Here is a 193,167-nt window from a genome sequence, read left to right as displayed (position 1 = left end):
GGGCGGGGCCCTAAAGGGCCTGAGGAATTCCTTACGGAATTCCCCGCAGCGTGGATTCCCCTTCGGGGAATCCGTTCGTGGTGCTGTCGAATTCCCTTCGGGAATTCTTGTTTGGGCGATTTGAATTTCGTTCCGAAATTCGAGGTGAGGGGTTGTTTGGTTGGGGTGACTCCCTTTCGGGAGTTGTGGTGTCGGGTGTTGGCTCCCCGCGTTGCGGGGAGCTGGGCCGCCTTCGGCGGCTTGGTGGTGTGGTGGGGTGTCAGGCCCGTTGGGCCTGAGGTGTTTTGGTTGGTGGCTTGCAAGCTGTGAAGGTTCGGCTGTGGGGTGGTGGCGGCTGGAGGGGCCGCCTTTCGGCGGCGTGGTTTTTGCCTTCGGCTCTGTGTCTTGCATTCACCCGGCTATTTCATGGGTTGGCTTGCGAGGCATTTGATGCCGGAATCTTGGTGCGTGAACCAGTTTATCATGGCTGCCGATCTGGGATTATCGGGGAGAATTATGGCGGATTGAGTGGCCTTTCATGGCACTCCTTGACGTGTGCGTTCACCTCGCTGATCTGATGTAACGTCAGATAGTTTATGGAATGCGAATTCCCGACACGAAAACAACCGCTAAAATCCCCCACATCCCTGAGGGGCGCCTACGGCACCCAACACCACCCCGACACACACCACCTGAGCCACCACCAGAACAAGGCTCGGGCCTCGCCCGGGACGGCGTGCGAGCGGGCCGCAGAGGAGCGACCGCGCGAGACCGGGCCTGACAGGCAAGGGCCGGCTGCCCGGAATCACCACCAGGAAGGCCACACACCCCAGCTTCGCATTCCCGTGTCGCGCCTACGGCGTGACCGAGCGGGGCACGGGTGGGGCGAGGCCGGACTCATCCGGGTCCGGTGCCAACTTCCCTCGCTTGCCGCCCTGTTGAGGCCCGCGCTCATCGGGACGCACCAGGGTGGGGAAGAGGGCCCGGGTGTGGGTGTGGGTGTGGGTGTGGGGCCGGTGGCCCGACCCCGGGAGTGACACGTTTCGCCGATGCACCACCACCCAGCCCGGGTGACACCACTCCCCACCGCAAAGGGCCGAACCCAGACAGCGCTCCCAAGAAAGGCCCTGACGGGCCCCACGGGCTCTCAGAGAGCCCAGGGGGCCGGGAAAGGGGGCCGCGCGGCCGACACGCACAGGCACAGGACGCACCCCCACCCCCGAAGCGCGACCGCCCCCGCCCTCCCCTTCCCCTTTCACTCCGGGTAAGGCGGGCGCGCAGAGGGGGATGTCAGGGCGCGAGGGTGCCTCAGCGCCCCATCTGACCAGCGGGGATGCAGAGTTGAGCGCGGGGGCGTGAAAGTCCAGCCCACGGGGTGCGCCACGGGGTAGTCCACGCCCTGGATCACGGGACAGCTCACGGGGTAGCCCACGGGCCCATTGTGGGCCGACCGGGTGAACCCTCGGGGCGCGGCGCGGAATTGGGTGGACTGCCACCGGAGGATGTAGTTAACTATTAGTAAGTCGTCCGAATGGCACCGGGGACGCGACGCACACCACCAACGAAAGGACCTCCCAAGTGGAGATCATCATTGCTCAGGGCCACGTGACCGCCGTTGCCCGTGGCCCCGAGTCGGAGAAGGCCAGCGCTGCGCGGCAGATCGCCACCTACCTGCCCCTGCCGTCGCTCCTGGACGGGGCCCGCGTCCTGCACGACCAGGACGAGAACATGACCGCGCTTCAGCTGCCGACCCACGCCGGGCCGGTGCTGGTGGTGATGCCCATCACCGAGGACTGCCAGTACGTGATCATTCACGAGGGCAAGAGCGGACGCCGGATCATCGGGACGGTCCGCCGCGAGGACCGCCGCGTGCGGCAGCCGCTCCGTCAGGTGGCCTACCGCGTGGCCGAGTTCCTCCGCTCCCGCGCCCTGGTCTGATTCCCCGCAGGTGGGGGCCGCGGGGAAAACCGGTGGCCCCCACCCATAGAGTTACCTATTATGTAAGTCGTTGGGGTTGGCCCCCCGACGTCGACGAAACACCACAAGGGAGCACCACCATGCAGGAGCTGACCCCCCGCGCCGCCGTCATCACCCCCGGCGCGGACGGCACCGGAAGCGCCCGGAACGCCGACCTCCGAGACCTCGTGCAGGCCCTCCAGCACCAGCACGCCCGCAAGGCCGACCACGTCGTGTCCGCCGGGCGGATGCGCGCCGAGGGCGGAAACCTGCTGCTGACCGGCAACGCCCACACCCTGAGCACCGAGGGCGTCACCAGCACCGACGAGGCGCTCAGGCCCACCGCCATCGCGGACGAGGGGATCGCGGAGAAGTTGGGTATTCCCCGCGCCTACCTCCGCAAGCTGCGCGCCGAGCTTCCGGGGCTGTACGACGCGAACGTGAACGGGTGGCTTGAGGCCGACCCGGCCCGCAAGCTGATGCTGCGGACGTTCACGCCGGGCGACGGGGACGGCGGTGTCGGGGTGCTGCGCGCGGTGCTCTCCGACTCGTACCGGCGGATCGACAACTTCGACGTCTTGGTGTCCGCGCTGGAGGGCATCCGGCAGACCGGGCACGAGATCGACATCACCGGGTGCGATCTGTCCGACCGGCGCATGGTGGTCCGGATCGAGTCGCGCTCGGTGCGGGTGATGGCCCCCGAACTGCTGCGCGGCTACCGGTCCCCCTTCACCGGCCAGACCGGCGACCAGTTGCCCATCGTGTCGGCGGGTTTCGTGCTGGCCAACAGCGAGGTCGGGTCCGGTGCCTACACCCTCACCCCGCGCATCACGGTCCAGGTGTGCACCAACGGGCTGACCATGACCAAGGACGCCTACCGGGCCGTGCACATCGGCGCGCGCCAGGACGAGGGACTCATCCGGATCTCGGAGGACACCGACGCCAAGCACCTGGCGTTGATCCAGGCCCAGACCCGCGACGCCGTGTCGACGTTCCTGGACCGGGAGTACGTGGAGACCAAGCTCCGCGCGATCGAGCGCGAGGCCGGGCGCGAGGTCGCCGACCCCGCGAAGACCATCGAGACGATCGCGAAGAAGCTGCGGTTCTCCGACGCGGTGCAGCAGTCGGTCTTGAACCACTTCATCAAGGGCGGACAGCCCACCGCCGGGGGCATCCTCCAGGCCATCACGGCCACCGTACAGACCCTGCCCGACGCGGACGCCGCGTACGAGCTGGAGGCCCAGGCGCTGGCCGCCATGGCGATGGCCTGACCCACCCGGCCCGGTGCTGGGGCCGCACGGCCCCAGCACCCATCCGGCCGCCGAGCCGGACCGGCGCGCACGCGCCCTCCCTCTTCCCCTGACCTCCCGTGTCCCCCAGCCACCGAGCCGGGAGACCGGCCCCGCCCTGCCCAGGAGGCACCCCAGATGACCGATCACCGCACCCCCAGCGCCCCCGCCGGTAACCCGATGAGCCAGCGTGCCGCCGACGTCCTCGCATGGGCCCTCAGTGAACCGCTCCCCGCGCCCGCCGAGCAGGTCCCCTCCCCCGCCGACATCACCGCGCAGCCCGCCCCGGCCGCGCCGGTCGAGGACGCCGCCCCGACCGGGGCCCCGGAGACGGCCACGCCCGAGGAGCGCCCCGAGGTCGCCCCCGGCCCCCACGCCGGCATCGAGCCCCCGGCCGCACCGGAGCCCGAGGCGCAGCCCGCCAGTGAGCCCGCACCGGCCCCGGAGGAGCAGGGAGCCGCCGCCGACACGGGCACGCAGCGCCCGCACGCCGCAACGGACTGGGGACGCAGCCACATCGGGCGCTGCTGGGGAGACACGGAGATCGAGGACGCGTGCCCGTGCCCGCAGGAGGCGTGCGGGCTGGTCGACCCGGTGCGCGCCGACCCGGAGTGCGACCAGCACGGCCCCGGCACGCACAAGACCATGCGCCAGGGCCACCGGTCCGACCAGTGCCCCGGCCCGCGCCCGGAGATCACGCCCATGGACGCGCTGCGCCAGCGCGCCGACCGGGCCCGGAGCGAACTGCACCGGCTGGGAGCGACCGAGCGCCGCCAGGAGCGCGAACTGCGCTTCACCCGCAACGGCATCACGTCAGCTCAGGCCGAGCTGTCGCGGGTCATCGACGCGCTGTTGACGATGGTCGAGGAACTGACCGAGCCGGTCGCGCCCATCGAGCAGGCCGGGGAGCGACCGGCCCCGCTCGCGATCGAGCCGCCCGCCCGCCCGGAGGCCAGCGCCACCGAGCCGGTCGAGCCCGCCCCGGAGGAACCGGCGGCACGGGGCGAGGAGCGGGAATCGCTGCTGCGGGTGCTGGACAACCAGGCCGCCGAGATCCACCGGCAGTTCGGCCCCTACGGCCCGCACCCCCACACGCGCACCGGGGACACGCGAACCGACTGGTCGGCCTCCTGGCTTGGCCACACCCCGGCCGCGCGGTTTCGGGGCGAGCAGCTGACCGAGACCGGCTGGCAGCGCGCGCCGCTGACCGACCCCGACGGCGAAACCACCGCGTGGACCGTGGCCCGCACGCTCGCCACACTGCCGGGCGGCACGCCAGTGCAGTGGGCGACGGACGGGACCGTGTCCGCTCCGCGTCTGCGCTGGACCCCCGTGGCCACGGCCCGCCCATTCCCCGCCGGGAGCCGGATCAACTGGGCGCAGGAATTCACCGGTGCATCCGCACTGTTCACCGGCCCGGACACCACGTGGAAGCCGGAGCCCCACATCACCACCGCCCAAAGCATCGTCCACACGCTGCGCTCACTGCCCGCCCACGTCGACGTGTCCGAGCGCGCCGGAGAGCTGAAGGTCTTCACCCGCGACGGCGTGTACCGCTTCACCCCCCAACCCTGAACCACCCACGGGGCCGCCCCCACCGGGCGGCCCCACCCCGACGGCACAAAGACCGGCCGCGCCGCCACCGAGGCGGCCCGAGGGCCCGCCGACGGCGTGCCCTCGGGCCGGACCCACCCGCCCCCCGCGAGGAGTTCCCGTGTCGACCACGCACGCCCGCACGCCGGGCCCCTGCCCCACCCCTGACAACCTCTCCGACGAAAGCGCCCGCTGGATCACGTCCTGGCTGGGCGACACCGCCCGCCACCCGCTGTTCCTCATGGAGGTGAACGACGGAGCCGGTTGGACCCGGCACCCCTTCGCCGACCCGGACGGGCACATGCCCGCCGCCCACGTCGCCGAGGCACTGGCACTCATGGCCCCGCGCACCACCGTGGTGCGCGCCGGGCAGAGCATCACCGCCACCGGCCCCACGCCTCACGAGCACGTCCACATCCGCTGGACCCCCGTGCCCGACGCCCATACCTACGTGCCCGGCGAACCGGTCGACTGGACCGCCACGTTCACCGGCGACAGCTGGGAGACGGCACTGGTCGTCCACGGCGCACAGCACGCCTGGCAGCCGTTCCCGGACCTCGCCCGCGCGCACATCGTCCAAGAGCTGCTGTCCGGCACATGCTGCCGCCCCGACGGGGCAATCGCCACGGTCGACGCCGCCGGAGTCATCAAGGTCTACGCCACCGACGGCAGGATCCTCCGCCTCACCCCCAGCCGCTGAGCCGAAAGCGCGCGGACATGGGCGCTGCGCGAGCAACCCGCAGGATTCACCGCGTCCGCACGTCCCGGAGTGCTCCAGGTCCACACCCACGGCGAGGCCACCGCTTCACCCCCCGCCCGGCCCTGAAACAGCAGGGGGGCCGCGCGCACGCCCGCCCCCTGTCCTGCCCGTGCGGAAAGAAACCCCTCCCGCCGCCGGCTTGATCCGGGCAGGTCCCACCGACACCCAGAAGGGCAACCACCATGACCGCCATGACCGTCGAGAGCATCTGGCAGAACCTGCACCAGGAGACGGCGTCGGTCCTCGCCGTGTTCGGCTGGGCCGAGGAGGAGATCGAGAAGGCCCAGCGCCGCCACGGCGAGACGGGCCGGGGGCCGATCTGGCGCGCGGGATTCTCCCTGGCGCGCCCGGCCCTGGACCGGACCCGCACGTCCGAGATGCTGTACCGCTCCCACGCCGCCGAACTGCTCGACCGGCTCGCCACGGGCGAGGACACCCGGCCCGCGACAACGGCCGAGATGATCGCCGCCCTGATGGAAACGGCCCTGGGGGCCCCGCTCACCCCTTCAGCGTTCTGCCTGACGATGCGCCTGTTCCTGCGCGCCTTCCCGCAGACCGCCGTGTCGCTGTTCACCGACACCAACACCCTGGACCCGGCCGCGTACAAGAACGTCCACGGCGCGAAAGCCGACGAGCACGAAGCGGAGCTCCGCCGCAAGCTCACCCAGAACTCGCGCATGCCCGGCGCGACCGACTGAGCCCACGACGACCGTCGGCCGGCCGAGTATCACCACCCACCCTTCGAGGAGTTGCCATGCCGATCCCCCTTGCCCGAACCGCCCGCCCCCACCCGATCCCCGAGGACGCCAGCAGCGGCGGTGAGGGGGAGTGCTGACGCTCACCCACAGCGAGGACGGTGGAACGGTGCTGGACTGCCCGCACCCGCCCGCCATGGTCGCCGCCGCCCTGCGGCAGATCGGCTGGGTCGTCCGGCCCGACTGGCAGTGGAGACTGCGCGGCACCACCGGTCACCCGGCCGACGAGCGCCGCATCCGGCTCACCCAGAAGGCGCTGCGCCGCCGCGGATTCACCGTCCAGGTCAACCGCCCGCACACCCGCACGCCGCAGCAGCCGCGCTGACCGAGGAGGCCCGATGCCCACCCACTACCCCACCGCCCTGCCCCCGTCCCGGCGCACCGCTGGAACGCCGAGAAGACCGAGCCGGACACCATCGCCGACGACTACACCACCGCCGTGGACGGCGTACCGATCGGCTGCCTCAGCCCGCGCTGACCCGCGCCGCCGACCCGCACGCCCAGTCTCGGCACCGAGCCTGACTGGACGTCACCGCAGGTCAGGGGGCCACGGAAAATCAGTGGCCCCCATCCCGTACGTTACCTATTATGAAATCTGTCAGGGGCTGACACCCCGGACACGACGAACCACCACGCGAAGGAGACCCACCGTGGCCAGCACCACCAGCAGCACCGACCCCCAGACCAAGACAGCCGAGACCACCGCACCCACCGAGGCGACCCGCCCGGCCGCGATCGGCACGCTGATCGAGGTCCACCCCGACCGCCTCGTGGTCGACCCGGCCAACGTCCGCAAGGACAACCCGCAGCCGAGCGCCGAACTGCTCCAGTCCGTCGCCGAGCTCGGCGTCCGCGAGCCGATCGGCGTGCGCCCCGGCCCCGACGGCACGTTCCTGGTGTTCAAGGGCCAGCGCCGGATGCTCGCCGCCCAGGCCGCCGCCAAGACCGCGCGGAAAAAGAAGGAGCCGGTGCGGCTGGTGCCCGCAATCCGCGACGAGATCGACGAGGAGGCCGAAGCCGTCTTGCTCTCCCTGGTCGAGAACAAGCACCGCGAGGCCATGACCGCCCGCGACGACGTCAACGCCGTCTCCCAGCTCGCCCTGCTCACCGACGACGACGCCCTGCGCCGCACCCGCGCCGCGAACGCTCTTGGACTCACCCCGGACCAGGTCACCGCCGCACAGAGCGCCCGCAAGCTCACCCCGAAGTCGCTCACCACCGCCACCGCTTCCGGCTACGACCTGTCCCAGATGGCCGACCTGGTCGAGGTCGAGAAGGTGCCGAACGCCACGAACGTGCTGGACCGGGCCAAGAAGGACGACGAGCAGGGCGGCGGGCGCGGCCACTGGGAGCACGCCATGTCGAGGCTGCGCGGCGAGCTGGAAGTGATCGAGACCGCCGCCCGCACCCGCGCGGAGCTGGACACCGCCAAGGTCAAGACCGTGACCCCGCAGCCCTACTACGGGTACGGAGAGAAGCCGAAGCACCGCGAGCTGTCCGAGCTGCGCACCCAGCTCGGCGGACCGGTCACGCCGGAGAAGCACGCCGGCTGCCCCGGCCACGCCGCCCGGATCGACAACGCCACCGGCGAGCCGGTGTTCCTGTGCCTGGACCCGGTCGCCCACGGCCACAAGGTCCCCAAGACGGCGTCCAAGCCGCGCAGCGAGCAGGAGAAGGCCCGCCACGCGAGCGTCGTCGCGCACAACCGCGCGTGGAAGGACGCCCGCCCGGTGCGGCACAAGTTTCTCGCCGAGCTGGTCGCCCGCCCGAAGGTGTCTGAGGCGTTGCAGCTGTTCTGCCTCTCGCACCTGCTCCACCAGGACCAGGGCAGCAGCCGTTACGCGGACAAGGGCGAACTCGCCTACGTGGCCGGGTTCCTCGGGGTGCCGGAGCCGAAGACCGGGCGGTGGAACAAGCCCTTCCAGGGCAGCGTCACGAAGGCGATGAAGGGCCGCCGCAGCGCGAACCTGCTGCTCGCGCACGTCGCCGCCGTCGTCGAGTTCGACATGGGCGACCGTGCCTGGGAAGGCCGGAACGCTCAGGTCACCGAGTGGCTGCGGCTGCTCGCGGCCGAGGGCTACACCCTCTCCGAGGTCGAGGCCGAGATCACCGGCCCACTCCCCAAGCCCGCCTCCAAGGCCGCGCCGAAGGCCCCGGCCGCCACCCGAACCAAGCTCGCCAAGGCCGCCTGACCTCCTCCCCCGAGCCCGCGCAGGGGCCGCCGCCGAACCGGCGGCGGCCCCGCCGCTCCCCCACCCGTTCCCCAGCGCCCGCACCGGGCGCTGCGCCGACGTGCCCGCACGCCCAGTGCGCGGACGCACGCCACCGAAGGAGACACCCCGTGGCCCCGTCCCGCGACGACCTGCCGCTGTGGCTGGTCACCATCCCCTTCCGCCGCCCCCGCGACCAGCGCAAGGGCACCCAGACGTTCCGCGTCCACGCCGCCAGCGCCCGCGACGCCCGCACCGAGGCATGGCGGATCGCCCAGCGGCCCACCGCGCTCGCGCACCGGCGCGGCGCCGCCCTGATCCCCCACGGTCCGCTGCTGCTGCGCGCCGAGCGCATCGCCGACTGACCCCACCACACCCCGGAGACCCCGCCATGACCAACCCGACCCCGAACCCCGGCAACCAGCCCGCCATCCCGAAGATCCCGAACCCGCGCCGCTCCCCCGAGCCGCGCACCAACATCCCGCCGCAGCGCGACAAGTAGCCCAGCCGCCCCCGCACCGGGCCGCCCGCCGGGCGGCCCGGGCTGCTGAACGGAGCACCGCCGATGCGCCACGCCCACCGCAACGGCGTGCGGCACGTCGACGAGTGGAGCCCCGTCAAGGACTGGACGAAGCACGACGTCCGCACCCTGCACACCGCCACGGGCATGGCGCACCACTGGACCTACGACTCCAGGCCCGGCGCGAACGACTGGCGCGGCACCAGCCGCTGCTCGTGCTCGCTGTGCTTCCTGTCCTCACGCCGGGACCTGCTGCTCGGCGCGGCGCGCCGCCCGCGGTACGCCGCCCTGATCGCCCGCGTCGAACAGGTTCGCGGCGACACCTTCCCCCCGACTGGTCGATGCGGCAGCTCATCGACTGGTCCACCCAGCCCGGAGCTCCCGAGCCCGGCATCGTCCTCGCGGACGAGACACCCGAGTTCGCGCACCTGGAACTCCAAATCGCACGCGCACTCGCGCAGCCGCCCCGCACGCTCCCCCACCTGGCCGCCCGCCTGCCCGTCCACGGCGACGGCTGCACGGCCCGCTGCTGCTGACCTCTCTCCCCTCTTGCCTCACACCGGAGGACCCTGATGCCCTGCCACACCGACGTCTCGTTCCGGCTCCAGATCTCGCGGGCCGAGAAGCGCCCGCTGGCCCTGGCCGAAGCCGCCCTCGCTCTGGCCCTCCCCGACGACGACACCGCCACGGCCACCGACTCCGCACCCGCCGTCATCGCCGCTGAGGTCCTGGACAACGCCGCGCGCGGACACCTCGCCACCCGCTCCGCTCTCGCGGCCGCCGCCCTCACCGGCCTCGAAGGTGCCCCCGCCTGGGCGCAGGCCCAGATCCACCCCGAAGGGCTCCCGCACATGGCACTGCTGCGGGCGCTGGTGGTGTTCACCGCACAGCACGTGACCACCAGACCGGCAGCGGTACGGCTGCTCACCCACGTCCTGGCCCCGCCGACCCGGGCAGGCCGATGAACCCCGACGAGTCCGTCGGGCTTCGGGCGCAGCTGCACCAGCTCGCCCGCACCCTCCCCGTCCCGTCGGCGACCTGACCGCTTCCCGCTGAGACCTGACTTCTCCTGCTGCGCACGGCCCGTCTCGGCCGGGCCCAGCGCCGACCTGCCCCAAGGAGACATCCGAGATGACCGTGAAACTCAAGACCCGCAAGCCCACCGGCCTGGTGCCCTGGCCCTTCCTGCTGATCGAGGGCGAGGAGGGCGCGGGCAAGACCTACGCCGCCGCCGCGTTCTCCGCCTCGAAGCGGGTCGGGCAGACCTACTGGGTCGACCTGGCCGAAGGGTCGGCGGACGAGTACGCCGCGATCGAGGGGACCCGCTTCGAGGTCGTGGACCACGACGGGACGTTCCGCGACATCCGCGAGCAGATCGAGGCCGTCCACGCCGAGGCCCGCCGCGCCGCCGCCGCGAAGGAGCCGCCGGTGGTGCTGGTGGTGGACACCGCCACCGCACTGTGGCGGCTGCTCACCACCTGGACCCACGAACGCGCCCGCCGCAGCAAGTACAACGCCCGCACCCTCGCCGCCGACCCGGACGCGCCGATCGACGTCGCCATGAACCTGTGGAACGACGCCAACGAACGCTGGCAGCAGATCCTCTACCTGCTCCAGACATTCCCCGGCATCGTCATCGTCACCGCACGAGGCCGCGAGGTCACCGCGATCGACGAGGACGGCAAGCCCGTCAAGCGCGCCGGCAAGGTCCTGACCGAGTGGCGGGTCCAGGCCCAAAGGGATCTCGGGTTCGACTGCTCGCTGTGGGTGCGGCTGCGCCGCGAGCAGCCGCCCCAGGTCATCAAGACCCGCTCGCTGCGGCTGCGCATCGAGCCCGGCAAGCCGCTCACGCTGCCCGCGCTGGACATCGAGGACCTGATCTTCGAACGGCTCGGCTGCTCGGTGGAGACCCAGCCCCGCCAGGTCACCGCCCTCGCGGCGGACCGCACCCGGCCGTGGCTCGACCGCGTCGCCCAGGCCGCCGCCGTGGACGAGCTCAGCGCTACCTGGCGCGAGGCCAACCCCGACACCTCGGGCCTGACCCGCGAGGAGGCCGCCGTCGTCAAGGCCGCGATCCTGCGCCGCAAGGAGGAGCTGGAGAACCCGCCCGCCGATCTCGGTGAGCTCCCGGCCAGCGACGCGGACAAGCTGCGCGCCGCCGCCCAGCTCGCCCAGCCTCCGAGCGACGCCGAGGCTTCCTGACCCCCGGCATCTCGCAGGGGCGCGGCCCGCACACCGGGTCGCGCCCCTCGTCTTCCATGGAAGGAACAGCGCCCCATGTCCACCGCCCCCGTCCCACCCGTCTCCGTGTGGGAGGCCGCGCACCAGGTCGACGCCGACCGCCCCCGCTCCCGTCAGCGGCAGCTCGGCGCGTCCGACACCGTCTGCCAACGCCGCGCCGCCTACACCCTCGCCGGCACCGAACCGACCGACGACACCGACAAGCGCACCGCGATCCTGGGCACCTACATCCACGAAGGACTGCTCTCCGCCGCCCGCACCCGCTACCGGTGGCAGGTCGAGCGCACCGTCGCCGACCCCCTGATCCGCGGTCACATCGACGCCGTCCAGTTCGACGAGACCACCGCACGCCGCCTGCCCGAGCGCCACCGGCCCCGGGTCCACGCCACGGCCCGCGACGCGCAGGGCGTGGTGGTGGAGGACCTGAAGACGAAGTCCACGTATCTGTGGGACCGGGTACTCAGGTACGGGGCGACCGCCGCCGAGCTGCGCCAGATCTACACCTACGCCCGCCTGCTGCGCACCAGGGGGTTCGAGGACGTCCGCGGGCAACGCCACCTGGCCCGGCTCGGTCCGATCCCGGTGGGCACGCTGCGGTTCCGGTTCGTCAACCGCGACAACGGCGCCGAGCACACCCAGGAGTTCCACTACGACGAACGCGCCGCCGAGCAGGCCCGCTGGTGGGTCGAACAAGTCCACGCCATCGAGGACCCCGACACCGCGCAACGGGACTTCGACGGCCCCGGCCTTGACCCGACCTGCGATCACTGTCCGTTCCGTACCCGCTGCTGGCCTCCCACCACTCCGCCCGGTGCTGCGCCTCAGACGATCCTGGTGCGCGACGACGCCGACCGCGCCGCCGCGCTCGCCGACTACGAGCGCGGCCAGCAACTGGAGAGCCGGGGCAGCCGCATCAGGAAGCTCGCACGGGCCAAACTCGACGCCAGCCCGCCCGGCATCTACGGCGACCACCAACTCACCTGGACCGGCGGGAAGACCAAGCGCGAACCCGACGTCGACGCCATGGTCCGCCTCTTCCACGACGCCGGCCTACCCGTCCCCACCACACCGGACGTGGCCGCGATGACCGCACAGCTCAAGACCGCCGGCATCGCGGTGCCCGAACGCACCGCCCGCACCCGCACCCGCACCGCACGGACCATCCAGGTCCACCCCGCACACACCAGCTGACGCACGTCGCAACGCGACTCCGAGCACCGCTCCGGACCAGGTCGCGCCCTGTCCGCTGCAGGGTCATACCCAACTGGCCGAGCGGGCCACCGTACGCACAGCACCACCGACATCGGGCTTCCCTCGGTGAACGCAGCCGAGGCGGGCCCGGTCACAGCGGCCCACATGCCTCGCTCAAAGTTCGCCCATAAACGAGATGGCATCCGGAGGGAAATCTCCCTCTTGCACCAGAATGCTCAAATTCCCCTCAGGTCACAGGCGCCGCATAGGACCGCACACGTACTGTCGCGAACACAACAACGAAACAGGGCATACAAAGGAGTCCCGTGAACCTCCGCAGCACCGCGGTCGCCAGTGCCGCCATGGCCCTGGCAGTCGCTGCCGCCACCTCGGCCGCCGCCGAGCCCCAGTCCGGCCATCGCGACGTCACCGGCGCCAGCACCCACAGCTCGACCACCGCGACCGTTCCCGCCGCAATGGGGAACCTCTCCCCGCACGTGCCGATCGTCGTCGGCTGCAACTACAACGCCAACGCACCCGCGCGACTCACCTCCGGCGGGCCCCTCTACGCCACGTCCAACATCACCTCGTGCACCACCGACCCCGCCCCGACCGAATGCCACCTCAACGCCACGATCGAGGTGTACACCCGCGACATCTTCGGCAACTGGGTATGGGCGACGGCCGGCCAGAGCGCGGACAGCGGCTGGGGCCCCTGCAACCCGCGAAAGATCCTCAAGCCCTCGTACACCTGTCAGGGCATGGTGGAGAAGAAGCAGTACCGCAACTACACCACGCTCGCGATCCTCTACACCGTCGACGGCAAGAACGGCTCCAGCTCCAGCGCCGCGACCAGCGGCGCCAGCACGGAGTGGTGCAACTAACCCTCCACCACGGCGTACGTGAAACCGTGACCCGTGCGGCCGGGTGGCTGCTCCGCATCGGCCCAGAACGGGTCACCCGCGCAGCCCTCCCGGCCGCTCTCGTCATTCTCGAACGCCTCGAGTTCTTCCGGGCCTGAAGTGACGAGGAACCAGTTCCCTTCCGGGTCCGCCAAGGTGACCTCCCCCAGCCCGAAACCCCGGTGGACCTTGCCGACAATCTGAGCCCCGAGCACCATGAGGCGCTGCACCTCTCCGACAAGCCCGCCCGATCGCGGACAGAAGGCGAGTCCGGTGACCTGGGGCACTGCACCGTGATCCTCCAGCAGCAAGACCCCTGGATTGTCCCGGTCCTCATCGAGTCGCAGCAACGCGCCGTCCCCCGCCCCGACCGCACGGCATCCCGTCGCCTCAGACCAGAACTTCGCCTGCGCGACGACATCACGGACACGAATTGTCGCGTACCTGAAAAACAAGGCCATGAGGGCACACTACCCGCGCACCCCAGTGCGCCGACAGGCAAGACCACTCAGGCTCGATCGATGCACCACCGGGCACCTGCCCACCCCCGCATGCCCAAGCCCGACCGCAACCCTGATGAGCACGGCCAACACCACCGCACTGGAGGGCCCTCAGGCCCCAGCGCTCGACCTTCTCGCAGCCGAATACAACGACCGCGCCTGCTCCCCGTGGGCCTGCCGGGGCGAGGACGAGGACTGATCGCAGGTAGACCCGTGCTGGCGAGGATTCGAATGTCGCTGGACCCACAGCCGTTAGTTACCTATTTTGAAGTCGCCACACATTCGAGAGGAGGACCCCATGCGCGTCACCACACCGACGCCCCACGCACCCGCACCCGCGTGGCTCGTCATCCACGCCCGCGTCACCGACCGCCGAGCCATCACCGCCGACTTCGCAGTCGCGCTGCCCGACACTGCGGGCGACGGAGCAGTCCCCGTGCTCGCCGTCCTCGCCCTGCACCTGGCCGAGCTACGCCGCACCGGCGGCGACCCCGACCCGGCTACCCTGCGCACCGCGCTCGCCCGCGCCTTCCCCGGCATGCGCGGCTACCCCTACCTGCCGGTCCACGACCCACGCGTGGCCGTCTGCCTCGACCTCTCCCTGCACCCGGCCGCCGCCGGCGGCTGGGCCGGCGTCCAACTCGCCGTCACCGAGCAAGACATCGAAGCCGGTCGGCACCCGTGGAGCCGGATCACCCGCCGCCACGGCATCCGCGCCGTCCTGCGCCACACCGAAGCCGAACTCGACGCCGCCGAGCAGCACCAGCGCGCCCTCGCCCGCACCGACCGGTCCGCCGGACAGCGGGCCGACCGCGTCGCGCAGCTGCGCGGCGCGGTCGCGGCCGCGCTGCAGCAGGCCGACAGGGACGTCCCCCCGGGCACCCCGCCACCGCCCGCGCTCGGCACCCGGGCGCACCTGGCCCCCCGGACCGAGTCCCAGCCGCAGGTGCTCACCGGGGCGGTCACCCGTCCCGTGATGCTGCGCGAGGGCGAGGACGGTCCCGTCGCGCGGCTGCTCCTGGCTCCGGACACCCCGCCGGTCATCGGCGAGGTCACCGCGTCGGTGCTGGCGTGCACGCTGCGCGGCGACGCCGCCCACCAGGCCGCCGCATCCCTCACACCCGGCTCCCACGTCCTGGTCGTCGGCACCGTCACCCACCGCCCCTACACCGGTGAGGACCGCATCCCCCGCGTCGCGGTCACCCTCGACGTCCAGCACATCGGCCAAGCCCTGACCTGACGCCGCCGTACCACCGGCCCCGGAGCCCCTCCGGGGCCCACCGGCCGAAAACCACGCCCGGGCGCCGCCCGGGATGAAGGAGGATCAATCCCATGTCCGCCGACACCGCCACCACGCTGCTCGACCTGGCCGCCCAGGCCCAGCAGCAGTCCGACCCGGGCAGGCTCCGCGCCCTGCTCGCCAAGGGCCACCCCCTGTACTGCATGGTGCAGGAAGACGTCCGCACCCACACCCGCGCCCAAGCCGCCGACTGGAGCGACCAGGAACTCGCCGAGCACGCCGCCGCGGAAGGCATCGCCACCGCGCCCGGCGCGAGCCGCGAGGAGATCCTCGTCGACCTGGTCTTCGCGCGCTTCGACTCCACGCCCGCGGCCCTCGCCTACCAGGCCCTGGCCGAGCGCGCCCACGCCCACCACACCGGCCTCATCGACTGACGCCACCCGACAGGCTGGTTACCACCCCTCTGTCGGGTAACCAGTGCAGGTCAGGAACCCAGGGGCCCCAAGGTAACCAGCGCCGCACCGACCGAACCGTGACCACAGGAGCCCGAACTGGTTACCCAATTGGTGACCTCGCCGCGCTCCGATGCTCCTGTCCCAGAGCGCACCACGAGCCAGAGAAGAGAAGCCCTTGCACGCGATCGTGATCACCACCCTCGGCGAGGCCCGTGACGTCGAGCTCCCCGACGACGGCGGACACCAGGCCGAGATCCACCGCATCCTCGGCAGCTCACCCGACCAGGCTGTCTACCACCGCGAAACGCTGCTGTGGATCCACGGGAACGGCGCCGGCGAAGGCCTGCCCTCCAACCTGCCCGCCTGGACCCTCGCCTGCGCCTGACGCGGCCTCACCCTCCCCTACCAGCTGTTCGGCGACATCGTCCTCACCGGCCGCACCCCGGACGGCGACGCGGTGTCGCTCACCGCGTACCTGGCCGGGCAGGCCCGCGCCGTCACCGCCACCACCCTCGAGACGATCCGGCGCTGGCAACAGCAGCCTCCCGCCTCCAACGAGGCCGGACTCAACGAACTGCTCGCCTACGCCGCACACGACGTCGCCCGGTGACGGCCCACGAATCGGCCACTGAGCCAAAAGGCTTAGGCTTCGATGTACGCCAAGACGAGGACGAGCCGCAAAGCGGTCACGTAGTAGATGATCCGGACGCCTTCGATCTCGTCGCGGTAGTCCCGCAGCGCCGGGTGCCGGCTGGGCGCGCCGATCTCGGGGTCGACCGAGACGGCCACGACGGCGCGGTCCAGGCGGTGCAGCTCGGCAGCGGTCAGCTTGGCGACCTGGTCCTCGACGAGCTCGGTGTACTCGACACGCGCGCGTCGGGCACCGTGGCTACGCGACATGCGCCCGACCAGACTCCTCATCCAGCTCCGCGAGGCGCCGCTCCCGCAGCTCCTCCCACGTGCCGCCCTTGCTCGCCGGAAGACCGGAGGTCGCCACGTCCTCGAGGAAGGCGGCGAACTCGTCCGCACGCCGGCGCTCCTCAGCCGCCCACGCCCGCATCACCAGCGGGTCGACACCCTCAGGCTGCTCAGCAGCGAACTCGGTCACGGCGGCCCTCCTCGGCACAGCGGCACGCGCACAGCGTGTGGTCCGAGCGTAGCGCCTCCGCATCGGGCCTTGTCAGCGCTTCCGCGCTTCAGTCGTCCGGGCGAAATCACCCTTCGGCCCGATGGGAACGGCGTGCCAGCCCGAGGATCCACGGGCATGCCTCCCTTCCAGGGCGCGCGACAGCGGTGGGAAGGTGATGCGGCGGCCGGTGTAGGACGCGGCAAGGCGGCTGAGTGGAACGCGGTCGTGGGTCTGGCCCCAGCCGGACGGATCGCGGAAGTGGATGACCGGATCGGGGGCGTCCTCGGAGCCGTGGGCGACGATCAGGTGGCCGCCCTTGCGGCCGTCGATGGGGAACTGCTCCGTGATGGAGATGATCAGCGGTGCGTCGTTCAGGCGGGCCGTCAGCTCGCCGGCGGGCACGGGCTCGGCGTGGCCGGGTACGCCGAAGTCGGCGGCCATCGCGGCGAGCTGGGCGTGTACCCACCCGCGTTCGGTCAGCGCGTCTCGCTCCACCCCGATCAGGAGCAGTTCCGTCACCGTTGGGGCGGGGCGGCCGTAGGCGGTCAGGATCATCCTCAGGCACGCCATGCCGCATGCCCGGTCCGACCATTCGGCGCAGTCCCCGAGGATGCTGCCGCCGTACTGCTCCCACTCGGTGGGGGTGATGCGCTGGCGGAACAGGGGGATGTCGAAGAGCTGCGGCATGACGGGGCCTTCCAGGATGGTTCAGGGGGTGGGGTCGGGTCTCGCCGTGCCGCCAGGACGGCGGCGGGGTTCGGGCTCGTGATGCAGGTACGTGGCGGCTCCGGTGCGGCGCGCGGTGTCGGCGGCCTTGAGGCACTCGTACTCGCCCGGGGTGAGGACGTCCCGCCACGCGTCCATGGTGAGCACCCGCCACTCGCTGTGCTCTGCGGGGTCGAGGACGAGTTCGTTCAGCTGGTCGCCGGTCAGGTGGCCACCGTCGAAGACGAAGCCGATGTGGCACAGGGGCCAGCCGTTGCCGGGCAGCGCGAACGTCACCCCGAGCAGGCGCGGCCCGCCGCGGAACTGGATTCCGGTCTCCTCCGCGCACTCCCTCACGGCGGCGTCCCAGGGCGTCTCGCGGGGTTCGACGTTCCCGCCGGGCCAGTCCCAGCTGTTCGGGTCGATCGCGTTCCGCAGCCCGAGCGGGCGGCCTTGGGTGTCGGTGAAGTACAGGCAGCCGTAGAAGGTGGCGTTCGCGATCGTGTGAACGTACTGCTCCGGCGGCAGCCAGCCACCAGGTGTGGCCTGTTGGGTCATGGTCAGGACTCCGGGTAGGCGGTAGGGCGTTCGCCGCGGCGGACCTGCGCGGCGGTGAGCAGGCGAAGTTGCTCCGCAGAACGATCAGGCGGGGCTGGCGTCGGGGCTGGGCTCCTGGTTCACGGGGTGGCGGCCTCCCAGATGAAGCGCAGAGCGGTGGTAACGCGGGTCACCGCCTGGGGCTCATGTCCGGGAAGCATCGCAGGGAGAGCTGGCGTCGCGCGGCGGCTTCGGTGATGCAGAGGGGGCGCGTTGGGGGCTGCTGGTAGAGCCCGAGTTCGTGGACGGGCCGGAAGCGCTGGCTGGTCCCGATGTTGAAGCGCTCGCGCAGGATTGCCGTGCGGTCGCCGACGCTGCCCACGCAATGTCCGTGCACTGCTTCCGGCTTCACCCGCGGGTCAGTTGCCAGCAGGGCTGGCCATGGCGCGGAGGAGGGGTCCGTAGTCGGGGTGGGCGAGGGCGTGGGCAAACTGGGCGCGCAGGTAGTCGGCAGGGGTTCCGGTGTCGTACCAGGTGCCATCGATGACCTTTCCGTACGTCGGGTGGTGGGCGGCGTAGGTGTTGATGGCGGCGGTGAGGTAGACCTCGCCTTGCTGGTGTTCGTGCCAGCGGTCGGTGATGCGGCGCAGTTCGTCGACGATGCCGGCGGTGATGACGTAGCCGCCGATCGCGGCGTAGTGGGAGGGCGCGTCCTCGGGCTTGGGCTTCTCCATGAGTCCGGTGATGCGTAGGAGTCCGTCGCCGTGGTCGTGGTCGACGACGGGGACGCCGTAGCGGTGGGATTCTGCCGGGTCCATGGGCATCAGGGCGAGGACGGGGGCGCCGGTTGCTTGGTGGGCGTCGATGAGCTGTTGGGCGCGGGGGACGGTGGAGACGAAGACATCGTCGGGCCACAGGACGAGGACGGGTTCGTCGCCGAAGGAGCGGGCGGCGACCAGGACTGGGGTGCCGTTGCCGTAGGGGCCGTATTGGTGCAGGTAGGTGATGTGGCCGCGGCGGGCGAGGTCGGTGATTTCCTCGACGGCGCGGGCCTGGTCTTCCTTGCCGTCGGCGCGCAGCTGTGCGGCGAGGACGGGGTCGGGTTGGAAGTGCTGCTGGATCAGGGTCTTGTTGCCGGAGACGACGATGGTGATGTCGGTGATGCCGCTGTCGACGAGTTCTCGGACGGTGTGCTCGATGACTGGGGCGGCGCCGACCGGCAGCATCTCCTTGGGTGTGGCCTTGGTGAGCGGGAGGAGGCGGGAGCCGAGGCCGGCGGCGGGGATGACCGCCCGGCGGATCGTCTGGGGCACGGAAGGGCCTCTTTCGTGTCGGGCAGTCGTGGGCTGTGTGTTCAGACCCAGGTGTAGTTGTGGTCGGTGACTGCGGGCAGTCCCGCGTCGCTGATGTGCGCCGCCGGTGAGGTGAGGGCGGCGAGGGCTGGGCCGATGGGCGGGAAGATCGGTAGTTCGGCGGTCTTGCGGTAGTCGATCCAGTCGACGTAGCCGGTTTCCGTGCTGCCGTCGGGAAGTTCGTCGTGCTCTTCGGTGGCGAGGTGGGCGCGGACGTCGTCGGTGATGTGGAGGCGGTAGATCAGGTGGAGCTTGCGTGGGGGCGGGGTGGGGCCGGGGCGGGTGACGCGCTGGTCGGTGACCCACAGGAGCTCTGGTGGCGTGTGCTGCCCGGGGTGGAGTCCGAGTTCTTCGTCCAGCTCGCGGGCGAGTGCGTCCAGGAGGTCTTCGCCGTCTTCGACGTTTCCGCCGGGCGGGGTGTAGTGGACGGAGCCCGGGCGTTCGCGCCGTAGGAAGGCGACGTGGTCGCCGCAGAACACCAGCGCGCCGACGCGGATCTTGATCCTGCTGAACGGGATGCTTCCCTGCTCGGTCATGCCCGCCAGTATTGCTGTCCGGGTGGCGGCACCGGCGGATGTTCGGGGCGCGTTCACCCGGGGCAGCGTGAGCCGGGTGTGCGGGAGTTGACGGTTCCCGCTGGTCAGACTGCGCTCATTCGGCCCGGCATGCCGAGGTCGGTGAATGCGCTGGCGCGGGGGGTGTGTTCGAGGGTGATGCCGGTGAGCAGGTAGCGGCGCAGCTGACAGCCGTTGGAGCGCAGCTGGGGGGCAAGGTGGCAGGGGTCGAGTTCCTCGACCAGCAGGGATGGGGTGGGCGTGGTGGGGTTCTTGCGGCCCGCACGGGCGGCGGGGATCGTGGCCGGACCCTGGGGTACGGGGGTGATGCGCCAGATCGGTCCGCGGATAGTGGACAGGCTGGCTTGGCCGAAGCCGCGTTCCTCGCGCGGGGTCATGGGTTCGCCGTTGGTGCCGGCCAGGCCGCGGAACAGGTGCTGGGCGCGTCCCTGGTTGACGATCTGTCCGGTGTCGACGGTGAAGTCGCGGGAGAAGAAGGTGCTGGCCGGGTAGTCGGCGCGTTCCAGGGCCAGCGCGTAGGTGGCGATGAGTGGGATGACGGTGTGGTTGAGGTGGTGGGCTGCGGCTTGGTCGAGGTTGGTGAGGTTGTCGGCCTGGGTCTGGAGGCGGCCGAGGATGGCGTCGACGTCGGTGCCGGTCGCGGCGGGGAACGGGTCGCGGCGGGCGAGTCCGTGGTCGTGCTTGTGGGCGAGGATCGCGTTGAGGAACCAGCGGGTGGCGTCGGTGTAGCCGCTGGCGCGGCGGCGGTCGGTGGCCGGGTAGAGGTGGAGGGCGGTGAAGGTGCCGTCGGGGTGGAAGTCGGGGTCGGCGGCGTAGTAGCGGCCATCGGTGTTGCTGAACTGGTGGAGGTGGACCTCGCGCAGGTGGTGTGGCTCGGGGGTGGTTCCGTGCAGGGCGTCGTGGATGCGGTCGGCCAGGGGGCGGTCGCTGGTGGCCCGAATGTGCAGGTAGGGCGTCCCGGGGTGGGAGTAGATGGGCTGGGTGCGCTGGTCGAGGCCGGTGATGCGGGTCTCGGGCAGGTCCTGGTCGGTGGGCTGGGCGGCGATGAACAGGTGCGGGCCGCAGGCGAGCACGTGGCGGCCGTCGATGCGGGTGTCGGCCAGCGGGTGGATGCCGAGCAGGGGTGGGAAGCGCATCTCGACGGCCGCGGTGGCGGGACCGTGGCCGAGCCGGTCCAGAACCGGTCGGTAGACGGCGAGGGCGTGGGCGAGGTCGGTGGCGTAGGTGTCGCGGGAGGTTCCCGGGGCCTTGCCCTGGTAGCCGGCCGCGTAGGGGGTGAGCGAGAAGCGGATGCCGTCGAAGAGGTCGCCGAAGATGGCGGCGATGCGGGTGTGCATCTGGGTCAGGCGGGGTGCCCTGGAGGAGAAGCCGATGGTGGAGAGGCGCAGCTTCACGTCCAGGACGTCGCGGGCGAGTTCGCAGTAGGTGTCCAGGTAGGGGTAGGAGGCGATGTCGTTGTCGAGGTAGGGGAACAGCACGCCCGGGCGGTGGATCCGACCCGATGCCAGGCGCAGGCCGCGGCGGGATGCTTCGTCGGCGAGCGCGGTCGCGACGTCGATCAGTCCCTGCCGCGACAGGCGCCAGGTCTCGCGGCCCGCTCCCTGGGAGCACATCGCGCAGCCGCCGGCGACGCAGCCGACCTCCGGGGCGAAGTACTGCAGGCGGGTGAAGGCCTCGTCGGGGAGCTGGCGCAGCTGCTCACGCAGGGGTGGCGTTTCGGTGTGGATCGCGGCGGTGGTCATGAGGCGGGCTCCTTCGTCGGTTCGGGGCAGGGGGTGAGGTGCTGGTCGAGGGCGCGCAGGATGCGCGTGCCGTAGGCGGAGAGGTGGTGCGGGCCGGCGAAGGGGCCGCCGGTGTGGTGGGCGAGGCCTTCGGCGGTGCCCAGTTCGGCGTCGGGCAGGCAGACGGTGCCGGGGGTGGGGAGGTTGGCGAGCAGGACCTCGTTGCGCTCGGCGCGCGCCTCGGCGGGGTGGGCGGCCGCGTGGAGGCGCTCCAGGCGGCCTGCGGTGATCCGGTAAAGGCCCGGGCCCGGGAGGTCGACGGTGACCGGGTGCGGGTGGCGGTTGCGGAGCTTGAGGTAGAACGGGCCCGGCCCGCCCCGGGCGCTCACGGTGATCGTGGCGGCGTTGAAGGTGTCCGGGTCGGGCAGCCAGTCGACCGTGCCGTCGAGCAGGGTGGTCAGGTGGGCGATCAGGAACGGGGGCAGGCCGCGCAGCTGCTGGTTGACGGCGGAGACTTCGGTGGTGCCTTGGTTGCGGCAGTTGATCTCGTTCAGGTGCACCCGGCCGGCCCCGGTGAGGATCGCGTCCAGTCCGAACAGTCCGCACATGCGGTGCGTGGTCCAGGCCCATTCGGCGATCCGCACCGCGGCGTCGACGAGCCGCGCGGCGGCCTTGTGCGGCCAGGGCATCGACCAGGTGTTGCCGGCGCTCTTGCCCGGGCCGATCCCAGCCTGGGGAACCCCGACCGCCTTGTGGGAGGGCCGGTCGACGTAGACGTCCACGGACCCGTGACGGTTGGGGACGCTCAGCACGGTGGTGTTGGAGGACCAGCCGTCGACGAACCTGGACACCCGGTACGGGCCGCTCATGGCGGCCGCCGCCCGGGCCAGGTCGTCGGTGGTGGTGACGAAGAAGGTGCCGCGCCCACCGGAGTCGGCTCCGGCCTGCACCACCAGCCGCCCACTGCACAGGCGGCGTTGAAGGTGCTTCAGGTCCGGGAGGCGGTGACAGCGGATCGCGGGGATGTGCAACGAGGCGGGAACCTGGGCGTCGGTCAGGAGCTGCCCGAAGAACGCCTTGTCCTCGATCCGGGCGCGCAGGCCGCCGTCGATCGCGGCGAGGGTGCCGCCGGGACCGGCCCAGGCGCGCAGCTGATCGGTGGCGTACCAGGCCGCGATGACCGGGGTGGCGAGCGCGGCGAGGACGCGCTGCGCCGAGCGGTCCATGTCCGCGCTCCAGCTGCGGCGCTGCTCGGGCCCGCGCACGCCGGTGCGGGTCTCGGCGACCAGGGCGGCGACGGGCTGCGCGGGCTCCCACGGGGTGTAGCAGCCGACGCTCAGCGCCGGGCGTGCGGCCTCGATCGCGTCGGGGCCGGTGTAGCAGGTGCGCATCGCGGTGGTGAAGCGCTCGGCGAGCACGAGCGGGCGGCCGGCGAGGGCCTGGGTGAGGCGAGCGGCCGCTGCCTCGCGCAGCGGGCCGGCGACGGTGGCCGTCATCGCGGTCATGCCGCGCTCCGCTGTGCCGGGACCCGGTTGCCGAGGAGCCGGCCGGCGATCTGGGCAGCCATCTCCTGCGGGGTGTGCTGGGAGGTGTCGAAGACGAGCAGATGGTGGTGGCGTCGTCCGATCACGCGCAGCAGGGTGGTGTTGAAGACCTCGGCGAAGTGGGCGTCGGTGCAGCTGCGTACGTCGGCGGAGTCGAGGTCGTCCTCGCGGCCGCTCATCCGGCCCGCCCGGACCTCCAGCGGGGCGTGGACGTACACGGCGAGGTCGAACGGGGCGAACAGGCGCAGCCACCGCACGCCGAGGAGGGCGGTCAGGTAAGGGCCGCCGGCGATGCCGAAGGCGAGGGTGCGGTCGGCGTATCCCTCCTGTAGCAGCACCGCGCCGGCCGGGCGAGGCGGGTCGATGCCGACCAGGAGGCTGTCCAGGGCGTAGCCGGCCGTGAGGAACGCTGCGGTGATGAAGCCGCTGTCGGCCTGCCGCACCAGTGGAAGGCGCTTGAGCAGTGGCTCGACGGGGTGGTGGTGGGCCAGCATGCCGCGGTGCCGGACGGCGGTGACGCCGCGGTCATCCAGCTCGGCGATGAGGGCTTGAACGAGGGTGGTCTTGCCGGAGAGGTCGAGTCCGTCCACGAGGATCCGCATGCCGGTGTCCCGTCTGCGAGCGCGAAATGGGATGGCTGGGCGGCGGCCGATGCGGGCACACCGGACGCCGCCCGGGCACCCGGCCGAGCTGGCGGGGTGTGATCCCAGGACACCAACGAGCGCCTTCGGGCAGAACGGGACAGCTGTGTGCCCGGTGTGTGCTCGCTCGGTTGCGCTCTGTCCGGTACGGGTGTCATCCGGCAAGGTAGGAGGAGTACCACGATGTACACCGGGGGTGCGCGTGAACGTGGAACTGGCAGCCCATCCGCTGACGCTGGTCCGGGCCCGCGAGAACTGGTCGCTCGCCGACCTCGCGCGGCTACTCCAGCGGGAGGCAGCCCGGGAAGATCTGCGCTCGGGTATCGACCGCAACCGGATCTGGAAATGGGAGAACCGGCGCGCGGAACCCTGCGCGGAGCATCAGCTGCTGCTCGCCCGGCTGCTGGGCGTCCCCGAAACCGACGTGCTGCTGCTCGCGTGGCCCTGGTGGCTGCCCGCCCACAGCAACGTGTACTCCTTCGACCCCGACGGCAGCCGCGCCGCGCTCAGAGAGGCCACCACCACCCGCATGGATCGCCGAAGCTTCCTCGTCCTCGCCGGCTCCGCCCTGTCCGCAGGCGCTGCCCAGTGGGCCACGACCGAACCCGGCCGGCTTCACAGCGCACTCGACGGACAGCAGGTGGACCCCGAGCTGCTGAGCTGGCTGGAGACGACTGCCACCGAACTCCAGCACAAGGCCAACGCCAACGGGCCCGTGGTCCAAGACCTACTCGAAGCCCTCCTGCGGACCATGATCGGCCTGATCTCCGAGGCACGCTACGACCAGGAGACCGGACGCCGCCTGCACTTGACGACCGCCCAGGTCGCCCAGTCCCTGGGCTGGCTCCGTTTCGACGCTGCCCGCCACGGCGCCGCTCAACGCCTGTGGCAGGGAGCTCTCCACGCCGCCCACCAGGCAGGTGACCGCGACCTCGGAGCAGGCATCCTGTCCGACCTCGCCTACGCCTGCACTTGGCTGGGCTACCCCAAGGACGCCGTCGACATCCTCGGCCACGCGCGCTCCCGCACTACCGCGCCAGCTGCCCGCTCCCTGCTCGACCTGCGCCGCGCCCGCGCGCTCGCCGTCCTGCACGACCGCTCCGGCGTGGACCGTGCCCTTCTCTCCGCCAACGCGGAACTGGAGCGCACGGCGCCCGGCAGCGCCCCGGGCTGGGTGTCCTGGATGTCCCAGGCCGACCTGTCCGCGGACGCCGGCCGCTGCTGGCTCGACCTGGGCGACCAGCGACGCGCAACCGACGCCATCGAATCGGGCCTGACCCAGCTCGACCCAACCCGCGGCCGCACCCGCACTGTCTTCCTCACCTACCAGTCCGAATGCGACCTTCGGAACAAGGACGTGGGCGCGGCCGCCGACCACGCCCGCCAAGCTCTGGACATGGCCATCAACACCAAGGCCACGCGCTGCCTCGACCTCGCCACCACCCTGATCAACCGCTTCGACAAGCGTCCCGAAGCACCAGCGGTCGAACTGCGCGACTACGCCCGGCACCGGTTGGCTGCCTGACTGCCTGTTTCTGAACTGGTCCGGACGGTGCCGGATGCTGGCAGCTGACTTCGGAGCCACTGTGTTCGATAGCGTGCAGGCATGGAAGATCCAGAGGCGTTGTTGGCCGCCCTTCTGGCCTGGGCGGCGAAGGATCCGCGAGTCAGCGCCGTGGTTCAGACCGGCTTGCGGGCCAGAGGCGTTCGAGTGGACGAGTTCTCGGACCTGGACATCGAGCTGATCGGGCCTGGATGGCGGTCCTTGGCGGAAGACGATTCATGGTTTCGGGCGCTGGGTGATGTGTTGGTCATCCTGCCGTTCGAATCCGACGGGTCCGTTGACGCGGATCCATCGTGGCCCACTCGACTGGTGGTCTACCGAGGCGGTCGGAAGATCGATTTTACGCTGGCGAGCGAAGAGCACATCTCCCGCATGCTCATGAGCACTCTGGACCCCTTGTACGGCCGCGGGTTCGTCGTGCACTACGACCAGACGGGGCTCCTGGAACAGCTGCCGGCATCGGAGAGCCCGCTTCCTCCAGTTCCAGAACCCTCTGAGGCTGTCTTTCAGCGGACAGTGACGGAATTCTGGTTCGAGGCCACGCAGGTGCCGGTGTACGTGGCTCGGGATGATCTTTGGGTTGCTCAGTTCCGCCAGACCACCATGCGCGAGATGCTCTTGTCCGTGCTCGAGTGGTTCGCGCAGACGGGCCCCGGCCATCCGCGGGACACGTGGCATATCGGGCGCCACATGAAGGAGTGGCTTCCCCAAGCCCAGTGGGATCAGGTCACCAGGATCTTCTGTGCCCTGGACGCCGAAGCCATGACGGCTGCGCATGAAGTGATGTTGAGTCTCTTCGAGACCACGTCACGGGAAGTCGCACAGCGGTTGGGCTTCGCGTACGACGGGCAGATCGCGGATCGCATTCGCGGCGTCATTCAGGGCGTGCAACAGGCGGCGGACGGATCGGTCGCTGAGGTGGGAGAGTGACATGGGTCGGCTCGTTGCCTCCGGGTGCGGTCGCCATGACCGCACCGGCTCAGTCACGTTGAGCTTCCCGCGACGGCGGCTGGCTGGCCCTGCGGAGGGAACGGCGGGTGATGCGCGTGGCCATCAGCGTGATGGCGGCCCAGGTGATCGCTTCGGAGTGCTGGACGAGCCATTCGTAGTCACGGGCGTGCATGACCGGTGGGCGCGAGAGGCATCTGGTCGCGGATCGGGGGCGGCGGCCGAGCTCCTGGGCCAGCTCCTTCGTCCGGGGACCTGGTCATCGTGAAGGCTCGTTGTCGGTCGGACTGCAGCAGCTCGTCCAGAACCTCGTCGTGGTCAAAGCGTTCGGGGCGCTGGGTGCAGCGATGAGGTCGGACGATGACGGCCGACCAGCACTCGCGGGGCCGCCCAGTTGGTCACTTCGCAGTCTCTCGCTCCAGCTGATCCTCGAAGACGCCGATGATGCTGGCCAGTGTCGTCGGGCTGATGAGCTTCGCCTCGGGGCCGCGCAGCCACTGGCCGGCTGCCGGGTGGCTGTATCCGGGCAGCGGGCACACCAGGTAGCGGCCGGTGCGCAGCACCTGGCAGTCGCTGCTCAGCCACTGCCAGGTGAAGTCGTCGGTTTTCGGCATCGTCAGGAAGTACATCCAGGGGGATGCCTGCAGGACCGGCCCACACAGGGTGCTGTGACCCCAGGTTGCGAAGATGCGCGCTCCGAGGGCTTCGGGCACGCGGACCGCATCGAAGGAGCGGCCGCACTCGACGGTGGTGAGACCGCCGCGGGAATGCTCCCAGCTCCAGTGATTCCAGGCGCTCGCGGTCGTCATGGCGGGCATGCACTCCTCCCGGGGCAGCGTGCAGCGGGGTGGGACACCGCTGAGAAGCATGCGGAGATGCCGGCGCGCCAACCGCGCCAGCTTGTATATCCAAGCTCCCTCCAAGATAGGAGGAGGCGGCATGGATATACAAGCTGCGGATGGTGCCGACGACCCGTCAGGACCAGGACAGCAGAACGATCTAGGGAATATCGATCACGTACTGGAAGGTGTGCCGGTCACCGGGCATCCGGGAATCGAGCACCTCAAGGATCTCGCCGGAGGCGCCGTGGCCGATGCGGAGGACGCGGGCGAGCGGCACTCCGTCCGGGATCGCGAGCAGGTCGCGCTCGTCCGGCCAGGGCATGCGAATTTCCAGCTCCTCGACGAACTGCACGAGTCGCTGACGGATCGGCCCCTTGGGGTCCTCGATCAGCGCGCTCGCGCCGCCGCGGATGCGACGGTGCTCCTCGATGGGGGTGCCCGAGAACCGGGCGGCCAGGTAGAAGGCGTTGACGAGTTGCATGGGTTCGTCGTCGACGAGGAACCGCAGGCGACGGACGATGGCCGGGGTGCCCTCCGGCACGTCGAAGCGCGCCGCGATGTCGGCCGGCATCGGGACGTGCTCGACGCTGCGGAGCTCCTGACGAGCGACGTGACCCTGGGCGGCAACCTCGGCGTTGTAGTTCGCCGCGCCGCTGTAGCGGCGCCTTCGCCAGTTCGCGCCGGTGGTGAGCATCTGCACGGCCGGGCGCGGTCGCACGGTGGTCGGCTTTCCCTGGGCGGTGGTGAGCAGACCGTCGGCCTTGAGGAGGGCGATGGCCTTGCGGACGGTCACACGGGTTGTCCCGAACCGCGCAGCGAGCTCGTGCTCGGACGGGATCGGCTCGCCCGGTGCGAGCTCGCCGGAGAGCACGGCGTCGCGAAGGGCGTCGGCGATCCTTCGGAACAGGGGCACCTGAGTCATGGGCACGCGCGACCTCCGCTTGCGTATGCAAACTCCAGCCTACGGGAGCACACGGGCGTCAGTCTCTGTAGGACCAGCCGGAGATGAGGTCGATCGTGATGGCGACGACGGCGCCCGCGGGGCGCGTCTCGGCGTACTGGGGATATCTTGCGGCCAGGAGGTCCAAAGCATGCTCGCACCCGGGACCCGACTCCCAGATCTCGGCATGCCCGTCGGCCCGTACCCACCACAGCTGAGTCCAGTCGTCGTCGTAGAAGTCCGCCAGGACACTGACCCGCGGGCTGTCGCGGATGTTCTTCAGGCGGCGCAGCGCGGTGGTGCTCTTCGGTTTGTGGTCGATGGCGAAGTAGAGGTGGTCGCCCTCGACCGCGAAGGTGATCGGGACCAGGTGGGGTTGTCCGGCGGCGGAAACGGTTGCAAGGCGGAGGGCGCGCGCGGTGACGAGCCGCTGACGGGCCTGCTCAGGCGTCAGGTTCATGCGGGCGACGCTAGTTGCTGCCGCGGCGCTGGCCCAGCATGACGGGCGACCGGGGCCGAGTTGCCCAGCCGCCCAGAGATACCTATTATACAATCAGCTACTCTCTGGAGAGGCACTGCTATGCCTAATGCCAGCGCCCTGATCGGCTTCGACGACATCATGGCCACCTACAAGGTCTCGCCTGAGCGGCTTCGCCAGGTGATGGCCAACCACGCCGTGACCGGCTTTCCGGTGCTGGTGCAGGACGGTTCCGGCGGTGGGCTGTGGGACCGTGAGGCGGTCGAGGTGTGGATGGGCGAGCTGGTCCAGGCGCCGCAGGTGGCCGGGCTGCTGGATCTCAAGCGCGCGATCACCGTGCATACCTACGCGAAGAAGCCCGGCTACTTCATCGACCCCGATCAGGTCGAGCTGACGCCTGGAGGTCTGGAGCGCAAGCGGTGGCGGCGTGACCGCGTCCTTGCCTGGGACGCCGCCCGCACCGGCCGTGGGAACCCCGTGCCCATCGGTCCGCGTCCCCTGCCGCCGGAGCCGGAGGCGGAGGCCGGCGTCGACACGAGCCAGGAGACCGTCACCACAGCAGAGGCCGCCCTGCTGCTCGGATACGCGAACGTCTCCAGCTTCACTTCCGCCTACTCCCAGGGGCTCGTCAGGGGACTCGGCGAGCCGACCGGGCCTGAGGCGCAGTCCGGTCGCGGTGGTCGCAGCCGGCGGTGGGACACGCAGTTGGTGCTGCAGGAGGCCGAGCGGCGCCGCGGTGACGTGGCCGGCCGCCGGGCTCGGGTGGAGACTTGCCTGGCTGCGCTGCGGACCGCCGATGGAAGTCCGGTGTCCGCGGTGGCGCTGCAGCAGAGCGACACCGCCGGCGGGACGCTTGATGAGTGGAAGAACGCGTTGACGCAGGCGCGCCGGCAGTTCAAGACCGGCTGACCGCATGACAAGCGGCCGGTTCCGCGGGCCGATCGGTCCGCGGCGGGAGGTTGGCTTCCTCCCCCGGCCGCACTCTCCGGCCGACTGGGCACCACGCCCTACCGGAGGTAGAACGATCCTAGCGCGGCAGCCCGCCAGACACGCGGTCGACGCGCGTGCCGGGCTCGGCTCGGCAGACCTGGTGGATCGGCCGTACTCGCTCACTCGGCGGCGCAGCGGTGGCACAGGCTCTCTCCGCCGGTCAGGGGGCGACCGCAGAGTCCGTCGTCGCCCGGGCACTCGCGATGCACACCACGGTCGGCCGGGCGGTGCAGTGCGGGAGCCGCCTCGGCCTCACGCGGGGTCGGGGTCTGCAGCAGGTCGTCGATGCGCCACGCGAGGGCGCCCCGTGGGTGGGTGAGGTCGTCGGTGTCCGCGGTGAGCGCGGTGAGGATGCGGGTGCGGGTCCAGCCGCGGTGGAGCAGTTCGTCGACCTTGATTCCCAGGCGCCTCACGGAGGCCCCGGTGAGGGTGAGCCCGGGCAAGGTGTCCGCTGCCGTCCACAGGAGGTCCTGTCCCGGTGTCCCGGGCGCCGGGATGTTCCGCTGTGGTTCCTCCAGGGTGGCGAACTCCCTCCCGGCCCTCCCGCCGTTCCCGGCCTCCCGCCGGCCTGAGGTCCGTGTGGGGGGCAGGTGGGGGGAGGTCGGGTTGGTGGTCTTGTCGCTGGTGTTCTTTGTCTTGGTGTTCTTAGGGGGTCGATCAGCCGCTAGCGGATGAACCGCTGGCGGATAATCGACCACCGGTTGCGACCTGCGGTTTTCCCTCTTCTGGCTGGTCGGGGCCGGTGACGGGTTTTCCGCCACCGGTTCCGAGCTGGGCGGGGGCGCGTCCGGGGTGTCGGTGATCAGGTACTCGAAGGCACCGAGGGTGCCGTCGGGGCGGCGTTCCTGACGGCGGAACAGGTAGCCGTACGTCTCCAGCTCGCGCAGGCCGGTCTTGATCGCGGCCAGCCCGTCAGTGGACTGCTCGGCCAGGCGCTTGGGGGTGATGCCGTAGCCGTCTCGGTGGGTGGAGATGAGCCCGAAGATGCCCTTGGCCTTGAACGACAGCCGCGGGTCGCGGAAAAGGTCGTTGGAGATCTGGGTGAAGCGGTCCGCCGCCATGGCTCCGCGGCGGATCCGCGAGTACGTGGTGCGGGTGGTCACAGCGCGGTCCACCCCCGCGATGAGGTGTCCTCGCCTGCCAGCGGGGTCCAGACCGGCGCGGAGGGCCCGTGGGCTGCGAGGTCCTCCAGGACGGCGGCGCCGAGCGGGACCTTGCGCGCGAGCCGGGCCGCGATCGGGTTGCCGGCGGCCATGGCGCGGAGGTCTTGGATCCGGTGGTCGAGGACCTGGCGCGTCGCGCCGGTCAGGACGAACAGCACCCGTGGGAACACCGGGTAGTGGCGCATCCAGACAGGGAGCGGGGCCGCGGCCCGGCTGCCAGAACGGCGGGCGCCGACGGGTAGGGGGGTGTAGTCGTGGAAGCGGGAGTAGGTCATGAGCTTGGCGGCGAGGCGCTCGCTGCTCATGGTGGCGCGGTCCAGCTCCACGAAAGCGCGCATCTGGGTGCGGCCGCCGGAATCGGTAGCGGTGTAGCGCATCAGGGCGTCGGCGACGAGGGCGTCGCCTCGGGTGTCGGAGAGGCGGTGGCCGACTTCCGGGGTCCAGTCCAGGGGGCCGTAGTCGTCGCCGTGGCGGCGGGCGTCGGCGAGGAAGGCCAGGTGGGTGCGCAGGACGGCGAGGGTGTGCGGGGCGCGGACCTTGATGGAGACCGGGGTGTCGGCGAAGGCGGGGTGCTCTTGGTCGCGCAGTTCGGGGAAGGAGCCGGCGACGTCGCGGCCGCCGGCGGTGGCGTACCACAGGCGTGTCGAGCCGGGCCTGGGCAGGACGACACAGTCGGCGAGTCCCTGGGCGCGCAGCTCCTGCAACTGGAGGCGGGTGGCGTTGATGTGCCGGCCGGTGCCGATCAGGTCGTGCAGCTGCCCGGTGGTGGCCATGCGGTGCTGGGTGAGGCAGGCGAGCAGCAGGTAGATGGGGTTCTGGCTGGTCACTTGAACTCCGTCGGGGTATCGCTGGTCGGGTTCTTGACGAGGCGGACACGCTTCGCCCGCTCGGGCGCTGGGATGCGGTCGGCCGGGGTGGTCAGGAAGGCCAGGACGACGGCGTCCTGCTTGTCGGCGAGCTTGTGGAGGTAGGAGGCGGTGCGGGCTCCGACGGCCTGGACACTGGAGGTGGTGAGTTCGCCGAGGTGCTTCTTGCTCTTGAGCGAGCGGAACACCTCGTCCGGCTGGGGGCCGGCCACGGTCAGCGGGCCGCGCTGCTTGCCGCCCGTGGTGAAGGACAGGGCGTGGTGGTAGCGGGGCAGTTCGGCGACCTCGCGGACCGCGAGCGCGCCGTGCCACTGCTCGGTGACCGCGCCCACGGAGTCGGTGGAGCCGGCGGTGGTCGACAGCGCGGAGGCGTTCTGCAGCAGGGAGGCGCGCATCGCCGGGCTGACGCGCTCCAGCAACTGCGCCAGCACGTGCAGGCGGATCCCGAACTTGCGCAGCTGCTCGGTGATGTCGGCGATCGTGGAGCCGGCGTGGGCCTGGTCCAGGGAGATCAGCTCGTCCATCCAGATGTGGAAGGGCTTGCGCTTCTTCTCGGGCAGGTCGCCTCGGGACAGGCCGGCGCGGAACACGTCTCGCATCAGGAGGTTGACCAGGAGGCGTTGGGTGGGGCCGGTGCCGCCCAGGCACAGCCAGACGATCTTGCGCTTGTCCATGGCGGTGCGGGCGTTCCACTTGCCGGTGGGGGCGCCGAGCAGGGCGCGGGCGACCGGGTCGGCGGCGAGGCGGTCCAGGGGGTTGAGGACGGGGGCGAAGGCGTCGTCGCCGTAGGCGGTGAAGGTGGTGCTCCACCAGACCCGAGTCTTCTCGGGGAGTTTGTCGAGGACGGCTTCGCGGAACGTCGGGTCGGTCAGGAGGGTGCGGACCTGGAACACGGTGGCCTGCGCGGCCGGCTTGCCTGCGGCGACGGCCTGCCGGTTGACCTCCACCAGGGCCTCCAATGCCTTGAACAGGACGGTGGTGGCGCGGGGAGCGGTCTGGTCGTCCCAGCCCAGCACGATCGCGAAGGAGTCGACCGCCGCGCGCACGACCTCGTCCGGGCGCTGGCCGGCGTCCATGCCGAGCGGGTTCCACGAGGGCAGGCGGGCGCCCGCGTCGCGGCCGGTCAGGTCGATTCGCCAGACCCGGTCGCGCAGCGACTCATGCGCGAGGAACGGGGCGGCGAGGTTCCAGGAGTCGGCGTGGGGGTCGACGAAGAACACGCCCTGGCCGGCGGCCGCGACCGCGATGGCCTGCACGACGGCGCGGGTGGTCTTGCCGTAGAAGGACTTGCCGACCGACACCGAGAACAAGGTCTCTTCCAGTGGGGAGGCGACCAGCCGGGTCACCCCGTCCGGGGCGCGGTACCAGCCCTGCGGCATCAGCGGCTCGCCGAGTTCGTAGGTGGGCAGGGTGGCGGCGGTCAGGGGCTGGCGGCAGTGCACGGTCGGGGGCTTGAGCAGGCCGGAGAGCTCGGAGATGTTCAGCCAGGAGTCCGCGCGCGGCACGACCAGGCCGGTGGTCCAGCGCCGGTCGAAGCTGCTGCGGCGCAGGATGTGGTTGGCGCTCCACTGCCACGGGCCCAGGCGGGTGCCATCCACGCGCAGGCGGGAGCGGCCGGCGAACACGTCCATCGCGGCGGTCAGGGATTTGAGGGAGCGCTCCGCTCGGCCCTCCTGGTCGGAGGCGCAGCGCACCAGGAGCTGGAGGCGGACCAGGCCGACGTCGTCGCCGAGCCTGCCCCAGACCTGTGCGGCGTCGACCGGGCGGGGCCTCACCGTCATCGCCATGCGCCGGCCCCCGGTGCTGCGGTGGCCTGCGAAGTCCATGAGGTGGGCGAGCTGGACCGCGAAGGAGTCCTCGATCGCGTCGGTGTCGGCGATCGCCCGCCTGGTCGCCTTGCGTGCCTCGTTCTGGGCGCGGGCCCGCGCGGCAGCGGCGAGCTGCCAGCGCTTCAACCGCAGCCGCCAGGTGGGGACCGGCTGGAGGTCGACGATCACCTCGGCCAGATCGCCGAGATCCGCGCGCACGTGCGCGACGGCGTCCATGATCGGCTGGAGCGGGTCCGGCTGCAGCGGCACCTCGCGCAACGGCGCGCCCGGGTCGCCGCGCAGCACGAACTCCGCGCGCAGGGTGTGCTCGCGTGCGCGATCCCGGCTGGGGCGGCAGCGCTCGACGGTCACCTTGTCGTAGGGCGTCATGGACAATATGTCCTGCGCGCTGCTGTGGCCTTCCAGGCTGTAGTCGAGCGGCGTCTCCCCCGTGCCGTCGGCGCGCAGACGGATGCGCACCGACTTCGCACGCGCGGGAGCCCACCACGGCCCGGAGCGTGCCGCGCGCAGCAGGACGGCCGCGCCGCGCCAGATCTCTTCCTGACACGGGTCGAAGGAGCGGGCCGGGGTGAGGGTGTAACGCACGCGCTCCGCGAGGACCTTCCGGGTCAGCCACTCGCGCAGGTACCAGCCGCCGGCGGTGAGCGGCAGCACGACGGCGGTGAGCAACACGATGTGTCCGGCCGCCCAGGCGGGGGCGTGCCACAGCAGGACCGCGAAGCGGACGAGCAGCCGGACCAGCTCAGTGGTCAGCCCGGTCACCGCGCACGCTCCGGGCTGAGCAGGGCGGTGCCGGAGAAGGGCAAGGGGTTGAGGTTGTGATGCACAGTCGCCTTCCGTGGGGATCGATGGGATCCGACACGGGAAGCAGACCCGGGCGAGGTAACCGCTACGGTCACCAGATCCACCCGCAAACGGTCACGAGCCGATAACAACCCGGGGGTCACCAGCCGAGTGACAGGTCACCAGTCCCCCCGTGACCTGTGACAGCGAAGCAGGGACCGTTGTCACCGAAGTTGGGACTTCGTCGGTCTGCGTCATCGATTCCGGGAAGAAGTTCGACGCGCGACAGCGAAGTTGGGACAACAGCAGCCGCTGCGCGGGCGGCGAGTCCTGCAGGTTGAGCGCTGAGAGCGCGGTTCGGTTGAGACAGGTGCGCTGGCCGGGGCAGCATTGGCGCGTGGAAGACGATCTCCCGACCGTGACGGTGAGTCTGTGGCGTGCGGACGCCATCGTGTTGTTCGACTGGCTGATGAGCACGGACCTCGACTCGGTGCCGATCACGCATCCTGCCCAGAAGCAGGCTCTGGCCGACCTGCTGTCGCGCCTGGAGTTCGCTGTGGACGTCGATGACACCGGGTCGACTGCCGAGGAGATCGCCGCAGCTCAGGAGGAGGTCGCCCGGGATATGGGCTGGTAGTTCAGCCGCTCTCAGGCCGTTGGCTTCATCCAGGGCTGCAAAACCATGGAGCCCCTGGAGGCGGTGCCGAGTAGGGTGCGTGCGTGCTTCAGTTCGACTGGTTCGAAGAGGATGAGGAAGACGACCTCAGCGACGCCCAGCGCGCATTTCTGGCCGTCCTGCGTTCACGCACTGGCGAGTGGCCCTGCCGGCCGCAGGACACCCAGCTGGTTGAGCCCGAGGACCACTGTCCCCGCTGGCGCGCCGTCCTGGACGTCACCTCGGAGCTGGAGCCCCTCATCCTGTTCACGATCGGGGTCTGCTTCGACGGAACGGCCATCTGGGCCGGCGAGGTCGACAGCGGGGGTTACGAACCCCGCCCGGACGACCAACCGCGTGTGGAAGTGATCGAGGCCGCCGGATCACCCGAGGACCTGGCCCATGCGGCGGCCGACTGGTTCGAGCGAGTCCAGGCCCGTCCCGTCGAGCGGCGCGAGTGGCTGCGCGACCCACGCAACTCGCACTACTACGTCTTCTCGGATACCGGCGTTGGTCTCTGCCGTCGCGGCGGCGTGCATCAGAGTCCGCCCGACCGGGTCGTCCATGCTCGTGGCGTGGTCTCACCTGGGTGACTGGTCATGTGTCTGAGCGGATCCGGATCAGTTCGGCTGGTATTCGCGAACGCCCTGGTAGTGGTTTCTGCTGAGGATCTCGCGCGCATGGTAGGACAGCTGCCGGGGTGGGTGACGTGCTCGTTCGCGGAACTCTGCTCGCCAGCGTATGGCTCGTCGGCGGCATGTGATCGAGCACCATTTACGGACCTTGCTCACGCTGAGGGGGAGGTTCACGGTTGACGTGCCGCAGCCCGGGCATTCCTTACTGTCGCGACACTGGTTCAGGTACTCGTCCAAGCACGCCTGCGAGCACCAGTGGTTTGGCCACGCAGGCCTGTAGCGGCCGCCGCAGACTCTGCAGGCTCGTGTCCCCTCGGCGAGGGCTGCCGCGATGGCCCGTTCCCGCTTGGTCTCCTGTTCGGCGTCATTGATCTCAAGCTGGCAGTGGGACCGACCTGCTTGGTCGGACGCCGCGCAGGAGCCCTCCATGACAGACCACAAGATCCCCCGCACCCGCTGGGGTACCCGGCCCCAGCCGTGGGGCGCTGACCCCAACGCCCCCTGGGGACGCGACGACAAGGGCCAGCCTCTGCTCCCTGAGGAACCCTGGAGTGCCCCGGACGCCGGCGCACCCTGGGGCAGGGGCCAGGACGGCAAGCCGTTCCTGCCCAACGACCCGTACGCGCACTGGACCGACATCCCCGAACTGTTCGACCGCCGAGTCGCCGAGATCCAGGCCCGTGTCGACAATGCCAACCGGGGCCCCTGGTACATCGAGAACAACAGCCATGTCACCGGGCAGCCGCACCCCATGGTCTGCGCTGTTGATCACCGCCACGGCAAGATCGTGGGTCGGATCGAGACTCACCGACCCGCCGACTTTGAACTCATCCGTCACGCCGAGCCCGACCTTGAGTGGTGCCTCGACATGATCGCCAAGCTCCGCGCTCACCTTGCCGCCGCAGATGCCACGATCGCAGCACTTGGCGGCACTGACAGCGACAAGTAGGCCCTGCCGACCCCACAAGCAGTACTGGGCCAGCCCTGCCGACGAGCGGACCCGCCACGCGGTGCGCCCATCAAGAGCGTCATCCATCTTCGCTGTCACGAACTGCCTCTGGTCCAAGATCGTTGGCAACTGGTCCAGGGGGGTTGATGACGCTGTCTGAATCTCCCCAGGTGGTGCTGGTGCGTCGGGCAAACCTGCTGGAGTTGGTTCCCCACCCTTTGGGTGGTGTCGTCCGGCGTGTCGGGATGGCTGGGGTGGGCTGCGGCAAGCCTGCGTGAGCAACGGTTGGGCCTCGTCGGAGGGGCTGGGTGCTCACGGTGGAGGAAGACCTCGACGCGCACGCGCTGCGTCGACAGGGCTGGACGATCTCGGCGATCGCCCGGCATCTGGGCCGTGACCGCAAGACCATTCGCGCCTACCTGAGTGGCGAGCGGGCCCCGCACCAGCGTCGTCAGCCGCCGGACGCGTTCGTGCCGTTCCTGGAATATTGCCGCCAACAGCTTTGCGACGACCCGCACTTGTGGGCGTCCACGCTGTTCGACGAGGTAGCCGAGCTCGGCTACCCGGGCGCGTACTCCTCGTTCACTGAGGCGCTTCGCCGCTACCGGGTCCGCCCGCATTGCGATCCGTGCCAGGCGTCGAAGGGCCGGGACCGGGCGGTGATCGCGCACCCGCCCGGCGAGGAGATCCAGCTCGACTGGGTCGAGCTGCCTGACCCGCCCGCCGAGTGGGGTGTCGGCGGACACGCTCATCTGCTGGTCGGGGCACTGGCGCATTCGGGCCGGTGGCGGGCGGTGCTGTCGGAGTCGGAGGACTTCGCGCACCTGGTCCAGGCCCTCGACGCGGTGCTGCGCAAGCTGGGCGGGACCGCGAGGAAGTGGCGCTTCGACCGGATGGCCACGGTCTGCTATCCCACCAGCGGCCAAGTGACGGCCGTGTTCGCCGGGGTCGCGAAGTTCTACGGGGTTCAGGTGGCGATCTGCCCGCCGCGGCGCGGGAACCGCAAGGGCGTCGTGGAGAAGGCCAACCTCTCGGCGGCGCAACGCTGGTGGCGCACGGTCCCGGACCAGATCAGCGTCGAGCAGGCCCAGTCCGGCATCGACAAGCTCGCCACGCGGTTGGACGAGCGCCGCCGAAGCGTCGACGACGTCAGGGTGACGGTCGGCGAGCTCGCCGCCGGCGAGCCGCTGCTGGAGCTGCCGACGCTGCCGTTCCCGGCCCAGCTGGAGGTCGTCCGCACGGTCAGCCCGCAGGCCCTGGTGTCGTTCGAGGGCAACCTCTACTCCGTCCCGCCCGGGATGAGCGGGATGCACGTCACCGTCCGGCGCCGGCTCGGCGAAGACGTGCTGCAGATCGTCACCGCGGGCAAGGTCGTCGTTGCCCGGCACCATCTCGCTCCGCGCGGGGCCGGGCGGATGGTCCGCAGCCCAGGACACGTGATCGCGCTGGAGCGGACGGTCCTCGCGCAGGTCAGCGACCGGGCTCCGTGCAAGACCAAGACCCGCCGCCCACTGTCGCCCGCGGCGCTCGCGGAGGCCGAGCGGCTCCGTGGGCGGGGCGGCTCAGCGGCCAGCGCGGCCGAGCGGGTCGTGATCAACCTCGACACCTATGCCGCCGTGGCCGACCGGCTGCGGACCGCACCGACGCCCGAGGAGGAACCCGGCGAGTGAGCACGTCACCAGTCCATATGAGTGACGCGTCGCTATGCGCAGTTGCGGGCCCACCTGTCCTATCTGAAGCTCAACGACGCGTTCGAGGCCCTGCCGCGGGTGCTGGACCAGGCCCGGGGCGAGAACCTGTCGCTGACGGCGGCGCTGGAGCGGCTGCTGGAGATCGAGGTTGAGGCGACCGAGGCCCGCCGCCTGGCGGCCCGCGAGCGGTTCGCCTGCCTGCCGGAGCCCTGGACCTTGTCGGATTTCGACTTCTCCGCCCAGCCTGGCGTCGACGAGAAGCTGATCCGGGACCTGGCCACCCTCCGCTTCCTCGACGACGCTTCGAACGCGTTGTTCGTCGGCCCGCCCGGGGTCGGCAAGACGATGCTATCGGTCGCGCTCGGCCGGGCGGCGGTCGACGCCGGCCACCGGGTCTACTTCACCACCGCCGCCGAACTCGCGGCCAGGTGCCACAAGGCCGCGCTCGAAGGCAGATGGAAGACCTGCATGAACTTCTTCGCAGGTCCCAGGCTTTTGATCATCGATGAACTGGGCTACCTCCCGTTGCCCGAGGACGGCGCGTCCGCGCTGTTCCAGGTGATCAACCAGAGGTATCTGAAGTCGTCCACGATCTTGAGCACCAACGTCGGGATTGCCGACTGGGCCTCGGCGTTCGGGGACGCGACCGTCGCCGCGGCGATGCTGGACCGGCTACTGCACCGAGCCACCGTGGTCGGCATCGACGGCCCTTCCTACCGGCTCCGCCACCACCAGAACCACGCCGAGACGCTTCGCCAGGGAGTGAACGCCCGTGTCTCTTGAACCTACCGGAACCGCAGCCGAGTTGGACCGCACCTGCCCAGAGTGTCACGCCGACTTCACGGTCGACTCCGTGACCAGCCGCCGCAAATACTGCTCACCGACCTGCCGGGAGAGGGGCCGATCGCATCTGCCCACCCAGCGGACCTGCCCGCAGTGCCGACAGGACTTCACCACCACCCTCAGCCCGAAGCGCATCTACTGCTCGCCCGAGTGCCGCACCGCCTCCCGCGAGGCGAACACCGAGATCCGGGACTGCCGCGTCTGCGAGCAGCCGTTCCACGCCAACAAGACGGTCCGGAAGATCTACTGCTCGGCCGTCTGCCGACGCGAGGCCGAACACCGCCGCGACCGGGCTCTGGACGAGGAACGGGCCCGCCGCCTCGGGCAGGAGCCACCGCCCGCGCTGCCAGCCCGGATCGAGCTTCCCCCACCGCCATCGGTCCGTTCGCCCCAACGTCAGCCCGCCCAAGTCCGCGACCCGCTGGAGCCGACCGCGACCCGGAACTGCCCCCACTGCCAGCAACCCATCACGATCGTCGCGCTGTTGGCCACCCCCGAAGCCGCCCGGCCCACCATGCCCCACCACCGCACCGACGTCGTCCCGCTGCGGCGGACCCCATGACCGACCTGCCCATGCTCCACCGGGTCGAGGACCTGGTCGTCCGCAGCCACAGCGACCACATCACCGACCTCGCCGCCGCCGCGCTGATCGAGCAGCACGGCAGGTTCCTGCTGGTCCAGGGCGAACCCACAGACCTGGACGCTCCGCGAGGCTGGCAGCTGCCCACTGGCCCGATCTGGCCCGGGGAGACCGTCGTCGACGGCCTGCACCGCATCCTGACCCAGGGTTTCGGCTACTCGGACGCCGAGATCACCGCGTTCCTCGGCGTCACCGACGCCGACTCGGGCACCCGCACGTTCGTCTTCGCGGTCAACACCAGCCAGCCGGACGCCATCTGCCACGACGGCCGGATCCCGCACCGCTGGATCGACAACATCACCATCAGCGACGTGATCCCCGAGATCAACCCCGTCCTCCGCACCTACTACGCGGCCGAGCCCGGCTGACCCTCACCGATCACCAGGGCCCGGCAACCTTCGGTCGCCGGGCCCTGATCCAAGGTCGCATCACCACGGAACACCCCGCAACCCCTGGCCCAACCCGAAGATCAGCCCATAGACCATTGCCGCGAGCACCACCGCGGACACCCCAACCATGACCAACCCGGTCACGTTGTGTTGTGACGGTCGGCGCATCTCAGAACCCCCAGCCCATCGTGCCGGCGACGAAGAGCAGTATGAGCATCGCGATGATGAAGAGCCGCCGCCGTCTGGGCAGTATCCGCGCAGGCACAGACCCTGTCCTGAGTACGTTCACTCAGATTCGCGATCCGACTCCCCGCAGTTGGCCCTCACCGACTCTCCGGGCCCGGCGACCTGACGGTCGCCGGGCCCCAACACGTCGCTGGACGCTCCCCGCCTTCACCACTTCGTTGAGCGATGAACGAGCTGGGGCGAGCAGCATCCCTGGTCGTTTTCGGCCGTCCTCATCAAGGTCCGCTGTCACAGGACACCCGCGTACGAGTCGGTGTTCTTGGATGCCGCGACGGCCCCCGCCCCCGCGCTGACTCCGGACGAACAGGACGAGCTGCTGCGCCGGCTGGGGCCCTGCGGGCCTGCGGTGCGCTGCTGCGGCCCTGGGAGATCGGCGACCGCAGACCACCGAAGAGCGTGCGCAAACTGCCGTCCCGGATAGAGGCTGACCGGCTCCGCCTGCTCACCGACCGCCCTCGATCGCAGCGCAGTGCTCGGCTCGAGGGCCTGCCACCATCAGGGAGTCCGCAGCAGAGTTCGCGGAACAGCTGGCGTCGATGGGCCAGGTCGCGGAGCTCACAGAGTTGTGGCAACTGGGCCACGTATGGGGCTGGCCGGTGTACGAGAACGTCACCTTGCCCGAGCTGAGCGAACCAACGCTCGCAGTGGCCGCGCATCTGCAGGCACTGCTGGAGCAGCTGACTCCGGAGCAACTGCTGGAGGTGGAAATCTCGCTGTCGGTCGCACGCGACATGTTGAGCATGGCGCTGGTGGCTGTGTAGGTGGAGATGAAGAGCATTTGTCGGCGAGTGCTGGCAGCGGTTGGTCATCGACCGCAGGTCGAATGTCGACGAGAACCGAGAGCACTCACGCGTGTCGGTGGTGCCAGGCAAGTGCCTTCAGTGCTCCAGGAGGATGGCCTTCGGGTGACCTTGATCCACTGGAGGCGGCTGTCTCGGGCGGCGACCGCTCGGTGTTGACAGGGGATGGGAACGGCTTGATGGTCGGCGCATGACGATCTCGGGTGGCGACGGTGAGCGCGACAGGGAATGGCAGGGGCTTCTTGATAGTTGGCGTCCGCCGCATGCCCCTGGGGACGTGGTGAGTCCTGCATTGTGGGACTTGTTGGAGCTGGCTGCCGCGGAGCCTCAGCTGCGCAGGCTGTTTCCGTGGACGAGCATGAACGAACTGCATGTGTCAACGACGGGCGATTTCCGCGATTACGGAGCAGAGCCATTCCCGGCGGTGGCTGCATCGACGACCTGCGGTTTTATCGTGATGGCGCATCCGTGGGGAGAGGACCACGTGGTGTTGGAGAGCCAGGACCCCGCGGTCGCGTTGGAGTGCATGGTCCGCCTGACGAGAGAGGCACTCTCAAGCGACCCGTCCGGAGACGCAGGGACGTCAGCTTGATGTCTGCTCCTGCCGGGCTCGGGTGGTGGCGAGGCGGTAGGAGTCGGTGCCGGTCTCGATGATGTTGCCGCCGAAGGTGAGGCGGTCGACGATGGCCGCGCAGAGCCGGGGGTCGGTGAAGGTCTTGGTCCAGCCGCCGAACGACTCGTTCGAGGCGATCGCCACGCTGTTCTTTTCCTCCCTTTCCGTCAAAACCTGGAAGAGGAGTTCGGCGCCGCGGCGGTCGAGTTCCATGTAGCCGAGTTCGTCGATGCAGAGGAGATCGACGCGGCCGTAGCGGGCGATGGTCTTGGTGAGGACCTTCTCGTCGGCGGCCTCGACCAGTTCGTTGACGAGTTTGGTCGCGAGCACGTACTTGACCCGGTAGCCGGCCATCGCGGCTTCGGTGCCGAGCGCGATCAACAGGTGGGACTTGCCGGTGCCGGAGTCTCCGATGAGGCAGAGCGGCAGGCCCTTCTTGATCCATTCGCACTTGGCGAGGGTGTGGATCATAGCGGGGTCGATGTTGGGGTTGGCGTCGAAGTCGAACTTCCGCAGCGACTTGTCGCGGGGGAAGCCGGCGGCCTTGATGCGGCGTTCGGAGCGTCGGCGGGCGCGGTCGTCGCACTCGGCCAGGAGAAGTTCGGCGAGAAAGCCGAGGTAGGACATCTGCTCGCGGCCGGCGGTGTCGGCGAGTTCGGGGAACTGGGCCCGGATGGTGGGCAAGCGGAGCATGCGGCAGGCCTGGTCGACCGCGGTGGTGGCGGCCTGCTCGGTCAGTCCGCGCTGGCGGGGGATGGTCACGGCGGTCTCCTTCACGGGGTGGTGCGGGGGCGTCGGAGGCGGAGAAGCTCGTCGTAGGCGGCCACCGAAGGAAGCGGTCGCCGGTCGGGCGGGAGCTGGGTCAGGCGGCGCGCGGTCAACGAGGTGACCGCCGGGCGGTCGCCGTCGACCGAATCGGGTTCCGCGTGCGCGACGGTGTCGGCTTCAGCGGCTTTGCGGGCCTCCAGGGCAACCGCGTCGGCAGTGAGGGCGCCGGTCCGCAGGGCGGTGGCGAGGCCGGCAACGAGGTGCTCGTGGGGAAGGTGGCGGCTCAGTAGCAGGACCTCGATCAGCGCGCGGGTGCCGTCGCGCTCGCCGTGGGCCTTCACGGCCGCGGCCCACCAGGCGTCGTGGAGCGGCGTGAACTTCCCCGCGGCGCGGGCCTGATCGAGGGCGGTGGCGCCGGGGAGGGCGCCCGGCTTGCGGATGAGGGCTTCGAGGTAGTGGTCCAGTTCCAGGCGGGTGCCGGACTTCGCGATCAGCCGCTCGTGGCGGGCGACTTCCTCGCGGCCGTCGTAGACGACCAGCTCGGAGGCGTGCAGGATCGCGCGGACGGTGCGGCCGATGAGGCGGACCGGGACCGAGTAGCGGTTGGTGCGGACGCAGATCTGGCTGTAGCGGTCGACCCGCGGGGTGAACAGTCGGCCGGTCTCGAACGGGTCGTCCGGCAGCGGCGCGAGCAGCGGTTGCTCGGCGGCGAAGTACTCACCGATGGTCCGCGGCCGGGAGCGGATCCGGCGGGCCTCGTCGGCCTGGTCCCAGTGGTCGATCATCTCGTTGAGCTCGGCGATGGTGGCGACGTCGGGGACGGGGACGAGGTGGTTGCGGCGGAAGTACCCGATCTGGCCCTCGACGCCGCCCTTCTCGTGGGCGCCGCGGATGCCGGGCTGGCAGTAGAGGGCGTTCAGGCCGTAGTGCGAGCGGAACGCGACCCAGCGGTCGGCCTCCACGCGCTGCCGGGAGAACCCGAGGACCTGGGCGACCGCGGCCCTAAGGTTGTCGTAGCGGACCTTGCCGGTCGGCACTCCTCTAATATGCGGGTCTCGGTGTCAAGAGTGGGACCGGTCGATAGGTGTCACTGCGAGGGGCGATAAGCCCGACCCCGATTGGCCTTCGCTCGTTACCCTGCCGCTCGTGCCTAACGTTGCCAGCCCTGCCGACATGATGTCCGAACGCCTCTTGTGCTGCATCTGCGGCCAGAGCACCGCCGACTCCGACGACTACGTGCTCCTGGGGATCAGCGCCCCCGGCATCCCCACCGAGCAGTGGCTCGGCGCCCACGCGGAACACCTCAACGGCGTCCTTGCCCGCGGCTTCTCGGTCGAGGTGCACAAGATGTGACCGGGGGCGTGTGGCGGCCCCGGGCTGCTCGCGCGAATCGTCGCGTGGCCGATCAAATGTGAAGATCGCAATGCGCCGGCGGCGTGGTGACTGAGCTGGGAGGCCTGTCACTGTCAGCGGCTCCGTGGATACTGGCGTCGTGACGACGTTCCCCTCCGCCGCAGCCGACTCACCCGAGTCTTCCCCGTCCTGGGTCGAGTCGATGGGCGGTCCACTGATCGTGGTGCCGGTTTCCGCGTTGGCCAAGTGGCATGGTTGCACCGGGTCAGGGATGGTCGTCGGCAGTGGTGACCTCCTGGACGACTACGACCGCGCCTGCGAGGTGGATGATCTGGCTGGTGTGATCGCCGTCGGCGAGGACGGCGCCGAGGGACTCGTCTTGGGGGACGAACCTGCCAGCAGCTTCTATCTGGCGGAACATCAGGCCTTCGTTCGCTGGCTGGGTGCCGACAGCGAGGCAGACCTGATCGCCGCCGCCCAGGCTGTGCTTGCCGACTCCACCACCGAGTGGGATGAGTGCGGCGTATGGAACACGGACGGCCCCGCGGTTCTCATGGACTCCGTGACTGCCGGCGCCGAGCTCGGCATCGAGTACCCGAACGGCGGAGGCACGCCAGCTCAGGCCCCCGTCGTCCTGCCGCCCGGCAGCTGGCTGGTCCGCGCCGTCCATGCGTCACCTTTCGAGGACACCTCTGTGGGCGTGGTCCAACTCGTGCCCCAGGCAGCAAGCCAAGCGAGATGAGCCCTCGGCAATGGGGCGTCAGGACGCTTCTTCGTCCAGTCGGCTGATCAGGCCGTCGAAGATCTGCTCGCGGGCGACCTGCCCCTTCGCGGCCGCGTCGTCGCGTTGACGTTCGAGCGTGGGGCGGAACTCGATGGTGGTGACGAAGAACGTGCAGGACTCGCAGATCGACTCGAAGTGGCAGTCCATCTCGACAGGCCGCGCGCAGTAGCCGTTGCCGAGCATCCGGCGGTGCATCTCCCGGCGGAGCTTGGCCATCTCCGAGCCCTCCGCCTCGGCTGGCAGCCGACGAGGGGCGTCGTAGAGCGCCTCGACCTTCTCCGAAACCGCAAAGTACTCGTCCGCCACCGTCCGGTCGGCGATCCGAGCGTAGACGCGCGTCATGGACAGCGACCGGTGACCGAGCAAGGCGGCGATCGCCTCCAGGGACATCCCCCGGTTGATCGCCTGGGTGGCCAGTGTGTGCCGAAGCTGGTGCGGGGTGACCCGGCCCAGGCCGGCCCGTTCGGCGGCTTGGCGGACGGCTTGCTCGATTCGGGAGGCGCTGACCGGGCGGCCGTGATCGGTGAACAGCAGGTTCGACCGCAGGCCCTCCGGCCGGTGCAGCAGCCAGTCGTCCAGCAGCGTCTTCAGCTGCGGGTGCAGGGGGACGTAGCGGTCGGTGTGCATCTTGCCGACCGGGACGCGCAGCCAGTAGGCGGAGCCGATCTGGACGACCGCGTCGATGGTCAGGCCGAGCATCTCACTGCGGCGCATGCCGGTGCGGGCGAGTATCTCGATGGCCAGCCGGGCGAACGGGTCGGAATCCTGGCGGGCGGCGGCCAGGAGTTTCGCGGCCGCCGCATCGTCGAGGAAGCGCGGGAGCGGGTGGTCCGCGATGGGCAGGTCGCTGTCGAAGACCAGTTGGCGGGGCGGCCGGTCGTCGATGTCCCACTCGTCCAGACGGCGCAGGAACCCGCGAAGTTTACTCAGCCGATCGCGGACGGTGTGTCGGTGCAGTGGTCCGCCGCGGGCGGCCGGCCGTTCCAGCAGCCACTGCCGGTAGCGCTCGACATGCCGCCGTCTCAGATCGGCGACGCAGGTCACGGATGTGTCCTCGCCCGCGACGAGCAGGGCGAACTCGCGCAGGGTCAGTTCGGCGTTCTTCACGGTGCCCGGCCGGAGGGTGCCGTCGACGTGCTGCAGGTAGTGCTGCATGGTCTGTGCCATCGCGGGCGGGACGCGGGCCCACTCCTGGGCGCGGATGTCGGCCCGGTCCGGGCAGCGTCGACGTGGAAGCTGGTCGGACAGGCTGCAGTGAAACAGCGTTGCTTCGAGCGTGAACAGGGCCGTTGACAAGGCCCGCACCCCGCGAGTAGGGATGCGGTGGGCCGCTTCGAGCAGCAGGCGCCGCCCCTCGTCCCAGTCGGCCTGCTGCAGCTCGTGCGGCCTTCGGCCGAAGAGCGCCACGAAGTGGGCGAGCAGATTGAACTGGGTCATGGCCACCGTGTTGCGAAACCTCAGCGAGCGCGCGGTCTCCATGAAGCGCAGGTGCAGTTCCGGGTCCGTGCGAGCGAGCACGATGCCCAGCCGCGGACGCCGGGCCACCAAGTAGTCGGCGCCCGGCTGCATGCGTCCTGTCACTGAGAGCCAGCTGATGAAGCGGTGCGTCTCGTGGTTGAAGGCGAGCTGGCGTTCCAGCGGCAGACGAGGGAAGTCGGACAGATCCGGGACTTCGGCGAGCAGGACGCGGGCGCCCCAGCGGACCTTGTGGTCGGTGTTCATTCCCTGGGCGGCTCGGTGGGCGAGGTAGGACTCGACCAGGTCCGGTCGCACGATCGGCAGAGCCGCGGCTCTGGGCCGGCGCATCAGATTCCCGACCTGTCTGCGTCGATCGCGGCGCTGGCCTGCAGATACTGCTCGGCGAGCCAAGTATTCGCCAGGTGGATGTAGATCCTCGTCGACTCGATAGAGCGGTGTCCGGCCTGGGCCTGCACTGCTTCCAGTGCCATGCCCGCCTCTCGGAGCCGGGTCAGGCACGTGTGGCGCAGCTGGTGGCAGGTCAGCCTCGGAAGTCCCGCCCGTCTCTGGACGCCCTCGAGGATCTCGTCCAGGCCGGCCGCCGACAGCGGTCGACCGCGGGTCGGGCCGCGGAGCACCACGAACAGCCGGTCATGGTCAACCGGCGGACGCTCACGGTCCAGGTAGTCGCCGACCGTGGTGAAGAACTGTCCGGAGATCGGTATCAGCCGCTGATGACCGCCCTTGCCTTCGCTGACGAAGACGCGACGTTCACCCGGCGAGAGGTCGCCGAACCGCAAACCGAGCACCTCGCAGCGGCGCAGGCCGCCCAGCAGCATGGCCAGGACCATCGCCCGGTCTCGCGAGGTGTTGAGTGCATCCAGCACCGCCTCGACCTCACCCGGGCCAAGAACGCGCGGAAGGGTGCGCGGAGTGCGTAGCAGAGGGGCACCGCGATTTCCGCCCCGTCGGCGGCTGGCCAGCCCCGTCGGCACCGGGTTGCGGTCGATGGCGAGGTCGTCGCGGGTGGCGAGGTAGCCGAACAGGCCGGAGATGCTGGCCAGTCGGCGCTTGATGGTTCTGGCCGAGAGTCCGGCCTCTCCGTCTTCGAGCCGGACGACCCTCGGCCCGCGTCGTGGCGCCTTCTGCGCGGTGATGAACGCGAAGACGTCGGCGGTGACGACGTCGACCGGTTCCTTCGGCACCGTGGAGAAGAAGACCTTCAGGTCGTAGGCGGTGGCCAGCAGGGTGTTCGGTCGGCAGCGTGCCGCGACGAACTCCAGGTAGTCGTCGACGAGGGCATGGCCGAGCGAGGCCGTGGGGTTGCCCGCAGCATCGACGCGTCGAATCAACTCCGGCTGCCAGGCCATATGTGCTCCTCGACGGGAGCGACCATCCTGGCCCGGAACACGAGATCGGGGAAGAGGCGTCACCCACATAACCTCCCAGCGCGTTGAGAGCGTGGACGTGGCCCTCGAAGAAGGCCTCCTGGCCGGAAGAGGCGAAGATCCGGTGGACCGCCTTCCCGGAGTAGGACAGGCGGAACGCGAACAGGTAGCAGACCACCAACTCGCCGCCGAGCCGCACGGTCACGTCGCCGAAGTCGACCTCGGCCTCCGCCCCGGGCAGGTGGGTCTGCGGGACGAAGGCCTCCACCGCCCGGCCCGCCTGGACGCGGATCTCCGGGCGTCGTTTCGCCACGTATTCGCGGACCATCGGGTAGGAGACGTCGAGGGCGCCGTGTTCGTCCAGGAGCCGCTCGAAGATGCGCTTCACGGTGTGCTGCTGCTTGCGCGGTGCCTCCAGGTCGGCCCGCAGCATGTCGTCGATCAGCGGCTTGAAGGCGTCCAGCCGGGTCGGGCGCGGTGGAAGCGGCTTGCGCGGCTCGGGCCAGGCCGACGTCAGGGCCTTCTGGACCGTCAGGAACCCGACCCCGTACTTGCGCTGCAGGGCCCGGCTGGACATGCCGGTCCTGGCATCGCGGCGGATTGCCGCATACAGCTCGACCTTCGACTTCGGCACCACCGGCCCCCTCGTCGCGCGCAGCACAACCAGAGTCCCGAAGCAAGCACCAACCCGCTCTCAAATCTCGGCGACATCACTCTCACGAGCGACCAGGTGCTCTCGCCGCTGAGCAACACGCGCTCTCACTACTCACCTACAAAGCCACGCTGGAGTTCGTAGAAGAGGCTGTCCAGGGCCGCGAGTTCCGCGTCCGGTCGATGACAAACGCAGACCTGGAGCGGCGACTGAAGGAGGAGCGGCTCGAGGCCCAGGTCGACGAGCTGCTGCTCGCTCCCCTCACGGACTGGACGGATCTCCTGCGGCGCGGTGGCACTGGCGCTCGTGTGGGATGTCGTCGACCTGGTCGCGCAGATCGCGCAGTTGTCCATCCGGGACACGCCGCCTATGGGCCCGGATCGAACCCGAGGACTACGAGGGCCGGCCGTTGTGGAGTCAGGCCCGGCCGCAGGAACGATGGCGCTGGTCGGTCGGCTGGACCGGAAGCGTGGGCGATCGCCTGTGGTTCGATGGCGGGCGGACCGCGACTGTTGCCGCCGCCCGGAGGTCGAGCTGGCCAAGGGCGCGGTCGCCCACGGCTGGCCGGACCAGACGTGGACCCTGGCCCGGATCAAGACGCTGATCGGGCGGCGGTTCCACAAGTCGCTCACGGTGTCGGGGGTGTCGCTGATGCTGCGCGTCACGGCTGGAGCCATCAGGTCCCCGCGAAAGTGGCGCGTGAGCGGGACGAGCAGGCGGTGGCCGGCTGGGCGAAGGAGACCTGGCCGTCCGTGGAAGCACCGCGGCGGCGCTCGGCGCCTACCTCGTCTTCGAGGACGAGGCCGGCTTCTCGATGACGCCGCCCACCGCCCGCACCTGGTCGCCCCGCGGCATGACTCCCGTCGTCCGCGTCCGCGGACGCTCCCAGCGCCGGATCTCCATCGCGGCACTGGCCTGCTACAAAACCGGCGAACGCCCCCGGCTCATCTGGCGGCCTACGGTCCACCCGGACCACAAGTCCGGCGGCCGCCGAAGCTTCGCCTGGACCGACTACCGCGACCTGCTGGTCGACGCCCACCAGCAGCTCGGCAAGCCGATCGTCCTCGTTTGGGACAATCTCAACGTCCATCGCGACCGTCGCCTTCGCGCGTTCATCGACGCCCACGACTGGATCACCGTCCACTATCTGCCCGCATACACGCCGCAGCTCAACCCCGTCGAGGGAATCTGGTCACTGCTCCGGCGCCGCTGCCAGACCAACACCGACTTCACCGATCCCGCCCACCTGATGCGAGCCCTCCGAAGGGGCCTCCGCCAGGTCCAGTACCGGCCCGACATCATCGACGGATGCCTCGCCGGCACCGGCCTCACCCTGACGACATCACCCCTCGAAGGTCAGTAACACCGTGAGCGGGTTGGCCGTGGAAGGCGGCAGGCTGCTCCAGGTACACCGGCAGCTCAATGCTCTCGTCGTCGCTGCGCATCACCGTGCGCGGCAAGTTACGCAGGGCGTACGCACGGGCCGGCTGGTGTGCGCGCGCAGCCGCTCGGCCCGCGAACAAACTCGGCTGGCTGTCCACCACAGGCGCAGCAGGGCCGCTGGCCACACACGCGACGACCGCAGCGACGGCCCACAGCGGGCGCATCGGCGCGATGCCGAAGCCGTCGCCGCGCAGATGCGCACAGCGCTGCGGCAGCGGCAGCGGCAGCGGCAGGTGCACCGTCAAGCTGACCACGATCCCGGCAAGCCCGTACAGCGTCGCCGCCGTTACAGAGATCGGGGCTGCGGCAGGCGGCGGCGAGGCTCATCCAGATGCGGCAGCAACCTCGTGAACTTCTCCGCGAGCACCGCCTCAATCCTCTCCGCCACAAACGAATCCTACGGCCCAACACGCCAGCCATGAGCGGAAGTCATTAATCAGCGACCCCCTGGGGCGGGGCTCAGCTGGTATTCAATAGAGCATTTCTCAGCACGAGAGCAAAGCCCGCCAAAAAGATTAGCAAGACAATCGGAAGGACGTATGTCAGGACCCCATTTTCGGGAATCCCGTCGGCGCCATAATTCCTACGCCGATAGAAGTAGGAGATATTTGCAAGGAGAACGACAGCGAGACCGAGTCCTGGAATCAGGCAGTCTTTGAGTGCTATCTGATTTCCATATATGACGCCCGCTCCGACGCTGAGCAATCTGTCACCAACTTTCAAATGACCTTCGGACCATAGATTCCCGTACTGTCGCCGATCTCCGCGATACTACTGCATACGGGAGTGGAGCCGTTCGAAGGGGTGCGTCTGCTGCCCGTTCTCCGACTCCGCCCAGCTGGCAGCCGACCAACACCCCCGAGGGGCTACGTGGCCCGTCAATGAATCCCCTGGGCGGGCGTGGCGGTCCGCCGGTCAGACGGGCGGACCGCCACGAAGGATCGGGGTTGATCCGAGTGGTTTCAGCGGAGCAGGGATGGGATGTAGAAACTCTTCGCGCTATACGAATTATATCCGTACAAACCTGCTCCAGTTCCGACGCTGGCACCCCAGTTGCCGCCGTCCCCAGGCCATGCGCCCTGGACACAGCCCATGACGCCGTCGCCGTAGCAGCCTCCGACCGCACCGGCATTCTGATCGGAAGGCAGCCTCGTGTTAAATCCGATGGAGGCACCGCCGCCCACGCCGAAAAGGCTCTTAGCGAATTCCCTCTCCGTCAGGCCGCTTTGGGCGGCGGCCTCGGGATTCTTCCATGGAAGGGTCAATCCACCCGAAAACGTGAGGTACCAATCTTGGATCGAGACCGAGGCACAGAGGACCGCAATGCACCCGCCGGCCTGGACGACGACGTAGTTGCCCCACGTCGCTCCGCTGGAGCCTTCGCATCCGACCGCCAGCCCGTTTGCATACGCCGAACCAGAACACTGGAAGGCGCTGGAAGCCGGGTCGTCCCCTGAGAGTTCCCTCTGGAGGATTTCTGCGCACTTGCCGGTACAGGCCGACATGTCGGGGGTGCTTCCGACGGGTCGGGTGTCCCACTTGCGGTGGCATCCGCCCTTGTCACAGCCATTGAAGTCCCAGTGGCCGAAGGTGTCGGTGTTGGGATCCCAGTGGTTGCCGTGGGAGGCTGCGGCGTTGACCTGCTTGGTCCAGTTGCGCTCGTTGGTGACGACGCTTTGGATCTGCGAGTCGACAGTGGCGGCGGTGCCTCCGGTGGCTCCGGTGTCGGGGTCTTCGAACATCAGCCCGTTGGGGTCGCTGCCGTTGACGGGGTCGTCGGCGGAGTAGGTGTAACCGCCGAGCTGGTTGGAGTCAGTGGCTTCGAGGACTGGGTCTGCTTGCAGGAAGCGGCCGGTGGTGGCGTCGTACAGGCGCGCGCCGAGGATGTCGTAGCCGGTTGATGGGTCGGTGGGCTGGCCGAGGTAGCCGCGGCTGTCGATCCAGGTGCCGGGGATGACGCCGCGTGGGGTGCCGTAGGGGGTGACCATGCGGCGGGTTTCGGCGTTGGCGCCGAGGGCGGAGTCGAGGGTGAGGTCGCCGGTTCCGAGGTTGTTGTCGGCCTCGTAGGTGAGGGTGCCGGTGCTGCTTCGGATGACGGTGGGGCCACCGCCAGTTGCGTAGTAACGCAGGCCGGTGACGGGGTTGCTGCCGGTGAGGGTGAGCTGTTCCCCGGGGAGGTAGAGCAGGGTGGTTGTGGTGCCGGAGACGGTGTTCTTCTGCTCGAGGAGATTGCCGCCTGCGTCGTAGGTGTAGGCGGCGGTGTTGCCGGTGGTGCTGTCGGTGACGGTGTGGGTGCGGTTGTCGGGTGTGTAGGTGAAGGTCTGGTTGCTGGTGACGGTGCCGCCGCCGTTGGTGACGGTGTCGTTCTTGGTGGCGCCGTTGGTGAAGTAGGTGTAGGCGGAAAGGGAGAGGGTGGCACCGCTGTTGTCGGTGGTGGTGGTGCTCTGGGCGGTGTCAGGCTGGGCGGTGGTGTTGGGGGTGGTGGTCTGGGTGCTGGTGACGGCGCCCGTGGTGTCGTGGGTGGTCAGCGTCTGGCGGTTGCCGTTGCTGTCGTAGGTGTAGGTCTGCCAGTAGGGGGCGGGGCCGCCGTTGGTGGTGGCGCTCGGTGCGGCGCTGTTGCAGTTGCCGATATTGGGGACGGAGGGGGATGCGGCGCTGGTGGTGCCCTTGGTGTCGGTCCAGGCGGTGGCGAGCTGTCCCTGGCCGTTGTAGGCGTAGCACTGCAGGTCGGTGGCGGCGCCTGAGTCCTGGATGTCCTGCTGGGCGGTGATCTTGCCGGCCGGGTTCCAGAGGGTGGTGATGTCGTCGACGTGCCCGGTGCCGTTCTCCTTGTCCAGGGTGGTCTCAGTGGTTCGGCCGGTGGCAGTGTCGTAGAAGTTGGTCTGGACGACCTGGTTGGGCGTGTCGCCGAGGGTGTAGCGGGTGACCTGGCCGAGTGGGTTGGAGATGATCTGGCTCAGGTAGTCGGCGTTGCCGCCGGCGTTGGCGAGGGTCCCGGCCTCGGTGTACGAGTTGTAGACCGTCTCGGCGGGCAGGCCGCCGTCGGCGCCGTAGGTGGTGTGGTCGAGCAGGCCGGTGACTGGTGTGTAGGCATAGCTGATGCTGTAAGTGCCGGCGAGGGTGCCTTCGCTGCTCGGGATGGTGGTGGTGACGCCGGTGGAGGCGCCTCGGTTGGTGTAGCCGGCGATGGTCTGGGTGAACTGGTTGCTGCCGCTGTAGGAGGTCTGGCTGGCGAGCTGGCCCTTGCCGCCGGTCGCGGTGTCGTACGTCCAGGAGTCGAGTTCGGTTGCGCCCTGGGAGAGGGTCTTCTTCCGGCCGAGGGCGTCGTAGGTGTAGGTGAGGGTGGTGTTGTTGGCGTCTGTCGAGGTGAGCAGGTCACCGGCGGTGTTGTAGGTGGAGCTGCTGCTTCCGGCGTCCGGGTCGCTGGTGGAGACGGGGTGGCCCCAGGCGTCGGTGATCTGGGAGTGGTTGTGCTGGCCCGCGTCGGTGACAGTGTTCTGGGTGGCTGCGCCGCCGCTCGCGGTGGTGGTGCGGGTGTAGGTGTAGTTGGTGATGGTGGCGTCAGCGGGGTTGCCGGTGGCGGTGTTAGAGTGGTAGCGCCACAGGGCGGTGGTGCGGCCTTCGGCGTCGACCAGGGTGGTGGCGGCGGTTCCGCCTGTGGGTGGGGAGGTGTCGGTGCGGTCGGCGCCCGGGTATGCGGTGGTGGTGGTCCACTGCGGCTGGCCGTAGGAATAGAAGGCGGAGGTGAGGGGGCGGCCGGTGCCGTCGTAGCCGGTCACGGTCTGGCCGGGAATGTTGGCGTCCGCGGCTTGGTAGACCGTGGATGTGGGCGCGTTGGTGATGTAGTACGGCTGGCTGGTGGCCTTCACTTTCCAGCCGTGCGAGTCGTAGAAGGTGTCGCTGACCAGTGTTCCGTTGGAGTTGGCGCCGTCCTGGGACAGGTTCTGGTCCTGCCGGAGGTCGCCGAAGCCGTTGTAGATCTGGTAGTCGGCGGCGTAGGTGGCGTCTTCGCGCAGGGTCTTCTGCTCGGTCCACGAGACTGCGGTCTGCCCGCCGCTGGAGTAGACGTAGACAGTGGATGCGGTGGCGGTGGTGGCGCGGCCGGGTGCCCAGACCGAGGTGAGGCGGCCCAGGGCGTCGTAGGCCTTGCTGGTGGAGTTGCCGTTGGGGTCGACGACCTTGGTGGGCAGTTGGCGGATCTGGTCGAGGGTGGTGGTGGTCTGCCAGTTCCCGGCCGTGACGTTGGTGGCGACGGTGGTGGTCGGGAGAACTTCGGTGGCCGGGCTGTAGCTGGTGGTGGTGGTGTCGCCTCGGACGTTGGTGGAGGAGAGGAGCCGGCCGTAGGCGTCGTGGCCGGTGGCACCGGACGGCGCGGTGGTCTGGGCCGTGAAGCTCTCGGTGCTGCCGGACCAGGGGCCCATAATGTCGGATTCGGTGACGTTGCCGACGCCGCCTGCAGGGATGACGCCCGCAGTGGTGTTGCCGTCATAGAAGGCGCGGGTGTCGGTGAGCGTGGTGGCGGCGGTCTTGGCCGGGCAGCTGCCGGTGCCGACCCCGGTGCCGGTGGTGAGGGCGACAGTGGTGGTCTCGGCGGGCAGGGCGACCATGCCGGCGTTCACGCCACTGGAGGGCGGGGTGGCGTAGCTGTACGTCGTGCAGGTCTCCTGCGAGCCGGTAGTACCCAGCTGTGAGGTGTCGCCCTGGTCGTCCTTCTGGGTAAGCAGCCCGGTGGTGGCCGAGTACTGGGAGAAGATCTTCGTGGTGCGCCAGGTGGTGCCGTCGGCGAGCAGGCTGCGGCCGATGGTCTGGAAAGTCTGGACGAAGTAGGCGGTCTCCGAAGGAGTACCGGCGGGGCTGCCTTCGGCGTGGGTGGCGGTCAGCTGCGAGGACGGCAGGCTGATGGAGTCGCGGATGACCTTGCCGCCGGCCTTGTCGTAAGTCTGAGTCTCGTAGGCGAAGCCGTCGTACTGGTTGCTGTCAGTGATCTGGTCACCGAGGGAGTCGGTGACGGCGGGCCAGGTGCGCGGAGTCATGCTGGTAGCGGAGGTGGAGTCACCGGCCATGCCGCGCAGGTAGTAGGTGGTCTCCGCGGTGATGGGGTCAGGGGCGTGCCCCGTCTGCTTGGTCACCGAGGCGTAGCCGCGGAACTGGTCCCAGGTGCGCTGGGCGTTGGCGGTCTGGGCGGAGTCGTTGCGGTGCCAGATCGGGGTGCCGTTGTAGGTGTAGTCGGTGTAGCGGGTGGGGGCGCCGCCGACCTCGTCGATCTCCCGAACCTCGGTGACCAAGTACTTCTCGAACCAGTCGGCCGTCAGTGTGGAGCTGGGTGGGGTCCAGTACTCCTGGTAGCACCGGCGGGTGTCGTTGGAGGGTGACGGCAGGTCCGGGCTGGTGCTGGACTGGCTGCAGTCCGGGTTGGTGTAGGTCACGTTGATCGCTTCACCGGTCTCGGTGTCGATCGCGGTGATGCGGAAGCGGTTGAACGCGGGCCAGGATGCTGCGCCGGGCACGCGGCTGGACATGGCGGCGTAGACGAAGCTCACGGCCGGCGTGGCGATGGCGGTTCCGTCGTTGCCGGTGTGTACCACCGAATCCATGCGGAGCGCCGGCGAGGTACCGTCGCCCGGGTCGGGCATCGACTGGGTCAGGGCGTAAGTGTCGACCGGCTTGTAGCTGGTGGCCGTGGTGGTGCCGGTGTTGACCTGGGTCTGGATCTGGGTGAGCCGCTCCTCGGTGAAGAACGACATCGAGTAGTTGGAGCAGCTGCCGCTGGAGGCACAGACCTGGTCCTGCGGGACGTCGGGCCAGTAGGGGGCTGTCGTGGAGGTCAGGGAGGCGCAGTCGGCGGTGGTGACGGTGTGGGTGCCGACGACGCTACCCGGGATGCAGCGTGTGGCCGTGGTGAAGACGACCTTCGCGGCGGGAGCGGGGGTGGCGCCTTCGCTGGCGATGTCGGCGGCGCGCCAGCCGTAGGAGATGGTGTTCAGGTACGCGCTGCGGTCGAAAGCGGTCAGCGTGTGGGCGCTGGAGCGGGCGTAGTAGTTCGTCTCCTGGGTGTAGCTGTACTGCGTGGTGTTGCCGTGGGGGTCGATGACGAAGTCGAGGAACCAGCGGTAGCCCATGGTGGCGGTGTAGGAGCTGGTTCCGGTGGTGGAGGAGTAGCAGGGGTCGGTGCTCTTGGGGCAGTACACCGGTTCGGTGGAAACCGAGTTGGTGGCCTTGTCCGAGCCGGTTCCGCCTTCGGCGGTGGGCAGCTTGCCCGCGCCGTAGTACATGCGGGTGCCGTCCTGGAGGGCGATCTCCCAGCCTTCTCCGTTGTAGGAGCCGTTGCTCAGGCCGGTCAGGTGGGTGATGGTGGCGCCGTTGTCGGACGACAGGTGCCACTTGCCGCTGGTGTCGTCGTAGACGAGCTGGCCGGAGGCCGTGCCCGCGGCGGTGACTTCGTGGCCGCCGTTGGCCCAGCAGGTGTCGCCGGATCCGGTGATGCCGTCCTGGGAGCAGGGCTGGTAGGAGCGCTCGATGAACTGTGCGGTGCCGGCCCAGCCGTCACCGATCCATGAGGGCTGGGAGTTGGTGGAGGCGTTCTCGCCGTCCACGCTGGCCGAGGAGTAGGTGAGCGCGACGCTGGGGGCGGCGCCGCCGAGGGCCGCCGGGACCGTGATGGGGTAGCTGTAGTCGAAGTCGCCGGCGCCGCTGCCTGCCGTCCACTGATCAGAGGGCTTGAGGGAGGTCGCGGCGAAGTTTCCGGTCGAACCGGACTGTCCGGAGACTGCCGCCATCACCGTCATCGGACTCGCCACGGTCTGCGCGGTCTGCGCGGAGAATGCGGTCGCTTGGACGGCCGTCGCCGCGCTGCCTGTAGCGGAAGCGTGGTGGGCGGTGGCCTTGGCCTGCTGGCCGGCGGGGGGCACTTGGGTGGCCGGGAGCGTCAGGTCGGCGACGATGCGGCCACTGTGGGGGTCGCGGACCGCGTTGACGGGGGTCTGCTGCTGGCACGCGGCCAGTTGCGGAGCGGTCAGTGCGCAGGCGGGGAGCTCCACCAGTCGCAGGCGCGAGGCCAGGTCGGCGCCGCCCTCGCCGGCCAGGAGGTTCGGGTCGAGCTGGACGGCGACCTTGCCGCTGGCCGCAGAGGTGTCGTTGCGGGAGATCCCGAACAGCACTCCGGACTTGATGCCGCCCTTGCGCGCCGCGGCGGGGTCTGCGAAACGCACCTGCACCCCGTGCGGCGCAGCAGCACCGTTAGCGGCTGAGGCGACCCAGAGAGGCGAGGTGCCCACGCGTGCAGCGGGGCCGGACACGACCTGGCTCTTCGCCAGCTGTGCGACAGGGCCCTGGGTGAGCGCCGAGGTGCTCTGGCCCGCGTTGGGCAGGTCGACCTTCGGCGGCTGGAAGGAGTGCCGGGACAGCGGAGCCAGGTGGCCCTTGACGTTGGAGGCGTACGTGCCGGGTACACCCTTGGTATGCGGGAGTGGTGTCTGCGGCGGCGACCAGATCTGGCCCTTGAAGTGGTGTGCCGCGAACGCCATGTCCGGCAGCACGGCCGAGCCCATGGTGAACACGGTCAGTAGGGCGAAGAGCCTTGTGAGGGTGGAGCGTGTGCGCTGCGCCCGCTGACTCCGGCGTGTGGTGGCCATGGGGTTCCCGTGATCGATGGTGTGCGGCGCGGCCGCGGAGACGATCACGAAATGTAGTTGCCAGTGGGGGGCGAACTGGAATGACGATTATTAACTTCTTACTTTTCTTGCCCTAGTCAAACCATGATCCAGTACCCAAAAGCGAACACACCGGACAGGGTGCGGGATCGATCTCGCCAAAGTCCAACGCCAGGGAACCAAGAGGCCCACCGAAGGCGGAGGGAATCACTCCGGACCGTCACCTCTCGGCCCCGTCCGGCCTTGCAAGGTAAGGGCCCCCTTCATTCGTGGACGCACTCTTTGATCAAGAAAACAATCTTCCCTGCGATGGCCCGACACTACTGGCACCGCATCACCCCATGAAGCAATATCCCATTTTGCCAACTTTGCACCTCGCCTCTTCAAGTGGAGTGATCCTCATTCACTTCCTACCTGGCGCATCGTCACACGCTCCAGGCCAATCGCCCCAAATCCCCCGAACCAGCGGTTCCTGACCGCTTGTCGGGGCCTTCCTGCTGGTCAGGGCCGCGAGGCCGCGGGTTACGGTGTGCAACGGGCGGGCCGATCGGCTGCCCCTTCTTCTTTTGCACATGATCACGGGAGGCCCCCGATGGGGATCCGGCATGCACGATCGGCCGCGCCCGGGCGGCCACTGTTCAGACACATCGGGGGGATGGTCACCGCCGCTCTGATCGCGGCTCCGCTGTCTGCCCTCGCGCCTGCGATCGCGCACGCCGACACCGCCCCGCCCGCGACATCGCCCGATGCGGCGGCGCTGACGCAGGCCCAGGCGACCGGCAAGAGTGTGCCGGTGGATGCGGACACCACCGCCACTTCCACCACCGTGGCCAATCCGGACGGCACCTTCACCTACACCGCCACCCCGGTGCCGACCCGCGTGCAGCAGAACGGCTCCTGGGTCCCGGTCGACGCCAGCCTCCAGGCCGTCACAGGCGGGTACGCGCCGAAGGCGGCAGAGTCGTCCGTGCTCTTCTCGAGCGGCGGGACGGGGCCGCTGGCCACCATTTCGAACGCGGCCGGTCAGAGCGTGTCGGTCGCCTGGCCCAGCGCCCTCCCGGCTCCGACCGTGTCGGGCGCGACCGCGACCTACGCGAACGTGTACCCGGGCGTCGACCTGCAGATGACCGCCACGACCGACGGCGGCTACACCGAACACCTCGTCGTCAAGGACGCCACCGCCGCGGCCAATCCGGCGCTGACCGACATCCACCTCGACACCAGCACCAGCGCCGGGCTGACGCTCAGCCGCAACCAGGCCGGTGGCCTGCAGGCCACCGACTCAAGCGGCAACGCGGTGTTCTCCTCCCCCACCGCCACGATGTGGGACACCCCCGCCAACGCCGCGGGGGCAGCAACCACCCAGGGCGGCGCCGCGAAGCTGTCGGCCCAGTCACTCTCCTCGACCCCTGCCAGCGGATCCGCCTCCTCGCAGGACGGCGCCGACCAGGTCACCCCGATCGCGGTCAACGTCAGCGGCAGCGGCGTGGACCTGGTGCCCCCCGCCGGTTCCCTGACCGCGGCCGGCAACACCTACCCGCTGGTCATCGACCCCTCGCTCACCCCGAAAGAGCAAGGCTGGACGTGGACCTCGTCGGTCAACTCGGGCACGAGCTACTGGCAGGGCAGCAACAACACCAATGACACCAACGCACACGTCGGCTACGACGACTGGTGCTCCAACGGAGCCAGTGGCTGCACCGCCTTCGGCGTCACCCGCTCCCTGTTCAACCTCGATACCACGCCGCTGATGGGCAAGCACGTCACCAGCGCCACCGTGAGCATCACCGAGCAGGGCCCGACCTCCTCCTGGAGCGGCACCCGCCAGATCGACCTGCACGGCGCCAACAACTTCGACAACACCACCACCTGGAACACCCAGAGCATCTGGTCCACCGTCGCCGCCACCGGCAACTTCGCCAGCATCAACTCCACCGCCACCGGCAACGCGAATTTCGACGTGACCGGGCTGATCCAAAGCGCCGTCGCCAACGGCTACACCCGCCAGAACATCGCGCTGCAGGCACACGACGAAACCGACGACACGGCCTACCGGTACCTGCTCGGCGGCACCCTGCAGACGCAGGTCACGTTCTGGTCCACGCCGGTGGCGCCGGCCGACCCGCCGACCGTCACCAACAGCGGCTCGACCGCCAACTGCAGCGGCACCAGCGCCTCGCCGAACTGGGTCAACGCCAACGACTCCCGCACCGTCACCCTCAACGCCTCCATCCCCAGCCCCGACAGCTACACCAACGGCACCACCGAGGACGGCGCCTTCTGGTACCAGCAGGAGTACCCCAGCGTCGGCAACTGGACCAGCCTCACCAGCGGCCAGGTCGTCATGTCGGCCAACCCGCAGCCCGTCTCGGAAACCATGCCCACCCTGAAGGACGGCGACGAATACCGCTGGCACGTCATCGCCGAGAACCCCGGCGGCTACTACAGCTCCCCCGTTCCGGCGAACTCCGACAACAACTGCTGGATCCGTGTCGACATGACCCCGCCCACCGCCGGCATCACCGGGACGCCCCAGCCCCCGACGACGGTGGGAGGCTCGGGTAACTTCACGGTCACTGGCGCCGACTCCGGCACCAACCCCTCCGGTGTCGCGAAGATCGTCTACAACATCGGCGGCACCTCGCTGACCAGCGGCGGTGGCGGCGAGCAGAGCGTCAACGCGTCGTCGTTCCAGATCCCCCTGACCGGCGGGCACTGGGGCACCAACACCGTCTGGTACGCCGCGGTCGACGCCGCCGGCAACCAGTCCGTTCCCCAGCACTACGACTACTACGTCATCGACACTGCCTACACTCCGGGCACCGCGGGCGACCTCGACGGCGACCACATCCCCGACCTCGCAGCAGTCGACGCAAGCGGCAACATCCGCGTCTACAGCGACCCGCTCAGCAAGACTCCCGACACCGCCGGCGCCGTCGCCCTGCACAACAGCCAGGCCCCGAACGGAACCACCTTCGCCGGCTCGATCCTCGCCCACAACGGGTCCTTCACCTCCGGAACCTGCGACGACCTCGTCATCATCCAGGGCGGCAGCCTGAACCTCGCGCAGAACGTCAACTGCACCGGCACCGGCATGAACCTCACCACCGCTCAGGCCCGCCCCACCAGCGTCACCGGCGACCAGACCAACTACAACCAGAGCGACTGGTCCAACGTCCGCCAGGCCGTCGTCCTGCCGCCTACTGCCCCCGGCGGCAAGCCGGCGCTGGTCACCCTCGAGGACGCCAACGGCGTGCCCACGCTGTGGCTGATGACCGCCGTCAGCCAGCGCTTCGTCACCGCGACGCTGCTCGCGACCGGCTCCGCCTTGAACAACCTCACCCTGATCAGCCCCGGCATCGTCAACGGCTCTCCCGCGCTGTGGACCCGTAACACCGTCACCGGCGCACTGACCCAGTACCTGAACATCGAGGCCGACACCCCGGCCAGCATGCCGGGCACCGCCATCGCCCCCAGCGGCTACACCCTCGCCGCCTACCCGACCATCACCTCGTCCGGCCCGATCGGCTCAGCAGGAGGCGGTGCCGGCACCGGCCCCGCCCTGTGGGCCACCACCGCCAACGACACCCTCGAGCTGATCACGACCAGCGTCGACACCAACGGGAACGTCACCCTCCAGGCTCCAGTCCAGATGAGCAGCCCGAACTGGAACGGCGGCATCCGCGCCCCTGGCAGCTTCGCGGACGTCGCCGACTGGAACAAGGACGGCAAGCCCGACCTGCTGGCCACCGACGGCCTGGGCAACCTGTGGTCCTACCCCGACACCGGCACCCCCAACGTCGCGCTCACCGGCAACCTGCTCGGCTCCGGCTTCACCGGCTACACCTTCGCCGGCGTAGCCGACATGAACGGCGACGGCTACCCCGACCTGGTCGCCGAGGACCCCAGCGGCGGCCTGTGGCTCTACCCGGGCGACGCCGCCCACGACCTCAACACCCCCCGCATCAAGATCGGCTACGCCTGGCAGAGCTACTCCTTCGCCGGCGTGCGCGACTGGAACGCGGACGGCCACCCTGACATCGTCGCCAAGGACAGCAGCGGCGTGCTGTGGATGTACCCCGCCAACGCAGACGGCACCCTCGGCAGCCGCGTCCAGATCGGCTCCTACTTCGGGACCTACACCCTCGACGGCCTGGTCGACTGGAACAAGGACGGCCACATGGACCTGCTCGCCACCGACTCCAACGGGACCGTGTGGCTCTACACCGGCGACGCCGCCCACGACACCTCAGGCGGACGCACCCAGATCGCCACCGGATGGAACTCCACCACCGCCGGCCTCGCCGACTGGACCGGAGACACCAACCCCGACCTGATCGCCCTCGACCCCACCGGCAACCTGTGGGTCTACCCCGGCACCGGCACCCTCACAGCACCCGGCGCCCGCACCCCACTGCCCGTCCAGTGGTAACGGCCCACACCTAACACCGTCCCTCGCAGGCGTGGCACCCCACCCGTGCCACGCCTGCGAGGACATCCACCGTCACCACACCAACGCCGCAACCACGCACCTCACCCGCCCAACAGCCCTGGGGAACCACCGATGAAGCGCCGCCACCTGCTCCCGCTCGCCACCGCCGTCACCACCAGCGCACTGGCGGCCGCGTCGGTCCTGCCGCTCGCCGCCACCGCGTCGGCCGACACCAACCCGCCGCTCATGCAGGACATGGGATACCTCAAGACCGACCACGGCTACGTCCTGCGCGGCCTCGCCACTGGCGACATCTCGGAAGTCGTCTTCGAACTGGCCGCCGAACAGGCAGGGGTAGTGACCCGGTACCAGGTCACCGCGTCGCAGCAGGCAACCGACGGAAGCTGGCAGACCGCAGGCCCCATCAATGTGCCCCCGAACGTCTACGGCTTGTCCGCCTGGGCCGTCGCCCCCGACGGCACCAAGAGTCTGCTGATGGTCTCCGGGGTCTCTCTCCCGTTCCTGCCGCACCCCGAGTTCCACGACACCACCGCCGCCCCCAGCCAGCTCAGCCTCGCCACGCCCGACTTCAGCACCAGCGGCCACCTGACGACCTACGACCCCAACAGGGGCGACCTCGGCACGGCCTGGACCGGCGGCGGCACCATCGACATCACCAACGGCTCCTACACCGGCGACACCACCTCCTACCCGATCGCCGCCGACGGCTCCTTCCACGCCACACGGGCCACTGGCTACATCGGCGACGGCCCGGGCTCCCAGACCTTCACCATGCAGGCCTCCTACACCTCCGACGGGATCACCGCGACCGAACCCGGCCCCACCACCACTGTCCCCGAGGCGGCGCCCCTGCCCACCCGCATCATCCTGGACCGACCCGAGGCCACCGGCCTCACGGCGGGAACGACCGTCGACGTCACCGGCACCATCCAGTATCAGGACGCCACCGGCTGGCACCCCCTGCCCGACAGCTCCCTCTTCGCCGGAACCAACGGCAACTACTACGACCCGAACACCACCACCGACGCCGACGGACGCTTCACCGACCACCTCACCGTCCCCACCGCCGCCACCACCTGGAACCTCCTCGCGGAACACAGCTACGTGGACACCTCCTCCGCCACGTTCTCCGTCAGCAGCATCCAGCAGGCCGTCACTCTCCACCTCGGCGCGGCCTCCGTCGACGAGCACAGCAACCTGACCATCCACCCCAGCATCCACAGCACCAACGGCGTCGTACCCACCGGGCACGCGCAGCTGCAGCAGTCCACCGACGGAAAAACCGGCTGGACCACCATCGCCCAGATCCCCGCCACATGGACCATCTGGACCGGCCACGTCACCAACCCCCACGGCTACTGGCGCCTCTACTCCCCCGCCAGCACCGGCTACCACCCGGCCCTCAGCAACACCGTCCACACCTCCCGCTACCTTGCCGCCCTCACCGGCGGCACCCCGCCCACCACCACCGCCCACCACGGCCAGACCCTCACCTTCACCGGCGGCCTGTGGGAAGAGAACCCGAACGGCTGGCACCGAGTGAGCGGCGAGCAGGTCCGGCTCATGTTCCGCGCGGCAGGCTCCACCACCTGGCACACCGCCGCCGTCGAAATCACCGGCCTCGGCGGCTACTACACGCTCACGGGCACCGCCAACGTCAGCGGCACCTGGCAGGTCACCTACCCCACCCTCGACCCCAACCACACCCAGGCCGCCGGACCCGCCACCTACGTCCACGTCAACTGACTTAGTACTCCAGTGAGAGTGGGTCCGTACGGTCTTCGGCTCTGTCCCGCAATCGGTGATGACGCTTCGGGTTGCTTACTGGAGCAAGATCCGTTGGCGCAGGAGCGGGAACCCGGCGCGGCCGTGCATCTGCCTCATGATCCGCTTGGTTCGGGTATTGACGCCTTCGGTGCGGCCGTTGTGGTAGGGGAGGGCGAGGCCGGCATTGACGGCGACCCGGTCGAGTTCGAGGCCGTTCGCGAAGGAGTGCAGGTGGGGCAGGTCGACGGCGCGGACCTGGGTGATCCAGTCGGTGAGCTTGGCGTCGTTGGCTTCGGCTGGGAACAGGAGCCCGGCGAACTCGCCGACGAAGCAGGCGAGTTCGGTCATCTCGGCGCAGGTGGCGGTGAGTTCCCGCAGGAGTTCGGCGTCTTTGTCGCGCAGGTTGTCGGGGCGGGTCAGCAGGAGCCGGGACAGGCACCGAGCGGTCGTGACGGGCCTGTCGCCCTCGGCGCGGCCTTGGGTGATGTAGCGGACCAGGAGGTTCGCGCTGCCGGTGTAGCCCAGTTCCTTGATCTCGCGCAGGAGGTAGGTGACGGGCACAGCGGGGTCCTCGGCCCTGTGTCGGCGAAGGTGGTCGCGGAAGGGATCGACCAGGGTGGGCCGGTACTGCGGTGCGCGGCGCTCGGCCGTGGGCTCCTTCCTGCGGGCGTAGCGCTTGACGGTGTTCAGGGCGAGGTCCAGGCGGCGGGCGCATTCGAGCAGGCCGACGCCCTTGCCGAGCAGATCGTGGACCTGGTGCCAGCGTTCCCGGGTGGTCTGCTCGCGTAGGCCGCCTGGTCGGGCCGGGTTCACTGCGGTGGCCCAGCAGGTGGTGTGGGAGCGCACCTCGGCCAGGGTCTTGTCGCACAGGTTGGACCAGAGATGCGCACGACCCTTCCGGGCCGATCCTTCAGCCGCTCCCTGACCGCCGTGGTGGGGACACTCTCCGGCGGCGCGATGTGGTCCCCGGAAGCGTCGTCGCCCGTGGTGCCGCTGTCCGGTTCGTCCCCGGGGGTGGAGCGTGACGGCCGCGGCCGGCCACCGGCCTGCCGCGGCGTGGATCGCCGCCTGGCGCAGCGAGCTGGCGGGCGCGTCCGGCAGAGCGCAGGCCAGGGTGTGAAGGTCCTGGGCCAGCGGTTCGGCGTCACAAACCGCGAGGACCCGGCGCAGCAGGTCCTGGGCCTGGTAGGCGTGGTCGGGGTCCTTGCACGGACGGGGCGGGAGCCGCAACAAGGCTGCCGCGAGGTTCCCGCCTGGGGCCAGGGATTCGGGGTGGGGCCGTGCTCGGGCACGGCCCCACCCCGCGCCGGCTCAGCGGCGGCCGGCGCCACGCCAGGTGACAAAGAGGCCAACGCCGATGGTGGTCACAGCACCTGCGTCGGGGCCCACCGCAATAAGGACGGCCGCGGCGAGAGCTACCAAGGCGATCAGCGCCACAAGGTCACCGATCCGCTCCCACGAGCCGGCCGGGCGGCTGCGCTCGTCAGGGGCTTCCATGTTCATGGGGTCGTCAGTCATGAAGGGAAGTGAAGCCCACCCGGACGCCCTGGAGCCCGCCCTTCGACTGGTCCCGCCGAACGTCGGTGACGCCCGAACGCGGCCGAACCCTGATACGACGTTCGCGCAGCTCCGACGCGATGTTCGGGACCATTCGGGGATTTTCGGCACCGTTCGGCGTCCGACCTTCTAGGCTGGGCTCTTATGCAGGACGTGTTGCGGGCGGGGGCATGACCGGGCCGGGAGGGCCGGGCAATTCGGTGTCGCCCGCCCGTGATGGTGGCTTCGCGGCTGAGCTGGCGCGATATGCGCAGGATCTGCGCGCGCTGCGCATCGAACGCGGTTCCCCCTCCTACCTCGTGATCGGCCGCCGGATCCCCGGCCGTCGCCAGCCTCAACCGTCCACACTCAGCGAGGTGTTCACCGGGAAGCGCCTCCCGAGTTGGGACACCCATGCCGCACTGGTGCGGGCGCTGCTGTCGTTCGACGCCCACGGTCAGCCGATACAGCCCGCCCGCGAACAAGCGGACAACTGGACGCAGCGGTGGCGGATACTCAAAGGGCTGCAGCAGCAGGGCACGCAACCTCCTCGTCCGCCCGCGTCTGGCGCGGCCGCCCACGCTGCGGCGGTGCCCCAACTTCCCTCCCCCGGCGGGCCGCGCCCGTCCGGTGACGCCCGGCCGGCAGCAGGAAGGCCGCGCATCCACAGGGCGGAACCGGCGGCCGGAGCAGCCCGGCAATCACCGGAGCCCGCCCCCGCGTGGGCGGAGCTGTACCAGCTATCGGCTAACCCGGCGTTCACCGAATCGGACAAGGCGCGCATCGTGATGCTCGACGCCGCACACCGCCTGTCCGACGAGGTCTGGCGACTGGCGCAGCTGGTGGGACTGGACCAAGTCCAAAGTGGCGACTACCTTCACCAGCTCCGACAGATCGCCTACAGCCTGGCCGCGTTGGCCGACCATGTCGCCTACGCCGAGTCCGTGCGCGGCACCGCGACCGGCGTCATCGAGGACGGGCTCAAGACCGCTGGAAGGCTGGCGAGACTGCAGGAGGCCAATGTGCCGGAACGGATCTCCAAAGTCTGGGGGCGCCTGACCAGCCGTACCACTCCGCTCCACCTCGGAAGGGTTCTGAGTCGGCTGGACCGCTGGATCACCCAGAAGGACACGCTTTTGGACAAGGAGCCTCTCGCTCAAGTCCTGGACGCAGCAGCGCCCTGGACCGGCCGCGACGCCGCCGAGGCGGACCGCCAGTTCCTGGCGAGGCAGCAACCCCCACCGGCCTGATCGCCTTCCGGTGAGCTCACTGCGTGGTGCGGGCGCGCCGCGATGGTGGATGAATCGGCGCCGTGGTGCCGGGTGAGGTGCACTGGGACAGAGTGCGACCGCGGGGGCGGGTTGCAGTTCGCGGTCGCGCGGGGTCCGTTGTGTCGGTCGCGGAGGCGGTATCAGATGCGCGCGGGCTGTTGGGCTCTGCTCGCCTGACAGACCCACGCGTCGGCCCCGAGGTCTTCGATGGTGAACCAGGCGACCGTCATCCCGGCGTCGACCGCGGATTGGCCGAGTGCCTCGCTGAAGTGCGACTTCCCGGTCCCGGAGTCGGCAGGACGCACGTCGCCCCGGCTCCGGGAAACTTCGCCGTCCGCCTGGGCGCGATCGTCCGCTTCGCGAAGACCAGCCGGATCCTGGCCGAGCTGGCCGGGGGCACGCCGACCGCACCTGGGACAAGCGCCTGCCTGAGCTGATCCGCCCCGCCGTCCTGATCCTCGACGACTTCGCCATGGGCCAACTGACCGCGTCCCAGGCCGATGACCTCTACGAGGCCGTGGTTTCCGACGGGGTGTAGTCGGTGGGTGACGGCGGCCGGGCTCGGCCCGAGCGGGGCGTCGCCCGGGCCGGCGGCCGTCCTACGGGCGGGTGCCTCCCAGGTGGATACATGCTGCTCCCGTGCAGGGCGTCGCTGTCGAGTGCGTCTCGGTGGGTCAAGGATCTGGGGTGCGTGAAGGGGTGCGCAGGCAGGGCTGATGCGTTCTCACACTGCGAGATAGAGAAGTGCGGTGACTTGGACGGGCCGAGCGTAAGGTCAGCCCAGCCCGGGCAGGCTGGGTAGTTCGGAGATGCAGAGCAGGCGGGCGAGCAGCACGAACAGCACCAGCATCGAGACACCGCCGACCGCCAGGGCCAGCACCGAGCCGACGACCGGAACGTAGGCGGCACCGGAGCAAATCCGCGCAACGGCCCAGCCGGCGGCGCTGGCGGCGCCGGCTGCAGTAGTGAGCTTGCCGTAGGTGCGCATGAGCCGCTTGCCGTCCAGGCGGCCGTCCAAGCGGCGGCGCAGCTTGACCCCGGTGACGAGCAGGCCGCCGGCGTAGGACGCGGCGTAGGCGGCCGCCATGCCGGTGACGACCCAGCGCGCGGGCAGGAAGAGGTGACAGGCGGTGGCCAGGACGATGTCGAGGCCGGAGATCCAGACCGCCATCCAGAAGGGGGTGCGAGTGTCCTCGAATGCGTAGAAGCCGCGCAGTAGCAGGTACTGGGCGGAGAAGGGGATCAGGCCGAGCGCGAAGGCCTGCAGCATCTGACCGAGCGGCTGGGCTGAGGCCGCCCCGCTGCTGCTGTAGGAGAACATCACCGTGGCGATCTGCGGTCCGAAGGCCAGGAAGAAGAAGGCGGCTGGGACGATCGCCACACCAGTGACGCGCAGGCCCCGCGACAGGTCTTCGCGGACGTCGCCCAGGCGGCGCTCGGCAACCGCGCGACTCATCCGCGGCAGCATCGCGGTCACCAGGGAGACCGTGATGATGCCCTGCGGGAGCATCCAGATGTTCTGCGCGAAGAAGTAGGCGCTGTTCCCTGCGCCGGCCTTCGGCAAGACCGCGTCCACCGCGTTCGCATAGCGCGTCACCACGGTCAGCGCGACTTGGTTGACCAGTACGAACAGCAGGGTCCAGCGTGCTGCGGCCATGCTCTTGCCCAGGCCCGTGCCGCGCCAGTCGAAGCGCGGGCGCCACCTGAACCCTGTCCCAGCCAGATACGGGATCAGGCACACCGCTTGCAGGGCGATCCCGATCGTGGTGCCGATTCCGAGCAGCCGCACCTCGGCCGGTGTCACCGACGCGGCATCACCGGGAGCAGGCACCAGCCACCGGTACAGGCCGAACATGGCGATCAGCACGATGTTGTTCAGGACCGGTGTCCACATCATCGCCCCGAACTTCCCGCGGGCGTTGAGGACCTGGCCCAGCATGAAGAACAGCCCGTAGAAGAAGATCTGCGGGAGCAGGAACCGGGCGAAGGTCACCGTAAGCCCGAACAGTTGGTGACTGTCTGGCGTGTCGGGCATATAGAGGCCGACGATCCACGGGGCGAGCACTACGCCGACGACAGTTCCCACCGCTAGCACGCTCAGCACCATGGTGACCAGCCGCTGCTCGTGGGCCTGCCCGCCATCGGCATGCTCGGCTCGGGCCCGGACGAGCTGCGGCACGAGCACCGAGTTCAGCGCACCGCCGATCAGGAGCGTGTAGAGGCTCGTCGGCAGCGTGTTCGCGGTGTTGTACGCGCCCCCAGCAGCCAGCGTGCCCAGCGCGGCGGCCTGCAGCATCAAGCGGAACATGCCCGTGCCGCGCGACACCACGGTGCCCGCCGCCATCAACGCGGACGACCGCATCAGCCCTCCGGACGCGGCCCCCGAACGACGCCGCGCGTGGCGCCGCCGCTCAGTTCCATCCGTCTCCACCCCGGCTGTGCCCGCTTGATCGACCATGGCCTCAAATCTAGGGCCGCGAAGATCACCTTCGGAAGCTGGTGTCGCCAGCGATTCCGGGCTCAAGTGCCCTTGTGCGAGCAGTTGCCGATCCCGGTCGAGTGGAGATGCAGGGCTGACGCGATCTCAGGTGGCGATAGTCCAGGTCTGCCGCGGGTGGCCCCCGTTGGCAACAGTGGACGCGACTGCCAATGATCAAGGTTCTCAAAGCCATAGCTCATGAACAGGGGTCGCGTCCGCGTGCCATCCTCCCTGATCGGCGCCCTCGCCCGACACTGCGAGGACTCCGACCTGCCTCACCGGTCCGCCGGGTCCCCCGAACTCTTCACACTGGCCGAGGTCCTGGGCGATCTCCCGGATCCACGCCGGGTGCGCGGTCGCCGCTACCGCCTGGGCTCCTTGCTCGCCCTGTGCCTGGTCGCCGTCCTGGGCGGGGCCCGGTCGCTGGCCCAGATCTCCCGCTTCGCCGCCGACAGTGGCCCTGCCCTGCGCGAAGTCCTGGGCATGCATATGGCCACGCCCAACGCCTCCATGCTCGGGCGGCTGCTGTCCCGCTTGGACGGCGACGCGGTCGACGACGCCGTCGGTGCCTGGTTGGCCCGCCACCCCACAGACCCGGTTGACGAGAGCGGCGACACCCTGGTCGGGCTGGCCGTCGACGGCAAGGCCGTGCGCGGCTCACGCACCGCTGACAGGGCCGTCCACCTGCTCGCCGCGGCCCTGCACGGCTCCCAGACGGTCATCGCCCAACGCCAGGTCGAGGCCAAGAGCAACGAGATCCCGGCATTCGCCCCACTGCTGAACCGCCTGGACCTGCGAGGCGTCGTGGTCACCGCGGACGCGATGCACACTCAGCGCGGCCACGCCAAGAAAATCGTCGCCGCCGGCGGCCACTACCTGCTCGTCGTCAAGGGCATCCAGAAGAGGCTGCGCAACCAGGCCCGCGCCAAGGATCAGGTCCAGGACCAGCTTGCCGAGGCCCAGCATCTACTGGACACCCTCACCGAACAAGCGCGAGCGGAGCGCCGGCGCCAGGAAGCAGAAGCCTCAGCGCAGGCAGCCCGCACCAGCCACGCACAGGACGGCCCGTCACCTGCCCCGGGCACAGGCTCCCCCGCAGCGTCCGGACAAGCAGCGAAGGCGTTCGAAGCCGCGAAGACCCGCCTGGGAAAGCCCTACGTGTGGGGCGCCACCGGCCCGGACTCCTTCGACTGCTCCGGGCTCACGATGTGGGCCTACACCCAGGCCGGCATCACGATCCCGCGCACTAGCAATAGTCAAGACTTGTGGATCGACGGGAGCTCAGCGGTAGCGCGGGATCCCGCCGAGATCGGGAAGCTCGTCCTCGAAGTCGCAGGCGGCGACGGCGTCGTAGCCACGGCCCCAGACCGCGGTGAGCACGCGTGACACTGGCTCGACGAGGGAGAGTCCGTCCTCGTCGGCTTCGGCCTCGATCGTGAGCGGCCAGCCGATGAAGTCGTCGGCGAGGCCGGCGTCCGGATTCAGGCGGGCGTCGAAGACCATCCGGCCAGCTCGGACGGCGTAGTGGTCGTCGGCTTGGGCTCCGAGGGTGACCGCGACGAGCTCGGCCAGGAACTGCCGACCGGTGCCGCGGACAAAGATCTGGCAGCTGCCGTAGTCCTTCGCGGGGGTCACGCGGCTTCCTCCTGGCGCTCGACCAACGCGCCGTTCTCGAACCTGGCGCCGGCGCGGACCAAGGGTACGAGGTGGGCTCCGGTGATCGCGCGCCATCGCGCCTGGGCGGACTCGACCAGCTTGAACACCATCGCCAAGGCAGCGGCCGGGCTGCCGGCCCCGCGGGTGACCTTGGTGCGGAGCTTGACCGTGGAGAACGTCGACTCGATCGGATTCGTGGTGCGAAGGTGGATCCAGTGTTCGGCCGGGAAGTCGTAGAACGCCAGCAGCTCGTCCCGGTCCTCGGTGATCTTCGCGACGGCCTTCGGGAACTTGGCTCTGTAGGTCTTCGCGAACGCCTCGATCGCCTTCTCCGCGTGGCCACGGCCCTCCGCGTTGTAGATCTCCTGCAGCGCCTTCGTCGCGCCGGGCTGGGCGGACTTGGGCAGGCAGTTGGTGACGTTGCGGGATTTGTGAACCCAGCACCTCTGCGGCCGTGCGGCCGGGAACACCTCGGCGAGGGCCCGCCATAGACCCATGGCGCCGTCGCCGACCACCAGCTCGGGGTCGCGCATCCCGCGGCGGCGGCAGTCGCGCAGCAGGTCGGCCCACGACTCGGTGGACTCCCGCAGGCCCTCTGCCAGGGCGATCAGCTCCTTGGTGCCGTCCAATCGCACGCCGAGCAGGACCAGGACACACGAATGGGCCTGTCCGAGGCGGACCTTGGGGTGCACGCCGTCGGCCCACACGTAGACGAAGTCGCGGTCGGACAGGTCGCGGGCCTGGAAGGCGGCGTGGTCATCGGTCCATTGCTTGGTCAGCCGGGCCACTGTCGCGGGCGACAGGCCGGCGGTGCCGCCGAGGAACTGCTCCAGGGCGGGAACGAAGTCCGCGGACGAGAGGCCGTGCAGGTAGAGCAGCGGCAGCACCTCGGAGATCTTCGGCGACTTGCGGCACCACGGCGCGAGAATCTTCGAGGAGAACCGCTTGCGCTCGCCGGTGGCGTCGTCGACGCGTCGGTCGTTGACCCGCGGGACGGTGACCTCGACCGGTCCGGCCGCGGTGACCACGGTGCGGGGCCGGTGGTGGCCGTTGCGGACCACGAGGCGGTGCCCGCGCTCGTCGGTCTCGGCAGCCAACTCGGCTATGTACTGGTTGACTTCTGCCTCCAGGGCGGCGGCGAGCATGCGTTGGGCGCCCTCGCGGACGATCTCGTCGATCAGGGAGCCGGACTGGGTGGAGCCGTCGTCGGTGAATACGCTGAGCACAGGCGTGCCTTCCCGACCCGCGCTGCAACGCGGGCCTACTCGCAGACCATCAAAGGATCAATCGGGAAGGTACGCCTGCTGCGTTCCTCCCGGTGTCGATCCACAGGTCTTGAGCATTGCTCGCGGAGAACGACGCCCTGCGCCAACTGTCCGCCCGTCGGTCCGCTGCCCTCATCCCCATAGCGCGATGAGGTGGCGCTCTCCAAGACTGTGGACAACCGCGGACAGACGGAGGAGGCCGGAATCAAGGTGAAAGTGCCATGATCAGCCCATGACCGAGTACTCCTGGCCCGACTGGGGGAACGACAAGGACTACGGAGCACGCGTAGTAGCCGCCTGGCCCGACACGGTCCTCCACCTTCCCATCGGCACCCAGATCACCGGCGAAGTCGTCGGCCGCCGGCCCTTCGGCATCTTCCTCACCATCGACAACCACCCTGACGCCGTCGGACTCGCCGAGATCACCGCCATGCCGCGGTGCATGGAGTTGCCCCAGGTCGGCGCTCGCGTCACCGGACACGTGCTGTGGCACGCCGACCACAACCACCAAGTGAAGATCAAGCTCACCGAGTGGGACGACCACGCCGACCTCCTCCCGCCGTTCGCCGACAAGATCGGCGAGACCGTCACCGGCCAGGTCACCAAGCTCGCACCGATCGGCGCCTTCGTCCGCATCGCCGACTGCGTCGAAGGACTTGTCCGCCCGGACGACCTTCCCGTCGAGCCTGTAGTGGAGGGACAGGAGTTGCAGATCACCGTCCTCGCAGTTGATCTCGACCAACGTCGCATCTACCTGTCCGCGACCTGACGATGTTGAGGGGAACCTTTGGAGAAGCCGATTTTCGACCACGGCCCCGGGAGCATCGAGAGCGTCGAGACTCACATGGCCCGGATCCCGAGCAAGCAGGAACTGGAGCAGATCCGCGAGGTCGCGCAGTCCCATGCGTATCGCTCTGAAGAACCCCGCGGGGACCGTCTGCGCTGGGCCAAGCTGTCCCTGGCGGCGAACAAGCGCTTCCACGGCGACGATCCGCAGGCGCAGGCTCGCATGCGCCAGCAAGAGTTGATGCTTCGTACCTGGATCATCGAACACCTCGGCCCGGACGCCGACTCTGACTGGAACCCCCAAGCCCTGGCCGAAGACACCCTCGCGGCACTCACCCTCGAACCTGGCGAGGCAGAAGCGGCCTCTGCGGACTGGCGAGAGCTCCCGATCGAGCAAATCCGTCTCCTGCGCCACCACAAGAACCTCACCGGCCATGTCGACCGATTGATCCCGCGCCTGGAGCCCGGGCAGATCAAAGATCAACTCGCCAAGTGGGCGTCGGTGCGCGCGCACCTGCCCTGAATCGGAGGAGCAGCCCTGTCCCCATGTGATGGAATGAACGATGTGACCACCCCTTGGATCCTCTACCGCCCCGAGTTTCTGCGTCTCGCGGGCCTTGCCGCGCAGGCCGACTCGGCGGTGAGCATGATGTCGACCTGGGATGCGGGCGAGTGGGGGCTTGCCGTGGAGGACCTCGCGGACCTCCTCTCTGAGCACCACACGCCACTTCTGCGCGCAGACCGTGCGGCCGTACTTGGCCTGGCCGAAGTGTTTGACGTGTCCGGCCGGACTATGTCGGCACTGCGCTGGTGTCCTGACCTGGAGTCGGAAGATGAATGGTGGCGCGAGGTCGAGGGTCTGCCTCGTGCTTCGGCCATCGCAGATGAACTCATCCGGGAGATCGCGCCAGGACACGCCCTCTACGGGGTCCCGCTGGCTCCCTGGCTTGAGTGTGGAGCCTGCGATGACGTGCTCGTCCGACTCGACGACGAGAACGCCCGGACTGGAAGCACGCCCTACAAGGTTGCTGTCGTCCACGTGGGCTGGTCTCGGCGGGCTGAGGAGCCGCCCTGGCCTGCCACCATCGTCTTCGACCGCGCGCTCGATGCCCTGGACCGGCTCGAAGCCTGTTTCCGTACCGCAGGCACGGACAAAGCTGACGCCTGAGGCACCGGAGGCCGAAGGGTCTCCGGCCTTGCTGCCGCCGGGACGGCCCTGCCAGCGGTAGCCGCCGCCACGACGCCGTCAGCAGGCCAGGCGATGCCCACACGTCGGACGGGGCCCAGCTAAGCGACCACGCCGGGAGGCGCTGTCGCTAAGATCCGCTCATGACGTCACGATGGGCAGATGCCGCGTAGACCGCCGCGCAAGGTTCGGGTCGTAGCTCCTGGCCCTCTGAGAGGGCGTTAAGTCCGTTTCTGGATGATCTGGTGTCGCCCGTTCGTGTGTACGGAGCTGACGTGCATGTCGTGTGCATGTTGGGCTTGAAGGTATGGAACGGATGCCGTACTCAACGGACTTGTCCGACGGGCAGTGGGCCTTGATCGAGCCGCTGGTGACCGCCTGGAAGCTGGAGCGGGTGTCACGCTCGGCGACCGGGGATCCGGGCTCGTGCGATCTGCGTGAGGTCGTGAACGCGCTGCTCTACCAGAACCGGACGGGTTGTCAGTGGCGGCTCCTGCCACATGACTTACCTGCCTGGTCGGCGGTGTTCTACTACTTCACTCTCTGGCGCCAGGACGGACTTGACCAGCGGATCCAGGAGATCCTGCGCTGCCAGGCGCGGGAGCGGGCCCGGCGATGAGAGGACCCGTCCCTGGTGATCATCGACACCCAGTCCGTCCGCGCGGCGGCGGGGGTGCCGAAGGTGACGACGGGGCTGGGCGCAAACAAGAAGACGCCCGGCAGGAAGCGGGGACTGGCCGTCGACGTGCTGGGCCTGGTCATCGGCGTCGTGGTCCTCGCTGCGAGCGCGCACGACAACGAGGCCGGCATCGCCTTGCTGGACCAGGCAGTCGAACGGTGCGGGATGCGCCTGGAGAAGGCTCTGGTGGACCAGGGCTTCAAGGATACCGTCATCATCCACGGGGCGGTGAACGACATCGCCGTCGAGGTGGTCCGCCGCAACCCCGACGACGCGGGCAGGGGCTTCGTCCCACAGCCGAAGCGATGGGTGGTCGAGCAGGTCAATGGCACCCTGATGCTGCACCGGCGCCTCGCCCGCGACTACGACCACCGGCCCGACAACGCAGCCTCCCGCGTCTACTGGGCCTCGACCGCGGTCATGCTCCGCCGCCTCACCACACCCAGCCCCGCCTGGCGCGACGACGTCGAGCTGGCCGCATGAACGTCACCGACCTCCTTCGCCTGATGCAGACCGAACACGACGAAACCTCTGCACGAGCCCATAGCCTGCGCGAACAGATCGAGCGCCTGACCGCCGAGCTCGTCGACGCCGAGGCCCGCCTGGCCGAGCTCGCCGCGGCCCGCAAGGTCATCGACAACCTCACACAGGCCGACCAGGAGCCGGCTTCCTCGGACATGGACACCGTCTACCAGCGCATCGTGACCGCCTTCAACGAGCATCCCGGGCGAGTATTCCGGGTCCGCGACCTACACGAACTCCTCGGCCTGCCACCGACGAGCCCTCAATCAACGTCACCCGCTCCCGCCTGGGACGACTCGTCCGCCAGGGAGTCCTCGCCCAACCCGGACGCGGCCGCTACCAGAAACGGACTTAACGTCCTCTCAGGTCGCGCAGGTGGGCGCCGGCGTGGTTGACCACCCCGTTCCCGTCGGCGCTGACGACGAGCTTGGGGCGAGACCGGGTAGTCTGCACGCAGAAAGTGCCTTCCCGCTGGAACGACTGGGACCTTAGACAAGCCTCATCGTTGCAGTTCAGAAGGCACTTTCGCTTTTTCGATCATGATCCGGACGCGACCCCAGATGAAACGCGCAGGCTAACACAAAGGCAGGTGCACGGTCTGGTGGCACTGCCTACGATCGCCGGGTGGATCGACGCGTCCCCTCTGGACCGAGCCCCGTGGACAGCCACGCCCTGCGTTGCTTCCAGCGAGGCGACGGCGAGCACGCTCGGAGCATCCGGCTCCATCCCGTGCATCCTGACCAGAACCTTGCCCTGCACGTCAGTCGGATCGAGGCGGCTGGCTGGCGCCTTGCGGAACAGTGCTTCGGGTTCGATGGGTCCTACCGGTTCTGCCAGATGCGCTTCGTTCGCCCGGCTGAGTGATCAAGGAGCGGGTTGGAACGGCGACTCGGTCAGCGCCTCCCCCCGGCCCGCGCCCAGGACCCAGTACTGGTCCCTCATCCGGTGCTGTTGTGCGCGCTCACGCGTCACCTCGTGACCGGAGCGCTGGCCGGCTGCCTGGAGACGTGAACTCGAATCAGGGGGCAGTTGAGCGAGGACAAGGTCTTGCCGGAGGTCGCTGGGCGGATTCCGGCCGCTGCGGCTTCAGTTGGGTGGGCGTGGGCATCCTTGCCCGACGCTTCCACGACCAGGTTCGCCAGTCCTAACATCAGTGGCTGTGACGGCATTTCAGATCGGCTGGTCCCGCGCGCTGCGGCGGGAACGGCTGCGGGCGCTCGCCTGGCGGGTCGGCGTCTACACGGCCCTGGGGCTGTGGGGCTGCTTCTCCTGGTATCCGCTGCATCGTGCGCTTTTCGGCTTGGAAGGGTGGGGCGCGGTCGCCTTTTGGGCGGCCCTGGGCGTCTGGGACGCCGTCGTGATCACCAACCGCGCCTTCGCCCTGGTCCTGGTCGACGACGAGGGGATGGACCTGCGCTCCTTCTTCACACGCCGCCGGATCCTGTGGACGCAGGTGAGCGACATCGCCATCGAGCTGCGGCCGAGCACCAAACAGCGCGTGCTCCGCGTATACCGCAAGGATGGCCACCCGATCACGGTCCCGGGCGCGGTAACACCCGGGACCACGGCCGATCCCGGCCCCTTCCTGCCCAACGCCCTCGCACAGGGCACAGCCCCGCCCCGCTACGCGGGCATCGTCGAGGCCGACCTCGATTCCAAGGCGACGGCCCTCCGCGAGCAGTGGCAACGCGCCCTCGGACAGGCCGGATCCCCCACTCCCCTGCCGTAGCGCCGGGTCGCCAACCGCAGCGCTCAGACTCGCCATCTGAAGCGCTCAGTCACAGACGGCCACCGGACGTGGCCGGGGCAAGCAGCCCTTTGGCTCGTCGAGGTAGCCCCGGCCTTCCTGGCAGAGAATGAGGATCTACGCGACGATCTGGGGCTTCTGTGCTCGCTCACGCGCAACTACGTCGCCGGGCAACTGGAAGGCTGCCGACACGGTTGGAAGACCAGCAGGGCGGAGCTGACCGAGGCGGGCGTGCTGCCCCAGGTCGCCGAGCGCGTCCTGGCCGCGACCGCGGACGAGGGCCAGCGCCAGGCGATCGTGGTCGACGACCTGGTGTCGACCGATCCATGGACCCCGCGCATGCTGGAGATCCGCGGCCCCGCCGAGGCGATCCCGACCGGCGGCGCACACCTTGGGTCGGGATTCGGCGAGGCGTTCATCCGGATCCATCCGGACAAGGTCAACAGCTTCGGCATCGAATAGCCCCGTCCCGCTGTCAGGCCGTCGTCCCCAGCCAGGAGCGGTAGCGCCGCAGGGCGCGGCGCTCCACCAGGTTGTCGCAGACCAGGGCGTGCGCCGGGCGCGTGCCGGAGGCCGGTTCGGGTGGACGCTGCTGACCAATCGAGTGTGCCCGTGGTGGACGAGCGGCCAGGTCCCCTCCCCGGCTTCGCGGAGGCGCGGTTCCCCAGCGGCCCTCGCCCGCAAGCCGGTCGAAGACCGACCGGCAACACCGCCGCGCCACCGGCCGCACGGGTCCGGGCCACAGCGGCAGCGGTCAGGTCGACGCCGAGCGCGGGCAGGCCGAGGGACAGCAGCTCGGCGACAAGCCTGCCAGGACCGCAGCCGACGTCCAGCGCTGGACGCCCGGCCCGCACGCAGCGTGCCAGGAGGCTGTAGTCCGCCCTGTCCAGCGGGGCGCACCAGCGTTCGACATCCAACAGATGGCGCTGTCCGTCGCGGTGGCGCAACCACAAGGGGCCGCGCCCGGTCGGCATCACCTCGGAGAAAGGGTCCTGCGCCCATGCCCGCGCCGGGGCGGCACCGGAGAGAGCGGGTGGTGGGCCAGCCTGAGCCGGGAGAAGGGGAGAGCCGGCCCGTCACCGGGCGGCCCCTGCTCGGGCGGTGACCTCGCGCCAGGCTGACCCAGGTCACGCCACGCGCGGCGGTGACGCCCCAGCGTGATTGGCGTGCTGACGGACGTCGTACCCGTCGTGGTGTGCGGTGGGGGCCTACGCGCGCACCGTGTGCGCGACGACGTGGTCGATCATGGCGCTGAGGGTGACTTCCAGAGGGTGGACGTCGCGGTGGATCTGCGTGAGCAGCAGTCCGCCCTGGAGTGCCGCGAGGATGGTGAGGGCGAGGTCCTCGGGGTCGGCGGTGAGCTCGCCGCGTTCGTGCATGGCGCGCAGGCCGCCGCGGATACCGGACTCCCAGCGCAGGAACGCGCCGGAGACCGCCACGCGGGCCTTCGCGTCGGTCTCGGCGAGTTCGCCGCCGAGTGAGCCGATCGGGCAGCCGCCGCGGCATTCCAGGGTGCGCTGGTGCTGCACGAGGAAATCGCACCAGGTCCGCAGGCCCTCGATGCTGTCCAGCCGGGCCAGCATGGGTTCCTGGCCGCCGACGACCGTCTCGTTCTGGTAGGCGATCACGGCCAGGACGAGGGCCTGCTTGTCGGCGAAGTAGTGGTAGAGCTGCGAGCTGCTGGCCTGGGCGGCGGCCTTGACGTCCTCCATCGTGGTACCGGCCACGCCGTTGTCGAACATCAGCTGCGCGGCGGCGGAGACGATGCGCTGCCGTGTCTGCTCGCCCTTGCGGGTCAGCTTCGCGGGGCTCGGTTCGGTGCGCGTGGTCATGGATCCAGCCTACCCCCAGTTTTGGATTGGACATTCCATTTTTAGTGGCGAATAGTGGATTGGGCAAGCCATTCCGGGGTCTTGGAGGGCCCCGGAGACGCACGTCCTGTGGAGGTTCGTCATGGAACTCACCGGCAAGGTCGCCCTGGTGACCGGATCGACCAGCGGCATCGGCCGCGCCACCGCACAGGCCCTGGCCGCCCGCGGCGCCCACGTCCTGGTCTCGGGCCGCGACGAGGAACGCGGTGTGAAAGCGGTGGCCGCGATCCGCGCCGACGGCGGCCAGGCGGACTTCCTGCCCGCCGACCTGCACGACGCCGACTCGGCCCGCGACCTGGCCCGCCGCGCCCTCCAGACCGGCGGCCGGGTCGACATCCCGGTCAACAACGCCGTCGCCCCCTACACGCGGCGCTGAACACCCCTCGCCGGGGCACCTGTTCGCGAGACGGCGCGCGCCAGGAACGGTGACGTCCCAACCCGGCGCGCCCGAAACCCCACGTACGGGCCGCGCAGGCCTTGGGTAAGCCGGACACCACTGGACGTCGCGTTGCACACCATGCCGGACATCGTGCCCAGCACAGCGGCACATCTTTCAGGTGGCCATCCGCGGCTACCGGCGGGAGCCAACGATGACCGAGGCGATGAGGACCGCGACGCCCTCAACGACTCGCCGCCGCGACTGACCCGGTGGGGCAATCCGCCGCGGACCGCAGATGGCCGGCCTGGGGGGACGCTCGGACGTTGGTCCGAATCGGCGCGCCCGTCCCACCACATGGTGCGGCGCACCGTCCGGGCCCGCCCGGGCGCGTAGCGTCGACGAGGACGCCTGGGCCGAATCCGGCCGGGTGACTGGTTCCGACGCCCTGGAGCGCACATGACCTCGCGGCTTGGCCTGTTGGCCCGCATCGACGCCCGCCCCGAGAACGCCGACAAGGTCGAGCGGATGCTCACCGACGCAGTGGACCTGGCCCGCCAGGAGGAGGGGACGGTGACCTGGTTCGCGTTCCGGCTCGGCCCGGTCTCGTTCGGCATCTTCGACACCTTCGCCGACGAACAGGGCCGCACCGACCACCTGAACGGCCGTATCGCCGCGGCGCTGGGCGACTCGGTCGCCCTGCTCGCCACCGCGCCGACCATCGAGCAAATCGACATCCTGGCCGCCACCCCGCTGTAGCCGGGCAGCCACAGCCACACCAGCAGGCCGTGGACGACGGCGTGAGGTCCGCCCCACGCTCGGAGAGCGCGACACCCTGGGGGTCGCCGGTGGGGGCGTGTCAGCCGACGGGGCCGAGGAGGCGTTTGCGGGGTTCGGCTTCGCCTTCCACGTGTGTCCGGGGGGTGCCGAGGTTCTGGCGGACCGAGTCCAGGATGGTCAGCCCCTGCCCCACCAACCCCGCGGCGATCTCGCCGAGGCCGTCCGCGCCGTTGAGGACGTTGACGTTGGCACCGGCCAGGCCGCCCGCCGCCTCCTTGACGATCTGCGGCAGCTGGTCGATCAGCATCCGGTCCAGCGCGACGCGGTCGTGCGAGGCGGCCGCCTCCGCCTGGATCTTCATCTTCGCGGCCTCGGCCAGCGCCAGCACCCGGATCCGCTCGGCCTCCGCCTCGGCGGGCTTGACGATCTCCGCGACCAGCTGCTGCTGACGCAGCTCGGCCGCGCGCTGGGCCAGTTCGGTCTGGGCTGTCAGCACCTCCTGCTGGGCGTGTGCGGCGGCCAGCGGCCCGGCCTGCGCCGCCTGCGCCTGGGCGCGGTCGACCTCGGCGTTGTACTGGGCCTTCACGACCGCCGTCTGCCGGGCGTACTCGGCCTGGTTCCGGGCGGCCGCCTGCTCCGCCTCGGCCGCGGCCTGGGTGGCCTGGGCCTGCGCGATCTTCGCCTGCCGCTGGATCGCGGCCTGGTGCGGAGCGGCCATCGCCGCGATGTAGCCGGCGTCGCCGTCGTCGATGGACTGGATCTGCAACGAGTCCACGGTCAGGCCGATCTTGGCCATCTCGGCCTTGGAGGTCTCCAGCACCTCCGTGGCCAGCTTCTGCCGCTCGGTGACGATCTCCTCGACCGTCATCGAACCGATGATCGACCGCAGGTGGCCGGCGAAGATCCTCCCCGTCAGCACCGACATCTCGTCCTGGTCCGACAGGAAGCGCTGACCCGCGTTGACGATGCTCTCCGTGTCGTTGCCCACCTTGAACGCGATCACCGCGCGCACCGTCAACGCGATGCCCTGGTGCGTGACGCAGTTCTCGTCGACCTCCGCCTCGCACATCGCCAGCGTCAGAAAGCGCGTCTTGCGGAAGACCGGTGACACGAACGCGCCGTGACCGGTGACGACGCGGAACGGCGCGGCGCCCAGGCCACGCCGACCGCCCGAGATCAGCATCGCCTGGTCCGGAGCGGGAACCCGATAGCCGAACATGGTCATCTCCTTGGTCGAGATCACCCCACTGGTACTGCCTTCGCTGCGGGTTCAAGCCGCGCGCACAGTGCCCGCCCGTTCTGCGGGCTGGTCTCCGGAACAGGACCCCCTGCGCCCTGGACTACGCGCCGCGCACCGATCGGGTTCACTCACACCGACGCGGCGCCCTCACAGGCGGTGCGGTATGCCCGCGGGAACGTGGTCACGGCTCTCCGACCTGGACCGTCGCCGAGGTCACGCGGCCGGCGGGGAGTGGTCGCCGGCCGGCGCATAGATCTGGATGGTCCCGCCCTGTTCACGTACGGGCACGCGCGGCAGTGCGGGCAGGGGTGTACCGGACTGGTGCGGGCGGGTCAGGTTGATGCCGACGAGGCTGAAGGTCGCGCCGTGACAGGGGCAGGCGAGCTCGTCCCTGGCGGCGTCGAGGTTGAGCCGGCAGCCCTGGTGGGTGCAGTTGCCCGACACGGCACGCAAACGCCCGCCGGTACGGCGGACGAAGCCGGTCACCGAGCCGAGGTCGAACGCGACAACAGCCCCCTCGGGAACCTCGGAGGCCTGGGCGACCGCCTGCCAGGTACCGATGACCGGGACCAGCTCGCCGGACGCGGCCGGGGGCTGGACCTGCGCGCTCCGGCCGTGGCCTTGGAGGATCTGGTCGGCGGCGGCGCCGGCCAGCGCACCGGTGGCGGTGAGCGCGCCCGCGGCCAGGAACCGGCGGCGCGCTGGGATACGCCAGGCCGGCCGCGGTTCAGGCGTGGCCTCCCGGGTCTGCTCGTGTTCGCGCAGTTGGTTGCGCAGCCGGTCGACGAACGCGGGGCTCGGCTCGTGGGCGTCGGGCCCGGCGGCTGCGAGGTCGATGGCGGTGCGCACCATGGTCAGCTCTTCCTCGGTGGCCGCGAACGGCTTGGGACGGCGCCGACCGAGCAGCCGGTCCACATAGCGGTCTACTGCCTGCCGTCTCATGACGCCTCCCCTTCCGTGTCTGCCTGCTTGTCTGCCGTGTGCTCCACCCGAGCCGCCGCGCGCAGGGCCCGGTGCTGCAGGACTTTCGCGTTCGCGACCGAGACTCCCAGTTCGGTGGCGGCCTGCCGGATGGTGTACCCGCGCAGGAACCTCAGGGTGAGGATCTGCCGGTACCGCTCCGGGAGCGCATCCAGGATGCGCCGAGCGTGCGCCTCGGCCTGGCCCTCGTCGTCGCTCGCATCGGGCGGGAGTTCGGCGAGGTCGGCCATGTCGGGGTCGATCTCGGTGACCTGGTGGCCAAGGGTGCGCCGCCAGTGCTCGGCGAGCACGGTCCGGGCGGTCGCGGTGAGGTAGGCGCGGACCTGGCCGATGTCGGCTCCGGGGCGCAAGGGCCCGAGGGCGGCGGTGAACACCTGGGAGGTCAGGTCTTCGGCGTCGGGGCGGTTGCCGACCTTGGAGAACATCAACCGGTAGATCCGTCCCACGTTGTCCGTGTAGATCGCGTCCCAGTCGGGATACACCGCCCAGGGCAGCAGCGCCGGACGCGGCGATGGCACTGCGGCGTCAGCCCGCCAGATCATGGCCCCGCCGGCCCGCCGAAGCGCCTGGAACCTCCCCCGACCGGCCACGGCTCATCGTAGAGCGCGGCCCGCACACGATCTGTCTCGGCATCGATCAACCCTCCGTCGAATCTCTTCGCCCACAGATACGGGCGGGGGTTACACCCGGTGCTGGCCGGCCCGGTGTAACCCCCGGCCGTATCCCTTTGCGACGGCAGCTGACCAATGGTCCGAACTGCTGCCCGGAGATCACGTTCGAGTCCGTGCCCTTCCAGGGCCGATCAGAGAGCCGAACGCATGAAGACGTCCTTCCCCTGGCGCCGGGCCGGCGCCGCGGCCGCTGCTGCCGCGGTGCTCGCGGTGAGCGGGCTGACCCTGGCCGCCTGCTCCAGCCCCGCGCACCCCGCCGCGTCGGGCACCGCCATCGCCATCGCCATCACGCCGGGCTCGGGCCAGCCGAGCCTGGCCGGCATGCCCGGCTCCACGGCGACTGATCCGGTCACCCAGCCATCCGCACCCATGGCCTCGATGAGCATGCCGTCCAGCGCAGGCGCGCAGGCACCGGCCGGGACACCCGTGAGCGCCGACCGCGTGGCCATCAAGAACTTCGCGTTCGCGCCCGCCGCCATCACCGTCAAGGCCGGCACCACGGTCACCTGGACCAACCAGGACAGTGACGCGCACACCGTCACCAGCCAGAACAACGCCGGACCGCTGAACTCCCAGGCGCTGAACACGGGGCAGAGCTTCTCCTACACCTTCACCACCCCGGGCACCTACCACTACCTGTGCACCATCCACCCGTTCATGACGGCCACGGTGACGGTGACCCGATGACCAATCCCATGACCAGGCGCCAGTTCGCGCGCCACACCGGCTGGTTCGGCGCCGCAGTGGTCCTCAGCGTCGCCGGCGGCGAGGTCGTCAGCCACATCGCCGACACGCGCGACAGCATCACCGCGGCGGCGACCGCGGACACGAACACGCTGCGGTTCGTGCAGGTCTCCGACAGCCACATCGGCTTCACCGGACCCGCCAACACCGACGTCACCGCCTCCTTCACCCAGGCCGTCGACCAGGTCAACAGCCTCGGCTTCCGGCCGGACTTCGTCCTGCACACCGGCGACCTGACCCACCTGTCCGCCCCTGGGCAGTTCGACCAGGTCAAGCAGATGATGAGCGGCCTGCGCACCGACCGGGTGTTCACCGTCCCCGGCGAGCACGACTCCGTCGACGACCACGGCCGCGCCTACCGGCGCGCCTTCGCCCAGGCCACCGGGGGCGACGGCTGGTACAGCTTCGACACCCACGGCGTGCACTTCATCGCCCTCGTCAACACCCTCAGCCTGGAGAAGCTCGGCCACCTGGGCACCGAGCAGATCGACTTCGTCCGCCGCGACGTCGCCGGACTGTCCTCCGACACCCCGATCGTCGTGTTCAGCCACATCCCGCTGTTCGCCATGTACCCGCAGTGGGGCTGGTCGACCGACGACGCCCTGCAGGTCCTCAACCTGCTGAAGCGCTTCTCCTCCGTCACCGCGCTGAACGGGCACGTCCACCAGCTTTTCAGCCGCGTCGAGGGCAACGTCACCTTCCACTCCGCCACCACCACCGCCTACCCGCTGCCGGGGCCCGGCCGGGCCCCGGCCCCCACCCCGCAGGTCCTCCCGGCCCGGCAACTGCACACCGCCCTCGGCATCCGCACCGTCACCTACCGGCAGGGCACCACGGCGCTGGCGATCACCGACCAGGAGCTCGCATGACGGCCCACCAGCCGCTCCGGGCCCGGCTCTCCCCGGCGCCAGGCTCGGCGCGACTGCCTGCCGCGAGGGCGCTCACGGCAGCTGCGGGCGCGACGCTCGCCGCCGGCGGCTTCGTCCACGCCCAGCTCTACCTCGACGGCTACCGCTACCTGCACGTGGTCGGCATGCTGTTCCTGGTCCAGGCCGCGGCCTCGTTCGGCCTCGCAGTGCTGCTGCTGGCGGGTACGTTCCTGCGGCCGCCGGCGCTCGTCCACGTGGCCGCCGCGGGCACGGCGCTGGGCGCGCTCGCCGGCTTCGCCGCCTCCCGCACGGTGGGCGTCTTCGGGTTCACCGAACACGGCCTGCAACCCGCACCCCAGGCACTTGTCAGCATCGTCGCCGAGGCCGCGACCGTGCTGGCGCTCCTGGCGGCGGCGTACGTCACCGTGCGGCGTGCAAGGGCGGGCACGTCCGGTCCGCCGAGCTTGCCCTGAGGACGGCATGCCCCCAGGTCAGAGTCGGGGCTGGCCCAGTCGACGGGCTGCGGGGGCACGCCGGCGGCGCCGACGTCGGGCTGGATGTCCTCGTGGGGCTGGGGTGTGTCAGCTCACCCCTGCTCCGCGCACCCATGTCATTGAGGGTGGCCCATCAAGGATGCGCCCGAGTGGCCGCCAGGGGAGGCCCGCCTGCACCCGACTCGCTAGGGTGACTCTGTGAGTTCGACGCATCACGGAACGTCGTAACAGGTGGAGCTTGATCCGCGAGCGAACCGCCTCGCGATGCGCACCCCGGTTGAACGTTGAACGGACCGCCCACTGACGGTTTTCGGCCTCCCACGACGCTCGCCACCTCCGGCGCGTCCAAAAAGAGAGCAGGCGCGATGAAGATCGCACTGACCGGCGCAACCGGCTTCGTCGGATCGCACATCCTGACCGAACTCGTCGAGCACGGCCACGAGGTGACCGCGCTGGTGCGCGGCGACGGCAGCGCGAAGGCCGCCGAGGCCCTCGGCGCCACGCCCGTCCAGCTCGACCTGACGGACACGGCGGCAGCCGTGCGTGCCTTCGCCGCCGCGGACGCGGCCGTGCACAGCGCGAGCCCGGGGGACGCCACCAGCGCGGAGCTGGACTCCGCCGTCGTCGACGCGGTCCTGGAGGCCTACGCCGGCACCGGTAAGGCCTACGCCCAGATCGGCGGGACCTGGGTTTACGGCTCCAACCCGGCGATCACGGAGGACTCGCCGTTCCACTCGCCCCCGCTGGTGGCGTGGCGCGAGCCGATCGAGGCCCGGGCGCTGGAGGCGAGGGACGTCCGCTCGACGGTCGTCGTGGCCAGCGTCGCCTACGGTGACGGCGGGGGCGGGCTTCCCGGCGCGCTGCTCGGCTCGCCCCGCGACGAGTCCGGGAACCTGATCACGGTCGGCGACGGCCGGCAGCACTGGTCGACCGTGCACGTCGCGGACCTCGCCGCATTCTTCCGGGCCGTCATCGAGAACGAGTCGGCCAGCGGCTACTACATCGTCGGTGACGGGATGAACCCGACGGTCACCGAGCTGACGCAGGCCGCGGCCGTCGCCGTGGGGGCACCGGGCGCCGTGCCGGGCTCGGAGCAGGAGGCCCGCGCCCGCTTCGGTGACTGGTTCGCCGAGGTCCTGCTCCTGGACCAGGCCACGGCGGCCGACAAGGCACGCACCGACCTCGGCTGGCGCCCCACGCGGCCGTCCCTGGTGGAGGAGTTCCGCCAGGGAAGCTACCGCCACTGAGCTGGCCGTGGACCCAACCACGGTGAACCGGGCCGTCCATCGAGGTCCCTCGCTGCGGGGCATCGGTGCCGACCTACCCGGTCGATGACCTCACCCGCCCCTCCCCCGACGTCGAACGGCGCCGTCCTTCCGACGCAGCAGGGCGACGCCCGTGCCCAGCCCGATCACCAAGATCAGCTCCACGCAGCCCAGCAGAGGCAAGGAGGCGAACCACATCCCGGCCGACAGGACGACCAGGCCGACGCTGGACGCGAGGACCAGAAAGGCCGCCCACCGGTTCTCCTGTCGCCGCCTACGGTCAGCACCGGCTGCACCAGAACTGATCTGCTCCCGCACATCGAAGGCCATCGCGCGGCTCCCTTCCGGGCGTGATCCCTGTCTGCGTGGCATACGCCGCGCGACAGCCGCCGGTTCAGCGGGAGGCCGGAGCGGGGTCGTGACCCCGGCGCGCCGCCAGCGCGCTCCGCTAGCCGTTCGCGCGGAAGATGGGCCAGCCGACCTCGGTGACCAGTTCGTCCTCCGTGGTGGCGTCGAGGGGGCTGCGCAGGTAGAACTCGCGCAGCGGGCCGTCGACGCCGATCTCGTGGCGGGCGGCGTGGGTGCCAAGGTCGCCGTAGGTGAGGTCGATGGTCTGCAGGGTCCCGCGATGGACCGCGACCGCGAGTTCCGCGCCGGGCACGACCACGGCGTCGATCCGGCCGACCGGGCGGACCTCGCCGTCGACCGGGACGAACACCAGCGCCTCACCGCGCTCGTCCTCCAGCAGCCCGGTCGCGAAGAGGCCGCCCATCGGGCCGGTGGTGCGCAGTCTCCCAGCGGTGGTGAAGCCCCGCAGTTCGCCCAGCGCCCCCTGCCACCAGCCCGCGAGGTCCTGGCGGTCGACGACGTCGCGGATCCCGATCGCCGCCTGCTCACGGACCGTGCGGTACTCGATGTGCGACCCGTGCGCGGGCCGCGCCAGCAGGTCGCGCAGGGATTCGACGGCGCTCTGCGCCTGCGCGAGCCGGTCCTCCAGTCGGGCGAGGTGGGCGGCGATCAGTTCGTTGCGGTTGCTCACGTCCTCGGCGGACAGTACGGCCTTCACGTCCGCCACCGGCATGTCAAGATCCCGCAGGCGCACGATCACCTGCGCGGTGGGCACCTGGTCCACGGAGTAGTACCGGTACCCGGTTCCCTGGTCCACATCGGCCGGCGCGAGCAGCCCGACGTCGTGGTAGTGCCGCAGCGTCTTGATACTGAGGTGGGTCGCCCGGGAGAACTCGCCGATCGTCATGCCCGTGTGCATGGCACCAGTGTCAACCCTCCCCCTACCGGAGGGTCCAGCCGGCGATTGCGGGTTGACCCTCCGGTGCGGGTAGCGCCCAGGGTCGTCAGTAGGCGCCGCACCGCGCCGAGGCCCTACGAGGAGACTCCCCATGAACACCAACGCCCACCCCGCAGTTCTCCCCGATGTCGTCGCCGCCTATATCGAGGCGGTCAACGCCTTCGACGTGGACGCCGTCATGGCGACCTTCGCCGACGCCGCCGTAGTCAACGACGCGAGCCGCGAGTTCGCCGACCCCGCCTCGATCCGAGCTTGGCTGGTCCGCGAGATCGTCGGCGACAAGGTCACGATGGACGTCACGGAGCTTTCGCGTCGCGGCAACCTGACGATCGTGCGGGCGCGCTACGACGGCACCTACGACAAGACCGGCCTGCCCGAAGAGCTGGTGCTCACCAACTACCTCACGGACGCCGACGGCAGGATCACCTCGCTGGTCATCGTGCACAACCAGCCGTCTCCCTACTGAGGGACCGTCACCGCCCTGGAAGGAACGTCCCCATGAGTACGCTGGTCACCGCCGAGCTGTTCGCCCGACCAGGCCGCGGCGACAACGTCGCCCAACTGCTGCTGGATATCCTGGGCGAGAGTCTCGAACACCACGGCTGCGAGGATATCCGCATCCTGCGCGACCAGAACGACCCCGACCACGTCACGGGCCTGACCCGGTGGACCGAGGCCCACCACTACACGGACTACCTCGCCTGGCGCACCGAACGCGGCTTCACCGCCACCTTCGAGGCCATGCTCACCCGCCCCCTGGTGATCCACTACTACGACGAGCTCTACCACGGACAAGGCGTCGCCGCGCGCAACGAGCGGGTCTGAGAGCTGGACCGGGCTCGCAAGACCAGCCGGACCGGCCCGAGTCCCCCGGCCGGTCGCGCGACCTCGGGCAGGGCCCGCTCGAATCCCGGCAGGACCCCGACACACCCGGGCGCCCGTTCCGCCCTCGGAGATCCGGGTCCGACGTGGCCGATGGCGTGGTCAGGTCCCGAGGTGGTTGATCTGCGCGGTGGACAGGACGTGCGGTCCGGCGCCGTCCAGGCGGGTGGTGGCGATCATCGCACGCCCCAGCTGCTCGGTGCTGGTCACGTAGCGGGGCGCCACCCGACGTAGCAGCGGGTAGAGCGGGGACGTGATCTTGTAGAAGAGCCGGTACCAGGTGGTGCCGGACGTCTCGCCGTGGAGGGGCTGGATCATTCCGGGGCGGAACATGTAGGCGCGCATGTCCATGGCCAGCAGGGCGTTCTCCGTCCTGCCCTTCACCCGGGCCCAGTAGGTGCGGCCCTGTTCCGAGCTGTCGGTTCCCTCGCCCGACACGTAGACGAACGTCAGACGCGGATTGCCGGCGGCCACCACGCGGGCGGCCTCCACCGCGTAGGTGTAGGTGATCAGCTCGTACTCCGCGTGACTTCGCCCCGCCACGGACACGCCGAGGGTGTAGAAGCAGGCGTTGGCCCCTGCCAGGTCCTTCTCCAGCGGGGACAGGTCGGCGAAGTCCGAGTGGAGCACTTCTCGGACCTTGGGGTCGTCATGGCCGAGCGGTCGGCGGACGACGGCGAGGATCTGCGTCACCTCGGGGTCTTCCAGGCAGGCGCGGAGCACTCCCTGGCCGACCATGCCCGAGGCGCCAAACAGGATGACCTTCACCTCGACACTCCCTTCCGTGTGATGGTTGTGCCTGGTCAGTGCGGCGGCCGATCGGCCGCTCAGTCGGCGGCGACCTGCGGGTTCGAGATCCGGCGGGCGGACTCGACGACCGCCGCCCGGTGCTGGGCCAGGCGTTCCGGCGTCCGGAGCCGGCCGCCTTCGTCGGCCCAGAACCAGGCCTGGGCCGCGGCCAGGACCATGGTCAGCAGATCGTCGGGAAGCATGTCCCCGGCGAGGTCGCCGCGCTGCTGCGCCTCGGCCACGCCGGCGGTCTTACCAGCGAAGGCCTCGGCTTCGAGCCCGTCCGCGTCGGGGCGTTCCAAGAGTTTCCACAGGCGCAGGCGCATGAGGTCCGGCCGGGTGATGAGGTGGTCGAAGATTGCACCCGCATAGCCGGGCAGGTCCTCGACGTCGAACGGCACGGCCGTGATGCCGGCCTCGACTGCCCGCCGCAGCACCTCGTCGAACAGCTGCTCCTTGTTGCCGAAGTAGATGTAGATCATCCGCTTGTTCGCCCCGGCGTTCTCGGCGATGCGGTCCACGCGGGCGCCGGCGATGCCGTGAGCGGCGAACTCGGCGAAGGCGGCGTCGAGCAGGCGGGCCCTGGTGGCGTTGGCATCGCGTGGCGGCATGGACCAACCATACAACTAACTATCCAGTTGGTTGACTCGCAGAAGGGGCGGATCTACCTTGGTATCTATCCGGTTAGTTTGGAGGATCGTGATGGAACAGCGCACTCTGGGCAATGAGGGTCTGACCGTCGGGGTGCAGGGGCTCGGCTGTATGGGCATGAGCGCCTTCTACGGCACGACCGACGAGGCGGAGTCCCTCGCCACGATCGACCTGGCGCTGGAGCTGGGCGTCACCCTGCTGGACACCGCCGAGAGCTATGGCCCGTTCGCCAACGAGCGGCTCCTCGGCAAGGCGCTGGCCGGGCGCCGGGACGCCGCCGTGCTGGCTACCAAGACCGGGGTGGAGATCACCGACGACGGGCAGGTGGTCGGGCTCAACGGCCGGCCCGCCTACGTGCGCCGGGCGCTGGAGCGGTCGCTGCGGCATCTGGGCACCGACCACGTCGACCTCTACTACCTGCACCGCATCGACCCGGGCGTGCCAATCGAGGAGACCGTCGGCGCCCTGGCCGAGCTGGTCGCCGAGGGCAGGGTGCGCCACATCGGCGTGTGCGAGGCGTCCGCAGCCACGATCCGGCGCGCGCACGCGGTCCACCCGCTGACGGCCGTGCAGACCGAGTATTCGCTGTTCGAGCGCGGCATCGAGCACAACGGCGTCCGTGACGCGCTGCGAGAGCTGGGGATCGGCCTGGTCGCCTACTCCCCGCTGGGACGCGGTTTCCTCTCCGGGGCCATCACCAGCCCCGACGACTTCGCCGCCGACGACTGGCGGCGCACCGACCCTCGCTTCCAGGGCGCGAACTTCGACCGCAACCTCGACGTCGTCAAGGCGGTCAACAGCCTCGCCCAGGCCAAGGGCGTCACCCCCTCCCAGCTGGCCCTGGCCTGGGTCCAGCACCAAGGCGCGGTCGCCATCCCCGGCACCAAGCGCCGCCGCTACCTGGAGGAGAACATCGCGGCCACTGGGATCGTCCTCACCGACCAGGACCTCGCCGCGATCGAGGCCGTCGCCCCACACGGCGTGGTCACCGGGGAGCGGTACGCCCCCGAGTACATGGGCACCCTCGACGGCTGACCCCACACCACCCGGCCCTCTGCTGGATCACAAAAAGGGACACTGCAATGCCGCAAGCGGCCGACCGCCTCACCCTCGGCGCCACCACGATCACCTACCTCGTCGACGGCTCGGGCAAGCACAACCCGGACACCATGCTGCCGGGACTGGACTGGGCGGCCCACCCCGGCTCCCTGACAGACGGCCACCTCGTCCTCACCTTCGGCGCCTTCCTCGTGCAAACCGGGGACCGGAACATCCTGGTCGACCTCGGCATCGGCGACCTGGACATGGACATCCCGGGCCTGGCCCACGTGAAGGGAGGCCGCCTCCTCGACAGCCTCGCCGAGCGGGGACTGTCCCCCAAGGACATCGACACAGTGGTGTACACCCATCTGCACCTCGACCACATCGGCTGGACCAGCGACGTCCCACCGACCCTGCACGGGCACGGCGCGAACACACCCAGCGGCCTCACCTTCGCCCGCGCGCGGCACCTGATGGCCGAGCCGGAGTGGCGGTACTGGACCTCCGGCGAAGGAGCCCATGAGATGGGCGGGCCCGACCCCGTGGCCACGCTGGGGCCACTGGGCGGCGCCGTCGACTTCGTCCAGGGCGGTGACACCATCGCGCCGGGCGTCACCGTCGAGGACACTGCCGGACACACCCCCGGACACCTGGGCGTCGTCGTCCGCGACCCTTCCGGCGCCATCCCCGAGTCGGTGCTGATCGCTGGGGACATCTTCCACGCACCGGTGGAGATGGCCGAGCCGACCTGCGTCTTCTCCACCGACGTGGACCCGGATCAGGCCCGGAAGGTGCGCAACCGCACCCTCCAGCGCCCCGACACCGTCATCGCCGCCGGCCACTTCACCGACGGCGTCTTCGGCCGCGTCACCGAGGCCGGCACCGGCTACACCTGGACCGCGGTCACCCACGCACCAGCGACCGGATGACCAATCCGCGCGTCTGCCCGGCAGCTCTGACGGAGCCTCATACCGTACGGATTGCCTGGCCCAGACCACTGACATCCGACCTAGTGCACCCGATTTCGAACGGAGACGCCATGTCCCCCCACACCCGCGTCACGCCGCAGGAGGCCGCCGACCGGCTGGCCATCCGAGAGCTCGTCGACGCCTACGCCCACTGCGCCGACCGCCGCGACGCCAAGGGCCAGATGGCCCTGTTCGCCGAGGACACCCGCTTCCTCGTGTACATGGACGCCACCGCCGCCGAACCGACCCAGGAACTGAACGGCCGGGACTCCCTGGCCCCGGTGTTCGACAACCTGAACACCTACCAGGCCACCACCCACTTCAACGGCCAGAGCACCGTCACCCTGGACGGCGACCGCGCCACCGGCGAAAGCTACTGCATCGCCCACCACATCTCCCGCGACGAGCCCCCGCAGCGCACCATCATGATCGCCTCCATCCGCTACCTCGACCAGTTCGTCAAGCAGGCCGACGGCAACTGGTACTTCGCCGAACGCCGCCTCATGGTCGACTGGACCGAGACCCGCCCCTGCTCCCCCTGAGCCTCATCACCCAGGACGCCATCCCCACCCAGCCGTCCACGACCGGGCCGGAGACCTGAGCCCGGAGCCGGTCCCGGCGACCTGGCCAACAACGCCGCCCGGCCATCCGGCCCCAGCCGGCGCTCTCAACGGCGGCGGCTGCGCAGGGGCGCCCCCGTCGCGCGGAGGCGACCCGCGGCGGAACACCGCAACCCCTGGGGAATAGGCAGGCAGCCTGCTATGTTTGTCAGGTAGCCTGCGCATATTTTTCGACAGGCGCACCCTCGTACGCATCCAGGGGAAGGAGCCTGTCGTGTCCGTCGCCGATGACACCGCCACCACCACCGAGGTGACCCCCGCAGGCGGCCCACCCGCGCCGACGCAAAACCCCTTCAGTCGGCGCTTCGTCACACCGCTGTACCTCGGAGCGGCGCTCAACCCGGTCAACAGCTCGATCATCGCGACCGCACTGGTGTCCCTGGCCGCGGCCCTGCACATCGCGGTGGGAGACACCGCGATCCTGATATCCAGTCTCTACCTCACCTGCGCCCTGGCACAGCCCGCCGCAGGGCGGCTCGCCGAGGAGTTCGGGCCGCGGCGGGTCTTCGTCGCCGGCATCGTGCTCGTGCTCGCGGGCGGCGTGGTCGGGTCACTCGCCCACACGCTGCCGATGCTGATCGTGGCCCGGGTACTGGTCGGAGCGGGCACGTCGGCAGGCTATCCGTCAGCGATGCTTCTGATCCGCCGCCGGGCGGAGCATGCCGGGCTGGGTGCGCCACCCCGTGCGGTCCTGGGTGGGCTGGCCGTCACCGGTGCCGCCACCGTCGCCGTCGGCCCTGCCCTCGGCGGGCTGCTGGTGGGCTGGTTCGGCTGGCAGACGGCCTTCTGGATCAACGTCCCCGTCGCGATCGTCGCGCTCGTGATGGCCTTCGCCTGGGTCGTACCCGACCCGCAGCCGGTGCGGCTCGGCTCGCCCCGCGCACTGTCCGCCCGCATCGACCTGCCCGGCATGCTGTGCTTCGGCGGCTCGCTCACCGCGCTCGTGGTCTTCCTCAACTCACTCCCACATCCCGCCTGGCCGACCCTGGCCCTTGCGGTACTGCTCGCCGTCGCGCTGACGGCCTGGGAACTGCGCGCCGCCCAGCCCTTCCTCGATGTGCGGCTGCTCGTCGCCAACGCCGCCCTGACCCGCACCTACCTGCGCAACGGGCTGACCCTGCTGGGGACGTACGTGATCTTGTACGGGCTCACCCAGTGGCTGGAGGCGGCCCGCGGCCTGTCCGCCTACCAGGCCGGACTGGCGCTGCTGCCGATGGGTGCCTTGACCGCCGTGACCGCGCGCGCAGTGGCCAGGCTCACCCGGGTCCGCCGACCGCTCATCGCCTGCGCGGTGCTCCTGCTCGTCGGCGCGCTGGCCATGCTCGCGGTCGGCACCGCCACCCCGATGGCCCTGGTCGTCGCGGTGAGCACACTGTTCGGGATCACCTCCGGCATCGCGTCGGTCGCCAACCAGACCGTGCTGTACCAGGAGAGTCCCGCCGCCACGGTGGGAACCGCCGCCGGACTGCTGCGCACCTTCGGCTACCTCGGATCGATCGCCTCCGCAGCGATCACCGGTACCGCCTTCCACAGCCACGTGGACGACACCGGTCTGCACCACATCAGCTGGGCCCTCGTCCTGATCGCCGCCCTCGTCCTCGCCATCACCGTCGGCGACCGCCGACTGGCCCGCACCGACGCAACCCAAGCCGCCTGACCCCAACCCACCACCGACAACCGAACGAAAGTCCGACATGACCTCCGTCCCGCACACCACCGCGATCGACCCCACCCGCACCGCACTGCTGCTCATGGACTTCCAGCCCGCCGTCCTCGCCGCCGTCCCCGGCTCGGCCGACGTGCTCGCCCGCGCCACCGAGGCACTCGACTGGGCCCGCACTCACGACGTCCGGGTCGTCTTCGTCCGCGTCGCGCTCACCCCCGCGGACGCCGCCGCGGTGCCCGACCGCAACAAGACCTTCGCCCAGGCCGCCCAGGCAGGCTGGCTCGAAGACGGCACCCCCGCCACGGCACTGCACGACTCCCTCAAGGTCCACGAAAGCGACCTGACCATCCGCAAGGTCCGGATCAGCGCCTTCGCCGGCGACACCGACCTGCGGGCTCAACTGCGCGAGCGCTCCATCGACACCCTGATCCTTTCGGGCCTGACCACGTCCGGAGTGGTCCTGACCACCCTGCGGCAGGCCGCCGACGAGGACTACCGCCTACTCGTGCTGACGGACGCCACCGGCGACGTGGACTCCGAGGTGCACCGCGTCCTCACCGAGAAGGTCTTCCCGCACCAGGCCGAGATGATCACCACCGCCGACCTGGCCCGACTGATCAGCGCCTGATCACCACCACCACGCGCAGGCCGGCCGTCAGGACCCTGCATCGGCCAGCTGGTTCATGATCTCCGCCGCCTCGCGCAGGGTGCGCCGCTGCTCCTCCCGCAAGGAGGAGGAGACGGCAGCCGACAGCCAGGCCTCGCGGGCGGCAGGAATCCGCTCGGTCAGTGCCCTCCCGGACGCGGTGGCATTGAACAGCACCTTGCGGCCGTCGCCGGGATCCTTGGCGGCGGCCACCATCCCGCCTTCTCGCAGAGCGGTCAGCGTCTCAGCCATCGACTGCCGCCGCACGTGCTCGGCGTGGGCAAGTTCGCTGGCCGTCAGCGGGCCCTCGTTGACCACTCGGTGAAGTGTGGTCAGGTGCGACCAGTTCCACGGCAGATCCTCGATGGGCGCCTCCGTGCGCAGCCGGGCCCGCAGCCGCGTCATGGCACGCATCAACTCGACGGCCACGGTCTCGGCTGGGACGGATTCGCTGCTCACCAGGCCAGCATAGACAGCCGATACGTGATCCTTGATCCCGACGGGGCAGGCACGCGGCCCGCACCGTGCGCCCCACCGTGCGGGGCCCGCCCGAGCGACACCGTGGGCCGCCCTCGCGGCGTGGCGGCGTCAGACAGAATCGGCGTCTGTCGGCTCGGGCGCCTCGGCATTCTCACCGTCGCCGTGTGGCTTCTGGGCCGCAGCCCGCCCTTCGAAGGCAGTCAGCGCGATGAGCGCGACGCCGACCACGGCGAGTGCCGACAGCGCCGACAGGTGGCGGACCACGGGGAGCAGGATCAGCAGCGCCGCGCCGGCGGCCAGTTGCACCCGCGGCGCCCGTCGGACGGTCAACCTGGCGAAGGCCGCGAGCCCCACCAGGTATCCGGCGGTCCCCGCGTACAGGACGGTCAGCGCGGGCCAGTCCAGCGGGGTACCGCGGTTCGATGCGCTGCCGGTCACGTCTGTGAGCACTTCCCGGGCGCCGAGCGCCAGGTAGAGGACGCCTGCGACGAGCAGGAAGTGGACCATGGTGTACGCGTCACGGGCCATTCGGGCTCGGCGTGCTGGGGATGCATGCTCCAGCGCGTCCTCGGCAGCGGCGGCGAGATGCTCGAAGTAGAGCCGCCACAGGCAGACGACGGCCGCGAGGACGAATGCTGCGGCGAGGAGCACCGTGGCGCGGGTCACCGAGTCCCCGGCTCCTGTTCCGGCGGAGATCAGGGATTCACCCAACACGATGATCAAGACCATGCGGTGGCGTTCGGCGAAGTGGCCGGGGCTTCGGACGTTCCACCCGCCCACGCGTGAGGCGATCCAGCCCCCGCCGAAGTCGATGGTGAACGCGAGGGCCCACAACGCGGTCTGCCAGGCGCCCGCGAGCACGGCCCCGGCGATCAGGGGGGCCAGTGAGAAGGTCTGCGGGACCGCGTCGGCCAGCAACTGGGCGCGTAGTCGGCTGTCCTTGGTGGCGGCGGTCAGATGCAGGCCGAAGTAGACCAGTCGCACCAGGATGAAGGCCGCGGCCAGGATCAGCGGCGCGTTCACCGTTCCGGTGTGGTGGCTCCACGCGTCCGGCATCACCAGGCCGGCGATGAACAGCGCGGCCATCACCACCAGCATCCCGGCCCGGACCAGGCCTTGGTCGGTGCGCACCCGGTTGCCCAGCCAGACGTAGGCCGTCCAGGACCACCACAGCAGCAACAGCAGGATCAGTCCTCGGACCAGGGTGGTGGCCGTGAGCGAACGGGCCATGAACGAGCCCACGCGCGTGATCGCGAAGACGAAGACCAGGTCGAAGAAGATCTCGAAGGAGGTCACCCAATGGGACTCGGCCGTCATCGTCGGGCTGCGCCAGGCGCCGGTCTCGACCGGCCCGGATCCCGGCTCGCCGGGGCCGTCCCCGCAGCTCACCGGACGCCCCGAGGACGACGCCCGGCCAGGGGGCGGACCATCCGGCGCGGCGGGTCTTGCGTGCCCATGCCGGGTCACCTCGCCGTAGGCAGGGGGGCGCCGACGCCGCGCAGCAGCGTGTCGACCACGACGTCGGCGGCCTGGGCGGGACTGAGATCGGGGAGGTTCTCGGCGGCGTGCCACATCAGCGGCGGAAGAAGCGCCGCCACCCAGCCCGGCGGTAGGTCGGCGCGCAGCAGCCCCTCGTGCGTGGCGCGTTCCAGGAAGGCGTCGACCTGGTCGATCAGGTGCCGGCGGCGCTCTCGGATCGTCTCCTCGGCGTACAGGCGGCTCGTCTCCACCGGCCATGTCCGGTTCGCGGCGATGATCCCCTCGACATAGCGGTGCAGGGCGACTGCGACCGGGGCCTGGTCGAGCCTGGCGGCCTCGACGGCCTGCTCGACCGCGTCGTACCGGGCCTGGTAGACGGCGGCCAGGAGCTCTTCGCGCGACGCGAAGCGCCTGTAGACGGTGCGCCGGTCCACGCCCGCCCGCGCCGCGATGGCAGCGATGCTCGCCGACGCGTCCTCAGCGAGCATCCGCGCCCCGGTACTCAGGAGAACTTCGAGGTTGCGCGCTGCGTCGGCTCTCATGTCCACGAGCATACACATCAGCGAGGCAAATGCAGCAAGTTCAGTCCCAGCTATGCGTCACAAGATGGCATAAGTGCTACATTGATGAGGCAGTTAGCAAGCCCTCCACCCCGGAGCCGAGAGGACGATCATGATCACCTACGACAGGCTGTTCATCGGCGGCACATGGACCGAGCCGAGCGCCCCGGAGCTGCGCGACATCCTTTCTCCGCACGACGAGTCGCTCGTCGGGCGCGCCGCCCAGGCGCGGCCGGACGACGTGGACCGGGCGGTGGCCGTCGCCCGAGCGGCGTTCGACGAGGGCACCTGGCCGAACACTCCGCCGTCCGAGCGGATCGCGGTACTGCGCCGCCTGAACGCCTTGCGCGAGGCCCGCGCCGAGCAGATCGCGGCCGTGATCACCGCGGAGAACGGCTCCGCCGGCTGGTTCACCCGGGCCGGGCAGCCGAGCCTGACCCGACAGGCCCATGCCTACCTGAAGGCGGCCGAGGAGCTGGCCTGGGAGGAGACCCTGACGCCGACCGATCCCGCGGCCACCGTGCGCAGCGTGGTGCGCCGCGAGCCGATCGGCGTCGTGGCCGCGGTCATCCCGTGGAACTCGCCCTTCTCCGCCTCCCTCGCGAAGATCATCCCGGCGCTGCTGGCCGGCAACACGGTCATCCTGAAGGTCTCCCCGGAGAACTCCCTGAGCATGGGTCTGCTCGCCGACCTGCTGGCCGAGTGCGGACTGCCCGCGGGCACGATCAGCGTGCTGCCCGCCGACCGCGAGACCAGCGAGCACCTGGTGTCCCACCCCGACGTCGACAAGATCGCGTTCACCGGGTCGACCGGCGCCGGGCGCCGGATCGCCTCCATCGCGGGCCAACAGCTCAAGCGCGTCAGCCTGGAGCTCGGCGGCAAGTCCGCCGCCATCGTCCTGCCCGACGCCGACCTGGCGAAGTTCACAGCCGGCCTGGCCTTCTCCTGCCTGCTCAACAACGGCGAGGCGTGCATCGCGCAGACCCGCATCCTCGCCCCGCGCAGCCGCTACGAGGAGGTCGTCGACGCCGTCAAGCAGGTCGTCGAGACTCTGAAGGTGGGCGACCCGCAGGACCCGGACACCTTCATCGGCCCGATGATCCGCCGCGACCAGCAACAGCGCGTGCGCGACTACATCGCGACCGGCATCGAGGAGGGCGCCCGCCTGGTCACCGGAGGCCCGCAGGTACCGGCCGGCCTGGAGCGGGGTTACTACGTCTCCCCGACCGTCTTCGCCGACGTCGACAACGCGATGCGGATCGCCCAGGAGGAGATCTTCGGCCCGGTGCTGGTCGTCATCGCCTACGAGGACGAGGACGACGCCGTGCGCATCGCCAACGACTCCGAGTACGGCCTGTCCGGCGGGGTGTGGTCCGCCGACGAACGGCACGCCCTGGCCGTCGCCCGCCGCATCCGCACCGGCACCGTCACGATCAACGTTGCCCCGGTCGGCTTCGACGGCCCGTTCGGCGGGTTCAAGGCCAGCGGAATCGGGCGCGAGTACGGCTTCGCCGGCCTGAACACCTACCTCGAGTACAAGACCGTCACCCTCTGATCTGCGCTCTACCCGCTCATGGCGTCGAGTCGGGCGACCGCGTCGGCGGGCAGCGACAGGTCGGCGGCGGCGATGTTCTCGCGCAGATGGGCCGGGGAGGAGGTGCCCGGGATCAGGACGGTGGTGACCGAGCGCTGGAGCAGCCAGGCCAGGGCGACCTGCTGCGGAGAGGCGTCGAGTTCGGTGGCGGTGTCGGCGAGGGTCTGGAACTGAAGCGGCTGGAAGCCGCCGAGGGGGAAGAACGGAGCGAAGGCGATGTTCTCGGCGGCGCAGCGGTCCACGAGTGCGTCGTCCTTGCGGTTGGCGAGGTTGTAGAGGTTCTGCCCGGTGACCACCGGGGCGATCGCCTGTGCCTCGGTGAGCTGGGTGTCCGTGGTTCCGCTGAGCCCGAGATGGCGGATCAGGCCCTGGCGGCGCAGGTCGGCCAGGGTGCCGAACTGCTCGGCGACGGAGTCGTCGGACGGGCCCTCGAAGGAGGGGATGCGCAGGTTGACGACGTGCAGGGCGTCGAGGCCGAGGTGCCGGAGGTTGTCGTGGACCTGGGCGGTGAGGTCCTCGGGTGACTGTGCGGGGAGCCAGGCGCCGGTCTCGTCGCGCCTGGCCCCGACCTTGGTGACGATGCACAGGTCGGAGGGGTAGGGGTGCAGGGCTTCCCTGATGAGCTCGTTGACGACGTAGGGTCCGTAGTAGTCGCTGGTGTCGATGTGGGTGATGCCCCGTTCGACGGCCTCGCGCAGGACCGTCAGGGCTTGGTCGCGGTCCTTGGGCGGCCCGAAGACTCCGGGGCCGGCCAACTGCATCGCGCCGTAGCCCATCCGGCTCAGAGTGAGGCCCTCGGCGAGGGTCAGGGTGCCGCCGGGAGCAGCGCTGGTCATGGTGTGCCCTTTCGTTGTCCGTGCCGTCGCCGGGCCCGGAGCCACGGGCGCCGACATCGGTCCGATGGATGTTCGTCGTCGGGAGTGGCGTGCGGAGCTCAGTGCAGTCCTACCTGGCGAGCCTGGGTGGCTCCGGCCCGCGGTCCGTCGGCGAAGGCGGGGCCGTGGCCCGGCAGGAGCAGTGCCGGTGGCAGCTCGGCGAGCCGGTCGAGGGAGGAGAGGGCTGCGGCGCCGTCGTGGGTGAAGCCGCGGGAGACCAGGGACGGGCCGGTGTGCCCGATCATGTCTTCGCGGGTGACCAGGGCGTCGCCGGTGAACAGCACCCCGAGCGCCGGGAATTGGCAGGCGACGGTGCCCTGGGTATGGCCGGGCAGCGCGATCGCCTGTGGCCGGCCGGGGATCTGGTCGAAGCGGTGGTCGCCTCGGAAGGTGTGCGCGCCGCGCACCGGTCTGCCGCTGAAGCCGCCCATGCGGGCCAGGTGGAGCGGGCCGCTGATCGCTGCGGGACGGCGCAGCAGGTACGGGAGCACGGAGCGTTCGGGCTTCGCGTGGCGCATGGCACTGCGCGGCCCGTCGGTGAGGATCGCCGCATCGGCCTCGTGGATCCAGATGTCCGCGCCGGCCTGCTGGGCGGCGGTGGCCAGTCCGGTGTGGTCCGGGTGGCCGTGGGTGAGCAGGACGGCCGACCGCACCCTGGTCACCCCGACACACATCAAACGCCGACTCCGCCTCCGCGCCTGAACCCCGGCGCGAACGTGCCCGCGCGCAACCGCACGCGCAAGGACGACGAATCGGCGGGCGCCATGGTGCGGCTCAGAATGCCGATCCGGAACCTCGTCGTGTGCTCCGCGACCCGCCCCTGCCTCGCCCGCCTGGTCACGCTGAAGGACGCGACCGAAACCGACCGGCTGCACTACCTGCACCGCCAGTACGTCGAGCCCGTCGTCGCGCGCTTCTCGCCCCCCCTTTCGCACATCGGCTGGATGAGGACGACCTGCCTGGGAGCCCGTACGGGCTCCCGTGTGTGGACCTCGGTGGACGGAGCTGAAAGCACCCAGCACCCTGTCGACCCGGGCTCAGTGGTCGTCCCAGTGGCCGGAGTGTTCGGCGTGGCGGTGGCCGTCGTGGACGTAGTCCGTGTGATCTCCGTGGGGCACGGCGACGTGGCCGCAGTCCGCGCCATGCTGGTGGGAATGATCGGCGTGGAGTGTGTGCCCGCTCGGTTCGCACTCGTCCAGGTGACCGTCGTGCAGTCGGTGCAGGTGCCCGTCGTGGACGTAGTCGGTGTGGTCGCCGTGGGGGACCGCGACGTGGCCGCAGCCTGCACCGTGCTCGTGGAGGTGACCGGGGTGCTGGGTGTGGACCGGGGTGGCCATGGTGTCACCCATCTTTCGTGCTCGTGGGTGGTGTTTGCGGCCAGTCTGCCTGCACGTGTTCGTTGGCGCTCGGTGACGCGCTCGGACCGTAGGGGCGCCCACTCAAATCGGGTCTCGGATGCCGAGGGTGAGGTGGTGGGTGTGGTGGACGGCCTGGTCGAGGAGTTGGGCGACGTGGTCGTCGTGGAGCTTGTAGATCACTTTGCGTCCGTCACGCCCTGCGGAGACCAGGCCGAGGGTGCGCAGCAGGCGTAGTTGGTGGGAGACGGCGGAGCGCTCCATGCCGACCTGGTCGGCGATGTCGGTGACGGAGTGGGGTGCGGTGCGGAGCGCGGAGAGGATGAGCAGCCGGAACGGTGTGGCAAGGGCTTGGAGGGCGGCGGCGACGAGGGCTGCCGTGGCCGGGTCGAGCCGTGACGAGGCCGGGCGCGGGAGCAGCAGGCACCCGGCCTCGCAGGGCTCGGGCCGGGTACCTGGTCGGCCGGATGCCGGCTCAGCGGCGTGCACGGCCTGGCTTGAGCGTCGGTCGGGCGGGTCGGAAGACGTGCAGTTCGAGTGTGGGCGGTGGCGGCGCGATCCCCGGGCCTCCCGCTGCGACCCAGATCAGAAGTTCGTCGGTGCATCCTTCAGTGCCGCTCCAGCCGATCCAGACCGGTCGGCCGCCCCGCAGGCGCCCTGCGGTGGAGGGCTGGACCACTACGACGTCGGCGTGGGTGCACGGCCCGAGGCAGTCGGAGGTGCGGACCTCGGCCCCGGCGCGAAGGCGAGCAAGCTGTTGGCTCGCCGCCGCGACTTTGTCCTTGCTCGGGCTGCCGCAGCAACAGCCCCGGCAGACGGTCAGGAGGCAGGGACGCCCCGGGCTGTGCACGGTCGACCGTCCAGTCACCGCTTCAGGCATCTCGCGGTTCACCTCGGCAGTGCCGCCGGCAAGCGGCTGGCCTGTACGCGGCCTTCCCAGTCGGCGGTGACGAGCAGGTCCGGGCCGGCCCAGGCCAGGGCGGTGACGGGCTGGTCGAGGTCGCGGGCGTGGGCGGGGGCAAGCCGGGCGCCCGCTCGGCCGCCGGTGGCGCGCCACAGGGCGAGGGTGCCTTCGACTCCGGCGCTGGCGAGGACGCCGGCGCCGCCGGGGCGCCAGGCGAGAGCGGTGATGGTCTCGTGGGCGCGCAGCGTGCGGGGGCGGGTGCCTTCGGGTCCCTTGCCGGAGAAGTCCCAGACGGTGATGTCGGGGGCGCCGTCGGAGGCCAGCCAGTAGCCGGTGTCGTCGAAGGCCAGGCGGGCGATCTTGTCCGGGTAGCCATGCATCGTCAGGTCGCCGCCGTCCCTGGTGCGCCAGATGTGGATGGACGCGTCCTGGTTGCCGCTGCAGATCCACCGCCCCGTTGGCGCGATGGCGAGGGCAAGGTGGGAGCCGAGGTAGGGGTACTCGGTCACGGGCCTGGCGCTGTGGCGTTCGTAGCAGCGGACACCGTTGTAGGCGGTGGTGGCCAGGCGGCGGTTCTCGCGCAGCCAGGCGACGTCGGTGACGGTGCTGGGGGCGGGGTCGGTGGCCCACAGCTGTGCGCCGTCGGGAGTGAGGACGAGGGCGCGGCGGCCGGAGGCGACGGCGAGCTTGTCGGTGCCGCCCCAGCGGACGGCGGCGGACCAGGCGCCGGTCTTGGAGATCAGGGTGGTGTTGGTCGTGCGGCTCCACACCGCGTGGCCGAACGGGCCGCCCAGAGCCAGGTGCTGGCCGTCCGGAGAGAGCCTCGCGGCGAGGATGCCGCCGGGGAGGGTGACCGTGGCGACGATGTCGCCGGTGGTGGTGTCCAGGACCCAGCAGGTGCCGTCGGCTCCGGCGACGGCGACCAGGCCGGCGACGGCGTGGACGGCGACGGGGGCGTCGTCGACCGCTGTCTCCCAGGCGGTGGCGACGTCCAGTGCTGCGACGGTGCTCATGCGTTCACCGCCGCCGGGATGGCAGTGAGACAGGCGGCGAAGCCCGCGTTGAGCTCCTCGCGGTCGAGGTTGCGGCCGATGAACACGAGCCGGTTGCGGCGCGGCTCGCCGGCCTCCCACTGGCGGCCCATCTCTCCGTCGAGGAGCATGTGGACGCCCTGGAAGACGTACTGCCGCTCGGCGCCTTCGAGGGCGAGGATGCCCTTGGAGCGGAAAATGTCCGCGCCCTTCTCACGCAGCAGGGTGCCGAGCCAGGTGTTGAGCTGGTCCTCGTCCAGCTCGCCCTCCAGGTCGATACCGACGGACGTCACGGTGGTGTCGTGCTGGTGCTCGGTGTCCGTGAGGAACTGCGGGTCGGCCTCCAGGACCCGGTCCAGGTCGAAGGCGTGCACATCGAGGATCTCTGGCAGTTCCACAGCCGCGTTCTGCGCCGGGAGGATGTCGGCGAGCGCGTTGACGGACCGGATCCGGGCGATCACCTCCGCCAGTTGCTGGTGGTCGACCAGGTCGGTCTTGTTGAGGACGATGCGGTCGGCGAAGGCGATCTGCTCGACGGCCTCGTTCTCCACGCCCTCGGGCTTGACCTCGTCGAGGTGGGTGCGGATGTGGGCGGCGTCGACGAGCGTGACGATGGCGTCGAGCCGCAGCTGGGAGGCGATCTCGTCGTCCATGAAGAAGGTCTGCGCGACGGGGGCGGGGTCGGCAAGTCCGGTGGTTTCGATGACGATGCGGTCGAAGCGTTCGCGGCGGCGCATGAGCGCGCCGAGGATGCGGATGAGGTCTCCGCGGACGGTGCAGCAGATGCAGCCGTTGTTCATCTCGAAGATCTCTTCTTCGGCGTCGAGGACGAGGGCGTCGTCGATGCCGACCTCGCCGAACTCGTTCTCGATGACGGCGATCTTCAGGCCGTGCTGCTCGGTGAGGATGCGGTTCAGCAGGGTGGTCTTGCCGGATCCCAGGAATCCGGTCAGCACGGTGACCGGGACGCGCGTGTCGATCGCGGTATCGGTCTCGGTCTCGGTCAGGTCGGTCGCGCCGTCGGTCATCTGGATGCTCCTCAACGCTCGGTAGTGACTGGGGTGCTGGCGAGAGTGGTGGCCAGCAGTCGTGGGGTGATGTCGGCGACGGGGTGGTGCAGGGTCCAGCGGCGGGTGGTGCCGTCGGCGGCGAGGACCGCGACGACGGTCTCGACTGGTGGGCATCCCGGCTCGGCGCAGTCGAGTTGGCGCACGACGACGGTGTCATCGCCGCCGAGGGCGAGCTCTCGGCGGACTTGGCCCTTGATGGCGGTCAGCCGGGCGGTGTGCTCGGGCGGCTGACGGCGCAGCAGCCCGGAGATGGGCATGCCGGAGGAGGGCATGGCGAAGTCTCCCTTCGCGGTTCATGGGTGAAGGAGGGGTGGTGCGCGGTGAGAGCCGCCAGGATCAGGCGGTGGGCGCGCTCTGGGTGCAGTCGGCGCAGATGCCGGTGAGTTCGACAGTGTGCGCGACCTGGGTGAACCCGCTGGAGGTGGCTATGCGGTCGGCCCAGGTCTCCACGAGACCGGAGTCGACGGGGACACTTCTTCCGCAGGTGCGGCAGCGCAGGTAGTGGCGGTGGTCCGGGCCGGGTTGGTGCCGGAAGAGTCGTTCGCCTTCCGGGTCGCGCATGGTGTCGGCGAGGCCGGCCTCGACCAGGGCGGTGAGGGTGCGGTAGATGGTGGTCAGGCCGACCCGGGTGCCGGCGGAGATCAGTCGGGCGTGGAGGACCTGGGCGCTGACGAAGTCCTCGCGGTCGATCAGGGCTTGCAGCACGGTGGCCTGCTGTCTGGTGGGCCGCCCGAGCAGGGCGACTTCTCCCTGCGGGCTGGTGGTGTCGGTGCTGGTCACAAGGTCCTCGCGGATGCTGGACTACATGGAACGCAGGGATGGGGTCGTCAGGCGGTCACCGTCTCGGGGCGGCGGATGGCGGGGCGTCTGAGGTAGGTCGTGGCATAGACGAGGGTCGCGGCGGCCATGATCGAGAAGCTGGGCGGGCACTGCGGAATCCAAGCGGCTGCCGCGAGCCCGGCCCACATCTCCCCCACGGCCAGCCCGGCCGCGAGCGCGAGGCCGCGGAAGGGGCGGTCGGTGAGGCGCACCGCTGCGCCGGCCGGGGCCGCGAGGAGGCCGAGGAGCAGCAGGGAGCCCACGGCCTGTGTGGCTTCGCCGGCCGTGACGCCGACCAGCACGAGGAAGCCGAGCCCGAGTGCCTTGACCGGGACACCGCGCGCGACCGCGACCGACTCGTCCAGGGTGGCGAACAGCAGCGGCCGACCGATCAGCAGAACCACGGAGGTGACGGCAGCGGCGGCCAGGACAGCGACCAGCGTCTGGCCGCCGTCGAGGCCGAAGATCGAGCCGAACAGGACGCGCACGCCCGCGCCGCCGTCGTTCATGCCGCTGGCGGAGGTGGTGTAGAGGGTGAGGAAGAAGGAGCCCAGGCCGAGGATCCACGCGAACCCGCTGCCGATGACGACGTCGTCGGCCTTGCCGCGGCGGCCGATCCCGCCCAGTGGCAGCGCGACCAGGACACACGCCAGGAAGAGGCCCAGGCGCAGGTCGTAACCGGCGGCCAGGGCGGCCATCGCGCCGGTGAAGGCGACGTGGCTGAGCGCGTCGCCGGTGAAGACCTGGGCCCTCAGCACCAGGAAGTAGCCGACCAGCCCGGCCGCAAGCGCGATGAACGTCCCGGCGAGCAGGGCGTGGTGGAAGAACGGCTGGGACCAGGCCGAGGCCGCCGCGGACGCGAGATACGAGTTCATGCGGCACCTACGGGGATGGTCGACGGCGCACTTCGGTTGGCCAGAGCGGCCGTCAACGAGCGGGCGGCGTGGGCGACGAGGAAGAGGGCGAACGCGAGGCTGGTGACGAAGAAGCCCAGCGGGTCGGGCCAGAACCAAGCGGCGATCAGGCCGCCCCAGGTGGCCGCGAAGCCGATCACCACCGTCAGCAGCAGGCTGAACCCGGGTCGCGCGGTCAGGACCTGCGCGGTCGCGGCCGGGAGGACCATCAGAGCGAAGACCAGCAGCGCGCCGGTGATCTGCGCGGCCTCGGCCGTGGCCGCGCCGAGCAGGACCAGGAACGCGACCGACAGTGCCCGTACCGGGACGCCGCGGGCGGCGGCGACCTGCGGGTCGACGGAGGCGAACAGCAGCGGCCTTCCGATCACCGCCAGCACGGCCAGGACCACGAGCCCGGCGACGGCGAGCGCGGCCACCTGTCCGGTGGTGATGCCGAGGAAGCTGCCGAACAGCAGCGTCTGCGGTCCCTCCAGCAGGCCCTTGTACAGGGCCATGAAGAGGTAGCCGCAGGCCAGAAGGAACGCCTGCACGACGCCTATGGCTGCGGACTCCTCCGAGCCGCCCGGCTCACGGCCGCGCCGCAAGGCGGCGAGCGCGAGCGCGGCGGCGACACAGAAGCCGAAGTAGCCCAGGCTCAGCGCGAATCCGGCCAGCGTCGCGAACGCGGCACCGGGGAGCGCGACGACGGACAGCGTGTGGGCGGCGAAGGTCTGCCGGCGCAGCACCACGAACCAGCCCACCGCCCCCGCCACGATCGCGACGACCGCGCCCGCGCGGAAGGCGTTGACCATGAACGGGTAGGACCACATCTGCTGGAAATCCGAGACGAGGTTCCAGGAGAAGGACGCCGATCCCATCTCAGGCCCCTCCCCCGTCACGCTCTCGCCCGGAGTGACGGTCGCGATGGACGGCCGGCGCCTCGGGCTGGCCGACCACGACCAGGCGGCCGTCCTTGGTGGACAGCACCTCGACCGGGGTGCGGTAGAGGCGGGTCAGCGCCTCGGAGTTGATGACCTCGCTCGGCGGCCCGCAGACCGCGCCGCCCTCCGCGATGTACACGACTCGGTCCAGGTGGTGCAGGATCGGGTTGACGTCGTGGGCGACCATCACCACCGCGACGCCTTCCTCGTGGCAGATCCTGCCGATCAGCGCCGCGACGGCGCTCTGGTTGGGCAGGTCCAGGCTGTCCAACGGCTCGTCCAGCAGCAGGATTTCGGGGCGGCGCACGAGCGCCTGGGCGATCAGCAGCCGCTGCTGCTCACCGCCCGAGCACTGCCCGATCGGACGGTGGGCGTAGGCGCTCGCGCCGACCAGCTCGATCACCTCGGCGACGCGATCGCGCTCGGCACGCTTGTTCCTGCCCCAGAGCAGGGGGACGCCCCAGCGGTCACCGTCCAGACCCATGCGGACGATGTCGACGCCGCGGATGCGCAGGTCGGCGTCGAAGCTGCGGCGCTGCGGCAGGTAGCCGACCCGGTGGGCCGCCTCACCCGGACGCTTCCCGAGGACCCTTATCTGGCCCGCGGCTGCGGGCACGGTGCCCAGGAGCACCTTGACCAGTGTGGACTTGCCGACGCCGTTGGGGCCGAGGACGGCGACGAACTCGCCGGTCTGCACTTCCAGATCGACGCCGGACCACAGGGTCCGGCCGCCGACCTTGGCCGCGGCACCGCACAGGCACAGCACCGGGGTGCCGGTTGGCGCGCTGCCGTTCAGGGCCTCTGTCGGCTCTGCCTCACCGGCCGGGGCATGTGCCTGTGCGGTGGGGTTCATGGGGTCCTCACTTCCCGGTGGCCTGGTGCAGTGCCTGCTCGATGCCCTGGAGCTCGGCGGTCTGCCACTGCTCGAAGGTCGCGTTCGCGGGGGCGAGGGTCTCGGTGACCGTGGTGACCGGGATGCCCTCGGACTTGGCCAGCTTCACCTGGGCGACGACGTCGGGGGTGGAGTTCTGGCTGTTGTAGACGTAGACCTTGATCTGCTTGGTCTTGATCTGCTGGTCGATCGTCGCCTTGTCGGCGGCTGTGGGGTCGGTGCCCTCGCTCATCGCGTCGAGGAAGCTCTCCGGCGTGAGCATCTTCAGGCCCAGGCCCTCGGCGAGCGGGGTGACGATGGACTCCGAGGCGCCGATCGGGGTGCCGGCGTACTTGGCCTTGATGTCGGAGATCAGCTGGTTGTACTGGGCCAGGGTCTGCGTCTCGAAGGTCTGCTTCTGCTGGTCGAAGTAGGCCGCGTCGGCCGGGTCGATCTTCTTGTAGTCCGCGCTGATCGCCTCGATCATCTGGTGCACGTTGTCTGGCGAGTACCAGCGGTGCGGGTTCCCGCCGGGCTGGATGCCGACCAGGTCGCCGACCTTGAGCTCGGTCCGGCGGCTGCCCGGGTTGGTGGCCAGCAGCTTGTCCGCCCAGGCGTCGTAGCCGATCCCGTTCAGGATCACGAACTGCGCCGTCGTCACCGTGCGCGCGTCCGCAGCGGTCGGCTCGTAGGAGTGCGGGTCGGTGTCCGGGTTGGTGATGATGCTGGTCACGTGCACGTGCGACCCACCGAGCTGGGTGGCTATGGAACCCCAGAAGTTCTCCGCCGCCACCACCTGGATCACCTTGCCCCCCGCCGCCGCACCGGACGCGGTGCCCGACCCGGAGCCGGCGGATGTCGAGGAGGTCGAGCAGGCACTCACTGTCGCGACCAGGGCAACCGCGGCTGCGCCGAGGACCGATCTGGCCGGGCGGCGACGAAGCGGACGGCGGGACAGGACGGATGCGCTCATGGCAGGAACCCCCAAGGAATACGGCTGGGTTGACGACACTCACGCTAGATGGAAACGGTTTTCATCACTAGTAGATCCAAGTCTGAGATGAAAACCATTGCCAAATCTTGACCTGCGACAGCGCCCGATCGAGCCGGGAGGGGGTTGACGGGACGCTCCGCAGGCGGACAGTCTCTATCCGTAACGGTTTTCATGTTCGTTATGGATCTCGCGTCCAGTCTCCCTCCCTGATCGGAGTCCCGCATGTCGCTCGACGTCTCCCCCGAACTCCTCGCTCAGGCCGAGCGCGGCCCCGTCGACGAAGCCGACTTCGTCGCCACCGTCCGCGACTCCCTCCCCTACGCCTACAAGACCGTCGAAGCCCTCGCCGCCCGGCTCCCGCACACCGACGCCCCGTTCGTCGACGACAACACCCCGCCCACCGACGCCGAACGCGGGCAGCTGCTGCGCGCCCTGGCCAGCAACGCCATCCGGGGCAGCCTGGAGCGGCACTTCGACGTCACCCTCGCCTTCGTGAACTGCCACAACGTCGCCGCGTTCCGCCACGGCGCCGAACACGACGCCGCCTACCTGGAGTTCACCTCCCTGCGCACCCAGCTCCTCAACCAGAAGCCCGAACTGCGCAACTGCTGACATCGGCCGATCTTCGCCGTGGGCCTGACGCGCCGGTCGAGCGCGCCGGGCCCACGATGGAATCGGAGGCGGCGGCGCACCATGACGTCGCCCCGCTCACCCCGGGAGTTCTGCGATGTCGGTCAGCGTCACCCTCGACCGGACCGGCACTGCGACGTGGGGGCTGGCCTTCAGCCGCGACGGGCAGGCGTTCGCCGTCGGCACGGTCGAGCACGACGGCGACACCTACAACGCCTACGCCTCCCCGGACGAGCGCACCCGCGGCTGCGAACTCGTCGGCAGCGCCCTCGACCTCGAAGGCGCAGTCACCTCCGCCGTCCACTTCTTCATCACCGGCCTCCACCACCTCACCGCCCGCCACTACGCTGGAACACCCGGCAGCGAAGCGGACGAGGACCTGACCGGCCTTGACTGGACCACCTGAGACACCGCGCCGAGAACGTCCCGGAGGACTACACCGCCTCCTGGAGCACCTTCGCGTCGCTGAACCTGGTCCGCTCCGACCCGGCCCTCACTGCCGAGGTGATGTTCCGCATGGTCACCGACGGCGACATCAGGAAGGTCCACTACTACAGCGGCCCCGACGGCGAGGCCGTCCCGCGCGTGAAGCAGCTCCTCGGCCAGGACTGGTACCTCGAAGAGCTGACCGCCCGCAACCGCGGCGAGGCCACCGCCCTGTGGCACGCGCTGATGCCAACTCCCAACAGCGCAACCGAGTGTGACCGTGTCACTGCTCGAGGATGGCCTTTCGACCTGCGCCGCCGGGAGTCACCGGCTGATCGGCTCAGTGGTCCAAGTCCGTGAGAAGCAGAGCCAGCCGGCGCCGCCGAACAAAGACCGCACCGACCCGCCGTGTCCTGAGCAGGGGCTACCTCCCGAATCCGTTGAACCCGAAGCTCATGTAGCCGACGTCATTCGCGCTCATCATGAATTCCATGCGACCCCCACTCTGCTGCACGACGGCCGCCGTAGAGGTGTCCCCGGAGGCGGTGTCAGCCTGCACCGGGACAGCAAGGGCAACAGACCCGGCAGCCACAAGAAGGAGGAAGCCGGCTCGCAAAGCAGTGATGTTCTTCATGCCCGGGAAACGATCGCGCCGAGAACCCGTCACCCAGACGTGCGTCCTCAGGTTTGGTACCTGTGCGGAGCCCGGGCTGTCCGTTCGGTCGTGAGGACCTGTGGACGGCAGGGCTCAGTCCTCCACGGCTGAGCCCCGCGCGGGTACGTCAGACCCCACGCGCCACCACAAGAGGTCCGCTGACGCCAGAGCCTTCCTGCACACAGCAAACGCAACCGAACGGTGACTCGATCCGTCGGAACGCCTCCCGCCGTCAGTGACAAAGCCGCCAGTTCCCCGGCGGCTGATGTTGTCCAGGAGCCGCTCACAGCCGAACAGTTAGGCCGGGTCGAGGTCCTTGTCGGAGCTCGCCCGGCGGGCCGGCCCCAGTAAGCTCCGCGACATGACACCCGATCAAATGTTCAATGACATCGCCGCCGACCTGGCCCCCCACGGAGTCACGAACGGAGCGATGTTCGGCAAGCGGGCGCTCATGGCCCACGGCAAGGCCTTCGCCTGCCTCAAGGGTGACCTGCTCGCCTTTCGGCTCGGCGACGGTGCCACAGCCCACACGGAGGCCCTCGCCCTGCCTGGCGCCGAACTGTTCGACCCCTCCGGCAAGGACCGCCCCTTCAGGGACTGGGTCGCCATCCCGAACACGCACGCCGAGGCGTGGTCCCACTACGCCGGGACGGCGCTCGCCGCTCTCGTGGGCAAGGGATCACCGGGCCGGTAGCGTTCCGTCGAGCGCGCTGAGCCGAAGTTGCTTCTGCGCACATCCGAGGACCCAGGGCGACCACACCCAGGGGTCCGGCGGGTAGTGCTGACCCCGCGATCCCGGACAGGGAGCAACAACATGGCTCAGGCAACTGTGCAGTGGCCCGTTCCCGCACTGGGCCCAAGGCAACACCGCTGCGTTCCACTGAGACCGGTCAGCGCCACCACTGGAGCCGCTCGGTCTGCTCCCTGCGATTGTCACCGTGTTCACTGCTCTGGAGAGGGTGTGGTGAGTGGAGTGAGGCTGCCGGTTGCGGCGTTGGTGTAGCGGCGGGCCAGGTGCGCCAAGGTGTCTTTGAGTTCGGTCGGCCCGATGACTTCGAAGTCGGCGTCGAACTTGCCGACGGTGGCGGCCAGGCCGGGCCATGACCACGAGCCCAGCACGAGTCGGCAGCGGTCCGGACCGAGTTCCTCGACGACTCCGTCGCGGATGTAGCGGGAAACGGCGGTGGCGGGGAGGTGGAGGATCACTTCACCGCGGCAGGGCCAGTCCCCAGAGCCGTCGGATCCGTTGAACCTGCTGGTGACGAAGGTGGCTACGTCACCTCCGGGGAGTTCTCGGGGGGTGAAGCGGGGTCCGGTGGGGGTGCGCGGGTTGATCCGGTCGGCGCGGAAGGTGCGCCAGTCCTCGCGGTCGAGGTCCCAGGCGACGAGGTACCAGCGCTCGCCCCAGGTGACGAGGTGGTGGGGCTGAACCCGGCGTGGCGGGGTTGCGGCGGGGGCATCGTCGCCGGTTCCCCGTGGGGGAGCAGGGGTGTAGTCGAAGCGCAGTTCTTCGCGGGCGTGGACGGCGGCGCTGAGCGTCATCAGCACGCTGCTGTCGACCTGGGGGTTCGGCCGGGTCGCGGGCCGCTCGACGGCGGTGACCTGGAGGGTGTCGATGCGGTGGCGCAGCCGTGCGGGCATGACCTGGCGGACAGTGGTCAGGGCACGTGCTGCGGCTTCCTCGATGCCGGCGCCGGTGATGGTGGCGGTCCGGAGCGCGACGGCGAGGGCGACGGCCTGGTCGTCGTCGAAAAGGAGCGGGGGCAGTTCCGTGCCGGCGTCGAGCCGGTACCCGCCATCGGGCCCTTTGCTGGCCACGATGGGATAGCCGAGTTCGCGCAGGCGGTCGACGTCACGGCGCACGGTGCGAGGGCTGATGTCCAGGCGCTGGGCCAGTAGCGCCCCGGGCCAGTCCCGGCGCGCCTGGAGCAGCGAGAGCAGTGACAGCAGGCGTACGGAGGTCTTCTGCATGGTCCCCATAGTGGCGCGAGAAGCGGCCACAACCTGTCCGCTTCACCTGTGAGTGTGGTCAACGGCGCGGGACGCAGGAACGCCCGCAGCAGGAATCGAGCGACAAGGAGTCGATCATGTCCGTTGAGGCCGTGACCCACCTGAACTTCCGAGGCGACGCCCGCGCGGCACTCGCGTTCTACCAGTCCGTGTTCGAAGGAGACCTGGCCGTTGTCACCTACAAGGACGCCGGAGCCGTCCAGGACCCGTGCGAGGCAGATCAGGTGATGTGGGGTCAGGTCGTCGCGGGGGACGGATTTCGGGTGATGGCCTACGACGTGCCCTCGCGCCTTCCGTGGAACCGAGGTGAGAACGCGTTCTTCGTCTCGCTCCGCGGCGCGAAGGCCGACGAGGTCACCGCGTACTGGGAGAGGCTCTGCGACGGCGCGACCGTCCTGCAGCCGCTGGAGCCGGCGCAGTGGGCGCTCCTCTACGGAATGCTGACGGATCGCTTCGGCGTCACTTGGGTCGTGGACGTCGTCGGCGAGTACCACGCGTCCTGACCCACTGGGTCCGGGGCGGGCACCCGCCCCGGACCTCGCCCGGTACACGTGATTCGACGACGAGGAGGAGGCACCAGTGCGGATGAGCGAGCCGGAGCGCAACGCGGTCCAGGACGACCCGTTGCCCGGATTCCACGGTGTCCGGCCGGGCGTGCGACCCTCTGCCCCACTCCCGGGCCCAGGAGTTCGCCGCAGCAGGTCCTCGATGACCGTTCTGGACACCCGGGCACTCAACCGCGCGACGCTCGCCCGGCAACTGCTGCTCGACCGCGCGGACCTGCCGGCCCTCAACGCCGTCACGCACCTGTGCGGCCTGCAGGCACAGGAACCGCAGGAGCCGTTCGTCGGACTCTGGTCGCGGCTGCGCGCCTTCGACCCGACGGTCCTGTCGGACCTGCTGACCGGCAGGCACGTCGTGCGGACGCACCTCATGCGCCGCACCGTCCACCTCGTCACCGCCGCCGACGCCCTGGCCTGGCGGGCCCGTCACGACACCATGCTGCGTCAACGGGTCCTGGGAACCTACCGCCGCGAACTGCACGGGGTGGACCTCGACGAACTCGCCACTGCGGGACGGGCGCTGATGGCCGACGGCGAGCCCCGCTCGATGCCCGAGCTTGCGCGGGCACTCGCCCCGCGCTGGCCCGGACCCGGACCACGGGCCCTGGGGGAGATGCTGGTCGCCGCCCTCGTCCCGATGGCGCAACTCCCGCCGCGCGGGCTCTGGCGCCAGCGGGCGGGAGTGCGCAACGCCCTGCTCTCCTCCTGGCTGGACCGCGAGATCGACCCGCCGACGGCCCCGGGCTGCGCCGACCCGGTGGGCCAGCTGCTGGTTCGCCGCTACCTGGCCGCGTTCGGCCCCGCCGCCTCCGCCGACCTGCGCGCCTGGTGCGGCCTGGCCGGACTGCCCACCGCGGTCACCGCACTGCGCCAGGAACTCGTCGCCTTCCGCGACGAGCGGGGCAGAGAACTGCTCGACCTGCCCGACGCCCCGCGCCCCGACCCCGACACACCCGCTCCCGTGCGCTTCCTTCCCGCGTTCGACAACGCGATCCTCGGCTACCACGACCGCAACCGGATCATCGACGACGCCCACCGCGGCCTGTCCGTCGCCGCCGAACGCATGGTGCTGGTCGACGGCCGGGTCGCCGCAACCTGGAACGTCACAGCGGACACCGTGATCGTCACCCCGCTGCGCCGCCTGTCCCGGGCCGAGCACGCCGACGTCGCCGAACAAGGCTGTGAGCTGGCGGGATTCCTCTCCGACGGCGAAAGCCACCGCGCCCAGATCGCTGCCGCTCCCTGATGAGGGACGCGCCGCGTGCCGCAGCGCGTCGAGCTCGGGTCCGGCACGCACTGGACCTGGACATTGACGTTCGCCCGTCGGCCCTGCATTGAAGCTTCGCGGCGGCCCGGAGGGCCCGTCCCGTCAGCCCACACACAAAGCGCCGTGCCAGGGCGATACGGTGACCTCGTGCGACGGGGAGGCCCAGTAGGGGGAAGGGGTTGCCTTGATCGACGGACCCGATGAGAGCAGTCAACGAGACCCCGAGCCGCGACCGGACCTGGCGCGACGCTCGGCGCCGTTTCTGAGTTCTTGGCCGTCTGACGGGTCGGGCCGGGTCGGTCTTGCCCCCCGCAACGCACTCTCCGCTCCCCGGTGGCTCATGTTCCAGTCACATTCGGGAAGAACTACCCCTGAAAGGACGTACCTTGGCAGCTCCATGGGAGGCTCTCATATCCACTGCCGGCGGAGCCGCCGCGACGGTCCTCGGCATTCTCGTCGGCACCCTGGTCGGCCGACGTAGCGAAGAGCGGAAGTGGATACGCGACCGGAAGGTCGCGGCATACGAGCGGTTTCTTCAAAGCTTCACGGCGGTGGAGATGGGTATGCGTGACGCCTACTGGGAGGAGCGGGAGCCAGAGGGGGTCGACTGGGAGGAGTGGAACGCCGCGCTCGTGTCCGTCAGTCTGGTGGCCGACTCCGGCACCGGCGCAAGGGCCCTCGAACTATCCTTGATCATCGGGGAGTTCAGTGCGTTCCCGTTCGGAGAGCCGAAGGACATGGAGTTGCTGCGCCAGATCCTTCAGAGGCTCGACGCCGCACAGCGGCAGTTCGTTCACGCTGCCAGGCGATCACTGCACCCCGCGGAGAAGCAACCCGTCCCCTGGCGCCTGGGAGGGCCGCCACCGTGGTCCGAACTTGAGCTGATGCATCAGCGGGACAACGAGCTCGGCCGCATCATCCCCGGATGACATCGAGGGCCGAACTGGCTGAAGCCTCGCCGTCTCTCCTTCGGGGCCCGGCGCTTCGTGCGCGGGGCGCGGTGCCGTGGGATGTCCGGCTGCTCCTGGGCGGGCAGCCGGCGGAAGGCGGCGATGGTCACGGCGTCTCGTCCAGTGGGGAGGTCGGGGCGCCTGCGGAGCGCGATGCGTTGCTGGCGGGTCTTGCCGCCGCGCACGCCGTAGTCATTGTCGGCGGGCAGGGTGGGGGCGTCGGCGAGGCATTCGGCGCGGACCGGGCAACCGAGGCACCGGCCGGTGTTGGCGTTCTGCTGGCCGCTGGCGGTCTTGGCGTGGTGACGCTGCAGCACGGCACGATCAGGCGGGAGCCCTGGCGGCTGCTCACCAGCCTGACCGATCCCGAGCTCTATCCGGCGAGCCGGCTCGTGGCCCGGTATCACGAGCGTTGGCAGGCGGAGACCGCCTACGCGAGCTTGAAGGCCGCCCTGCTGGACGGTCGGGTCCTGCGTTCCGGGCACCCTGCGGACCTGGAGCAGGAGGCCTGGGGCTTGCCGGCCGTCTACCAGGCGTTGATCCGCACCGCCGCGGATGCCGCGTCCGACCGGCCGGGCCTGGACATGGATCGGCTCAGCTTCACCGTCGCCCTCCATGCGGCGCGCCACCAGGTCACCACCGCCACAGACGTGCTGCCTGACGGACCAGCCCGTCTGGTCGGCGCGATCGGCCACGCGCTGCTGGACAACCTCCTACCCGCACGCCGACGTGAACGGCTCAAGGCCCGCAGCCTCAAGAGCGCCAGCAAGTACGTCAAGAACACCGGAAAACACCCGGAATCAGTGCAGAAGTACACCCTCCGCGCCGAGATATCCGCCGCTGCGCCGCAGGAACAGCTCGCGCCCGGCCGACAACTGCCAGGCCGTGAACCAGTGACGTCCCGCGTCCCGCGTCTTCTGGACCAGGGCGTGCCCGGACACCACCCGGTAGCAGTGCTCAGGTGCTCCCGGCACGCAGTCCTCGGTGCGGAGTGACAGCCCGGGCATCCTGGAGGGGTCCGTCGGCGTCGGGAAGGCATGCGAGACCTGCCAGTGGAGGCCGTCGTCCCACGCCACCAAGATCTGGCCGGTGTCCCCCGTCCCGGGACCGCCGAACTCCAGTACCACGACGCTGCCCTGCCCGGTACCCACCACCGCGTCGCTGAAAGGCCGCCAGTACCCGCACCCGGCCACCGTGACCAGCCCCGGCAGCGAACCAAGCACCCCGACCAACCGCCTCCGCAGCTTCCGCCCGGTGACCCACCCCTGCGCCATGCTCCCCAACTGTCAGTGACCGTAATCACGACCAGGGCACAGGGCGGCTTCAATCGACAGACCATCGAGTCGAACGCCGTCGCTGCACCGCGCCCAACGCAATGCCCGGGCTGAGGGACCTTGACGCTGGCCGTGTGCACCGACCTGACCCTGGTCGCCCTGGTCGGGGACCGGCTCCGAGCCTTCGAAGACCGCTGCAACGCCACGGCGCAGCCATTCCAGTGGAAGTTCATCAAGCCGGTGAACCTATCTGGACACGGCGCCAGTGACCCGGCATCCGGCCCCGGCACCGTCCACCCGGGTGATGCGGGGCGTTGGTGCCCGTGTTCGAGAAGTTGCTCGCAAAGCTCTTAGCAGCAAGGTAGGTTGGCGGCGCCCCGGCCAGGGACGGGGGATCGATGGGACCTCCCGGGGAGCGCCATGCCGCCGTACACGCACTTCCGCATGCTGGCCTACGAGGTGCCGACGCTCGCCTGGAACCCGGACTGGGACTGTCTCATCTCGGCGTGGGACCCGGGGGCGCGGTCCCCGAAGGTCCCCGGCATACCCGTACCCGAACCTGCCCCCGGGCCGCCCAAGGAGACGCCCGGTGGGTACCTCTCCGACTCGGAAGCGGGCCTCCCCGAAGATGGTCAGAAGGGTCCGTCAAAGCGGATCAAGCCCAGGGAGTCCTTGATCTGCCTGGCCTACTTCGCCGCGGGCAACAGCGAGGCTGCCAGCAGCGGCACTCCCCCGCCCCGCGCAGGGACTTCCCCGAGACCGCGCCCTGGCACGGACCGGAACCGGAGACCGACCGAACGGCGAGCGCCCCGGTGCCCGCGAACCGGACATCAACGGGCATCAGGGCGTGGCGTTGTCAGGCGCGGATCATAGCCTTGAGGTCGTGCAGCGTCAGCTGGTGCGTGCCGCGGTCGGCTGCCTTGCTCTGGGCTTGGCCGGGGGTGAGCCGGTGGGGGCTCATTGGTTCAGGGGCGAGTCGGTGTCCAGGCTGTGCCGTTGTAGAGGTATCCGGGGTCGCCCTTGAGGCCGACGGTGTGGAAGGGCCGGCCGTGGTCGTCGATGCGGAGGCTGCCTTGGCGGTCGCCGCTGCTCCACAGCAGTTCCAGGTACCAGGTGACGTCCTGGCCGAAGGTGCTCGCGTCCACGTCCAGGACCTCGGGGTCACCGGTGGAGACCTGGTAGGGGAAGTTGGTGAGCGTCGGCTTGTCGCTGGATCCGACCGTCCCCGGGACGGGCTTGGTGCGCGGCGCCACCTGATCGAGGTCCACGGCGAAGGCCGCCGGTTCGAGGGGGCCGCCGCAACCGGAGAAGGGTTCGTAGGCGAGGCCACGGGGAGCGGGTTTGCTGGTGACGACGTGGACGTAGAGGGCGTGGAGGACGACCTGCTGGCCCGGCAGGCTCTGCGCAGTGAGTTGCAACCGCAGATGCCCGGCCGGGATCGCATCCAGTTCGGCGGCCCAGGCGTTCGTCTGGTCCAGCGGCGGCGGTTGGGGGACCTTGTCGGGCTGCCGCATCGTCAGGTACCACTGGCCGCACTGCGTGCCCCAGTTGTCGGTGAGGACGGTGACCTGGACGGGCGCTGTCGTGGTGGCGGCGCCTGGATCCTGGGACGCTGACGCTGACGCGGAAGCCGTGCCGGTGCCGGTGCCGGTGGGCGTGGCGGTAGTCGAGGTGGATGGGGTGGCGGAACCCGGCAGCACAGTGGTTCCCGTCGTCGTGGGACCCGCGTTGATCACGGAAGCGCCGGTCCTGTGCGTGTCGGTGGCACCGCGCAGCGTGAGCGGGAGTACCGCAACGGCGGCGATCACGCTGGCCGCGCCGAGGAGCAGTACGGGCCGTCTGGCCCGGACCGCCACCCTGGGCGGCGTATCGGACTCCGTGGGCCTGGGAGCAGGGGTGATCGGCTCTGGGGCGGCCGGCTCCAACTCGACACCCTGCTGCGGCTCCGGGCAGTCCGTCCCGCGGCGTGAGGAGTCCGCCAGCAGCCAAAGGCGATGCAGCGCCACCAATTCCTGTGGCGTCGCGCCGCACAGGCGCGCCAGGCGCTCGACGGGGGCGTACTCGGTAGGGACGGCCGCACCGTTGCAGTAGCGGTGCAGGGTCGAGGTGCTCAGGTGCAGCCGCGTGGCGAGCTGGCCGTAGCTGCGTCCCGAACGTTCCTTCAGTTCCCCCAGCGCCGTGGCGAATTCTTCGACATGCGTGGCCATTCCAACTTCCCCCCTCGTTCCGCCCGCCGTTCCAGGCGTGGCCATCATCACAGCTCAGAGCGCCGAAATCGTTCCAGCGTCCCGGACTGTGGCGAACCTGTGGCATCTGGCACGGCACCCGCCCCACCGTGGTTGCACGTCACAGCAGCGATCACCGAACGGCGCTGCCTGGCGACGGGGGCGCTGCCGCGCTACGCGATCACCCAGGTCAGCACCCTCCAGGTCGGACCGTCAGCAAGCCACTGACCCTGACACCTGCTCCTGCTTGGACACACCCGTCCAGGCACCACGAACGGAGACCACCGCGTGCCCCTCACCTCACACCGATCTGGCCTCAGCCCCGCCCGGCGATCGCCGGCGAGCCGCACCCTGCGCGCCGCACTGCTGCTCACCGCCACTGCCCTCGTCCCGCTGGCGCCGAGCACCCCGGCCGCTGCGGACGTGCCCCGGCCGGTGCCGCAGCCAGGGCCGACGGCGGCCTTCGAAACCCTCGGTTCGAGTTCGCAGCCCGACTGGATGTCCCGCGTCCCGGACCACACCTGGCTCGCGGCCATGTCGATCCCCGGGACCCACGAGAGCCTGGCCATCCACGGCGGAGATCCCGTCCAGGCCCAGGAGGACTTCGGCGACAACGCGCAGACCCTCACCGCTCAGTACCAGGGCGGAATCCGCGCGGTCGACATCCGTGTGCGGGTCAACGGTGGCAAGTTCGACATCTTCCACGGGTCGTACCCCCAGAACGCGAACTTCGACGACGTCCTGACCAAGACCCAGGCGTTCCTTGCCGCCCACCCGGGCGAGACGGTCCTGATGCGCCTGCACTCCGAGTGCACCGGCGCGGCCTTCGATTGCATCGACGACCCCGGAACCACCGACGCAAGCCGCCAGGCCATCTTTCGGCAGTACGTCAGCCGGTACCCGGGCCTGTTCTACGGTCCGTCGGTGACCAGCACGACGACCGTGCCGCAGCTCGGCCAGGTCCGCGGGAAGATCGTCCTGCTCGGGTTCGAGAGCCCGTACGGTGGCAACTACACCGGCTTCGGCGTCAACGGGTACAACGACAACAAGGAGGACGCCTACACGACCGTCGAACCCGGCCTGAAGTGGTCGCTGGTCAAGGCCAATCTGGACAAGGCTGCCGCCGACCCCACCGGCAGCGTGTTCATGACCTACAGCAGTGCGAACGGCTGGGGCACAGCCGATGCCCGCGGCCCCGTCGACGTCGCCGGCGGCTACGTGCTCTGGCCCACCACGGTCGAAGGCGTCAACCAGTACCTGACGGACTACCTCGACCAAGGCGGCGACGCCGGGGCCCACATCGGGATCGTCATGATGGACTTCCCCGGCTGGAAGGCGATCGCGGACATCATCGCCCGCAACCCGACCTACCGGCCGGCAGGCCCGGCGATCTGGCGGGTCGACTCCAACAGGACGTACGTCAACAGCCTGTACGGGCGGTGCCTGAGCCGCGGATCCGCGCTCGACAGCGCCGGGACCGGCGGCCTGGTCATCGATCGCGCCTGCCAGAACCCGGTGCCCAGCAGCGAGCAGTGGACGGCCACCAACCCGTCGGCCTCCTTCGACGGCAAGGGCTACTTCTGGATCAAGTCCGGCGACGGCAAGTGCCTCACCGTCCCCTACAACAACGGCGTGACGCCACCGGCCGGCACCCAGCTGCTGTGGTGGCCGTGCGAGACGCGCTGGTTCTCCGGCAACCAGATGTGGAACGTCCTGCCCACCCAGCTCAAGGACGGTTCGGCGTACGCGTTCGCCGACCAGTGGACCGGCTTGTGCGTGACCATGGACCCGGCCACCTCCACGCAGTCCACCGGCAGGGTGACCCAGGACGCCTGCCCACAGTGAGGTCCGGCGCTCACCTGAGACCGTCCCCGGGGCTTCCCGCAGGGTGATCCAGGACAAGGGGGGCGGATTTCGTGAACCACCCCTCCACCTCCCCCGGATCGGCCAGGTCTCCTGGGCCGCCCCGGTCAGTTGCCTCGACGGCAGGGGCCGTGGGATCGCCCACTGTGTCCTGGCTCGCCGGGGGACTCGCTGGCAGCAGAGCGTAGGAGAACCAGGTCGACTCGAGCGCTGCGAGCGGTCGCCAACGGCGGGCGAGGAGCGCGGTGATCTCGCTCTCGTCGATCCCGCGGGGTCCGATACCGCGTCGTCGGCGCGGCGCGGCGCGCACCAGGAGGACGGCCCCTGGTGCGGCAAGGGTGCTGACCGTGGTGGCCCAACCCGTCCTGCGTCCCACCGGGACCCCGTGCAGGCAGCCGTTGTCGAGCAGGAGTGAGGTGGCACCGGCGAGCCGGCCGTCGGGGTCGACCGCACCGGGTTCGGTCACGTCCGCGACACGCCAGACGACGTGGCCCTGCGCATGGCTGCGGCGGGCAGTGGCGATGGCCTCGGGTGCGTAGTCGACGGCCGTGACCGACCAGCCGTGCGCGGCGAGGTAGTGGGCCTGGCGGCCGGTGCCGCAGCCGAGGTCGATCGCCTGGGCGGGTGGCAGCGCTGTCGGGCCCTCGACGATGTCGACGAGAGGGGCCGGCGCTCCTGGTTGGTCCCAGGGAACGATGCCCAGCCGGTAGAGCGCGCGGTAGGTGCGGCGCATGGGGGACTCCTCGGCTGTGGTCAGCGGTTGGCCGGCAGTCGGCGCGGGTGGAACCACACGAGCGCGCCGATGAAGAGCGCGGGCGCGAACGCGGCGGTGCTGACCTGGCTCAGGCTCAGGTCTCCGCCGGCCAGGTAGGCGAGCGTGGCGATCCAGTCGATGGCCTGGATGACGATCATCGTGTCGATCCAGCCGACCGCCAGGCGCGGTGCCCGCGCCGCGGTGAACATGCCGTAGGCGTAGCCGAGGAAGCGGCCGGCCATCATCGCGAACAGCCAGTTCGCCCACGAGGGTGCTGCGGGGCGCAGGCCCAGCGCCTCGGCGCCTGCCACGGGTGCCAGCAGGAACAGTGCTCCCAGGACCAGCTGGAAGACTCCGACGGTGACAAGGGTGATGCGTAGTGCTCGCACGGGTGGTGCTCCGTTCAGCAGGTGGACGATGCCGTGACGGTAGGCGAGCACCAGGGTCGATTGTCAAAGAGTGAACTAGTATCCGTCATTGAACTATTGGGTCCGAGCAGGGAGATGTCATGGATGAGGAGTGCGCCGACGGCGGCTGCCCGGTGGCCCGGGCCGTGGAGATCCTCGACGGCAGGTGGACGATGCTTGTGATTCGTGACCTGCTCGGCGGCACCAAGCGCTTCACGGAGCTGCGGACCTCGCTCGTCGGCATCAGCCCCAAGACCCTCACCGACCGGTTGCGCTCCCTGGAGGAGCACGGGCTGGTCCTGCGCGTCATCCACGCGGAGGTCCCCCCACGCGTGGAGTACACGCTGACCGACACAGGCCTCAGCCTCGAGCCCGCGATTCGCGCGCTGGGCGCCTGGGGCGCAACGATGACTCCAGCACCCGCAGGAACACCCGAAGCCGGCGTCAGCCGGCCGCTCGGACTGCCCTCGCACGCTGGTCGCCGTGGCCGATCCGCCATGGAACCGTCAGCAGAACCAGCCACCTGATCGAACGCCACCCGATCCACACGGCCGACTGCGCCGGACCGACTGGTGCTGCCTCCACCCCGCTCGGCCGAGCTTGCCGCTTATGGTCCAGCGACCATTCGGGCCATTCTGACCATAAGCGACAATCTCATCGGCAGCCCCGTCTGTGTCCGCGTCGGGGCTCTTGGTCGGTGTTACTGGTTGCAGGGGGCGTTGGTGGGAGGCTCGGGAGAGGTGTTGGTGATGACGAGGGTGTTCTGGCCGCCCGTGTTGTCCCGGGCGTTGGAGAGGTTGTGGCCTGGGACGGTGTAGGTGTATCCGCCGATGGTGAACTTCCAGTAGCCGATGGTCTCCATGACCAGGGGGGCTTCCTCGATCCAGCCGAACTGTCCGGGCGGAACCTCGATGTCCACCGTCCGCGAGGTCTCGTCGTCGTCGACCCAGCTGTGATCGACCGAGAAAGAGGCGCCGAGGCCGAGGAACTCGAAGGGGTCGATGGACACCTCACCGCCGACCGACCAATCCGAGCCGATCACGTGCTTCCACTCGGCGCCCAGCGTGGCGGTGCTGGAGGGGCTGTTGTTGTAGAGGACGTCGCCGAACACGCAGGCGGGTGCGTTGTAGGGGACCGGGGTGCTGGTGTCCTGGAAGACGCAGTTGGACGTCTTGTGGCCGGCGCAGGCGGCGGCGGCGTGTTCGAGCGCGAGGTTCAGGATGCCGGTGGCGGTGGCGCCGTCTCCACCCAGGTGCCAGACCTGCTTGTGGTTCGGGTTGCCGTCGCCGCAGGGGAATGTGTGGATGACCCAGGGAGCGCTGAGCTCGGAGTCCAGGGTCGCTGTGAGGCAGAGCGTCGCGCCGGCCTTGTGGATGCGGTAGCCCGTGGGCTTCCCGGTGTTGTCGGTGGTCGCAGGTTCGAGGTACCACGTCGTCACCGCGGACGCGCCGCAGGGGTATACGCCCACCTCCGAATCCACGTTGGCGATACACCCGAGGGTGAGGTGGTTGAGGATGGTGAAGGTGCCGTTGGTCGCGCCCGGAACGGGTTGGAGGGCCCACTTCTGGCTTGTTGATTGCGGGTCGGGAGTCTCACGGTTGACGGGCTCGAACGTGGTGCCGGGGATGGTGTCGAGGTTTTGATTCAGGTCGGGGAGATGGATCCTGAGGCAGTCCGGTACCCCGGCGCCCGCGCAGTGGTCGGTTGAGATCGGGGCCGGTGCGCTCCAGTCGAGCCAGGTGCCCGCCGTCGAGCGGGGGGTGCCGGCGGCGAGCTGGTCGATCGCGTACATCGTGGCGGAGGCTTCATCGACGGCGATGACCGTGAAGGCGCCTGCGGCGGTGCGGGTGACGGTCAGGGCCGTGGCCGACACCCCGGGGCGCCGGGGCCAGCCCCCGTCCCAGATGCCGGTGGCGTCGTGGCCCGGGATGAGGGTTTGGACCTGGGAGCGGTGGACCACGGTGTGGTTGGCGTCGAGGCCGAAGACCGACAGGCGCCCGTCGCTGGCCGCGGCGACCACGGGCGGCGAAGTGAGGGCCAGGCCCAGGTCGAAGGAGTGGGCGGTGTCCCAGGTACCGGCGGGGCTGGCCGCGGTGCCGGGCTGGGACTGGGCGACGGTCCACGGGTGGTGGTCACTGCGGTTGGCGAAGGCCTGCAACAGGGTGCCGTTGCCGCGCGCGGCCGTCTGCCCGGTGTTGGTCCGGTAGGTGTTGGCCACCAGTTTGGGGTTGCTGATGAAGCCGTCGCCCAGATCGCTCCAGGGTGCCCAGTTGCCGACGGGCAGCTGGGTCTGCTGGGTGCCGGGCTGCTTCTGACCGGTCGTTTCCAGGTGACCGTCACCGGTGCGGGCCGCCAGCGCGATGCGACCGGAAGCGGTGACGACGGCTGCGGGGTCACCGGCCCACGGCCCGCCGCCCAGCTTCTCCCACGCGCTCCAGCCCCCGTCGTTGGGTGCCTTCTGGGCGCAATGCCACAGGGCGTCGTCCGCGCCGCGCACGAACAGCTCCAGACGGCCGTCCGAGTTCCTTTGGACCTGGCCGCTGGCACGAGTGGTGGCGGCGGTGTTGTTGTCGGCCACCACGACCGGCGTTCCGGCCGCCGTGGTGCCGGGCGGAGTCCCCATGTCGCTCCAGGCGCCCCAGCCCGACGCCCCCTGCGGCTGGAACCAGACGTGACCGGAGGCACGGGTGGCGAAGACCTCCAGCCCGCCGTCCAGCCTGTGCCCGACGGCCGCGTTGCCCGTGGTCTTTCCGCCGGTGTCGATCCACGCGCCCCATTGGGCGGTGGCGTGGTTGCGCTCGCGCCGCAGCAGGCTGTCTGCGGGAGTGCGGGCGAACACCATCGTGGTGCCGTCCTCGGCCATGGTCACGACCGGCGCCCCGGCCGTGGCCGGGGTCTGCACCGCTTTCCGGGGCTCCCGCGCCTGTGCCGCGGGCGTGACCGCGGCCGGCAGCAGTCCGGCCGTGGCAAGTGCGGCGACGAGCACCAGGTGCAGAGCCCGCCTGCGCGGGCGGGCCGAACGTCGGCGGGAGCGGATTGGGACACTTGGGAATCTGTGCATGAGCAGACCTCCGGGGACAAGGGGACGAGACGCCTGTGCAGGACACGCAAGCGGGCCGGCGGCCGGTACAACCGGAGCGGGGAACGCGCCCTCGGGAGTGTGGCTAGCGGCCGGACACAATGGCGGCGGGCGCGGATATGCACCGGCCACCGGTGATGCTCCGGTGGCCGAGGACCCTCGCGCCTTGGCGGGTCGGCTGCCCGGTGGCGGCCGCGCGGCCCCAATCACCGCTCCAAGGGGCGATCCGGTCTCGAACGCAACGAGGAGGGCACCCCTGGCCAGGCGTGGCCTGCGCCGTTCGGCCCCGTGGACGCGCCGGTGTCACAGCATTTGGAAAATCTACTGACACCTCATCAAGGGCCATATTTACACAAACTATCCGTTTGCGACTCAAAGTCAACGAACGACCCGGACTTCTCGCCGCTCCCCCACAGGTGGACCGGCAGACTTTCAACAGGCCACCGAAATCCAGCATCGGGCGTACCGGGAGCCGTCTCCACCTCAACGACCGGGACATCCGACCTGGCCGGCGGCGCGGACCGGGCCTTCAACCACTGCGCCGTCCTGATCAAGGCGACCTACGGCGGACGATCCCCGGCGTCAACGCGACCACCTTCGCCGACGCCGGACACACCAAGCACCCGGCCGGCGTGACAATCCAGGCCGACGACAAGGCCACCAGATGGCAGGTTGTCGCAACCTCAGCCCCGGGCGACCGCTTCGAGCGGCCCGAGGCCGAACCCGTCCCCGGTGCCAAGCCCGCTGCTCCCGGACAGGCCGACGCCCAGCCGGGAACCCCCGCACGCCTCGAGGCCGCACTCGCCGCCGCTCTCCTCGCGGCGACCCCGGCGAGATCGCAGCCGCCGACCCGTACTCGCTCCGCACCGAACCGCCGACGCCGCCTCCCGACTGCTCAGATGGTCCCGCGGAGCTTCGCCAGCGCCTCGTTGAGCAGGATCTCGCCCTCCTCCTGGCTGCGACGCTGACGGACGTAGCCCATGTGCGTCATGTAGGGGGCATGGCCCTCTGCCATCGGCACGGAGTTGGGATCGGAACCGGCGGGCAGCCCGCACCGCGGGCAGTCCCATGTCTGCGGGACCACGGCCTCGATCGCGAAGCTGAGCTGTGTGTGGTGCCCGCCGCCGCACCAGAACGAGACCGTGGTGCGCGGGGCGAGGTCACCGCGCTCCGGCTCCCCCATCGGTCCGGACCCGATCCGCGCGCCCCTGATGCCAGAACGTCCCTGTGCCACGCTGCTCTCCCTTTGGCCGTGATGAGTCCACGCCTCGGATGTGCATGGGGACGCTCAGCGTAAGGCACCTCACCAGGGCATCAGCGCCCCGGCCTCGTCCCGAGCGGTCAACTCGGGCCGCCTGGGTCGGTCGGCTCCGACCGGCCTGGAGCGGGCTGTCCCCATCCTGTCTCTCTTCGCGGGCCGGGTGCCGCGTGGCCGGACAGTGTCCGGCCCGGCACCACGCCGAACCGTCAGGCCTGCCAGCCCCGAAACCTGACATGTACTCAAATAGAGACAGGAAGTCACATTCAGGAAGGGGCGACGCGATGTCGCGGACGGTCTACGAGGGTTCTCCCACCAGGGAGAAGATCACAGTGCTGAGCCTGGAAGAGGTCAACAAGGTCACCGCCGAAAAGGTCCTGGTGATCGTCGTCCGTGAGGGCATGGCGAGGATCAACACTCCGGGCGGCTACGAGCAGTACGACAAGGGCGAGCTCTACCCCCTGAACGCCCTGGGAACGTCCTACCTGCCGGCTCCTTCGGGGGGCAAGCAGATCCCGTTCCGGGCCAGGGAGGAGATGGACCCCCAGGGCGGTGACGTCGACTCAGAGTGCAGTGTCACCCTCAGCGTCGAGTTCTACGTCGACGTGACCGATGCCCAGAACGTGAGGAAGGCCAGCCCGGAGACGGTGACCTTCGCGCCCGGCGAGCGCGTCAAGGGCGTACTCATCGCCAACCCGCAGCGCGCGTTCACCGTGGTGGCGAGGTTGAGCGCGGCGACGGGAGGGTCTGGTGGTATCCGGTGCGGAATCAACGAGCGCCGTGAATGCACCCGGCCGCGGCATCCGGACATCGAGAAGGAGGTCACGGCCATCCTCGACGCGTACAAGGAGCCCGCTCCTGCCCGTGCCCCTCGTCCCGAAGGCCTCTTCGGGCCGGTCGACATCGAGGACGGACTCATGCCGGCCTCCTACGGCCCGATCTACACGGCCGAGTACGCCTACCGGGTGGCGGCCATGCAGGAACCCGGTGGCGGCCGGTACAACCTCCTCTGAAGCGATACCCCGCCGCCCGGCGGAGGTGCAACAGACAGGGCGCTGAGGCCCCGCCGAGACCACCTGAATGCGACGCCGCAGTGACCGCTCCACACCATCCGGCTGGCGCGGGCGCATCGTCCTGGACATGCTGCCCGCAGACGGCGACCTCGAGATCGTCCCGCAGCAGCGCCGGCCGGAGGTGCCTCTGCCGCGGATCGCCCCACCGGAGGTGCTGTTCGACTGTCCGCTCCGGGACGAACACCGAGATGTCCTCGATTCCCTGGCCGCGCTCGGCGGCCCCGCTGACCAGCGCTGCTGAACTCCGGCCGGGCTCAGGAGGCCGACGGACGGCAGCGTATGCTGCACGCCCGGCCACCGGCACTCCCGCCGGCCGGCACGCACAAACGTTGGTGGAGCACATGATCGACACCGGGGTCCTGTTCATCGCAGGCACGGGGACCGCCGCCTGGGCCGCCGCCGGCTGGCAGGGCGTGCGCCAGTGGCAGGCCGAGCGTGGGCACCGCGTCGCGGGAATCGTGATCGGGGTGAGCGCCGCCGCGCGCGGCGGCGCTTCCAGCACCGTCACCTTCGTCGACGACGAGGGCGTTCCGCGCCGAGTGGAGACGAACTTCCGTGCCAGCATCGGGCAGGAGGTCCGACTCGGGTTCCCCGCCGGCCGGCCGCAGCACGCCCGCAGGATCGGCGGAATCGCACCGTGGGGGTTCACCATCATGGGCACCGTGGTCGGCGGCGTGTTCGTCGCGACGGCCACGTGCGTGCTGACCGGAACCGTGCCGCCGTTCCTGACCGGGCGCTGAGCCCTCCGGCAGCCCGGAGCAGCCAGCGCCTGTGCCGCGGCGGTGGGTCCGAGCAGGTCGCACCCCCAGCGGGACCGACCCGCGGCCATCCCCGTCAGCAGTCGCCTCCGGGCGACAGGTCTACGCGAACGTGCCGGGGGTGGCGCCTTCCAGAAGCACTACGGACGCCCCGCACCCCAGGAACCAGTCCCGAAGTCCTTGCGGTTGACCGTGATCGAGCCCTCGAAGCCGAACCGCAGGTCGAACCCTCTCGGCCGCCCGGCCATCTCCCTACGCGCATACCCTCCCCGTGCCAAAGGGAGCACTGGCGCACCCCACCTGGGACGAACCCTCGTGCAGTCCGACCGCGTGTCAGGACGGCCGGGACAGCAGGGGGAAGCCGCCCAGGATCTGCCCCAGCCGCATGACCTGCCGGGGAACGAACTCGGCGACCGTGAGGCCGACGACGTCCGCGACATCCGCGATGTCGGCGACGATCCGCCGCACCTGGACACCGGTCAGGCCGCCCGGCTCGGCGATCAGGCCGAGCCGGACCTCCTCGCCATCGACGGTGTCGACGTCGAAGTGGACGGCGACGCGCGAACAGCCCGTCGCCGCAAGCCAATCGAGCAGCGGCCGCGAGGACCCGCGGAGCGCGTCGGGCGCGAACGCCTGGATGCCCCAGGCCTTCGCGTCCGCGAGATTGTCGTCGAACCAGGAGTGCACACCCACCAGGGCGACGCGCTCCGGAGCAACCGTCGCCGGGAGGAGATCGAGAACGTCGCGGTCCCCGTGGCCGGTGAGCGTGGCGAGCGCCATCGCGTGGAAGCCCGGGTAGGTCCCGCCGGGTGTGAAGAGGTCGGGGTGTGAGTCGATCCAGAGGACAGCCAGGTCCTCGCCGTAGCGGTGGGCCAGCTCCGCGAACGGCGCCACGCTGACGGAGCACTCGCCGCCCAGCGTCGTGATCCGGGACGGCGCGTGCCGGCGGATCAGCTCCAGCGCCCGCGCGAGTTGCTCGATGACGACCGCTTTGGCCGCGACACCGTCCTGCTGCGTCAGGCCCACGTCCGACATCAGGACCGGCACAGCAGCGGTGGGGCCGTCATGCTGAGGCAGTGTCGCCTCCAAGACGGCTGCGCCCACCGCGTAGCCGCGCCGAGCCACGTCCGGCGGGACCTCGGGCACGTAGGCCGCGACAGCAGCGCCGTCGGCGCCCTGCCACTGGGGCCAGACGAGGCGCAGATGCCCCTCGCGGGCTCCGTCACCGTCGGCCGTCGCCCTGTCCGTCGTGGCTGCCATGAAGCGCCCCTTCCCCCGTCCGTCAGGCCACCCCTCACGAAGCTGCCCGTCCCAAGCCTATCGGGGCGGGCAGCTCCGTAAGGGTGCCCGTTCCGTCCACCATGCGACGCAGCAGCGACTTCGCTCCGCCGGCCGACTCCCCCGAGGAGATGACAGTCCGCCTGGCGAGCCCGGGATTCTGCGGCCCGAAAGCCCAAGCGGCTGTAGAGGCGCCCGGCCGCATGAACACAACCGGGACCGGCTCCCGGCGGCAGATGTGATGCCCGATCAGCGCCGATCGCCCAGGAGACCGACCTCACGGGTACCCTTCGGTCCAGCCGTGACGACAGAGACCGGGCCGTTGACGCGCTGCTCGTCGATGCCCGTCGCGCCCAGGCCGTTCCACGGGTCGGGCCGGGCCTGCCAACATTGGCGAAGAGCGGCTTCATGGAAGTTCATGGAGGGGCCCGCAGGTAGAGGGCGTCCTGGCCGCCCACCGCGCCCACCTGGATGCCTTCGGCGGCCTGGTCCGCGCGGTCCTCGCCTCCAGCCCACCACGCACCGGTCCGCCGAGCCGGGGAACGAACCCGTCGCGCCAAGGACGGCACCACCGTGGGCCCGGCACCCTCACGGCAGGGCGGTGCACCTCAGGTGGCGGCGGCGCGTGGCCGACTGGATCGCCGCCCCACCCGGCCCGCACCAGCGCTCATCTGACGACGCGTCCGGGCACCGCGTCCGCCGTGACGCTCCCGGTCAGCCCAGGACCCTCGCCATGATCTTCACGAAGAGGCAGTCCAGGCCGTAGACCAGCAGCACATCCCGACCACGAACACGATCACCACACGCACCCACGTCTGTAGCTGCCCACCGGTCGGCCGACCTTCCGCAGCTCGGCAACGACCCGACGGTGGAACAGGGCCAGCCGGGCGGGCAGAGCACGCACCCGCCCCGCTCCGCCCCCCTTCTTCTCCCGCCCCGCGAGGTACAAGTCGCCGCGCAGTCCGCATCCGGTGCCCCGGCCGCTCATCCGGGCCGGCCGGGCATCCCGCGTCATGGTGTGGGCTTGGGTTCCGGACCGTCACTGATGACGATGTTGACCTTGGTCCCCTGGGGTCGGAAGTCCGGGCCCGGCAGGGGTGTCTGATCCAGCACGAAGCCCTCGGGCACGACGGCGTCGAAGTCGTGCGTGACCGTTCCGACCGCACAGCCACTGCCACGGATCGCTGCGATCGCCGCGCCCTCGGAAGCGGGTGCCTCACCGAACTCCAGAGGGAAGCCGAGCAGGTGGGGCACGAAACAGGCCTGGTACCAGCCCGGGCCGGTCATGACCCGGTACTGGCGCACCAGCCACTGGGCGTACTCGTCGCAGACGCTGTTCTTCTTGCGCAGCGCCGCCGTGTAGCACGGCAGCAGGGAGTCGAACCGGTCGTAGCGGTAGAACGCGGCTTCCTTCTGCGCGAGCGCAGCACCGCTGACGTTGACCGGGCGTAGCGAGATGTTGTAGTCGAGGTAGCCGACCAGTTGGTGGGGTGCCTTGTAGGCGTCGCTGGCGGCGTGGGCCAGGTCCGCCGAAAGGGTGTGGTCGGCGTGGTCGAAGCCAAGGGTGAAGTCCTGGGCGACGTAGTCCTGGGTCCGGATCACGCAGGGGTGGGCCTGCTCGACGAGCCCGGTGACCGTGGCCAGCAGCCCGGCCTTGGAGTAGACGGCGGAGCCGTCGAGGGCGTGGATGGTCCGGATCTGGCCGACGCGCAGCTTGAGCAGGCTCTCCTTGTTGTGGAACCGCGATCCGCTGCCGTCGGGGTTCCCGTCGGGCAGACGCAGGAACACCTCGGAGATCCTCGGATCGGGTACCAGGGTGAACTCCACCACCCGATGCCCGTTCAAGGTGGTGTGGGACTGCCGCCACACGTTCTTGGCGCCGTCCATCAGCGCGTAGGCGGCCCTGCTGCCGGCCTCGCGTGCCATCCAGTACTTCGTCTGCTGGTCGATCCCGCCGCCCACGCGCTCGGCCGCATCACCGGCGGTGACGAAGACCGTGCGGACCTGACGCCGGGAATGGATGTCACCGAGCAGGTCCGGGCTGAGGAACAGCAAGTCGTCGTCCTCGTGCGCGACGATGTTCATCGACCCGCACCTGGCAGAGGCGGCACCGTGGTCATGTCCTGCCGCGTGCCCGCGAGCAGCCGCCGGCACGGAGCCGGCCACGACAAGCGCGAAGGACGCCGCCAGCACGCCGAGCATGCGCCGTGCCTGATCACGCGATCGGGGACGCCTGCGCCGGACAGGGAGGCAACCCCTGGCCCTGGCACGGCCACCGGGCCCGGGCGGCCGCTGGAGCGCGAGTCGCAGTGGGCGGTCCACTGGTGGAGGTACCGACGCACCATCAGTTGCCATCAATTCGCTCCTCGACACAGTCGTGCGACGTTCATCGCCGAGCTACCGGGCCCACTCGGAGCGACAGCGGCGAAGGTACTCTCGGCGGGAATGCCGATATGAACACAACATCAGGTTTTGAGCCGTTCCAGCGAAAAGACAGACCTGAATGGCAGCACCTGCCCGGCGATCAGCTCACGACTCACCCGCCGCAGCACGGGCTTCGGTGGGGAGGCGTGGCGAACGGAGACGTGAGCTCCGGTTGACAGCCCCCGCCCCCACAGTGACGGCGTCATACCCGCCGAGGCTCGGAGCCTTCAGCAGCGCATCGCTGAGGGGACTGCTCGCGGAGCCGGTGCCGTGGAAGTCGAACCCGCTCGCGGCATCGACCAAGTCGGCCTGCCCGTCTGTGAACAGCGCGCCGTCGGCCACCAGGCGCGCCGAGGGGTGGTCGCCGGGCAGAGTGACCGCGGTCCTGGGCAGGAACGGGCGCGTCGCCTCACCGGTGCCGCAGTACAGCCACAAACGACCCACACTGTCGCTGGCAAGCAGGTCGTCGTGCCCGTCTCCGGCCAGGTCACCGGCCGCGACCAGCGTGGTGTAGGCATTCCAGCCGCCGCCCACCTTGATCCGGGGACCGTAGGGGGTGGTGGCACGGCCGGTGCCGGGGTACAGCGTGAGGACTGGGTAACGGGCACGCCTTGCCAGCCGGTGGAGCGACGCGGACGCTCCTAGAGTCGGGCTTGGGCCTGGTTGGCGGTGTCGTGGACCGAGGCGGCGATGGTCGCGAACTCCTTCTTGAGGATCGCGCCGTGGTTGGCGGCGACCTTGACGCTGGTGATGTTCGGGTTCCGGGCGGTCACCGTGTCGAGGCTGGTGCGGATCCGCTCCTGCTCGTCGCCCTTGCTGCCGAACGACGTGCCCGAGGCGACCACGAAGCGGGTCGGGACGGTGATGTTGTCCAGGACCGGGCCGAGCTCGCGTTCCCGGGAGATGCGGCCGAGTTCGATGTTGCTCTCCGCCTGCTCGGCCGCGCTCATCCGCGGGGTCAGACCGGTCGGGCGCAGCAGTGGGGTGAACCAGCCCATACGGCGGAAGAGCGTGCGGATCCGCTCCTCCATCGCGTCGTCCAGCCAGTCGTAGGGGTAGGCACCGTCGACGAGCACCGCGCCGATCGCGCGCTCGGGGTTCCGGCTGGCCCAGTGCGCGGCGACGAACGCCCCGTAGGACCAGCCGACCACCAGGGCGCAGTCGACGCCGCGCGCGGCGAGGACCGCGTCGACGTCGCGGACGGCGGCCTCGAACGAGTAGTCCTTCGAGCGTCCCGAGGTGCGGCCGCGGGCCCGTTCGTCAAAGGTGATGTGCCGCCACTGCTCGGTGCCGAGCTCTGTGATGACGCGTCGCCAGTAGCCCTGGGTGGCGAACTGGCCGTTGCAGTAGACCACCGGGATGCCGGCGCCGCCGGTGTCGGTCACGGCCAGGGCGGTGTCGTCGACCGGGACCATGCCGCTCCACGCCGCTGCGGCTGAAGAAGTGCTGGTGTTGTTCGTCATGGTGTTCCCCTTGGTGTCTCGTGGCAGATCTGTGGTGCGGGACCGGGTGGCCGGCCGGGTCGTGGGCGTTGCGCCGTGGACCTGGCCGGCGGTGATGGTGGTGGTGAGGGCGGCCGTGTTCGCCAAGGTCACAGGCTTCGGGCGGTGATGTCGCCCATACCGGTGGTGGCGCGGATGTCCAGTGCGGCGGTGCCGTCGTTCTTGAGCGCGTTGCTGACGCGGCCGTGACCGGTGCGCGCGTCCAGGGAGGCCGAGGCGCCGGCGGCGGCGCCGACGGTGATGTCGCCCATCTCGGTGCGCAGCACCACCGCGCCCCGGCTCGCCTCACCGATCTTGATGGCGCCGCGGGCGGTGCTGATCTGCCCGGGGCCGCCCAGGCGGCCGACCTCGACGTCGCCGTCGACGGCGGTCAGGCGCAGGCTCGCGGCCTGGTCGAGCCTGATCTGCCGGTAGGCGCCCTCGAAGACGACGTCGCCGAGGCGGCCGACGCCGCGGAACTCGGTGCTGGCGGTGTGCGCGTCGAGGTGGGAGCCGGACGGCACCTGGACGGTGACCTCGACCGACCCGGTCGGGCCGAAGTACTGGTTCTTCGGCTCGGCGGCGCGGATCGTCAGGACCCCGTCGGCGAACTCGACCGCGACCTGCTCGGCGGCCCTCACATCCCGGCCCTTGCCGGGGTTGCTCGGCCGGACCTCGACCGTGGCGTCGGCGCGATCGGCGGCGATGACCTGGATGCGACCGGCGGGGATCTCCACGACGGCGGAGACCGGGGCGGCGGTGGCGAACTTCTGCATCGTTCTCTCCTTGCCTGCGCTGTGTTTCTGACATTGAGAACGCTACGTTGCGTTTGCGTATGCGGCAACAGCTTCACTGCACGCAATCGTTCTTTTTGCAGGTAAACGGCGAGATTTCGTTGCATCGAGCGAGAATCTAACGCAACGAAAGGCACGTCAGACGTTGCATTGATGTGAAGTGAACGCTATCGCGGCGCCCGTCCCGGGACTACGGGACTCGTCCCTCCAGCAGCCAGGCGGTCGTACTGTGTCCAGGATCATGCTCAGAGGACGCCAACCCGCTCGCCGAGTGGTCACCCGGTCCGCCTGGCCGCGAAGAGTCCGGGATCCACACAGTTCCGCGGCCATGACCACCGCGTCGAGGTCACGCCCGATCCCGCCTGCGGACTCGCGCTCCCGCTGATCGCCTACACCGACCCACCCCACCCCCGGTCGGTTCATTCGTCCACGTCGTCGCTGTCGGCCCCGCCAGCGCCGCACCCCGGGACTCAGCCTCTGCGGTGCCTGTCTCGTGGCCGACGGCCTGATCGTCGCCGGTTCCCACGAGCGTTCAGGTGGGCCGCCGGGGCCTCTGACAGATCCGCTGAGGGCGCGGCGCCGATGGCGCTGCCTCGACCGCCGGCTGCGGGGTCGCGATGGCTGGGCGCACGTGCGCCGGTCAACGCAAACCCCCAGGAGCCGCCCCCGGTCTACCAGACCTGCGACGGCCGCGACCGGGCCGCCTACGGCGGCCCGACCAGCCTCGGTACGACGAACGGCCTGACCGCCCTCGCCACCTGACCAACCCGCCCACGCTGCACCCTCACGGCCCGGCCCCGGCACACTCGCCGGCCGGGCCGTTGCGCCTGAATGCGCTCCGTGTCGCCCCATGACAGTTCCATGGCACGACCCAGGGCACCGTTGACGCACCATGCCACCACGCGCTGTGATGCTCTATCAGAACCGCTTGGACCAGGGGAGACACACAGCCCATCGATTGTCATGCCCAGGACATCTCGCACATGAGGCGAGTTCCCCCGGTCCACGCACCGCACATCCCCGAGCACCGTTCGCAAGTCCCGTCGTCCCAGGAGGACCCCCGTGAAGCTCACCCTCCGCTCCGCCATCGGTCTGCTCGCAGCGCCGCTGCCGATCCTCGCCCTCGCCGTGGCCGGACCCGCGCAGGCCGCCAACTCCCCCGCCGCCCTGCAGGGCGACGTCCTCCCCGCGATCGCCCACTCCCAGCGCGTCGGAACGGTCGACGCCCACCAGTCGATAGCCGTGACCCTCAGCCTCGCCGTACGCGACCAGACGGGCCTGACCACCTTCCTGCGGCAGGTCACCAACCCCCACTCCCCGCAGTACCGGCACTACCTGACGGTGCACCAGTTCGCTGACCGCTTCGGCGCCACCGCGCAGACCCTCGCACGGGTCACCGCCTACCTGCGCAGCCAGGGACTCACCGTCCGCCAGGTCAGCGCCAACCGCCTGACCGTGCAGGCCCACGGCACCGCCGCCCAGGTCGAGAAGGCCTTCGGCACCACGCTCGCCGACTACCGCGACGCCTCCGCCCGGCAGGACTTCTACGCCAACACCACCGCACCGGTGCTGCCCACCGCCATCGCTGCCGTCGTCACCGACGTGGCGGGCCTGAACAACTACGCCCACTACCACACGAACCTGGCCCGCAACACGGCCACGCCCGCGTCCGCCTCCCCCAAGGCAACCCACCCGGGCCTGAGTCCGACCCACGCCCGCTCCGCCTACAACGTCGCCTCAGCGATCAGCTCCGGCTACAACGGCCACGGCGTCACCGTCGGCCTGCTGGAGTTCTCCGCCTACACGCAGTCGGACGTGACCACCTACGACAACGGCTACGCGCTGACCCCGCCCGCCCCCGTCGTGCGCGCCGCAGGCGGCGGCACCACCGACACCTCCGGCCAGGACGAGGTCGAGCTGGACATCGAGGTCGTCCAGGCCCTCGCCCCACAGGCCGCGGTCAAGGTCTACGAGGCACCCAACAGCGACGCCGGCGAGCTCGCCGTCTACGCCGCGCTCGTCAGTGACGACGTCCCGGTCATCTCGACCAGCTGGGGCCAGGACGAGGCGGCCGAGACCCCCTCGAACCTCACCGCCGTCGACACCGACCTGCAAGAGGCCGCCGCCCAGGGGCAGTCCGTCTACGCGGCCTCCGGCGACAGCGGCTCCGACGACGCCGGCAACGGCGGCACGTCCGTCGACTTCCCCGCCAGCGACACGTGGGTCTCCGGCACCGGCGGCACCACGCTCTCCCTGAACTCCTCCGGTGCCTGGAGCAAGGAGACCGCCTGGAACGGCAGCGGAGGCGGCGTCTCCTCGAAGTTCGCCACCCCGAGCTTCCAGAGCAAGGTCGACACCAGCGGCTCCCGCTACGTGCCCGACGTCGCCGCCGACGCCAACCCCAGCAGCGGCTGGTCCGTCTACGCGGTGGGTTCCTGGACGGAGTACGGCGGCACCAGCGCGGCCGCACCCAACTGGGCCGCATTCACCGCGATCTACGACAGTGAGGCCGCCGCCAAGGGCAAGCCGTCCTTCGGCTTCGCCAACTCCACCATCTACGCCCTCGCCCTGTCCGCGAACTACAGCAAGGCGTTCCACGACGTCACCAGCGGCAGCAACGGCGCCTACAAGGCCGGCACCGGCTACGACCGCGTGACCGGCTGGGGCACCTACAACGGCGCCAACTTCCTCACCGCCGCACTGGGCTGAGCTGGGGAACCCGGCCGGCTCCGGCGTCCTGCCGGGCCGAGCACGCCGGCCCGACAGGACGCCCGGGCGCCGGGACCCCCGCCCCTGGTGCCCTCCGTCAGATCGACCAACTGATCGGGTGGACGACCTTGGGGTGGAACGTCACACCGACGGCCTCCATCTCCCCGCGCGCGATGACCTGCATCTCCTGCAGGTCGTCCAACTGCGCCGAGTGCTCGACGGAGTCCCAGACGCTGATCTGCGTCATCGAACCGTCCGGCGAGACACCCGCGAAGAAGTGGATGAGGCCCGGCAACTGCTCGACGGCCGGGACGAGGTACTCCGAGGTCCTCGTGTTCGCGGCGTCGACCTCGGCGAAGCGGTTCGGGTCGAAGCGTGCGGGCGAGATGCGGACGTGCGCGCTGACGGGCAACGACTCGGTCATGGTGATCCCCCACCTCGAAGCACGGTATTCGATCTCTCTTTCATAGCGCACTGAGCGCGTCTCGTGCGAGGGCCGAACGGCCGGGGCGTCCCGCATGACCGGCATCACGAATTGTCGGATCATTGCCGTACGTTGGTGCCGACCACGTGCGTCGCCCCGTCTGAGGAGATCCATGGCCGACACCGTCAACTCGCTCGCCTCCCGTGTCCATGAACTGACGGTGGCGAACCTGACCAGTCCGGCGTCCTCGGCCGTCCAGGTCGACACGGGCTTCCACGACGTCATCGCGCGCGCCGCCACGCTCGGCCCGGACGCGGCCTGGCTGGTCGGCGCCGGGCACAGCGGGCTCGCCGCCCTGGCCTTCCTGCACCGTCAGCTCGACCGGGCGCTCTTCCACCTCGACGCCGCCGTCACGGCCGGCTTCAACGACTGCGTCGCCCTCCACGCCGCCGCCCTCCGGCCGCTGCACGAGGACCCCCGGTTCCGCGCGATCTACCAGCGCATGCACATCACCACGGCCGACCTGGACGAACTCCTCTGGATACACCGGGAGATGCACATGATGTCCCAGGACGCCAGGAGGGCCTCCGTCGAGAACATCGGCCGTCGCGACCTCGGGATCTCCCGGCTCCCCCAGGCCCTCATTCCGACCCGCGTGCCGAACACCCCCGGGGTCCTGATCGCCCGGATCGACCTCGCCGCCACCCAGACCGTGCTCCAACGGGCCATCGTGAAAGCGGAGATCAGCCGCGCCGGCGGCAACGCCTCCATCAGCGCCGTCTCCTACAACTGGAACGAACACGGCGCCCGTCGGGACGCCTGGCGCGCCGACGACCTGGAGTCCCAGCGCCGCCAGTCCGCCGCCGCCCGCGCCTTCGTCGAGCGACCTGGCCTCAGCACGCTGATCGCTCCCTGCCCGCCGCTCGGGTCACTCGTCAGTCCGTCCTGAGGTGGTCGAGCAGAGCGATCCGTCGCCGCAGCGATCAGCTCCGGCTACAACGGCCCCGGCGTCACCGTAAGCCTGCTGGAGTTCTCCGCCCGGGCGGCCGACTCGCGCACTTCCAGTTCCTCGAACAGCGAGTCCATCCGCTACCCCTCCTCCACCACCACGGCAGAGACGACGGACCGCGAGCACGGCCCAGGTCAGCGTTCTCGGTGTTCGGCCATCAGTCAGTGATCTTCGCCTGCGAGAACGGACTGCTCAGACCCGGCGAGAAGCTGGTCGATTCCAAGAGCCGGCAGCCTGCGGATGCGTACCTGCGACGGCCGTCCGGACGCCCGGCACCGCCCCGGAGAGTGACGCCGCCCGCCCGGCGGCGTGGCCACGCCGGGCCGGGGATATCCGACCGGGCATGACCAGCACCCTCACGCGCGCCGTCGCCACCACCGCCCTGCTCGGCGCCGTCCTCGCCGCGGCCCCCACGGCCGCGGCGGCCACCCACCCCGCTCCGCGCGCCGCCGCCCCGCACATCCGCGGCCTCGTCCACGGGCTCCTGAGCGACATCACCGGCGGCATCCTCACCCCTGTCCGTGGTTTCTCCGACCACCTCGGGACCTGGTTCGACTCCGCCGCCGGTGGCCTGCTCGGCGGTAGCGGCCTGGACATCAGTGACCTCCTGACCGGCACGTTCTCCCGAGAGGGCACCGCCGTCTAGCGCACGGCCCCGCCTGCGTGTCCCTCAAGTCCGAGCCGCGAAACCGCCGCGGCTCGGCTCGGAGGCGGCGGTGCGCCGAGGGCCCCGCGTCCGTACGGCGACCGGGGTGCCCAGGCCAGGGCGATCGAGCCGGAGCCGGTGTCAACCATGTCCGGGCGACACCGGCCCCGGTCGGGGAGCGCGTCAGATCAGCGCAGGTCCGTGAGGAGCGCGGAAGGTTCGGTCTCCTGCTGCGCCGGGGTCAGCGGCGGGTTCGGTGGTCGATGCCGAAGGTCTCGAGCACCTTGTCCATCTGGGCATCGACAGAAGTCCAGCCGGTGGTGTCCAACGGCTGGAGGGTCTCCTGGTCGGCGTCCCACAGGTCCCGCAGCGACTGGGCGGCGGCGTGGGCGCCCTTCGCGTCGCCGGCCTTGGCGTCGGTGAGCGAGGTGGTTGCCAGCGCCCGCAGCGCGTCGACCTTGGCGGGCGGGAACTTGGCGACGGCCTGGCCGGGAGGCAGCTGGGCCGTCGCGGTTGTGTCGGTCTCCGGCGCCGGGCCGACGTGGGGCTGGGCGTGGCCGTGGTCGGAAGCCATGGCCGGGAGTGGCCACCAACTGGCGGGGATGTCGCGCATGACCAGAGCGCAGTCCAGGGTCGCGCACCCCGACGGGAAGCGGTCCGGGTCGTCGAAGAAGGACGACGCAGCGGAGCGAACTCGGCCGGCTTCCACCTGCCATGCATTGGTCCGCAGTTCCATGCCGTCCAGGTGACGGCCGGAGCTGGTGGCCGAGAAGCCTTTGGCCCCGCTTCGGAAGAAGCGGGAAGCCTCGGCAAGATCGGCGAAGAGCTCGCTGCCTCGCAGCTCGTCGGACAGCTCGACGGTGACATCCACTCGGGTGTCACCATCCCGAGTCGCCAGTGCGACACGCATCTGACCGGGTGTCTCGTGCACCTCGAAGTCGGCTCGGCCGTGTTCGCCGGGGAAGAGGCGACCTCCCGCCCAGACGTTGAGCCGCGAGGCGGTGTCGCGCCGTGGGATGTAGACGCCGGTCTCGACGCCGTCCGGTCCGTCCCACTCGACGGCGATCCGATGTGCCGCGTTCTCGCTGCGCAGTCCGAACGCCCTGGGCGCCCAAGCGGGCCGGACCTGCCCCAGGCGCAGCAGGCAGATGCCCGCGACCGCGTAGTGGTGCACCAGTTGCGGGCGCAGTGGCCTGGGGAGCAGGCGTGCCGCGGCCTCCGGGGCGACTCGGTAGTTCACCAGTAGCCGTCGTTCGACGACGCTGGACAGTCGCGGCTGCCTCATGATGAGCCCTCGCTCTGCGCCCCGGGGCGCCATTTGGTGTGGCGAAGGACGATCTGCTCGGGGCAGACGGCGCTGAGGAACCGACCGATGCAGGTGGCCAGGCGGTCCTCGGCCAGCGCGTAGAGGATCCGGTTGCCTTCCCGTCGCTCGGTGACCAGTCCGGCTCCCTTGAGCACGCCGAGATGTCGAGAGATGGAAGGTGCGCTGATCGCGAACCTGGCCGCGATCTCGCCGGCTGCGAGCTCGCCACCTCTCAGGTCTTCGAGGATCTGGCGCCTCGTCGGATCGGCGAGAGCGCGGAAGGCTCCCGCCTCGTCCTGAGCTTCTGTCATGCCTAGTATTTAGCATCTTAGCTAAGCAGCTAACAAGGGGGCCGTAGCCTCCGGCGGCAGTTGTCACTGATCGCGTCGGCTCCGCCCGCCAACAGAACCCCCGGCCACCGACGTAACCCCCCCCAAAGGACTTCCGGAGCGGACCACTGAACTCACGCATTTGTCAGCCCCGAGAGAGCAACACCGAAGCCTGGGGTCAGCTGCCTGCCCTGGGTTTCCAGCCGCGGATCTCGAGGTGTGTCGACGGCGCGCTCGGTTCAGTCTCTCGGCAGCGTCCTGGGGTATCCGAAGCGGGCGAGCAGGTTCGGGCTTGCGAAGCGGGTGAGCGCCTGGACCTGGTCCCCGCGCAGGGAGAGGACGATGAGGCCGCTGGCCCGCCAGATCGGCGCGTGGGGATCCGGGAGGTAGAGCACCAGCGCGGGCTGAGCGTTGGCCCTGGCCGGCAGGAGCCTGACCTCCTGGCCCCGGTGGGTCTGGACGAGGAAACGGGCGATCTGCCCGGGGCCCCGGTGCTCGGCGGGCTCCGGCGGCATCGTCAGCCTGGCGTCGTCGGTCAACAGGGCCACCAGTTCCTCCAGGTCGAAGCGCTGGAACGCGCTCACGAACCGGTCGACGACGGCGGTCTCGGCCGGTGATTTGGGCATGGGCACCTCGTGCGGGCGCCGGTCGGGCGGGAGTGCGGCGCGGGCCCGGATCAGTGCGCTGTTGACGGCGGCCGGCGTGGCGCCGAGGATGCCCGCGGTCTCGGCCGCGGGGAAGCCGAGCACGTCCCGGAGCACGAGAACGGCCCGCTGCTGGGGCGGCAGCCGTTGCAGGCCCGCCACGAACGACAGCGCGATCGACTCGCGGACGTCGTACCGGGCCTCGGGGTCGGCTGCCAGGTCGTCCAGACTGTCGGGGAAGGGCTCGAGCCACCACGGACCGTCGGACCGCCCCTGCCCGGCCCCGCCCGCACCGTGATCGGGCAGATAGGCCGGCTGCGGGCGGCGGGACTCGCCACGCAGGAAGTTCAGGCAGCGGTTGGTTGCGATCTTGTACAGCCACGCCCGCAAGGAGCGGCCGTCGAACCGGTCGATCGAACGCCATGCGGCCAACAGAGCCTCCTGAAGCACGTCCTCGGCGTCCTGCACGGACCCGAGGATCCGGTAGCAGTGCGCCTGCAACTCGCGACGGTAGGGATCGACAAGTGCACGGAAGGCATCACCGTCGCCCGCCTGGGCGAGGGCGAGGGTCGCCTCGGTCATGGGGTCTCGTCCTTTCACATGGCTGCCTGGACAACCGCTCCCGACAGTGCAACACCGGCGGCGGCCCGGATTCATCGCCGACGCGGAGATGAAACGAGGAGTCGGCCGGTGCTTCACCCGGTGAGGACCGACCAGTGACGACCGGAGGCACCCATGACCTCGATCGACCCCAGGAACGACGTCCACCGCCGGGCGCCCGCGGCACCCGGCGCTGTCCACCGGTGGCGGGCGTTCTCCCTGCTCGCCGTGGCCTACTTCATGACGGCGGTCGACCTGCTGATCGTCAATGTCGCACTTCCGACCATCGGCGTCAGGCTGCACTTCGCGGAGTCGGACCTGCAGTGGGTGGTGACCGCGTACGCGATCACCTTCGGCGGCTTCCTGCTGCTCGGCGGCCGGACCGCCGACCTGCTCGGCCGCCGGCGGATCTTCATGGCCGGGCTGGCGGTGTTCACCGCGTCCTCGCTCGCCTGTGCGCTGGCCACCAGCAGCGCGCTGCTGATCGTGATGCGCGGGATCCAGGGCCTGGGCGCCGCCGCGGTGCTGCCCGCGGCCCTGTCGATCGTGATGCACATGTTCCCCGAGGGCCCCGAACGCAACAAGGCGCTCGGCCTGTGGGGCGCGGTCGGGGCCAGCGGAGCGACCTTCGGTGTGCTGGCCGGCGGCGCGCTCACCCGCTACGTGGGCTGGCCGTACATCTTCTACCTGAACGTCGCCATCGGCGCGGTCGCGCTGCTGCTGGCCGGGCGTGTGGTCCCCGAGAGCCGGCAGTCGGCCGCGCGCCGGCGCTACGACCCGCTCGGCGCCGTCACCGTGACCGGTGCCCTGGTCCTCGCGGTCTACGCGATCTCTCAGGCGCCAACCGTCGGGTGGGCGGCCACCCGGACCTGGGCCCTGCTCGCGGCCGCGACGGCCCTGCTGGTCGCGTTCGTGGTCGTCGAGACCAGGGCGGAGGCGCCCCTGCTGCCGCTGCGGCTGTTCCGGCTGCGGACCCTTGCAGGCTCCAACGCCGTCGGGTTCCTGCTCGGAGCCGGTTTCTACGGCTACATCTTCGTCGGCACCCTGTACATGCAGCAGGTGCTTCGGTACTCCGCGATGACGACAGGTCTGGCCTGGCTGACCGTCGGCCTGACCGGGGTGGTGCTCGCCGGCCCCGCGCAGGTCTTGGTCACCCGTGCGTCGGCGAAACTCGTCATGGCGGTCGGGTTGACCCTCACCGGGACCGGGATCCTGTGGGCGACGCAGGCACCGGTGGGTGGAGCGTTCTGGGCCGATCTCGCCGGCCCGTTCTTCCTGACCGGGACCGTCACCTGGGTGTTCATCCCCGTGTCCATCGGCGCCCTGGCAGGCGTCACCGAGCGCGACGGAGGAGTTGCCTCCGGGCTCGTCGACTCCTCCCAGCAGCTGGGCGGCGCGATCGGGATCGCCGTCGCCTCCACCGTCGCGGCCTCGCGCTCCGCCGGCCTGCTGGGCCACGGCCATGCGGCCGCGGACGCGCTCACGGGCGGATTCCAGCTGGCGCTGTGGGTCTGCGGGCTCGTCTGCCTCAGTGCCGTGCCGATCGCGTTGCTTCTCGTCCGACGCGCCGACATCGCCCAGGTCACAGCCACCACGCAGGACAAGACCCCGACACCCGCCTCAGCGGCTTGACCACGCCCGCCTCTCGCTCGGCGTCGCCGGACAGAACGCCGCCAGCACCCGACGCCACGCCGGCGGCGACACGGACCGAGCCACCTTCCTCGACCAGGCCTCCGCGCAGTGGGCACAACTGGACCCCGCCAGGTACCCGTTCGTCCACGCGGCAGTGACGCAACTGCGCGAGCACGACGACCGCGAACAGTTCGTCGTCGGCGTGGACATCGTCCTGACCGGCATCGCAGCCCTGCAATAGACACCGCGAACCTTCCAAGTCACCAGGTCGGCACGAGACCGCCGTCGATGCGGAAGTCGCTGCCGGCATGTTGGCCGCCCGGTCGCTCGCCAGGACCACCACCAGGTCGGCGATCTCCGAGGGACGGGAGAAGCGGCCCGTCACCGTGGCGGAGGCGGCCTGGGCCGTCACCTCCTGCGGGCGCAGCCCGGCGGCGGAGGAGACGGTGTCGGCGACGCCACCTCCTCCCAGCCACAGATCGGTCTCAACCGGTCCGGGGCTGAAGCTGTTCACCCGGATTCCGCGCGGCCCGAACCCGGGCGCCGCAGCTCCGCGCCCTGATCGCCGCGCGAGCCGCGTCGCCCGAGAGGATCGCGATCAGACGACCGGCTTCCCACCCCTCAGCCTCGGTGGAGCCCGCCGTGCAGAGGGCGTGGGCGGCCGACCAGAGATGCTCGGCGACGTACACGAAGTCCAGCAGCACGTGGACCGTGACCCCGCGTCGACCGTGCTCCGCGGTGATCGGGCCAAGCCGGTGGCAGGCGCCGAGGTATCGCCCGTCAGCCACGCGGCCGCTCAACTACTCGGCTGCGCCGCCACAGGCGGACCGTCCCGTTGCGGGCGCCGCTGGCGAGCGTGGCGCAGTCGGGGGTGATGCCCGCGCCGCTCGCGGGTGGGGTTGAATGACCGGGCGACAGAGCGCGTAGATCCTCACGAGGCCGGGTTCGATGCCGGCCGTCTCGGGATCCGTCTGGGTCGAACTGCCGCAGGTGGCCGACACCTCCGCAGCTCCGGTCGGGCTCCTTGGCCGCGGCTACGCCGGCGCGGGATCGTCTGTCAGACCTACCTGGGATGTTCCCAGCATGGAGATGACAGTGCAGCTGACGATCGACTGCTCCGATCCGCAGAGAATGGTGACGTTCTGGGCCGAGGCCCTGGGCTACGTGCCTGAGCCTCCGCCGGGCGGGCACGCCACGTGGCGTGCTTACTGGGGGGCAGTGGGGGTGCCCGAGGCAGAGTTGCCGGCCGGTGCCGGGGATGTTCCGGAGTCGATCGTCGATCCCGCGGGACGTGGGCCGAGGGGCCTCCGCCTGCAGTTGCGCGAAGATCCGTTTCCAGTTGCCGTCGCGCCGCCAACGCCGGAACTAGTCGTAGGCCCGGTCCCACGGCCCGTACCGCTCCGGCAGGTCACGCCAGGGCGCCCCGGTCCGGGTCCGCCATCGTATGCCGTGGGTCAGCCGCCGACGAGTCCAGATACGGGGACGGCCCGGCCCTCTGCCCGCCGGCAGCAACGGCTCCAGTCGCTCCCACAGGCCGTTCGTCAGGTCACCACGCCCCACGGACCGTGATCATCTACGCCCTTGATCCACTTTTGCAGCAGACCCTGCTCCTTCGGGTGAAGCGAGTTCTAGGATTACGCGGTGAACGTCAACAACATGCCGGCCGCCGAGGCGGAGGCCTCCCCGCAACTCGTGCGTCGGCTGCTGGCTGACCAGCACCCCGACCTCGCCGGGCTCGACATCGAGGTGCTGGCCAACGGCTGGGACAACATGGTCTGTCGGCTCGGCGACGACTACCTGGTGCGTCTCCCCCGGCGCGCTGTGTCCGCCGCACTCGTGCTGAACGAACAGCGCTGGCTGCCGGGACTGGCCGGACACCTGCCGCTTCCCGTTCCCGCACCGGTTCGCATCGGGCTGCCGGGCTGCGGGTACCCATGGGCCTGGAGCGTGGTGCCGTTCTTGCCAGGGGAGATGGCGGCTCGCACACAGCCAGCTGATCTCGGGCTGGCGGCGCTCGCTCTGGGTGAGTTCCTGGCCGCTCTTCACCTGCCGGCACCAGCGGATGCCCCCGTCAACCCTTCGCGCGGGATCCCGCTCGCCGGCCGGGCAACCGGAGTGATGTCCCAACTGCCGCACCTCGATGACCCGTCCGAACGGGTCGCAGCGGCGCGTGTATGGGAGAACGCCACCACCGCGCCTGAATGGGACGGCCCCCCGGTGTGGCTGCACGGTGACCTGCACCCAGCGAACATCCTTGTCGATCGCGGCCGGATCGGGTCCGTGATCGACTTCGGCGACATCACTGCGGGGGATCCTGCCACCGACCTGGCAGTGGCCTGGATGTTGCTGCCCGCGCCGCAGCGCGCGGAGTTCCGCCGGGTGTACGGCCGCGCCGACGACGCCACCTGGGCGCGGTCGCAGGGGTGGGCGCTGGCCTTGGCCTTGGTCTTCCTCACTCACTCCGCCGACAACCCGCTGATGGCCGGGATCGGCCGCCGCGCCTTGGACGCGGTACTGGAAGAGAGTCGGCGGTGTCCCGGACGGCCCCAAGGGGCTGTGCATCCCAAGTGATCTGGTCCGTCGCGAGCAGATTGGGCTGCACCACCTTCACCCCCAAGATGATCGCGATCAGCGCGAAGCCGAGCCCGACCACCCCGAAGACGATCCCGAACGCTCCCACCCCGTCAAAGATGCTCATGCCTGTCTGCCCCCGTGTGCCGTGTGACCTGCACCGCCCGGTCCAGTGAAACGTTCCGCCGGACGGTCTGCGCAGATCATGCACCCCAGCACGAGCCGGATCCAGCCCCGTTCCGGTCCGGCCGGGCAACAGACGTGCAACACGCATCGCCGCTCAGAGCGCGGCTCGCGCCGTAACACCCGGTTGCGCCTGTCCGTCGACCCGTTCCTGTGCAGGGGATCGTTGTTCATCGCCAGGCCGGCCGCTACTGACTTTGAACGCGTGGTGTCGGGCTGGCGATTGTCGGTGAGCAGGTTGCCTCGGGCGAGGTAGTCGCCTATGAGCGCCTGGCGAACTGGCGGATCGCGAGGTCCGCCGCGGCAAGGAGTTCGTCACGAGGGACGCCGAGGTTGGACTGGACGGACAGGCCGTGCCAGACGGCCTGGACGAGTCCAGTGAGTGCGCTCACCGAGGCGTCGGGGGGTAGCTGCCCCTCTTCTTCCGCCCGCTGAACGCGGGCCAGGAGTGTGCGCTCGTTGTCCTGGTGGAGATCGGCAATGTACGTGCGGACGTCGATGGTCTCCGCACTGTCAGCCAACACGGCGCTGGTGACGAGGCATCCGGGATGATGATCGGCAGGCTGGGTGAACTCGTAGACCGAGTGAGTCAGGATGTGGTCTACGACCAGGCGGATGTCGCGTTCGCCGGCGGCCTGTCGGTAGATCTCGCGGTAGCGCTCCGCGTAGGTCTTCACCGCCTCTTCGAACAAGCCTGCCTTGCTGCCGAAGGCGGCGTAGAGGCTGGATGTGGAGATCCCGAGCGCGTGGGTGAGGGCCCGCGTCGAAGTGCCCGAGTAGCCGCTTTCCCAGAAGAGGCGAGCTGCGGAGAGGACGGCTTGCTCGCGGTCGAAGGCGCGGGGTCGGCCAGGGTGCAGCGTGGACATGGCTTGCATTGTAGAGCACCCGCTCCATAATAGAATTATGGAGCGAACGATTCAGAAAACAGTGGCCATGTCTCCAGGGAGCTGGGTCACGATCGACGTCTACGGCGATGCGGATGCGCCGGGCCTCGTGATGGTGCCCGGAGTCATGAGCGACGCACACACCTGGCGCCACGTCGCCCGTGAGATCCACGCCTGGCCGTCGGTCACTGTCGTCAACCGGCGCGGACGAGTACCGTCGGGTCCACTGACCCGCGCCTACACGCTCCAGACGGAGATCGCCGACTTGGTTGCGGTGCTGAACGAGGTCCAGGGCGCGGAAGCACTCTTCGGCTGGAGCTACGGCGGCCTGATCGCCCTGATGGCAGCAGGGGAACATCCGGTCCGGCAGGTCATCGCGTACGAACCTGTGATTCGCCCTTTCGCACGCGAGGCGCTGCCCGCGCTGGCGGTTGCCGCTGATGACCAGGACTGGGATCGCAGCGTCGAGATCGTCAACATGGACATCTCAGGGTTCCGCAACGAGCATGTCGAAGCCCTGCGCGCGGATCGACAGGGCTGGTCGGTGCTGCGGCGCTTGAGCGAGCCGCTTCATGCGGAGCTGGCTGCACTCAACGCGTCGCCAGCTCCGGAGAAGCTGGCGCTGCGAGCGGAGCGCACCGATCTCGTCATCGGCGAGGCCAACATCGGCTCGAGCCCTTACGGGACGGCATTCGAAAGCATTCGGCGGCGCCTGAATCAGCCCTGCACCTGGGTTCTTCCGGGACAAGGTCATCTCGCTCACATCCACGCGCCCGGAGAACTCGGCGAACTCATCGACAGCCTGGCCGGGTGCTGACGGCGGGATCTGACAGCTGGCGAGCGACCGACTGCGACGAGTCGGCAGTGCGTCAGGAGTGAACAACCCCGTCGACACCTCGACGCCGGTCCTCGCGCACTGGGTCTTCTCCGGCATCGGCCTCAGCCCCGAACTCGCCCGCCTTGCCCAGGCCCTCAGCCCACCCGGTGGCACGGGCGCGCAGGCGGCCCGTGGCTGACGAACTCCTCACCGTGCCCGAGGTCATGGCCCGGCCTGGGGCGATGCCTATCCGGCGATTTTCCGGATGTGGCAGCGCAGTTGGGCGGAAGTGGCGCCCTTCTACCGGTTCGGCGTGCACACCCGCACCCTGATCAGCACGACGAACGCGATCGAGTCCCTGAATTCGCGCTACCGCCGGGCCACGTCGGCCTGCGGGCACTTCCCGAACGAGACCGCCGCCCTCAAGCGGGTGTACCTGGCCACCTTGGCCCTGGACCCGTCCGGGACCGCCCGCAAGCGGTGGACGATGAAGTGGAAGCGCGTGCTCAACGAGCTCGACATGGCCTTTGATGGCCGGCTTACCGCCCAGTCAGATGCGGCCAACTGGACCAACGAAAGCGATACTGGAACAAGATAGGCCAATCAGCCTATACGCCACCAGAATCCTGATAGGCCCCCCAGGTCTCGCCCCCGTCAGCCGCGCGGCCGCTCAACTACTCAGCCGCGCCGCCACAGGCGGACCGTCCCGTCGCGGGCGCCGCTGGCGAGGGTTCGACCGTCCGGGCTGAACGCCACCGAGTCGACGAGCGCGGTGTGACCGTGAAGGACGGCGATGCCCGCGTGGGACGCGACGTCCCACAGACGGATCTCCTTGTAGCCGCTGCTGGCGAGGGTGGCGCCGTCGGGGGTGAAGGCCACCGATTCGACGAAGTCGCCGGTGCCGGTGAGGACGGCGGTGTTGGCGTGGGAGGCGGCGTCCCACAGGCGGACCGTGCAGTCCTCCCCGCCGCTGGCCAGCGTTCTGCCGTCGGGGCTGAACACCACGGAGTTCACGTAGTCGGTGTGGCCGGTGAGGACGGCCGTCGTGGTGCGGGACGCCACGTCCCACAACCGGATCGTGCTGTCCCAGCTGCCGCTGGCGAGCACGCGTCCGTCCCGGCTGAACGCCACCGAACCGACGTCACCGGTGTGGCCGGTGAGGACGGCCGTCGTGGTGCGGGAGGCCACGTCCCACAACCGGATCGTGTTGTCCCCCGTTCCCCCACCGCTGGCGAGGGTCGTTCCGTCCGGGCTGAACGCCACAGACTCCACCGAACTGGCGTGGCCGGTGAGGACGGCCGTGTTCGTCCGCGAGGCCACGTCCCACCACCGGACGGTTCGGTCCCAACCGCCGGTGACGAGCGTCCGTCCGTCCGGGCTGAAGGCCACGGAGGTGACCCAGTTGAGCTGGCCGGAGCTGACGGGCGTGAGGACGGCCGTGGTGCTGCGCGATGTGACGCTCCACAGTCGGATCGTGCCGTCGTCACCGCCGCTGGCGAGCGTCTGGCCGTCCGGACTGAACGCGACCGCGTACACCAACGCCATGTGACCTGTGAGGGTGGTCTCCTGATAGCGCGCCCAACCTGAGACGGGCGGCGGTACGGACGCGCTGTCGGTCGGGCGCAGCGGAGACCCGCCGGCCGACGCGGACGCGCGGCGTGGCGTCACTGCGGGCGGCGGCTCCGCACCGGAGCGGCCCCTCATGAGGCTTTCTGTGCCGACGACCAGGCCTGCTGCGGCAAGTCCGGCGAGCCCGGTGAGTCCGATGCGGACCACGGCACGGCGGGCAGGCGCCTTTGGTGCGGCATCATCGTTGTGCACGGGCGTCAACACCTCACAGAGGGGCTATCGGGCAAGGGCGGGCCGTGCCGGAGCTCAGCCGCAATTGCTGTCCGTGGCGCAGTCCGCCCAGCGCGGGTGGCCGGCGGGGTCCAGCCCGTACTCGATGTGCTGCACCGGCTGGAGCGGTGCGGCCTCCATGGTGAGCGGCCGGCCTCCGTCACCGATCGTCTCGGTGTACTGGCCCTTCGCGGTGGCGTAGCCGACGGCGAACCGCCAGGCGCAGACCTTTCCCGCCTCACCGGTCACTTTGACGTCGAGCGCCCCGGGCGTCATCCCGGGGCCGAGGTCGATCTGGTGGTCCCTGAAGTAGGGGACGGTCGAATTGCCCTGGTCGTCCACCGCATCGACCGGGTCGTCGGGAGTCAGCACCGAGAACGCGACGGTCGGGACCGCGTCGTCGCCCTCGTTGACAAAGTTGATCAACGTCTTGGCGGTGGTGTCGTGGCATCCGATCTGCACCGGCCGCATGCTCTGGATGCTCACCGGCGAGCTGCGGTCGCTGAGGAACACCATGCGAAAGGTCACTCGCGGCCCGGTCTGCCAGTTGACGGAGGCGAACCGCCCGCCCAGGGGGCGCAGGTACTCCCACACTGCTTGTCCGTCGCCGCCGTTGATGCGTTCCAGGCCCGCGACCTCACTCGGGGTCAGGACGCGGTCCAGGACCACCGCCCAGTTCATGTAGGACGGGATCGGGTCGACCGGGTCTCCGGGGTAGGAGACCTGGGTGGCGAACGGCGGACCGGCGCCGTCCGCGGAGGCCGTCCCGCCGCGCCCCGCCCCCACGGAGGAGCCCGCCCCGTGCCCGTTGCTGCCCCAAAGAACGACCTGGAGACTCACCGTGCTCACGACGAACACCCCGACGAAGACCAGCACCAGCCCCTTCCAGCCGATCGCCCGCCGGGGGCCGCTGTTCGGGCCGTGGTAGTTGTTGATCTCGGTGGCCTGGACGTCCCGGCCGGCCATGATGTTCGTGGCGTTCGGCCCAACCTTCGCCCGTTGGAACGGCCGCTCGCGCCGTCGCGGCGACGGCTCAGTCCCGCTCATGCCCGCGCCGCTCGTCCTGACGGATCCGCACGTCCCGGCCAGCCATGATGTTCGTACCACCCCGGGCGACTCTGGCCCGCTGCACGACCTGCCGGCCGGCACCGGCTTCGGCACCCTCCTGCGTGCCGCCGCGCGACGCCTCCTCGCGGCCGGCCCACCAAGCCAGAGCGCCACCGACCCCGGTGCCGAGGAACACGGCGACGGTGAGCGCGACGAACCACCGATCGCTCTCCGCGTGGGGTGTCCACGGGAAGTGCACGCCCATCAGCAGCGTGGCGCAGCCTACGAACACCAGCAGTGACACCAGCACCGCTGTCCCCCAGCGAGCCGTCCGGTTCACAGATCCCCCGATCGCGTGCGAAGAAACTGCCAGCAGCATAGGCCGTGTCGGGCTCACGTCAATGCCAATTGGCACCGGACGTACGAACTGCCGCGGACAAGCTCCTTGACGAATCATCAGGTATTGGCCAGCGGCCGGCGGCTCCCTCTGCCGACACGCCGTTCACGGTCCAAGCCTGGAAGACCAGGTGCGCGGTGTCGACCAGGGTCCGCAGCGGACATGGCCCGCCTCGCCGTAAGCAGCGGTGCGACGCTAGGTTCAAGCGGTCCAACAACGCGGACAGTACAGGTCAGGCGGGCGAGCGAGTGGGCAAGGGGCCGGCGGCGCGAATGTGGAGGCGGACGCTCGGGCTGGTCATGTAGGCCAGGGGTGTCTGGGCGAGGTGGGTGACAACGGTGGCGCGGGGGTCCGCCCCGGCGGTGACGGCCTGGTCGCAGAGGCGGTCGATGGCGTCCTGGGCGACAGGTCCCAGCCGGGGGCGACGCACTCGGCCGGCTGCGGCGACTGCTGGCCGTCTGGTCCGCGCCGAGGGCGACCGGATGGGGCAGCTCTGGCTCGGCGCCTGGAGCCTGGCCGCCGACAACGAGGCCCTGTGCACGGCGGTCGACCAGCGCATGGCCGACGGCCACCGTCTGGTGACCGCCATCCTCACAGCCGGCGTCGACGAAGGCTCCTTCCGCGACCACAACCCCGAGGCGCTCGCCTGGACCCTGCTGTCCATGCTCGACGGCCTCATCGTCCACAGCTCGCTGCGGATCAACGCCCCCAGCATCGACGTCAGTGTTACCGTTCGCGACCTGATGGAAGACCAACTCGGCCTGCCGCGCCGCGCACTGGCGCCGTAGGCCACCACGCCCCCCGACCCCGACACGCGGGCCCGAACGGACCGCCGTGCGGGGGGGCAAGGCCGGATCAGCCGTGGCGGTGGAGCGGGTGCGGGCGACAGGCGATGAGCTCAGGGGGTGCGCGCGTCGCACAGTTGCTCATCGATCCCCACCTGGTCCCTCCGTCAATCGAGTGGATCGGGTAGGGAGCGAGGACCGTGTGGCCAGGGGCCTCGCGGTGATGTGCCCGTCCGCTGTGGTGTTGGGAAGGCAGGGTAAATCGCGTGCCGGATTCTCGTGGAGGTCCCAGACTGCGAGCATGGAAGGACATGCCCTGCCGCCCGCGGTCGTCACCTCCTCGGTGCAGTCGAATGAGGAGTTGGGTTACCCCGCGGGCGCCCGACTGCTGATCGTCAACTGCGACGACATGGGGATGTACCCGGCGATCAACGCCGCCGTCGTCGAGTCGATCGAGCAGGGGATCGCTACTTCCTGCAGCTTGATGGCCTTGTGCCCGGCCGCGCCGGACGCCATGCGGCGTCTGCGCCGGCGACCTGGGATCGCGTTCGGGATCCACCTCACGCTGGTCTGCGAGATGCCGCGACTTCCATGGGGCCCGATGACCGCCAAGGAGAAGGTGCCCTCCCTGCTGGATCCCGAGGGCCGCCTGTTCGCGCCGACGCCCGCCGGGCGCGCCGCCCTGCTCCGCCGGGCCAGGCTGGACGAGATCGACTTGGAGTTCCGGGCGCAGATCGATGCCGTCTCCGACGCCGGGATCACGCCCACCCACCTCGACTTCCACTGCCTGGCTGACGGAGGTCGCGACGACATCTTCGACCTCACGCTGGAACTGGCCCGCGAGTACGGCCTCGCGGTTCGAGCCTGGCTGGAGCCGGGACGACGTGCGGTTCGGCAACGGAAACTGGTCGCCATCGACAACGACTTCCTCGACAGCTTCTCCCTGGCAATCGAGGGGAAGACGGCCAGGTATGTGCAGTTGCTGCGGGACCTGCCCCCGGGGTTGAGCGAGTGGGCTGTCCATCCCGGCCTGGGCGATCCGTACTCCGAGGCCGTCGACGACGGCTGGCTCGTTCGCCGCACTGACTACGAGTTCCTGACCTCACCCCAGGCCCACGAGGCCCTTCTCCAGGAGGGCATCGAGGTGATCGACTACAGGCAGATCCAGCAAGCCTGGCGGCAGGCCGCCGGGCCCCGCTGAGGCGTGCGCTCAAGGTCGGCGACCTGGGTCGGGGCCGGCGAGCGCAGGCCGCCGGCCCGTGACCCACTCGTCGACCTGGGGCAGCGTGAAAGCACCGGTCATCCACGCACTCGGATGCCTGGGGGCTGACGGCCGGGCGGCCGAGCCGCGGCCCCGCCGAAGCGGCACTGGACCACACGGAACGCTGCGGCGATTCACAGCGCTTTGTCGCACACCTGTGACGCTGGACGGCAAGACCCATCGATCTTGGTACGTAGGGTTGATCCGTGGCACCGAAGCGCTCTGAGACATCCCCCTCCGTTCCCCCGCACACCCCCCGACGCCCGGGTCGGCAGCTCCTCCTGGGCCTCCGCCTGGTCGGCGCGAGCACCGTGGCCGGCGCGGTCCTCGCAGCCATCGCCCTACCCGCCTTCGGCGGGCTCGGGCTGGGCGCCAAGGCCGCGGCCGACGACTTCAACAACCTCCCCGGCGACCTGGTCGTGCCGACGCTCTCGCAGGCGTCGAAGATCTACGACGCCGACGGCGACGTGATAGCCACCGTCTACTCCCGCGACCGCACAGTCGTGCCGATCTCCAAGATCGCCCCAATGATGCAGAACGCGCTGGTGGACATCGAGGACCACCGCTTCTACCAGCACGGCGCGATCGACCTGCAGGGCACGCTGCGCGCACTGCTCAAGGACGGCGCCAACGGCGGCGTCTCCCAGGGCGGCTCGACGCTGACCCAGCAGTACGTGAAGAACGTCTTCGTCGAGGAGGCCGGCGACAGCTCGACCGGCGTCGCCGACGCGACCCGGCAGACCCTCGGCCGCAAGATCCAGGAACTGAAGTACGCGATCGAGCTGGAGCAGAAGCTCAGCAAGCAGCAGATCCTCGACAACTACCTCAACATCACGTACTTCGGCGGCGGCGCCTACGGAGTCGAGGCCGCCGCGCAGCTGTACTTCAGTGAACACGCCAACCGACTGACCCTGCCGCAGGCCGCTCTGCTGGCGGGCCTGGTCCAGTCGCCCTCCGCCTACGACCCGGTGCACAACCCCACCGCCGCGCTCACCCGCCGCAACCAGGTCCTGGACGCCATGGCCACCTACGGCACCATCACCAAGGTCCAGGCCGCGCAGGCCAAGGCCACGCCGCTGGCCCTGAAGGTCACCGTGCCCAAGACCGGGTGCATCACCGCCAAGGGGGGGCGACGAGTTCTTCTGCAACTACGTCGAGCACGTGCTGCTGGACGACCCCGCATTCGGCGCCACGGCCGAGGCCCGCCAGGCGCTCTTCGACCAAGGCGGCCTGCAGATCCACACCACCCTCAGCCCGAAGGACCAAGGCGCCGAGGAACAGGCCCTGCACCATCACATCTACGGCAGCGACAGCGCCGTCGCGGTCTCCAGCATGGTGCAGCCCGGCACCGGCCAGATCCTCGCCATGGCCCAAAGCCGCCCCTTCGGTACCGGCACCCACCAGACAGAGATCAACTACAACGTGAACGGCTTGCAGGGGGGCGGCGAGGGCTTCCAGACCGGCTCGGTCTTCAAGGCGGTCACCGCGGCCACCGCCCTGTCCGAGGGCTACCCACTCAGCTACCAGATCGACTCCCCGGCCGTTGCCGACTACCCGGCGATGACGGACTGCAACGGCGTGGTCCACCCCGCCGTCTCCGGCGACAAGAACGACACCACCAAGCCGTACGGCAAGATCGACATGGTCAAGGCCATGGCCGCCTCCGTCAACACCTACTTCGTGCCACTGGAGGCGCAGGCCGGTCTGTGCAACGTGGTCCACATGGCGCAGAGCCTCGGCCTCGGCAGCCAGGGCATGGTCAACTCCAAGGGCACCGCCCTCATACCGCTCTCCCAGGAACAGTCACTGACCCTCGGCGTCAACGACCTCACCCCGCTGCAGATCGCCGACGCGTACGCGACCTTCGCCGCCAACGGCACCTACTGCAACCCCACCGCGATCACCTCCGTGGTGAACGCCGGCGGCAAGAACCTGCCAGTGCCGTCCGCCGACTGCCACCAGGTGCTCTCGCCGTCCGTGGCCCAACAGGTCAACACGCTGCTGCACTCGGTCGTCTCCGATCAGGGCACCGGCGCGACGATCGCCATCCCCTACTCCGACGCGGGCAAGACGGGCACCACCAACAGCGAGGCCCAGGCCTGGTTCGCCGGCTACACCTCCGAACTCTCCGACGCCACCGTCGTCACCAACCCCAACTACCCCACCCGGTCCCTCAACGGCGTCGACATCGGCGGCCAAAGTTACGACCCCGCCTACGGCTTCGAGACGGCCGGCCCGATGTGGCACGACGCCATGGTCGGCGCCATGAACGGCCTCCCCGACAATCCGCTCACCTTCGCCCCTGGCAAGTAGCCCTGCCCCCACGGCAGGCAACCAACCCGAGCCGCTCCCTGTCGGTTCCACCCCCGGGGTGGAACCGACAGCTGTGACGCCGAAGACTGGGACGCTCGAGTGCCCCTCCCCCAGCAGCGGCTCGGTCATACAACTGACGTGCCGCCGGACGCTCACCCAGAGCAGCAATAGTCAGGACTTGAGATGGGACTTCCGACGCGGCGAAGCGAGCCGCTGCGAGCCGGGCGTTATCGCGCACCCTTGGGCCGGGGTGGCGGAGGAACGGCTCGATCAGCGGCCGGGCCCGCGGGTCGTCGGTGGCGCCGTCCGCTGGATGGCCCCGGTCCTCGGCGTCTACAGGAATGCTGCCTTCGGACTGCCCCCGCGTCAGCGATGCGGACGCCGTCGTGGTGGCGATGCGGACGCCGTCGTGGTGATCGGAGCACCCCCGCGTCAGCGGCGGGACGGTCCACTCACGCGCCCTGTCTCCGTGCAGTCACGACGGATCCCCGCGTCGGCCGGATGGACCACCGCCGCGGCTCGCCATCGCACCCCGAGCCGGGCCGCCTCCCCATAGGCGAGGCGGATGCAGGCCCAGGGAGGTCCTGGGGCTAGAAATGCGCGAACTCCGCTGCAAGGAGTGCCCCGCAGATGGTCGCCATCATGAACATGGTGCACGCACCACATAACTGAGAGTGCATCAGTCCACGCCAGTCAACGGCGCAACCAGCCATCCTGCAAACGCGTCTGATCTGTTGTCAGCATATGGGCCAAGCGTGCTACTGGGGGAAATCATGATGAGCTGGAGCCACTCCAGAACTGTCAGAACGGCGGCTGCGGGGGCAGCAGTAGCGATCGGCGTCTCCGTGGGCCTGTTCGGGGCCTCCGACGCGGCAACGGCGGCGACGACCGCGTCGCACGCGAAGACGCTGTCGGCATCCGCCGAGGCGCCCGCCGCCGCCCCGCGTTACGTGGTGAGCGACTGCGGCCACACGCAGGTCAAGCCGGGGACGATCTACCTGGCCTGCGCGGACAACGGCCTCGGGCTGAAGGACCTGCACTGGACGAGCTGGACGCCGCAGCTGGCCAGTGCCTACGGCACCGCGTGGTGGAAGGACTGCATCCCCAACTGCGCGGACGGCCACATCCTCTCCGGTCCCGTCGTGGTCGAGCTGTTCGGCAGCGCCACGGTCAAGGGACACTCGGGCGAACGTCGTTACACCGAGGTCACCATCACCTACCTGGGGCGGCGCCGCCCTGTGCTGTACGTGAAGAACTGCGGCGGCAAGCTCGTGGCCACCTATCCCGTGAACTCGACCCAGCCGGTTGTCTGAGCCCAGGTCGAGCGCAACGTCGAGGCGCCCTGGGACGATGCGGCAGCACCGCTCCGGGGACGCCTCAGCGCTCCTACCGGGTGATGAAGACGGCCCGTCCGACGATTCTCCTGAATTCAGGGTCGCGAGCGCCGATTTTGGGCGGACAGGTCTGTGATCCAGGTGCGGGTGGGATGGCCAGCAGGGCTGACGGACGGCGGTGTGGTGGTACTGCCCAGCCTCACGGACGTCAGCCCCACGCCGGTGGCTCCCCGGGCGATACCCGGGGGCCGAGGGCTTGTCGGGGCTCTCCGATAGGTTCCGGGCGTCGAACCGGACCACCTTGCAAAGGCGAACCCAGTGAGCTTCCACATGCACCTTCGGGCTGCCCCACCACAGGAGATCCACCCGGACAGTGCGTGGGTCGAGGCCTTCATGCTGGCGGCCTGGGCCGACCACCAAAAGGAGTACAGCGCCGGGATCGCTGACTCGATCGAGAAGGATTTCGCGGGCGTCAGCCACCTCTACACCGGCACCCCTGACGGGCCCACCGACCCCGGGAACCCGAGCGGACTGCCGATCTTCGGCGGTGAACTCGTACCCCGCGAGGACGGTCCCCGTTCCTGATCCTGCGGCCGCAGCGCGTCGGAGAGGCGGCGGCCTTCTTGGACGCCGCCTCCTTCGACACACTCTGGGAGGCCTCAGGTGCCGTGATCTCTGCAAGCTGGGGCACTCCAGCACTCGCCCGAGAGATCTACCTGAGCCACCACGAAGGTCTCGTCCCCTTCTACCGAGCAGCGGCTGAAGCCGGCCAGGCCGTCATCAAGGCCTTCTGGTACTGACTTCCGACTCCGACTGGGCGGGTCCCCGGAGGTTCGAGACGTGCTCGGCCTCCCGGGACCCGGCAGGCCACGTGGCGCAAGCTCGCTCGGACCTGGCGGCTAGGCAGGTAGATCGCCGGATATCTGGTCCCCTGCGGCTCTCCTCGCGGTGTGCGGTGGCGCATTCGAGGACGCAGCAGGCGCGGTACGGCCGGTGCACCCCTGATCGGGGTTGCCTCTCGGTCCGGAGGGTAGCGGGTGGGACATGTCATGCGGCAGCATCAGCCTCATTGTCGGGGCGGTGCCAGGAACGGGCGGGGTTCGTCACCCAAGCGGAATGCGTCTTGGAGCTGCGTCCTGCCTTCGCGGCCCGCCGTTGGTGAGCCAGAGGAGAACCATGGACCACTCCATCGCACGTTCTCGCTCCGCCCGCACAGCAGCTGTCGCCACCGTCGGCGCAGCTGCGCTCGTCGCACTCTCCGCCGTCGGGCCCGCGTCCGGGCTTGCCGTGGCGGGCGCGAAGGCCTCGCTGCCCGCGCCGGTCCCGGCCTCGCACGGCCACGTGCTCAAGACGGGGATGGCGGCTCCGGTCCCCACCAGCGTCTGCCTGAGCCAGATTCAGATCCGCTGCTACACGCCACTGCAGTACCGCACGGCCTACAACCTCGCCCCGGTCTACGACGCCGGGATCACCGGCAAGGGCCGCACGATCGTCATCGTCGACTCCTTCGGCTCACCGACCATCCAGAACGACCTCCAGGTCTTCGACAAGCAGTTCGGGCTGCCCGACACCACCGTCGACGTCCGGCAGTGGGGCACCGTCCCGCCCTTCGACCCGACCAACGCCGACCAGAACGGCTGGGCCGGGGAGACGACGCTGGACGTCGAGTACGCCCACGCCATCGCCCCGGGCGCCCACATCGTGCTGATCGAGACCGGCGTCTCGGAGACCGAGGGCACCACCGGCTTCCCGGAGATGATGAGCGCCGAGGACAACGCCATCCGCCACGGACTCGGCGACGTGATCTCGCAGAGCTTCGGCGCCACCGAGAACACCTTCCCCGACTACCAGGTCAACGGCACCCGCTCGCTGATGGCGTTGCGCTACGCCTTCAAGGACGCCGCCATGCGTGGGGTGACCGTCCTGGGGGCCTCGGGCGACAACGGCGCGACCGACGCGACCCTCGACGGGACGGGCACCTACCCCTACCCTGTCGACTCCTGGCCGTCGGCCGACCCGCTGGTCACCTCCGTCGGCGGAACGCAGCTGACCCTGGACGACAGCGGAGCGCGCACCGCTCCCGACATGGTCTGGAACGACGGCTACGGCGCGGGCGGCGGCGGGATATCCGGTGTCTTCGCACGGCCCTGGTACCAGAACGGCGTCGCCCAGGTCACCGGTGACCACCGCGGCACCCCGGACATCAGCATGACCGCGGCGGTCAACGGTGCCGCCTGGACCTACCAGTCGTTCGACCCCACCAGCGTCGGCTGGGGCCTGGTCGGCGGCACCAGCGAGGCCACACCGATCTTCTCCGGCATCGTCGCGCTCGCCGACCAGAAGGCGGGCCACCGCCTGGGCCTGATCAACCCCGCGCTCTACGCGATGGCCGAACACCCCGACCGGAACGGCATCGTGGACGTCACCGTCGGCAACAACTCCTTCGCCGGCGTGACCGGCTACGACGCGACCCCGGGCTACGACCTGGCCAGTGGCGTGGGCACCATCGACGCGGCACGCTTCGTGGCCGCGCTCGCACGCCGCTGACACCCGACGCACCGTGGTGCTCCCCGACCGTTGCCGGGGAGCACCACCGGCCAGGCCACTGCGGACGCCGTGACCTCAGTGGTGCCCGGTACTCAGTCCCTCCCGGTAGCTACTCAGAGGCTTCGCAAGTATGTTCTCGATGCCACAAGTTCCCTGCCCTGCCTAGGCTTTGAAGCCTCGATGGACAGACTGGGGGGTTGCCTTGAAGCGTCAACAGGAGCAGTCGACCGCTGCGGTGCCGAACACGCCGCTCGAGTTCGACACCGCGATCGCCGCCGCCTACCAAGCACTGCTGAGCGCATCGAACGCCGGCGACGCGACCCGCGGCACCAAGGCCGCGCAGCCCGCGCCCGCCCCGGTGCGGAGCCCAGCCGACGAGCCCGCAGCCAAGCGGCCCAAGGGGGAAGGCGGAGCGGCCGTGACACCGCCCAAGCTCACCCGGGAGCCCTCGAACCTCGTCCCGCGGCGACACGTGCTGCCCAGGATGGCCCGGGTGACCCTGCGGCCGCTCCTGGAGCTCGACCCGCAGGGCAGGATCCAGCGTCTGGTGATCAGCCCGGGACACCGGACTCCCTCCCCGTTCGGGTCCCGGATGGGCGACCACACGGTGGCCTGGCAGGCGGTCGTCGACGCCCTGCGTGCCGCGCTGTTCGGCGCCGATCTCGACACCGCCGTACAGGTGCTGACGAACCACCAGGCACAGGCGTCCGCCTGGATGTCACAGTCGGGTTCGACCGGGAAGAAGCGGCTGGCGCTGCTGCCGGACGCCGCCCGGCGCACTGAGCTCCTGGAGGACTCCGCCTTCGAGGTGGCGGAGCAACTCAAGGCGGCGACGACCGCGCTGACGTGGGGAAGCCCGCCGGCTGCGGCGGCCGCGCTCGAACGGGCGATCGCCTTTCACCTCACCTACGTGAACTACCTCCCCTTCAGCACCGTGCCGGTCTACTCTGCCGGGGGGTCCAAGGGTTCGGGTGAGGGCAGCTACCGCCGCCTCCTGCTGGAGACGGAGGCGCCCGGTGCGGGCATCGACCGCGGGGCCGAGGTGGACGACTTCGCAGCGGACGAGGAGCCCGACGAGACCTTGGAGGAGGCCTCGGCCGCCACCCAGCCGCTGGACGTGGCGCCCGAGGGTGCGGAGGCGGAGTCCGAGGCTCCCCCGCAGGAGACCGAGCCGGCGCCCACCGCGCCGGTGGACCGGCCCGCCCTGCTGCGCAACGCCCTGTGGAAGCTGTTCTCCTTCGAGGCCGCGCTGCGCGCGTCCCGGGTCTCGGCGGCGCTCCAGCCGCCTCAGCCCGCGGGTGAGAACGTGGTCTCCGGCGAGCACAAGGACCTGGAGCGGCTCGTGGTCGCGGTCCTTGACCAACTCGACCTCAGCCCCAAGGTGCGCAAAGTCCTGGCCACCCAGGGGCGCACCTTCGTTCCGGGAACGGCCTACGACCCGGCCCTGGTGACGAAGCTCCAGGCCGAAGGTGAGCGGATGCGGACCTCCCTGTTCGGTGACCCGGAGAAGACGCACCTGTCCCAGCTCGCCTCCTCGGCGCGCGACGCGGCCGCGGCGATGAAGTCGGCGGAGATCTCCGGCGGGCTCGCCCCCGGCAAGGCCGAGCAGTACCGCAAGGCCCTCGCGGTCTACCGCACTCCGGCCCAGGTGGCCACCGCGAAGATCGTCAACGCCGCCGAGCACGCGCTCCCCAACGCCGCCCTGGTCCTGGCCTACCTGCTGCACGACCACCAGATGACCGTGGTGGCCGCCTATCCGCAGTCGGTGTCGGTGTCCGGGTTCCTGACGCCGCTCAAGCCCCTGGACAGCGGCACCACCGATCCGGCCACGGCCCCCGCCGCCGCCGCACTCGAGCAACTGCACGCCGAGATCACGGCCCGGGCCACCCGGCTGCGCGCCGACGGCCAGGCCCTGGAGAAGCTGCTGACTGCCACCAAGCAGGCCTACGCGGAGCTCTTCGCCGCCTCGCCGGTCCCCCGCCCCGTGTTGAACGGCTGGGCGGCCCACCGCGCCACGGAGGCGCTGGTGGTCGCGTACAACGCGACGCCGGGCGCGGGCGAGCCCGTCCTCGAGGTCAACGGGCGTGCCCCCGCCCCGCGCGGCGTGGCCGGGATGGGGTCGCACACCACGGCCTGGCTGGTCGAGGTGGCCGCCACGGACGCCATGGCCGCCGTCCCGAACGGCGCACTTCAGGGCTTCCGGGACGCGGTGGTCAAGGACCTGCGGTCCGACGTGATGCGCCTGGACTGCGTGCTCCCGGTGGACCAGCTGCGCGGCGGCCAGATCCGGCTGGTGTTCGACACCGCCGCCAGGGTGCTGGATGCCACCTCGATCAGGGAGGCTGCCGCCCAGTACCTGCGGTTCCGCAACCTGCTTCCGTACGCCACGGTCGACGCGGGCGATCGCGGCGGCCACGGCGAGGACCTGACCCGCCCCAGCAACGTCCTTTTCGACCTCGCCTCCCTGCGACACGCCGCGGAACTGCACGATGCCACCCTGACCGGGGACGACGACCGCAACGCGGTCGCCCGCGACCTCGCGACCCTCGCCACCTCGCTGAGCAACAAGCCGAGCGCCTCCTGGGGCAAGCACCAGGAGATCCGCGAGGCGGTGGCCGCCTGCTCGCTGCGTCTGGCCGCCCAGTCCACCCTGCTGATGGCCGGCCGGCCGGAGAAGACGGTGGAGACGATCCTCGGTGTTCGCTGGCGCGAGCACGAGGACACCTTCAGGAGGGCCCAGGTGTCCCGCATGGTCGCCAACGCCCGCAAGGCCAAGGGCCTCGTCTAACACCCCCGCCACGCGCCGTCGGTGCTCCTCCACCGAACGCGCGGATCCCGACGGGCTCGTGGACCGGCGGGCTCGCTGGCCTGCGGGCCAGCGGGCCAGCGGGCCAGCGGGCCAGCGGGCCGGTCAGGATCGTCGGCGGGCGGGCGGTCTCCATGCTCCGACGGCTGCTCGACCGTGACTTGCGGCCGGTCGAGCAGCCCGATGCGGCAAGCGGTACGCCCGGAGGGGCGTGATGAAGCCGACGGGGGCACGCTGCGGCGGCCTCAGCCGCAGCGGTCGGGGCACATGTCACGAGTTCGGGGCAGCGACCCGTCCCGTCCCCGCGGCCCGACCGTCTGCTCGCACCGCGCTGGATGTGAGCGGGCGACGGGCGACCGGTGGAGCGGAGGGCGCCGCGTCCGGCGAGGGCGAGCCACAGGCGGCTTGCCCTCGGCTCGCCCGGCGCCTCAGCTCCCCGCCTGGACGAGGAGCCGGTCGACCAGACGACGTGAGTGCTCGAGTCCCTCGATCGACGCGTCCAGGCGCGTGCGCTGGCGGGCCAGGCGGGTGACCATCTCCGGGCACTCCGGTACCAGCTGCCCCGCATCGTTCCCCACGCAGGGCAGCATGACGCCGATGTTCTCGGTGTTCAGACCCGCGGCAAGCAGCGCGCGGATGGTGCCGACGCGCGCCACGTCCGACTCCTGATAGCGCCGCCTGCCCGCAGGCGTCCGCTCGGGGGCCAGCAGCCCGCGCTCCTCGTAGTACCGCAGCAGCCGCTCCGGCACACCGGAACGGGCGGCAAGTTCGCCGATCTGCATCCGCGCTACCTCTTCCTGCTCTTCCGACCTGCGGCGATGCCACAGGGCTTGCTCCTCACACCGATGAGAGCACCTACGGTCATCGCGATCAACACCACGCGAGTCGGAGGAGATTCCCATGCCAGGACTAGTCATCGTGGGCGCCGGACCGGGCCTGGGCGCCGCGGTCGCCGCGCGGTTCGCACGCGAGGGCCTGCCCGTCGCGGCGATCGCCCGCAGCCGGGCGCTCGACGAGGTCGCCGCCGGGTTCCGCGCGCAGAGCTCGGCGCCGGTTCTCGCACTGCGCGCCGACAGCAGCGACCGTGGCGCGCTGCACGCAGCCCTCGACATCGCCGTGGACGCGCACGGTGTGCCCGACGTCCTCGTCTACAACGCCGCGATCATCCGGCCGGACCGGCCCGGCGAACTGAGCACGCAGCAGCACCTGGACGCGTGGTCGGTGAACGTGCTCGGTGCGATGGACGCGGCGACCCACCTGGCCCCGCGGATGGCCCAGGCCGGTGGCGGCACGGTGATCATCACGGGCGGCATGCCGCAGCCTCTCAGCCGCAGCACGAGCCTGTCCCTCGGCAAGGCCGGTGTCCGCGCGCTCACCCAGATCCTCGACCAGGAGTACGGCGATCTCGGCGTGCACGTGGCCACCGTGACCGTGGACTGCGCCATCGTGCCGGGCACCGACGCCGACCCCGAGCTGATCGCCGAGCACTACTGGGCGCTGCACCGTCAGCCGCGTGCGCAGTGGCAGCACGAGATCGTGCATTCGGCCTCAGACCCGGCCTGAACACGTCCCCGGAAGGCAGCCGGCCGTGCCGGACTCCATCCGGACCCTCGACCGAAGTTCCACTCCTTTGCCAGACCCATCAGCATCACCACCTCGAAACGGAGAACCCCTGTGTCCACCCCCGTGAAGCTCGCCATCGTCTACTACTCCTCCACCGGCACCATCGCCGAGATCGCCAAGGAACTGCACGACGCCGGCGTCAAGGCCGGCGCCGAGGTCCGCCTGCTGAAGGCCGCCGAGCTCGCTCCTGCCGCCGCCATCGAGTCCAACCCGGCCTGGGCCGCGCACCACGCCGCCACCCGCGACCTCCCCGAGGCGAGCGCCGAGGACATCGGCTGGGCCGACGCCGTGCTCTTCGGCTCCCCGACCCGCTTCGGCAACGTCTCCGCGCAGCTCAAGCAGTTCATCGACAGCCTTGGAGGCCTGTGGGCGCAGGGCAAGCTGGCCGACAAGGTCTACAGCGGCTTCGTCTCGAGCGCGACCGCCCACGGCGGCCAGGAGTCCACCCTTCTCGCCCTCTACAACTCGATCCACCACTTCGGCGGCATCACCGTCACCCCCGGCTTCACCGACCCGGCCAAGTTCGTCGACGGCAACCCCTACGGCACCTCCCACGTCGACGCCCAGGGCAGCAACCCCGTCGACGACACCACCCGCACCGCCGCGCGCATCCAGGCCGAGCGCGTCGTCAAGATCACCGCGCAGCTCAAGGCCGCCTGACCGATCGTCACAGCAGCACTCACAACAGCAGCAGAAGGAGAACCGTGAAGGAGTTCCTGGTCGAGCTGACCACCACCGTGCCCGAGGGCACCGACCCGGCCGAGGTCGAGCGCGTCCGTGCGGCCGAAGCCGTCCGGGCCGCGGAACTGGCCCGCGCCGGCCACCTGGTCAGGCTGTGGCGCCCCGTGGGCGAACTGCGCAGCATCGGCCTCTGGCGGGCCACCGACGAGGCCGAGCTGTACGAGAAGGCGCTCGGCACACTCCCCTTGTGGCCGTGGATGACCTCGACGGTCACCTCCCTCCAGTCCCACCCCAACGACCCGGCCGGAGTCACCGACGCGGCCTGAGCCCCACGCGGCCCCCACAAACACGGATCGTCGCCGACCCCAGTGGTCGGCGACGATCCGTGAGACGTGTCGCCAGTGGTCCTTTGCGGTGCCAGTCAGTCCTCGGTTCAGCACCGGCCGAAAAGGTGGCGAAGGCCGGCTGGCCACAACGGCACCGGATCCCAACTGACACAGCCCACGGCCGCAACTCCCCGACCGGATGTCACATCCCACGCCCCCGCACTGTCTCCACTGCAAAGGCACGAGAGAGAAGGGATTCGTGAGGATGAAGACCGTCATCGTGTGTGTCTCGGTGTCCCACGGCAACACTCGGCGCATCGCCGACGCCATGGCCCACCAACTGGATGCCAAGGTCGTCTCCCCCGAGCACGCCGAGCCGGCCGAGCTGGCCGACGCCGACCTGCTCGGATTCGGCTCTGGCGTCTTCTACGGCAGACTCCACCCCCACCTGACCGAGTTCGCCAACACACTGCCCATCCGGCAAGGCAGCGCGTTCGTTTTCGCCACCAGCGGTCTCCCCGAGATCCCACCAGCACCCTTCAGCCGCCCCCTGGTCCAACTCCTCCAAAGCAAGGGCCTCGACGTGGACGGCACGTTCTCGTGCCGCGCATTCGACACCTGGGCACCCTTCAAACTGATCGGCGGCCTCAACAAACACCGACCAGGCCCCGCCGACCTGACTGCGGCCCAGACCTTCGCCGCACGCATGCGCGACGGGCGGGAGCAAACGCGGATCGCCTCCTGGCCCGCCCGACCCCAGTAGTTGGTCGGCGGATCGACGGCGGTGGCGGCGATCCGCTCGCGGTGGGGCTCGAACCGTGGTGTGGTGGCGTGCCTGTTCGCGCCCGAGGCGGTTGTCGTGAGCCGTCCGCTGAGCCAGCCGTGGAGGATACCGGCCGCGCTGGTGTCGTGCGCGTCGTAGGACCACCCGCGCGGGTTGTGGGCGACGACGGTCCAGGCGTCGGGTTCGCCCTCGGCGAGCCGGCAGAGCCGGTCTCCCTTGCCTGTCACAAGACTTGACGTGATCCGGGCATTACCGTAGACCTTCCTCCGAGAGAGCGCTCTCTCGGGCACTGACGCGGCACCGGCGGCCCCAACGGGTCACCCCTCAGCCGACTGCCGAACGCACTCGCACGGACCGCCCGGATCACGCACCTCGGGCGAACTCGGCCCACCGACAGCGCTGTTGTCGAGGGCCGGCACGTCCAGGCACTCCAAGGCATCAGATCGGCCGACTGAAGGGAACGCAATGAGGCCTCTCCCACCCACCTGGCCACTCGCGCCCGCCCGTGGCAGACCCCGCCGTACCGTCCACCGCCCGCGCGCCCTGTACGCGCTGCTCGCGGTCCTGGCCCTGCTGGCGGTCTCGCTGGTGGCCGGCTCGACTTCCCCGGCGTTCGCCGCGGGCAGCGCTCCGTTCGGCGGGACCGCCGCCGCCGTGCCGGGCACCGTGCAGGCCGCCGACTACGACACCGGCGGGCCGGGCGTGGCGTACAGCGTCTCCTCGACCAACGGCAGCGCCAACAGCTACCGCACCGACGGCATCGACCTCGAGACCACGGCGGATACCCAGGACACCACCGGCGGCGGCGCCTACGACATCGGCTGGACCACCGCCGGCCAGTGGTTCGACTACACCGTCAACGCCGCCTCCGCCGGCACCTACACCATCAGCTTCCGCGTCGCCTCGCCCTACGGCATCGCCGACGCACTCCACCTCACCAACTCCTCCGGCACGAACCTGACCGGGACGGTCGCCGTACCCAACACCGGCGGCTACGAGACCTGGGCCACCGTCACCGCCAACCTCACCCTCCCCGCCGGAACCCAGACACTGACAGTCCACCAGGACTCCAACGGCTGGAACCTCCACGCCATGGCCTTCACGCTGGCGTCGGGGGGCGGAGGTTCGGGATCGGGCAACGGCGGGCCCTTCGGCGGGACCGCCGCCGCCGTGCCGGGCACCGTGCCCGCGGCCAACTACGACACCGGCGGGCCGGGCGTGGCGTACAGCGTCTCCTCGACCAACGGCAGCGCCAACAGCTACCGCACCGACGGCATCGACCTCGAAGCCACCGCCGACACCCAGGACACCACCGGCGGCGGCGCCTACGACATCGGCTGGACCACCGCCGGCCAGTGGTTCGACTACACCGTCAACGCCGCCTCCGCCGGCACCTACACCATCAGCTTCCGCGTCGCCTCGCCCTACGGCATCGCCGACGCACTCCACCTCACCAACTCCTCCGGCACGAACCTGACCGGAGCGGTCGCCGTACCCAACACCGGCGGCTATGAGACCTGGGCCACCGTCACCGCCAACCTCACCCTCCCCGCCGGAACCCAGACACTGACAGTCCACCAGGACTCCAACGGCTGGAACTTCCACACGATGGGCTTCAGCCAGGGGTCGAACTCCGGTGGCGGGGGCACCGGTTCGCAGTACTGCGGAATCCAGGACCTCGCGATGGACCAGCCCACCACGGCCTCGTCGACCTACTCGGCCACCGCCAACCAGGCCGTCGCCGCCACCGACGGCGACACGGGAACCCGGTGGGAGAGCGCATACAGCGACCCCCAGTGGCTGGAGGTCGACCTGGGGTCCACGACGCAGATCTGCAGCATCGGCGTCCTGTGGGAGGCCGCCTACGCCTCCGCGTTCCAGCTCCAGGTCTCGAACGACAACACGAACTGGACCACCGTCTACTCCACCACCACCGGGACCGGCGGCCAGGAGACCTTCCCGGTCTCCACCAGCGCCCGCTACGTCCGCATGAACGGCACGGCCCGCGCCACGCAGTGGGGCTACTCGATCCTCGAGTTCGACGTCTACGGCCTCACCACCACCGCCCCGCTCGCCGGAGGCACCGGCAACGGCGGGAACGGCAGTTGTCCGTGGGTCGGCTCCACCGCGCCGGTCGCCCAGCGCGTCCAGCAGGTGCTGACCACCATGGACCAGTCGGAGGAGGCCAGTCTGCTCTCCGGCGACGGCGCCTCCACCTACATCGGCCAGGTCCCCGCGATCCCGAACCTGTGCATCCCGGCGATCAACATGGAGGACGGTCCGTCCGGTGTCGGTGACGGCAACGGCGGGGTGACCGCCTTCCCCGACGGCGAGAACGCCGCCGCCACCTGGGACCCCGCACTGATCCAGCAGGAAGGCGCGGCCAAGGGCGCCGAGTTCGCCGGAAAGGGCGCGAACGTCTCGCTCGGCCCGACGACGAACCTCGTGCGCGACCCGCGCTGGGGGCGGACCTACGAGACCTACGGCGAGGACCCGTACCTGGCCGGGCAGATCACCTCGGCCGAGGTGGAGGGCCTTCAGAGCCAGGGCGTGATGGCGATGGTCAAGCACGTCGCCGCCTACGACCAGGAGCAGTACCCGAACGGCGGGAACAACGAGACCGTCAGCCAGCAGGCGCTGGAGGAGCTGTATCTCGCCCCGTTCCAGAACGCCATCGCCAAGTCCGCACCGGCGGCGATGATGTGCTCGTACGCCGTGGTCGACAACGCCCCCTCCTGTGCCAGCGCCACCATGCTGCAGGACGGCCTGGACAACCAGGCGAACTACGGCGGCTTCGTCACCTCCGACTGGGGCGGCGCGGGATCCGCCGTCGGCGACCTGGAGGGCGGCATGAACATCGCCATGCCCTTCTCCAACGCGAGCCAGGTGACCGCCGCCCTCACGGCCGGCACGCTCAGCCCGGCGCTGGTGAACGAGCGGGTGGCCAAGATCCTCACCCAGATGTTCGGGTTCGGCATGTTCGACAACCCCGCCACGGGATCGCTGTCCAGCACCGTCACCAGTACGGCGCATCAGCAGACCGCGCTCCAGCTCGGCGAGGAGGGAACGGTGCTGCTCAAGAACAACGGCCTGCTCCCGCTGAACCCGAACATGACCGGCACCATCGCCGTGATCGGCACCGACGGCGGCGCGGGCGTCGAGCTCGCCGGCGGCGGCAGCGGAGGCGTGGACAGCTCGAACACCGTCTGGCCGCTCACCGGGATCCAGAACGCGGCCGGGCCCAACCTCAAGGTCACCTACACCCAGGGGGACGACAACGGCACGACCGACATCCCGCAGGCGGTCGCCGCGGCCAAGGCCGCGACCGACGCGATCGTCTACGTCAACCTGCCCGAGGGCGAGGAGAGCGACCTGACGTCGATCGACCTGTCCGCCGCGGACGAGGCGATGATCCAGCAGGTGGCCGCGGCCAACCCGAACACCGTCGTGGTGATCAACAGCGGCGGGCCGGTGGTCATGCCGTGGCTCGGCAGCGTCGCGGGTGTCTTCGAGAACTGGTACGGCGGCGGTGAGACCGGCGCCGCGACAGCCGCGCTGATCTTCGGTCAGGCCAACCCGTCCGGAAAACTGCCGGTCACCTTCCCGGCCAGCCTCGGCCAGGTCCCGGCGCAGACCACCGCGCAGTGGCCGGGCACACCGACCGGCCCCGTCTACAGCGAGGGCGTGAACATCGGCTACCGCTGGTACCAGTCCCAGAACATCACCCCGCTGTTCCCGTTCGGATACGGCCTCTCCTACACGAAGTTCTCCTTCTCCAACCTCAGCGTCGGCGCGTTCAACGCCGACGGCGAGGCGACGGTGACGGCCACCATGACCAACACCGGCTCGGTCGCGGGCGCCGACGTCGCCCAGATGTACGTGGGCGATCCCGCCGCCAGCAACGACCCCCCGCTCCAGCTCAGGGGTTTCGACCGGGCGACACTCAACCCGGGCCAGTCCACGACGGTCAGCTTCCCGCTGAGCATCCACGACCTGGCCTCGTGGTCGGGAACCGACAACCAGTGGGAGGCGCAGGCGGGCACGTACGCGATCAGGGTCGGCGACGCGTCGAACAGCCTGCCGCTCACGGGTTCGACGAGCCTGGCCCAGAAGCTGACCGGTCAGGTCGCCGCCGGCGCCTCGGCGGCGGGCGTCGCCGCGGCCAACACGGCGGTGAGTGCGAACGTCGCGGCGAACTCGGGCGTGCCGGGCGCGGAGACGGTCGGCGTCGTCAACCCGTTCGGGTACAGCAGCCCCAAGGGCGCGGCGGTCTCCTTCGCCATGCAGGCGGTCGACTCCAATCCGCACCAGGCGTTGACCTTCACCGCCACCGGTCTGCCGCCGGGCACGACGATCGCGTCCAACGGCACGGTCTCCGGCACGGGAAGCACCCTTGGCACCTACACCGTGACGGTGACAGCAACCGACACGGCGGGGGTCAGCGGTTCGGCGACCTTCGTGTGGTCCGTCGTGCAGTGAGCTGAGACGCGCACGGCGCGGGAACCGGTCGCGGTGCCTCGGGGACGCCCGGGGCACCGCGACCGTCGTCCTGCGGCGGTGTCCGAGCGTCGTCGGGCGCGCGGCCGGGCACGACCGAGGTCCTGCCGCCGCGCTCCGGCCCGCCCGTCGGGCCTCACGCACGTCCATCGTGGGAGCGAGCGCGTCCGCTGCCCTCCGCCGCCCAGTGGCTGCGCGACACACTGGGCCTGCACACCCTGTGGGGCTCGGCCATCGTCCCGCCGACCGGACAACGCCGCCCGCCCGTCGGCAGGGCCGCCGACGGTGCCGGTGAGGTGGGCACGCTCACGGCCGCGTGCGGATGCTGCGCGCCATGCGGCTCCAGGTGTGGCGGCGGCCGCGGATGGCCACCGAGTAGTCGTAGAGCAGCTCCGGGTCCATCACCCCGGCCAGCCAGGCGTCGCCGAAGTGGTGGGCGTCGACGCCGATCTCCTTGGCGTTCAGGGCGAGCTGCGGCACGAGGCTGCGGTGGGACCCCTCCTGGCTGGTCCCCACCGTGCCCATCGCGATGGCGCCCGCGGCGTGGACGGCCCGGACCGCCTCGGCCGCGATCTCGCGGGTGACCCCGGGCACCGTGCCGGGGAGCGGGACCAGTACGCCGTCGGCGCCCGCCTCGGCCACCCGTCGCATCCCGGAGGCGTCCAGCGGCTCGGTGCGCCCGGCCATGTGCATCTTGCCCGACCAGATCGCCGCGTCGTCGCCCAGCGCGGCACGCAGCTGTTCGCTGGTGCGAGCGATGTCGGCCAGGTCGGCGCCGGTGGCGGGGTTCGCGGTCACGCACAGCAGCGCGGCGCCCTGGTCGCACAGCAGCCGGGCGTTGCCGACGGTGGCCTTGCGGGCCGCCGGCACGTCGCCGGGCTCGAGGTTGACCCCGACCGGCCGGCCCAGGTGTCGGGCGAGTGCGTCCAGGGAGTCGAAGCGGCCAAGAGCGGGAAGGTTCCAGACCGCGCCGTCGAAGACCAGCTCCAGCATGTTCAGGACGATCACGTCGGCACCGAAGGCGGCGGCGAGCTCGGTGTTGCAGACACCGCCCGTGCCGTCCGGTCCGGCCAGCACCGCCGTGTTGGGCCTGACCTCACCGACCAGCGTGCGTCCTTCGGCAGCGGCCACCGCCGCGGTCAGCTCCCGGCCGCGCAGCGCGGTCAGCGGGCCGCCGTCCAGGTCAAGAATGCGGGTCACGGACGGTGCTCCTCGTTGTCGGGGCGGGCCCGGGCCAGGCACGCGCACGGAATCCTCCGCTCTGTTCTATGCGCTCCGGCTCCCCCTACGGACGGGTCCAAGGACGCCCGTACCGGGCCTCCAAGGGCCCGGTGCCACCAGGCCCTTGGTCCACACCCATGCCCGGCGGACACCCAGCCCCGGGCGACGGCCCGGCCGGCGCCCGACGACCGGGCCGGCACCCGTTCGAGGGTCAGGGGACCAGGCCGGCCTCCGCCGCCACCAGGGCGGCCTGGACCCGGGTGTCCGCACCGGTCTTGTCCAGAATGTCGCTGACCAGCACCTTGACGGCGTCGGGTCCCAGGCCGAGCCTGAGGCCGAGTTCCAGGTTGGGCATGCCCTGCCCCAGGAGCGAGAGCGCCTCGCGCTCGCGCTCGTTCAGCGCCTGGACGCGCTGCCGCGCGGTGGGTCGGTCGTCGTCGACGGTGGCGGTGGCACCGGCCTCGAGCCCGCCGGCCAGCATCCGCTTGACGACCACACCGGTGACGCCGGGCGACAGCACCGCGTCCCCGGCCGCGGCCGCCCGGACCGCGCTGACCAGTTCCTGCGGTCCGTCGTCCTTGAGCAGGAAGCCGCTGGCCCCGGACTGCAGGGCTCGGGTGACGTTCTCCTCGTCGCCGAACGTGGTCAGCATCACCACCACCGGGCGTGGCTCGAGCGCGCGCAGCGGCGCGATGGTGGCGAGGCCGTCCAGCACGGGCATCCGGATGTCCACCAGCGCCACGTCCACCGGTTGGGCGGCGGCCAGCTCCAGCGCCTCGGCGCCGTTGGCCGCCTCCGCCACCACCTCGATCCCCTCGGCGTGACGCAGGATCAGCCGGACCCCGGCCCGGATCGCCGGTTCGTCGTCGGCGAGCAGCACCCGGATCGGGGCCGCCCCACTGTTCTCGGTCATCACCACTCCGGGATCGGGGGTCAGGCGGACGGGACGGGAACGGACAGCACCGCGTCATGCGCCAGAGGAGCACTGAAATGGGAGATATCGGTCAGAACGTTCCCGGCGAAACAGTAACGGGTGATCTGCAGCCGGTCCTGCAACGTCGCGGAGGTGTAGGGGAAGATGCACCGGGTGGTCCCCGCCGCCCGATCCGGCTCCCGCCCGGCCGCGGCCGCGCTGACCGCGTCGTTGTTCCCGCCGACCAGCGCCGTCACCTGGTCGAAGGACATCCCCAGGTGCAGCGAGTCCGGCGGCGGCGCGGAGGCGTAGTTGTAGTAGTGGGCCTCCTGCACCACCGCCAGGCCGAGCAACAGGATGGCGCCCAGGCCCGCCAGACCGAGCGCCGCCGAGACGACTCCGGCCATCTGCCGTCGCACCGGGCCCTCGATCGCCGGCAACCCCTCCAGCGCGGCGGACTCCCGGACCTGCCGGTCCGCCGCCCCGTCCTGGTCCGGATCGGTCGGCACCGTCGCCTCGACCTGGAAACCGCCCTGCGCGCTCGGACCGGCCGTCAGTTCGCCGCCCAGCAGCGCCACTCGCTCACCGAGCCCCGTCAGCCCGCGTCCGGTGCCCAGCCCCGAGGTCGCAGCGGGCCGCGCGGACGGCGGACCGTTGCGCACCCGCAACTCGATCCGCTCGGGCAGGTGCCGAACCGTCACCCACACCGGGGCACCGGGGGCGTAACGGTGGACGTTGGTCAGCGACTCCCGCACCACCCGGTTCACCGCCCGGCGCACCCGGGGCTGGACCGCGTCCAGGTCCTCCCCCTCCCAGGAGTACTCGACGGGCACCCCCGCCGCCCGTGACTCCTCCACCAGTGCCAGCACGTCGGACCTGGTGCCGGTGGCGTCGGTGAGCGCATCGGTGCCGGTGTCGCGTCCCAGCGGGCCGAGCACGCCGAGCACCTGCCGCAGCTCGTCCATCGCGTCCCGGCCCGCGCGGCGCACCTGGGCGGCCTCCTCGCGCAGTTCCGGTGCCTGCGAACCCAGCGCCATCTCCAGGCCGCCCGCGTGCAGGGCGATCAGGCTGAGGCGATGCCCGACCAGATCGTGCATCTCGGCCGCGATCCTGGACCGCTCGTGGATCCGGGACTCGCTCTCGGCCAGCCGGCGGGCCTGTTCCGCCGCGGCGGTCCGCTCCCGCAGCGCCAGCACCAAGCGGTCCTGCTGTCCTGCGGCGGTCCCGACAAGTCCGGGCACCAGAACCGTCACCGCCGCCAGGACCACACCCAACTGCGCCGCGTACTGCCAGCGGCCGTCCTGCCACACCACCACCCGCAGCAGACACACCACCACCGGCAGTACCGCGGCCGACCCCAGCAGCACGTCCCGGCGCCGGGCCCGCTCGCAGCGCCGCGTGGAGCTGTAGCAGACGATGGCGCACAGCATCGACGCCGCCGGCATCACCCCGACCAGCGCCGCCTGCCCCAGCATCGCCGCCTGCGGAAATCGCCGGCGCCCCACCAGCAGCGCCAGTGCCCCACATCCCAGCAGCAGCAGGGTGCCGCGGCCCAGCGTCCCCGACTGGCCCACGGAGTGGAGAACGGCGTAGGTGACCACCATCACCACCCCACCGGCCAGGGCCTCGGCCACGAGCAGCCCGGGGCCACCGCCCCCGGGCGACGCGGCGGGATCAGCGGGGAGCACCGGCACGAAACGCATACCGCCGAGTATGGCCACGCGGCCACGCCCGCCACGGAACCCCGCCGACCATGCCACCCGACCGGCTCCCTGACCGTGGGCGGGCGTGGGCGTGCGGACGGGCGCGGACGTGCGGACGGGCGCGGACGTGCGGACGGGCGCGGCAGGCGGGGAGCCCGGTCAGGGCTTCCGGGCGATGGCGCCGTGCATCTGGACGCATTCGTCGGGCAGCCCGACGGACTCCTCGTCCGGGTGCCAGCGATGGACCAACTGCACACCAGGCTCGATGATCTCCAGGCCGGCGGAGGTGAGGAGCGCAGCGACCTCGTCCCTGGTCCGGGCCCGCTCCGGGATGCCCCGGGCGGCGTAGACGGCGAGGCCCTCGGTGACCTCACGCGGGTTGCTGTCCGCTGTGACGGTGGAGAGCGCCACGTAGCTTCCGGGGGCGAGCGGGGTGACCAGATCCCTGATGATCGTGCGGGCTGCGTCCTCGTCGGTGACGAACTGGAGGATCGCGAAGAGGCTGACCGCCACGGGCCGGGTCAGGTCGAGGACGCGGCGCAGCTGCGGTGAGGCGAGGATGCTCCGGGTGTCGTGCAGGTCCGCGTCGATGTAGGTGATGCGGCCCTGCGGGGTGCCGGTGAGCAGGGCGCGCGCGTGCACGAGCACGAGTGGGTCGTTGTCCACGTACACGACCCGCGCGTCCGGGTGGACCGCCTGGGCGACCTGGTGGGCGTTGGGTTCGGTGGGCAGGCCGGTGCCGAGGTCGAGGAACTGCCGTACGCCGTGGTCGGCGGCGAGACGGTGGACGGCGCGGCGCATGAACTGGCGGTTGGCGCGCATGGACAGGGGCAGGCTCGGCCACACCTCGGCGATGTCCGCGGCGGCCTCACGGTCGACGGGGAAGTTGTCCTTGCCGCCGAGGAAGAAGTCGTAGATACGCGCCGAGTGAGGAACGTCCGTGCGCAGCAAGGGGACCGACCCGCCCTCGGGTATGTCGGCCGCCTGTGTCCAGTCCCAGTCCTGCGCCATCGGGCACCTCTGATTTTCCGTCACATCGATCACTCGTTTGCCGTCGAATCATGGCACGAACGGAAGACGGCGGCTCTCGCGGGCCGCCCTTCTCCCCCGCGGCATCTGGTAGTCCAACTGACGCCCTGTCAGAATGCTCCGGCCTGGACGGGCGTCCGGGCCGGAGGGAGTGCCGTGTTCCCCACAGCGCCGCTGCTGCCCGAAGAGGACTGGTTCATCCGCCTGGAGCACACCGACGAGCGTCGCGTCGCCGTACTCACCCTGGACAACCCCGGCAAGCTCAACGGGTGGAGCTGGGAGGCCACCCGTCAGCTCGCCGCACGGGCCGACCAGATCCGGTTCGACCCGCAGGTGCGAGCCGTGCTGCTACAGGCCAACGGGCGCGCGTTCTGCGCCGGGATCGACGCCGCGGCGCCCGGCTCGCCCGTCACCGGGCGCTCCGACGCGGAGCTGGTGCGCAACTACTACGAGGGCATCCGGTTGGTGCACGAGCGGCTCCGGGTGTTCTCCGGGCTGCCGCAGCCCGTGGTCGCCGCGGTGCAGGGCTACTGCCTCGGCTTCGGCTTCGAACTCGCGTTGATGTGCGACATCCGCGTCGCCGCCGAGGACGCCGTCTTCGCCCTGCCGGAGGTGACGCTCGGCGTGGCGGTCGACGCGGGCGGGGACTTGCGTCTGGCCCGGGAGATCGGCACCGGGTGGGCCAAGCTGCTGGCGCTCACCGGCCGCCGGATCGACGCGGCGACCGCGGAGCGCATCGGCGCCGTCCAGCTGGTCGTGCCGAACGGCGAACTTCACGACGCCGCCCTGGAACTGACTCGGCAGCTCGCGGCCAACGCCCCGCTCGCGGTCCAGGCGGTCAAGCGCGCCATCGACGCCTATGCCGACCACACCCTCACCGAGGCGCTGCGTACCCAGGCACTGTCCGCCGCGGCGTTGTTCGCGTCCGACGACAAGAAGGCCGGCTACGCGGCCGCGGTCCGGCGCGAACGCGCGACTTTCGAGGGGCGGTGACGCGGGCGTGGCATCCCCTCCCCCACCGCCGGGCACGGCGATGCTGCCTGCGGGCAGCTACGCGGGCACCACTGTCATGATCACCGGGGGCGGCACGGGGCTGGGCCGGGCGATGGCCGTGGAGTTCGCCCGGCTCGGCGCGCGCGTCGGCATCGTCAGCCGCGATCCCGCACATCACGCGGCCGGGGTCTGTGCGGTCGAGGAGGCCGCTCGTACTGCTCGCGCCGCTCGCGCCTTCGCGCGGGACGGCGCCGGGGAAGTCGGCGCGGCGGCGGCCGGCACGACTGCGGCCGACGCGGCGGCGGGAGGCGCGGTGGCCGTCGGCGCGACGGCCGACGTCCGGAATCCGGAACTGGTGGCCGCCGCCTTCGACACCGTCGAGGCCGCACTCGGGCCGGTGACCGTGCTGGTCAACAACGCGGCGGCCAACTTCCCCGTCCCCGCGGCCGAGCTGAGTCCCGGCGGCTGGAGGGCGGTGGTCGACATCGTGCTCACGGGCAGCTTCCTGTGCTCCCGCGAGCTGCACCGTCGGCACACCGGACGCGGGGCGTCGCCGGGCCCCGCCGCGATCCTCAACATCTCGGCCGCCCAGGCGTTCACGGGCGGGCCCGGCATGGTGCACAGCGCATCCGCCAAGGCCGGGGTGAACGCCATGACGAAGACGCTCGCCGTCGAGTGGGCGGCGGACGGCATCCGCGTCAACGGCCTGGTCCCCGGTCTGTTCCCACACGAGGACCTGCCCGCCGCTCTGCGCGCCCTGCGCGAGCGCGACCCGGACCAGGCCGCCGTCGACGCCCGCAGGCAACCCGCCGGACGAGTGGGGCTCCCCCACGAGCTGGGCTGGGCGGCAACCTACCTGTGCTCGCCGTTCGCCGCGTTCCTGACCGGGCACACGCTCGTCCTCGACGGTGGCAACCATCTGCGTCGCGACTTCGTCATGCCCCCGGTGGTCCCGATCTCCGAACAACTGCGGCCGCGTCCGAACTGAGCGCCCGGGCGCCCGCGCGGGGGGATGCAGCAGCCGGGAAGCTGACGTGCACGGAGCTCCGCCTCAGTCGAGTCGCACCGGGCTCGACGCGGAGACCACCACCGCACGACGGGTGCCAAGGACAAGGATGCGCGATTCGACCTGCGTGTATCCGCACTCCGCCACCCACGTGCCGGCCTCCCGGGCCGTCTGCGGCAACGGCACGTCGCGGGCCACATGCCGGGCGAAGTCTCCCGACGCACGGAAGTGGGTGGCCAGGGGCAGAGTGAACCCCACCCGGCCCCCTGGGCGCAGGACGCGGCGCCAGTCGGCCAGCGCCCGACGCCCCAGAAAGTGAAGCGAGGACGCGCAGAACACGACATCGAGGGAGTGGTCGTCGGCCGGCAAGGGCACGGCGTCGGCAACCCGCCAGTCGATCGCCCCGCCGCAGGTCATGGTCTCGGCCCGGGCTCTGCCCACCGCGACCATACCGGGAGACAGGTCGACGGCCAGGACCGGCTGGGCGGCGGCTTGTCGACGCTGTGCGAGCTGGAGAGCAACTGCTCCGGCTCCACACGCCACGTCCGCAACCAGGTCCTGCGCGCCGGGCGCCACCTGGTCGATCAGCGCCCGCGCGACTTCGTCGTGGTGACGGTGGTCATAGCTGTCGGCCAGATCGTCGAAGGCCCCGGCCAGCCCTGTGCTCTGCGTCATCGTCCGAGGCTAGTCCGCCGGACAGCCGCAGCGCAGTCAAAGGATCTGGCGCCGGCCCCGGACGACACCCTGAGCGGAGATGGACGCCCTGATCGAACGCCACACAGGCCCCCCACACCGAGCGCGCCAGCGAAGCGGGAGCGGCCCGGCCGCGTCGCGGATGTCCGGTCCGGCGCGGCCCTCGGCGCGCGACAGCGATGGCGTCAGATGGTCCCGCGGAGCTTGGCCAGCGCCTCGTTGAGCAGGATCTCGCCCTCCGCCTGGGTGCGGCGCTGGCGGACGTAACCCATGTGGGTCATGTACGGGGCGTGGCCCTCAGCGACCGGCAGGTCCTCGGGGTTGGAGCCGGCGGGCCCTCCGCACCGCGGGCAGTCCCACGTCTCCGGGATCACTGCCTCGATCGCGAAGCTGAGCTGCGTCTGGTGACCACTGCCGCACCAGAACGAGACCATCGTGCGAGGGGCGAGGTCACCGCGCTCTGGCTCCCCCATCGGACCGGACCCGATCCGCGCACCCCGGATACCGGAACTTCCCTGCGCCACGCTGCTCTCCCTCACCCAGTTGTGCCCATGCCACGGACGCGGATGGGATAGCCCAGCCTAAGGCCCCTCGACACGAGAAACGACCCCGGCCCATCTCCCCAAGGCCAGGAACCCGGCCTGCCGGGGTCGGACTGCACCGAGCAGCCCCGCGGGTGAGCGGAGGATTCTCACCCTGGAGCGCCCTCGACCACACCTGTCTCGTCGCCCGGAACGATATCAAGGGTCAGTTTACAAACCATCCACGCCGGATCCAGGTTGGCCCCAGTTGTCCTGCGCAGACTGCTCGTCGGTGCGCCCGAGCCGGATCTCACCATCTTCGTGGACGTGTCCCGACTGAAGCCGTGCGCCGCATCAACGTGCGCGGGATCGACGAGGAGGACGCGGACTTCCTCGAGACGCCCCGAAGCGCCTACCTCGACCTGCCCGAGTTCGCCGACTTTGTCTCAATTCCGGACGACGGTGACTTCGAGACCGTCCAACTGGCCATGCGGCAAGCCCTCGTCAATGCCTTCCCCGAGTTCTTCGTGGACGCCTCGGCCGCCTGATCCGGTTCCGTGGCGGCCCGGCTGCCGAAGGTACGTCACATTCGCTTCGGACGAGTACTCGATGATTGTCGTCCATGGGACCACGCTGACGTGGGGACACCTGGCCAAAGCGTGATCGGTTCGGGATACGGACGCGACGGAAACGGAGGGCCCGCGCCTCTATTCTGCTCCGTGCACAGATTTGAAGATCGGGTGCAGATTCCGCGCAATTCCGGCGGATCTGCCCAGCACGAGGAGAGTCCGTCATCACGCCCGCACGCAAGACCCTTACCGCCCTCGCCTGCTCGGCCGCGATAGCCGTGGGCATCGCCGCCTGCGGCACCGCCAAGCAGCTCTCCGCTGCCGAGCAGGTGAGCACGGCGTTCGACAAGCTCGGAGCGGGCAAGTCCCTCTCGGTCGCGTTCTCCCTCGACGCGACCCCGGCGCAGCTGGTGGCCCTCAGCACCGACGGCAACCTCGCGGACAAGCTGAAACTGACCGACGCCCGCAAGCTCAGCGGGCTGGGCGCCACCGTCACCGTCACCTCCGCCGGCAAGCCGGTCAAGGACGTGTTCAAGGCCGCCGGAGCGAACTCGACGGCCCTCCCCCAGGGAGTCGCAGTCTCCTTCGAGGTGCACGCCGGTGACAAGAAGCCGCTGGTCGAGGTGCGGGAGCTGGGCAGCAAGGCGTACCTGCGCGTCGGCCTAGACGAGATGGCCGCACTGAGCGGCGACAAGAGCTTCACCCAGAGCCTTTCCGACATGCGCAGCGGCATGGCCGACGCCCCCGCCGAGTTCGCGCCCATGAAGGCGCTGCTCGAGGACAAGTGGGTGGCCGTGGACGCGGCCACGCTGCAGAAGTTCGGCCAGCAGGCGCAGAAGTCCACGGGCGCCGCCGGCGTGCCGAGCTCGATGCCGACGCTGGACAGCGCCACGCAGACCCAGCTCGGCGACGCTGTGGTCGCGGTGCTGAAGCGTGACCTGACGCTCACCGACAAGGGCACCACGGACGGGGTCCAGGAGATCGACGTCCAGGCGCCGGCCAAGCAGTTGGCGACCGACCTGGAGAAGGCCGTCCTGCCGATCGTCAAGAAGCTGCCCGGCATCGGGAATGTCCCCACCTCCACCCCGACCGACCTGCCGAACGGCACGGCGGACGCGCAGCTCTTCCTCAAGGACGGCTCGCTGTCCCGGGTCTCACTGGACCTGGCGCAGCTCGACGCCTCCTCGGCCAAGAAGAACGAGCACCTCCCGGTCTCGCTGTCCTTCGACGGCGCGGCCCCGGCGATCACCGCGCCCGCCGGCGCGGTGGAGCTGACGCCGGAGGTCCTGGACGCGATGATGAGCAGCATGGGCGGCGCGAACGGCAGCATGCCGAGCAGCTGACCGGTTCTGCGAGCGGGTGTCACCCGCCCTGTCCCGCCGAGCGGGGCAGGGCGGGGCGCGCTCATCCGCCGTGAGTGCAGCCTCGACTGATGTGGGCCTCCAGCAGTCGGATCGCAAGGTCGTGACCGTATCGGCGAGCCATGTCCATCGGGGTGTCACCGTCCGGATCGGGGAGTACCGGGTCCGCGCCGAACGCGAGAAGCACGGCGGTGGAGTGCACGTTCAAAGGCTGCCCTGTCTGGGCGGCGGCATCTCCCTCAGCGTCGATGGCATGGGTCAGCAGCGTCACGTTGCTGAAAACCTCATTCGGGTCAACACCGCCCGCCAAGAGCCGCGCCAATGCCTCGGCATCCTGCATCTCCACCGCATGGTGCGCGGGCGTCCAGCTCCAGTCGTCACTCACACCGACACTCAAGCAGTTCCGCGCCTCGCCTACCAGCGCTTAAGGCCCGGCACCGAGCGCCGATCGAGACATCCTGCCGCTCCGCGGACCCGTGGATGACGGCTGGGACGTCGTTCGGGGGCGTGGCGGCCGAAGCCGAGCCGCCCGCTCCCGAAACGATGACCAGTCAGGCCACGGGCCAGGACTGCTGCCCCGTCAGCAAGGGGCGAGCCCACTGCCAGGCGGTGTGCAGGTCGGCGGCGGGGAGGGTCACGGTGGCCGAGCGGACGGTGCCGCGGTCGCGGTAGTCGCGGACGATCACGCGGTGGTCGGGGCGGGAGACGAAGCCGTGGAGGGCGGTGGGGTCGCGCCAGACGGAGAGGGATCCGGTGACGGGGCGCAGCGGGTGGGGGTGGATCCAGAGGAGGAGGCCGACCGCACCTTCCGTGTCGGGCCAGGTGTCGCGCAGGCGGCGGGCGGAGGCGGCGACGCCGAGCGCGTGCCAGGGGCGATGGGTGGTGAATTCGGTGATGCTGACGGTGAGTTGCCGGGGTTCGGCGGGCTTGGCGGGTTCGGTGAGGCGGTGGGGGCCGTGGGTCCAGTGGCTGGTCCAGATGGTGCGGGGCATGACGGCTCTCCTCGCGCTGCGTTCTTCTGTGCTGACTCAGCCAAATCATAGACGAACGATCGTGCTGTTTGTTGGGGGATGGATAGCGGCATCCCCGTACGGGAGGCCGCCGCCTTTGTCGGTTACGGCTTGACGCCGACCGCGGCGTAGAACGAGACCTGGGCGTCCGTCAGTCCCTCGGGCAGGGGGTCGATGTCGTCGGGACACCAGCGGTGGGCGGTGACGATGCCGGGTTCCAGGAGCGTCAGGCCCTCGAAGAAGGTCGCGAACTCCTGCCGGGTTCGCAGTTGCAGGGTGGTGCCGGCGCGGTTGTAGATCTCCTGGACCTTGGGGGCGCCAGCCGGATCGAGCTCGGCGGTGGCGTGCGAGAGCACCAGGGCGGAGCCGCGCGGCAGGGGCTTGAAGAGGCGGTCGACGATGGCGTGGGCCTCGGCGATGTCGGGGACGAAGTGCAGCAGGGCGACCATGGACAGCACGACGGGCTGGTCCAGGTCGAGGGTGCGGGCCAGTTCCGGGGCGGCCAGGATGGTGTCGGGGTCGCGGACGTCGCCGTGGATGTAGGCGGTCCGGCCCTCGGGGGTGCTGGTCATCAGGGCGCGGGAGTGGGCGAGGACCACCGGGTCGTTGTCGACGTAGACGACGCGCGCGTCCGGGGCCACGCCCTGCGCGACCTCGTGGAGGTTGGGTGAGGTGGGGATGCCGGTGCCGATGTCGAGCCACTGCCGCAGGCCCCGGCCCGCCATCACGCGGGTCGAGCGGCGCATGAACGCGCGGTTGGCCTGGACGGCGCTGCGCATGTCGGGGAAGACCTCGAGCACTCGCTCGGCGGCCTCGCGGTCGACGGCGTAGTGGTCCTTTCCGCCCAGGAAGTAGTCGTACATCCGCGCGCTGTGCGGCACGTCCTGCCGGATGCGAGCGCTGAGCGGCTCCTCGTGTCCCAGATCGCCGGTGCTCATCGTTCCCACTCCCCTGTGCCCGCTGGTCCGGCTGTGCGCTGCCTGAGAAGCAGTGTAGTCAAGTTGCCGATCTTTCAAGCAACTTCCGGCGCCGGGTCCGACGAGCCTGGACCGGTCCGGCCTGGACCGGACCGGACCGGCTCCGACCGGCTCGGTGCGGCCCGGTGCGTCAGGCGCGTGTCAGCGGCCTGAGGGCCGTATCAGCGCGGTATCAGCGGGGGCTGGCAGCTTGGGCGGCATGACACGAAACGACAAGAACCCCGAGTCCGGCCGTCCGGTGGCCGTGTCCGTGCGGGGGCTGGTCAAGCACTTCGGCGAGACCAGGGCGCTGGACGGTGTGGATCTGGACGTGCACGAGGGCACCGTCCTCGGCGTGCTGGGTCCGAACGGTGCCGGCAAGACGACGCTGGTGCGGTGCCTTTCCACGCTGATCACGCCCGACGCGGGCCGGGCCGTCGTGGCCGGCTACGACGTGGTGCGCCAGCCCCGGCAGCTGCGGCGCGTGATCGGCCTGACCGGCCAGTACGCCTCGGTGGACGAGAAGATCTCGGGCCGGGAGAACCTGTACCTGATCGGCCGGCTGCTGGACCTGTCCCGCAAGGAGGCCCGCTCGCGCGCGGACGCGCTGCTGGAGCGGTTCTCGCTGACCGAGGCGGCCAACCGTCCGGCCCGCACCTACTCCGGCGGCATGCGCCGCCGCCTGGACCTCGCGGCGTCGATGATCGGCCGTCCGCACGTGCTGTACCTGGACGAGCCGACCACGGGCCTGGACCCGCGCACCCGCAACGAGGTGTGGGCGGAGGTCAGGGCCATGGTCCGCGACGGCGTGACGGTGCTGCTGACCACGCAGTACATGGAGGAGGCCGAGCAGCTCGCCTCCGAGCTGACCGTGATCGACCGCGGCAAGGTCATCGCCAGCGGCGGCATCGACCAGCTCAAGGCGAAGGTCGGCGGCCGCACGCTGCGCATCCGTCCCGCCGACCCCGCCTTCCTGCGGCCGCTGGCCCTGGCACTGGAGGAGCAGCGCCTGGCCGGTCCGGCCGCCGTGGTCCGGACCGAGTCCGGCGAGGTGCTGGTGCCGATCGTCAGCGACGACCAGCTGACGGCGGTCGTCGGGGCGGTCGCCGCGCGCGGCGTCACGATCGGCTCCATCGCCGTCGAGCTGCCCAGCCTCGACGAAGTGTTCCTCTCCCTCACCGGCCAGAAGGCCTCCGTCGCGCCGCAGTCCGCACCCGAGTTCGAGGAGGTCGCCGTATGAGCGCCGCCGTCCTGTCCCCCTCCCCCACCATCACCATCGAGGCCGACCCCAAGATCGGCCTGCGCGGTCATCTGCGCCACACCGGGGCGCTGATACGGCGCAACCTGCTGTGGATCAAGCAGGACCCCGAGTCGATGATGGACGCCGTGCTGATGCCGGTGATCTTCACCCTGCTCTTCGTCTACGTCTTCGGCGGGTCGATCGGCCAGGCGCTCGGCGGCGGCCAGGCCGCCTACGTCCAGTACGTCATCCCCGGCATGATCGCGATGATGAGCATGAACATCGCCCAGGCCGTCGGGACCGGCTTCAACGAGGACTTCAACAAGGGCATCATGGACCGGTTCCGGTCCCTGCCCATCGGCCGGGGTTCGGTGCTCGTCGCCAAGATCGCGGTCGAGTTGATCCGCCTGCTGGTGGCCGTGAGCATCCAGATGATCGTCGCGCTGCTGGTCGGCTACCAGATCAACGGCCACTGGGCCGGCCTGCTGGCCTCGATCGGCCTGTCGGCGCTGTTCGGCTCCGCCGTGATGTGGATCTTCCTGGTGCTGGGTGTGACCATGAAGAACGCGCAGTCCGTCCAGGCGATGGGCTTCCTGGTGATGATGCCGCTCCAGTTCGGCTCCTCCATCTTCGCGCCGACCAGCTCGATGCCGGGCTGGCTGGAGAACTTCACCAAGTACAACCCGATGTCGGGTCTCGCGGACGCGTCCCGCGGCCTGATGACCGGCGGTCCGATCGCCCACGGCCTGACCGTCACGCTCGCGTGGACCGCCGGGTTGACGCTGGTGATGGCCCCGATCGCGATCCGCAAGTTCACCAGGAAGAGCTGAGCCGCAGGGCCCGTCAGGGCCCACCAGTGCCCGTCAGACGGAGAGCTCCCGCACCGGGGTGCCGTCGAGGTAGGCAGCGATGTCCTGGACCGCCTGGGAGAAGTAGCCCTGGTAGTTGCGCTCGGTGACGTAGCCGAGGTGCGGGGTGGCGAGTAGGTTCGGCAGCGAGCGGAACGGGTGGTCGGCGGGCAGCGGCTCGATGTCGAAGACATCGACGCCCGCGCCGGCGATCCAGCCCTCCCGCAGCGCGAGCGCCAGCGCGTCCTGGTCCACGATCGCCGCCCGCGAGGTGTTGACCAGGAAGGCGGTGGGCCGCATCCGCCGCAGCTCGGCGGTCCCCAGCAGGCCGCGTGTCCCCTCACCCAGGACGAGGTGGACGGAGACGAAGTCGCTGGACCCCAGCAGTTCCTCCTTGGAGGCCGCCAGGTGGACGTGCTCGACGGCGGCACGCTGGGGGGTCAGATGAGGGCTCCAGGCCGTCACGTCCATACCGAAGGCGTGGCCGATGCGGGCGACCCGGCTGCCGATCTTGCCCAGACCCAGCAGGCCGAGCCGTCGCCCGGACAGGTCCGCGCCGACGCTCTGCTGCCACGGTCCACCCTCGCGCAGGGCGCGGTTCTCCACGACGATCCGGCGCGCCAGCCCCAGCAGTAGCGCCCAGGTCAGCTCGACGGGCGGCTGCGCGTTGCTGTCGGTGCCGCAGACGGTGACGCCGTGTCGGCGGGCGGCGCCCACGTCCACGGCGGCGTTGCGCATTCCCGAGGTGACCAGCAGGCGCAGGCGCGGCAGCCGGGCCAGCAGGTCCTCCCCGATCGGGGTGCGCTCGCGCATGATCACCAGGATCTCGCAGTCGGCCACGGCCGCGACCAGCTCGTCCTGGTCGGCGATGTGCGAGGTCAGCGACCGGACCTGGACGCGGTCGTCGAGAGCGGCCCAGTCGGCGGTGGCCAGGGCGACGTTCTGGTAGTCGTCGAGCACGGCGCAGCGCAGCATCGTCATGATCGCGATCGTAGTCGGCGGCGTCATGTCGGCAGCGCACGCGCGAACGCTCCGGGGTCAGGGGGACAACGCGGGACGACGCCGAGGGTGCTACGGAGCCGGGGGCGCCGACTGCGGGGCCGTAGGGCGCTGCGAGGCGGCCGCGGCCGGGTGGAGGTCGGCGAGGGTGAGGCGGTGGGCGGGCTCGTCGGGAAGGATCACGCGGCGGGTGACGCCGCCGTCGGGGCCGACGTGGAGAAGTTCGCCGGGCTCCAGTGGTTGCCACGCGGGGTTGTCGTCCATGCGTTCGCTGGCGATGACGGTCGCGCGGTGGCCGGCCAGTTCCCCGGAGTGGACGCGCAGCCGGCCTGCGGTGCCGCTGTGGTCCAGGTGCCGGTCGCCGTGGTGGCCACCGGGGTGTCGTTGCAGGACGTGGAGCTCGTGGGTGTCCGGATAGCGCAGGGCCCACACCTGGTCGGCGGTGGTGAGCAGGACGTTCAGGGCGTAGATCGGCAGGTTCCGCGCGGCCCAGCGCGCGGCGGCCTCGATCCCGGCCGTGACGTCACCGTCGCGGGCCGCAGTCTCGCGGGTGATCAGCGCGAAGAAGCGCTCGGAGTCGGTGTCGCCGCGGACCAGGGCCAGGTCGCGGCCCAGGTGGGCGTCGAGCCGGGGCAGGTCCTCGATCACGCCGTTGTGGGCGAACAGGCGCCCCCGCTGCTCGAAAGGGTGGGTGTTGCGCAGCTCCACCGCACCGGTGGAGGCGTAGCGGATGTGGGCGAGGAACGTGGTCGAGGCGACGCTCCTGGCCTCCTCGGCGAAGGCCCGGTCCTGGTAGGCAGCGATCGGCGCCTTGTGGACCTGCGGCGCGCCCGCGGCGTCGAACCAGCCCAGACCGGTGCCGTCGGGCTCGCGGTGGCTCTGGTCGCTGAGGCTGTCCGGCGCGTCCAGCAGCCAGAACGTGGCGCGGGTGCGGACGGGTGCGCTGCTGAGCGCGAACAGACGGCACACGGCGTCTCCGCCTCTCCTCGGATCCGATGCGTCCTCGGCGTCGCCGGCAACGATACGGCGGTCTCACCGTGCGCACGAGGTGCCGGGCGCGCACGGGAGCGGCGGTCAGGGCGCCCGGAAGTAGGTGGGGAAGGTCGCGGCCAGGTGGGGCCTGCGGCCCCAGGCGAGGATCTTGCCACGGGCGACCGCCGACCAGGGTGAGCAGCGGCCCAGGGCGATCAGGAGGAAGGTCACCGACTCGGTGATGATCGTGCAGTCGCTCCGCTGCGGCGCCCCGGGGGTGACGGTGACCGAACCGCCGGAGAAGGCGGCGGCGAAGCGGTCGGGGTTGCCGCGCAACCCGAGGGTGTAGGTGACATCGAGGTTCCCGGCCGCGTCGCGGTCCAGCACCCAGGGCATCGCGGTCAACAGGAACGGCAGGCACAGCTCCGCGCGGCGGCGGTCGATCATGTGCGGACGGCGCAGCGCGCGGGCCATGTCCCAGCCGTGGCCGAGCATGTGGGTCAGCAGGTAGGAGCCGAGGATCTCCTGGGTCATCGGCCCCAGCGGGCTCGCCACCGGCGCGGCGCTGTCAGCGAGGACGTCGGCGGCGACGAAGGCCTCGGTGTGGCGGACCAGGCCGTCGGCGAGCACGGTCAGGTCGCGTTCGGGCCAGGCCGCGAGCGAGTCCTCGTTCGCGGCGGCGAGACTCGCCGCCGTTCCGTCGCCATAGGCGCGTTCGGTGCCGGCCGCGAGGTCGGCCATCAGCTCGTTGGCCAGCACCAGGTGGGCGGCGGCCTGGCCGACGGTCCAGGTGGCGTCCGGTATGAGGGTCGCCGCGTCCGCGTCGGTGCGCAGGAGGGAGGCGATGTCCTGGGCGGTGGCCAGGAGGCAGGCGTGGAGCTCCTGCCGGGTGCCCCGGTCAGGGGTGGGATCGACCATGGCCCCGTAGCCTGCGGCACTGGCGGGCTCGCTGTCCATCCCCTGGGGGCCGACCGTCGAGGAGGAGCACGCCGACGCGCGGCCGGACCGCCTGCCGCACGGCGGGCCGAGGGGTGTCGAGCGCCCGTTTGCGCGGCTGCGGTGATGGGGTTTGAGTGGTGGGTGGGTCCGCTGTTCGCGGTCGTCGGCGAACCGAGGAGGAGTCATGGCTCACCACAAGTCGAACAAGGCCGTCGAGGGAGACCCCGACACCGGTCATGGGCGCGGTATGCCAAGGCGCGCCAACGAGGACGAGCTGGAGGAACGGACCGAGCTGGACCGTGAGGAGGTCGGGCTGGACCCGGAGGGCGAGGGCGAGGAGGAGGACTGAGTCCCGCACCTGCCCGCCCGTGTCGAGGGATCGATGAACAGTCCGCCCAGCCCGCATGCAGCGACGGAGTCCGTCCACCGTCGTACCGGCGGCGCGGTCGTCACCGTCGGCGGACACGCCCACCAGGTCGACTTCGCGGGTGACACAGTCATGGCTTTCGATGCGGAACTGCTGCGACGCTACCGGGCGGGCAGCGTCGAAGCGGTCCCGCTGCTCGTCACGGCGGACGCGTGCGACGGGGCCGGGGCGACCATCGGCGAGGTCACCTGGGTGCTGGACCCCGATCGCCTTCCGCCGGCCGGAGCGCTCCGGGCCCTGACCCCGGGCCAGCCGTTCCCGGCGGTGCAGGAGTTCGCGCTGAACATCCGCGTCACCATCCCCGACCTGCTGCCCGGCGTGACGCTGCGGAACAGGGTCGTCGACGGTCCGGTGATCCTCCGCAATGCCAACGCGATCGCCTTCCCGCCGGAGAACGACGCCTACGAGCTGGCGGTCGCCGTCCGGTTGGAGGACGTGGCGCGTCCGGGCCCCGTCCTCGCGACGATCGACAGTTTCCCGACGGTCGCGAACCCGGTTCGTCCGGTGGTCGGTTGAACCTCGACCGACGCGCGGGGCGCCGGTGGGGTGATCGACCGAGGTGTCGGGTGGCGGGGGCCTGACGAAGTGTGGGTTCTGCCAGTACGTCTCGGCGGTGGCCCGGGGAGAGACTTCCGGGAACGGCCGGACACGAACCAGGGGTTGGCGTCGCGGCTGTAACAGGCGCACTGGCTACCGAAGGGGGCGGCACATGACTGTGCAGCAGTACGACGCGATCGGTGAGGCGTTCGACGGATTCAAGTCGCTGCCGTTGGTCCGCTACGGGGAGGTGCCGAGCTTCCTCGCCATGGTCGGCGAGGTGAGCGGCAGGTCGGTCCTCGACGTGGCGTGTGGAACGGGCTTCTACAGCCGGGAGTTCAAGCGGCGCGGCGCCACGGACGTGCTCGGCGTGGACATCTCGGGCGAGATGATCGCCGCCGCGCGGGAGAGCGAGCGGCGCGACCCGCTGGGCGTGCGTTACGAGGTCGGCGACGCCGCCGAGTTGACGTCGGTCGACCAGCGGTTCGACGTGGCGGTGGCCGTGCAGTGCCTCAACTACGCGCCGGACATCGCGACGCTGGAGCGGATGTGCCGCAACATCCACGCCGCGCTGGTGCCCGGCGGGGAGTTCTTCGTCTTCGCGCAGCGCCCCGACTACGGCTTCGACTGTCCGTCGTTGGAGAGGTACGGGTTCCGCTGTGAGCCGACGGGCGAGGAGATCGAGGTGGGCCCGCGGGTGCGGGTGACGGCTTTGCTGGAGCCGGAGCCGATCAGCATCGTGGCCGCGGTACCGCGCCGCGAGGTGTACGAGGAGTCGCTGCGTGCCGCCGGGTTCAGCGAGGTGGAGTGGGTGCCGGTGCAGGTGTCGGAGGAGGGCGTCAAGGAGTTCGGCGCCGAGTTCTGGGCGGACGCGCTCGCCTTTCCGCCGCTGGTGATGCTGAGGTGCCGCGCCTGACCGATCGGGTCGGGCGGATGGGGAACTGAGTATCCGTACTTACGCGGACCGGAACTGGACCCTGCAACTCACCGTCGACGCACCCCCGGATCTGCGCACGGCCACGTCCGTGGACCAGGACGTGCTGACCACCGCGAGCCCCGCGCCGGTGCCGCCAGGCACGACAGTGCGGTCGAGCAGGCCGGTGCGGTCGGACGAACTGACACACACAGCGGGGTCGGGCGTCTACCTGCTCGGTGTCCGTCTCTCGGTGACCTACTACTGCGGGACCGGTGCGATGGCACCCTGGAAGTCGGCTTCGGTCCCCCCAGTGCGCGGCGGCCCTTGGACGGCGGCACGGTGACCCGGGCCGGGTGGGCGCTCCGCGTGAGCGCCCTGTGCTCCCCCGCGTGCCCCGGCACGTGAGCTGGTGCAGTGTCATATCCATGGTGGCACTGGGTTGTTCGTGGTTTCGTGGGTGGTCGTCGCGGCAGGGTGCCGCGCGTGGGGTGCGGCGGGGGGCCGAGGGTGCTGACGGAACTCGACGGGCGGACGGCGCTGGTCACCGGTGGGACGCGGGGTATCGGGCGGGCGGTCGCCCGGCGGCTCGCCGGGGCCGGGGCCGAGACCGTGCTGACCGGCCGGGACGAGCGGGAGGCGAAGGCCGCCGCGGCGGAGATCGCCGCCGAGACCGGCGGCTCGGTGACCGGGCTCGCGCTGGACCAGCGGGACCAGGAGCAGGTCGCCGCGTTCATGGCCGCGCTGGCGCAGGAGCGCCCGGATCTGGACATCGTGGTCGCCAACGCCGGGACGATGGGGCTGGGCGGAGTGCTCCAGGAGATCCCCGACGCGGACGTGCGCGCCGTGGTGGAGGTCAACGTGCTGGGCACGTTCGCGGTGCTCCAGGGCGCCGCGCGGATCATGACCCCGCGTGGCCGGGGTTCGATCGTGCTGCTCACCTCGCTCGCCGCCTCGATGGGTGTGCCGTTCATGGCCGCCTACGCGGCCACCAAGGGCGCGATCGCGACGCTGACGCTCAGTGCCGCGCAGGAGCTGGGCCCGCAGGGCATCCGGGTCAACGCGATCGCTCCCGGGGTGATCGAGACGGACATGACCGCTCCGTTCCCGCGCGAGGGCCTGGACGAGGTGGCGCAGCGCACTCCACTGCGGCGCCTGGGCCTGCCGGAGGACGTGGCGGCGGCGGCGTTGTTCCTGGCCGGTGACGAGGCGTGCTTCATCACAGGGCACGTGCTGGCGGTCGACGGCGGTCTTCAGCCCTGACGCGGCAGGGGTGCGCGGTGCCGGTCCCGCATGCCTCGGAGCTGCCGCGTTCGCGTCTCGATAGGGTGGGCGCGGCAGCAGTCAGAGATCGGAACAAGGAGCAGACGTGAGCGAGTCGGCGTCCATCGCCCTGCAGCGGGAGATCGCCCGGGACCTCCAGGTCGCCCAGAACTTCGAGGCGGAGCAGGAGATCGAGCGCCGGGTGGCCTTCCTCGCCGAGCGGCTCACCTCCACCGGGCTGCGTGCGCTGGTCCTCGGCATCAGCGGCGGCGTCGACTCCACCACGACCGGGCGGCTGTGCCAGCTCGCGGTCGAGCGGGCCCGTGGCGCCGGGCACGAGGCGCGGTTCTACGCGATGCGGCTGCCCTACGGGGTCCAGGCGGACGAGCACGACGCGCAGCTCGCGCTGTCGTTCATCCAGGCCGACGAGGTGCTGACGGTGGACATCAGGCCCGCGAGCGACGCCATGCTGGCGGCGACGCTGGCCGCGGACGTGGCCTTCCGGGACGCGCACCACCAGGACTTCGTCCTCGGCAACATCAAGGCCCGGCAGCGCATGATCGCCCAGTACGCGGTGGCCGGCGCGCACGCCGGGCTGGTGGTCGGCACCGACCACGCCGCCGAGGCGGTCTCGGGGTTCTTCACCAAGTTCGGCGACGGGGCCGCCGACGTGGTGCCGCTGACCGGCCTGACCAAGCGCCGGGTGCGCGCCGTCGCGGACCGCCTGGGCGCCCCCGCCGAGCTGGTGTGGAAGGTCCCGACCGCCGACCTGGAGACCCTCACGCCCGGCAAGGCCGACGAGGACGCCCTCGGGGTCACCTACGACAACATCGACGATTTCCTGGAGGGGAAGCCGGTGGACGAGCGGGTCTTCGAGACGATCGTCGACCGCTACCGGATGACCGAGCACAAGCGGCAGCTGCCGATCGCCCCCTGAACGGTCCGCTCCGATCCGGTCCAGTCCGGGCCGGGCCGGGCCGGTCCGGTCCGGTCCGCTCCGGTCCCCGAGGGGCCGTGGTCGCGTTCTGGCGGCGGCGAGCGGGGGACGGACGGGCCGGCGGACAGCGGGTCTGGCGGGTCTGTCAGTCGCGGGCCGTAGGCTGAGCGCCTCGGCTGCCCCGAGGATGCGGCCGTGGTCTCCCCCATGGGAGGCCACGGCCGCATCGTTTGCGCGGTGCGGGTGGGTGCCCGCGCCGGGGCGCGGGTGGAGTGGTCGGGGCTGGTGGGGGTCGTGGACAGGTGAGTGACAGGATCGCGTTCGCAAGGCAGACTGGGCGCCGCCCGGCCCGTGGCCGGGACCGGCGAGCGGACCGGAGGCACAGGGACGCGAGCCGTAGTTCGTCAACGGGGAGTCCGCATGTCCCGCACCATTTCCAGCCTGGTCGGTGAGCCGCTGTCGCAGCTCAACGCCGACGTCACCTCCGCCGGCGCGACGCTGGCCCCCACCGGCGATCCGACGGCGGTGCGCACCGCGGCCGACCGCGCCATGGGTGCAGCGGCGGCCATCGCCGCCCTGAACAACGCCGACCTGCTGTGTGAGCCTGCCCACGACTCCCGTGCTCTGCGCCGGGCCCACGAGACGCTGTGCGCGGCGCGCACGACCGCGCTGGCGCTCGCGGTGCCGCGCGGCAGCGTGGAGGGGATCGACGCGGTGATCCAGGTGATCGCCGAGGGGCTGGACGCCAAGCGCGTCCCGTCGGTCTGAGCCCGGAGCGCACCCTCGTGGTCGTTGTCAGTGGCCGCCTCTAGCATCGTGATGACTCGGGATGTCGGGAGGGTGCCGTGAGGCTGCGGAATGTGGAGCTCGGCGACGTCGGCGCCTACGAGCGGATGCGCTGCGATCCGGTGATGATGGCGGAGCTCGGCGGGCCGCAGCCGGTCGAGGGGATCCCCGCCAAGGTCGCCTCCGACGTCGCGACCGCGGCGGCGGACGAGGGCTGGATCAAGATGGTCGTCACGGACGAGGGCGAGGTCGCCGGCTCCGTGGTGCTGTGGTCCCACGAGGAGGACGGCGAGGTCGTCTCGGAGATGGGATGGATGGTCCTGCCGGAGTTCCAGGGGGGGGCCTGGCGAAGTGGGCGGTGGGCACACTGCTGGCGCTGGCGCGCCAGGACGGGCGGTGGGGGCGGATCCACGCGTTCCCCGGGGCGACGAACGCCGCGTCGAACGGGGTCTGCCGCGGGCTGGGCTTCGAGCTGCTGGAGGAACGCGAGGTCCTGTTCGCGGGGCGGAAGCTGCGGACGAACCACTGGGTGACCCGGTAGCCGCAGGCCCCTGGGCGAGGCGGTCAGGAGGTCGGCCGCGGCGCGACGCGTTCGAGGACGAGGACGACGGCGTCGTCCTTGAGGACGGGCGCCCATTCGGCGACGTCGTTCTCGATGAACTCGGCGACGCGGGCCGGCGTGCGGCGCTGGGCGGCGCGGCCGGTGAAGACGGAGCCGAGGCGCCCGGTGAGCGGGTAGAACTCGTCGTGGGTGTCGCGGGCCTCGGTGATGCCGTCGGAGTAGGCGACGAGCAGGACGCCGTCGTCCAGGGGGTGGGTGACCTCGCTCTGGGCCGAGGCGCCGAGCAGGCCGCCGAGGCCGAGCGGGAGCGCGAAGGGGACGTCGAGCGGGCGCACACCCTCGGCGTCCAGACGCAGCACGGGCGGGTGGCCGCGGTTGAGGAGGCGGACCACGGGCTCGTCGGCGGGGAACTCCAGGAGGACGGCGGTCACGAACAGCTCTTCGTCGTGCGCGTCGGCGGAGTCCAGGGCGAGGGCGGTCTCGATGCGTTCGGCGACGTCGGCGAGGGTCTCCTGGACGGCGGCGGCCTCGCGGAAGGTGGCCAGGGCGGTGGCGACGGTGGCGACGGCGCCGTTGCCCTTGCCGCGCACGTCGCCGAGGATCATGCGGGTCCCCCAGGCGGACTGCCGGACCCCGTAGAGGTCGCCGCCGACCAGGGCCTCGGTGTCGGCAGCACGGTAGAAGCCGGCCAGGGCGACGGCGCCGACCCGGCGCGGCAGCGGGCGCAGCAGGGCCCGCTGGGCGGCTTCGGCGAGCGCCTGGACGCGTTCGAGACGCTGGGTGGAGCGGTGCACGGTGACGGTGAAGAAGACGGCCACGCCGGCGATGAGGGCGTTGGCACCAAAGTCGACGAGGAAGTGGGAGCTGTAGGCGTGGCCCTGGTCGATCTGGAGGGCGATCATGCCGAGGGCGCCGGTCACGGCGACGGCGACGACCCAGCGGGTGCGGTAGGCGAGCGCGGCCAGCGGGGTCGCCGCGCTGAGCAGCGACAGGTAGGAGTACGCGGACGGCGTCGTCAGCTCGAGGGTCACACTGGCCGCGATCAGCACCCACGGGAGCGGGGCGATCCACGGAGCTCGGCCGGCGGAGTCTGTCACATCCTCCTGCCTACCACGCCTCCCGCCACCGCGCCGGTCAGCCGCTCCGCGCGGCGCCGCGATGCGGCTGCCGGGAGCCGGGCCGGGAGGCGGCGCAGGAGGTCAACCGGAGTCCCACCCCGCCGGGCAGCGCCACACAGGCGGCGGCGAGGCGGGTGCGCCGGTTACGGAGGGGCGGGGGGGGGGGGGGCCCGCCCCCCCCCCCCCCCCCCCCCCCCCCCCCCGCCCGGCGGCGGGCCCGGGGGGGGGGGGGGGGCCCGCGGGGGCCCGGGTACGGGGAGG

Annotated in this window: 187 protein-coding genes and 12 pseudogenes; 109 read left to right on the top strand and 90 right to left on the bottom strand. The window is 70.4% G+C overall.

All coding sequences use genetic code 11. From position 1 onward, the window contains the following. The first annotated feature begins 1,557 nt into the window (after nt 1–1,557). The 13 genes from ABH931_RS14015 to ABH931_RS13955 all read left to right on the top strand — a co-directional run bounded on the left by ABH931_RS14015 (nt 1,558) and on the right by ABH931_RS13955 (nt 13,378). Nucleotides 1,558–1,917 (top strand): hypothetical protein, encoded by a 360-nt coding sequence (locus ABH931_RS14015; protein ID WP_370112937.1) that lies wholly within the window; start codon nt 1,558–1,560, stop codon nt 1,915–1,917. Nucleotides 1,918–2,036: 119 nt separating this feature from the next. Continuing rightward, nucleotides 2,037–3,206, top strand: coding sequence for a DUF932 domain-containing protein (locus ABH931_RS14010; protein ID WP_370112936.1), 1,170 nt, complete (start codon nt 2,037–2,039; stop codon nt 3,204–3,206). Nucleotides 3,207–3,362: 156 nt separating this feature from the next. Further along, a complete protein-coding gene (locus ABH931_RS14005) occupies nt 3,363–4,799 on the top strand; it encodes a hypothetical protein (protein ID WP_370112935.1) in 1,437 nt (478 codons plus the stop codon). 139 nt (nt 4,800–4,938) lie between these two features. Next, nucleotides 4,939–5,517, top strand: a complete 579-nt coding sequence (locus ABH931_RS14000) for a hypothetical protein (RefSeq protein ID WP_370112933.1) — start codon at nt 4,939–4,941, stop codon at nt 5,515–5,517. A gap of 251 nt (nt 5,518–5,768) precedes the next feature. Next, nucleotides 5,769–6,275, top strand: coding sequence for a hypothetical protein (locus ABH931_RS13995; RefSeq protein WP_370112931.1), 507 nt, complete (start codon nt 5,769–5,771; stop codon nt 6,273–6,275). Between the two features lie 130 nt (nt 6,276–6,405). Further along, the gene (locus ABH931_RS13990) at nt 6,406–6,657 is read left to right on the top strand and encodes a hypothetical protein (protein ID WP_370112929.1); all 252 of its coding nucleotides are present in this window, start codon (nt 6,406–6,408) and stop codon (nt 6,655–6,657) included. Nucleotides 6,658–6,982: 325 nt separating this feature from the next. Then, a complete protein-coding gene (locus ABH931_RS13985; RefSeq protein ID WP_370112927.1) occupies nt 6,983–8,524 on the top strand; it encodes a ParB/RepB/Spo0J family partition protein in 1,542 nt (513 codons plus the stop codon). Between the two features lie 149 nt (nt 8,525–8,673). After that, a complete protein-coding gene (locus ABH931_RS13980; protein ID WP_370112925.1) occupies nt 8,674–8,907 on the top strand; it encodes a hypothetical protein in 234 nt (77 codons plus the stop codon). A 496-nt stretch (nt 8,908–9,403) separates the two neighbouring features. Further along, nucleotides 9,404–9,598, top strand: coding sequence for a hypothetical protein (locus ABH931_RS13975; protein ID WP_370112924.1), 195 nt, complete (start codon nt 9,404–9,406; stop codon nt 9,596–9,598). Nucleotides 9,599–9,634: 36 nt separating this feature from the next. Continuing rightward, the gene (locus ABH931_RS13970; RefSeq protein WP_370112922.1) at nt 9,635–10,027 is read left to right on the top strand and encodes a hypothetical protein; all 393 of its coding nucleotides are present in this window, start codon (nt 9,635–9,637) and stop codon (nt 10,025–10,027) included. Nucleotides 10,028–10,193: 166 nt separating this feature from the next. After that, nucleotides 10,194–11,264: an AAA family ATPase gene (locus ABH931_RS13965; RefSeq protein ID WP_370112920.1), complete on the top strand. Its 1,071-nt coding sequence runs from the start codon at nt 10,194–10,196 to the stop codon at nt 11,262–11,264. Between the two features lie 75 nt (nt 11,265–11,339). Further along, a complete protein-coding gene (locus tag ABH931_RS13960) occupies nt 11,340–12,494 on the top strand; it encodes a PD-(D/E)XK nuclease family protein (RefSeq protein WP_370112918.1) in 1,155 nt (384 codons plus the stop codon). Nucleotides 12,495–12,820: 326 nt separating this feature from the next. Beyond that, on the top strand, nt 12,821–13,378 hold the full coding sequence (locus ABH931_RS13955; RefSeq protein WP_370112916.1) for a hypothetical protein: 558 nt from the start codon (nt 12,821–12,823) through the stop codon (nt 13,376–13,378). On the opposite strand, the gene ABH931_RS13950 is transcribed toward ABH931_RS13955, so the two are convergent. Beyond that, nucleotides 13,375–13,857 (bottom strand): VOC family protein, encoded by a 483-nt coding sequence (locus ABH931_RS13950; RefSeq protein ID WP_370112914.1) that lies wholly within the window; start codon nt 13,855–13,857, stop codon nt 13,375–13,377. The two genes, ABH931_RS13955 and ABH931_RS13950, sit on opposite strands and share 4 nt — an antisense overlap. 337 nt (nt 13,858–14,194) lie before the next feature. Between ABH931_RS13950 and ABH931_RS13945 the strand changes: the two genes are divergently transcribed. The 4 genes from ABH931_RS13945 to ABH931_RS13930 all read left to right on the top strand — a co-directional run bounded on the left by ABH931_RS13945 (nt 14,195) and on the right by ABH931_RS13930 (nt 16,201). Beyond that, complete coding sequence (locus tag ABH931_RS13945) at nt 14,195–15,136, top strand: single-stranded DNA-binding protein (protein WP_370112912.1); 942 nt, start codon at nt 14,195–14,197, stop codon at nt 15,134–15,136. Nucleotides 15,137–15,228: 92 nt separating this feature from the next. Next, nucleotides 15,229–15,570, top strand: a complete 342-nt coding sequence (locus ABH931_RS13940; protein ID WP_370112910.1) for a hypothetical protein — start codon at nt 15,229–15,231, stop codon at nt 15,568–15,570. A 196-nt stretch (nt 15,571–15,766) separates the two neighbouring features. Continuing rightward, on the top strand, nt 15,767–15,976 hold the full coding sequence (locus tag ABH931_RS13935) for a hypothetical protein (RefSeq protein ID WP_370112908.1): 210 nt from the start codon (nt 15,767–15,769) through the stop codon (nt 15,974–15,976). A 72-nt stretch (nt 15,977–16,048) separates the two neighbouring features. Continuing rightward, a complete protein-coding gene (locus tag ABH931_RS13930; protein WP_370112906.1) occupies nt 16,049–16,201 on the top strand; it encodes a hypothetical protein in 153 nt (50 codons plus the stop codon). A gap of 32 nt (nt 16,202–16,233) precedes the next feature. Here ABH931_RS13930 and ABH931_RS13925 read toward each other — a convergent pair whose 3' ends face one another. The 9 genes from ABH931_RS13925 to ABH931_RS13885 form a co-directional block, all read right to left on the bottom strand. Continuing rightward, nucleotides 16,234–16,491 (bottom strand): hypothetical protein, encoded by a 258-nt coding sequence (locus ABH931_RS13925; protein ID WP_370112904.1) that lies wholly within the window; start codon nt 16,489–16,491, stop codon nt 16,234–16,236. Next, nucleotides 16,481–16,699 (bottom strand): hypothetical protein, encoded by a 219-nt coding sequence (locus ABH931_RS13920; protein ID WP_370112902.1) that lies wholly within the window; start codon nt 16,697–16,699, stop codon nt 16,481–16,483. Before ABH931_RS13920 ends, ABH931_RS13925 begins: the two co-directional genes overlap by 11 nt. Nucleotides 16,700–16,771: 72 nt before the next feature. Continuing rightward, nucleotides 16,772–17,407 (bottom strand): hypothetical protein, encoded by a 636-nt coding sequence (locus ABH931_RS13915; RefSeq protein WP_370112900.1) that lies wholly within the window; start codon nt 17,405–17,407, stop codon nt 16,772–16,774. Nucleotides 17,408–17,428: 21 nt separating this feature from the next. Next, nucleotides 17,429–17,983 carry an NUDIX domain-containing protein gene (locus ABH931_RS13910; RefSeq protein ID WP_370112898.1) on the bottom strand — a complete coding sequence of 185 codons (555 nt, stop codon included), beginning with the start codon at nt 17,981–17,983 and terminating at the stop codon, nt 17,429–17,431. 398 nt (nt 17,984–18,381) lie between these two features. Continuing rightward, nucleotides 18,382–19,275 (bottom strand): UTP--glucose-1-phosphate uridylyltransferase, encoded by an 894-nt coding sequence (locus ABH931_RS13905; protein WP_370112897.1) that lies wholly within the window; start codon nt 19,273–19,275, stop codon nt 18,382–18,384. 41 nt (nt 19,276–19,316) lie between these two features. Next, entirely contained in the window at nt 19,317–19,850 is a 534-nt protein-coding gene (locus tag ABH931_RS13900) for an NUDIX hydrolase (RefSeq protein ID WP_370112895.1), read from the bottom strand. Between the two features lie 104 nt (nt 19,851–19,954). After that, complete coding sequence (locus ABH931_RS13895; protein WP_370112893.1) at nt 19,955–21,631, bottom strand: hypothetical protein; 1,677 nt, start codon at nt 21,629–21,631, stop codon at nt 19,955–19,957. Continuing rightward, a complete protein-coding gene (locus tag ABH931_RS13890; RefSeq protein WP_370112892.1) occupies nt 21,628–23,115 on the bottom strand; it encodes a hypothetical protein in 1,488 nt (495 codons plus the stop codon). The genes ABH931_RS13895 and ABH931_RS13890 overlap by 4 nt, the downstream gene beginning before the upstream one ends. After that, a complete protein-coding gene (locus ABH931_RS13885; RefSeq protein ID WP_370112890.1) occupies nt 23,112–23,756 on the bottom strand; it encodes a hypothetical protein in 645 nt (214 codons plus the stop codon). The genes ABH931_RS13890 and ABH931_RS13885 overlap by 4 nt, the downstream gene beginning before the upstream one ends. Before the next feature lie 241 nt (nt 23,757–23,997). Between ABH931_RS13885 and ABH931_RS13880 the strand changes: the two genes are divergently transcribed. Both ABH931_RS13880 and ABH931_RS13875 read left to right on the top strand, forming a co-directional pair. Beyond that, nucleotides 23,998–25,320, top strand: a complete 1,323-nt coding sequence (locus tag ABH931_RS13880) for a helix-turn-helix transcriptional regulator (protein ID WP_370112888.1) — start codon at nt 23,998–24,000, stop codon at nt 25,318–25,320. Between the two features lie 81 nt (nt 25,321–25,401). Beyond that, nucleotides 25,402–26,289, top strand: coding sequence for an aminoglycoside 6-adenylyltransferase (locus ABH931_RS13875; protein WP_370112886.1), 888 nt, complete (start codon nt 25,402–25,404; stop codon nt 26,287–26,289). 416 nt (nt 26,290–26,705) lie between these two features. Here ABH931_RS13875 and ABH931_RS13870 read toward each other — a convergent pair whose 3' ends face one another. From ABH931_RS13870 to ABH931_RS13860, 3 genes are all read right to left on the bottom strand, one after another. Continuing rightward, nucleotides 26,706–27,125 carry a hypothetical protein gene (locus ABH931_RS13870; RefSeq protein ID WP_370112884.1) on the bottom strand — a complete coding sequence of 140 codons (420 nt, stop codon included), beginning with the start codon at nt 27,123–27,125 and terminating at the stop codon, nt 26,706–26,708. Nucleotides 27,126–27,306: 181 nt separating this feature from the next. Next, a complete protein-coding gene (locus ABH931_RS13865) occupies nt 27,307–28,071 on the bottom strand; it encodes a GntR family transcriptional regulator (protein ID WP_370112882.1) in 765 nt (254 codons plus the stop codon). Nucleotides 28,072–28,129: 58 nt separating this feature from the next. Next, nucleotides 28,130–28,549: a TIGR03668 family PPOX class F420-dependent oxidoreductase gene (locus tag ABH931_RS13860; protein ID WP_370112880.1), complete on the bottom strand. Its 420-nt coding sequence runs from the start codon at nt 28,547–28,549 to the stop codon at nt 28,130–28,132. A gap of 120 nt (nt 28,550–28,669) precedes the next feature. On the opposite strand from ABH931_RS13860, the gene ABH931_RS13855 reads away from it, so the two are divergent. Continuing rightward, a complete protein-coding gene (locus tag ABH931_RS13855) occupies nt 28,670–29,476 on the top strand; it encodes a hypothetical protein (RefSeq protein ID WP_370112878.1) in 807 nt (268 codons plus the stop codon). Between the two features lie 200 nt (nt 29,477–29,676). Here ABH931_RS13855 and ABH931_RS13850 read toward each other — a convergent pair whose 3' ends face one another. From ABH931_RS13850 to ABH931_RS13840, 3 genes are read right to left on the bottom strand one after another with little or no spacing between them, the layout of a single operon-like run. After that, nucleotides 29,677–30,660, bottom strand: a complete 984-nt coding sequence (locus ABH931_RS13850) for a hypothetical protein (protein WP_370112876.1) — start codon at nt 30,658–30,660, stop codon at nt 29,677–29,679. Beyond that, entirely contained in the window at nt 30,657–31,547 is an 891-nt protein-coding gene (locus tag ABH931_RS13845; RefSeq protein WP_370112874.1) for a replication-relaxation family protein, read from the bottom strand. Before ABH931_RS13845 ends, ABH931_RS13850 begins: the two co-directional genes overlap by 4 nt. Next, nucleotides 31,544–34,177, bottom strand: coding sequence for an ATP/GTP-binding protein (locus ABH931_RS13840; RefSeq protein ID WP_370112873.1), 2,634 nt, complete (start codon nt 34,175–34,177; stop codon nt 31,544–31,546). The genes ABH931_RS13845 and ABH931_RS13840 overlap by 4 nt, the downstream gene beginning before the upstream one ends. 418 nt (nt 34,178–34,595) lie before the next feature. Here ABH931_RS13840 and ABH931_RS13835 point away from each other — a divergent pair, with 418 nt between their 5' ends. The 9 genes from ABH931_RS13835 to ABH931_RS13795 all read left to right on the top strand — a co-directional run bounded on the left by ABH931_RS13835 (nt 34,596) and on the right by ABH931_RS13795 (nt 41,638). Further along, on the top strand, nt 34,596–34,835 hold the full coding sequence (locus tag ABH931_RS13835) for a hypothetical protein (protein ID WP_370112871.1): 240 nt from the start codon (nt 34,596–34,598) through the stop codon (nt 34,833–34,835). An 83-nt stretch (nt 34,836–34,918) separates the two neighbouring features. Further along, nucleotides 34,919–35,446 (top strand): hypothetical protein, encoded by a 528-nt coding sequence (locus tag ABH931_RS13830; protein ID WP_370112869.1) that lies wholly within the window; start codon nt 34,919–34,921, stop codon nt 35,444–35,446. A 469-nt stretch (nt 35,447–35,915) separates the two neighbouring features. Beyond that, complete coding sequence (locus tag ABH931_RS13825; RefSeq protein WP_370112868.1) at nt 35,916–36,437, top strand: hypothetical protein; 522 nt, start codon at nt 35,916–35,918, stop codon at nt 36,435–36,437. A 317-nt stretch (nt 36,438–36,754) separates the two neighbouring features. After that, complete coding sequence (locus ABH931_RS13820; protein WP_370112866.1) at nt 36,755–38,107, top strand: IS21 family transposase; 1,353 nt, start codon at nt 36,755–36,757, stop codon at nt 38,105–38,107. Nucleotides 38,108–38,149: 42 nt separating this feature from the next. Further along, on the top strand, nt 38,150–38,911 hold the full coding sequence (gene istB, locus ABH931_RS13815) for an IS21-like element helper ATPase IstB (protein WP_370112864.1): 762 nt from the start codon (nt 38,150–38,152) through the stop codon (nt 38,909–38,911). Nucleotides 38,912–38,981: 70 nt separating this feature from the next. Then, nucleotides 38,982–39,533: a hypothetical protein gene (locus ABH931_RS13810; protein WP_370112862.1), complete on the top strand. Its 552-nt coding sequence runs from the start codon at nt 38,982–38,984 to the stop codon at nt 39,531–39,533. Beyond that, nucleotides 39,530–39,979 carry an NUDIX hydrolase gene (locus tag ABH931_RS13805; protein ID WP_370112860.1) on the top strand — a complete coding sequence of 150 codons (450 nt, stop codon included), beginning with the start codon at nt 39,530–39,532 and terminating at the stop codon, nt 39,977–39,979. The genes ABH931_RS13810 and ABH931_RS13805 overlap by 4 nt, the downstream gene beginning before the upstream one ends. 863 nt (nt 39,980–40,842) lie before the next feature. Then, nucleotides 40,843–41,007, top strand: coding sequence for a hypothetical protein (locus ABH931_RS13800; RefSeq protein WP_370112858.1), 165 nt, complete (start codon nt 40,843–40,845; stop codon nt 41,005–41,007). 229 nt (nt 41,008–41,236) lie between these two features. Then, entirely contained in the window at nt 41,237–41,638 is a 402-nt protein-coding gene (locus ABH931_RS13795) for a DUF6193 family natural product biosynthesis protein (protein ID WP_370112856.1), read from the top strand. On the opposite strand, the gene istB (ABH931_RS13790) is transcribed toward ABH931_RS13795, so the two are convergent. After that, entirely contained in the window at nt 41,630–42,421 is a 792-nt protein-coding gene (gene istB, locus ABH931_RS13790) for an IS21-like element helper ATPase IstB (RefSeq protein WP_370112855.1), read from the bottom strand. The genes ABH931_RS13795 and istB (ABH931_RS13790) overlap by 9 nt on opposite strands. 11 nt (nt 42,422–42,432) lie before the next feature. Next, nucleotides 42,433–43,464 carry a hypothetical protein gene (locus tag ABH931_RS13785; RefSeq protein ID WP_370112853.1) on the bottom strand — a complete coding sequence of 344 codons (1,032 nt, stop codon included), beginning with the start codon at nt 43,462–43,464 and terminating at the stop codon, nt 42,433–42,435. A gap of 109 nt (nt 43,465–43,573) precedes the next feature. Here ABH931_RS13785 and ABH931_RS13780 point away from each other — a divergent pair, with 109 nt between their 5' ends. Both ABH931_RS13780 and ABH931_RS13775 read left to right on the top strand, forming a co-directional pair. Beyond that, nucleotides 43,574–43,780 carry a hypothetical protein gene (locus tag ABH931_RS13780; protein WP_370112851.1) on the top strand — a complete coding sequence of 69 codons (207 nt, stop codon included), beginning with the start codon at nt 43,574–43,576 and terminating at the stop codon, nt 43,778–43,780. A gap of 139 nt (nt 43,781–43,919) precedes the next feature. Then, nucleotides 43,920–44,522, top strand: coding sequence for an Imm21 family immunity protein (locus tag ABH931_RS13775; protein WP_370112849.1), 603 nt, complete (start codon nt 43,920–43,922; stop codon nt 44,520–44,522). Nucleotides 44,523–44,540: 18 nt separating this feature from the next. Here the strand turns inward: ABH931_RS13775 and ABH931_RS13770 are convergent, their stop codons facing one another. Next, nucleotides 44,541–46,370, bottom strand: coding sequence for a tyrosine-type recombinase/integrase (locus tag ABH931_RS13770; protein ID WP_370112847.1), 1,830 nt, complete (start codon nt 46,368–46,370; stop codon nt 44,541–44,543). Then, nucleotides 46,370–47,392 (bottom strand): tyrosine-type recombinase/integrase, encoded by a 1,023-nt coding sequence (locus ABH931_RS13765; protein WP_370112845.1) that lies wholly within the window; start codon nt 47,390–47,392, stop codon nt 46,370–46,372. The genes ABH931_RS13770 and ABH931_RS13765 overlap by 1 nt, the downstream gene beginning before the upstream one ends. 983 nt (nt 47,393–48,375) lie before the next feature. Here ABH931_RS13765 and ABH931_RS13760 point away from each other — a divergent pair. Then, nucleotides 48,376–48,880 (top strand): annotated as a pseudogene (locus tag ABH931_RS13760) (winged helix-turn-helix domain-containing protein). Then, nucleotides 48,877–49,425, top strand: coding sequence for a transposase (locus ABH931_RS13755; protein ID WP_370112844.1), 549 nt, complete (start codon nt 48,877–48,879; stop codon nt 49,423–49,425). The pseudogene ABH931_RS13760 and the gene ABH931_RS13755 overlap by 4 nt, the downstream one beginning before the upstream one ends. Here the strand turns inward: ABH931_RS13755 and ABH931_RS13750 are convergent. Then, entirely contained in the window at nt 49,391–49,750 is a 360-nt protein-coding gene (locus ABH931_RS13750) for a hypothetical protein (RefSeq protein WP_370112842.1), read from the bottom strand. The two genes, ABH931_RS13755 and ABH931_RS13750, sit on opposite strands and share 35 nt — an antisense overlap. A gap of 717 nt (nt 49,751–50,467) precedes the next feature. Next, nucleotides 50,468–57,136 (bottom strand): RHS repeat domain-containing protein, encoded by a 6,669-nt coding sequence (locus tag ABH931_RS13745; protein WP_370112840.1) that lies wholly within the window; start codon nt 57,134–57,136, stop codon nt 50,468–50,470. A 673-nt stretch (nt 57,137–57,809) separates the two neighbouring features. On the opposite strand from ABH931_RS13745, the gene ABH931_RS13740 reads away from it, so the two are divergent. Further along, complete coding sequence (locus tag ABH931_RS13740) at nt 57,810–61,586, top strand: FG-GAP-like repeat-containing protein (protein ID WP_370112838.1); 3,777 nt, start codon at nt 57,810–57,812, stop codon at nt 61,584–61,586. A gap of 132 nt (nt 61,587–61,718) precedes the next feature. Then, the gene (locus tag ABH931_RS13735; protein WP_370112837.1) at nt 61,719–63,353 is read left to right on the top strand and encodes a hypothetical protein; all 1,635 of its coding nucleotides are present in this window, start codon (nt 61,719–61,721) and stop codon (nt 63,351–63,353) included. A 75-nt stretch (nt 63,354–63,428) separates the two neighbouring features. On the opposite strand, the pseudogene ABH931_RS13730 reads toward ABH931_RS13735, so the two are convergent. Together ABH931_RS13730 and ABH931_RS13725 are read right to left on the bottom strand one after the other, a co-directional pair. Then, a pseudogene (locus ABH931_RS13730) lies at nt 63,429–64,265 on the bottom strand (transposase); the annotation flags it as partial. 420 nt (nt 64,266–64,685) lie between these two features. Continuing rightward, nucleotides 64,686–64,892, bottom strand: a complete 207-nt coding sequence (locus tag ABH931_RS13725; protein WP_370112836.1) for a hypothetical protein — start codon at nt 64,890–64,892, stop codon at nt 64,686–64,688. A gap of 209 nt (nt 64,893–65,101) precedes the next feature. Between ABH931_RS13725 and ABH931_RS13720 the strand changes: the two genes are divergently transcribed. Continuing rightward, the gene (locus ABH931_RS13720) at nt 65,102–66,160 is read left to right on the top strand and encodes a hypothetical protein (protein WP_370112835.1); all 1,059 of its coding nucleotides are present in this window, start codon (nt 65,102–65,104) and stop codon (nt 66,158–66,160) included. Nucleotides 66,161–66,372: 212 nt separating this feature from the next. Here ABH931_RS13720 and ABH931_RS13715 read toward each other — a convergent pair. After that, nucleotides 66,373–66,471, bottom strand: a pseudogene (locus ABH931_RS13715) (ATP-binding protein); the annotation flags it as partial. Between ABH931_RS13715 and ABH931_RS13710 the strand changes: the two are divergent. Then, entirely contained in the window at nt 66,451–66,618 is a 168-nt protein-coding gene (locus ABH931_RS13710) for a hypothetical protein (RefSeq protein ID WP_370112947.1), read from the top strand. The pseudogene ABH931_RS13715 and the gene ABH931_RS13710 sit on opposite strands and share 21 nt — an antisense overlap. 338 nt (nt 66,619–66,956) lie before the next feature. Here the strand turns inward: ABH931_RS13710 and murJ are convergent, their stop codons facing one another. Further along, a complete protein-coding gene (gene murJ / locus ABH931_RS13705) occupies nt 66,957–68,639 on the bottom strand; it encodes a murein biosynthesis integral membrane protein MurJ (RefSeq protein WP_370112834.1) in 1,683 nt (560 codons plus the stop codon). A 240-nt stretch (nt 68,640–68,879) separates the two neighbouring features. On the opposite strand from murJ, the gene ABH931_RS13700 reads away from it, so the two are divergent. After that, nucleotides 68,880–70,046, top strand: coding sequence for an ISAs1 family transposase (locus ABH931_RS13700; protein WP_370112832.1), 1,167 nt, complete (start codon nt 68,880–68,882; stop codon nt 70,044–70,046). Here the strand turns inward: ABH931_RS13700 and ABH931_RS13695 are convergent. Together ABH931_RS13695 and ABH931_RS13690 are read right to left on the bottom strand one after the other, a co-directional pair. Continuing rightward, nucleotides 69,942–70,295 (bottom strand): hypothetical protein, encoded by a 354-nt coding sequence (locus tag ABH931_RS13695; RefSeq protein ID WP_370112830.1) that lies wholly within the window; start codon nt 70,293–70,295, stop codon nt 69,942–69,944. The genes ABH931_RS13700 and ABH931_RS13695 overlap by 105 nt on opposite strands. Further along, a complete protein-coding gene (locus ABH931_RS13690) occupies nt 70,292–71,542 on the bottom strand; it encodes an IS256 family transposase (protein WP_370112828.1) in 1,251 nt (416 codons plus the stop codon). Before ABH931_RS13690 ends, ABH931_RS13695 begins: the two co-directional genes overlap by 4 nt. A 271-nt stretch (nt 71,543–71,813) precedes the next feature. Between ABH931_RS13690 and ABH931_RS13685 the strand changes: the two genes are divergently transcribed. From ABH931_RS13685 to ABH931_RS13655, 7 genes and pseudogenes are all read left to right on the top strand, one after another. Beyond that, nucleotides 71,814–72,350 (top strand): S1 RNA-binding domain-containing protein, encoded by a 537-nt coding sequence (locus tag ABH931_RS13685; RefSeq protein ID WP_370112827.1) that lies wholly within the window; start codon nt 71,814–71,816, stop codon nt 72,348–72,350. Between the two features lie 18 nt (nt 72,351–72,368). Then, nucleotides 72,369–72,890 carry a hypothetical protein gene (locus ABH931_RS13680; protein ID WP_370112825.1) on the top strand — a complete coding sequence of 174 codons (522 nt, stop codon included), beginning with the start codon at nt 72,369–72,371 and terminating at the stop codon, nt 72,888–72,890. Nucleotides 72,891–72,923: 33 nt separating this feature from the next. Continuing rightward, nucleotides 72,924–73,535: a hypothetical protein gene (locus ABH931_RS13675; RefSeq protein ID WP_370112823.1), complete on the top strand. Its 612-nt coding sequence runs from the start codon at nt 72,924–72,926 to the stop codon at nt 73,533–73,535. Between the two features lie 325 nt (nt 73,536–73,860). Beyond that, nucleotides 73,861–74,715, top strand: a pseudogene (locus ABH931_RS13670) (IS5 family transposase). Continuing rightward, the gene (locus ABH931_RS13665; RefSeq protein ID WP_370112821.1) at nt 74,712–75,149 is read left to right on the top strand and encodes a hypothetical protein; all 438 of its coding nucleotides are present in this window, start codon (nt 74,712–74,714) and stop codon (nt 75,147–75,149) included. The pseudogene ABH931_RS13670 and the gene ABH931_RS13665 overlap by 4 nt, the downstream one beginning before the upstream one ends. Before the next feature lie 764 nt (nt 75,150–75,913). Continuing rightward, nucleotides 75,914–76,483 (top strand): hypothetical protein, encoded by a 570-nt coding sequence (locus ABH931_RS13660; RefSeq protein ID WP_370112819.1) that lies wholly within the window; start codon nt 75,914–75,916, stop codon nt 76,481–76,483. A 249-nt stretch (nt 76,484–76,732) separates the two neighbouring features. Continuing rightward, nucleotides 76,733–76,963, top strand: coding sequence for a hypothetical protein (locus tag ABH931_RS13655; protein WP_370112945.1), 231 nt, complete (start codon nt 76,733–76,735; stop codon nt 76,961–76,963). Between the two features lie 317 nt (nt 76,964–77,280). On the opposite strand, the pseudogene ABH931_RS13650 reads toward ABH931_RS13655, so the two are convergent. Together ABH931_RS13650 and ABH931_RS13645 are read right to left on the bottom strand one after the other, a co-directional pair. Continuing rightward, nucleotides 77,281–77,475, bottom strand: a pseudogene (locus ABH931_RS13650) (class I SAM-dependent methyltransferase); the annotation flags it as partial. Nucleotides 77,476–77,709: 234 nt separating this feature from the next. After that, nucleotides 77,710–78,333: a TetR/AcrR family transcriptional regulator gene (locus tag ABH931_RS13645; protein ID WP_370112817.1), complete on the bottom strand. Its 624-nt coding sequence runs from the start codon at nt 78,331–78,333 to the stop codon at nt 77,710–77,712. Between the two features lie 121 nt (nt 78,334–78,454). Between ABH931_RS13645 and ABH931_RS13640 the strand changes: the two are divergent. Next, nucleotides 78,455–78,724 (top strand): annotated as a pseudogene (locus tag ABH931_RS13640) (SDR family NAD(P)-dependent oxidoreductase); the annotation flags it as partial. Nucleotides 78,725–79,207: 483 nt separating this feature from the next. Next, nucleotides 79,208–79,507, top strand: a complete 300-nt coding sequence (locus tag ABH931_RS13635; RefSeq protein WP_370112816.1) for a putative quinol monooxygenase — start codon at nt 79,208–79,210, stop codon at nt 79,505–79,507. 100 nt (nt 79,508–79,607) lie between these two features. Here ABH931_RS13635 and ABH931_RS13630 read toward each other — a convergent pair whose 3' ends face one another. The 3 genes from ABH931_RS13630 to ABH931_RS13620 all read right to left on the bottom strand — a co-directional run bounded on the left by ABH931_RS13630 (nt 79,608) and on the right by ABH931_RS13620 (nt 82,291). Then, the gene (locus ABH931_RS13630) at nt 79,608–80,747 is read right to left on the bottom strand and encodes an SPFH domain-containing protein (RefSeq protein ID WP_370112815.1); all 1,140 of its coding nucleotides are present in this window, start codon (nt 80,745–80,747) and stop codon (nt 79,608–79,610) included. Nucleotides 80,748–80,981: 234 nt separating this feature from the next. After that, complete coding sequence (locus tag ABH931_RS13625; protein ID WP_370112813.1) at nt 80,982–81,710, bottom strand: Rieske (2Fe-2S) protein; 729 nt, start codon at nt 81,708–81,710, stop codon at nt 80,982–80,984. Further along, nucleotides 81,707–82,291: an RNA polymerase sigma factor gene (locus ABH931_RS13620; RefSeq protein ID WP_370112812.1), complete on the bottom strand. Its 585-nt coding sequence runs from the start codon at nt 82,289–82,291 to the stop codon at nt 81,707–81,709. Before ABH931_RS13620 ends, ABH931_RS13625 begins: the two co-directional genes overlap by 4 nt. A 276-nt stretch (nt 82,292–82,567) precedes the next feature. Between ABH931_RS13620 and ABH931_RS13615 the strand changes: the two genes are divergently transcribed. From ABH931_RS13615 to ABH931_RS13600, 4 genes are all read left to right on the top strand, one after another. Beyond that, the gene (locus ABH931_RS13615) at nt 82,568–83,107 is read left to right on the top strand and encodes a plastocyanin/azurin family copper-binding protein (RefSeq protein ID WP_370112810.1); all 540 of its coding nucleotides are present in this window, start codon (nt 82,568–82,570) and stop codon (nt 83,105–83,107) included. Then, nucleotides 83,104–84,033, top strand: a complete 930-nt coding sequence (locus ABH931_RS13610; RefSeq protein WP_370112808.1) for a metallophosphoesterase — start codon at nt 83,104–83,106, stop codon at nt 84,031–84,033. Before ABH931_RS13615 ends, ABH931_RS13610 begins: the two co-directional genes overlap by 4 nt. Next, nucleotides 84,030–84,506, top strand: a complete 477-nt coding sequence (locus ABH931_RS13605) for a hypothetical protein (RefSeq protein WP_370112807.1) — start codon at nt 84,030–84,032, stop codon at nt 84,504–84,506. The genes ABH931_RS13610 and ABH931_RS13605 overlap by 4 nt, the downstream gene beginning before the upstream one ends. Nucleotides 84,507–84,892: 386 nt before the next feature. Beyond that, nucleotides 84,893–85,774 (top strand): NAD-dependent epimerase/dehydratase family protein, encoded by an 882-nt coding sequence (locus ABH931_RS13600; protein ID WP_370112805.1) that lies wholly within the window; start codon nt 84,893–84,895, stop codon nt 85,772–85,774. Between the two features lie 90 nt (nt 85,775–85,864). Here the strand turns inward: ABH931_RS13600 and ABH931_RS13595 are convergent, their stop codons facing one another. Together ABH931_RS13595 and ABH931_RS13590 are read right to left on the bottom strand one after the other, a co-directional pair. After that, a complete protein-coding gene (locus tag ABH931_RS13595; protein ID WP_370112803.1) occupies nt 85,865–86,122 on the bottom strand; it encodes a hypothetical protein in 258 nt (85 codons plus the stop codon). Nucleotides 86,123–86,240: 118 nt separating this feature from the next. Next, a complete protein-coding gene (locus ABH931_RS13590) occupies nt 86,241–87,059 on the bottom strand; it encodes a MerR family transcriptional regulator (RefSeq protein WP_370112801.1) in 819 nt (272 codons plus the stop codon). Nucleotides 87,060–87,189: 130 nt separating this feature from the next. Between ABH931_RS13590 and ABH931_RS13585 the strand changes: the two genes are divergently transcribed. Then, nucleotides 87,190–87,564, top strand: a complete 375-nt coding sequence (locus tag ABH931_RS13585; RefSeq protein ID WP_370112799.1) for a nuclear transport factor 2 family protein — start codon at nt 87,190–87,192, stop codon at nt 87,562–87,564. Between the two features lie 32 nt (nt 87,565–87,596). Beyond that, the gene (locus ABH931_RS13580) at nt 87,597–87,923 is read left to right on the top strand and encodes a putative quinol monooxygenase (RefSeq protein WP_370112797.1); all 327 of its coding nucleotides are present in this window, start codon (nt 87,597–87,599) and stop codon (nt 87,921–87,923) included. Nucleotides 87,924–88,082: 159 nt separating this feature from the next. Here ABH931_RS13580 and ABH931_RS13575 read toward each other — a convergent pair whose 3' ends face one another. After that, nucleotides 88,083–88,748, bottom strand: coding sequence for an epimerase (locus ABH931_RS13575; RefSeq protein ID WP_370112795.1), 666 nt, complete (start codon nt 88,746–88,748; stop codon nt 88,083–88,085). A 59-nt stretch (nt 88,749–88,807) separates the two neighbouring features. Continuing rightward, nucleotides 88,808–89,380 carry a TetR family transcriptional regulator gene (locus ABH931_RS13570; protein WP_370112793.1) on the bottom strand — a complete coding sequence of 191 codons (573 nt, stop codon included), beginning with the start codon at nt 89,378–89,380 and terminating at the stop codon, nt 88,808–88,810. 91 nt (nt 89,381–89,471) lie between these two features. Here ABH931_RS13570 and ABH931_RS13565 point away from each other — a divergent pair, with 91 nt between their 5' ends. From ABH931_RS13565 to ABH931_RS13545, 5 genes are all read left to right on the top strand, one after another. Beyond that, entirely contained in the window at nt 89,472–90,455 is a 984-nt protein-coding gene (locus ABH931_RS13565) for an aldo/keto reductase (RefSeq protein ID WP_370112791.1), read from the top strand. 47 nt (nt 90,456–90,502) lie between these two features. Further along, nucleotides 90,503–91,390, top strand: a complete 888-nt coding sequence (locus tag ABH931_RS13560) for an MBL fold metallo-hydrolase (RefSeq protein ID WP_370112789.1) — start codon at nt 90,503–90,505, stop codon at nt 91,388–91,390. 110 nt (nt 91,391–91,500) lie between these two features. Then, complete coding sequence (locus tag ABH931_RS13555) at nt 91,501–91,971, top strand: nuclear transport factor 2 family protein (RefSeq protein ID WP_370112787.1); 471 nt, start codon at nt 91,501–91,503, stop codon at nt 91,969–91,971. Nucleotides 91,972–92,263: 292 nt separating this feature from the next. Beyond that, on the top strand, nt 92,264–93,706 hold the full coding sequence (locus ABH931_RS13550) for an MFS transporter (protein WP_370112785.1): 1,443 nt from the start codon (nt 92,264–92,266) through the stop codon (nt 93,704–93,706). 37 nt (nt 93,707–93,743) lie between these two features. Next, nucleotides 93,744–94,343, top strand: a complete 600-nt coding sequence (locus ABH931_RS13545) for a cysteine hydrolase family protein (RefSeq protein WP_370112784.1) — start codon at nt 93,744–93,746, stop codon at nt 94,341–94,343. A 27-nt stretch (nt 94,344–94,370) separates the two neighbouring features. Here ABH931_RS13545 and ABH931_RS13540 read toward each other — a convergent pair whose 3' ends face one another. From ABH931_RS13540 to ABH931_RS13530, 3 genes are all read right to left on the bottom strand, one after another. After that, nucleotides 94,371–94,820, bottom strand: coding sequence for a MarR family winged helix-turn-helix transcriptional regulator (locus ABH931_RS13540; protein WP_370112782.1), 450 nt, complete (start codon nt 94,818–94,820; stop codon nt 94,371–94,373). Nucleotides 94,821–94,949: 129 nt separating this feature from the next. Next, the gene (locus ABH931_RS13535) at nt 94,950–96,230 is read right to left on the bottom strand and encodes a low temperature requirement protein A (RefSeq protein WP_370112780.1); all 1,281 of its coding nucleotides are present in this window, start codon (nt 96,228–96,230) and stop codon (nt 94,950–94,952) included. Nucleotides 96,231–96,304: 74 nt separating this feature from the next. Beyond that, nucleotides 96,305–96,862: a TetR/AcrR family transcriptional regulator gene (locus tag ABH931_RS13530; protein WP_370112779.1), complete on the bottom strand. Its 558-nt coding sequence runs from the start codon at nt 96,860–96,862 to the stop codon at nt 96,305–96,307. Between the two features lie 130 nt (nt 96,863–96,992). On the opposite strand from ABH931_RS13530, the gene ABH931_RS13525 reads away from it, so the two are divergent. Next, on the top strand, nt 96,993–98,435 hold the full coding sequence (locus ABH931_RS13525) for an aldehyde dehydrogenase (protein WP_370112778.1): 1,443 nt from the start codon (nt 96,993–96,995) through the stop codon (nt 98,433–98,435). An 8-nt stretch (nt 98,436–98,443) separates the two neighbouring features. Here the strand turns inward: ABH931_RS13525 and ABH931_RS13520 are convergent, their stop codons facing one another. From ABH931_RS13520 to ABH931_RS13465, 12 genes are all read right to left on the bottom strand, one after another. Beyond that, nucleotides 98,444–99,310: an oxidoreductase gene (locus ABH931_RS13520; RefSeq protein ID WP_370112776.1), complete on the bottom strand. Its 867-nt coding sequence runs from the start codon at nt 99,308–99,310 to the stop codon at nt 98,444–98,446. 98 nt (nt 99,311–99,408) lie between these two features. Continuing rightward, on the bottom strand, nt 99,409–100,011 hold the full coding sequence (locus tag ABH931_RS13515; RefSeq protein WP_370112774.1) for an MBL fold metallo-hydrolase: 603 nt from the start codon (nt 100,009–100,011) through the stop codon (nt 99,409–99,411). Between the two features lie 375 nt (nt 100,012–100,386). Further along, nucleotides 100,387–100,698, bottom strand: a complete 312-nt coding sequence (locus tag ABH931_RS13510; RefSeq protein WP_370112772.1) for a hypothetical protein — start codon at nt 100,696–100,698, stop codon at nt 100,387–100,389. 90 nt (nt 100,699–100,788) lie between these two features. Continuing rightward, nucleotides 100,789–101,127, bottom strand: coding sequence for an ArsR/SmtB family transcription factor (locus tag ABH931_RS13505; protein ID WP_370112942.1), 339 nt, complete (start codon nt 101,125–101,127; stop codon nt 100,789–100,791). Nucleotides 101,128–101,592: 465 nt separating this feature from the next. Beyond that, on the bottom strand, nt 101,593–102,621 hold the full coding sequence (locus ABH931_RS13500) for a WD40 repeat domain-containing protein (protein WP_370112770.1): 1,029 nt from the start codon (nt 102,619–102,621) through the stop codon (nt 101,593–101,595). After that, nucleotides 102,618–103,667 (bottom strand): GTP-binding protein, encoded by a 1,050-nt coding sequence (locus ABH931_RS13495; RefSeq protein WP_370112769.1) that lies wholly within the window; start codon nt 103,665–103,667, stop codon nt 102,618–102,620. Before ABH931_RS13495 ends, ABH931_RS13500 begins: the two co-directional genes overlap by 4 nt. Before the next feature lie 11 nt (nt 103,668–103,678). Beyond that, nucleotides 103,679–103,981 carry a hypothetical protein gene (locus ABH931_RS13490; RefSeq protein ID WP_370112768.1) on the bottom strand — a complete coding sequence of 101 codons (303 nt, stop codon included), beginning with the start codon at nt 103,979–103,981 and terminating at the stop codon, nt 103,679–103,681. A gap of 64 nt (nt 103,982–104,045) precedes the next feature. Further along, complete coding sequence (locus tag ABH931_RS13485; protein WP_370112766.1) at nt 104,046–104,489, bottom strand: Fur family transcriptional regulator; 444 nt, start codon at nt 104,487–104,489, stop codon at nt 104,046–104,048. Nucleotides 104,490–104,536: 47 nt separating this feature from the next. Further along, nucleotides 104,537–105,403, bottom strand: coding sequence for a metal ABC transporter permease (locus ABH931_RS13480; RefSeq protein WP_370112764.1), 867 nt, complete (start codon nt 105,401–105,403; stop codon nt 104,537–104,539). Beyond that, complete coding sequence (locus tag ABH931_RS13475) at nt 105,400–106,299, bottom strand: metal ABC transporter permease (protein ID WP_370112762.1); 900 nt, start codon at nt 106,297–106,299, stop codon at nt 105,400–105,402. Before ABH931_RS13475 ends, ABH931_RS13480 begins: the two co-directional genes overlap by 4 nt. A 1-nt stretch (nt 106,300) precedes the next feature. Next, nucleotides 106,301–107,215, bottom strand: coding sequence for a metal ABC transporter ATP-binding protein (locus ABH931_RS13470; RefSeq protein ID WP_370112760.1), 915 nt, complete (start codon nt 107,213–107,215; stop codon nt 106,301–106,303). Between the two features lie 7 nt (nt 107,216–107,222). Then, a complete protein-coding gene (locus tag ABH931_RS13465; RefSeq protein WP_370112758.1) occupies nt 107,223–108,206 on the bottom strand; it encodes a metal ABC transporter solute-binding protein, Zn/Mn family in 984 nt (327 codons plus the stop codon). Nucleotides 108,207–108,449: 243 nt separating this feature from the next. Between ABH931_RS13465 and ABH931_RS13460 the strand changes: the two genes are divergently transcribed. The 4 genes from ABH931_RS13460 (at nt 108,450) to ABH931_RS13445 (ending at nt 110,632) form a co-directional block, all read left to right on the top strand. Beyond that, nucleotides 108,450–108,839, top strand: a complete 390-nt coding sequence (locus ABH931_RS13460; RefSeq protein WP_370112756.1) for an SCO5389 family protein — start codon at nt 108,450–108,452, stop codon at nt 108,837–108,839. Between the two features lie 115 nt (nt 108,840–108,954). Next, a complete protein-coding gene (locus ABH931_RS13455) occupies nt 108,955–109,263 on the top strand; it encodes a hypothetical protein (protein WP_370112754.1) in 309 nt (102 codons plus the stop codon). A 110-nt stretch (nt 109,264–109,373) separates the two neighbouring features. Beyond that, nucleotides 109,374–109,643, top strand: a complete 270-nt coding sequence (locus ABH931_RS13450; protein ID WP_370112752.1) for a hypothetical protein — start codon at nt 109,374–109,376, stop codon at nt 109,641–109,643. A 656-nt stretch (nt 109,644–110,299) separates the two neighbouring features. Continuing rightward, a complete protein-coding gene (locus tag ABH931_RS13445; protein WP_370112750.1) occupies nt 110,300–110,632 on the top strand; it encodes a hypothetical protein in 333 nt (110 codons plus the stop codon). Between the two features lie 248 nt (nt 110,633–110,880). Here ABH931_RS13445 and ABH931_RS13440 read toward each other — a convergent pair whose 3' ends face one another. After that, the gene (locus ABH931_RS13440) at nt 110,881–111,909 is read right to left on the bottom strand and encodes a helix-turn-helix transcriptional regulator (protein ID WP_370112749.1); all 1,029 of its coding nucleotides are present in this window, start codon (nt 111,907–111,909) and stop codon (nt 110,881–110,883) included. Between the two features lie 116 nt (nt 111,910–112,025). Here ABH931_RS13440 and ABH931_RS13435 point away from each other — a divergent pair, with 116 nt between their 5' ends. The 3 genes from ABH931_RS13435 to ABH931_RS13425 all read left to right on the top strand — a co-directional run bounded on the left by ABH931_RS13435 (nt 112,026) and on the right by ABH931_RS13425 (nt 114,707). After that, entirely contained in the window at nt 112,026–112,451 is a 426-nt protein-coding gene (locus tag ABH931_RS13435; protein ID WP_370112747.1) for a VOC family protein, read from the top strand. Nucleotides 112,452–112,656: 205 nt separating this feature from the next. Next, nucleotides 112,657–113,757, top strand: a complete 1,101-nt coding sequence (locus ABH931_RS13430) for a winged helix DNA-binding domain-containing protein (protein WP_370112745.1) — start codon at nt 112,657–112,659, stop codon at nt 113,755–113,757. A gap of 407 nt (nt 113,758–114,164) precedes the next feature. Beyond that, nucleotides 114,165–114,707, top strand: a complete 543-nt coding sequence (locus ABH931_RS13425) for a hypothetical protein (protein ID WP_370112743.1) — start codon at nt 114,165–114,167, stop codon at nt 114,705–114,707. Here ABH931_RS13425 and ABH931_RS13420 read toward each other — a convergent pair. The 3 genes from ABH931_RS13420 to ABH931_RS13410 form a co-directional block, all read right to left on the bottom strand. Continuing rightward, nucleotides 114,668–115,345 carry a WhiB family transcriptional regulator gene (locus ABH931_RS13420; RefSeq protein WP_370112941.1) on the bottom strand — a complete coding sequence of 226 codons (678 nt, stop codon included), beginning with the start codon at nt 115,343–115,345 and terminating at the stop codon, nt 114,668–114,670. The two genes, ABH931_RS13425 and ABH931_RS13420, sit on opposite strands and share 40 nt — an antisense overlap. A 183-nt stretch (nt 115,346–115,528) precedes the next feature. Next, the gene (locus ABH931_RS13415; protein ID WP_370112741.1) at nt 115,529–116,002 is read right to left on the bottom strand and encodes a hypothetical protein; all 474 of its coding nucleotides are present in this window, start codon (nt 116,000–116,002) and stop codon (nt 115,529–115,531) included. 965 nt (nt 116,003–116,967) lie between these two features. Next, nucleotides 116,968–118,209, bottom strand: a complete 1,242-nt coding sequence (locus ABH931_RS13410; protein WP_370112739.1) for a helix-turn-helix domain-containing protein — start codon at nt 118,207–118,209, stop codon at nt 116,968–116,970. A gap of 306 nt (nt 118,210–118,515) precedes the next feature. Between ABH931_RS13410 and ABH931_RS13405 the strand changes: the two genes are divergently transcribed. Then, the gene (locus tag ABH931_RS13405) at nt 118,516–120,072 is read left to right on the top strand and encodes a phosphatidylinositol-specific phospholipase C domain-containing protein (RefSeq protein WP_370112737.1); all 1,557 of its coding nucleotides are present in this window, start codon (nt 118,516–118,518) and stop codon (nt 120,070–120,072) included. A gap of 10 nt (nt 120,073–120,082) precedes the next feature. Here ABH931_RS13405 and ABH931_RS13400 read toward each other — a convergent pair whose 3' ends face one another. Next, nucleotides 120,083–120,823: a class I SAM-dependent methyltransferase gene (locus tag ABH931_RS13400; protein WP_370112735.1), complete on the bottom strand. Its 741-nt coding sequence runs from the start codon at nt 120,821–120,823 to the stop codon at nt 120,083–120,085. Between the two features lie 20 nt (nt 120,824–120,843). Then, the gene (locus ABH931_RS13395; RefSeq protein ID WP_370112733.1) at nt 120,844–121,284 is read right to left on the bottom strand and encodes a hypothetical protein; all 441 of its coding nucleotides are present in this window, start codon (nt 121,282–121,284) and stop codon (nt 120,844–120,846) included. 68 nt (nt 121,285–121,352) lie between these two features. On the opposite strand from ABH931_RS13395, the gene ABH931_RS13390 reads away from it, so the two are divergent. Beyond that, the gene (locus tag ABH931_RS13390) at nt 121,353–121,778 is read left to right on the top strand and encodes a winged helix-turn-helix transcriptional regulator (protein WP_370112732.1); all 426 of its coding nucleotides are present in this window, start codon (nt 121,353–121,355) and stop codon (nt 121,776–121,778) included. A gap of 173 nt (nt 121,779–121,951) precedes the next feature. Here the strand turns inward: ABH931_RS13390 and ABH931_RS13385 are convergent, their stop codons facing one another. Both ABH931_RS13385 and ABH931_RS13380 read right to left on the bottom strand, forming a co-directional pair. Further along, nucleotides 121,952–124,237, bottom strand: a complete 2,286-nt coding sequence (locus ABH931_RS13385; protein WP_370112730.1) for a hypothetical protein — start codon at nt 124,235–124,237, stop codon at nt 121,952–121,954. A 988-nt stretch (nt 124,238–125,225) separates the two neighbouring features. Continuing rightward, the gene (locus ABH931_RS13380; RefSeq protein ID WP_370112729.1) at nt 125,226–125,564 is read right to left on the bottom strand and encodes an RNA polymerase-binding protein RbpA; all 339 of its coding nucleotides are present in this window, start codon (nt 125,562–125,564) and stop codon (nt 125,226–125,228) included. A 308-nt stretch (nt 125,565–125,872) separates the two neighbouring features. Between ABH931_RS13380 and ABH931_RS13375 the strand changes: the two genes are divergently transcribed. The 3 genes from ABH931_RS13375 to ABH931_RS13365 all read left to right on the top strand — a co-directional run bounded on the left by ABH931_RS13375 (nt 125,873) and on the right by ABH931_RS13365 (nt 127,401). Continuing rightward, nucleotides 125,873–126,601, top strand: coding sequence for a hypothetical protein (locus ABH931_RS13375; RefSeq protein WP_370112728.1), 729 nt, complete (start codon nt 125,873–125,875; stop codon nt 126,599–126,601). 127 nt (nt 126,602–126,728) lie between these two features. Then, nucleotides 126,729–126,902: a hypothetical protein gene (locus tag ABH931_RS13370; protein WP_370112726.1), complete on the top strand. Its 174-nt coding sequence runs from the start codon at nt 126,729–126,731 to the stop codon at nt 126,900–126,902. 100 nt (nt 126,903–127,002) lie between these two features. Then, nucleotides 127,003–127,401 (top strand): hypothetical protein, encoded by a 399-nt coding sequence (locus ABH931_RS13365; RefSeq protein ID WP_370112724.1) that lies wholly within the window; start codon nt 127,003–127,005, stop codon nt 127,399–127,401. A gap of 351 nt (nt 127,402–127,752) precedes the next feature. On the opposite strand, the gene ABH931_RS13360 is transcribed toward ABH931_RS13365, so the two are convergent. The 5 genes from ABH931_RS13360 to ABH931_RS13340 form a co-directional block, all read right to left on the bottom strand. Continuing rightward, complete coding sequence (locus ABH931_RS13360; protein ID WP_370112722.1) at nt 127,753–128,679, bottom strand: arginase family protein; 927 nt, start codon at nt 128,677–128,679, stop codon at nt 127,753–127,755. A 1,029-nt stretch (nt 128,680–129,708) separates the two neighbouring features. Beyond that, complete coding sequence (locus ABH931_RS13355; protein ID WP_370112720.1) at nt 129,709–130,782, bottom strand: PIG-L family deacetylase; 1,074 nt, start codon at nt 130,780–130,782, stop codon at nt 129,709–129,711. A gap of 444 nt (nt 130,783–131,226) precedes the next feature. After that, entirely contained in the window at nt 131,227–131,655 is a 429-nt protein-coding gene (locus ABH931_RS13350; protein ID WP_370112718.1) for a hypothetical protein, read from the bottom strand. 107 nt (nt 131,656–131,762) lie between these two features. Next, entirely contained in the window at nt 131,763–132,584 is an 822-nt protein-coding gene (locus tag ABH931_RS13345; RefSeq protein ID WP_370112716.1) for an alpha/beta fold hydrolase, read from the bottom strand. Nucleotides 132,585–132,712: 128 nt separating this feature from the next. Continuing rightward, entirely contained in the window at nt 132,713–133,378 is a 666-nt protein-coding gene (locus ABH931_RS13340; RefSeq protein ID WP_370112715.1) for a DUF4097 family beta strand repeat-containing protein, read from the bottom strand. A 600-nt stretch (nt 133,379–133,978) separates the two neighbouring features. On the opposite strand from ABH931_RS13340, the gene ABH931_RS13335 reads away from it, so the two are divergent. Next, complete coding sequence (locus tag ABH931_RS13335; protein ID WP_370112713.1) at nt 133,979–134,158, top strand: hypothetical protein; 180 nt, start codon at nt 133,979–133,981, stop codon at nt 134,156–134,158. Nucleotides 134,159–134,458: 300 nt separating this feature from the next. Continuing rightward, nucleotides 134,459–136,105, top strand: coding sequence for a protease pro-enzyme activation domain-containing protein (locus ABH931_RS13330; protein WP_370112711.1), 1,647 nt, complete (start codon nt 134,459–134,461; stop codon nt 136,103–136,105). A 97-nt stretch (nt 136,106–136,202) separates the two neighbouring features. On the opposite strand, the gene ABH931_RS13325 is transcribed toward ABH931_RS13330, so the two are convergent. Further along, nucleotides 136,203–136,529 carry a hypothetical protein gene (locus ABH931_RS13325; protein ID WP_370112709.1) on the bottom strand — a complete coding sequence of 109 codons (327 nt, stop codon included), beginning with the start codon at nt 136,527–136,529 and terminating at the stop codon, nt 136,203–136,205. A 172-nt stretch (nt 136,530–136,701) separates the two neighbouring features. Here ABH931_RS13325 and ABH931_RS13320 point away from each other — a divergent pair, with 172 nt between their 5' ends. Next, nucleotides 136,702–137,478, top strand: a complete 777-nt coding sequence (locus ABH931_RS13320; protein ID WP_370112707.1) for a hypothetical protein — start codon at nt 136,702–136,704, stop codon at nt 137,476–137,478. 403 nt (nt 137,479–137,881) lie between these two features. Beyond that, nucleotides 137,882–138,184: a hypothetical protein gene (locus ABH931_RS13315; RefSeq protein ID WP_370112705.1), complete on the top strand. Its 303-nt coding sequence runs from the start codon at nt 137,882–137,884 to the stop codon at nt 138,182–138,184. A gap of 589 nt (nt 138,185–138,773) precedes the next feature. Here ABH931_RS13315 and ABH931_RS13310 read toward each other — a convergent pair. The 3 genes and pseudogenes from ABH931_RS13310 to ABH931_RS13300 all read right to left on the bottom strand — a co-directional run. Further along, a pseudogene (locus ABH931_RS13310) lies at nt 138,774–139,469 on the bottom strand (DUF2071 domain-containing protein); the annotation flags it as partial. Further along, entirely contained in the window at nt 139,466–139,801 is a 336-nt protein-coding gene (locus ABH931_RS13305) for a metalloregulator ArsR/SmtB family transcription factor (RefSeq protein WP_370112703.1), read from the bottom strand. The gene ABH931_RS13305 and the pseudogene ABH931_RS13310, both read right to left, overlap by 4 nt. Before the next feature lie 257 nt (nt 139,802–140,058). Continuing rightward, nucleotides 140,059–141,045 carry an RNA polymerase subunit sigma-70 gene (locus tag ABH931_RS13300; RefSeq protein WP_370112701.1) on the bottom strand — a complete coding sequence of 329 codons (987 nt, stop codon included), beginning with the start codon at nt 141,043–141,045 and terminating at the stop codon, nt 140,059–140,061. A 153-nt stretch (nt 141,046–141,198) separates the two neighbouring features. Here ABH931_RS13300 and ABH931_RS13295 point away from each other — a divergent pair, with 153 nt between their 5' ends. Continuing rightward, nucleotides 141,199–142,695: an MFS transporter gene (locus ABH931_RS13295; protein WP_370112699.1), complete on the top strand. Its 1,497-nt coding sequence runs from the start codon at nt 141,199–141,201 to the stop codon at nt 142,693–142,695. On the opposite strand, the gene ABH931_RS13290 is transcribed toward ABH931_RS13295, so the two are convergent. Further along, entirely contained in the window at nt 142,646–143,209 is a 564-nt protein-coding gene (locus ABH931_RS13290) for a hypothetical protein (RefSeq protein ID WP_370112697.1), read from the bottom strand. The genes ABH931_RS13295 and ABH931_RS13290 overlap by 50 nt on opposite strands. Next, on the bottom strand, nt 143,181–143,483 hold the full coding sequence (locus tag ABH931_RS13285) for a hypothetical protein (RefSeq protein WP_370112695.1): 303 nt from the start codon (nt 143,481–143,483) through the stop codon (nt 143,181–143,183). The genes ABH931_RS13290 and ABH931_RS13285 overlap by 29 nt, the downstream gene beginning before the upstream one ends. A 295-nt stretch (nt 143,484–143,778) precedes the next feature. Here ABH931_RS13285 and ABH931_RS13280 point away from each other — a divergent pair. Next, nucleotides 143,779–143,997: pseudogene (locus tag ABH931_RS13280) on the top strand (VOC family protein); the annotation flags it as partial. Between the two features lie 66 nt (nt 143,998–144,063). Here ABH931_RS13280 and ABH931_RS13275 read toward each other — a convergent pair. Further along, nucleotides 144,064–144,255: pseudogene (locus ABH931_RS13275) on the bottom strand (transposase); the annotation flags it as partial. An 81-nt stretch (nt 144,256–144,336) separates the two neighbouring features. Here ABH931_RS13275 and ABH931_RS13270 point away from each other — a divergent pair. Continuing rightward, the gene (locus tag ABH931_RS13270) at nt 144,337–145,266 is read left to right on the top strand and encodes an aminoglycoside phosphotransferase family protein (RefSeq protein WP_370112693.1); all 930 of its coding nucleotides are present in this window, start codon (nt 144,337–144,339) and stop codon (nt 145,264–145,266) included. A gap of 443 nt (nt 145,267–145,709) precedes the next feature. Here ABH931_RS13270 and ABH931_RS13265 read toward each other — a convergent pair whose 3' ends face one another. Next, on the bottom strand, nt 145,710–146,315 hold the full coding sequence (locus tag ABH931_RS13265) for a TetR/AcrR family transcriptional regulator (RefSeq protein WP_370112691.1): 606 nt from the start codon (nt 146,313–146,315) through the stop codon (nt 145,710–145,712). A gap of 37 nt (nt 146,316–146,352) precedes the next feature. Between ABH931_RS13265 and ABH931_RS13260 the strand changes: the two genes are divergently transcribed. The 3 genes and pseudogenes from ABH931_RS13260 to ABH931_RS13250 form a co-directional block, all read left to right on the top strand. Beyond that, on the top strand, nt 146,353–147,150 hold the full coding sequence (locus ABH931_RS13260) for an alpha/beta fold hydrolase (RefSeq protein WP_370112689.1): 798 nt from the start codon (nt 146,353–146,355) through the stop codon (nt 147,148–147,150). A 58-nt stretch (nt 147,151–147,208) separates the two neighbouring features. Beyond that, nucleotides 147,209–147,349, top strand: coding sequence for a hypothetical protein (locus ABH931_RS13255; protein WP_370112687.1), 141 nt, complete (start codon nt 147,209–147,211; stop codon nt 147,347–147,349). Nucleotides 147,350–147,394: 45 nt separating this feature from the next. Continuing rightward, nucleotides 147,395–147,748, top strand: a pseudogene (locus ABH931_RS13250) (transposase); the annotation flags it as partial. An 80-nt stretch (nt 147,749–147,828) separates the two neighbouring features. On the opposite strand, the gene ABH931_RS13245 reads toward ABH931_RS13250, so the two are convergent. The 3 genes from ABH931_RS13245 to ABH931_RS13235 all read right to left on the bottom strand — a co-directional run bounded on the left by ABH931_RS13245 (nt 147,829) and on the right by ABH931_RS13235 (nt 150,346). Continuing rightward, complete coding sequence (locus ABH931_RS13245) at nt 147,829–148,854, bottom strand: WD40 repeat domain-containing protein (RefSeq protein WP_370112685.1); 1,026 nt, start codon at nt 148,852–148,854, stop codon at nt 147,829–147,831. A gap of 171 nt (nt 148,855–149,025) precedes the next feature. Beyond that, nucleotides 149,026–150,036 (bottom strand): hypothetical protein, encoded by a 1,011-nt coding sequence (locus tag ABH931_RS13240; RefSeq protein ID WP_370112683.1) that lies wholly within the window; start codon nt 150,034–150,036, stop codon nt 149,026–149,028. After that, entirely contained in the window at nt 150,023–150,346 is a 324-nt protein-coding gene (locus ABH931_RS13235; RefSeq protein WP_370112681.1) for a hypothetical protein, read from the bottom strand. The genes ABH931_RS13240 and ABH931_RS13235 overlap by 14 nt, the downstream gene beginning before the upstream one ends. Before the next feature lie 569 nt (nt 150,347–150,915). Between ABH931_RS13235 and ABH931_RS13230 the strand changes: the two genes are divergently transcribed. The 9 genes and pseudogenes from ABH931_RS13230 to ABH931_RS13190 all read left to right on the top strand — a co-directional run bounded on the left by ABH931_RS13230 (nt 150,916) and on the right by ABH931_RS13190 (nt 161,461). Beyond that, nucleotides 150,916–151,221, top strand: coding sequence for a TetR family transcriptional regulator C-terminal domain-containing protein (locus tag ABH931_RS13230; RefSeq protein WP_370112680.1), 306 nt, complete (start codon nt 150,916–150,918; stop codon nt 151,219–151,221). Nucleotides 151,222–151,519: 298 nt separating this feature from the next. Next, entirely contained in the window at nt 151,520–152,419 is a 900-nt protein-coding gene (locus tag ABH931_RS13225; protein WP_370112678.1) for a carbohydrate deacetylase, read from the top strand. Nucleotides 152,420–152,685: 266 nt separating this feature from the next. Then, nucleotides 152,686–153,441 (top strand): annotated as a pseudogene (locus tag ABH931_RS13220) (transglycosylase domain-containing protein); the annotation flags it as partial. A gap of 199 nt (nt 153,442–153,640) precedes the next feature. Continuing rightward, nucleotides 153,641–154,792 carry a transglycosylase domain-containing protein gene (locus tag ABH931_RS13215; RefSeq protein ID WP_370112677.1) on the top strand — a complete coding sequence of 384 codons (1,152 nt, stop codon included), beginning with the start codon at nt 153,641–153,643 and terminating at the stop codon, nt 154,790–154,792. Between the two features lie 845 nt (nt 154,793–155,637). Then, nucleotides 155,638–156,105 (top strand): hypothetical protein, encoded by a 468-nt coding sequence (locus tag ABH931_RS13210; RefSeq protein WP_370112675.1) that lies wholly within the window; start codon nt 155,638–155,640, stop codon nt 156,103–156,105. A gap of 351 nt (nt 156,106–156,456) precedes the next feature. After that, nucleotides 156,457–156,711 carry a hypothetical protein gene (locus ABH931_RS13205; RefSeq protein ID WP_370112673.1) on the top strand — a complete coding sequence of 85 codons (255 nt, stop codon included), beginning with the start codon at nt 156,457–156,459 and terminating at the stop codon, nt 156,709–156,711. 38 nt (nt 156,712–156,749) lie between these two features. Then, nucleotides 156,750–156,926 carry a hypothetical protein gene (locus tag ABH931_RS13200; protein ID WP_370112671.1) on the top strand — a complete coding sequence of 59 codons (177 nt, stop codon included), beginning with the start codon at nt 156,750–156,752 and terminating at the stop codon, nt 156,924–156,926. 376 nt (nt 156,927–157,302) lie between these two features. Next, the gene (locus ABH931_RS13195) at nt 157,303–158,673 is read left to right on the top strand and encodes a S8 family serine peptidase (protein WP_370112669.1); all 1,371 of its coding nucleotides are present in this window, start codon (nt 157,303–157,305) and stop codon (nt 158,671–158,673) included. 202 nt (nt 158,674–158,875) lie between these two features. Continuing rightward, nucleotides 158,876–161,461 (top strand): hypothetical protein, encoded by a 2,586-nt coding sequence (locus ABH931_RS13190; protein ID WP_370112668.1) that lies wholly within the window; start codon nt 158,876–158,878, stop codon nt 161,459–161,461. Nucleotides 161,462–161,907: 446 nt separating this feature from the next. Here ABH931_RS13190 and ABH931_RS13185 read toward each other — a convergent pair whose 3' ends face one another. Beyond that, entirely contained in the window at nt 161,908–162,261 is a 354-nt protein-coding gene (locus tag ABH931_RS13185; RefSeq protein ID WP_370112666.1) for a MerR family transcriptional regulator, read from the bottom strand. 118 nt (nt 162,262–162,379) lie between these two features. Between ABH931_RS13185 and ABH931_RS13180 the strand changes: the two genes are divergently transcribed. The 5 genes from ABH931_RS13180 to ABH931_RS13160 all read left to right on the top strand — a co-directional run bounded on the left by ABH931_RS13180 (nt 162,380) and on the right by ABH931_RS13160 (nt 169,372). Next, nucleotides 162,380–163,042: an SDR family NAD(P)-dependent oxidoreductase gene (locus ABH931_RS13180; protein WP_370112664.1), complete on the top strand. Its 663-nt coding sequence runs from the start codon at nt 162,380–162,382 to the stop codon at nt 163,040–163,042. Between the two features lie 111 nt (nt 163,043–163,153). Continuing rightward, nucleotides 163,154–163,762 carry an NAD(P)H:quinone oxidoreductase gene (gene wrbA / locus ABH931_RS13175; protein WP_370112662.1) on the top strand — a complete coding sequence of 203 codons (609 nt, stop codon included), beginning with the start codon at nt 163,154–163,156 and terminating at the stop codon, nt 163,760–163,762. A 44-nt stretch (nt 163,763–163,806) separates the two neighbouring features. Then, on the top strand, nt 163,807–164,109 hold the full coding sequence (locus ABH931_RS13170; RefSeq protein WP_370112661.1) for a muconolactone Delta-isomerase family protein: 303 nt from the start codon (nt 163,807–163,809) through the stop codon (nt 164,107–164,109). A gap of 265 nt (nt 164,110–164,374) precedes the next feature. Further along, nucleotides 164,375–164,872 (top strand): flavodoxin family protein, encoded by a 498-nt coding sequence (locus ABH931_RS13165; protein ID WP_370112659.1) that lies wholly within the window; start codon nt 164,375–164,377, stop codon nt 164,870–164,872. A 486-nt stretch (nt 164,873–165,358) separates the two neighbouring features. After that, nucleotides 165,359–169,372, top strand: coding sequence for a glycoside hydrolase family 3 C-terminal domain-containing protein (locus ABH931_RS13160; protein ID WP_370112657.1), 4,014 nt, complete (start codon nt 165,359–165,361; stop codon nt 169,370–169,372). A 324-nt stretch (nt 169,373–169,696) separates the two neighbouring features. Here ABH931_RS13160 and ABH931_RS13155 read toward each other — a convergent pair whose 3' ends face one another. The 4 genes from ABH931_RS13155 to ABH931_RS13140 all read right to left on the bottom strand — a co-directional run bounded on the left by ABH931_RS13155 (nt 169,697) and on the right by ABH931_RS13140 (nt 174,238). After that, complete coding sequence (locus ABH931_RS13155; RefSeq protein ID WP_370112656.1) at nt 169,697–170,590, bottom strand: hypothetical protein; 894 nt, start codon at nt 170,588–170,590, stop codon at nt 169,697–169,699. A 232-nt stretch (nt 170,591–170,822) separates the two neighbouring features. After that, nucleotides 170,823–171,524, bottom strand: a complete 702-nt coding sequence (locus tag ABH931_RS13150; protein WP_370112654.1) for a response regulator — start codon at nt 171,522–171,524, stop codon at nt 170,823–170,825. 20 nt (nt 171,525–171,544) lie between these two features. After that, nucleotides 171,545–173,227 (bottom strand): sensor histidine kinase, encoded by a 1,683-nt coding sequence (locus ABH931_RS13145; protein ID WP_370112652.1) that lies wholly within the window; start codon nt 173,225–173,227, stop codon nt 171,545–171,547. A 159-nt stretch (nt 173,228–173,386) separates the two neighbouring features. Continuing rightward, complete coding sequence (locus ABH931_RS13140; RefSeq protein ID WP_370112650.1) at nt 173,387–174,238, bottom strand: SAM-dependent methyltransferase; 852 nt, start codon at nt 174,236–174,238, stop codon at nt 173,387–173,389. 174 nt (nt 174,239–174,412) lie between these two features. On the opposite strand from ABH931_RS13140, the gene ABH931_RS13135 reads away from it, so the two are divergent. Next, on the top strand, nt 174,413–175,249 hold the full coding sequence (locus ABH931_RS13135) for an enoyl-CoA hydratase/isomerase family protein (protein ID WP_370112648.1): 837 nt from the start codon (nt 174,413–174,415) through the stop codon (nt 175,247–175,249). Nucleotides 175,250–175,256: 7 nt separating this feature from the next. After that, nucleotides 175,257–176,237: an SDR family oxidoreductase gene (locus ABH931_RS13130; RefSeq protein ID WP_370112646.1), complete on the top strand. Its 981-nt coding sequence runs from the start codon at nt 175,257–175,259 to the stop codon at nt 176,235–176,237. 63 nt (nt 176,238–176,300) lie between these two features. Here the strand turns inward: ABH931_RS13130 and ABH931_RS13125 are convergent, their stop codons facing one another. After that, on the bottom strand, nt 176,301–176,930 hold the full coding sequence (locus ABH931_RS13125) for a class I SAM-dependent methyltransferase (RefSeq protein WP_370112645.1): 630 nt from the start codon (nt 176,928–176,930) through the stop codon (nt 176,301–176,303). Between the two features lie 203 nt (nt 176,931–177,133). Further along, the gene (locus tag ABH931_RS13120) at nt 177,134–177,472 is read right to left on the bottom strand and encodes an RNA polymerase-binding protein RbpA (protein WP_370112643.1); all 339 of its coding nucleotides are present in this window, start codon (nt 177,470–177,472) and stop codon (nt 177,134–177,136) included. A gap of 341 nt (nt 177,473–177,813) precedes the next feature. Here ABH931_RS13120 and ABH931_RS13115 point away from each other — a divergent pair, with 341 nt between their 5' ends. Both ABH931_RS13115 and ABH931_RS13110 read left to right on the top strand, forming a co-directional pair. After that, a complete protein-coding gene (locus tag ABH931_RS13115; protein ID WP_370112642.1) occupies nt 177,814–178,017 on the top strand; it encodes a hypothetical protein in 204 nt (67 codons plus the stop codon). A 299-nt stretch (nt 178,018–178,316) separates the two neighbouring features. Beyond that, complete coding sequence (locus ABH931_RS13110) at nt 178,317–179,381, top strand: hypothetical protein (RefSeq protein WP_370112640.1); 1,065 nt, start codon at nt 178,317–178,319, stop codon at nt 179,379–179,381. A gap of 61 nt (nt 179,382–179,442) precedes the next feature. Here ABH931_RS13110 and ABH931_RS13105 read toward each other — a convergent pair whose 3' ends face one another. The 3 genes from ABH931_RS13105 to ABH931_RS13095 all read right to left on the bottom strand — a co-directional run bounded on the left by ABH931_RS13105 (nt 179,443) and on the right by ABH931_RS13095 (nt 181,347). Then, entirely contained in the window at nt 179,443–179,739 is a 297-nt protein-coding gene (locus tag ABH931_RS13105; protein ID WP_370112939.1) for an ankyrin repeat domain-containing protein, read from the bottom strand. 211 nt (nt 179,740–179,950) lie between these two features. Next, nucleotides 179,951–180,391 (bottom strand): hypothetical protein, encoded by a 441-nt coding sequence (locus tag ABH931_RS13100; RefSeq protein ID WP_370112638.1) that lies wholly within the window; start codon nt 180,389–180,391, stop codon nt 179,951–179,953. Nucleotides 180,392–180,513: 122 nt separating this feature from the next. Beyond that, nucleotides 180,514–181,347, bottom strand: a complete 834-nt coding sequence (locus ABH931_RS13095) for an SAM-dependent methyltransferase (protein ID WP_370112637.1) — start codon at nt 181,345–181,347, stop codon at nt 180,514–180,516. A 238-nt stretch (nt 181,348–181,585) separates the two neighbouring features. Here ABH931_RS13095 and ABH931_RS13090 point away from each other — a divergent pair, with 238 nt between their 5' ends. Both ABH931_RS13090 and ABH931_RS13085 read left to right on the top strand, forming a co-directional pair. Then, the gene (locus ABH931_RS13090; protein WP_370112635.1) at nt 181,586–182,605 is read left to right on the top strand and encodes an ATP-binding cassette domain-containing protein; all 1,020 of its coding nucleotides are present in this window, start codon (nt 181,586–181,588) and stop codon (nt 182,603–182,605) included. Beyond that, on the top strand, nt 182,602–183,435 hold the full coding sequence (locus ABH931_RS13085; protein WP_370112633.1) for an ABC transporter permease: 834 nt from the start codon (nt 182,602–182,604) through the stop codon (nt 183,433–183,435). The genes ABH931_RS13090 and ABH931_RS13085 overlap by 4 nt, the downstream gene beginning before the upstream one ends. Nucleotides 183,436–183,468: 33 nt before the next feature. Here the strand turns inward: ABH931_RS13085 and ABH931_RS13080 are convergent, their stop codons facing one another. The 3 genes from ABH931_RS13080 to ABH931_RS13070 form a co-directional block, all read right to left on the bottom strand. Further along, nucleotides 183,469–184,434, bottom strand: coding sequence for a D-2-hydroxyacid dehydrogenase family protein (locus tag ABH931_RS13080; protein ID WP_370112632.1), 966 nt, complete (start codon nt 184,432–184,434; stop codon nt 183,469–183,471). Nucleotides 184,435–184,524: 90 nt separating this feature from the next. Further along, on the bottom strand, nt 184,525–185,421 hold the full coding sequence (locus ABH931_RS13075; protein ID WP_370112630.1) for a class II glutamine amidotransferase: 897 nt from the start codon (nt 185,419–185,421) through the stop codon (nt 184,525–184,527). Between the two features lie 105 nt (nt 185,422–185,526). Continuing rightward, nucleotides 185,527–186,342 (bottom strand): maleylpyruvate isomerase family mycothiol-dependent enzyme, encoded by an 816-nt coding sequence (locus ABH931_RS13070; RefSeq protein WP_370112628.1) that lies wholly within the window; start codon nt 186,340–186,342, stop codon nt 185,527–185,529. Between the two features lie 205 nt (nt 186,343–186,547). Between ABH931_RS13070 and ABH931_RS13065 the strand changes: the two genes are divergently transcribed. The 8 genes and pseudogenes from ABH931_RS13065 to ABH931_RS13030 all read left to right on the top strand — a co-directional run bounded on the left by ABH931_RS13065 (nt 186,548) and on the right by ABH931_RS13030 (nt 191,767). Then, nucleotides 186,548–186,712, top strand: coding sequence for a hypothetical protein (locus ABH931_RS13065; protein WP_370112626.1), 165 nt, complete (start codon nt 186,548–186,550; stop codon nt 186,710–186,712). A 33-nt stretch (nt 186,713–186,745) separates the two neighbouring features. Continuing rightward, on the top strand, nt 186,746–187,306 hold the full coding sequence (locus ABH931_RS13060) for a hypothetical protein (protein WP_370112624.1): 561 nt from the start codon (nt 186,746–186,748) through the stop codon (nt 187,304–187,306). A 193-nt stretch (nt 187,307–187,499) separates the two neighbouring features. Beyond that, nucleotides 187,500–188,243 (top strand): class I SAM-dependent methyltransferase, encoded by a 744-nt coding sequence (locus tag ABH931_RS13055; RefSeq protein WP_370112622.1) that lies wholly within the window; start codon nt 187,500–187,502, stop codon nt 188,241–188,243. A gap of 507 nt (nt 188,244–188,750) precedes the next feature. After that, nucleotides 188,751–189,503: an SDR family NAD(P)-dependent oxidoreductase gene (locus ABH931_RS13050; RefSeq protein WP_370112620.1), complete on the top strand. Its 753-nt coding sequence runs from the start codon at nt 188,751–188,753 to the stop codon at nt 189,501–189,503. A gap of 106 nt (nt 189,504–189,609) precedes the next feature. Beyond that, on the top strand, nt 189,610–190,440 hold the full coding sequence (nadE, locus tag ABH931_RS13045) for an ammonia-dependent NAD(+) synthetase (RefSeq protein ID WP_370112618.1): 831 nt from the start codon (nt 189,610–189,612) through the stop codon (nt 190,438–190,440). 420 nt (nt 190,441–190,860) lie between these two features. Then, nucleotides 190,861–191,208: a hypothetical protein gene (locus tag ABH931_RS13040; protein WP_370112616.1), complete on the top strand. Its 348-nt coding sequence runs from the start codon at nt 190,861–190,863 to the stop codon at nt 191,206–191,208. Between the two features lie 125 nt (nt 191,209–191,333). Continuing rightward, a pseudogene (locus tag ABH931_RS13035) lies at nt 191,334–191,504 on the top strand (N-acetyltransferase); the annotation flags it as partial. Nucleotides 191,505–191,584: 80 nt separating this feature from the next. Further along, nucleotides 191,585–191,767, top strand: coding sequence for a hypothetical protein (locus ABH931_RS13030; protein WP_370112944.1), 183 nt, complete (start codon nt 191,585–191,587; stop codon nt 191,765–191,767). 23 nt (nt 191,768–191,790) lie between these two features. Here the strand turns inward: ABH931_RS13030 and ABH931_RS13025 are convergent, their stop codons facing one another. Beyond that, nucleotides 191,791–192,885, bottom strand: coding sequence for a PP2C family protein-serine/threonine phosphatase (locus ABH931_RS13025; RefSeq protein WP_370112614.1), 1,095 nt, complete (start codon nt 192,883–192,885; stop codon nt 191,791–191,793). Nucleotides 192,886–193,167: the final 282 nt, after the last annotated feature.

The sequence above is a fragment of the Streptacidiphilus sp. MAP12-33 genome, from assembly GCF_041261265.1.
Classification (GTDB): Bacteria; Actinomycetota; Actinomycetes; order Streptomycetales; family Streptomycetaceae; genus Streptacidiphilus.
Note: the sequence above shows the minus strand (reverse complement) of the source record. Positions and strands in the feature narration are given on the sequence as shown.

What these genes read in the sequence shown, in the direction of transcription:
- ABH931_RS13635 (WP_370112816.1), top strand. Translation starts at nt 79,208, where the DNA reads ATGACCTCGCGGCTTGGCCTGTTGGCCCGCATCGACGCCCGCCCCGAG.
- ABH931_RS13225 (WP_370112678.1), top strand. Translation starts at nt 151,520, where the DNA reads ATGGAAGGACATGCCCTGCCGCCCGCGGTCGTCACCTCCTCGGTGCAG.
- ABH931_RS13870 (WP_370112884.1), bottom strand. Translation starts at nt 27,125, where the DNA reads ATGCCCGCCATGACGACCGCGAGCGCCTGGAATCACTGGAGCTGGGAG.
- ABH931_RS13875 (WP_370112886.1), top strand. Translation starts at nt 25,402, where the DNA reads ATGGAAGATCCAGAGGCGTTGTTGGCCGCCCTTCTGGCCTGGGCGGCG.
- ABH931_RS13585 (WP_370112799.1), top strand. Translation starts at nt 87,190, where the DNA reads ATGAACACCAACGCCCACCCCGCAGTTCTCCCCGATGTCGTCGCCGCC.
- ABH931_RS13960 (WP_370112918.1), top strand. Translation starts at nt 11,340, where the DNA reads ATGTCCACCGCCCCCGTCCCACCCGTCTCCGTGTGGGAGGCCGCGCAC.
- ABH931_RS13065 (WP_370112626.1), top strand. Translation starts at nt 186,548, where the DNA reads ATGGCTCACCACAAGTCGAACAAGGCCGTCGAGGGAGACCCCGACACC.
- ABH931_RS13090 (WP_370112635.1), top strand. Translation starts at nt 181,586, where the DNA reads ATGACACGAAACGACAAGAACCCCGAGTCCGGCCGTCCGGTGGCCGTG.
- ABH931_RS13370 (WP_370112726.1), top strand. Translation starts at nt 126,729, where the DNA reads ATGCTGCCCGCAGACGGCGACCTCGAGATCGTCCCGCAGCAGCGCCGG.
- ABH931_RS13355 (WP_370112720.1), bottom strand. Translation starts at nt 130,782, where the DNA reads ATGAACATCGTCGCGCACGAGGACGACGACTTGCTGTTCCTCAGCCCG.
- ABH931_RS13230 (WP_370112680.1), top strand. Translation starts at nt 150,916, where the DNA reads ATGGGGCAGCTCTGGCTCGGCGCCTGGAGCCTGGCCGCCGACAACGAG.
- ABH931_RS13205 (WP_370112673.1), top strand. Translation starts at nt 156,457, where the DNA reads ATGCACCTTCGGGCTGCCCCACCACAGGAGATCCACCCGGACAGTGCG.
- ABH931_RS13665 (WP_370112821.1), top strand. Translation starts at nt 74,712, where the DNA reads ATGAACGTCACCGACCTCCTTCGCCTGATGCAGACCGAACACGACGAA.
- ABH931_RS13185 (WP_370112666.1), bottom strand. Translation starts at nt 162,261, where the DNA reads ATGCAGATCGGCGAACTTGCCGCCCGTTCCGGTGTGCCGGAGCGGCTG.
- ABH931_RS13125 (WP_370112645.1), bottom strand. Translation starts at nt 176,930, where the DNA reads ATGACGCAGAGCACAGGGCTGGCCGGGGCCTTCGACGATCTGGCCGAC.
- ABH931_RS13745 (WP_370112840.1), bottom strand. Translation starts at nt 57,136, where the DNA reads ATGGCCACCACACGCCGGAGTCAGCGGGCGCAGCGCACACGCTCCACC.
- ABH931_RS13465 (WP_370112758.1), bottom strand. Translation starts at nt 108,206, where the DNA reads ATGAGCGCATCCGTCCTGTCCCGCCGTCCGCTTCGTCGCCGCCCGGCC.
- ABH931_RS13855 (WP_370112878.1), top strand. Translation starts at nt 28,670, where the DNA reads ATGCCTAATGCCAGCGCCCTGATCGGCTTCGACGACATCATGGCCACC.
- ABH931_RS13995 (WP_370112931.1), top strand. Translation starts at nt 5,769, where the DNA reads ATGACCGTCGAGAGCATCTGGCAGAACCTGCACCAGGAGACGGCGTCG.
- ABH931_RS13360 (WP_370112722.1), bottom strand. Translation starts at nt 128,679, where the DNA reads ATGGCAGCCACGACGGACAGGGCGACGGCCGACGGTGACGGAGCCCGC.
- ABH931_RS13500 (WP_370112770.1), bottom strand. Translation starts at nt 102,621, where the DNA reads ATGAGCACCGTCGCAGCACTGGACGTCGCCACCGCCTGGGAGACAGCG.
- ABH931_RS13865 (WP_370112882.1), bottom strand. Translation starts at nt 28,071, where the DNA reads ATGACTCAGGTGCCCCTGTTCCGAAGGATCGCCGACGCCCTTCGCGAC.
- ABH931_RS13605 (WP_370112807.1), top strand. Translation starts at nt 84,030, where the DNA reads ATGACGGCCCACCAGCCGCTCCGGGCCCGGCTCTCCCCGGCGCCAGGC.
- ABH931_RS13965 (WP_370112920.1), top strand. Translation starts at nt 10,194, where the DNA reads ATGACCGTGAAACTCAAGACCCGCAAGCCCACCGGCCTGGTGCCCTGG.
- ABH931_RS13345 (WP_370112716.1), bottom strand. Translation starts at nt 132,584, where the DNA reads ATGACGAACAACACCAGCACTTCTTCAGCCGCAGCGGCGTGGAGCGGC.
- ABH931_RS13615 (WP_370112810.1), top strand. Translation starts at nt 82,568, where the DNA reads ATGAAGACGTCCTTCCCCTGGCGCCGGGCCGGCGCCGCGGCCGCTGCT.
- ABH931_RS13430 (WP_370112745.1), top strand. Translation starts at nt 112,657, where the DNA reads ATGACCGTTCTGGACACCCGGGCACTCAACCGCGCGACGCTCGCCCGG.
- ABH931_RS13195 (WP_370112669.1), top strand. Translation starts at nt 157,303, where the DNA reads ATGGACCACTCCATCGCACGTTCTCGCTCCGCCCGCACAGCAGCTGTC.
- ABH931_RS13490 (WP_370112768.1), bottom strand. Translation starts at nt 103,981, where the DNA reads ATGCCCTCCTCCGGCATGCCCATCTCCGGGCTGCTGCGCCGTCAGCCG.
- ABH931_RS13390 (WP_370112732.1), top strand. Translation starts at nt 121,353, where the DNA reads ATGGATGAGGAGTGCGCCGACGGCGGCTGCCCGGTGGCCCGGGCCGTG.
- ABH931_RS13150 (WP_370112654.1), bottom strand. Translation starts at nt 171,524, where the DNA reads ATGACCGAGAACAGTGGGGCGGCCCCGATCCGGGTGCTGCTCGCCGAC.
- ABH931_RS13555 (WP_370112787.1), top strand. Translation starts at nt 91,501, where the DNA reads ATGTCCCCCCACACCCGCGTCACGCCGCAGGAGGCCGCCGACCGGCTG.
- ABH931_RS13080 (WP_370112632.1), bottom strand. Translation starts at nt 184,434, where the DNA reads ATGACGATGCTGCGCTGCGCCGTGCTCGACGACTACCAGAACGTCGCC.
- ABH931_RS13520 (WP_370112776.1), bottom strand. Translation starts at nt 99,310, where the DNA reads ATGACCAGCGCTGCTCCCGGCGGCACCCTGACCCTCGCCGAGGGCCTC.
- ABH931_RS13910 (WP_370112898.1), bottom strand. Translation starts at nt 17,983, where the DNA reads ATGACCCAACAGGCCACACCTGGTGGCTGGCTGCCGCCGGAGCAGTAC.
- ABH931_RS13105 (WP_370112939.1), bottom strand. Translation starts at nt 179,739, where the DNA reads ATGCAGGATGCCGAGGCATTGGCGCGGCTCTTGGCGGGCGGTGTTGAC.
- ABH931_RS13040 (WP_370112616.1), top strand. Translation starts at nt 190,861, where the DNA reads ATGTCCCGCACCATTTCCAGCCTGGTCGGTGAGCCGCTGTCGCAGCTC.
- ABH931_RS13440 (WP_370112749.1), bottom strand. Translation starts at nt 111,909, where the DNA reads ATGCAGAAGACCTCCGTACGCCTGCTGTCACTGCTCTCGCTGCTCCAG.
- ABH931_RS13375 (WP_370112728.1), top strand. Translation starts at nt 125,873, where the DNA reads ATGTCGCGGACGGTCTACGAGGGTTCTCCCACCAGGGAGAAGATCACA.
- ABH931_RS13070 (WP_370112628.1), bottom strand. Translation starts at nt 186,342, where the DNA reads ATGGTCGATCCCACCCCTGACCGGGGCACCCGGCAGGAGCTCCACGCC.
- ABH931_RS13445 (WP_370112750.1), top strand. Translation starts at nt 110,300, where the DNA reads ATGACACCCGATCAAATGTTCAATGACATCGCCGCCGACCTGGCCCCC.
- ABH931_RS13240 (WP_370112683.1), bottom strand. Translation starts at nt 150,036, where the DNA reads ATGAGCGGGACTGAGCCGTCGCCGCGACGGCGCGAGCGGCCGTTCCAA.
- ABH931_RS13610 (WP_370112808.1), top strand. Translation starts at nt 83,104, where the DNA reads ATGACCAATCCCATGACCAGGCGCCAGTTCGCGCGCCACACCGGCTGG.
- ABH931_RS13895 (WP_370112893.1), bottom strand. Translation starts at nt 21,631, where the DNA reads ATGACCACCGCCGCGATCCACACCGAAACGCCACCCCTGCGTGAGCAG.
- ABH931_RS13495 (WP_370112769.1), bottom strand. Translation starts at nt 103,667, where the DNA reads ATGACCGACGGCGCGACCGACCTGACCGAGACCGAGACCGATACCGCG.
- ABH931_RS13720 (WP_370112835.1), top strand. Translation starts at nt 65,102, where the DNA reads ATGACCGGGCCGGGAGGGCCGGGCAATTCGGTGTCGCCCGCCCGTGAT.
- ABH931_RS13475 (WP_370112762.1), bottom strand. Translation starts at nt 106,299, where the DNA reads ATGGGATCGGCGTCCTTCTCCTGGAACCTCGTCTCGGATTTCCAGCAG.
- ABH931_RS13795 (WP_370112856.1), top strand. Translation starts at nt 41,237, where the DNA reads ATGACGATCTCGGGTGGCGACGGTGAGCGCGACAGGGAATGGCAGGGG.
- murJ (WP_370112834.1), bottom strand. Translation starts at nt 68,639, where the DNA reads ATGGTCGATCAAGCGGGCACAGCCGGGGTGGAGACGGATGGAACTGAG.
- ABH931_RS13890 (WP_370112892.1), bottom strand. Translation starts at nt 23,115, where the DNA reads ATGACCGCGATGACGGCCACCGTCGCCGGCCCGCTGCGCGAGGCAGCG.
- ABH931_RS13315 (WP_370112705.1), top strand. Translation starts at nt 137,882, where the DNA reads ATGACCAGCACCCTCACGCGCGCCGTCGCCACCACCGCCCTGCTCGGC.
- ABH931_RS13305 (WP_370112703.1), bottom strand. Translation starts at nt 139,801, where the DNA reads ATGACAGAAGCTCAGGACGAGGCGGGAGCCTTCCGCGCTCTCGCCGAT.
- ABH931_RS13590 (WP_370112801.1), bottom strand. Translation starts at nt 87,059, where the DNA reads ATGCACACGGGCATGACGATCGGCGAGTTCTCCCGGGCGACCCACCTC.
- ABH931_RS13725 (WP_370112836.1), bottom strand. Translation starts at nt 64,892, where the DNA reads ATGACTGACGACCCCATGAACATGGAAGCCCCTGACGAGCGCAGCCGC.
- ABH931_RS13095 (WP_370112637.1), bottom strand. Translation starts at nt 181,347, where the DNA reads ATGAGCACCGGCGATCTGGGACACGAGGAGCCGCTCAGCGCTCGCATC.
- ABH931_RS13940 (WP_370112910.1), top strand. Translation starts at nt 15,229, where the DNA reads ATGTCCGCCGACACCGCCACCACGCTGCTCGACCTGGCCGCCCAGGCC.
- ABH931_RS13620 (WP_370112812.1), bottom strand. Translation starts at nt 82,291, where the DNA reads ATGATCTGGCGGGCTGACGCCGCAGTGCCATCGCCGCGTCCGGCGCTG.
- ABH931_RS13595 (WP_370112803.1), bottom strand. Translation starts at nt 86,122, where the DNA reads ATGGCCTTCGATGTGCGGGAGCAGATCAGTTCTGGTGCAGCCGGTGCT.
- ABH931_RS13625 (WP_370112813.1), bottom strand. Translation starts at nt 81,710, where the DNA reads ATGAGACGGCAGGCAGTAGACCGCTATGTGGACCGGCTGCTCGGTCGG.
- ABH931_RS13160 (WP_370112657.1), top strand. Translation starts at nt 165,359, where the DNA reads ATGAGGCCTCTCCCACCCACCTGGCCACTCGCGCCCGCCCGTGGCAGA.
- ABH931_RS13260 (WP_370112689.1), top strand. Translation starts at nt 146,353, where the DNA reads ATGGAGCGAACGATTCAGAAAACAGTGGCCATGTCTCCAGGGAGCTGG.
- ABH931_RS13335 (WP_370112713.1), top strand. Translation starts at nt 133,979, where the DNA reads ATGGCGCTGCCTCGACCGCCGGCTGCGGGGTCGCGATGGCTGGGCGCA.
- ABH931_RS13685 (WP_370112827.1), top strand. Translation starts at nt 71,814, where the DNA reads ATGACCGAGTACTCCTGGCCCGACTGGGGGAACGACAAGGACTACGGA.
- ABH931_RS13460 (WP_370112756.1), top strand. Translation starts at nt 108,450, where the DNA reads ATGTCGCTCGACGTCTCCCCCGAACTCCTCGCTCAGGCCGAGCGCGGC.
- ABH931_RS13600 (WP_370112805.1), top strand. Translation starts at nt 84,893, where the DNA reads ATGAAGATCGCACTGACCGGCGCAACCGGCTTCGTCGGATCGCACATC.
- ABH931_RS13480 (WP_370112764.1), bottom strand. Translation starts at nt 105,403, where the DNA reads ATGAACTCGTATCTCGCGTCCGCGGCGGCCTCGGCCTGGTCCCAGCCG.
- ABH931_RS13765 (WP_370112845.1), bottom strand. Translation starts at nt 47,392, where the DNA reads ATGGCCTGGCAGCCGGAGTTGATTCGACGCGTCGATGCTGCGGGCAAC.
- ABH931_RS13300 (WP_370112701.1), bottom strand. Translation starts at nt 141,045, where the DNA reads ATGACCGAGGCGACCCTCGCCCTCGCCCAGGCGGGCGACGGTGATGCC.
- ABH931_RS13945 (WP_370112912.1), top strand. Translation starts at nt 14,195, where the DNA reads ATGCGCGTCACCACACCGACGCCCCACGCACCCGCACCCGCGTGGCTC.
- ABH931_RS13580 (WP_370112797.1), top strand. Translation starts at nt 87,597, where the DNA reads ATGAGTACGCTGGTCACCGCCGAGCTGTTCGCCCGACCAGGCCGCGGC.
- ABH931_RS13970 (WP_370112922.1), top strand. Translation starts at nt 9,635, where the DNA reads ATGCCCTGCCACACCGACGTCTCGTTCCGGCTCCAGATCTCGCGGGCC.
- ABH931_RS13975 (WP_370112924.1), top strand. Translation starts at nt 9,404, where the DNA reads ATGCGGCAGCTCATCGACTGGTCCACCCAGCCCGGAGCTCCCGAGCCC.
- ABH931_RS13365 (WP_370112724.1), top strand. Translation starts at nt 127,003, where the DNA reads ATGATCGACACCGGGGTCCTGTTCATCGCAGGCACGGGGACCGCCGCC.
- ABH931_RS13145 (WP_370112652.1), bottom strand. Translation starts at nt 173,227, where the DNA reads ATGCGTTTCGTGCCGGTGCTCCCCGCTGATCCCGCCGCGTCGCCCGGG.
- ABH931_RS13570 (WP_370112793.1), bottom strand. Translation starts at nt 89,380, where the DNA reads ATGCCGCCACGCGATGCCAACGCCACCAGGGCCCGCCTGCTCGACGCC.
- ABH931_RS13530 (WP_370112779.1), bottom strand. Translation starts at nt 96,862, where the DNA reads ATGAGAGCCGACGCAGCGCGCAACCTCGAAGTTCTCCTGAGTACCGGG.
- ABH931_RS13950 (WP_370112914.1), bottom strand. Translation starts at nt 13,857, where the DNA reads ATGGCCTTGTTTTTCAGGTACGCGACAATTCGTGTCCGTGATGTCGTC.
- ABH931_RS13630 (WP_370112815.1), bottom strand. Translation starts at nt 80,747, where the DNA reads ATGTTCGGCTATCGGGTTCCCGCTCCGGACCAGGCGATGCTGATCTCG.
- ABH931_RS13925 (WP_370112904.1), bottom strand. Translation starts at nt 16,491, where the DNA reads ATGTCGCGTAGCCACGGTGCCCGACGCGCGCGTGTCGAGTACACCGAG.
- ABH931_RS13245 (WP_370112685.1), bottom strand. Translation starts at nt 148,854, where the DNA reads ATGAGGGGCCGCTCCGGTGCGGAGCCGCCGCCCGCAGTGACGCCACGC.
- ABH931_RS13735 (WP_370112837.1), top strand. Translation starts at nt 61,719, where the DNA reads ATGAAGCGCCGCCACCTGCTCCCGCTCGCCACCGCCGTCACCACCAGC.
- ABH931_RS13100 (WP_370112638.1), bottom strand. Translation starts at nt 180,391, where the DNA reads ATGCCCCGCACCATCTGGACCAGCCACTGGACCCACGGCCCCCACCGC.
- ABH931_RS13060 (WP_370112624.1), top strand. Translation starts at nt 186,746, where the DNA reads ATGAACAGTCCGCCCAGCCCGCATGCAGCGACGGAGTCCGTCCACCGT.
- ABH931_RS13900 (WP_370112895.1), bottom strand. Translation starts at nt 19,850, where the DNA reads ATGACCGAGCAGGGAAGCATCCCGTTCAGCAGGATCAAGATCCGCGTC.
- ABH931_RS13470 (WP_370112760.1), bottom strand. Translation starts at nt 107,215, where the DNA reads ATGAACCCCACCGCACAGGCACATGCCCCGGCCGGTGAGGCAGAGCCG.
- ABH931_RS13085 (WP_370112633.1), top strand. Translation starts at nt 182,602, where the DNA reads ATGAGCGCCGCCGTCCTGTCCCCCTCCCCCACCATCACCATCGAGGCC.
- ABH931_RS13295 (WP_370112699.1), top strand. Translation starts at nt 141,199, where the DNA reads ATGACCTCGATCGACCCCAGGAACGACGTCCACCGCCGGGCGCCCGCG.
- ABH931_RS13420 (WP_370112941.1), bottom strand. Translation starts at nt 115,345, where the DNA reads ATGGAGGGCGACGGTGAAGCTGAGCCGATCCATGTCCAGGCCCGGCCG.
- ABH931_RS13320 (WP_370112707.1), top strand. Translation starts at nt 136,702, where the DNA reads ATGGCCGACACCGTCAACTCGCTCGCCTCCCGTGTCCATGAACTGACG.
- ABH931_RS13565 (WP_370112791.1), top strand. Translation starts at nt 89,472, where the DNA reads ATGGAACAGCGCACTCTGGGCAATGAGGGTCTGACCGTCGGGGTGCAG.
- ABH931_RS14010 (WP_370112936.1), top strand. Translation starts at nt 2,037, where the DNA reads ATGCAGGAGCTGACCCCCCGCGCCGCCGTCATCACCCCCGGCGCGGAC.
- ABH931_RS13770 (WP_370112847.1), bottom strand. Translation starts at nt 46,370, where the DNA reads ATGCGCCGGCCCAGAGCCGCGGCTCTGCCGATCGTGCGACCGGACCTG.
- ABH931_RS13165 (WP_370112659.1), top strand. Translation starts at nt 164,375, where the DNA reads ATGAAGACCGTCATCGTGTGTGTCTCGGTGTCCCACGGCAACACTCGG.
- ABH931_RS13265 (WP_370112691.1), bottom strand. Translation starts at nt 146,315, where the DNA reads ATGTCCACGCTGCACCCTGGCCGACCCCGCGCCTTCGACCGCGAGCAA.
- ABH931_RS14005 (WP_370112935.1), top strand. Translation starts at nt 3,363, where the DNA reads ATGACCGATCACCGCACCCCCAGCGCCCCCGCCGGTAACCCGATGAGC.
- ABH931_RS13545 (WP_370112784.1), top strand. Translation starts at nt 93,744, where the DNA reads ATGACCTCCGTCCCGCACACCACCGCGATCGACCCCACCCGCACCGCA.
- ABH931_RS13885 (WP_370112890.1), bottom strand. Translation starts at nt 23,756, where the DNA reads ATGCGGATCCTCGTGGACGGACTCGACCTCTCCGGCAAGACCACCCTC.
- ABH931_RS13805 (WP_370112860.1), top strand. Translation starts at nt 39,530, where the DNA reads ATGACCGACCTGCCCATGCTCCACCGGGTCGAGGACCTGGTCGTCCGC.
- ABH931_RS13140 (WP_370112650.1), bottom strand. Translation starts at nt 174,238, where the DNA reads ATGGCGCAGGACTGGGACTGGACACAGGCGGCCGACATACCCGAGGGC.
- ABH931_RS13740 (WP_370112838.1), top strand. Translation starts at nt 57,810, where the DNA reads ATGGTCACCGCCGCTCTGATCGCGGCTCCGCTGTCTGCCCTCGCGCCT.
- ABH931_RS13755 (WP_370112844.1), top strand. Translation starts at nt 48,877, where the DNA reads ATGACGCCGCCCACCGCCCGCACCTGGTCGCCCCGCGGCATGACTCCC.
- ABH931_RS13510 (WP_370112772.1), bottom strand. Translation starts at nt 100,698, where the DNA reads ATGGGTGACACCATGGCCACCCCGGTCCACACCCAGCACCCCGGTCAC.
- ABH931_RS13055 (WP_370112622.1), top strand. Translation starts at nt 187,500, where the DNA reads ATGACTGTGCAGCAGTACGACGCGATCGGTGAGGCGTTCGACGGATTC.
- ABH931_RS13325 (WP_370112709.1), bottom strand. Translation starts at nt 136,529, where the DNA reads ATGACCGAGTCGTTGCCCGTCAGCGCGCACGTCCGCATCTCGCCCGCA.
- ABH931_RS13825 (WP_370112868.1), top strand. Translation starts at nt 35,916, where the DNA reads ATGACAGACCACAAGATCCCCCGCACCCGCTGGGGTACCCGGCCCCAG.
- ABH931_RS13340 (WP_370112715.1), bottom strand. Translation starts at nt 133,378, where the DNA reads ATGCAGAAGTTCGCCACCGCCGCCCCGGTCTCCGCCGTCGTGGAGATC.
- ABH931_RS13180 (WP_370112664.1), top strand. Translation starts at nt 162,380, where the DNA reads ATGCCAGGACTAGTCATCGTGGGCGCCGGACCGGGCCTGGGCGCCGCG.
- ABH931_RS13400 (WP_370112735.1), bottom strand. Translation starts at nt 120,823, where the DNA reads ATGCGCCGCACCTACCGCGCGCTCTACCGGCTGGGCATCGTTCCCTGG.
- ABH931_RS13415 (WP_370112741.1), bottom strand. Translation starts at nt 116,002, where the DNA reads ATGGCGCAGGGGTGGGTCACCGGGCGGAAGCTGCGGAGGCGGTTGGTC.
- ABH931_RS13410 (WP_370112739.1), bottom strand. Translation starts at nt 118,209, where the DNA reads ATGGCCACGCATGTCGAAGAATTCGCCACGGCGCTGGGGGAACTGAAG.
- ABH931_RS13915 (WP_370112900.1), bottom strand. Translation starts at nt 17,407, where the DNA reads ATGCCGCAGCTCTTCGACATCCCCCTGTTCCGCCAGCGCATCACCCCC.
- ABH931_RS13560 (WP_370112789.1), top strand. Translation starts at nt 90,503, where the DNA reads ATGCCGCAAGCGGCCGACCGCCTCACCCTCGGCGCCACCACGATCACC.
- ABH931_RS13675 (WP_370112823.1), top strand. Translation starts at nt 72,924, where the DNA reads ATGAACGATGTGACCACCCCTTGGATCCTCTACCGCCCCGAGTTTCTG.
- ABH931_RS13450 (WP_370112752.1), top strand. Translation starts at nt 109,374, where the DNA reads ATGGTCACCGACGGCGACATCAGGAAGGTCCACTACTACAGCGGCCCC.
- ABH931_RS13860 (WP_370112880.1), bottom strand. Translation starts at nt 28,549, where the DNA reads ATGAACCTGACGCCTGAGCAGGCCCGTCAGCGGCTCGTCACCGCGCGC.
- ABH931_RS13455 (WP_370112754.1), top strand. Translation starts at nt 108,955, where the DNA reads ATGTCGGTCAGCGTCACCCTCGACCGGACCGGCACTGCGACGTGGGGG.
- ABH931_RS13525 (WP_370112778.1), top strand. Translation starts at nt 96,993, where the DNA reads ATGATCACCTACGACAGGCTGTTCATCGGCGGCACATGGACCGAGCCG.
- ABH931_RS13435 (WP_370112747.1), top strand. Translation starts at nt 112,026, where the DNA reads ATGTCCGTTGAGGCCGTGACCCACCTGAACTTCCGAGGCGACGCCCGC.
- ABH931_RS13645 (WP_370112817.1), bottom strand. Translation starts at nt 78,333, where the DNA reads ATGACCACGCGCACCGAACCGAGCCCCGCGAAGCTGACCCGCAAGGGC.